General features: G+C 52.3%; 229 protein-coding genes and 1 riboswitch (2 of these 230 only partly in view). Of the genes, 182 read left to right on the top strand and 47 right to left on the bottom strand.

Annotated elements, in window-relative coordinates; genetic code table 11:
* From hutU to QY332_01460, 6 genes are all read left to right on the top strand, one after another.
* Window positions 1-156, top strand: partial view of a urocanate hydratase gene (gene hutU / locus QY332_01485; GenBank protein ID WKZ36597.1) — the end only. Its footprint begins 1,506 nt before the window's first position; only the last 156 of its 1,662 coding nucleotides appear in the window; its start codon lies beyond the left edge, outside the window; its stop codon occupies window positions 154-156.
* A 2-nt stretch (window positions 157-158) separates the two neighbouring features.
* Window positions 159-1,181 carry an alkaline phosphatase family protein gene (locus QY332_01480; GenBank protein WKZ36596.1) on the top strand — a complete coding sequence of 341 codons (1,023 nt, stop codon included), beginning with the start codon at window positions 159-161 and terminating at the stop codon, window positions 1,179-1,181.
* A gap of 281 nt (window positions 1,182-1,462) precedes the next feature.
* Window positions 1,463-2,266, top strand: a complete 804-nt coding sequence (locus QY332_01475) for a hypothetical protein (GenBank protein WKZ36595.1) — start codon at window positions 1,463-1,465, stop codon at window positions 2,264-2,266.
* Between the two features lie 272 nt (window positions 2,267-2,538).
* Window positions 2,539-3,003, top strand: coding sequence for a MarR family transcriptional regulator (locus QY332_01470; GenBank protein ID WKZ36594.1), 465 nt, complete (start codon window positions 2,539-2,541; stop codon window positions 3,001-3,003).
* A gap of 93 nt (window positions 3,004-3,096) precedes the next feature.
* Window positions 3,097-5,055 carry an ABC transporter ATP-binding protein gene (locus QY332_01465; GenBank protein ID WKZ36593.1) on the top strand — a complete coding sequence of 653 codons (1,959 nt, stop codon included), beginning with the start codon at window positions 3,097-3,099 and terminating at the stop codon, window positions 5,053-5,055.
* Window positions 5,052-7,061, top strand: a complete 2,010-nt coding sequence (locus tag QY332_01460; GenBank protein WKZ36592.1) for an ABC transporter ATP-binding protein — start codon at window positions 5,052-5,054, stop codon at window positions 7,059-7,061. The genes QY332_01465 and QY332_01460 overlap by 4 nt, the downstream gene beginning before the upstream one ends.
* A gap of 29 nt (window positions 7,062-7,090) precedes the next feature.
* Here QY332_01460 and QY332_01455 read toward each other — a convergent pair whose 3' ends face one another.
* Window positions 7,091-7,750: an HAD family hydrolase gene (locus QY332_01455; protein ID WKZ36591.1), complete on the bottom strand. Its 660-nt coding sequence runs from the start codon at window positions 7,748-7,750 to the stop codon at window positions 7,091-7,093.
* 44 nt (window positions 7,751-7,794) lie between these two features.
* Here QY332_01455 and QY332_01450 point away from each other — a divergent pair, with 44 nt between their 5' ends.
* From QY332_01450 to QY332_01360, 19 genes are all read left to right on the top strand, one after another.
* Window positions 7,795-9,918 (top strand): GAF domain-containing protein, encoded by a 2,124-nt coding sequence (locus tag QY332_01450; protein WKZ36590.1) that lies wholly within the window; start codon window positions 7,795-7,797, stop codon window positions 9,916-9,918.
* A 120-nt stretch (window positions 9,919-10,038) separates the two neighbouring features.
* Complete coding sequence (locus QY332_01445; GenBank protein WKZ36589.1) at window positions 10,039-10,896, top strand: hypothetical protein; 858 nt, start codon at window positions 10,039-10,041, stop codon at window positions 10,894-10,896.
* Window positions 10,896-11,960 (top strand): asparaginase, encoded by a 1,065-nt coding sequence (locus QY332_01440; protein ID WKZ36588.1) that lies wholly within the window; start codon window positions 10,896-10,898, stop codon window positions 11,958-11,960. The genes QY332_01445 and QY332_01440 overlap by 1 nt, the downstream gene beginning before the upstream one ends.
* Complete coding sequence (gene nth, locus QY332_01435; protein ID WKZ36587.1) at window positions 11,957-12,622, top strand: endonuclease III; 666 nt, start codon at window positions 11,957-11,959, stop codon at window positions 12,620-12,622. The genes QY332_01440 and nth overlap by 4 nt, the downstream gene beginning before the upstream one ends.
* Window positions 12,622-13,089: a YbaK/EbsC family protein gene (locus QY332_01430; GenBank protein ID WKZ36586.1), complete on the top strand. Its 468-nt coding sequence runs from the start codon at window positions 12,622-12,624 to the stop codon at window positions 13,087-13,089. The genes nth and QY332_01430 overlap by 1 nt, the downstream gene beginning before the upstream one ends.
* A gap of 85 nt (window positions 13,090-13,174) precedes the next feature.
* Entirely contained in the window at window positions 13,175-14,020 is an 846-nt protein-coding gene (locus QY332_01425; GenBank protein WKZ36585.1) for a ClbS/DfsB family four-helix bundle protein, read from the top strand.
* 3 nt (window positions 14,021-14,023) lie between these two features.
* Window positions 14,024-14,509 (top strand): 2-amino-4-hydroxy-6-hydroxymethyldihydropteridine diphosphokinase, encoded by a 486-nt coding sequence (folK, locus tag QY332_01420; protein WKZ36584.1) that lies wholly within the window; start codon window positions 14,024-14,026, stop codon window positions 14,507-14,509.
* Between the two features lie 3 nt (window positions 14,510-14,512).
* The gene (locus tag QY332_01415) at window positions 14,513-15,271 is read left to right on the top strand and encodes a fumarylacetoacetate hydrolase family protein (protein ID WKZ36583.1); all 759 of its coding nucleotides are present in this window, start codon (window positions 14,513-14,515) and stop codon (window positions 15,269-15,271) included.
* Window positions 15,272-15,345: 74 nt separating this feature from the next.
* The gene (locus QY332_01410) at window positions 15,346-16,743 is read left to right on the top strand and encodes an aminotransferase class V-fold PLP-dependent enzyme (protein WKZ36582.1); all 1,398 of its coding nucleotides are present in this window, start codon (window positions 15,346-15,348) and stop codon (window positions 16,741-16,743) included.
* Complete coding sequence (locus tag QY332_01405) at window positions 16,740-16,937, top strand: YwbE family protein (protein WKZ36581.1); 198 nt, start codon at window positions 16,740-16,742, stop codon at window positions 16,935-16,937. Before QY332_01410 ends, QY332_01405 begins: the two co-directional genes overlap by 4 nt.
* Window positions 16,934-17,302 (top strand): YrdB family protein, encoded by a 369-nt coding sequence (locus QY332_01400; protein ID WKZ36580.1) that lies wholly within the window; start codon window positions 16,934-16,936, stop codon window positions 17,300-17,302. The genes QY332_01405 and QY332_01400 overlap by 4 nt, the downstream gene beginning before the upstream one ends.
* Window positions 17,303-17,337: 35 nt before the next feature.
* Window positions 17,338-17,577 carry a hypothetical protein gene (locus QY332_01395; protein ID WKZ36579.1) on the top strand — a complete coding sequence of 80 codons (240 nt, stop codon included), beginning with the start codon at window positions 17,338-17,340 and terminating at the stop codon, window positions 17,575-17,577.
* Window positions 17,578-17,663: 86 nt separating this feature from the next.
* Window positions 17,664-18,245: a hypothetical protein gene (locus QY332_01390; protein WKZ36578.1), complete on the top strand. Its 582-nt coding sequence runs from the start codon at window positions 17,664-17,666 to the stop codon at window positions 18,243-18,245.
* Between the two features lie 9 nt (window positions 18,246-18,254).
* Window positions 18,255-20,309, top strand: a complete 2,055-nt coding sequence (locus QY332_01385; GenBank protein WKZ36577.1) for an FAD-dependent oxidoreductase — start codon at window positions 18,255-18,257, stop codon at window positions 20,307-20,309.
* A gap of 103 nt (window positions 20,310-20,412) precedes the next feature.
* On the top strand, window positions 20,413-21,534 hold the full coding sequence (locus tag QY332_01380; protein WKZ36576.1) for an NAD(P)H-binding protein: 1,122 nt from the start codon (window positions 20,413-20,415) through the stop codon (window positions 21,532-21,534).
* Window positions 21,515-21,714, top strand: a riboswitch (cobalamin riboswitch). Its footprint overlaps the gene before it by 20 nt.
* A gap of 106 nt (window positions 21,715-21,820) precedes the next feature.
* On the top strand, window positions 21,821-22,783 hold the full coding sequence (locus tag QY332_01375; protein WKZ36575.1) for a cobalamin-binding protein: 963 nt from the start codon (window positions 21,821-21,823) through the stop codon (window positions 22,781-22,783).
* Window positions 22,784-22,836: 53 nt separating this feature from the next.
* Window positions 22,837-23,829 carry an iron ABC transporter permease gene (locus QY332_01370; protein ID WKZ36574.1) on the top strand — a complete coding sequence of 331 codons (993 nt, stop codon included), beginning with the start codon at window positions 22,837-22,839 and terminating at the stop codon, window positions 23,827-23,829.
* 2 nt (window positions 23,830-23,831) lie between these two features.
* A complete protein-coding gene (locus tag QY332_01365) occupies window positions 23,832-24,359 on the top strand; it encodes a GNAT family N-acetyltransferase (GenBank protein WKZ36573.1) in 528 nt (175 codons plus the stop codon).
* Between the two features lie 45 nt (window positions 24,360-24,404).
* The gene (locus QY332_01360; GenBank protein WKZ36572.1) at window positions 24,405-25,166 is read left to right on the top strand and encodes a heme ABC transporter ATP-binding protein; all 762 of its coding nucleotides are present in this window, start codon (window positions 24,405-24,407) and stop codon (window positions 25,164-25,166) included.
* Between the two features lie 176 nt (window positions 25,167-25,342).
* Here the strand turns inward: QY332_01360 and QY332_01355 are convergent, their stop codons facing one another.
* Window positions 25,343-26,251 (bottom strand): restriction endonuclease, encoded by a 909-nt coding sequence (locus QY332_01355; GenBank protein ID WKZ36571.1) that lies wholly within the window; start codon window positions 26,249-26,251, stop codon window positions 25,343-25,345.
* Window positions 26,252-26,319: 68 nt separating this feature from the next.
* Entirely contained in the window at window positions 26,320-27,015 is a 696-nt protein-coding gene (locus tag QY332_01350) for an AAA family ATPase (protein ID WKZ36570.1), read from the bottom strand.
* 106 nt (window positions 27,016-27,121) lie between these two features.
* On the opposite strand from QY332_01350, the gene QY332_01345 reads away from it, so the two are divergent.
* From QY332_01345 to QY332_01290, 12 genes are all read left to right on the top strand, one after another.
* Window positions 27,122-28,033, top strand: a complete 912-nt coding sequence (locus tag QY332_01345; protein WKZ36569.1) for a VOC family protein — start codon at window positions 27,122-27,124, stop codon at window positions 28,031-28,033.
* Between the two features lie 101 nt (window positions 28,034-28,134).
* Complete coding sequence (locus QY332_01340; protein ID WKZ36568.1) at window positions 28,135-28,395, top strand: hypothetical protein; 261 nt, start codon at window positions 28,135-28,137, stop codon at window positions 28,393-28,395.
* Between the two features lie 30 nt (window positions 28,396-28,425).
* The gene (locus QY332_01335) at window positions 28,426-28,557 is read left to right on the top strand and encodes a hypothetical protein (GenBank protein ID WKZ36567.1); all 132 of its coding nucleotides are present in this window, start codon (window positions 28,426-28,428) and stop codon (window positions 28,555-28,557) included.
* A gap of 170 nt (window positions 28,558-28,727) precedes the next feature.
* Window positions 28,728-29,495 carry a 5'/3'-nucleotidase SurE gene (surE, locus tag QY332_01330; GenBank protein ID WKZ36566.1) on the top strand — a complete coding sequence of 256 codons (768 nt, stop codon included), beginning with the start codon at window positions 28,728-28,730 and terminating at the stop codon, window positions 29,493-29,495.
* The gene (locus QY332_01325; protein ID WKZ36565.1) at window positions 29,492-29,776 is read left to right on the top strand and encodes a hypothetical protein; all 285 of its coding nucleotides are present in this window, start codon (window positions 29,492-29,494) and stop codon (window positions 29,774-29,776) included. Before surE ends, QY332_01325 begins: the two co-directional genes overlap by 4 nt.
* On the top strand, window positions 29,773-30,240 hold the full coding sequence (locus tag QY332_01320; protein WKZ36564.1) for an ASCH domain-containing protein: 468 nt from the start codon (window positions 29,773-29,775) through the stop codon (window positions 30,238-30,240). Before QY332_01325 ends, QY332_01320 begins: the two co-directional genes overlap by 4 nt.
* Window positions 30,241-31,734, top strand: a complete 1,494-nt coding sequence (locus QY332_01315) for a hypothetical protein (GenBank protein ID WKZ36563.1) — start codon at window positions 30,241-30,243, stop codon at window positions 31,732-31,734. It begins immediately after the preceding gene.
* A 41-nt stretch (window positions 31,735-31,775) separates the two neighbouring features.
* Window positions 31,776-33,311: a hypothetical protein gene (locus tag QY332_01310; protein ID WKZ36562.1), complete on the top strand. Its 1,536-nt coding sequence runs from the start codon at window positions 31,776-31,778 to the stop codon at window positions 33,309-33,311.
* Between the two features lie 14 nt (window positions 33,312-33,325).
* Window positions 33,326-33,691, top strand: coding sequence for an MGMT family protein (locus QY332_01305; GenBank protein ID WKZ36561.1), 366 nt, complete (start codon window positions 33,326-33,328; stop codon window positions 33,689-33,691).
* Between the two features lie 10 nt (window positions 33,692-33,701).
* The gene (locus QY332_01300; GenBank protein WKZ36560.1) at window positions 33,702-34,091 is read left to right on the top strand and encodes an MGMT family protein; all 390 of its coding nucleotides are present in this window, start codon (window positions 33,702-33,704) and stop codon (window positions 34,089-34,091) included.
* A 79-nt stretch (window positions 34,092-34,170) separates the two neighbouring features.
* Window positions 34,171-35,961: a PfkB family carbohydrate kinase gene (locus QY332_01295; protein ID WKZ36559.1), complete on the top strand. Its 1,791-nt coding sequence runs from the start codon at window positions 34,171-34,173 to the stop codon at window positions 35,959-35,961.
* A 55-nt stretch (window positions 35,962-36,016) separates the two neighbouring features.
* Complete coding sequence (locus QY332_01290) at window positions 36,017-36,913, top strand: CPBP family intramembrane metalloprotease (GenBank protein WKZ36558.1); 897 nt, start codon at window positions 36,017-36,019, stop codon at window positions 36,911-36,913.
* A 113-nt stretch (window positions 36,914-37,026) separates the two neighbouring features.
* Here the strand turns inward: QY332_01290 and QY332_01285 are convergent, their stop codons facing one another.
* The 9 genes from QY332_01285 to QY332_01245 all read right to left on the bottom strand — a co-directional run bounded on the left by QY332_01285 (window position 37,027) and on the right by QY332_01245 (window position 45,718).
* Window positions 37,027-37,746, bottom strand: a complete 720-nt coding sequence (locus tag QY332_01285) for a CPBP family intramembrane metalloprotease (protein ID WKZ36557.1) — start codon at window positions 37,744-37,746, stop codon at window positions 37,027-37,029.
* A 54-nt stretch (window positions 37,747-37,800) separates the two neighbouring features.
* The gene (locus tag QY332_01280; protein ID WKZ36556.1) at window positions 37,801-38,415 is read right to left on the bottom strand and encodes a TetR family transcriptional regulator; all 615 of its coding nucleotides are present in this window, start codon (window positions 38,413-38,415) and stop codon (window positions 37,801-37,803) included.
* A gap of 42 nt (window positions 38,416-38,457) precedes the next feature.
* A complete protein-coding gene (holA, locus tag QY332_01275; protein WKZ36555.1) occupies window positions 38,458-39,426 on the bottom strand; it encodes a DNA polymerase III subunit delta in 969 nt (322 codons plus the stop codon).
* 35 nt (window positions 39,427-39,461) lie between these two features.
* Window positions 39,462-39,950, bottom strand: a complete 489-nt coding sequence (locus tag QY332_01270) for a DUF6391 domain-containing protein (GenBank protein ID WKZ36554.1) — start codon at window positions 39,948-39,950, stop codon at window positions 39,462-39,464.
* Between the two features lie 14 nt (window positions 39,951-39,964).
* Window positions 39,965-40,927 (bottom strand): tRNA-dihydrouridine synthase family protein, encoded by a 963-nt coding sequence (locus QY332_01265; GenBank protein WKZ36553.1) that lies wholly within the window; start codon window positions 40,925-40,927, stop codon window positions 39,965-39,967.
* A gap of 64 nt (window positions 40,928-40,991) precedes the next feature.
* On the bottom strand, window positions 40,992-41,543 hold the full coding sequence (gene msrA / locus QY332_01260) for a peptide-methionine (S)-S-oxide reductase MsrA (GenBank protein WKZ36552.1): 552 nt from the start codon (window positions 41,541-41,543) through the stop codon (window positions 40,992-40,994).
* Between the two features lie 119 nt (window positions 41,544-41,662).
* Window positions 41,663-42,715, bottom strand: coding sequence for a hypothetical protein (locus QY332_01255; protein ID WKZ36551.1), 1,053 nt, complete (start codon window positions 42,713-42,715; stop codon window positions 41,663-41,665).
* A 49-nt stretch (window positions 42,716-42,764) separates the two neighbouring features.
* Window positions 42,765-45,248 carry an ATP-dependent Clp protease ATP-binding subunit gene (locus QY332_01250; GenBank protein WKZ36550.1) on the bottom strand — a complete coding sequence of 828 codons (2,484 nt, stop codon included), beginning with the start codon at window positions 45,246-45,248 and terminating at the stop codon, window positions 42,765-42,767.
* 140 nt (window positions 45,249-45,388) lie between these two features.
* Window positions 45,389-45,718, bottom strand: coding sequence for a nucleoside triphosphate pyrophosphohydrolase family protein (locus QY332_01245; protein WKZ36549.1), 330 nt, complete (start codon window positions 45,716-45,718; stop codon window positions 45,389-45,391).
* A 23-nt stretch (window positions 45,719-45,741) separates the two neighbouring features.
* Here QY332_01245 and QY332_01240 point away from each other — a divergent pair, with 23 nt between their 5' ends.
* Complete coding sequence (locus QY332_01240; protein ID WKZ36548.1) at window positions 45,742-45,924, top strand: hypothetical protein; 183 nt, start codon at window positions 45,742-45,744, stop codon at window positions 45,922-45,924.
* A gap of 30 nt (window positions 45,925-45,954) precedes the next feature.
* Here QY332_01240 and QY332_01235 read toward each other — a convergent pair whose 3' ends face one another.
* The gene (locus QY332_01235; GenBank protein WKZ38482.1) at window positions 45,955-46,839 is read right to left on the bottom strand and encodes an ATP-binding protein; all 885 of its coding nucleotides are present in this window, start codon (window positions 46,837-46,839) and stop codon (window positions 45,955-45,957) included.
* Window positions 46,840-46,909: 70 nt separating this feature from the next.
* Here QY332_01235 and QY332_01230 point away from each other — a divergent pair, with 70 nt between their 5' ends.
* Window positions 46,910-47,389, top strand: a complete 480-nt coding sequence (locus tag QY332_01230) for a winged helix-turn-helix domain-containing protein (GenBank protein WKZ36547.1) — start codon at window positions 46,910-46,912, stop codon at window positions 47,387-47,389.
* A 25-nt stretch (window positions 47,390-47,414) separates the two neighbouring features.
* Window positions 47,415-47,903 (top strand): transposase, encoded by a 489-nt coding sequence (locus QY332_01225; GenBank protein WKZ36546.1) that lies wholly within the window; start codon window positions 47,415-47,417, stop codon window positions 47,901-47,903.
* Window positions 47,904-47,971: 68 nt separating this feature from the next.
* On the opposite strand, the gene QY332_01220 is transcribed toward QY332_01225, so the two are convergent.
* From QY332_01220 to QY332_01205, 4 genes are all read right to left on the bottom strand, one after another.
* On the bottom strand, window positions 47,972-49,000 hold the full coding sequence (locus tag QY332_01220; GenBank protein ID WKZ36545.1) for a TIGR03617 family F420-dependent LLM class oxidoreductase: 1,029 nt from the start codon (window positions 48,998-49,000) through the stop codon (window positions 47,972-47,974).
* A 76-nt stretch (window positions 49,001-49,076) separates the two neighbouring features.
* A complete protein-coding gene (locus QY332_01215) occupies window positions 49,077-49,568 on the bottom strand; it encodes a peroxiredoxin family protein (GenBank protein WKZ36544.1) in 492 nt (163 codons plus the stop codon).
* A gap of 31 nt (window positions 49,569-49,599) precedes the next feature.
* Complete coding sequence (locus QY332_01210; protein ID WKZ36543.1) at window positions 49,600-50,643, bottom strand: M42 family metallopeptidase; 1,044 nt, start codon at window positions 50,641-50,643, stop codon at window positions 49,600-49,602.
* Between the two features lie 63 nt (window positions 50,644-50,706).
* The gene (locus tag QY332_01205) at window positions 50,707-51,132 is read right to left on the bottom strand and encodes a thioesterase family protein (protein ID WKZ36542.1); all 426 of its coding nucleotides are present in this window, start codon (window positions 51,130-51,132) and stop codon (window positions 50,707-50,709) included.
* Window positions 51,133-51,209: 77 nt separating this feature from the next.
* Between QY332_01205 and QY332_01200 the strand changes: the two genes are divergently transcribed.
* The 10 genes from QY332_01200 to QY332_01155 all read left to right on the top strand — a co-directional run bounded on the left by QY332_01200 (window position 51,210) and on the right by QY332_01155 (window position 60,293).
* Complete coding sequence (locus QY332_01200; protein ID WKZ36541.1) at window positions 51,210-51,431, top strand: DUF951 domain-containing protein; 222 nt, start codon at window positions 51,210-51,212, stop codon at window positions 51,429-51,431.
* 62 nt (window positions 51,432-51,493) lie between these two features.
* Complete coding sequence (locus QY332_01195) at window positions 51,494-52,804, top strand: glycosyltransferase (GenBank protein ID WKZ36540.1); 1,311 nt, start codon at window positions 51,494-51,496, stop codon at window positions 52,802-52,804.
* Window positions 52,805-52,896: 92 nt separating this feature from the next.
* Complete coding sequence (gene tsaE / locus QY332_01190; GenBank protein ID WKZ36539.1) at window positions 52,897-53,394, top strand: tRNA (adenosine(37)-N6)-threonylcarbamoyltransferase complex ATPase subunit type 1 TsaE; 498 nt, start codon at window positions 52,897-52,899, stop codon at window positions 53,392-53,394.
* A complete protein-coding gene (gene tsaB, locus QY332_01185) occupies window positions 53,394-54,059 on the top strand; it encodes a tRNA (adenosine(37)-N6)-threonylcarbamoyltransferase complex dimerization subunit type 1 TsaB (GenBank protein ID WKZ36538.1) in 666 nt (221 codons plus the stop codon). Before tsaE ends, tsaB begins: the two co-directional genes overlap by 1 nt.
* Window positions 54,056-54,520 (top strand): ribosomal protein S18-alanine N-acetyltransferase, encoded by a 465-nt coding sequence (rimI, locus tag QY332_01180; GenBank protein WKZ36537.1) that lies wholly within the window; start codon window positions 54,056-54,058, stop codon window positions 54,518-54,520. The genes tsaB and rimI overlap by 4 nt, the downstream gene beginning before the upstream one ends.
* Entirely contained in the window at window positions 54,521-55,168 is a 648-nt protein-coding gene (locus QY332_01175) for a uracil-DNA glycosylase (protein WKZ36536.1), read from the top strand.
* 111 nt (window positions 55,169-55,279) lie between these two features.
* Window positions 55,280-56,602 carry a nucleotide sugar dehydrogenase gene (locus QY332_01170; GenBank protein ID WKZ36535.1) on the top strand — a complete coding sequence of 441 codons (1,323 nt, stop codon included), beginning with the start codon at window positions 55,280-55,282 and terminating at the stop codon, window positions 56,600-56,602.
* Between the two features lie 151 nt (window positions 56,603-56,753).
* Window positions 56,754-57,725, top strand: coding sequence for a GDP-mannose 4,6-dehydratase (locus QY332_01165; protein WKZ36534.1), 972 nt, complete (start codon window positions 56,754-56,756; stop codon window positions 57,723-57,725).
* Window positions 57,726-57,826: 101 nt separating this feature from the next.
* Window positions 57,827-59,158, top strand: a complete 1,332-nt coding sequence (locus QY332_01160) for an oligosaccharide flippase family protein (protein ID WKZ36533.1) — start codon at window positions 57,827-57,829, stop codon at window positions 59,156-59,158.
* Window positions 59,136-60,293 carry a glycosyltransferase gene (locus QY332_01155; protein WKZ36532.1) on the top strand — a complete coding sequence of 386 codons (1,158 nt, stop codon included), beginning with the start codon at window positions 59,136-59,138 and terminating at the stop codon, window positions 60,291-60,293. Before QY332_01160 ends, QY332_01155 begins: the two co-directional genes overlap by 23 nt.
* Before the next feature lie 25 nt (window positions 60,294-60,318).
* Here QY332_01155 and QY332_01150 read toward each other — a convergent pair whose 3' ends face one another.
* Window positions 60,319-60,936 (bottom strand): hypothetical protein, encoded by a 618-nt coding sequence (locus QY332_01150; protein WKZ36531.1) that lies wholly within the window; start codon window positions 60,934-60,936, stop codon window positions 60,319-60,321.
* A 161-nt stretch (window positions 60,937-61,097) separates the two neighbouring features.
* Between QY332_01150 and QY332_01145 the strand changes: the two genes are divergently transcribed.
* The 52 genes from QY332_01145 to QY332_00890 all read left to right on the top strand — a co-directional run bounded on the left by QY332_01145 (window position 61,098) and on the right by QY332_00890 (window position 119,223).
* Window positions 61,098-61,679 (top strand): hypothetical protein, encoded by a 582-nt coding sequence (locus QY332_01145; protein ID WKZ36530.1) that lies wholly within the window; start codon window positions 61,098-61,100, stop codon window positions 61,677-61,679.
* A 61-nt stretch (window positions 61,680-61,740) separates the two neighbouring features.
* Window positions 61,741-63,306 (top strand): hypothetical protein, encoded by a 1,566-nt coding sequence (locus tag QY332_01140; GenBank protein ID WKZ36529.1) that lies wholly within the window; start codon window positions 61,741-61,743, stop codon window positions 63,304-63,306.
* A gap of 97 nt (window positions 63,307-63,403) precedes the next feature.
* A complete protein-coding gene (gene gmd, locus QY332_01135) occupies window positions 63,404-64,366 on the top strand; it encodes a GDP-mannose 4,6-dehydratase (protein ID WKZ36528.1) in 963 nt (320 codons plus the stop codon).
* Between the two features lie 15 nt (window positions 64,367-64,381).
* Window positions 64,382-66,223, top strand: a complete 1,842-nt coding sequence (locus tag QY332_01130; protein WKZ36527.1) for a glycosyltransferase family 39 protein — start codon at window positions 64,382-64,384, stop codon at window positions 66,221-66,223.
* Complete coding sequence (locus tag QY332_01125; protein WKZ36526.1) at window positions 66,223-66,381, top strand: hypothetical protein; 159 nt, start codon at window positions 66,223-66,225, stop codon at window positions 66,379-66,381. Before QY332_01130 ends, QY332_01125 begins: the two co-directional genes overlap by 1 nt.
* Window positions 66,382-66,400: 19 nt before the next feature.
* The gene (locus tag QY332_01120; GenBank protein WKZ36525.1) at window positions 66,401-67,363 is read left to right on the top strand and encodes a glycosyltransferase family 2 protein; all 963 of its coding nucleotides are present in this window, start codon (window positions 66,401-66,403) and stop codon (window positions 67,361-67,363) included.
* The gene (locus QY332_01115; GenBank protein WKZ36524.1) at window positions 67,356-68,273 is read left to right on the top strand and encodes a lysylphosphatidylglycerol synthase transmembrane domain-containing protein; all 918 of its coding nucleotides are present in this window, start codon (window positions 67,356-67,358) and stop codon (window positions 68,271-68,273) included. The genes QY332_01120 and QY332_01115 overlap by 8 nt, the downstream gene beginning before the upstream one ends.
* 4 nt (window positions 68,274-68,277) lie before the next feature.
* A complete protein-coding gene (locus QY332_01110; GenBank protein WKZ36523.1) occupies window positions 68,278-70,251 on the top strand; it encodes a hypothetical protein in 1,974 nt (657 codons plus the stop codon).
* Window positions 70,252-70,260: 9 nt separating this feature from the next.
* Entirely contained in the window at window positions 70,261-71,394 is a 1,134-nt protein-coding gene (locus QY332_01105; protein ID WKZ36522.1) for a glycosyltransferase family 4 protein, read from the top strand.
* Between the two features lie 245 nt (window positions 71,395-71,639).
* Complete coding sequence (locus tag QY332_01100; protein WKZ36521.1) at window positions 71,640-72,113, top strand: winged helix-turn-helix transcriptional regulator; 474 nt, start codon at window positions 71,640-71,642, stop codon at window positions 72,111-72,113.
* Complete coding sequence (locus QY332_01095; protein ID WKZ36520.1) at window positions 72,110-73,051, top strand: Gfo/Idh/MocA family oxidoreductase; 942 nt, start codon at window positions 72,110-72,112, stop codon at window positions 73,049-73,051. The genes QY332_01100 and QY332_01095 overlap by 4 nt, the downstream gene beginning before the upstream one ends.
* Window positions 73,052-73,057: 6 nt before the next feature.
* A complete protein-coding gene (locus QY332_01090) occupies window positions 73,058-73,639 on the top strand; it encodes a DapH/DapD/GlmU-related protein (protein ID WKZ36519.1) in 582 nt (193 codons plus the stop codon).
* Window positions 73,636-74,733 carry a DegT/DnrJ/EryC1/StrS family aminotransferase gene (locus QY332_01085; protein WKZ36518.1) on the top strand — a complete coding sequence of 366 codons (1,098 nt, stop codon included), beginning with the start codon at window positions 73,636-73,638 and terminating at the stop codon, window positions 74,731-74,733. Before QY332_01090 ends, QY332_01085 begins: the two co-directional genes overlap by 4 nt.
* Window positions 74,734-74,800: 67 nt before the next feature.
* On the top strand, window positions 74,801-75,463 hold the full coding sequence (locus QY332_01080; protein WKZ36517.1) for an NTP transferase domain-containing protein: 663 nt from the start codon (window positions 74,801-74,803) through the stop codon (window positions 75,461-75,463).
* Complete coding sequence (locus QY332_01075) at window positions 75,460-76,464, top strand: Gfo/Idh/MocA family oxidoreductase (GenBank protein ID WKZ36516.1); 1,005 nt, start codon at window positions 75,460-75,462, stop codon at window positions 76,462-76,464. Before QY332_01080 ends, QY332_01075 begins: the two co-directional genes overlap by 4 nt.
* The gene (locus QY332_01070) at window positions 76,461-77,612 is read left to right on the top strand and encodes a DegT/DnrJ/EryC1/StrS family aminotransferase (GenBank protein WKZ36515.1); all 1,152 of its coding nucleotides are present in this window, start codon (window positions 76,461-76,463) and stop codon (window positions 77,610-77,612) included. Before QY332_01075 ends, QY332_01070 begins: the two co-directional genes overlap by 4 nt.
* Complete coding sequence (locus tag QY332_01065) at window positions 77,613-78,671, top strand: NAD(P)-dependent oxidoreductase (protein WKZ36514.1); 1,059 nt, start codon at window positions 77,613-77,615, stop codon at window positions 78,669-78,671.
* A complete protein-coding gene (locus QY332_01060; GenBank protein WKZ36513.1) occupies window positions 78,668-79,393 on the top strand; it encodes a GNAT family N-acetyltransferase in 726 nt (241 codons plus the stop codon). Before QY332_01065 ends, QY332_01060 begins: the two co-directional genes overlap by 4 nt.
* On the top strand, window positions 79,394-80,404 hold the full coding sequence (locus QY332_01055) for an N-acetylneuraminate synthase family protein (GenBank protein WKZ36512.1): 1,011 nt from the start codon (window positions 79,394-79,396) through the stop codon (window positions 80,402-80,404).
* Between the two features lie 6 nt (window positions 80,405-80,410).
* A complete protein-coding gene (gene asnB, locus QY332_01050) occupies window positions 80,411-82,243 on the top strand; it encodes an asparagine synthase (glutamine-hydrolyzing) (protein WKZ36511.1) in 1,833 nt (610 codons plus the stop codon).
* On the top strand, window positions 82,240-83,358 hold the full coding sequence (locus tag QY332_01045) for an N-acetyl sugar amidotransferase (GenBank protein ID WKZ36510.1): 1,119 nt from the start codon (window positions 82,240-82,242) through the stop codon (window positions 83,356-83,358). Before asnB (QY332_01050) ends, QY332_01045 begins: the two co-directional genes overlap by 4 nt.
* The gene (locus QY332_01040; GenBank protein ID WKZ36509.1) at window positions 83,355-83,696 is read left to right on the top strand and encodes a hypothetical protein; all 342 of its coding nucleotides are present in this window, start codon (window positions 83,355-83,357) and stop codon (window positions 83,694-83,696) included. The genes QY332_01045 and QY332_01040 overlap by 4 nt, the downstream gene beginning before the upstream one ends.
* Complete coding sequence (locus QY332_01035) at window positions 83,683-84,504, top strand: class I SAM-dependent methyltransferase (GenBank protein ID WKZ36508.1); 822 nt, start codon at window positions 83,683-83,685, stop codon at window positions 84,502-84,504. Before QY332_01040 ends, QY332_01035 begins: the two co-directional genes overlap by 14 nt.
* A gap of 11 nt (window positions 84,505-84,515) precedes the next feature.
* Window positions 84,516-85,619 carry a class I SAM-dependent methyltransferase gene (locus tag QY332_01030; protein ID WKZ36507.1) on the top strand — a complete coding sequence of 368 codons (1,104 nt, stop codon included), beginning with the start codon at window positions 84,516-84,518 and terminating at the stop codon, window positions 85,617-85,619.
* A gap of 3 nt (window positions 85,620-85,622) precedes the next feature.
* Complete coding sequence (locus QY332_01025) at window positions 85,623-87,569, top strand: hypothetical protein (protein WKZ36506.1); 1,947 nt, start codon at window positions 85,623-85,625, stop codon at window positions 87,567-87,569.
* Window positions 87,562-89,139 (top strand): hypothetical protein, encoded by a 1,578-nt coding sequence (locus QY332_01020; protein WKZ36505.1) that lies wholly within the window; start codon window positions 87,562-87,564, stop codon window positions 89,137-89,139. Before QY332_01025 ends, QY332_01020 begins: the two co-directional genes overlap by 8 nt.
* 72 nt (window positions 89,140-89,211) lie before the next feature.
* Window positions 89,212-90,300: a Gfo/Idh/MocA family oxidoreductase gene (locus QY332_01015; protein WKZ36504.1), complete on the top strand. Its 1,089-nt coding sequence runs from the start codon at window positions 89,212-89,214 to the stop codon at window positions 90,298-90,300.
* Complete coding sequence (locus tag QY332_01010; GenBank protein ID WKZ36503.1) at window positions 90,297-91,229, top strand: NAD-dependent epimerase/dehydratase family protein; 933 nt, start codon at window positions 90,297-90,299, stop codon at window positions 91,227-91,229. Before QY332_01015 ends, QY332_01010 begins: the two co-directional genes overlap by 4 nt.
* Complete coding sequence (locus QY332_01005) at window positions 91,226-92,119, top strand: class I SAM-dependent methyltransferase (protein ID WKZ36502.1); 894 nt, start codon at window positions 91,226-91,228, stop codon at window positions 92,117-92,119. Before QY332_01010 ends, QY332_01005 begins: the two co-directional genes overlap by 4 nt.
* On the top strand, window positions 92,116-93,198 hold the full coding sequence (locus QY332_01000) for an aminotransferase class I/II-fold pyridoxal phosphate-dependent enzyme (GenBank protein WKZ36501.1): 1,083 nt from the start codon (window positions 92,116-92,118) through the stop codon (window positions 93,196-93,198). Before QY332_01005 ends, QY332_01000 begins: the two co-directional genes overlap by 4 nt.
* Window positions 93,195-93,917 carry a class I SAM-dependent methyltransferase gene (locus QY332_00995; GenBank protein WKZ36500.1) on the top strand — a complete coding sequence of 241 codons (723 nt, stop codon included), beginning with the start codon at window positions 93,195-93,197 and terminating at the stop codon, window positions 93,915-93,917. The genes QY332_01000 and QY332_00995 overlap by 4 nt, the downstream gene beginning before the upstream one ends.
* A gap of 13 nt (window positions 93,918-93,930) precedes the next feature.
* Entirely contained in the window at window positions 93,931-94,830 is a 900-nt protein-coding gene (locus QY332_00990) for an FkbM family methyltransferase (protein ID WKZ36499.1), read from the top strand.
* A gap of 32 nt (window positions 94,831-94,862) precedes the next feature.
* The gene (locus QY332_00985; protein WKZ36498.1) at window positions 94,863-95,618 is read left to right on the top strand and encodes a hypothetical protein; all 756 of its coding nucleotides are present in this window, start codon (window positions 94,863-94,865) and stop codon (window positions 95,616-95,618) included.
* Between the two features lie 376 nt (window positions 95,619-95,994).
* Window positions 95,995-97,779, top strand: coding sequence for an NAD(P)-dependent oxidoreductase (locus tag QY332_00980; protein ID WKZ36497.1), 1,785 nt, complete (start codon window positions 95,995-95,997; stop codon window positions 97,777-97,779).
* On the top strand, window positions 97,776-98,669 hold the full coding sequence (locus tag QY332_00975) for an NAD(P)-dependent oxidoreductase (GenBank protein ID WKZ36496.1): 894 nt from the start codon (window positions 97,776-97,778) through the stop codon (window positions 98,667-98,669). Before QY332_00980 ends, QY332_00975 begins: the two co-directional genes overlap by 4 nt.
* Window positions 98,666-99,304 (top strand): HAD hydrolase-like protein, encoded by a 639-nt coding sequence (locus QY332_00970; protein WKZ36495.1) that lies wholly within the window; start codon window positions 98,666-98,668, stop codon window positions 99,302-99,304. The genes QY332_00975 and QY332_00970 overlap by 4 nt, the downstream gene beginning before the upstream one ends.
* Entirely contained in the window at window positions 99,301-101,304 is a 2,004-nt protein-coding gene (locus QY332_00965) for a hypothetical protein (protein ID WKZ36494.1), read from the top strand. The genes QY332_00970 and QY332_00965 overlap by 4 nt, the downstream gene beginning before the upstream one ends.
* A gap of 82 nt (window positions 101,305-101,386) precedes the next feature.
* Window positions 101,387-101,539, top strand: a complete 153-nt coding sequence (locus QY332_00960) for a hypothetical protein (protein ID WKZ36493.1) — start codon at window positions 101,387-101,389, stop codon at window positions 101,537-101,539.
* A gap of 66 nt (window positions 101,540-101,605) precedes the next feature.
* Window positions 101,606-102,061 (top strand): dTDP-4-dehydrorhamnose 3,5-epimerase family protein, encoded by a 456-nt coding sequence (locus QY332_00955; GenBank protein WKZ36492.1) that lies wholly within the window; start codon window positions 101,606-101,608, stop codon window positions 102,059-102,061.
* Between the two features lie 18 nt (window positions 102,062-102,079).
* Window positions 102,080-102,976, top strand: coding sequence for an NAD(P)-dependent oxidoreductase (locus QY332_00950; protein WKZ36491.1), 897 nt, complete (start codon window positions 102,080-102,082; stop codon window positions 102,974-102,976).
* Entirely contained in the window at window positions 102,973-104,028 is a 1,056-nt protein-coding gene (locus tag QY332_00945) for a glycosyltransferase (protein ID WKZ36490.1), read from the top strand. Before QY332_00950 ends, QY332_00945 begins: the two co-directional genes overlap by 4 nt.
* Window positions 104,028-104,960: a GDP-mannose 4,6-dehydratase gene (locus QY332_00940; GenBank protein WKZ36489.1), complete on the top strand. Its 933-nt coding sequence runs from the start codon at window positions 104,028-104,030 to the stop codon at window positions 104,958-104,960. The genes QY332_00945 and QY332_00940 overlap by 1 nt, the downstream gene beginning before the upstream one ends.
* A complete protein-coding gene (locus tag QY332_00935) occupies window positions 104,957-105,946 on the top strand; it encodes a GDP-mannose 4,6-dehydratase (protein ID WKZ36488.1) in 990 nt (329 codons plus the stop codon). Before QY332_00940 ends, QY332_00935 begins: the two co-directional genes overlap by 4 nt.
* A 1-nt stretch (window position 105,947) precedes the next feature.
* Window positions 105,948-106,655: a sugar phosphate nucleotidyltransferase gene (locus QY332_00930; GenBank protein ID WKZ36487.1), complete on the top strand. Its 708-nt coding sequence runs from the start codon at window positions 105,948-105,950 to the stop codon at window positions 106,653-106,655.
* 7 nt (window positions 106,656-106,662) lie between these two features.
* Window positions 106,663-107,904, top strand: a complete 1,242-nt coding sequence (locus tag QY332_00925; GenBank protein ID WKZ36486.1) for a glycosyltransferase — start codon at window positions 106,663-106,665, stop codon at window positions 107,902-107,904.
* A gap of 6 nt (window positions 107,905-107,910) precedes the next feature.
* The gene (gene asnB / locus QY332_00920) at window positions 107,911-109,779 is read left to right on the top strand and encodes an asparagine synthase (glutamine-hydrolyzing) (protein ID WKZ36485.1); all 1,869 of its coding nucleotides are present in this window, start codon (window positions 107,911-107,913) and stop codon (window positions 109,777-109,779) included.
* Window positions 109,780-110,868, top strand: a complete 1,089-nt coding sequence (locus tag QY332_00915; protein WKZ36484.1) for a glycosyltransferase family 4 protein — start codon at window positions 109,780-109,782, stop codon at window positions 110,866-110,868.
* Window positions 110,865-112,016: a glycosyltransferase family 4 protein gene (locus QY332_00910; GenBank protein ID WKZ36483.1), complete on the top strand. Its 1,152-nt coding sequence runs from the start codon at window positions 110,865-110,867 to the stop codon at window positions 112,014-112,016. Before QY332_00915 ends, QY332_00910 begins: the two co-directional genes overlap by 4 nt.
* A 24-nt stretch (window positions 112,017-112,040) precedes the next feature.
* Window positions 112,041-114,131: a hypothetical protein gene (locus QY332_00905; GenBank protein ID WKZ36482.1), complete on the top strand. Its 2,091-nt coding sequence runs from the start codon at window positions 112,041-112,043 to the stop codon at window positions 114,129-114,131.
* 8 nt (window positions 114,132-114,139) lie between these two features.
* Window positions 114,140-114,961, top strand: a complete 822-nt coding sequence (locus tag QY332_00900) for a hypothetical protein (protein ID WKZ36481.1) — start codon at window positions 114,140-114,142, stop codon at window positions 114,959-114,961.
* A gap of 17 nt (window positions 114,962-114,978) precedes the next feature.
* Complete coding sequence (locus QY332_00895; protein WKZ36480.1) at window positions 114,979-117,558, top strand: glycosyltransferase family 39 protein; 2,580 nt, start codon at window positions 114,979-114,981, stop codon at window positions 117,556-117,558.
* Window positions 117,559-117,576: 18 nt separating this feature from the next.
* Window positions 117,577-119,223 carry a phospholipid carrier-dependent glycosyltransferase gene (locus tag QY332_00890; GenBank protein WKZ36479.1) on the top strand — a complete coding sequence of 549 codons (1,647 nt, stop codon included), beginning with the start codon at window positions 117,577-117,579 and terminating at the stop codon, window positions 119,221-119,223.
* A gap of 33 nt (window positions 119,224-119,256) precedes the next feature.
* Here QY332_00890 and QY332_00885 read toward each other — a convergent pair whose 3' ends face one another.
* Window positions 119,257-119,898 (bottom strand): class I SAM-dependent methyltransferase, encoded by a 642-nt coding sequence (locus tag QY332_00885; GenBank protein ID WKZ36478.1) that lies wholly within the window; start codon window positions 119,896-119,898, stop codon window positions 119,257-119,259.
* Window positions 119,899-120,568: 670 nt separating this feature from the next.
* On the opposite strand from QY332_00885, the gene QY332_00880 reads away from it, so the two are divergent.
* Window positions 120,569-122,731, top strand: a complete 2,163-nt coding sequence (locus QY332_00880; protein WKZ36477.1) for a glycosyltransferase family 39 protein — start codon at window positions 120,569-120,571, stop codon at window positions 122,729-122,731.
* 39 nt (window positions 122,732-122,770) lie between these two features.
* Here QY332_00880 and QY332_00875 read toward each other — a convergent pair whose 3' ends face one another.
* Complete coding sequence (locus QY332_00875) at window positions 122,771-124,204, bottom strand: methyltransferase domain-containing protein (GenBank protein ID WKZ36476.1); 1,434 nt, start codon at window positions 124,202-124,204, stop codon at window positions 122,771-122,773.
* Between the two features lie 100 nt (window positions 124,205-124,304).
* Between QY332_00875 and QY332_00870 the strand changes: the two genes are divergently transcribed.
* From QY332_00870 to QY332_00745, 26 genes are all read left to right on the top strand, one after another.
* Window positions 124,305-125,897, top strand: coding sequence for a glycosyltransferase family 39 protein (locus QY332_00870; GenBank protein WKZ36475.1), 1,593 nt, complete (start codon window positions 124,305-124,307; stop codon window positions 125,895-125,897).
* Window positions 125,898-125,995: 98 nt separating this feature from the next.
* Window positions 125,996-126,466, top strand: coding sequence for a winged helix-turn-helix domain-containing protein (locus QY332_00865; GenBank protein WKZ36474.1), 471 nt, complete (start codon window positions 125,996-125,998; stop codon window positions 126,464-126,466).
* Window positions 126,463-127,473 (top strand): NAD(P)-dependent oxidoreductase, encoded by a 1,011-nt coding sequence (locus QY332_00860; GenBank protein ID WKZ36473.1) that lies wholly within the window; start codon window positions 126,463-126,465, stop codon window positions 127,471-127,473. The genes QY332_00865 and QY332_00860 overlap by 4 nt, the downstream gene beginning before the upstream one ends.
* Window positions 127,474-127,488: 15 nt before the next feature.
* Window positions 127,489-128,460 carry a GDP-L-fucose synthase gene (locus tag QY332_00855; protein WKZ36472.1) on the top strand — a complete coding sequence of 324 codons (972 nt, stop codon included), beginning with the start codon at window positions 127,489-127,491 and terminating at the stop codon, window positions 128,458-128,460.
* Entirely contained in the window at window positions 128,460-129,305 is an 846-nt protein-coding gene (locus tag QY332_00850) for an ABC transporter permease (GenBank protein WKZ36471.1), read from the top strand. Before QY332_00855 ends, QY332_00850 begins: the two co-directional genes overlap by 1 nt.
* Window positions 129,305-130,594 (top strand): ABC transporter ATP-binding protein, encoded by a 1,290-nt coding sequence (locus QY332_00845; GenBank protein WKZ36470.1) that lies wholly within the window; start codon window positions 129,305-129,307, stop codon window positions 130,592-130,594. Before QY332_00850 ends, QY332_00845 begins: the two co-directional genes overlap by 1 nt.
* A gap of 4 nt (window positions 130,595-130,598) precedes the next feature.
* On the top strand, window positions 130,599-132,197 hold the full coding sequence (locus QY332_00840) for a hypothetical protein (protein ID WKZ36469.1): 1,599 nt from the start codon (window positions 130,599-130,601) through the stop codon (window positions 132,195-132,197).
* A gap of 48 nt (window positions 132,198-132,245) precedes the next feature.
* Window positions 132,246-133,067, top strand: a complete 822-nt coding sequence (locus QY332_00835) for a methyltransferase domain-containing protein (protein ID WKZ36468.1) — start codon at window positions 132,246-132,248, stop codon at window positions 133,065-133,067.
* Between the two features lies 1 nt (window position 133,068).
* Window positions 133,069-135,093: a hypothetical protein gene (locus QY332_00830; protein WKZ36467.1), complete on the top strand. Its 2,025-nt coding sequence runs from the start codon at window positions 133,069-133,071 to the stop codon at window positions 135,091-135,093.
* Between the two features lies 1 nt (window position 135,094).
* Window positions 135,095-135,892 carry a class I SAM-dependent methyltransferase gene (locus tag QY332_00825; GenBank protein ID WKZ36466.1) on the top strand — a complete coding sequence of 266 codons (798 nt, stop codon included), beginning with the start codon at window positions 135,095-135,097 and terminating at the stop codon, window positions 135,890-135,892.
* Window positions 135,893-135,900: 8 nt separating this feature from the next.
* On the top strand, window positions 135,901-136,911 hold the full coding sequence (gene pseB, locus QY332_00820; GenBank protein ID WKZ36465.1) for a UDP-N-acetylglucosamine 4,6-dehydratase (inverting): 1,011 nt from the start codon (window positions 135,901-135,903) through the stop codon (window positions 136,909-136,911).
* 83 nt (window positions 136,912-136,994) lie between these two features.
* Window positions 136,995-137,906 carry an SDR family oxidoreductase gene (locus tag QY332_00815; GenBank protein WKZ36464.1) on the top strand — a complete coding sequence of 304 codons (912 nt, stop codon included), beginning with the start codon at window positions 136,995-136,997 and terminating at the stop codon, window positions 137,904-137,906.
* A gap of 155 nt (window positions 137,907-138,061) precedes the next feature.
* Window positions 138,062-138,418 (top strand): DUF4260 domain-containing protein, encoded by a 357-nt coding sequence (locus QY332_00810; protein ID WKZ36463.1) that lies wholly within the window; start codon window positions 138,062-138,064, stop codon window positions 138,416-138,418.
* A 60-nt stretch (window positions 138,419-138,478) separates the two neighbouring features.
* Window positions 138,479-139,549: an N-acetylneuraminate synthase family protein gene (locus QY332_00805; protein WKZ36462.1), complete on the top strand. Its 1,071-nt coding sequence runs from the start codon at window positions 138,479-138,481 to the stop codon at window positions 139,547-139,549.
* Window positions 139,550-139,594: 45 nt separating this feature from the next.
* The gene (locus QY332_00800; protein ID WKZ36461.1) at window positions 139,595-139,990 is read left to right on the top strand and encodes a four helix bundle protein; all 396 of its coding nucleotides are present in this window, start codon (window positions 139,595-139,597) and stop codon (window positions 139,988-139,990) included.
* A gap of 24 nt (window positions 139,991-140,014) precedes the next feature.
* Window positions 140,015-141,112 carry a glycosyltransferase family 4 protein gene (locus tag QY332_00795; protein ID WKZ36460.1) on the top strand — a complete coding sequence of 366 codons (1,098 nt, stop codon included), beginning with the start codon at window positions 140,015-140,017 and terminating at the stop codon, window positions 141,110-141,112.
* 1 nt (window position 141,113) lies between these two features.
* Window positions 141,114-141,878: an AAC(3) family N-acetyltransferase gene (locus QY332_00790; protein ID WKZ36459.1), complete on the top strand. Its 765-nt coding sequence runs from the start codon at window positions 141,114-141,116 to the stop codon at window positions 141,876-141,878.
* Between the two features lie 66 nt (window positions 141,879-141,944).
* Window positions 141,945-143,270 carry a DUF4910 domain-containing protein gene (locus QY332_00785; GenBank protein WKZ36458.1) on the top strand — a complete coding sequence of 442 codons (1,326 nt, stop codon included), beginning with the start codon at window positions 141,945-141,947 and terminating at the stop codon, window positions 143,268-143,270.
* On the top strand, window positions 143,267-144,145 hold the full coding sequence (locus QY332_00780) for a glycosyltransferase family protein (GenBank protein ID WKZ36457.1): 879 nt from the start codon (window positions 143,267-143,269) through the stop codon (window positions 144,143-144,145). The genes QY332_00785 and QY332_00780 overlap by 4 nt, the downstream gene beginning before the upstream one ends.
* Window positions 144,146-144,253: 108 nt before the next feature.
* Window positions 144,254-145,159, top strand: a complete 906-nt coding sequence (locus tag QY332_00775) for a glycosyltransferase family A protein (GenBank protein ID WKZ36456.1) — start codon at window positions 144,254-144,256, stop codon at window positions 145,157-145,159.
* A gap of 131 nt (window positions 145,160-145,290) precedes the next feature.
* Window positions 145,291-146,241, top strand: coding sequence for a glycosyltransferase family A protein (locus QY332_00770; GenBank protein ID WKZ36455.1), 951 nt, complete (start codon window positions 145,291-145,293; stop codon window positions 146,239-146,241).
* Between the two features lie 79 nt (window positions 146,242-146,320).
* Window positions 146,321-147,808 (top strand): hypothetical protein, encoded by a 1,488-nt coding sequence (locus QY332_00765; GenBank protein WKZ36454.1) that lies wholly within the window; start codon window positions 146,321-146,323, stop codon window positions 147,806-147,808.
* 70 nt (window positions 147,809-147,878) lie between these two features.
* The gene (locus tag QY332_00760) at window positions 147,879-148,472 is read left to right on the top strand and encodes a hypothetical protein (GenBank protein ID WKZ36453.1); all 594 of its coding nucleotides are present in this window, start codon (window positions 147,879-147,881) and stop codon (window positions 148,470-148,472) included.
* Between the two features lie 39 nt (window positions 148,473-148,511).
* A complete protein-coding gene (locus QY332_00755; protein ID WKZ36452.1) occupies window positions 148,512-148,958 on the top strand; it encodes a hypothetical protein in 447 nt (148 codons plus the stop codon).
* A gap of 19 nt (window positions 148,959-148,977) precedes the next feature.
* The gene (locus tag QY332_00750) at window positions 148,978-150,006 is read left to right on the top strand and encodes a sulfotransferase (GenBank protein ID WKZ36451.1); all 1,029 of its coding nucleotides are present in this window, start codon (window positions 148,978-148,980) and stop codon (window positions 150,004-150,006) included.
* Window positions 150,007-150,009: 3 nt separating this feature from the next.
* Window positions 150,010-151,005: a Gfo/Idh/MocA family oxidoreductase gene (locus QY332_00745; protein WKZ36450.1), complete on the top strand. Its 996-nt coding sequence runs from the start codon at window positions 150,010-150,012 to the stop codon at window positions 151,003-151,005.
* Between the two features lie 29 nt (window positions 151,006-151,034).
* On the opposite strand, the gene QY332_00740 is transcribed toward QY332_00745, so the two are convergent.
* Complete coding sequence (locus QY332_00740) at window positions 151,035-152,642, bottom strand: hypothetical protein (GenBank protein ID WKZ36449.1); 1,608 nt, start codon at window positions 152,640-152,642, stop codon at window positions 151,035-151,037.
* Between the two features lie 112 nt (window positions 152,643-152,754).
* Here QY332_00740 and QY332_00735 point away from each other — a divergent pair, with 112 nt between their 5' ends.
* From QY332_00735 to QY332_00705, 7 genes are all read left to right on the top strand, one after another.
* On the top strand, window positions 152,755-154,482 hold the full coding sequence (locus QY332_00735) for a bifunctional sulfate adenylyltransferase/adenylylsulfate kinase (GenBank protein ID WKZ36448.1): 1,728 nt from the start codon (window positions 152,755-152,757) through the stop codon (window positions 154,480-154,482).
* 30 nt (window positions 154,483-154,512) lie between these two features.
* Window positions 154,513-156,141 (top strand): phospholipid carrier-dependent glycosyltransferase, encoded by a 1,629-nt coding sequence (locus QY332_00730; protein WKZ36447.1) that lies wholly within the window; start codon window positions 154,513-154,515, stop codon window positions 156,139-156,141.
* A gap of 15 nt (window positions 156,142-156,156) precedes the next feature.
* Window positions 156,157-156,984, top strand: a complete 828-nt coding sequence (locus QY332_00725) for an SDR family oxidoreductase (GenBank protein WKZ36446.1) — start codon at window positions 156,157-156,159, stop codon at window positions 156,982-156,984.
* Between the two features lie 43 nt (window positions 156,985-157,027).
* A complete protein-coding gene (locus tag QY332_00720) occupies window positions 157,028-158,260 on the top strand; it encodes an acylneuraminate cytidylyltransferase (protein ID WKZ36445.1) in 1,233 nt (410 codons plus the stop codon).
* A 2-nt stretch (window positions 158,261-158,262) separates the two neighbouring features.
* Window positions 158,263-159,144, top strand: a complete 882-nt coding sequence (locus QY332_00715; protein ID WKZ36444.1) for an N-acetylneuraminate synthase family protein — start codon at window positions 158,263-158,265, stop codon at window positions 159,142-159,144.
* 108 nt (window positions 159,145-159,252) lie between these two features.
* Entirely contained in the window at window positions 159,253-160,107 is an 855-nt protein-coding gene (locus tag QY332_00710; protein WKZ36443.1) for a sulfotransferase domain-containing protein, read from the top strand.
* A gap of 6 nt (window positions 160,108-160,113) precedes the next feature.
* Window positions 160,114-161,751 (top strand): hypothetical protein, encoded by a 1,638-nt coding sequence (locus QY332_00705; protein WKZ36442.1) that lies wholly within the window; start codon window positions 160,114-160,116, stop codon window positions 161,749-161,751.
* On the opposite strand, the gene QY332_00700 is transcribed toward QY332_00705, so the two are convergent.
* Window positions 161,735-162,340, bottom strand: coding sequence for a lysophospholipid acyltransferase family protein (locus QY332_00700; GenBank protein WKZ36441.1), 606 nt, complete (start codon window positions 162,338-162,340; stop codon window positions 161,735-161,737). The two genes, QY332_00705 and QY332_00700, sit on opposite strands and share 17 nt — an antisense overlap.
* A 51-nt stretch (window positions 162,341-162,391) precedes the next feature.
* Window positions 162,392-162,940, bottom strand: coding sequence for a DinB family protein (locus tag QY332_00695; GenBank protein WKZ36440.1), 549 nt, complete (start codon window positions 162,938-162,940; stop codon window positions 162,392-162,394).
* 68 nt (window positions 162,941-163,008) lie between these two features.
* Here QY332_00695 and QY332_00690 point away from each other — a divergent pair, with 68 nt between their 5' ends.
* Window positions 163,009-163,857, top strand: a complete 849-nt coding sequence (locus QY332_00690; protein ID WKZ36439.1) for a sulfotransferase domain-containing protein — start codon at window positions 163,009-163,011, stop codon at window positions 163,855-163,857.
* A gap of 84 nt (window positions 163,858-163,941) precedes the next feature.
* Here QY332_00690 and QY332_00685 read toward each other — a convergent pair whose 3' ends face one another.
* Window positions 163,942-164,409 (bottom strand): isoprenylcysteine carboxylmethyltransferase family protein, encoded by a 468-nt coding sequence (locus QY332_00685; protein ID WKZ36438.1) that lies wholly within the window; start codon window positions 164,407-164,409, stop codon window positions 163,942-163,944.
* A 124-nt stretch (window positions 164,410-164,533) separates the two neighbouring features.
* On the opposite strand from QY332_00685, the gene QY332_00680 reads away from it, so the two are divergent.
* The 10 genes from QY332_00680 to QY332_00635 are packed head-to-tail and all read left to right on the top strand — an operon-like array spanning window position 164,534 to window position 173,577.
* Window positions 164,534-165,190 (top strand): helix-turn-helix domain-containing protein, encoded by a 657-nt coding sequence (locus tag QY332_00680; protein ID WKZ36437.1) that lies wholly within the window; start codon window positions 164,534-164,536, stop codon window positions 165,188-165,190.
* Window positions 165,191-165,193: 3 nt separating this feature from the next.
* A complete protein-coding gene (locus QY332_00675; GenBank protein WKZ36436.1) occupies window positions 165,194-166,132 on the top strand; it encodes a glycosyltransferase family 2 protein in 939 nt (312 codons plus the stop codon).
* Complete coding sequence (locus QY332_00670; protein WKZ36435.1) at window positions 166,129-166,953, top strand: GNAT family N-acetyltransferase; 825 nt, start codon at window positions 166,129-166,131, stop codon at window positions 166,951-166,953. The genes QY332_00675 and QY332_00670 overlap by 4 nt, the downstream gene beginning before the upstream one ends.
* Window positions 166,954-166,967: 14 nt before the next feature.
* The gene (locus QY332_00665; GenBank protein ID WKZ36434.1) at window positions 166,968-167,630 is read left to right on the top strand and encodes an acylneuraminate cytidylyltransferase family protein; all 663 of its coding nucleotides are present in this window, start codon (window positions 166,968-166,970) and stop codon (window positions 167,628-167,630) included.
* 3 nt (window positions 167,631-167,633) lie between these two features.
* The gene (locus tag QY332_00660; GenBank protein ID WKZ36433.1) at window positions 167,634-169,658 is read left to right on the top strand and encodes a hypothetical protein; all 2,025 of its coding nucleotides are present in this window, start codon (window positions 167,634-167,636) and stop codon (window positions 169,656-169,658) included.
* Between the two features lie 9 nt (window positions 169,659-169,667).
* The gene (locus QY332_00655) at window positions 169,668-170,627 is read left to right on the top strand and encodes a phosphoglycerate dehydrogenase (protein WKZ36432.1); all 960 of its coding nucleotides are present in this window, start codon (window positions 169,668-169,670) and stop codon (window positions 170,625-170,627) included.
* Window positions 170,620-171,378: an SDR family oxidoreductase gene (locus QY332_00650; GenBank protein WKZ36431.1), complete on the top strand. Its 759-nt coding sequence runs from the start codon at window positions 170,620-170,622 to the stop codon at window positions 171,376-171,378. Before QY332_00655 ends, QY332_00650 begins: the two co-directional genes overlap by 8 nt.
* A complete protein-coding gene (locus tag QY332_00645) occupies window positions 171,375-171,752 on the top strand; it encodes a hypothetical protein (GenBank protein ID WKZ36430.1) in 378 nt (125 codons plus the stop codon). The genes QY332_00650 and QY332_00645 overlap by 4 nt, the downstream gene beginning before the upstream one ends.
* A gap of 1 nt (window position 171,753) precedes the next feature.
* On the top strand, window positions 171,754-172,569 hold the full coding sequence (locus QY332_00640; protein WKZ36429.1) for a DUF115 domain-containing protein: 816 nt from the start codon (window positions 171,754-171,756) through the stop codon (window positions 172,567-172,569).
* A 3-nt stretch (window positions 172,570-172,572) separates the two neighbouring features.
* On the top strand, window positions 172,573-173,577 hold the full coding sequence (locus QY332_00635) for a glycosyltransferase family 2 protein (GenBank protein WKZ36428.1): 1,005 nt from the start codon (window positions 172,573-172,575) through the stop codon (window positions 173,575-173,577).
* A 5-nt stretch (window positions 173,578-173,582) separates the two neighbouring features.
* Here QY332_00635 and QY332_00630 read toward each other — a convergent pair whose 3' ends face one another.
* Complete coding sequence (locus QY332_00630) at window positions 173,583-175,121, bottom strand: glycosyltransferase family 39 protein (GenBank protein WKZ36427.1); 1,539 nt, start codon at window positions 175,119-175,121, stop codon at window positions 173,583-173,585.
* 143 nt (window positions 175,122-175,264) lie between these two features.
* Here QY332_00630 and QY332_00625 point away from each other — a divergent pair, with 143 nt between their 5' ends.
* The 10 genes from QY332_00625 (at window position 175,265) to QY332_00580 (ending at window position 187,177) form a co-directional block, all read left to right on the top strand.
* A complete protein-coding gene (locus QY332_00625) occupies window positions 175,265-176,788 on the top strand; it encodes a glycosyltransferase family 39 protein (GenBank protein WKZ36426.1) in 1,524 nt (507 codons plus the stop codon).
* 110 nt (window positions 176,789-176,898) lie between these two features.
* Entirely contained in the window at window positions 176,899-178,458 is a 1,560-nt protein-coding gene (locus QY332_00620) for a sulfatase (protein ID WKZ36425.1), read from the top strand.
* Between the two features lie 144 nt (window positions 178,459-178,602).
* A complete protein-coding gene (locus QY332_00615; GenBank protein ID WKZ36424.1) occupies window positions 178,603-180,093 on the top strand; it encodes a DUF6056 family protein in 1,491 nt (496 codons plus the stop codon).
* A complete protein-coding gene (locus QY332_00610) occupies window positions 180,086-181,009 on the top strand; it encodes a sulfotransferase domain-containing protein (GenBank protein ID WKZ36423.1) in 924 nt (307 codons plus the stop codon). Before QY332_00615 ends, QY332_00610 begins: the two co-directional genes overlap by 8 nt.
* Before the next feature lie 3 nt (window positions 181,010-181,012).
* On the top strand, window positions 181,013-181,789 hold the full coding sequence (locus QY332_00605; GenBank protein WKZ36422.1) for a glycosyltransferase family 2 protein: 777 nt from the start codon (window positions 181,013-181,015) through the stop codon (window positions 181,787-181,789).
* On the top strand, window positions 181,786-182,388 hold the full coding sequence (locus QY332_00600) for a hypothetical protein (GenBank protein WKZ36421.1): 603 nt from the start codon (window positions 181,786-181,788) through the stop codon (window positions 182,386-182,388). Before QY332_00605 ends, QY332_00600 begins: the two co-directional genes overlap by 4 nt.
* Entirely contained in the window at window positions 182,385-183,845 is a 1,461-nt protein-coding gene (locus QY332_00595) for an O-antigen ligase family protein (protein ID WKZ36420.1), read from the top strand. The genes QY332_00600 and QY332_00595 overlap by 4 nt, the downstream gene beginning before the upstream one ends.
* On the top strand, window positions 183,842-184,570 hold the full coding sequence (locus QY332_00590) for a sulfotransferase domain-containing protein (GenBank protein ID WKZ36419.1): 729 nt from the start codon (window positions 183,842-183,844) through the stop codon (window positions 184,568-184,570). The genes QY332_00595 and QY332_00590 overlap by 4 nt, the downstream gene beginning before the upstream one ends.
* Before the next feature lie 70 nt (window positions 184,571-184,640).
* Window positions 184,641-186,395, top strand: a complete 1,755-nt coding sequence (locus QY332_00585) for a GAF domain-containing sensor histidine kinase (protein ID WKZ36418.1) — start codon at window positions 184,641-184,643, stop codon at window positions 186,393-186,395.
* Window positions 186,395-187,177, top strand: a complete 783-nt coding sequence (locus QY332_00580) for an alpha/beta hydrolase (GenBank protein WKZ36417.1) — start codon at window positions 186,395-186,397, stop codon at window positions 187,175-187,177. The genes QY332_00585 and QY332_00580 overlap by 1 nt, the downstream gene beginning before the upstream one ends.
* Before the next feature lie 7 nt (window positions 187,178-187,184).
* Here the strand turns inward: QY332_00580 and rdgB are convergent, their stop codons facing one another.
* Window positions 187,185-187,784, bottom strand: a complete 600-nt coding sequence (gene rdgB / locus QY332_00575; GenBank protein WKZ36416.1) for an RdgB/HAM1 family non-canonical purine NTP pyrophosphatase — start codon at window positions 187,782-187,784, stop codon at window positions 187,185-187,187.
* The gene (gene queG, locus QY332_00570) at window positions 187,756-188,850 is read right to left on the bottom strand and encodes a tRNA epoxyqueuosine(34) reductase QueG (GenBank protein ID WKZ36415.1); all 1,095 of its coding nucleotides are present in this window, start codon (window positions 188,848-188,850) and stop codon (window positions 187,756-187,758) included. The genes rdgB and queG overlap by 29 nt, the downstream gene beginning before the upstream one ends.
* 385 nt (window positions 188,851-189,235) lie before the next feature.
* Here queG and QY332_00565 point away from each other — a divergent pair, with 385 nt between their 5' ends.
* The 16 genes from QY332_00565 (at window position 189,236) to QY332_00490 (ending at window position 203,016) form a co-directional block, all read left to right on the top strand.
* Entirely contained in the window at window positions 189,236-190,075 is an 840-nt protein-coding gene (locus QY332_00565) for a transketolase (protein ID WKZ36414.1), read from the top strand.
* Window positions 190,068-191,051, top strand: coding sequence for a transketolase family protein (locus QY332_00560; protein WKZ36413.1), 984 nt, complete (start codon window positions 190,068-190,070; stop codon window positions 191,049-191,051). The genes QY332_00565 and QY332_00560 overlap by 8 nt, the downstream gene beginning before the upstream one ends.
* Window positions 191,051-191,809 (top strand): SDR family oxidoreductase, encoded by a 759-nt coding sequence (locus QY332_00555; protein ID WKZ36412.1) that lies wholly within the window; start codon window positions 191,051-191,053, stop codon window positions 191,807-191,809. The genes QY332_00560 and QY332_00555 overlap by 1 nt, the downstream gene beginning before the upstream one ends.
* 17 nt (window positions 191,810-191,826) lie before the next feature.
* Window positions 191,827-192,468 carry an RpiB/LacA/LacB family sugar-phosphate isomerase gene (locus QY332_00550; protein WKZ36411.1) on the top strand — a complete coding sequence of 214 codons (642 nt, stop codon included), beginning with the start codon at window positions 191,827-191,829 and terminating at the stop codon, window positions 192,466-192,468.
* A 72-nt stretch (window positions 192,469-192,540) separates the two neighbouring features.
* Window positions 192,541-193,236, top strand: coding sequence for a FadR/GntR family transcriptional regulator (locus QY332_00545; protein WKZ36410.1), 696 nt, complete (start codon window positions 192,541-192,543; stop codon window positions 193,234-193,236).
* 2 nt (window positions 193,237-193,238) lie between these two features.
* On the top strand, window positions 193,239-193,955 hold the full coding sequence (locus QY332_00540; GenBank protein ID WKZ36409.1) for a FadR/GntR family transcriptional regulator: 717 nt from the start codon (window positions 193,239-193,241) through the stop codon (window positions 193,953-193,955).
* Between the two features lie 68 nt (window positions 193,956-194,023).
* Complete coding sequence (locus tag QY332_00535) at window positions 194,024-195,271, top strand: ABC transporter substrate-binding protein (GenBank protein WKZ36408.1); 1,248 nt, start codon at window positions 194,024-194,026, stop codon at window positions 195,269-195,271.
* Window positions 195,272-195,368: 97 nt separating this feature from the next.
* Window positions 195,369-196,250 carry a branched-chain amino acid ABC transporter permease gene (locus QY332_00530; GenBank protein WKZ36407.1) on the top strand — a complete coding sequence of 294 codons (882 nt, stop codon included), beginning with the start codon at window positions 195,369-195,371 and terminating at the stop codon, window positions 196,248-196,250.
* A 6-nt stretch (window positions 196,251-196,256) separates the two neighbouring features.
* The gene (locus tag QY332_00525) at window positions 196,257-197,255 is read left to right on the top strand and encodes a branched-chain amino acid ABC transporter permease (GenBank protein ID WKZ36406.1); all 999 of its coding nucleotides are present in this window, start codon (window positions 196,257-196,259) and stop codon (window positions 197,253-197,255) included.
* 2 nt (window positions 197,256-197,257) lie between these two features.
* Window positions 197,258-198,016 carry an ABC transporter ATP-binding protein gene (locus QY332_00520; protein WKZ36405.1) on the top strand — a complete coding sequence of 253 codons (759 nt, stop codon included), beginning with the start codon at window positions 197,258-197,260 and terminating at the stop codon, window positions 198,014-198,016.
* 6 nt (window positions 198,017-198,022) lie between these two features.
* Window positions 198,023-198,757: an ABC transporter ATP-binding protein gene (locus tag QY332_00515; GenBank protein WKZ36404.1), complete on the top strand. Its 735-nt coding sequence runs from the start codon at window positions 198,023-198,025 to the stop codon at window positions 198,755-198,757.
* A gap of 28 nt (window positions 198,758-198,785) precedes the next feature.
* Entirely contained in the window at window positions 198,786-199,574 is a 789-nt protein-coding gene (locus QY332_00510; GenBank protein WKZ36403.1) for an aldolase/citrate lyase family protein, read from the top strand.
* A 25-nt stretch (window positions 199,575-199,599) separates the two neighbouring features.
* A complete protein-coding gene (locus QY332_00505; GenBank protein WKZ36402.1) occupies window positions 199,600-200,574 on the top strand; it encodes a C-terminal binding protein in 975 nt (324 codons plus the stop codon).
* Between the two features lie 22 nt (window positions 200,575-200,596).
* The gene (eda, locus tag QY332_00500; GenBank protein ID WKZ36401.1) at window positions 200,597-201,556 is read left to right on the top strand and encodes a bifunctional 4-hydroxy-2-oxoglutarate aldolase/2-dehydro-3-deoxy-phosphogluconate aldolase; all 960 of its coding nucleotides are present in this window, start codon (window positions 200,597-200,599) and stop codon (window positions 201,554-201,556) included.
* A 14-nt stretch (window positions 201,557-201,570) separates the two neighbouring features.
* Complete coding sequence (locus QY332_00495; GenBank protein ID WKZ36400.1) at window positions 201,571-202,596, top strand: sugar kinase; 1,026 nt, start codon at window positions 201,571-201,573, stop codon at window positions 202,594-202,596.
* A 168-nt stretch (window positions 202,597-202,764) separates the two neighbouring features.
* On the top strand, window positions 202,765-203,016 hold the full coding sequence (locus QY332_00490; GenBank protein ID WKZ36399.1) for a hypothetical protein: 252 nt from the start codon (window positions 202,765-202,767) through the stop codon (window positions 203,014-203,016).
* Window positions 203,017-203,160: 144 nt separating this feature from the next.
* Here QY332_00490 and QY332_00485 read toward each other — a convergent pair whose 3' ends face one another.
* From QY332_00485 to trmD, 12 genes are all read right to left on the bottom strand, one after another.
* The gene (locus QY332_00485; protein WKZ36398.1) at window positions 203,161-203,772 is read right to left on the bottom strand and encodes an NBR1-Ig-like domain-containing protein; all 612 of its coding nucleotides are present in this window, start codon (window positions 203,770-203,772) and stop codon (window positions 203,161-203,163) included.
* 25 nt (window positions 203,773-203,797) lie between these two features.
* Complete coding sequence (locus QY332_00480) at window positions 203,798-204,508, bottom strand: NBR1-Ig-like domain-containing protein (GenBank protein ID WKZ36397.1); 711 nt, start codon at window positions 204,506-204,508, stop codon at window positions 203,798-203,800.
* A 40-nt stretch (window positions 204,509-204,548) separates the two neighbouring features.
* On the bottom strand, window positions 204,549-205,787 hold the full coding sequence (locus QY332_00475) for an NBR1-Ig-like domain-containing protein (protein WKZ36396.1): 1,239 nt from the start codon (window positions 205,785-205,787) through the stop codon (window positions 204,549-204,551).
* Window positions 205,788-205,916: 129 nt separating this feature from the next.
* Entirely contained in the window at window positions 205,917-206,858 is a 942-nt protein-coding gene (locus tag QY332_00470; GenBank protein ID WKZ36395.1) for an NBR1-Ig-like domain-containing protein, read from the bottom strand.
* A 92-nt stretch (window positions 206,859-206,950) separates the two neighbouring features.
* Window positions 206,951-208,048 carry an NBR1-Ig-like domain-containing protein gene (locus QY332_00465; protein ID WKZ36394.1) on the bottom strand — a complete coding sequence of 366 codons (1,098 nt, stop codon included), beginning with the start codon at window positions 208,046-208,048 and terminating at the stop codon, window positions 206,951-206,953.
* A 137-nt stretch (window positions 208,049-208,185) separates the two neighbouring features.
* Entirely contained in the window at window positions 208,186-209,715 is a 1,530-nt protein-coding gene (locus tag QY332_00460) for an ABC transporter ATP-binding protein (protein WKZ36393.1), read from the bottom strand.
* 9 nt (window positions 209,716-209,724) lie between these two features.
* Window positions 209,725-210,837 (bottom strand): ABC transporter permease, encoded by a 1,113-nt coding sequence (locus QY332_00455; protein WKZ36392.1) that lies wholly within the window; start codon window positions 210,835-210,837, stop codon window positions 209,725-209,727.
* Window positions 210,838-210,846: 9 nt separating this feature from the next.
* On the bottom strand, window positions 210,847-211,974 hold the full coding sequence (locus QY332_00450) for an ABC transporter permease (GenBank protein WKZ36391.1): 1,128 nt from the start codon (window positions 211,972-211,974) through the stop codon (window positions 210,847-210,849).
* Window positions 211,975-212,123: 149 nt separating this feature from the next.
* Window positions 212,124-213,272 carry a BMP family ABC transporter substrate-binding protein gene (locus QY332_00445; GenBank protein ID WKZ36390.1) on the bottom strand — a complete coding sequence of 383 codons (1,149 nt, stop codon included), beginning with the start codon at window positions 213,270-213,272 and terminating at the stop codon, window positions 212,124-212,126.
* Window positions 213,273-213,382: 110 nt separating this feature from the next.
* A complete protein-coding gene (locus QY332_00440; protein WKZ36389.1) occupies window positions 213,383-214,390 on the bottom strand; it encodes a BMP family ABC transporter substrate-binding protein in 1,008 nt (335 codons plus the stop codon).
* A gap of 15 nt (window positions 214,391-214,405) precedes the next feature.
* Entirely contained in the window at window positions 214,406-215,695 is a 1,290-nt protein-coding gene (locus QY332_00435; protein ID WKZ36388.1) for an MFS transporter, read from the bottom strand.
* A gap of 72 nt (window positions 215,696-215,767) precedes the next feature.
* Complete coding sequence (trmD, locus tag QY332_00430) at window positions 215,768-216,526, bottom strand: tRNA (guanosine(37)-N1)-methyltransferase TrmD (protein ID WKZ36387.1); 759 nt, start codon at window positions 216,524-216,526, stop codon at window positions 215,768-215,770.
* 133 nt (window positions 216,527-216,659) lie between these two features.
* Between trmD and QY332_00425 the strand changes: the two genes are divergently transcribed.
* The 6 genes from QY332_00425 to QY332_00400 all read left to right on the top strand — a co-directional run bounded on the left by QY332_00425 (window position 216,660) and on the right by QY332_00400 (window position 223,374).
* Window positions 216,660-217,919, top strand: coding sequence for a tetratricopeptide repeat protein (locus tag QY332_00425; GenBank protein ID WKZ36386.1), 1,260 nt, complete (start codon window positions 216,660-216,662; stop codon window positions 217,917-217,919).
* Window positions 217,916-219,382 (top strand): tetratricopeptide repeat protein, encoded by a 1,467-nt coding sequence (locus tag QY332_00420; GenBank protein WKZ36385.1) that lies wholly within the window; start codon window positions 217,916-217,918, stop codon window positions 219,380-219,382. Before QY332_00425 ends, QY332_00420 begins: the two co-directional genes overlap by 4 nt.
* Window positions 219,383-219,614: 232 nt before the next feature.
* On the top strand, window positions 219,615-219,911 hold the full coding sequence (gene groES, locus QY332_00415) for a co-chaperone GroES (GenBank protein ID WKZ36384.1): 297 nt from the start codon (window positions 219,615-219,617) through the stop codon (window positions 219,909-219,911).
* Between the two features lie 31 nt (window positions 219,912-219,942).
* Window positions 219,943-221,604, top strand: a complete 1,662-nt coding sequence (groL, locus tag QY332_00410) for a chaperonin GroEL (protein WKZ36383.1) — start codon at window positions 219,943-219,945, stop codon at window positions 221,602-221,604.
* A gap of 75 nt (window positions 221,605-221,679) precedes the next feature.
* Entirely contained in the window at window positions 221,680-222,567 is an 888-nt protein-coding gene (locus tag QY332_00405) for a SurA N-terminal domain-containing protein (protein WKZ36382.1), read from the top strand.
* A 72-nt stretch (window positions 222,568-222,639) separates the two neighbouring features.
* On the top strand, window positions 222,640-223,374 hold the full coding sequence (locus QY332_00400; GenBank protein ID WKZ36381.1) for a hypothetical protein: 735 nt from the start codon (window positions 222,640-222,642) through the stop codon (window positions 223,372-223,374).
* A 42-nt stretch (window positions 223,375-223,416) separates the two neighbouring features.
* On the opposite strand, the gene QY332_00395 is transcribed toward QY332_00400, so the two are convergent.
* Entirely contained in the window at window positions 223,417-224,337 is a 921-nt protein-coding gene (locus tag QY332_00395) for a branched-chain amino acid transaminase (GenBank protein WKZ36380.1), read from the bottom strand.
* Between the two features lie 190 nt (window positions 224,338-224,527).
* Here QY332_00395 and QY332_00390 point away from each other — a divergent pair, with 190 nt between their 5' ends.
* Genes QY332_00390 through QY332_00380 form a run of 3 tightly spaced genes read left to right on the top strand, consistent with a single transcriptional unit; the run spans window position 224,528 to window position 226,400 of the window.
* Window positions 224,528-225,079 carry a DUF2087 domain-containing protein gene (locus QY332_00390; protein ID WKZ36379.1) on the top strand — a complete coding sequence of 184 codons (552 nt, stop codon included), beginning with the start codon at window positions 224,528-224,530 and terminating at the stop codon, window positions 225,077-225,079.
* A complete protein-coding gene (locus QY332_00385; GenBank protein WKZ36378.1) occupies window positions 225,076-225,633 on the top strand; it encodes a metalloregulator ArsR/SmtB family transcription factor in 558 nt (185 codons plus the stop codon). The genes QY332_00390 and QY332_00385 overlap by 4 nt, the downstream gene beginning before the upstream one ends.
* Window positions 225,630-226,400: a GNAT family N-acetyltransferase gene (locus tag QY332_00380; GenBank protein WKZ36377.1), complete on the top strand. Its 771-nt coding sequence runs from the start codon at window positions 225,630-225,632 to the stop codon at window positions 226,398-226,400. Before QY332_00385 ends, QY332_00380 begins: the two co-directional genes overlap by 4 nt.
* Window positions 226,401-226,431: 31 nt before the next feature.
* Here QY332_00380 and QY332_00375 read toward each other — a convergent pair whose 3' ends face one another.
* From QY332_00375 to QY332_00345, 7 genes are all read right to left on the bottom strand, one after another.
* On the bottom strand, window positions 226,432-227,649 hold the full coding sequence (locus QY332_00375; GenBank protein WKZ36376.1) for a DUF711 family protein: 1,218 nt from the start codon (window positions 227,647-227,649) through the stop codon (window positions 226,432-226,434).
* Window positions 227,650-227,667: 18 nt separating this feature from the next.
* Entirely contained in the window at window positions 227,668-228,450 is a 783-nt protein-coding gene (locus tag QY332_00370) for an RNA methyltransferase (GenBank protein WKZ36375.1), read from the bottom strand.
* Window positions 228,451-228,484: 34 nt separating this feature from the next.
* The gene (locus QY332_00365; GenBank protein WKZ36374.1) at window positions 228,485-229,072 is read right to left on the bottom strand and encodes a macro domain-containing protein; all 588 of its coding nucleotides are present in this window, start codon (window positions 229,070-229,072) and stop codon (window positions 228,485-228,487) included.
* Between the two features lie 58 nt (window positions 229,073-229,130).
* Window positions 229,131-229,472, bottom strand: coding sequence for a 50S ribosomal protein L20 (gene rplT / locus QY332_00360; protein WKZ36373.1), 342 nt, complete (start codon window positions 229,470-229,472; stop codon window positions 229,131-229,133).
* A 96-nt stretch (window positions 229,473-229,568) separates the two neighbouring features.
* Window positions 229,569-229,802 (bottom strand): bL35 family ribosomal protein, encoded by a 234-nt coding sequence (locus QY332_00355; protein WKZ36372.1) that lies wholly within the window; start codon window positions 229,800-229,802, stop codon window positions 229,569-229,571.
* Between the two features lie 102 nt (window positions 229,803-229,904).
* Window positions 229,905-230,477 carry a translation initiation factor IF-3 gene (gene infC / locus QY332_00350; protein ID WKZ38481.1) on the bottom strand — a complete coding sequence of 191 codons (573 nt, stop codon included), beginning with the start codon at window positions 230,475-230,477 and terminating at the stop codon, window positions 229,905-229,907.
* Between the two features lie 102 nt (window positions 230,478-230,579).
* On the bottom strand, window positions 230,580-230,686 hold the 3' end of the coding sequence (locus QY332_00345; protein WKZ36371.1) for an alpha/beta fold hydrolase. Its footprint extends 2,428 nt past the window's final position; 107 of the gene's 2,535 nt are visible here — the last part of the coding sequence; its start codon lies beyond the right edge, outside the window; its stop codon occupies window positions 230,580-230,582.

Below are 230,686 nucleotides of genomic sequence, written 5' to 3'. Positions count from 1 at the left end.
GATGGCACGCCCGAAGCCGTTGTCAGATTGGAGCGAGTCCTTACAACAGATCCAGGCATGGGCGTGGTCCGACACGCGGATGCGGGCTATGAGACCGCCATCGAGGCGGCAAAACGCCATGGGTTGAACATGCCCATGTTGGGGAAATCATCCTGAACATGATTTGCCGCATTTGGATTTTGACTCTCTTTGCGTTTCTCCTGCAAAGCTGCGGATCATTCGTTTCGGTTCCGCCGCCGATACTTGACTCCTCACTCCCCACTCCGACTCTCACGCCGAGCCCCACGCTCGTGCCTGCGACGGAGACACCGCTCCCCACAGGGACACCCGAGCCGCTGCCAGCCATCGAACGTGTGCTGATCGTCAGTTTTGACGGCTTGCGCCCCGATGCAATCGAAGCGGCGAATATGGAAAACGTGATGGCGCTGATGCAAAGCGGTGCGTACACTTGGAGCGCCCGCACCATTGCGCCAAGCCTGACGTTACCCGCGCATTCTTCCATGCTGGTAGGGACGTGCCCCGCCAAACATATCGTGCGTTGGAATGAATACGTGCCCCAAAACGGTTTCGCACTCGGTACCGATATTTTTGACCTTGCCCATGCCGCCGGCTTGCGGACGGTGATGGTGGTCGCCAAGGAAAAACTGCGCCAGGTGACCGAGCCTTCCAGCACGGATTTTTTCGAATTCATTGACACGACGGATAAGATATTGGATTCAACAACAGTCTTAAGACTTGCGCTGGATCAAATCAATCGGGGTTTCGTCTTAATGTTCGTTCATTTTGGCGAGGGGGATCTCGCTGGTCACAACAGCGGCTGGATGTCCCGCGCGCAGCTTGGAGTGTATGGTCGTGAAGACAGGGGACTTGGCTCGATGATCCAAACCCTGAAAGACAGGGGTATGTACGATGGTACGCTCATCATCGTCACCTCCGACCACGGCGGGCATGACTCGACTCACGGAACCGACCTGCCCGAAGATATGACCATCCCGTGGATTGTCAGCGGTCCGCGCATTGTCCCCGGCGAATTGCAAACCCGGGTTTATACGATGGACACCGCCGCCACCGCCGCCTTCGCGCTTGGCCTGCCCATGCCGCCCGAATGGGACGGCCTTCCCGTCTATGAAGCCTTTGGCATGCCTGTGGATGAATCTCGAAAAGGTGGCTGTGGGTACTAAACAGATCAGGTCATCTCGGTTGCATTGAACAACACTGCATCAGACAGCTATCGCCGCGGTGCAGTGCCGGGGTATTGCCGTCATTCTGGGGGATACCCTACGGTGGTAGGGTGACATGGCAGGCGTTTTGAATTAATATTTACACCGCTGCGGTGTCATATCGGACAATACTTGCGCCACCTGAAGGGAGGTGGGAGATATGGCGCAAGGGCTGCCAAATTCGAGGGAGATCCCCTTGAGTACCGCATTAAAAGATACTGTTTTTATTTTTGGAGAAGCATATGAATGACCGCCTACGTCGCACCTACGGATTTATCATTGGACTTGCCTTTGGTACTGTATATTCCGTCATTTCGCAATTTATCAATGTATGGATGCTGCCTGGCATTCCTCTCTTCGACCTGCCTGTTGGACGCGTTGAGACGGCGATGCTGACCTCGTTGTCCATGGGCATCATGGGATTGATGGCGACCTGGGATGAAGAATCATTCTGGGGCGTGTTTGGAAGCGGGTTGTTCGCTGTGATTGGAGGTTCCCTGCTGGCTTACATTAATTCAGGCGGCGGGCAGGTTGCAACTTCGTTTTTCCTGTCTCTATTCACATTTTTGCCTCGCCTAGTCATCTACCTGCCCCTCATCTTTTTTTTCCGCTGGCTGGTGGCGGGTCTGGATGAAACCGGGAACGCCCCTTCCAGCGGATTGATGCGTTTATTGAAGGTGACGTTTTCCATCCTGATCGTTGCCGTGATCGGCGGCAGGTTTTCATTGTTGGCTCCCGAGGCGCGGGAGGCGTTACGAGACATGAACGCACTGGTGTTGGAAGGCCTATCCTCTGTTGCAAATGGCGGGGGAGTGCCGGACCCGCTCATCCCTGTGGAGGGATTCACAACCCATGCGAAAGGCGCATACACGCTCGAATGGAGCAGTGACGTGGACAGCCTGCCCGTTACAAGACCGATGGTTGCATATGGTGTCACAGAATCGCTGATCATTGCCCGCTTTGAAACCGAGTACCAGTTTGGCTGCGCGTTTACGCCGCCCGGCCATGTACCGAAATGCATTAATATCACCCGCATGAGAAGATAGGGCAGCGGGGTAGTACCTTTGTTCAATTGAGCATTTCGTATCTTTGCGATAGGATTGGGGTACTTACCCTCAAATACAACCTGCTCTTTTGGGGCAGTTGTAGATTTACTGGTGACTTTATCGGTAGGAGAGAGTTGAGCGGGTTCGGCGTTTTTACGCCGAACCCGCTCAGGATTTTAAATTCTCTAATACTTCTCCAACATATTTCCTCTTGACCAAAACTCAACTCCCGCATAAATTTAAGCTCGCTTAACTAAAAAGAAGGCTTAACTATGACCAAACCTGCTCAATTTGCCCATTCCATCCGCGCCTGGATGGACGTTTTCATGAACCGCTCGATGCGCGGCTGGCACCTCTTTGCCAAATCCACCGGGCTTTCGATGCCGCAGTTCAGTATTCTCATGCAGCTGCATCACAAGGGCGCGTGCGGCATGTCCGAGGTCAGCGAACGTTTCGAGATCACCCCAGCCGCCGCGAGTCAACTGGTGGATAAACTCGTGCAAGGCGGGTTTATCATGCGGGAAGAAGATCCAACTGACCGCCGCGCCAAACTGCTGAACCTCACCGATGAAGGACGGGAACTCATCCAGCAGGGACATGAGGAACGTTACCGCTGGGTGGATGAGTTGGGGCGCAAATTGACCGCCGAAGAACGCGCCCATGTCAGCGAAGCGCTGGACATCATGACCCGCGCCGCGCAGGAAATCGAAGCCGAATCCGCTCAAGAGACGGCTTAACCTCCCGAAATATTCCACGCCCAAGTCACAAGCCGATCCTATACGTACCTCCGTTCACCACTTATCAGTAAATTCAATCAATAAAGGAAATTTATGCAAGCCACCCTCACCCAACCCCAAGTCCGTGCACGCCGGGAACGACCGTCCTTCAAGGGCATTGGGCGTGCCATCAAATACCTGACGAAGTATGGACGTCAGGCAACGTTACCGTATCTCTTTTTGATCATTGCCACGCTTTCGCAACTGGCTGTGCCGCGCATGATCCGCAACGTGATCGACGCGGTCACCAGCGGGTTTCTTGCCGGCCAGGTGTTGCAGGCTCTTGAAAATATTCCCGCCCAATTTGTCAGCGCAACCCTGCCGAAGATTCTCGAAGCCCTGGGCTATGACTCTGCTTTAACGCTGGACCAGCTCAAAGTCACGCTGGAAGCGGATCTGACCAACGCGCCGCGCGCGTTGGTCACAGCCCTGGTCGCGATTGTCGTCTTCGCCCTGCTGCGCGGCATCTTCTCCTTCCTGCAAGCCTTCTGGGCGGAGAAGAATTCGCAGTCGGTTGCGTATGACCTGCGCAATGACCTGTATGCCAAGATCCAGGGATTGTCCTTTGCCTATCACGATAAAAATCAAACGGGACAGTTGATGATCCGCGCGACGGATGACGTGGAAAAGGTGCGCCTGTTCATCGGGCAGGGGCTGCTGCAACTGGTGGGCGCGGTGATCCTGTTGAGCGGTACGGTCATCATTTTGTTCTCGTCGAATGTTTTGCTCGCATGGACAGCCATGCCGATCCTGCCGATCGCGATCGTGTTGTTCGCCGTATTTGCGGGCCTTGCCCAGCCGATGTTCACGAAGGTACAGCAAAAACTTTCAACCTTGAATACGGTCTTGCAGGAAAACCTCGCGGGCATCAAAGTGATCAAGGCGTTCACCCGTGAAAAGGAACAACAGACAAAATTCCGCGCCGCCGCAGACGACACGATGGATCAGTCCATTGCGGTGTCACGGTTGTTCACGTTCCTGTTTCCGCTGGTGTTCCTGATCGCCAACCTCGGACAGGCTGCGATCCTGTATGTCGGCGGCAGGCAAATCATCACCGGCACGCTGACCATCGGCGCGTGGCAGGAATTTTCCCTGTACCTGATGTATCTATTCTTCCCGATCATGATGTTCGGCATGATCGTCACCCAAATGGGGCAGGCCTCCGCCTCCGCCGACCGCATCTTTGAAATCCTCGACGCCAAAAGCGATATTGTGGACAAACCGAACGCCTCGAAACTCCCCGCCGTGAAGGGTGACGTGAAATTCGAGAACGTCACCTTCCGCTATGTAGGCGGCGGCGAACCTGTGTTGAAAAATGTTTCGTTCGAGGCAAAGTCTGGTGAAACCATTGCCCTGCTCGGCGCAACAGGCTCGGGCAAGACCAGCATCATCAATTTGCTGCCGCGCTTCTATGATCCAGTCGAAGGTCGCATCACCATCGATGGTCACGACCTGCGCGATGTCAGGCTTGATTCGCTCCGTTCGCAGATCGGCATTGTGCTTCAGGAAACGACCCTGTTCAGCGGCACCATCCGCGAGAACATTGCCTTCGGCAAGCCTGATGCCACCCTCGAGGAGGTGCAGGCGGCGGCGAAATCCGCGGCGGCGCATGATTTCATCATGTCCTTCCCTGATGGCTACGATACGCACGTCGGCGAACGCGGCACCACGCTCAGCGGCGGACAAAAGCAGCGTGTGGCGATTGCGCGCGCGCTGCTGCTCAACCCGCGCATTCTCATTCTCGATGACTCGACATCCAGCGTGGACGTCGCCACCGAGGCGCACATCCAAGCCGCGCTCGAAACGCTTATGAAAGGCCGCACCTCCTTCGTCATCGCGCAGCGCATCAGCACGGTGATCAACGCCGATACGATCCTTGTTCTTGAAAAGGGCGAGGTGGTGGCGCAGGGCAAACACGCGCAATTGATGGAGGAAGAACCGATCTATGCTGAAATCTACAATTCACAAATTCTCGCGCATCACAGCGATGCCGCAGCGGAGGTGGCACTATGATGCACGGCCGCGCTGGTGGTCTTCTTAATCAAGAAACGATCAAGCCGCGCAACCTGGAAGAAACGCTTGGTCGCCTCGGCAAATACTTTGGCAGTTTCTGGTACATGATCGTTCTGGCAGTTTTCTTCGTCGTTATCTCCACCTGGACGCAGGTGACTTCTCCCGAATTGCTGGGACAAGCCACAGATTGTTTCCTCGTGCCTGCTGGAAACAGCGCCTTCGCTCAACCCGCCCTGCCAACTGATTCAGGCCAACAAGCAGTTTCTTCCTGTTGGCTTGGGACAAGCGAAGACCGCTCCGCACTGTCCTATTCGCGCCAGATCATCTACAGCGCCTATCATCTGGGCGGATACACCACGCCTGATATTGCAACCGCCACAACTACGGAGCGCATTGAAGGCATGTTCCGTTTGATCCTGATCGTCATCGCGTTGTATGTGATCGGCGCAGTGCTGACAGGCACAACCTTCTTCGCCATGGCGTGGACAGGTCAGCACGTTCTGCGTGTCCTGCGCGTGGAAGTGTTCGAGAAATTGCATCAACTTTCCATGAGTTATTACGCCGAACACGAAGCCGGCGACCTGATGAGCCGCATCACCAACGATACATCCGCCATTGAACAGGCGTTTTCGTTCGCGCTCGTTAATGTGTTCAGCGGCATCCTTTTATTGGTCTGGGTGGCCTATAACATGCTGACCTTAAGCCTGCCCTTCGCCCTGCTCTCGCTGGCTGTCTCGCCGTTGATGTTCATTGCCACCGTCTGGTTCTCCGGTCAGGCACGCAAAGCCTTCCGCAAGAGCCGTGAAGAGATCGGTAATGTCAACGCCGAACTGCAGGAGACAATCTCGTCCGTGCGCGAAGTGCAAGCCTTCAACCGCGTGGATGAAAATATCGAGCAGTTCAAGGAGGTCAACGCCGCCAATCGCGATGCCAACGTGCGCGCTGTGGCATACACCTCCGCGCTGGCGCCAACCTTGGAAGCCTTCTCATACATCGGTCTTGCCATTGTCACAGGCGTGGGCGGCTGGTACCTGCTGACAGGCGACAGGCTTTTCGGCGCGACTGTCACGCTTGGCCTGGTCATTACTTTCCTGGCGTATGTCCAGCGTTTCAACCAACCCATCCAACAGATCGCGGTATTGTGGACGAATATCCAAAACGCCATTGCGGGCGCGGAACGCATCTTTACCATTCTCGATGAAAAACCCGCCGTGGTTGATAAACCGGGTGCAAAGGCAATGACCGAGATCAAAGGCCGGGTTGAATTCGACGAAGTCTCGCACGAATATGAAGATGGCGTACCGGTCTTGAATAAGGTTTCCTTCTCCGCCGACGTCGGGCAGACCATTGCCATTGTCGGTCCGACAGGCGCGGGCAAGACCACCATCATCAACCTGCTGCCGCGCTTCTATGATGTGACGCACGGTTCTGTAAAAATTGACGGCATGGACGTGCGCGATGTCACCGCTGATTCACTCCGCAGGCAGATCGGCATCGTCTTGCAGGATACCTTCCTGTTCAGCGCCTCGGTGATGGATAACATCCGTTTTGGCCGCCCCACTGCAACCGATGAAGAAGTCTACGCCGCGGCAAAACTTGCCAACGCAGATTCGTTCATCGAACGCCTGCCTGAAAAATATGAGACAGTGCTCGGCGAACGTGGCTCGGGTCTTTCTCAGGGACAGCGGCAGTTGCTCTCGATTGCGCGCGCCGTGCTGGCAAACCCCCGCATCCTGATCCTGGACGAAGCCACTTCCTCCGTCGACACCAGAACCGAACGTCTCATTCAAAAAGCCTTCGACCAATTGCTTGAAGGACGTACTTCCTTTGTCATCGCGCACCGCCTCTCCACCATCCGCAATGCGGACATGATCCTTGTTTTGAAGGATGGACAGGTCATCGAACGCGGCAGGCACGATGAATTGTTGGAGAAAAAGGGTTTCTATTACGACCTGTATATGAGTCAATTCAAAAAGCAGGAAGAAATGCAAGCGAACCCCGCATAAAGAGCTAGGGGCGCAGCGTCGCTGCGCCCCTATAAAATTTGCAACAGTTTCGTCGTATCTTCCAGTATCAAATCCGCCCCCATCTTCTTTAATTCAGGTTCCTCCCCGAAGCCGCATAGGACACCCACCGTCTGTGCCCCGGCGGATTTGCCCGCGCGGATGTCCACGGTGGTGTCGCCGATCATCAGGCAGTTTTCGGGTGGGACTCCCATTTTTTGCGCGGCAAGTAGAACCGGGTCGGGATAGGGCTTGGTATATTTGGCGGACAAGCCGGTGACAATGGCATCGAAATATTTTACGAGATCGAACCTTTCGAGAAATGCCATCGTGCCTTTTTCATCCCTCGCGCTGACCACAGACATCGGGTAACGACCATGTAATTGCTTGAGCATTTCGTCCACACCGGGGATGAGCAGGAATTCCTTCGCGGAGCGTTTTTGGTGGCGGTTCAGCCAGTTGATCACAGCAACCATCTCGTCGTCAATGTGAAGCGTATCGGCCAGACCAAGCAGGGCGTTGCCCGGAGCCTCGATCCACATCACAAAACGGCGGGAAAAATGATCCGGGTCCTTAAAGATGAGGTTCGGAAAAAAACGCGAGATTTTCCGTACATACAGGTCATCGGTATCACTGAGGGTACCGTCCACGTCGAAGCATAGGGCTTTGACAAAATTTGTATCAACAGGCATGGATTAATTGTACCAAAAGGACTATACTTAACCCAGTTAAGACGATGGCCCAGGATCGTACACACTCTCTGCTCGAATTATTAATTTCCATCAACCGTGAGGTCGCTGCCGCACTGGATCTGCGCACGGTTTTGCAGCGCCTGCTCTTTGCCGCCATCCAGCATGTGGGCGGCGAGCGTGGCAGTATCGTTGTGATGGATGATATGGGCAAACCCGTGGATGCTACCATTGTTTATGGGAAGCAGTTCCATGACCATACCACCCAGCAGCTGCGCGAAACAGTGGAGCGCGGGCTTGCGGGTTGGGTGGTGAAAAACTCCAAGCCGGTGCTTGTGCCGGATACCAGCAAGGATCACCGCTGGCTGCGCCGCGCAGATGATTCTGTGGAAAACAGCGGCGCAAAGTCCGCGATCTGTGTGCCATTGATGGCGCGCGAGCGCCTGGTGGGGGTTCTGACGCTTGTACATTCTGTGCCGAACGCATTTAATGAAGAACATTTGGAATTGATGCGGGCAATCGCCGACCAGGCGAGTGTGGCGGTTTTGAATGCGCGCCTGTACACCGAGAGCCAGCGGACGGCACGCGTCATGTCCGCGCTGGCAGAGGGTGCGGCGGCGATCAATACCTCGCTCGAGATGCCGGACGTGTGGCGGCGCATCCTTAACCAGACCATGCAGGCCTTGCAGGTTGAGGTCGTGGCGCTGGCTTTGCTGGATGGGTCGAACAATGACATTGTCTTCCACGCGGCAGCCGGTCAAAACTCTGCTGGTATTCCGGGCAGGCACATCCCCGCCGGGCAGGGATTGGCTGGGATCGTGGTGAATGGCGGACAGGGTCTGGTGATTCCATCCGTCAGACAGGAGTCCCGCTACAGCCAGGTGGACAAGTTTGAGGGAATCGAGATGCGGGCGGTCGCCATTGCCCCGATCCAATCGCAGGGAAAGGTCATTGGCGTGCTTGAAGCGATCAACCCGGTCTCCGGCGGATTTGACCCGGATGCCATGGTGGTGATGACCGGGCTGGGAAGCCTTGCGGGAACGACCATCCAAAATGCAATCCTTTTCGAGCGCTTACAAAAGGCGCACGAGCATTACCATGAGTTGTTCGAAGACAGTGTGGATACGATCCTGATCACGGATTGGGACGGCAGGGTGCTGGAGGCGAATCGTCAGGCTGTTTCATTGAGCGGGTACGCAGTTGAGCAGTTACAGAGCATGAACATTGATCAGCTGCATGAAGTCAACTGGGATAAAACCGGCCAGAAATTCGGGACGCTTAAGAATACACCGGGCTGTAATTACGAATCCGGTTTGCGCCGCCAGGATGGCGTGGTCACCCCGATCGAAGTGCATGTGCGCCGCGTGGAATTTGAAGAGTCCGATTCGCTCCAATGGATCCTGCGGGATGTCAGCGAGCGCAGGGAATTGGATTCCCTGCGCGACGAGATGACTTCCATGATCTACCATGACCTGCGTTCGCCGCTTGGCAATATTGTTTCCAGCCTAGAAATGATGAGCACGCTGATTCCCAAGGAAAAAACGATCACCATGATGCTGACGATCGCGCAGAATTCGACAGCCCGCATTCAGCGTCTGGTCAATTCCCTGCTGGATATCAACCGTCTCGAAGCAGGCCAGCAGATCGTGGATCAGAATGCAGTCAACCCCGTTGAGTTGATCCGCGAGTCCATCATCGATGTGGAACCGTCGGCATCCTCGCGCCAGCAAACGATCATCAATAATGCGACCCGCGTGCTTCCGCTGATCTGGGTCGATGTGGACATGGCGCACCGTATTTTTATTAACCTGCTCGAAAACGCGATCAAATTCACCCCGATCGGGGGACAGATCGAAATTGGGGCAAGGACCGCCGATGGAATTTTTATGGAGTACTGGGTGCGGGATAATGGCCCCGGCATATCCGAGGCGGACCAGGAACGCATCTTTGACAAGTTCACCCGTGTGCGTGGCAGGGACCGGCCCGGCGGGCTGGGCGTGGGACTGGCGTTTTGTCGTCTTGCGGTGCTTGGACACGGCGGCAAGATCTGGCTGGAAAGCGAATTGGGAAAAGGGACCACCTTCTGGGTGACCCTGCCCATTGCCCAAAAGAAGGTCGCCGGTCAGATCAAGCGTCAGACAGGCAGGCTGGTCATCAAATCGATCAGGTAGAATGCAGCATGCCGGTTGACCTGATTTCCTGAAAGTTCATCCTCAGTATTGTGCAGTGTCGTACATTGAAGGGAACGCAGGCATGGTTCCTTATTTCCCCTTCCATTTTCCAGGAGTACCATGCAGGAAGTTATAAAAAACGTTTTCATCGAAGACCAGTTTTCCGGCGTGACCTTGGGGGTGATCGTCACGCAGCGCGGACTTATCCAGATCGACGCACCTCCCTCCCCTGAAGACGCACGTTCGTGGCGCGCCGCGTTGATGAATCTTGGAGGCGGCATGGAACGCGCGCTGATCAACCTGGATGCGCATCCGGATCGAACGCTCGGTGCGCGTTCCATGGATTGCATCGTCATAGCTCATGAGAAGACCGCCAACACCTTTCGCACGCGGCCGAGCACCTTCAAGGCGCAGGGCGAGGAGACAGGCGCAGACTGGGAATCGATTGCCGGACTTGGCAGTGTGCGCTGGGCTCCGCCGGAGATTTCATTTACAGACCAACTGACAATGTTCTGGAGCAATACGCCTGTATTGCTTGAGTACCATCCCGGTCCCTCCAATGGATCCATTTGGGTGCACCTGCCCGAGGAAAAGGTTATTTTCATTGGCGATGCCGTGTTAAAGAATCAGCCCCCCTTTCTTGCAGGTTCCAACCTGAAAGCCTGGCTTGATTCCCTGAATCTTCTGCAGGAGCCATCCTTCAAAGGATATACATTCATCAGCAGCCGCGGCGGCATCATGACAACGAGCGCCGTCAAATCGCAATATGAATTCCTCAAACACGTCCATGGAAAGTTGGAAAAGATCACAACAAAGAAACCGAATCCCGCCGCGGTCGAGAAACTGGTTGCCTCCCTGTTGACATGGTTCAAAGCCCCGGCCGCGCGCCAGAAGCAGTTTGCCCAGCGCCTGCGTTATGGACTGCTTCACTACAACTCACGCCACCACCATGCCTCCACCCAGCCCTATGAGGATTAATGCCTTCAGCCCGCCCGCTCCTTGAGCTGACCCGCAGCTCCCTTGTTGAATCAACCCACTTTGGTTCCATCGCGGTTGTTGACTCGACAGGGAAACTTCTCCACTCCCATGGCGACCCTCATACGGTCGCCTTTTTGCGCTCATCCGCCAAACCGTTCCAGGCGCTTCCATTTGTGGAACGGGGCGGCGTGGAACAGTACCGATTCACGCAAAGGGAACTGGCACTTTCGTGCGCCTCGCACGAGACCGCTCAACTGCACCTCGACACGGTGAATGCCATGCAGAAAAAGGCAGGCATCGAAGAAAGCCTTTTGCACTGCAGCGGGCATTTGCCCGGCGACCCGGCCAAATTGAGACAGGTGATCAGGGAGGACATCAAGCCTACTGCCAATTTCAACAACTGTTCAGGCAAGCATACCGCCATGCTGGCATTCGCCAAAATGCGCCGCCTGCCGCTCGAGAATTATCTCGATTTTGACCATCCCATTCAAAGGGACATTCTGAAAGCGCTTTCTGAAATTTGTTCCATCGAAATGGAAGAGATTGGCCTCGGCATTGACGGTTGTTCCGCGCCGAACTTTGCCATGCCGTTGTTCAATGCCGCGCTCGGCATGGCACGCATGTGCGATCCGCGGGATTTAAGTAAAATCCGCGCAGACGCCTGTAAAAAGATCACGGCCGCAATGACCGCGCATCCGGAGATCGTCAGTAATTCCGGCGAGTTCGACTGCGAACTGATGAAGGTCGGCGAAGGGAAAATAATCACCAAACGCGGCGCGGAGGGCTTTCAGATCGTCGGAATCATGCCCGGCGTCATCGGGGAGCGAGGCGTGGGCATCGCCTTCAAAGTGACCGACGGCGACCCCTCGCGCATGAACGATGAACTGGAAAGAGGCACACGCGTCCGCCCGGCGGTCACGCTGGAGATCCTGCGTCAGTTGGGCGCACTGGAGCGGACGAAGTTGGATGCGCTCGAGAATTTTGGTCCCGAAAAAGTATTGAAGAATTACGCGGGCATCATTACTGGAAAATCAAAACCCGTCTTCGAGTTGAAAACTCCATGAAAAGACTGCAAACCCGCGCTTTGCAAATCCACAAAACACTTTTAGATGTCTTTGGCGAGCCGATATGGCGCAATCCGTTGCCCGCCATCGACGAGCTGGTCTCCACCATCCTCTCGCAGAACACGAACGACGTCAACCGCGACCGCGCCTTCGACGCCCTGCGCGCAAAATTCCCCACATGGGAAGCCGTGCGCGACGCGCAGGAAAAGGATGTCATCGCCGCGATCAAGCCCGCGGGACTCGCCAATCAAAAGGGACCGCGCATCCAACAGGTACTGCGCGCCATTACCGGGGAACGCGGCTCGCTCGATCTGGACTTTCTGGCTGGCCTGCCCATCAAGCAGGCGCGTGCCTGGCTGACGAAGTTCAACGGCGTGGGACCGAAGACCGCCGCCATCGTGCTGTGCTTTTCATTGAACATGCCCGCCTTCCCGGTGGATACGCACGTCTATCGCGTGACCGGACGCATCGGACTGCGCCCGGAGAAGATGACCGTGGAACAGGCGCATCCGCATCTCGAAGCGGTTTTCCCGCCGGAAACGTATTACGCCGCGCACTTGAACATCATCCGTTTGGGACGCGAGGTCTGCAAGGCGAGGAAACCATTGTGTCCGCAATGCCCGGTCAATGGATCGTGTGAATATAAAGATAAAACGAAATAATGGAAACTCCTCCCGCCAGCCTCGCGCTCGGTAATCTGGGCGTGCCGCACACGCTCTTTCATCACGAAGGCTCGCTGGAGTCGTTCGAGCAGGCTGCGCGCGAGCGGAACCAGCGTCCGGCGCAGGTGGTGCGCTCCCTTCTCTTCCGCGTGCGGGAGGATGAGTTCGCGCTGGTGCTGGCGGCAGGTCCGCAACAAATTTCATGGAAAGCCTTGCGGAAGGCGCTGGGACGTTCGCGCATCTCGCTGGCGACTGAGGACGAAGTGCTGGCTGTGACAGGCTACCGCATCGGGACGGTCAGTCCGTTTGGGATGGCGCGTCCGCTCAGGGTGTGGATCGAAGCAGGTGTGTTGAAGGAGGAGGAAATATCCATCGGGTCGGGAGTCCGCAACACAGCCATCATCATGAAAAGCGCGGACTTGCGGCGGGCGTTGGGGGATGTGGATGTGGTGGAATTGTTTGAGTGAAAAAGACTCTTAACCGCAAAGGCGCACGAAGGTTCACAAAGGAAAACCTTCGTGTACCTTTGTGGTTGAAAAAATGGAGAAAAATATGAGTTACAAACAACGCACACTGGATTTTCTTGAGATCGAATGGAAGACGTATATCGAGCGCTTCCACCGCCTGCCTGCGGAGGATGGTATGAAGCGCGTGAAGGCGCAGGGGTATGAACGCTTCCGCGACATGCTGGCGCACATCCTTTCGTGGTGGGAGGAAGCCATGCCCATCATTCTGGCGATCGCCGAGAACCGCGAATACGAACGCAGGAAATACGATTTCGATGCCTTCAACGCCGGGGCGGTCGCGAAGTACGGGGATTGGGACGAGACCGAATTCCTTGCCCACTTCGAGAAAACGCGTCAGAAAGCCGCGGCAGATCTGAGGTCCATGCAGGAGGCGGTGTTCGAGAATCGCCGCGTGCGTGCGTGGATCAACGGCGTCTTCATCCACCATGCGCGCGAGCACCTCGTCGCATTGAGCAAATTCCTCACGCTGGATACGCTCGAACACGAGTGGGAAACCTATGCGGCGAAGTTCGATGCGCTGGAAAAGAAGGACGAGTTTTTGAAGAAGCAGGACGCGGCACGCTTTGCCGATTTGCTGGCGCACGCCGTCGCATGGTGGGAGGAGGGCGTGGCGGCGGTGAAGGGTGCATTGAAAGACCCCGCCTTTGTGTACGGCGGTCCCGCCGACACCGATGCCTACAACGCGGAAATTGTGGCAAAATATCAGGGCATGAGCGAAGCGGAAGTACGTGCGCTGTTCGAGCGCACGCGGCTGGAGATGATCGAACTGGTGCGCGGGCTGCCCGAAGGCGCATTCGAACACCCGGCCATCGAGGAATGGCTCGCCGCGGACGTGGTCGAGCATTTCGACGAACACGCCGCCAAGGAATGAATTATGGAACATAACGTTTATCTCGCCCTGGGAAGCAATCTTGAAAACCGCCTTGCAAACCTTAGGGAGGCGGTCGGCAGCTTCACCCCGCAAATGGCGGTGCGCCGGAAATCGCCCGTCTATGAAACGCAGCCCTGGGGATATGCTGACCAGCCCGCATACCTGAACCAGGTCATTCAGGTTGAAACCTATCTCGAGCCGCAGGCGCTGCTCGGGCATTTGAAACGCCTTGAAACGGCGCTGGGACGCAAGCCCAATTTTCGCAACGGACCGCGTTTGATCGACATGGATATCCTGTTTTACGATGACCTGATCCTCGATACGCCGGAGCTGGTGGTCCCGCATCCGCGTCTGCATGAACGTGCATTTGTGCTCGCGCCTCTGGCGGACCTCGCGCCTGAGCTCGTCCATCCGGTATTGAACAAATCCGTGAGTGACCTGCTGGCCGGGCTGAACCTCAAAGACATCAAGTTGTATGAAGGAAAGTGACGCATGCGAATTGTCCGTTATCAAACCAATGAAGGTGCGCCAGCCTACGGCTGGATGCTGGAGGATAAGGTCGGGGAAGTTCAGGGGAATATTTACGGCGAATACCGCCGCCGTGAAGCCAAGGTGCCTGTCACAGAATTGAAGCTGCTCGCGCCGTGCGAGCCGGGCAAAATAGTATGTGTGGGACGCAATTATGTGGAACATGCCAGGGAATTGGGCAACGAAGTCCCCAAGGTGCCGCTCATCTTTTTAAAGCCGCCTTCTTCCATTATTTCAAACGGGGATGCCATCATCCTGCCGCCGCAATCGAAACAGGTGGAGCATGAAGCGGAGCTGGTCGTTGTGATCGGCAAACGCGCAAAGAACGTCACCACGGAAGCTGCCAGGGAAACCGTCTTCGGCTACACCATCGGCAACGACGTTACCGCGCGCGACCTGCAGCAAACGGACGGTCAATGGACGCGCGCGAAGGGTTTCGATACCTTCTGCCCGTTCGGTCCGTGGATCGATACCGAGTTCGACCCGTCCGATGCAGTGGTGACCTGCCGCGTGAACGGGCAGATGCGCCAGATGGCGTCCACGCGCGACATGGTCTTCAACGTCGGCACGTTGATCGCGTACATCTCGTCCGTGATGACGCTGGAGCCCGGCGACCTGATCTTCACCGGCACACCCGCCGGCGTGGACGAGTTGAAGAACGGCGATGTGGTGGATGTGGAGATCGAGGGATTGGGGAAGTTGAGCAATCCGGTGAAGGCATAATTTCATCCTGCTTCAGGGGCGGATGACCATCCGCCCTTTTTTTATGGTTAAATTCAATACAGGAGATTAAACGAATGTCCGCACACGAATTCGAAACCTTCCTTCAAAAATATCCCGCCTACAAGCAAACCGCCTCCATCGATGCCCTGCGCAAAAAGGATTACGCCCGCCTCGACGCGGGCGGGCACGTCTATCTCGATTACACGGGCGGCGGTATCTATGCCGAGTCGCAGATCCAAAAGCATCAGCAACTCCTGCGCGAAGGCGTCTTCGGCAACCCGCATTCGTCCAACCCAACCTCGCTCGCCGCCACGCATCTCGTCGAAGACACGCGCGCATACCTCCTCAAATTCTTCAACGCCGACCCAAACGAATATCTCGCCATTTTCACGTCCAATGCCAGCGGCGCGCTGAAGTTGATCGGCGAGTCGTATCCGTTTTCAAACGGACGATATCTTTTAACATTTGATAATCACAACTCCGTCAATGGGATTCGGGAATTCGCCCACGCGCGCGGCGCAGAGGTGACCTATATCCCCGTCATGCTGCCCGACATGCGCGTGGACGCTTCGCAGCTTGAAACGGAACTGGCTCGACCCTCCAGGACCGGTCATAACCTGTTTGCCTATCCCGCCCAATCGAACTTCTCCTCGGTCAAGCACCCGCTCGAGTGGATCGAGAAAGCCCACGCCCGCGGCTGGGACGTCCTTCTCGATGCGGCCGCCTACGTCCCCACCAGCAAACTGGACCTGAGCAAGGTCAAACCCGACTTTGTTCCCATTTCCTTTTATAAGATATTCGGCTATCCCACGGGGCTTGGCGCATTGATCGCACGCAAGGAAGCGCTGGCGAAACTGCACCGTCCCTGGTTCGCAGGCGGTACGATCACAGTCGCATCCGTGCAGGGTGACAAATATTATCTCGCAGAAGGCGCAACCGCCTTCGAAGACGGTACGTTGGATTACCTCAACATCCCCGCGCTTGAAATCGGGTTGAAGCACATCGAGTCGATTGGGTATGATGTGATCAGTGAGCGCGTCTGCGCGCTGACGGGCTGGCTGTTGGAAAATCTCACGTCCATGAAGCACAGTAACGGCGTGCCGCTGGTTCGGGTTTTTGGACCAACCACCACCGAGGGAAGAGGCGGGGCGGTCACGGTCAATTTCTACGACCAGAATGATATCGCCTTCGACCATCGTTTCATCGAAAGCGAGGCGAACAAGGTCAACATCTCCCTGCGCACGGGCTGTTTCTGCAATCCCGGCGCGGGCGAGATCGCGCTCGGCATCTCACGCGTGGAACTGGATGTGTGTTTCACCCGCCCTGAACACAGGGATGTCATGTCCATCGACGAGTTCCGCAAGTGCATCGATGGAAAATCCTCCGGTGCAGTTCGCATTTCTGTAGGTCCATTCACGAACTTTGACGACGTGCAGGCGCTGCTGACGTTCGCGAGAGGGCTGCTTTCATGAACAACCAAACCCGCTCTCAGATCAAACCCGGTATGACGGTGCTGATCGTCCTCAAGCAGGACCAGCACACGGGCAAACTCACCAAGGGCATCGTCAGGGATATTCTCACCAAGTCTCCCAATCATCCGCACGGCATAAAAGTCCGCTTGATGGATGGGCAGGTGGGCAGGGTCAAGGAGATTGTCGAAGAGTGAGCAAAAATATGTTCAATCTTGCAGCCCGTTTTCTTCTGGAACTCGCCGCGCTGTACGCCTTTGGCCGTTGGGGATGGAACCAGCGCACGGATTTCCTGCGCTATGTACTGATGATCGGCCTGCCCCTGCTGGCTGCCACATTGTGGGGCGTGTTCCGCGTGCCCGCAGATGCCAGCGCAGGCGGCGGCGCGCCTGTCCCCGTGCCGGGCTGGGTGCGCCTGATGTTCGAGATCGCCTTCTTTTCGTTTGCGACCTATTGCTTTTTCGCCGCAGGTTTGCAGAATGCAGGCTGGGTCTTCGGGATCCTCAGCCTGCTTCATTATGTCCTTTCGTATGACCGCATTCTCTGGCTTATGAAATCCTAAGGTAATTCCCGGGGGATTTATGTCATCCAAACCCCATGAATTCACACCGCCTCAATTACGACAGGATCGCACGTCACTACAACCAGCGCTACCCCGCCTCCCGGCATTGGGAGCGCGGACGGGCGCTGCTCAGCCTTGCAAAACGAATCAAAGCCAAAACCATGTTGGAGGCCGGCAGCAGCACGGGCTACTGGCTTAACCTGCTCGGCCGGGTGACGGACGGATTGTTCGGGCTGGATTACTCGATGGGGATGCTCCGCCAGGCGCAGGGATAGTCCGCGCCGCTCCACCTTTCATGGCCGGGCAATTTTCCTGCCGCGTGCTATACTCGCAGAAACCATTCTGCCAGTGAGGCTGTATCATGAGAAAATCCCCGCCGATCCTGTTCTTCTTCCTCCTGCTCTCCGCCTGCGGACCGTCCGCGACGGCAGCGCCCATGACGACGGAGCCGCCGCTTGCGGATGATTTTGGCTGCATTTCATCCAACCCCACCCAGGCGGATATTGACCGCGCGCTGGCATACAGCGGCAATTTGTTCGATGTGCCCGAATGGGAACGGACCTATACCGTCGCCGACGGGCGCGTATCCGTGGCATGGTCCAGCACCCCGCTTGCCGCGGTGGCATATCTTGAAGCGCTCATCTTCCCCTGCGGGTATGAAGAACCCGACCTCGATTTCTTTTTCAGCGATGAAAATTGGGAGATCATCTTTGAAAACTATGAAGGGTTTGAGCATGTGGACGAATGCCGGACCACGGACGGGTTAAGGCTTTATCAATTCATCGGGGTTGACGATGGGTATGAATACGACATCCATTACTGGGCACGCAACGATACGGATACACGCGTCATTACGATGATGACGGTGTTCCCCATCGAGTCGGAAGCCCTGATCGAAGAATATGCCCGCCGCCTCTTCCCCGCACTTCTTAATTGCCCATAGGAAACAGACATGACCTCCCGCTACGACATCCTTTTCCAGCCCATTAAAATCGGGCCCGTCACCGCCCCCAACCGCTTCTACCAGGTCCCGCACTGCAACGGATTTGGATATCGCATGCCGAAGGGCATGGCGGCGATGCGCGAGATGAAAGCCGAAGGCGGCTGGGGCGTGGTCTGCACCGAGGAGGTGGAGATCCATCACACCACCGACCTCTCGCCGTATTTTGAGGGACGCCTGTGGAGCGATGAGGATATCCCCGCCTGGCAGTTGATGACGGAAGCCGTCCACAAGCACGGCGCGCTGGCAGGCATTGAACTGACGTATAACAGTCACGACGCCGCTAATTTGTATTCGCGCGCCGCTCCGTTCGGTCCGCGCTCGATGAGCATCACGGGCGGCGGCGGATACGAACCCGGTCAGTCCCGCGCCGCCTCGAGGGACGACTTGAAGCAGGTCCGCAAATGGCATCGCAATGCGGCAATCCGCGCCAAGCGGGCAGGTTTCGACATCATCTACTGTTACGCCGCGCACAATATGACATTGGCATTCCATCTTCTCTCCAAGGATAATGACCGCGCCGACGAATATGGCGGCTCGCTCGAAAACCGCGTGCGCTTCCTCCGCGAACTCATCGAAGATACGAAGGATGCAGTTGGCGATACCTGCGCCGTCGCCGTCCGTTTTGCAGTGGACGAACTGCTCGGCGCGGACGGGATGCAGTCCGGCGGCGAAGGGCGGGACATCGTTGCCATGCTCGCCGAACTGCCCGACCTGTGGGACGTGAACATCAGCGCGTGGAAGAACGACTCGACCACCTCCCGTTTTGAGAAGGAAGGCAATCAGGAAAAGTACATTTCCTTCGTGAAAGGACTGACCACCAAACCCGTCGTCGGCGTTGGACGATACACCTCGCCCGATTCGATGGTCTCCGCCATCGAACGCGGGGTCATGGATATGATCGGTTCGGCGCGCCCGTCCATTGCCGACCCCTTCCTGCCCAACAAGATCAAGCAAGGCAGGCATGAAGACATCCGCGAGTGCATCGGCTGTAACATCTGCGTCACGGGCGATACGCGCTTCGTGCCCATTCGCTGTACACAAAACCCGACCATGGGCGAGGAGTGGCGGCGTGGATGGCATCCAGAGATCATCCCGCCCAAAAAGAAGAATGACGAAATTCTCATTGTCGGCGCGGGACCGGCCGGCCTCGAAGCGGCGCGGGCCCTGGGTCAGCGCGGGTACAAGGTCATCCTCACCGACGCGAAGCGTGAGGCGGGCGGGCGCGTCCTGCTTGAATCCGCACTTCCGAATCTCATCGAGTGGCGGCGCGTGATTGACTGGCGTCTCACGCAAATTCAAAAGATCGAAAATATTTATTTCTACCCATCCAGCCCCATGTCCTCGCAGGATGTTCTGGATTCCGGCGAGCCGCATGTCATCATCGCCACCGGTTCGGCATGGCGGCGCGACGGCGTGGGGCGCACTGTCTCACGCCCTCTTGAAGGTACAGGCAGTATCTTTACGCCTGACGATCTGATGAACGGCATCGTCCCCGGAGGGGGCAACCTGCCTTCGGGCAATGTGCTTATCTACGACGACGACCATTACTACATGGGCGGCGTCCTCGCGGAACTGCTCGCAATAAACGGCTGTACCGTCACGCTCGTCACACCTGCTCCCACCATCTCCTGCTGGACGGAATTCACCCTCGAACAGGATCGCATCTACAAGCGACTCCTGGACCTGAACGTGACTTTCCTCCCGCAGCATGTTCTCGCCTCCCACTCCGCGACAACTGCCACAGTTTCCCACGTCATTACCAACGCCGAAACTGTTCTCTCCTGCGACGCAGTTGTCATGGTCACCGAGCGCACCCCCAACGACAGCCTGTATCACGAACTCCAACCTGCCCTTGCGGACGGACGGCTCAAGTCGCTGCGGCTTATCGGTGATGCGGAAGCGCCGAACATCATTGCGCAGGCGGTCTTCAGCGGTCATCTCGCAGCACGGGAATTCGATGAAATGATCGACCCCGATGTGACGCCGTTCAAGGTGGAGCGATAGGATATGTCATTGCGAGGGCGTTAGCCTGAAGCAATCTCAATGTTGAATTAGGAGATTGTCTCGTCGGGGAGGTCACCCTCCTCACAACGACATAAAATAAACCATGACCACCCCCCTCATCCTCGTCAGCGGCGCAACGGGCTACATCGCCAGCCGTCTCATCCCGCAACTCCTCGAGCGCGGATATCGTGTCCGTGCAATGGCACGTCACCCTGAGCGGCTCAAATCGTGCAAGTGGTATTCGCAAGTGGAAATGGTCCGCGGGGATGTGATGCGGCCTGAAACGCTGCCCGCCGCCTTGGACGGCGTCCGTACGGCCTATTACCTCATCCATAACATGTCGTCGGGGCATGGATACACGTCCATTGAGCTCGAAGGCGCGCATAATTTTGCGTCTGCCGCCGAAGCCGCGGGTGTGGAACATATCATCTACCTCGGCGGACTGGCAGACCCCGAACAGCATATTGCTCCGCACATGCGCTCACGCATCGAAACAGGCGTAACGTTGCGAAAGGGAAAAGTGCCCGTCACTGAATTCCGCGCGGGAGTGATTGCCGGAGAAGGGAGCATCTCCTTCGAGATGATCCGCTTTATGACCGAGTTGCTTCCGATTGTGCCAGGTCCCGCATGGCTGAGAAATAAATCCCAGCCGATTGCCATTCAAAACGTCATTGACTATCTGCTTGCGGCATTGACCAACCCGAACGGGCGTGGACATGTCTTCGAAATCGGCGGGCCCGACACCCTCACCTATCAGGAATTGATGAAAAAATATGCGGAGATCCGCGGGCATAAACGCGGATTCTTTTTGCTTCCGCGCATTCCCATCTGGTTCATGGCGTTCGGCATTGGCTTGACAACGCCCGTGCCGTACCCCATCGCATATGCGCTGGTGGGTGGACTGTCCAGCGACAGCGTGATTCAGCATGGCGGGGCGGGAGAAACCTTCCCTGAGGTAAGGCTTATTGATTTTGAATCGGCTGTCCGCGAGGCGTTGAAGCGTTTGCATCCGCTGACAGTGGAGCAGGTTTGGGACGACGATCAAAATGCGTCGCTCAAGCACGAAGGTTTTTTCATCCTGCATCGAAAAGATAAAAAGTCGGGGGAGTTCATCCACAAGGCATTTTCCTTCGGTGATGAATGGAGCGACGGACGGACGCTGTACCTTGCCCCGTTTGGGATGCGCGGTTTTTTGTATTGGGCTGTGCGGCGCCTTTGGTGGTAGAATGATGGAAATAACGATCAGCAAGCGGCGAAGCCGGTGGAATTCCGGCGCTGTCCCGCAACTGTGAAGTTAGTTATGTAGTTGAATAGTTACATAGTTGAGTGGTTGAACTACAAAACTATCGCACTAACAAACTACCAAACTAATGAAGCCAGGTCGCCCGCTGTTGGTCGCTTCACCACACTCTCGCGGAAAGGAGGTGGATGACGGCAGACCCTCGAATTGCCTCTCCAGCCTCCCCAGCCTTTGCTGGGGATTTTGATTCCATACCCATTAGGAGAAGAACATGTTACGCAAGACCCTGATTTTGACTTTACTGCTCGCTCTCGCCCTTGCAGGATGTGCCCCCGCTTCAACCCCGACCGAAGCGCCTGTTTCTGTTTCTACGGATATTCCCGCCACTGAAGCGCCGGCCTTCGATGTGACGACCTTCACCGACGGGCTTGGCCGCGAGATTGAACTTGAAGGCCCCGCGCAGCGTGTGGTTTCGATTGCGCCTTCCAACACGGAGATCCTTTTTGCGATTGGTGCAGGCGCGCAGGTGGTGGGACGCGATGAGTTTTCCGATTATCCCGCTGAAGCCGCATCGCTCCCCAGCATCGGCGGTTCGATGGGCGAATTCAGCGCGGAAGCCATCGTGGCGCTTGAACCCGATCTTGTCCTTGCGGCCGAGATCAACACACCTGAACTGGTCAAGCAATTGGAAGATTTGGGGTTGACCGTTTATTATCTGAGCAACCCGACCACGCTCGAAGAGATGTATGTCAACCTTGAGATCGTCGCCCGGTTGACAGGTCACGATGTGAGCGGATTGGTCGAATCGCTGAAAGTCCGCGTCGCCGCAGTGGATGAGAAGATCGCGCCGCTCAGTTTTCGCCCAAATGTGTTCTATGAGATCGATGCGACCGATCCGAACAAACCATGGACGTATGGCCCGGGCACGTTCGGCGAGCTCTTGATCGAACGCGCCGGCGGATTCAACGTCGGCAGCGTGGCAACTGACCCGTACCCACAGCTGAGTTTGGAACAGATCGTGGTTGCCAACCCGTCCATCATTGTCCTTGGTGATGCGATGTGGGGTGTGACGGTTGAGTCTGTCCAGGAACGTGCCGGCTGGGATGCAATCGATGCCGTGCAAAATGGCAACATCTTTCCCATCGACGATAACCTGATCAGCCGCCCCGGCCCGCGCCTGGTGGATGGCCTCGAAGCGCTGGCACGGATTTTGCATCCAGGTGTGTTTGAATAAAGTCATCTCATGTTTCCCTCTCCCACTCTGGGAGAGGGAAACGGAGTGAGGACATGCGCAAACCCTTGCTGTGTACTTTTCTCTTTCTTCTCGCCGCAATTGTTCTCAGTCTTGCGATCGGTTCTGTCCTCATTTCCCCAGCCGAATTATGGGACATCTTGCGCGGGACGGGAGAGAAGACCTACACCTTCATTATCTGGAATATCCGCCTGCCGCGCACTGTCTTGATCGCGCTGACCGGCGCGGCCTTGAGCGGGAGCGGCGCGGCGTTTCAGGGATTGTTCCGCAATCCGCTGGCTGACCCATTCCTGATCGGCGTCGCTTCCGGCGCGGGACTTGGCGCAGTCATCGCCATGTCGATCCAGTGGCCCTATTCCTTTTGGGGATTGATGGCAATTCCGATGTCCGCGTTCATTGCGGCGTTGTTGACGGTCTTCATCGTTTATTATCTCGCCCGCGTCGGGCGGACGATTCCGACCACCAATTTGATCCTTGCAGGTGTGGCGTTCTCTTCCTTCGCTACATCCCTTACTTCGTTTCTTATGCTGCGCTCCACCAGCGAAGTCCGCCGCGCGCTGGGATGGCTCTTGGGCGGCGCGAGTCAGGCAGGCTGGACGGCTGTACTTGCCATGCTGCCCTATCTTTTGATCGGCTTGGGGATTCTCGTCTTCAGCGGATACCGCCTCAACCTCCTGCAATTCGGCGATGACCAGGCGCAGCAGCTTGGCTTGAACGTCACACGTTCCAAGACCATCCTGCTGGTCGCGGCATCGCTTGCCACCGCCTCCGCAGTTGCATTCTCCGGCATCATCGGTTTTATCGGGCTGATCGTCCCGCATGTGATGCGCATGTGGTTCGGCGGGGACTATCGCCGTCTCATCCCGCTCTCCATTATCGGCGGCGCTGCTGCCCTGTTGATATCCGATATTATTGCGCGGATCGTCCTTGCGCCGCAGGAGATCCCTGTTGGCATCATCACTGCGTTGGTCGGCGCACCCTTCTTCTTGTGGGTGCTGCGCCGCGTGAAGAATCAAGGATATTGGTAGATATGACCGTCAAAACCCGAAAACTGGATTCTCAAAGCATCCACCAGGTGGACAAGTTCAACCGTACGTTCACGGTGGCATCAAAACTTGTACTGGGTATGGAAGATGGAAGGATCACCTGTTCGATTGCCCCCGTCACACCATATGAAAAGGAGATCCCGATTGACGATATGGATGCATCCACATTCATTGACAGCGATGAAAAGGTCATCTTCTTCGCCGATGTGGATGGAATTGTCGCAGGTCAAATCAAAATCATCACGTGGTGGAATCGATTTGCCTACATTGATGACCTGATCGTCAACCCGCAAGTCCGAGGGTTGGGCGTGGGTCAGGCTTTGATGGGTGAGGCAATTGGATGGGCGAAGGCGAAGCGTTTCCCCGGCATCATGCTCGAGACGCAGGACGATAATGTCCCCGCCTGCCAGTTGTATCGAAAATGCGGTTTCGTCCTCGGCGGCTTCGATCAATACACGTTCAAAAATATCAAGCCGAACGAAACCGCGTTGTATTGGTATTTGATATTTTAATTGTAGGGGGCAGCGACGCTGCGCCCCTACCGAAAAGAAAAACACATGCTCAAAATTCAAAATCTCTCCGCCTCGTATCATGGACATCAGGTTCTGCACGATGTTTCGCTTGAAGTGAAAAGTGGTGAAGTGCTTGCGCTCATCGGTCCGAACGGCGCGGGTAAATCCACCATCATCCGCGCGGCGAGCGGTGTGATTCCATCCACGGGGCACGTCCGTACCAACGGCGACGACTTCCATTCGCTCGACCCCATGCAGCGCGCGCGATACATGGCAGTTGTGCCGCAGGCGATCTCGCTGCCGCCCGCGTTCACGGTCTGGGAGACGGTCTTGATGGGACGCACGCCCTATCTTGGATTTCTCGGTTACGCCTCTTCCCTTGACGAAGAGCTTGCCCGCCGGGCCCTGAGCCGCGTCCACGCCCTGGCATTTGCGGACCGCCGCGTGGGCGAGTTGTCCGGCGGAGAGGGTCAGCGTGTCCTGCTCGCCCGTGCCTTGTGCCAATCCACGCCGATCCTGTTGCTCGATGAACCGACGGCGCATCTCGATCTGCAATATCAAGTCAGCCTGTTGGAGTTGATCCGCGAACTCGCGCGGGATGAAAATCTCGCTGTGCTGGTTGCCCTGCATGACCTCAATCTCGCTGCCCGTTATGCCGACCGGGTCGCTTTATTGGTCGGCGGGCATCTCAAAGCCATCGGCTCTCCGCGAGAGGTGTTGACCCCCGAAGCGATTTCACAGGCGTATTGCCTGCCTGTAAAGGTTGTGGAACATCCATATATGGATGTTCCATTGGTACTCTGCTAACTTGAATAGTATATATGGATTAATGAGAATAAAAATTCAGGCAATTCAAGCCGGATAACGCTCGAATAAACCTTAAGCGGCTTTTCCCTAGTTCGTAACCACGAAGATCACGAAGGTTTAAAGCGAGACAGTCACCCACAATGTGACTGTCTCGCTTGATTATAGGAATTTGAAAACTATTCTTCTATGAAGTAATCAGAGTCGATTCGTTTGAGTTCATAATTCACAATCGAGTTGACTCCCACATTGTAATCAATCATCAACTGGCTTAATGTTTCACCGCCAATCAAGGTGATTTTGCTGTCAATTTTCGATGCAAACTCTTTTGCTTCGGTCGTAAAACCAGATGTCGTGATGAAAATTCCCTTTTTTGCCCGCTGCCCTTGTAACGCGCCTGCAAATTTCTGGATTTCAGGTCGCCCGACAGGGTTTTCCCATTTCTTTGCCTGAATATAAATCACATCCAAACCAAGGCGGTCTTCGTTGATGATCCCGTCAATTCCGCCGTCGCCGCTTTTACCAATGGCTTTTCCTGCTTCTTTGCGAGTGCCGCCGTACCCCATTTTCACCAACAAATCAATGACCAGCCTTTCAAAAAAGGATGGCGAGCAACTTTTGACCGTTTGCAATACTTCTTCTGCCAGCGTTTGGCGCAGGCTTTGATAGGCGGCTTCAATGGCTTCTTCGGGTGTTTGAACATCTATTTCGCTTGGAATGATTTCTTCTTCATCATCCTTGTCGCGTCTCGACCTAAATTCCACAAATTCATCATATTGGTTCAGGAAATCAACATTAATTTGTTTTGGAGATTGTTTGAGCACATCCAATCCCCTGGGTGAAATCTGGAATCGCCCCCGCCCAGTTGCATTCAACAAGCCAGCCTTGCGAAGATAAGTCGCCGCCCAGCCAACACGGTCATAAAATCTGGTCTTTCTTCCACTGGGCAGCATCTCTGCCAGTTCAGGCTCAGTAAGATTGAATTGTTCAGCCAATACTTTTGTGGATTCCTGCAAGGAATGTTCTTGCTCGTCAGCAGCAAGATTAAGTATCGGAAGCATTAAAGATTGATAATCAGGTATTGTCATTTCAATCTCCCAGGGTAAAACAAACCACTGTATTGGCTATTTTCGCAAGTTTAGCACAATTTTATAGTTCATCCACCACGATCCCCGACGCCAACCCGCACGGACGTAAACCCTTCAACAGGCTCAGGACAAGCGTCCGCGCTATTCACACAAAGTCCGCTCATACCCCTTCGGGCACTTAGCGGGCTAGTCGCCTTCGGCGGCTTCGTACGGGTAGCGGGGGGATTTATCCCCTTGCGGATTTCTTCACGCGCCGTGATGAACTCCATCACCTTCCTGCGATTTTCCTCCACAGGACGAAGCGCATCCACGAACAGGGCAGAGGTGGGTCTCCACGGTAAAAAGTCCTTGCGTTGCACCTGAATCCGTTCCCAAGTGGCGGGTTCATCGTCTGGGAAGTCCAGCACACGTTGGCGTACCCGCGCTTCCCAAATCCTCTCATTCGATACGAAGGTGTGGATGGGGCGAAAAGCGGCGTTGTGGTTCTTTGCGATCTCAAGGGCTTGGGAGCGGTCTGTCCCCATAAACACTGAATCGACGATGATGCTGATTCCCAATTTCAATTGCGCCTCGACCAAATTCAACAGGATGCCGGTCATCTCCTCCCAAAATGGGTCGGCACGCTTGCGCATGTGTTCGGGAATGGACGCAACCACGTCGTCAATGCGCAGGAGCGGGATCTTCAACTCCCGTGCGGCGGTAGTTGCAAGGGAGGTTTTCCCTGTTCCCGGCAAGCCTGAGAAGATGACCAGTGTCGTTTTCATAATGATCCGCGCTACAGCACGATAATTTATGGATACTACCACGAAAGGTGGGGAGGGTTGACGTAGTCTATGGTCATATCAACCTTATTCGATGAAACGAGAGAAAATGAGTCAAGCACAAGCTGAAAATAAAACCAAATTTTCGATTCATCCCGCCACGGGAATTGGCCATGTTTCTTTGACCGTTGCCAGTCTGGAGAATCAGGTCCTGTTCTACGAAAAGGCAATGGGATTCAAACTCCACTGGCGGGATGAGAATCGCGCGGGTCTCGGCGCAGGCGGCGCGGACCTGCTCGTCCTCAACGAAGCGCCGAACCTGAAAAAATATCGCGGTGTAACGGGCTTGTATCATTTTGCAGTTTTGTTCCCCAACCGCCGCGAACTTGCCATTGCGCTCGCGCGTTTGTCCGCACGGAAGGTCCGCAATTATCCCACCGACCACATCATGACCAAGACCACCTACCTCGACGACCCTGAAGGCAACGGCATCGAGTTGTACTGCGAATCCCCCGAGGACGGCTCATGGACGATGGAGGACGGCAAATACGAAACGCGCCGCGCCGACGGTTCCTGGAGCGACGGGCGTGAACCGCTGGATGTGGAGGCGTTGTTCAGGCATTTGAAGGAGGATGACAACCTCGATGCCCCCATCCCGTCCGAAACAAAAATGGGACATATCCATTTGCACGTGCGCGACATCCCCGAAGCGCTCGATTTCCATCACGGCGTGCTCGGTTTCGATGTGATGGGTCATGCGAAGGAATTCCAGATGGCATTCGTCTCCGCAGGCGGATATCACCATCACATCGGACTCAACACCTGGCAGGGAGAAGGTGCGCCGCATCCCCCCGCCGATGCAGTTGGTCTGCATCACTTCACCGTGGACTTGCCGAATCAACCCGCATTGGACGAAGTGATTGCCAGGGTTGAGAAAGCAGGCATTCCCTACAACCAAACCGAAGACGGCTTGCTCCTGCACGACCCATCTCAGAATGGGGTGGTGTTGCGGGTCAAATAGACCGTGGACAATGGACCGTGGATGAAACATCCGCGGTTCTTTTTTGTTCCCCGTATAAATTCGCGGGCTGGTGTTGTCTCTACCCCAACTGGAGACACTCAATGCTCGCTCAATTTTCCGATTCGACCCCGAAGATCATCCTAAACCCCGAAGGCAACGAACCTGCGGATGTTTGCATGCCCAATATCAGCCCAAAAGAACGCCGGAAACGCATGCAATTCGGTATCCTGCAGACCGTTTTTGGCCTGGCCATTTTCACCGCCATACTCCTGCTTGGCGCGGACAAAGCCTGGCGGCTGCCGCTCTTCTTCATGTTCGCGGCAGGAGCCTCGTCCATCTTTCAGGCCCTCGACAAAACCTGAGTGATCGAAGCTGCGCGTGGTACACGCCTCATGAACGGAAAATCAGAAAAGATCGAAGACCAGAAGGAAGTGTGGAGAATCCGCTGGCAGGCGGTGCGGGTCATCGTCAAAGGCACGCTGGCAGGGCTCGCCATGACCGCGCTGGCGATGCTGATTCCGTAGACCGTGGACGATAGACCATGAACCATAAATGCGCCCTGTTGAATACAAGGCGCTTTTGTTTGCCAAGTGCTGGCGTATAATCGTAAGGGCGGCCCTTCAATATAAAAAGATGCCTTGTATGGTATGGGCGGGTCGCCCCTGCTCTCAAATCTAAAATCGGAAATAATCCCATGCATATACTAGTCACCAACGACGACGGCGTAACAGCCCCTGGACTTCTCGCTCTCGCGCAGGAGATGCGCAAACTCGGCAACGTGACCGTCTTTGCGCCGGATAAGAACTGGTCCGCTTCCGGACACGTAAAGACGATGGAACGTCCATTGCGCGTGAAGGAAACCCTCCTCGCGGACGGCACATCCGCGTTCGCCTCGGATGGCGCGCCTTCGGATTGTGTTGCCCTGCCATTACTTGGTCTCATCGAAGAGCAGATAGACCTGGTCGTTTCAGGCATCAATCCCAACGCCAACATCGGGCATGACGTGACCTACTCCGGCACCGTCACCGCCGCGATGGAAGCGGTCATTGCCGGTGTGAAGGGCATCGCGGTCTCGCTGGATTCGCCGGAGGGGCACAAAGGTCCACTCGACTACTCAACTTCGGCTGTTGTCGCGAAGCGCGTCGCGGAGCAGGTCATCGCGGATGGATTGCCCGGGGGCGTGGTCTTGAATGTCAATGTGCCGTATCTCAAAGAGTCCGAACTCAAGGGTTACATGATCACGCGGCAGGGATTGCGTGTCTATCGCGATGCGCTCGATGTGCGCATTGACCCGCGCGGCAAACCGTATTACTGGATCGGCGGCGAAGCGCCGACCGGCGTCGCGGAGGACGGCACGGACTTCGGCGCGCTCGCGCAGGGCTATGTTTCCATCACCCCCTTGCAATTGGACCTGACCCATCTCAAGGCAATGGATGTCTTGAAGAAGTGGAGTTTCAAATGAACTTCCTCAAAAACCTCTTCGGCGGTTCGTCCGCCAAGCCTGAAAAACGCTATTACGTTTTCACGGTCAAATGCCTGCGCTGCGGCGAACTGATCGAGGGGCGCGTGGATCTGGACAATGATCTCAGCGTGGAATATGAAGAAGGCGGCGATGTGTACCATGCCCGCAAGGTATTGATCGGTGAAAGCCGATGCTTCCAGCGCGTTGAAGCCACATTCAAATTCACACCTGCGCGCACATTGATCGAAGGTCAGGTCATGGGCGGAGAGTTTGTATCGTGACAAATCCAAGGATCGAAAAATATTGGAACGATTTTCTTGCGACCCAGCCGCCTGATTCTCCCTATCGCAGTAAATCATATGTTGCCGAAGGCTTCGGTGATCATCCCAAACTGGCGGATGAACTTGGTGCATTGATTCTTAATGGAATCAAAACAGGCACTTGTTCCGCGCTATGGGAGTGGGAAGTCGAAGGGAATCCGATACCCGAAGGCGGGCTGATCTCCATTACCTTGAACGGCGCTGGTGAACCGATTTGCATTCTCGAAACCACCGAAGTCACCCTCCGCCGCTACAACGAAGTGGACGAAGACTTTGCCCGCTCCGAAGGCGAAGGCGATCGGTCCCTTGCCTATTGGCGCGATGCTCACGAACTTTTCTTTTCACGCGTCCTCGCAAGGATCGGCAGGGAGTTCAGCGAAGATATGCCCCTCGTCTGCGAACGCTTCCAGGTCATTTATCAATAAATGCGCCGCGCAACGCAAATCATCCTCATTCTGCTCGCCGTCATCCTGATCATACAGGCGGCATACTCCCTGAGCTGGCCCCTCGCGCACGACGAAGCGCCCCTCTTCTACGAAGCCTTCCTGATGCAAAGCGAAGGGCGCATGCCATACCGCGACATCTTCGACTTTCAAATGCCGGGCGCCTATGCCGCCTATTACCTGCTTGGCGTCGCCAGCAACTTCGGTCCCTTCCGCATCCGAATTCTCGATCTTCTTATCCTCGCCGCGCTCATCGTTTTCACCTATCTCGCCATGCGGCGTTTTGGCAAACCTGCCGCGCTTGCGGGCGGCATTCTCTTCGGGTTGAAATACCTGCAGGGCGGGCCCGCACTCTCGTTGCAACGTGAATATCTCCTGCTCGTATTCATCGCTCTCGCTCTTTTTGTAGGATTGCGTGACACTCTAACTCTCAAGCATCGTCTCAGCCTCGGCGTTCTCTTCGGTCTGGCGGGGGTCATCAAGCCCCACGCAGCGCTCGGCCTGCTCCCCTTCCTGCTCTTTGACATGGCAGACCTTCGCGGACGCCCGGGCATGTCCCTGCCAGATCTTGCAAAGCAAGGCATCCTTCCGATGGGGATGGGATTTTTGACTCCAATTTCATTGGCCACTGCATGGCTGGCATTGACGGGCGCATTGACTCCTTTCATGGATATTGCGCTGAATTACTGGCCGCTTTACTCGCAAATCAACGGCGAGATGGCGATCACGCCCCCGGCAGAGCGAATGTCTTATGTATTGAATCAGGCCTGGCGTCTGGGCGGAAGCGGCTGGTGGTTGATCCCCGCCGCACTTGGCATCCGTCTCAATCGCAATCGTCAAACATATCTGCTCGCCAGTCTTGCGCTGTGTTATGCAATCTATCCTGCATTGTCGGGGCAATTCTTTCCATACCATTACATTCCGTTTACCTACTGTATCGTCCTTCTTGCATCATTATCCATCTCCACCATTAACCATCCTCCATTAACCGTTTTACCCTCTTTCATCTTGCTTCTTACACTCGCGATTTCCATCCGCCCTTCCCAAACCCTCCTCCGTCAGCTTGAAGGCAAATCCATCGCCACCTCCACCAACCGCGCCGGGGAGATCACCCGCTTCCTCGAAAAAAACCTCGAAGAGGGTGACACCGTCCAGCCGCTGGATTGGACGGGCGGCACGCTGCTTGCCCTGCTCCATACGCGCGCGCCGCTTGCAACTTCGTACGTATTTGATTTTTATTTCTATCATCATGTTTCCAATCCCTACATCCAATCCATCCGGGCAGATTTTATGACTCAATTGCAGGGAGCCCAGCCGCGTTTCATCATTGAAGTTGCCGCCATAGACAAACCATGGGTTTCCGGCGAAGACACCTCGCGCGAGTTTGCCGAACTGCGCTCATTTCTGGATGAGCGGTATTCCGTTACAATGGAAAAGGAAGATTACGTCATCTACGAATTCGACGATGGACGATAGACCGCAGACCGTGGTCAACTGTCCATTGTCCATGGTCAAACATGAAACGCATTTCCATCCTTTACCTTATTCTGCCCTTCAGCCTCTTCCTCTTCGGCTGGGTGCGATTATCCATTGCCATTCCCCTTGCAGTCATTCTGCTCATCGCACTCTGGCAACTTCTTAAAAACGATCAGCCGCCAACCATCAACTGCCAACCCGCAACTGTTTACTGGTTGCTCCTCACTGGCGCCTGGCTCTTCCTCTCCGGCATCGGCGGCTACGCCTTCCAAAACTGGGATCACAACTGGCGCAACGTCGTCCTGCGGGATCTGATCAACTTCGACTGGCCCGTCTACTACGCCACCCCCGAACGCGGGCCGATCAAAATGCTGGTCTATTACGTCGGCTACTGGCTGCCCTCGGCATGGATCGGCAAACTCCTCGGTTGGAAAGCCGCCAACTTTGCCATCTTCCTGTGGACATGGCTTGGCATCATCCTTGTCACCCTGCACCTCGCCTCTGCTCTTAAAACCTCCGCCCTCAAAGCAACACTTCTCCTCATTTTCTTCAGCGGACTGGACGTACTCGGCGCGCTATTCTTTGCCAAAGATTATCCAACCTTGCTGCCGCCCATCACCCACCTCGAGATATGGTCGAAGAGTTTGCAATATTCCTCTTTTACCACACAGTTATTTTGGGTCTTTAATCAAGCCGTCCCTGCCTGGTTGTGTATTGCTATGGTCACTGTCATTGCGAGGAACCATGAAATGGCAACGAAGCAATCCCCGAACGAGTCGAGGATTGCTTCGGGCGACGTGCATCACCCTCGCTATGACATGATCATGCTCCTCTGGTCCCTTTGCTTCTTCTTCGCGCCTCTCGCCGCGGTTGGATTTTTACCCTACGTCCTTATCGAACTCATCAAAGGAACTGACTTCAAAGCTCCATTCAAACATCTCCGTCTTGAAATCATCCTTGCCGCCATCATTATCTTTCTGCTTTCATCCTTCTTCTTCGCTGCCAATACCGCCGCCCAGTCCCGCGGACTGCAATCCATCCTCTTCACCGATTTCCTCGCCTTCTTACTATTTGAAGGCGGGATTCTCTGGCTTGTGCTTGCTCCAGTCAAATGGCGCGACCCGCGCTGGATGGTCACTGGCTTGCTTTTTCTCGTCATCCCCTTCATCCAATTCGGCAGCGACCGTGACTTCGTCATGCGCGCCTCCATCGCCCCGCTCTTCTACCTGATGTTGATGACAGGCGAAACCATCTTCCAGAAATCTACTCCCCGCTTAATACTTGCAGGATGTTACTTGTTACTCGCTATCGGCGCCTTAACTCCCACCTACGAAATGAACCGCTCCATCTATCGGACCTACGAACATTATTTTGTTCTCGATGACGGCCGGAAAGTCCAAACCATCACCGAGCCTGTAACCCGCCTCGAACCGCCCGGAGTCCCCGAATACGAGCATCCCAACACGCTGACGGCAGATGCCATCCCCACCCTCCAATTCATGACCGATGAACTTTCGCAGAACTTCATCGCCAATGTCCGGCAGACGTTTTTCTACAAATACCTTGCACCCCGCTAGAAGAGGAAACCATCATGTCCCAACCTCCATCCCTTCCAGATCCGCCGGCCTTTTACGCCGAAGTCTGGAATATCGTCTGTATGATCCCGCGCGGAAAAGTCGCTTCGTATGGGCAGATCGCCAGGATGCTCCGCCCGCCCGCTGGCGTGGACGCTGAAACTTTCTCTGAATTTGGGGCGCTTTGGGTCAGCAATGCAGTGGCGGCCAGCCCGAGCGAAGTGCCGTGGCAGCGGGTGGTCAATTCCAAAGGCGAGATCACCGAACGGGACGGTCTTGAAGCGAAACGTCACAAACTCATGCTCGAAGATGAGGGTGTGCCGTTTAATGTGAGAGGCCGTATTGACATGAAGAAATACGGCTGGAGCGGAAAAACAAAATAAGGAGATTGCCATGCCTGCGTTTACTTCTCCTCCAAACATGCAAACTTTCTACGAACAGGTCTGGAACCTCGTGCGCCAGATCCCCGTTGGAAAGGTCGCCACCTACGGTCAGATCGCCAAATTGATTCCCCCGCCCCATGGCGTGGAGATCGAAGCCTACGCCGCCTTTGCCCCGCGCTGGGTGGGCGGCGCCATGGCAGCCTGTCCCGATGATGTACCGTGGCAGCGAGTCATCAACTCGCAAGGCAAGATCAGCGAACGCCCCGGCGCGGAGAGGCAACGTCCGCTGCTCGAAGCCGAAGGCGTGGTCTTCGACGCCAAAGGCAAAGTGGACTTGAAAAAATTCAGTTGGAGCGGGATGAACGAAGACGATGCGCCGAAACAGGCAGCGATGTTCTAAAAAAGTGGGAAGTTGATCACCGCTGACCACTTCCCACTGATAACTGACTACTACTCACCATTCCTCATTCAAACCACCTATGTCCCACATCCTCATCATCGGCGGAACCTCCACCGACATCCTCCACCTCGAAACCCAAACCGCCCCTTCTGCGGGCGGCGCAGGGATGTACACCGCCATGGCGGCTCACCGCTGCGGATCAAACGTTTCCCTCTTCGCTCCTCACCCTGACCCCATTCCCGACGTTCTCCAATCCATTGCGGAGCGACTCACTGTATGGTTCGGACCCATCGTTAACCCCGAAGAAGGACTGCCGCATTTTGAAATCTCCCAGCGCGGCGGCAAGACCGAATACCTCAAAGCCACCTTCGGCGCAGAGTCGACTCTCACGCCGGAGATGCTGCCCGCCGACCTCTCGACGTACGCTTGCATTCACGTCGTCCCGCTTGGCGATGCGCAAAAGCAATTGGACTTCATCACCGCCTGCCGTAAACGCGGCGCAAAGAAAATTTCCGCAGGCACTTACCTGACAGGCGTGGATAAATCCCCGCACCTCGTTCACAGCATCATCGCGCAGACCGATATCTTCTTCATGAACCAAAGCGAAGCCGTTGGTTTGTTCGGCTCGCTCGAAGCGGCACACACCGAAGCAGGCAAACTGCTCTTCATCACCCTCGGCGCGGATGGCGCGTGTGCCATTCAAGGCAATTACAAAACCTTCATCCCCGCCGTCCCAACCACCGAACTCGACCCCACCGGCGCCGGAGATACGTTTTGCGGCGCAACTCTGGCGTATCTTGCGCAGGGTAAACATCCCATCATTGCGGCGCAGCATGCTGTTCCGCTTGCCGCGCAGATGATCGCGCATGTTGGTCCCACAGCGTTATTATTCAACGAACCCTCGCCTGAAATTTCAAACAGCCCCAAAGCGCAGACCAACCCGACCCAGATTCAAAAAATTTCAAAAATGGTTGCCGCGCTCGATGAAGCCGCGCCCTTCAATTTCATCAGCCCCGAACTTCCGCCCGCGCAGCACCCCAAAACGCTCGATTACTTTTTCGCGGTCACACTTCAGCAGTTCAGTTTTTGGAACGAGAAAAATAACCGCTACCACACGCCGCTTGTTGCGCCGCTTGGCGGAGTCAGCCAAAAGGGCGCATTCTATCTCTTCGACGCATACAGGCGTCGGCTTGAGTCCGATGCGGATTTTTGTTCCCCTGAGCGGCAGGCAAATTTGAGTCGCGCCGAGTTGCTTGAAATCTTTAAAGCGGATGATGGAACCGATCCCATGCCCGCGCTGGACTTGCACTTGGAAATGGCAAATGCCTACGGGGGGGATATGCTTGCGCTTCGCCTCACGCCCGAGGTTGTTTTGCAACAAGCGGGAGCCTCCCCCACCCCCTTGCGGACTCTCATCTCCATCCTCGACAAAATTGGCGGGTACAAGGAAGACCCGCTCCGCAAAAAAAGCGGACTGCTCGCGCTCATCCTCAACCAACGCCCCGAAGCGTTTTTGACCTTTGCCGATGGCGAGCAAGTGGAACCCGTCATCGACTATCACCTGATGCGTTCATGCTTGCGTGTGGGCTTGGTGGATATTCTCGACGCGGACTTGAAAACGAAGATCACCAACCGCGAACTGATCTCCCCCGCAGACGAATGGGCGATCCGCCTCACCGCCTTTCGCGCCATTGAAGAAGTTGTGGCGTTGTCTGGCAAATCCACGGGCGCTGTGGACTGGTTCTTCTTCGGCGCGCGCAAACGCTGCCCCGAAATGACCGAACCCGAATGTCACCTGTGTCAGATCGATTCGGTTTGCGCTCATCGGCGGGAACTTTTTCAACCTGTTTTACGTACTAGTTTCTACTAAACGCACAACTTGTGTATGGTTAGAAATTAACAGGCAAAAAGGAATTTATCAATACATGAAAAACACGCTCAAAAATGTTCTTGCTTCACCCGCCGCATGGTTTTTTACGGCTGTCTGGCTCGCCTCCCTTGGATATTTGTTATGGACAGGGAATGGTGTCATCGGCTCAACCGCCTTTGCGTTGGGGATTTTGGTTTTCTCTGCCATTACGGTTTTCATGACCGAAGATCAAACGGAAGCCCCAGCGGTAGAAAAGAAAAAATCACCGTTCTTTTGGCTTCAACTTCTTGTCGTTGTATTCTTTATCCTTCTCACAGGCTACCGCGGATTTGTATTCAATGTGCAGCCTGCCCGTGCTATGAACATCCCTGTCTGGTCATGGTTTGGTGACTGGTTGTCAAACCTTGGCGGGCGCTATTTGTCCAACGTGGTTGACCACTCCCCCGGGCTTGCCGCCGCGAATTTTGCTGGATACTTTCTGATTCCCTTTGTGCTTTTGTTGCTGTTGGGCGCACGCCTTCCCGATTTGGGACTTGGCAAGGGGCATCGTGTTTGGCGGGTGACTGCCTTATGGGTGAGTATTCCACTGGTTTTCTTTGTTATCAACATTGTCAACGGCTCCACTTCACTAATCAGACTGGGAACAATGTTCTTTGGAAATCTGTTGCGGAACGGTTTTTCAGAAGAATTCCTCTTTCGAGGCGCGCTTCAAACCCGCTTAAGGCAATGGATTGGCTCCGACTGGGCGCTGGTCATTCAGTCTTTGGTGTTCGCCGTATGGCACCTCGGCGCAGATACACAATTCATGGGCGGTGACGTCCTGCAAGGACTTGCGCTCGGTATTGCCTCGCACAGCATCTCTGGGCTGGCAATGGGCGTCATCTTCCAGCGGACACGCAATTTAATTGCGCCGTCCATTGTTCATGTTGTCATCAATATGTTTGGAAGTTAATGATGAGATAATTTCCATTCCCCTAGAAGGGATGAATGAAAAAGCATAAACATCATGTACATTCAAAAAAGCCGGGCTGGTTTTAATTAACACCAGCCCGGCTCTTTTGAATTTTATTTTGTACTCAGGATCAACGCCCAAGTCAACAGCCAGCCGATGGTATTTCCGGCAACATGCGCGATCATCATCAAGTAGATATTCTTCTTTCGCTCAACCGCGAATCCCCATGGCAAAAGCCAGATGATGCGTGAGATCAATTGCCACGGCGTCCAGAAGTGATACAGCGAAAAGAGGGAAATGTTCAGGGTCACCGACCAGTTCCGTGGTCCGGGGAGACGCGGGAGTAAATAGCCGCGGAAGTAAAACTCCTCGACGATCGGCAGAAAAAAGCCGTTAACAAGCAAACCGATCCAGAAGGTGGTCAGCAAGGCTTCGCGAGAAAAGGCACTGAACTGCTCCACATCAAAGACAAAGAACCAATCTGGCAGCCAGCCAAAGAGTTGTCTGGCAATGACAACATCCAGCATGGACAAAGCGCCTGAAGCCAGAAACCCCCAAACCACCAAGCCAAGCGGAATCAGAACATATTGCCAGCGCGGAAGCGGCTCACGATATTGAATGATTTCGTTGAAACTGCTTTGCTTCGCTTGGACGAAAAGATATCCCAACTCCAGCGGAGCGATCACAACGCCTGCCGCAACCAATATTGCAAGAATGGCAGGATAACCGTTCTGCAAGAATAGGGGTGCCAGCAGCACGTAGGCAAGTGTGCCAACTGCGCCCGGCAAAAGATGAAGGACGATGGATTTTGAGATTGAGTGTTTGTTATTCATGGTTTCTCCTTTTATTTATACATACTAATTAGTATGTATAAATGATAAAAAAATTTATTCGCTTCGTTTGAGCCCTTCGAGCAGAACATCTGCAAAAGTCTCAGCACTGCCCTTTAATGAAAAGGACTTCGGCGAGACAAGCCATAAATGAATGATGCCATTTTGAAATGCGATGAACGAACGCGCCATTTCCAACGGTGAAATATCGTTCCGCAATTCGCCGCTGCCAACGCCGATCTGCATGGCTTGTGCAATACTCTCGACCATCATCTGACCGGATTGAATTTGCTTTTCACGCCCCGCTCCCAATTCAGGATGCATGCCTGTCTTGAACAACGCCAGTTCCATCACGGCACGCGCTTCTTTATTCTCCTCGATATAAACAAGTTGGCGGATGAAGACCCGCTTCAAAATCTCGGTGAAGGTTCCGCCTTCAGCCGCAGCCCGCTGCACAATGTTCGCGCCTGTCGCAGAAACTTCTTCCACAAGTGTATTGTACAGGTCAGCTTTGCTTTGGAAGTGATGATACAACGCGCCGCGAGTCATCTTTGCGGCTTTGGTGATGTCATCAATCGACGTTGCCGCATATCCCCTGGCGCTGAAAAGGGTCAAGGCAGTTTTCAAAAGGGTGGCGCGGGTGACCGCCGCCTCTTCCTTTGTGCGTCTCATATTTACATACTAATCGGTATGTATATGTTTGTCAAGGGGGATTTATCTTGCCAGTTCAACCACCAGCGTATCCAGAGCCAGATCCAGTGTGATCTGGCTCGTTTTTACCTGCTCATCGATCTTCAACAGACGGCGGTAAATTCCTTCGAGCGCTTCCATCGAAAAGCGCCCCGCCTGCCCGGTGGTTTTCTCCGCCACGAATGGATGCACGCCCAGCGCGCGCGCCACATCATCTTTGTTTCCCCGTCCATCCAGGATCTCACGCGCTTGGATGAGCAATCGAAATTGTCGCACGACCATTCCCCATAATGAAAATGCATCCTCGTTCTCCAAAAGCCGATGCAATAATCTCTGCGCGGTCTTGGCATTGCCCTGCGACAAGGCATCCACGAAATCGAACACGCTTTGCTGGGAGCTGACGATGCAGACCGCCTCCACATCGGACCCGCGCACAGGCCGCTCCCAGTTGACATATGCCAGCAGTTTGGAGAGTTCCATCCCCGCCTGACGGGTATCCACACCCACCATCTCGGCAAGTTTGCTTGCAGCCTGTGGTTCGATCTGTCCGCTTTGTTTTTTGGCTTCGTTGACGATCCAGCCGGGCATGTCTCTTTGCTTGGGAAGAAAAAATGCCTGCGTTCTGACGAGCGTCTTATTTTTCTCGGCCCATTTCACCAGCCAGTGTTTTTCCGCCCCCTTCGGTTCGATGATTTCATGGATGACAAGCTTGGCGCTATCGGGCGCTTTTTCCGAGAACTCTAAAAACTTTTTACGTATGGCGGGATTATTGAATTTGGAAGAAGGGTTGGAAAGCAGCACCAGCCGCTTCGGCGCAAGGAACGGCATGGCATTGACCGCGTTATTGAAGTCGTTCTCGGTCATGGTGCGCGCTTCGAGACGGGTCGTGTTCATGTCCGCGGTTGTCGGGTCGCTGAACTCCGACTCGAAGTCCTTGAGTTTGCGCGCAATGGCAAATTCGTCGTTGCCGTAGAGGAGGCAGATGTTGGGCATATATTTCATGGTAGGGACACAGCGCCGCTGTGTCCCTACTTTGTAATGATGCGATGAACGCCCTTGCGAACAGGAACAATATCCACGATCTGCAAATTACCAAGATTCGCTTCGGTGGTGACGTGTTGCTGAAGCCACGGTCCCAGCGGACGGCTGAGGCTGAAACCGACAAGGGCAAGGGTTAACGCGAAAGGGATGAGCAGGAATCGCCACAGGGTGGATTTTGTCGCTCGCAGCGGCGCCCAGGCAAAGGTCGCGGAAAGCAGCGCGCTGGTCGCGAGGTTGGTCCCGCAGCCGGGATGAATCGCGAGTTCGCTTTCGCCGCAGTTGAGTCGCGTATGCGCTTCTGTGGCGGCGACCCACACATCCTGTGTGTTGAGATTACCAAGCAGGAAAAAACCCGTCGGGTTGGAATGTCCCGCCATGCGTTGGCCGGGGAAGTGACGGCTGAGGATGTGAAGGGTGGCGTGTTCGAGCGCGTGATTGCGCCGTGTTTCGAGAATGAGGGGCAGATCGAGGATCATGGGGTGATTATACGTCAGGAAGTGACTGCATAAATTTGTTCGAGCATTTTTGCAAACTCACCTGATGGGCGCGGCTTGAGGATCTCCTTACGCTCGTCGCGGGTGAGGGTGTGCATGAGCAAATATTGCACGGCGTATTTGCGGAAGAGGCGCGAGCCGTCTTCGTCGCCGTAGAATTCGACGCAGCGAGCGAGATGGTCGCGGACGAGTTCATGCGTCATCTGCGGCGTGACCTGGTCGCGGTCGATGCGCGAGAAGATCCACGGGTTGGCGATGGCGCCGCGTCCGATCATGACGGCATCGACGTTGGTATGCTGTTTCATGCGCTCAATATCCGCCACCAGTTTTACATCGCCGCTGCCGATGACGGGAATCTTGACGAGGGATTTGACTTCGGCGATCGCATCCCAATCGGCGTCGCCGGCATAACGTTGTTCTTTTGTGCGTCCATGAATGGCGATCAGCGAGCCGCCTTCCTCTTCGACGATGTGCGCGATGAGTTTGTAGTTCTTGTTACGGTCCCAGCCGAGACGGATCTTGCCTGTGACAGGCACGCGCAGGTGCTTCACCAACTTCCGAAAGGTGCGAGCCGTTCTTAACGGCGAAGGCATCATGCCTACCCCCGCGCCGCGGTCCGCGATGGTCTTGGCGGGACAGCCCATGTTCAGGTCGATGATATCAGGATTGAGTTCCTGGATTTTCAACGCGGCGTTGAGGATAAGGTCGGGGTCGTCGCCGTAGATCTGGAAGGTCAGCGGGCGTTCAACTTCCTTGAAGAATAAACGCTTGGCGGGTTCCTTGGAGCGGCTGAGGATCTTTTCCACCTTGACGAATTCGGTATAACTCATGGCCGAGCCGAGCTCGCGGCACAGCGAGCGGAAGGGCCAGTCGGAATACCCGTCCATTGGGGCAAGGATCGCGTCGCCGTGGATGGGTAATTCACGGATATAAAAGTTGGGAGTCTTGCTTTCGTTCATAGGCTTGAAAGTATAACAAAAAAGACTTCGGAAATCTTTAAGACATCCGAAGTCTGGAGAGCGCTTAGGCTGCCTGGTTCTTCCACAGCTCCAAAAAGTGCTTGCGGAATTTCGTGACCTTCGGCGCCACGACCGCCATGCAGTACGGCTGGAATTGATTGTGCACGAAGTATTCCTGATGATAATCCTCGGCGATGTAGAAATCCTTGAGCGGTTCCACTTCGGTGACAATCGGGTTGTCCCAGATTTTCTGTGCGTCCAGCTCGCGGATGGTTTGCTCGGCAGCTTCTTTTTGCTCAGGCGTATGATAATAAATGCCGGAACGATACTGCGTGCCCGCGTCCCCGCCCTGGCGGTTCAACGTGGTGGGGTCATGGATGGCGAAGAAGACATTAAGAATATCGCGGAATGAAATCACAGATGGGTCGAATTTGATCTGCACCACTTCGGCATGACCCGTGTCTCCATTACAAACGGCGCGGTAATTGGGGTTGGGAACATGCCCGTTGGCGTAGCCTGAGTCTACGGAGAGGATGCCCTTCACTTCGTCATAAACAGCTTCCAGACACCAAAAGCATCCCCCAGCCAGGGTGACGGTTTCATAATTTGCGTTCATGGTACATACTCCTTGTTGTTGGTCTGCGGATCAGACGCGGCGTGACACGGAAATATTCTTAAGGAATGATTACAGTTTTAACGAAAAAGACCGCCCGTTCAAGGCGGTCCTGGAGGTTTCTATCTCATCCCCGAGACTGTGATCAGCCCCTTGGTGACACTGATATTCATCAATTCCAGCCCTGGAACCTGCGAATTGATCTGATCGGCTATGACCTGATTTAACCAGGATTGCACCTGGGAGACCAGTATCTTTGGGATGATTTGCCTCCCGATCTGCAGGGATTCGATTTCAAAATGAGGCTGGTTGCTGCTGTCAATTTTCAGGGTTCCAACAATCAGCGCGGAGGTTGAACTCTCGTTTCCACTGACGATGCCCCATACCTGAATCCTGCCATCCCGCAGATAGACCTGAACATCGCTGAGCGGCAGGTCCGGGCTGTCCTTCATTTCCATGGCAAACCAGGAAGTGATCTGCTGTTCAGTGATCGTTGCGGATGATAATGAACCGGGCTGGGGGATTGCGTTTTCCAGTATTTTTACCGTATCCAGCGCAATTTTGTCCGAGACGATGATCTCGGCGCCGGGACGTTCGGGTGCGCCTGCCATGCCGTCTTTTGCATTTTCAACCGCAAAGCCGATCAACGTGTCCACGAGCGGGGAATACTGGGGATATGTAACGCCAATCTGGGCGCGGGTCTGAGGCGCAATATCATCCCCAATGGATGGCTCATCGTACAGTACGGGTGTTGATAACGCCAGCATTTTTGCAAGATTTGATTTGGGGTTGTTCCTGGCCACCACAAGCGTGGTGGTGCCAAACAAAAATACCGCGATCACAACCGCCAATACCGCGCGCAGGGTGCTCTTATAGGACCTGGATGCCCGCCAGATGCTTGTGTTTATACCGTCCGGTTTGGGCAGTGTCGGGCTGGCGGATTTTAGGCGGAGAAGTGCCAGTCTGGCTTCATGGTTGTTTGGGTTGATCTGGATGGCTCGCTCACAACATTCGATCCTGCGCTCTTTGTCCTCCTCGATGCGCGCCATTAACATCCACCCGGCCTCATCCCTGGGATGGGCTGTCAGAAATTCGGTTAATAATTTTTTGGCCAGTCCCCGGTTACCGCGCTGGAAAGTGTAATCGGCCTGTTTGAAAAGTTCCTGTTTCTTCATATCAAAGAATCCCCGAGGGTCGAAAGACCCCCGGGGATTGAGTCTCTTTCTAGATGGCTGGTTCGGGCTGCGGCGCGGCTGATTTTTCAAGCACGATTTCGCCGTCGTCATTGACGTTCACTTCAATGGAGTTGCCCTCCACGAATTCACCGGAGAGCAGTTTATCGGAAAGGGGGTCTTCCACCTTCTGTTGAATGACGCGGCGCAGCGGCCGTGCTCCAAATTCGGTATCGAAGCCCTGCTCTGCAAGGGAGGCCAATGCCTCGGAGGTGGCATTCAGTACAAGGTTATGGTCCTTGATGCGTTCGGAGACCTTGTCCAGTTCCAGGGAAACGATCTTCAGGATGTCATCCCTGTTGAGCGAGCGGAAGATGACGACTGAATCCATGCGGTTGATGAATTCGGGGCGGAAGGCGCGCTTGAGCGACTCACTCAACTTCTTGCGCATTTCCTCATAGGAGAGTCTTTCCTCGGTCACCTCGTCACGCTTCAGGGCGAAGCCGAGAGAGGATTGCTTTTTAATGACATCCGCGCCGATGTTGGAGGTCATCACGATGATGGCGTTGCGGAAATCCACCTTGCGTCCCTTCGCATCGCTGAGGTGGCCTTCCTCCATGATCTGTAGCAGCATGTTGTGGACCTCGGGATGCGCCTTTTCGATCTCGTCGAAGACGACGATGGAGTACGGCCTGCGGCGCAGCGCTTCGGTGAGCTGACCTGCGTCCTCATAGCCGACGTATCCGGGAGGTGCGCCCACCAGACGGGCGGCGGTGTGACGTTCCATGAATTCGGACATGTCCAGTTGTATGGCAGCATCTTCACTGCCGAACATGAATTTGGCGAGGGTTTTGGTGAGTTCGGTTTTGCCCACGCCTGTGGGCCCGAGGAACATGAAGGAACCGATCGGGCGTTTGGGGTCTTTTAAGCCGGCGCGTGCGCGGCGGACCGCGCGGGAGATGGCGATGATCGCATCCTCCTGCCCGATAATACCCTTACGCAACTCATCCTCCATCTTGAGCAGGCGTTGTGATTCGGCTTCCGCCAGTTGCATCAGCGGAACACCCGTCCACATGGAGACGACCTCGGCAATATCCTCCGCGGAAACCACCGGGCTGTTGGCGCGGTCCCAGCCGGTGCGCAGGCGTTCGATCTGCTGGCCGAGATCCATTTCACGCTCCTCCCATTCCTTGATGTCTTCGTTGTTGCCCTCCTCCAATGCAAGGGTGCGGTTCTGGCGCGCGGCGCGTAATTGCCCGAACAGATCCTTGGCATGTTTTGCGGCGGGACTTTTGTACATACGTACACGCGAGGATGATTCATCGATCAAGTCGATGGCTTTGTCGGGTAAAAACCGTTCGGTGACGTAGCGTGAGGATAAATGCGCGGCGGCTTCCAGCGCTTCGTCGGAGATGACCAGATGGTGATGCTCTTCGTAGGCACTGCGGACGCCCTTGAGGATGGCAATCGTTTCCTCCTCGGAGGGTTCGTCCACCTGCACAGGCTGGAAGCGGCGTTCGAGCGCGGCATCGGATTCGATATGCTTGCGATATTCATCCAGGGTGGTCGCGCCGATGACCTGTAACTCGCCTCGGGATAAGGCCGGCTTGAGGATGTTCGCCGCATCGACGGATGACCCTGCGGCTCCCGCCCCGACCAGCATATGGACCTCGTCAATGAACAGGATTGCGCCTGATGTTTTCAACTCATCGATGATCCGTTTAAGTCTTTCCTCGAACTGACCGCGATACATGGTGCCGGCCACGAGCGAGCCGACGTCCAGTTGAAGGACGCGCTTGTTCATCAGCGGTGCAGGGACGTCGCCTTCGACGATGCGCTGGGCAAGTCCCTCGACGATGGCGGTCTTGCCGACGCCGGGTTCGCCGATGAGGGCGGGGTTGTTCTTGGTGCGGCGCGCTAAAATTTGAATGACGCGCTCGATCTCCATTTGACGCCCGATGACGGGGTCGAGCTTCTTCTCCTCGGCTTTGGAGGTCAGGTCCGAAGCGAGTTGATCGACGAGGGGGGTCTTGGGGTTGGCTGCCGAAGCGCCGCGGCTGCCTGATGGGGGGCCGGCAGGCGTCGGTGAGGAGGAAGCGGATTCGTTCAACACGCGGCGTGTCTGACGACGGATCTGGTCGGGCGTCACGCCGAGCTTGCGAAGCACTTCCATTGCGACGGATTCAACCCGTACCAGCCCGAGCAAAATGTGTTCGGTTCCGATGTAGTGATGTCCGAGGCGGCGCGCTTCATCCACGGCAAATTCGAGCACCTGCTGGGTTTCGGCTGCAAGTTCGATCAGGTTGGGGTCAAAGTTGACCGGGTTCCCCGAAACGCGCGCAACCACTTCACGGACGCGGTCGGAGGTCATGCCGAGGTCGCGCAGGACGCGCCCGGCAACGCCGCCTTCCTCGTCCATGAGTCCGAGAAGCAGGTGTTCGGTCCCAATGCTGTTTTGGCGGGCGCGCTCGGCTTCCTGATGCGCGAGGCTGAGAACACGCCTTGCCCGCTGTGTAAATCTTTCCATACCAGCCATAATGTTTCTCCTAAATTCCTGGTAGGATTCTACCAAAAAGCGGGGGGACTCCGTGTAGGAAAAAGGTTAGAGTTTCCTTACGATAGGCATATGCTTTCGTTTGTTCTCCCCTGAAAATCGTGAAAGCGGCGGTTTCTTTATTATCGGTTGTCTCCATCGCCTTGAATCGTACCGCGCGCCTGCCTGTCCAAAAGCTTGGTTAAATTGGATTCGGCGACTTCCTCGAGGGAAATTTCCAGTTCGGTGCAGGCCTGGGCGAGATACCAGAGCACGTCGCCCAGTTCGGCTTTGAGCGCCTCCCGCTCCGCCTCGCCGATGACTCCGTTTTTGTCCCTGAAAATTTTCTTGATCTTGCCCGCCACCTCTCCCGCCTCGTTGACAAGGCCGAGAGTCGGGTAGATGACCCCATGCCCGATGGCGGGGTATTTTGCGGTGACGCGGGATTTGGTTTGGTAGTCACTGAATTTCATAATAATTCCATTGAGATTTGGGTTTGCAGGTTGGAAAAATAAATTTGCGCCTTGCAAAATTTACTTTGCCAGTGGGAGATTTTGGTTTGCGCCTTGCAAAATCTATTTTGCCAGTGGGAAACTTTGGTTTGCGCCTTGCAAAATTTTATTTGCCCTGCGGAAAATCTGGTTTGACAGGCGGAAAACGGCGGGATTTGGTTTGGTAGTCGGTGAAGTTCATGAATTCTCCAAAGCTTCTAATATTGTAAGTTGAATTTAGGTGGTATCTCAGCAAGATCTATAACCTCTTGTCCGCTAATAAGATAAACACCCTCCGCGGCAATTTGATAATCGATAACTAACTCAGGCGGTTTTTCAAGTTTCGATATGTCTAACTCAACTTTTATTGCAGCAACCTCGAGTGTTACGCCAGGGTGAATAACATTAGTTTGAGATGAGCCGAATCGTTGATGTCGTTCAGTAATAATTCCTGGCAACCTTGGCAAACCAAAAGCACCATTACCATCAATGCCAGAGCTTGAAATTGCATATGGTTGCTGCACATTTATATCAAGGAATGGCGATTTAGCTGATCCTCGCCCTTTATTTTCAATGCCCAAGATTATTGTGAAATTCTGAAATTTCTCTTTACTGCTTGTATGGTTGATTGTCTTACTTAAGCTCAGATTCGGTTTTGGTCTTCGCCCAAACATATCCTCGAGCATTGTATGCGAAGCTATGTTGAAGGTGCTGCCACTTCTGAAAAAATAATGATTTTTTATTTCTTCAATATTAAGTATTACACGGTGAGGAGGGAATACACTTTCAGGAATAAATACTATTCCATAACCATCTTTTCTTTCATTGTCCAAATCTATCCAGCATCCGTCTATATTTCCAACTATTGGCTCAGTTATTTGAGGGGCGAGCTCAAGTAAGTTTTGCACAAATTGCTGTACGTTTGTTATTTGTTTTGGCTTTAATGTTTTATCTTCAATTCCCCAAATCAAAACACCACCACCAGAATTGGCAAAACCAGAAACAGCTTTTGCTAAGTTTTTTCGATCGTTCTCATGAAGGATCGCATCTCTTCTGTCATGTTTTTCTTTGAAATCAAAATGAACACGCTCAACGGATCCTATTCAGGTTTACTTAGATTGATTTACAATAGTCGGTATGACATGGAAACCATCATACCTAACCCGAGAACAAATGGAAGAAAGACGGCTTGAAGGTGGACGGCTGTTGAAAGCTGGAAAAATGTCAAAAGCCGAAATCTCAAGACACCTCGGAGTAAGCCGGGCCACGGTCGGCCAATGGGCCAGAATCATAGAAACAAAAGGTATGCGCGGACTCCAAAAAAGAAAAGCGGCTGGTAGCGAGCCGAAGTTGAGTAATCCACAAAAGCAAAGCTTAAAGAGGAAGCTGGAACGAGGGGCTTTGGCGAATGGATATCCAACTGATCGCTGGACATTGGACCGTGTCCAAAAATTGATCAAAAGAGAATTTGATGTCACTTATCATCCGAATTACCTCAATCGATTGTTGCGCAAACTAGGTTTCAGTCCACAAAAGCCAATGCCACAGGCTATTGAACAGGAAAAAGAGTTAGTGGAAGCTTGGTTGCTAGGAGATTGGCCAAGGATAAAAAAAGTCACATCGTCTCAAAGCAAAAATCGTATTTTGGGATGAATTTGGGTTCTCCTTTCAAGAAATATTGGCTACGACGTGGGCTCGGACTGGCAAGAGACCCGTTTTTCGACGGGTAACCAAAGATCGTCGAGCGCTATCGACAGCCGTAGCGCTGACACTTACAGGCAAGATCTACAAGAAATGTTTTGAAGGTTCGATAAAAAGCGATAACTTGATTGAGGCACTTGAACACCTCCGTAGGCAGGTACCTGGAAAAATCATCTTGATCTGGGATCGAGCCCGTATTCATCTTAGCAAGCTCACCAAAGCTTATCTCTGCCAGCATCCTGAGATCATGATTGAAGAGTTACCTGCTTACGCTCCACAGCTCAATCCGGAAGAGTATTGTCACGGAAATGTTAAACAACATCTCAGAAATGCTCGTCCAACTTCTAAAGAGGAGATTCGCTCAATGCTTGATCGTGGTTTTGCTCGCTTGCGTCGTCGACCAGACTTACTTCTTGGCTTCTTTCATGCCGCCGGTCTTTCTGTTAGGCAACTTCAGTTAACCTGAATAAAACCTTCGAGCAGAATTCTATAAACTCATTTGTGTTTTTGATCGTCTCAATTTTGTTAAACAACTCATTTGCTTGATTCATAGAAGTTATCCTTTTTTTGGAAGGCTCTTGTCAACCCCCGCCACCACGCATCCTTCTCGCCGGGGACGAACGGCGTGTACAGCGTCAGCCTATCGGCAATGCCTTCGTAGCGTTTCTTCAGATCGGATGCGAGATTTTCCTGCGTGGTCATCAGGCAAAACTCTGCCAGCATCTCATCGGTGATCAGCATGGGCATTTCGTGCCATTCGCCTTTGGCGGCGAAACCCGAAAGTTTTTCAGCAGTCTCGCCCCAGCCGTGCAGGTCCATGACGGGCTTGTATGAAGGCGTGGATGCGTAGAACGCGACCTGCATCCGCGCAAAGCCAACTTCTTCGGGCGTGGCCGCCACGAAGGGAGTCATCGAGACGGTGATGTCGCCGCGTTTGCGTCCGCTTTTTTGCAAGCCCTCCTGGATGGCGGGCAGGATCACTTCATTCATGTAGCGCGGACTGTTGAACGGGTGCGCGTGGAATCCCTCGCACAGTTCGCCAGCGAGTCTGGCGAGTCCCGTATTCACACCTGCAATATAGATCGGGATGTTTGGATTCTCAATTGCCCCCGCATTGAAAAACGGCGACATGAGCGTGATCTTATAATATTCGCCGCGGAAGTTCAACTTCGTGCCGTTCTGCCAGCTGTCCCACAAGGCGCGGATGACCTGGATCTGCTCGCGCAGTTTGCCTGTCACGGATTCGGGCCACGGCATCCCAAAGCGCCTCTCGATGTGCGCCTTGACCTGTGTGCCCAACCCCAACATGAATCGTCCGCCGGACTGTGCCGCCAGATCCCATGCGGTGTAGGCGAGGTTGGCAGGTGAGCGCGCAAACGACACGGCAATGGCAGTCCCGAATTCCATCTTTGACGTGTGCTCCGCGATCAGCGTGCAGGGCAAAAACGGATCGTGCTGGGTTTCCTGGGTCCACAACGCGGCGAAGCCGATCTCTTCGGCGGCTTTCGCAACGGCGTGGACATCCTTCAATTGAACAGGGGGGAGGGCAGCATCCAGTTTCATGGGGCAAGTATACAAGGGGGGAAGGGAATAGGGAATGGGGAATAAAAAATGCCCCGCGTACGCGGGGCTTCAACGGTCAAATTTTCTGCTCTTCGTTCAAACTGTCCACAAACCCGTACAACTCGCGGCTTTCCTGCAGCCAGACGTTCGGGATGGTGGTTCGTTTCAAATAGCGGACGATGCCATCCTTGTCCACCACCAGGGAGGCTGTCCGCTGGAAGAGCAGGAAGTATTTCTCCAACTCGTACAGGTTATACACGGCGCGGTCCGGGTCGCACAGGATCGGGAAGGGCAATTTGATCCCCTCGGCATATTTTTGCGCCTTTTCCACATCTTCACCCAAAATGACAATGACCTCCGTCCCTGATTCACGGAATTGGTCGTACATCCGCCCGAGGTGTGCCACATGCGTGCGGCATTGATAACAGGTCGTCTCACGGATGAAGAAGACGATCACATTTTGTTTGCCGCGGAAAGCCCTCAGCGAAATCTCCTGCCCGTTGGTGGCGGGCAGTTTGAAGTCCGGGGCGAGCGAGCCAATCTTGGCTTCGATTGAGTCGATGGTCATGTCATCCCTGATGGCGTGAAATGTAAAAGCCTTACTTTTCCAACAAGTACGCCATGATCCAGTTGGTCGTGGCGTTCAAGCCGTCCATGTGGGCACGCTCGTAGTTGTGCGAGGCATCGATGCCGGGGCCGATCAGCGACATGGCCACGTCGCCGCCTGCGCGCCAGAACGCTTCGCCATCCGAACCGTAAAACGGATACACATCCGTTTTGTATGGGATGCCATGCTTCACGGCGATGCCGCTCAGTTTTTTGTTCAAGCCTTCGTGATACGGACCCCCGCTGTCCTTGATGCACAGTGTGGCGTGGAATTCATCCGACGCCTGTCCCTCGCCGACGACCGCCATGTCCACCGTGACCAACTCCGCAACTTCATCGGGGATGCCCGCCGCCGCGCCATGCCCAACTTCTTCATAGTTACTGATGAGGAAATACGCGCTTCGCAGCGGACTCTGGCCTGATTCCCCCATGGACTTGACCGCCGCGACAAGATTCGCAACGCACGCCTTGTCATCGAGAAACCGCGAGCGGATGAAACCATTCGTCACTTCGGTGCGCGTGTCGAAGGCTGTACAATCGCCGATGTTGATTCCCAATGCACGGGTTTCTTTTTCCGAAGTCGTACGCGCATCGAGGCGGACTTCCAAATGCTTGTCATCGCGTGGAAGGTCAGCACCGCTGTGGATGTGACCGGACGCGACATCGATCAACACCGATCCGCGAATCTTTTCGCCGTTGGTGGTGAAGACCCACACGCCTTCGGTTTCCACCGTAGGCCATTGCACCCCGCCGATCTTGCTTAACTTCAAGCGTCCATTGGGTTTGATCTCCTTCACCACCGCCCCGAGCGTGTCCACATGTGCGGTCAATGCGACAGGCGGCAGGTCGGAGTCAACTTCCCATTTTGCAAGCAGTGCGCCCTTGCGCGTGCGTGAAAGTTTCAACTGCTTATACTTGGAAAGTTCCTTTTCCACAAAATCTATTGCCGCGCCGGCAAAGCCTGTCGGCGAAGGGACGTTGAGCAGGTCAACGAGGAAGTCGGTGAAATATCTTTCGTCAATTTTTGGGAGGGACATGGAATGCCTTTCGGTTTAAAAGTTGACAAGTTGGAAAGTTAAAAGGCTTGAACCTGCCAATTTTTAAACATTCAACCTTTCAAACTCTGTGATCTTCTTCCGCCACTCATCAGGGACGGGAATGGTCTTCAAGCCTTCGTAATCGAATGTGACCAGCGCCACCGTTCCGCTTGCCATGACCCTGCCGGTGTTCGCGTCCATCACGCACTGCTCCACCGTCATGGACTTGTTGCCGATCTTCGCGGTCCGCACGCCGACCTTGAGCGGATCGCCGTAATGGGTGGGGGCATGGTAGGTGATGTGGATGTCCGCGACGATGACGCCGATCTCCATGAAGGACTGGTCCTTGGTGAACAAACCCAGTTGCATGAAATAGTAGACACGCGCCTGCTCGAAGTACGTCAGGTATTTCGCGTTGTTGACATGTCCCTGCGGGTCCAGATCTCCGTAGCGGACTTCGGTGGGGTGGAAGAATTTGTAATCGGCCATAAAGGTGATTATAGCCAAAGAGTCCCTGGCCGAGTAGACGTGGATGCCCTTTACATGGGCGGCGGTATAATCCCATCATGCTTCCCGACCTGCAATTGAACGACCACCTGCGCCTGCGCAAACCGCATCCCTGCGGCTCGTATGAGTGGATGGTGGTGCGTCTCGGCGCGGATATTGGACTGGAATGCAGGGGCTGCCAGCACCGTGTCATGCTTACGCGCCGCGAACTTGCGAAACGCATGAAGATCAACCTTTCCCGGCAGGAACGTGAAAAACCAACAGACCCCAAAGGCGTATAACTCAGCTGGGGTCTGAACAGCTCTCGTAAAACGCTCTTATTGAACTTGTCCAAGGAGGATTCATGGAATCACAACACATGGAACAGGAAATACCCGTCGCTTCCCTGCGTATCGGGCTTTTTACGGATACCTACGCTCCGCAGGTGAATGGGGTGTCCGTTTCCCTGCAAATGATCTCGGAGGGCTTGAAAGACCGCGGACACCAGGTGACCATCTTTGCGCCGCGTTTCCCCGGTTATAAGGATGACCAGCCAAATGTCATGCGCCTGCCTTCCTTGAAGTATTTGAACAATCCCCCCATTTATGTGGCCGTACTGGGGACGCCGCGCTCCACATGGTCGCTGACCCGCAAGCATTTCGATGTTTTGCATGCGCACAGCCCGTTGAGCGTGGGTTTGCTGGCGTATCTCACGGCATCCACCAAGCGATTGCCGTTGATCTACACCTATCACACATCCATTACGGATTACACCCATTATGTCAAGTTCATAGGCGGGACGAGAGTCTTGAAATATGCGGCGGGCTGGTTCAGTTCGGCTTCCACCAATCTCGGCGACCAGATCGTTGTGCCGTCTCCAAAATTCCAACGCCTGTTGCTGGCGCAAAAGGTAAGCAGCCCGATCCATGTGATTCCAAACGGGATTGATCTGGGCATGTTCAAGGCGGCCAGGAATCCCGGAAGTCTGCGAAACAGGCTGGGGGTGGGTCCCGAAGCGCCGATCCTCCTGACGGTGGGACGCATGGACCCGGAGAAGCGTCTCGATTTCATCGTGGATGCGTTTGTCCGCATTTCGGAACGTCACCCGAATGCGCAGCTTGTCTTTGCAGGCGATGGAAGTGCGCGCAAGGGACTTGAGACGAAAGTGGCGGGGACGCGGGTCAAGGAGCGCATCCATTTTTTGGGGATGGTCAACCGTGCGGATTTGCCCGGTGTGCTTCAGGATGCAACGCTCTTTCTCTCCGCCTCCACGACGGAGGTGCATCCCATTTCAGTGATCGAGGCGATTGCTTCGGGTTTGCCGTTGGTGGCGGTGGAGGACGAGGCCTTCGAGGGCATGATCGAGAATGACCGGAATGGATATATGGTTCCGCTGGATGTAAACACCTTTGCGGATATCGCTGCCGACCTGCTGGCCGATCCTGAAAAAGTCTCGCAGTTCGGAAAACATTCCATGCTGTTGAGCGAAAAGTATTCCATCGAGGCACAGGTGATGGCTTTGGAGAAGTTGTATATCGAAGCCATCCTGCAAAACTGGCGGGGTAATTTCTTCCAACGAATGATCTCGAGAAATATGAATAATATCCCGGGGCGGATAAACCGCATCATCCGCACAGAGATCAAGAAAAGGATGCCTGGCAGGAAGGATGAATAAAGGATGGCAGTCCTCCACGCCGGTCATGGTGTGTGCGCGAAGGAACAGATTTCCGAAGTCTTATGAATGGGGCGGTGTATAATTCCGTCGTCATGCCCATTTTAGATGCACATATGCTGGAGTTTTTCAGCCGCAGTCCGGAACAGACGCGCCGTATCGGGGTGCGCCTTGGCGGAATGCTGCGGGCGGGGGATATGATCTGTCTGCAAGGCGACCTCGGCGCGGGCAAAACCACGTTCACGCAGGGGCTGGCACAGGGCTGGGGTTCGCTTGATCCGGTTTCAAGCCCGACGTTCATTCTTGTTAATCAATATCGCCGCACCGACGGCAGCCGCCTCTTTCACCTGGATGCATACCGCCTCGACTCCGTGCCGGAAGCGGAGGAACTCGACCTTGACTCCATGCTGGTTGAGGGGGCGCTCATTGTCGAATGGCCCGAGCGGCTGGGCGGCCTGATTCCCGCTGAAAATTTGTGGATCAGGCTTGACCATATTTCGGAAGAACATCGTCAGATGAGTTTCAAAGCGCATGGCAAACGCCATGATGAATTACTGGACGGCATTCGCCAGTCCATGCTTGGAGGGCTGTGATGCTGCTGGCTGTTGATACGTCCACTGCGCAGGTTGGATTGGCTTTATACGATGAGACTCGGGTGCTCGGCGAAATGATTTGGACGACCCGTCAGCATCACACGACTGAATTGGCCCCGGCTCTCTCCGGACTTTTGAGCCGCTGCGGCGTTTCGATGGACATGGTCGAGGCCCTGGGGGTGGCAATTGGTCCGGGCTCCTTCACCAGTCTGCGGGTTGGGCTGTCCCTGGTGAAGGGAATTGCGCTTGCGCGTCACCTGCCTGTGATCGGCATCCCGACGTTGGATATTATCGCGGCGGCACAGCCTGCGGCGAAACAGCCATTAATTGCCTTCCTGCAAGCCGGGCGGACGCGCATCGCTTTCGGCGTGTATCAAAGCCAGAGGAAAGTGTGGCAGGCTGAAGGTCCGCTGAGAAGCGGCACGCTGGATGAGTTGTTGAATGAGATCGAGAGCCCAGCCATTCTTGCAGGCGAGTTCACATCTGAAGAGCGGAGCAAATTATCGAAGAGGAAAAATATCCTGGCGGCCCCACCTGTGAATTGTGTGCGCCGTCCATCTGTGCTGGCAGAGCTGGCATGGGCGCGCTGGCAGGATAAGAAAGTGGACGATGCCGCTTCGCTTGCGCCGATCTATCTGCATGTGGCAGGGACGCCGATTGCATGAATTGTGTAATCCGCAAAATGAGGCTGGATGATTTTGAGCAGGTCGTTGCGATTGATCAGTTGTCGTTTTCACTGCCGTGGCCCGCGCGTTCCTTTCATTTTGAGTTGACGGATAACCCGGCTTCGCGCTGTTGGGTGGCGGACCTGGATGGACGTGTGGTGGCGATGCTGGTTGTGTGGTTCATTGTGGATGAGATCCATATTGCCACGCTCGCGACCCATCCAGAGTTTCGCGGGCAGGGCATTGGTAAAAACCTTCTTTTGCATGCCCTGCATTCTGCGAAGGGAGAGGGTGCCGTGAAGTCATTTTTGGAAGTGCGCCAAAGCAATCTTGCCGCGCAGAAGATGTACCGCAGTTTTGGTTTTGTGGAAGATGGCCGCCGCAAGGAATATTACAAGGACAATGGTGAAGATGCGATCCTGATGATACTGAATGATTTGGATCGTCTGCCCGGAGGATGAATGTCAACTGAAGATTTGCTTGCTAAAATCGCACAGGCTGTATCGGTTTGCACGCATTGCGCCCTGCATGAAGGTCGCAAGAAATCCGTGCCCGGCGAGGGACCCGCAACGGCGGAGATCATGTTCATTGGCGAAGGTCCCGGCTTTCATGAAAACGAACAGGGGCGTCCGTTCGTGGGCGCGGCGGGCAGGTTTTTGGATCAGCTGCTGGCACAGGCGGGTGTGACGCGTGAAGATGTGTTCATTGGCAATGTTGTCAAGTGCCGTCCGCCGGGCAACCGTGACCCGCTGCCCGATGAGCTGGCGGCGTGTGACATTCATCTTGAAGCACAGATTCAAGCCATTAATCCGAGTATCATTGTGACGCTGGGGCGCTTTTCGATGAACAAGTTCATTCCCGGCGTGAAGATCAGCACCGTGCATGGCCAGATGCGGAAAGTCGGAGACCGTTTTGTGATTCCCATGTTCCATCCCGCGGCGGCTCTGCATCAGGCGGCATTGAAACCGTCCATTCTGGCGGATTTTGCAAAACTGCCCGACCAGTTAAACGAAGCGCGCACCGCATTGGGCAGGAACGTTGTAATTCAAAAGAAGAAGGAAGCGGTTGTTCAACAGGATGAAAAGCCGAAGCAATTGAGTTTGTTTTAACGATCCTGTCATTGCGAGGCGTTCTTGTTCTTCACCGCCTGGTCTCCATACGCGGCTTTGCGGCTACTCGACCAACGGCTCCCTGCCATGACATAAAATAAAAGGAAAAAAATGTCCACAAAAGAAACTCTCGTAAGGAAACTGAAGGATAAAAATGCAAAGATCGCCATCCTCGGCCTGGGATATGTCGGGCTGCCGCTGGCGGTGGTCTTTGGCGAGGCGGGGTTCCATGTCACGGGTGTGGACCCGGACCAGCGTAAGATCGATGCGCTGGTGAAGGGCGAATCCTATATCCCTGATGTGAAGACGGAAGTGGTTGCGAAATTGGTCAGGGATGGAAAGTTCACCGCCACAACGGATTTCTCTGTCTTAAAGAATATGGATGCGGTCAGCATTTGTGTGCCGACGCCGCTGCGCCAGACGGGTGACCCGGATATGTCGTTCATCATTTCCGCGACGGAGGAACTGGCGAAATACATGCACACAGGCATGGTGATCGTCCTGGAATCAACCACGTATCCGGGCACGACCCGTGAACTGCTCCTGCCAAAACTGGGAGTTGAACACAACCTGACAGTTGGCGTGGACTGGTTCCTTGCCTTTTCCCCGGAACGTGTGGATCCGGGCCGTGAAGATTACACGACCATCAACACCCCCAAAGTAGTGGGTGGCATCACGGAAGCGTGCGGCGAAGTGGCAACGATCTGGTACGAAGGCGCGATCAAGACCGTTCATCATGTTTCCACAGCCGAAGCGGCGGAAATGTCGAAACTGCTCGAAAACACCTTCCGCATGATCAACATCGGGCTGGTCAATGAGCTGGCGATCATGTGCGAACGCCTTGGCGTGGACGTCTGGGAGGTGATCGAGGCTGCCGCCACCAAGCCGTTCGGTTTTATGAAGTTCACACCGGGACCGGGATTGGGCGGTCATTGTATTCCGATCGATCCGCTGTATCTTTCATGGAAGATGAAGTCGTTCAATTACAACGCGCGTTTCATCGAGCTGGCCTCCGAGATCAATACGAACATGCCGCGCTACGTGGTCAGCCGCATCCTGGAGGGGATGAATGACCGCGGGAAACCCTTGAAGGGCTCGCAGGTGCTTGTGTTGGGTGTGGCCTATAAGCCTGATATCAACGATGTGCGCGAGTCCCCTGCATTGGATGTGATCGGTCTTCTGCAAAAGAAGGGCGCAATTGTTGAATATCATGACCCGTATATTCCGCATATCCACCACGAATATGACGGCTGGCAGATGGATAGTGTGCAGGATATGATGAAGTCCGTGCAGGAGGCGGATGTGGTGGTGATCGTAACCAACCACGGTCAATATGACTATAAGGCCATCATCGAAGCGGCGAGTTTTGTCTTTGATTCGCGCAATGCCACCGGGAAACTGGGGAAAAACAGCGGGAAGGTTGAAAGATTATAGATATCCTTACGAGGGCCTCAGCCCGACGCGTGCCACAAAGTGGTAAGCAATCCCCTCATTTGCAGGGGGATTGCTTCGGGCGCCTGGTCTCGATATGCCGCTTCGCGGCTACCTCGACCATCGGCTCCTTGCAATGACATAAGAGGCTGACATGGCACATTATCTGGTAACAGGCGCGGCGGGCTTTATCGGCGCGCGGACGTCGGAAATGCTGATCGAGCAGGGACACACCGTCGTTGGCATTGACAACGTCAACGACGCGTACGATCCGCGCATGAAAGAATACCGCTTGAAGAAACTTCAGGCACTGCCGCGCTTCAAATTCCACAGGCGCGATATTGCGGAGAAATCGGTCATCGACCTGTTCAAGGATGAAAAAATCGACGGCGTGATCCACCTTGCGGCTCGGGCGGGCGTGCGCTTCAGTGTGGAAAACCCCTGGGCATTCGTGGAATCGAATGTGATGGGTACATTGAACATGCTGGAAGTCTGCCGCCAGTATGGATGCAGGAAATTTATTATGGCATCCACCTCCAGCATCTATGGCGAGAATCCGCCCTACCCGACGCCGGAATCCGCCTCCAGCAGTGAACCGTTGCAGCCGTATGCGGCCAGCAAAAAGGGGGCGGAGGCGCTGGCACATTCCTATCATCACCTCTATGATATTGACGTGAGCGTTGTCCGTTATTTCACGGTCTATGGACCTGCGGGACGCCCCGACCTTGCCATGTTCCGCTTCGTGCAGTGGATCATCGAAGGTCAGCCCGTGCGCATCAACGGGGACGGGAAGCAGTCGCGCGGTTTCACCTACGTGGACGACATCGCGCGCGGGACGATTGCCGCCTTGAAACCAGTCGGCCACGAGATCATCAACCTTGGCGGGCATGAAGTCATCACCATCAACGAACTGGTGGAAATGATCGAGGAGTTGACGGGCAAACAGGCGAACGTGCAGTACGGTCCGCCCAACCTGGCGGATATGTTCACCAATTGGGCGGATGTGAGCAAGGCGCGCGAGATGCTTGGTTGGAATCCGCAGGTCAATTTACGTGAGGGACTTGGCAATCTCATCAAATGGTACAACGAAGAACGCGGGTGGGCGAAGGACGTTCTGACACCGTAATACCTCAAATCAATCTCTACCGCAGGGACGCAAAGCGCGCGGAGTTTTTCTCAGCGTTCTCCGCGTCTCTGCGGTTTTTGTTTCTTGTGTACAATATCTCAATGTCCTTATTATCTAAATTTAAAAACGATCCCCTCTTCCTGAAAATCCTGCGCTCCAGCGGATCGTTGTTCAGCAACAACACCCTCGCGCTGGGATTGAGCGTCCTGCAAGGCGTGATGGCGACACGCCTGCTTGGACCCGCGGGATTCGGTCTGATCGGTGTGGTGATGGCGTTCGCCTCCACCGTCAACAGCCTGTTCTCGTTCCGCATGAGCGAGTTGGTCGTGCGCTACGGCGGGGAGTATCTCGAACGCGGCGAAAAGGACAAAGCCTCCGCGGTCATCAAAGCGGCAGGATTGACCGAAGCACTGGTTTCGCTCATCGCGTTTCTGGTGGTGGTGTTCAGCGCGCATCTGGCGGAAGTACATTTCGCAAAAACCGAAAACGTCGCATGGATGTTCACGGTCTTCGCGCTCGGCTTGCTGGCGAACTTCAATATGGAAACGTCCACGGGCATTTTGCAGATCACCGACCGCATCAAACTGCAGGGGACGATCAACCTCGCGCAGTCCATCCTGACCACGCTCATCATTGCCGGCGCGTTCTTTTTCAATGGAAATATCACCGTCGTTCTGATCGCCTATCTGGTCGGGAAATCCATCATCGGGCTGGGACTGTTCACCGCCGCGCAAATTCAATTACGGAAACAGCTCGGCCCCGGCTGGTGGCGCGCGCCGTTCTCTGTGTTAACGTCCACGCGCGAACTCATCCGTTTTGCGTTCAGTTCCAATATCAGCGCGACCATCATCAAACTCTTCCGCGAGAGTGAGTTGATCTGGGTCGGCTTCTTCCTCGATACCACCGCCGTCGGGTATTATCGGGTGGCGTACACCATTGTCCATTTTCTCGCCATCCCCGCCGACCCGCTGATTGCCACCACCTTCCCCGCGATCAATCGCTTTGCCGTCGAAAAGGCGTGGAAGAAACTCAAGAGTTTTCTCAAAAAGATTACCGCTTTTTCTTTCGCATACAATCTTGCGCTGGGCGCGGGCTTGATCCTGTTCGGTCAACTTGCGATTCGCATTTATTCGGGCGCAGAGTATCTCGCCGCTTATCCCGCGCTGGTCGCCCTCACCATCGGTCTCGTCTTCAATTACATCCTGTTCTGGAATCGTCCGCTTTTGCTTTCGCTCGGCTTGCCCGAATTCCCCATCTATGCCACGCTTGCGGCTGGTATCATCAAACTCGCGCTGTCGTTCTGGCTGGTTCCGCGATACGGCGTCGCCGCGGCGGGCGCATTGCTTTCGTTCTATTACATCGCATCCGTCGGCGCGATGGTCTGGCGCGGACTGCATAAGATAAACCAAAATGAAAATCGCGCTCATCACTAACTCCCGCATTCCATCCCTGACCGCCAATTCTATTCAGGCGATGAAGGTCGCCCAGGCCTTGATGCAACTGGATCACGACGTGAAGATGTTCGCCCCCGCAGAAGTGGATCCTGCCTCCAAAGAGACTCTGCTCTCACACTACGGTCTGCGCTTCGTCCCTGACTTGAAACTGCTCCCGTCCATCAGCGGACTCAAACGCTTCGACTTTATCGTCCATGCCCAACGCGCCGCGAAGAATTTTGGCGCGGACTTGATCTACACCTGGCTGCCGCAATCCGCGGTACTGGCACTATGGTCGGGCTATCCCGTCGTCCTTGAAATGCACGCGGATAATTCTGGGACGTTGGGCGCGTGGTGGATGAGGCAATTCTGGAAGGCGAACGGACGACGAAGTACGCGTCAGGTGATGATAGTCACCACGTCAGCGTTGAGAAAGGCTTTGGAGCGCTCGACCAGACTTCCCTTTAAGGATGAGGCGGTGCTGATCGCGCCGAACGGCGTCGAATTGGAAAAGTATGAAAATCTGCCAAATCCATCCGAAGCGCGGCGTCAATTGGACTTGCCCGAAGGCGTGACTGTTGGCTTCACGGGTCACATCTACCCCGGGCGCGGCGCGGACTTGTTGTTCGAACTTGCAAAACAAATGCCGAACGTAAATTTTCTGTGGGTGGGCGGCACGCCTGAGCTGGTGGCGCACTGGCGCGGAAAATTGCTCGAAGCGAAGATGACCAACGTGACGATGACGGGCTTTCTGCAACATGAGCGCATCCCGCTGTATCAGGCGGCTGCGGATGTGCTGTTGATGCCGTATTCGCGTTCGATTGAGGCCAGCAGCGGACAGGATATTGCCGGAGTCATCAACCCGATGAAGATGTTCGAGTACATGGCAGCGGGTCGTGCAATTGTTTCCGCGGATCTGCCTTCGATCCGCGAAGTGTTGAATGACGGCAATGCGCTGTTTGTGGAAACGGGCAATTTCGAGAAATGGAAAGCAGCAATTGGATCTCTGCTTAAAAACGAATCGCGCAGGCAGGCATTGGGGAAACAAGCGCAGGCTGATGTGTCGCAGTTGACGTGGGTGAAGCGCGAAGAGCGGATCATGGAGTTGCTAACCAAAAACCTTCGAAGCCTTTAAGCCTTCGAAGGTTTTTGTTCCATTGTCACGGCGCCAGGTTGACAGGCTCCACCAAATACCGGGCAACATGGCTTTCAAGTATTTCCGGCGGCATTGTAAACCCTTCATCGATCCGAAGGATATGCCCCTTTGCGACCTGCAGCGTAATGCCATATTCCGTCCCGCCGCTGTTAATGAACACGATGGCATATTCGCCCTTCGGGTAATTTTCATCGGAATATACGGCATCTGTTGTCTCATATACTGCATACAGTCTGGAGACGTGCAAACCTTTCCAGCTCCCGATGTCTTGCCTGCGTATAAAATAGCCCTCCGAGCCAAGAAAGGGCAGGACTTCCACCGGCATCCCTTCCGCCTCACCGTTCAGGCATTTCGGCGGCCCGCCGAGTCCCTCTGTGTGCGTACAATTCGTCTGTGTGAATTCAAGCAGGGAACGAAATTCATTCATGTCCCCTGTGAGTGTGGCTTCGATGATGTGATCGAGTTCTTTAATACCCGTTTGGTTTGGGGTGGCGCCTGCCTGTATTGGTGGGCCGTCGCGGTTGACAGACTCAATTTTTTTGGCGGAACATGCGGATAAAAGAGCAATGAGGATGGCGGCGGCAAGCAACGGTGATGATACATTTGATTTTCCGGAAAACATTTGAGTAACTCCTGTTTTGAGATGGGTTATGCACAGGTTTTGTTTCTCGAAGGATAACAATAAAAGTGAATGTTGCACACATTCTTCAGGGTTGATTTAAGACGAGGAAACCCGGCGGATTGTTCCCTGGGATGGTCTCCCGTAGTGGTAGAATTTTTTGCGTGAGTGGATCCAATTTTTTCAAACGAAAATCTGCGGTCTTTGTTCCGGCGGGGATCATCATCATTTCCCTGCTTGTGATCATATTCTGGCGGCTCCCTGCCTCCATTTCATCAACTACAACCGAAGCCACCACCGAGCCGCCGCTCCGCTTTGGCTACTGCGGCGCTGATCCTGAGGAACTTTGCATTTTGTCCTTTGGGCGTGACGCCGATGGAAATGCGACCATCAATTTCTTTGTGCCTGAGCGCGATTTCCCCGATTTTTATTTAAGAATCAACCGCTTTGATGGCGAAAGTGTGTATGTATGCCTGAAAACCGAAGACTCACCGGCCAGTGTGCTATGCAGGGGTGATGTGATCCACCTGAATGAGCGGATCGAGATCAGTCTCCTGTCTACAAAAGAGTACAGCCTGCTGGCACGCGGCAGGTTTACATTGACGGCGATCCTGATCGCCTCCCAGGCGGGGGATGCGGGTGCGCCATTATCGCCGACTCCATCCCGGACGAGCGAATCGCCATCCGTGGAAGCGGGCGGTATGGAGATTTCAACACCCACGCCTTCTGATGTGCCAGACCCTTAATGTATTCACAGGTTAAGAATTGTCTGGCGGCAGGTTTGAATTTCATGGTAAAAGTGGGGATATGAAGACCATGGATCAACGGGATTTTCTTTGGGTCGCACCGGCTGCTCTTGGGTTGGGAGCGATCCTATCATCACTTCAACCGGGCGGTTGGTTTGTCGGCTGGTTGGGGTTTTCTCTGCTCTTTCTCCTTTCGTTTTTATGTTTGACCATATCCTGGCGCTGGGCGGCTGGTGGCAAGATCCTGGCATGGATGATGGCCCTCGCTTTCGTATTGCGCCTTGCAGGCGGAATTGCAACGTACCTTGCATTGCCAGTCCATGGCTATGTGGATGATGAAGATCAGAGTGCTGGTTTTGTCTATACCGACGCGCATCGCCGCGATACCCAGGCCTGGGAGCTGGCAATCTCAGACCGCCCAATCCTGGACGCGCTTAACGGGAAGTTTGCCTACGACCAGTACGGCGGTTTGCTGGCATTCAGCGCGCTGGTCTATCGTTTGCTTTCCCCCGATGCGCACCGCATGTTGATGCTGGTTTTACTGTCCGCGTTCATGGGGGCCTTGGGGCTGCCATTTTTGTGGAAGGCGGTACATTTGCAATGGGGTTCGAAAGTGGCCGCCGCCTCGGGCTGGATCTTTGCGCTGTATCCTGAAAGTGTTTTACTGGGCGGGTCCGCCATGCGTGAACCGTACCTGCTGGCATTCAGTGCCTTCGCGTTGTGGGGATTTGTAAGCTGGCAGGCCCATCTTGATAAAAAGGAAGTGATCTGGCTTGGCCTTGGCATTGCGGGAATGTTATTGGTTTCACCCGCGGTGGCGTTGGTAACCCTGGTCATATTGGGTGGATGGATGTATTTCAGCCGTGAGCGGAGCCGCATTTCGTGGTGGATGATCGCAGCCGCCCTGCTGGTGTTCATGGCCGGGTTGTTCATCCTGTCGTCCGCCCTGGACCGGCAGGGGAGTTTGGGCGGCGGCACGCCCATCGGGGTGATCCATAATTTCATCCGCGAGTCGTTCAAGTGGAATGTGTACAAGATCGAAGCAGGTTCGGGCTGGGTGCAGAAACTTTTTGATGAAATGCCGCAATGGATGCGCCTGCCTTTTGTGATGGCGTACGGAGTTTTACAGCCCGTCCTGCCCGCGATATTCATCGCGCCGACGAAGTGGGTCTGGAAGGTCATCGGTATCCTGCGCGCTGTGGGCTGGTACACGTTGCTGCCGGCCTTGATGCTCTCTTTTGCCGCCGCGGCAGGCATGGGCGAGGCGAAGAAGCGAAAGTTGTTGATGTGGCTGGGTCTGGTGGTGTGGGGCTGGGTCCTGTTTACCGCCCTGCGGGGCGGCGGGGATCAATGGGATAACCCGCGCTATCGCACGATCCTGTTCCTGTGGCAGGCGATTCTTGCGGGACACGTCTGGGTCTGGTGGCGGGACACGAAGAATTCATGGGTTCCGCGTGTGCTGGCGATGCAGGTTGTCTTTGTGGTGATGTTTGGCCAGTGGTATGCCAATCGATATCTGCATATCGGAACGCAATTGCCTTTTGCCTCCATGGTGGCGGTTATCCTGGGAATATGGATACTGATCCTGGCATGGGGGATCTGGCGTGACCGCATGAGGCGTGTCTGACTTGGTGTATATAATACCCACGGTCACAACTTGCGCCACGCAAGTTGTGACCGTGTGCGGTATAATTCAGCCGCTGAATTTTGAATAAGGAGAATAAATGCCCACTGCCATCATTACAGGAATCACCGGACAGGACGGTTCCTATCTTGCAGAGTTGTTATTGAAAAAGGGATACCGTGTGATCGGGGTTGCGCGGCGCTCGAGCACGGTGAATTACGAGCGCATCGACCATATGTTGGATGATATTACGGTTGTGCAGGGAGATCTACAGGACCAGGGTTCCCTGCTTGCCCTGCTCGAGGAATATGACCCGACCGAGGTCTATAACCTTGCAGCGCAATCCTTTGTGCCGACTTCGTGGAACCAGCCCGCGTTGACCGGTGATGTGACAGCCATTGGGGTGACGCGAATTTTGGAGGCGATCCGTTTTGTGAATCCAAAGATCCGTTTTTATCAGGCTTCTTCAAGTGAGATGTTTGGCAAGGTGCTGGAAGTGCCGCAGAATGAGGATACGCCGTTCTATCCGCGCAGTCCCTATGGCGTGGCGAAGGTCTATGGTCATTGGATCACAGTCAATTACCGCGAGTCCTTTGATATATTCGCCACATCGGGGATTTTGTTCAACCATGAAAGTCCGCGCCGCGGGCTGGAATTTGTCACGCGTAAAATATCGAACGCGGCTGCCAGGATCAAACTGGGGAAGGCAAAGGAAGTACGGCTTGGCAACCTTGAAGCCCAGCGTGACTGGGGCTTTGCAGGCGATTATGTGGAAGCCATGTGGCTGATGCTTCAGCAGGATCAGCCCGATAACTATGTGATCGGCACGGGCGAGACCCATTCCGTTCGCGAGTTCTGTGAGATCGCCTTCTCTCATGTGGATCTGGATTATAAGGATTTTGTGGTCATGGACGAGAAGTTCTACCGTCCTGCGGAGGTGGATTTGCTGATCTCCGACCCATCCAAGGCACGCATGGCATTGAAGTGGGAGCCTGCGGTGGGGTTCAAGGAACTGGTTGCCATGATGGTGGATTCCGACCTGGCGCGGTTGAAAAAGGGATAATGCTTTGAGGATTTAATGGAATTTATCAAGGCTATGCTTAAAGGGAAAAAACTTGCCCGGAGCGCAGATTTTTTTGCCTTCCTCGGAATGTTTGTTTATGTGTGCTATGCCTTGTTGTATGCATATACGACGGTCTCTGACCTGGATGAAGGAGCATATTTACTTAAGGGTTATTTATTCGCCATAGGCGATTACCGACCATTTGATCCGGGCATTTCCACAAATAAAGGCCCGCTGGCATTTTTGATACCGGGCTATGTGCAATTATTATTTGGTCCGGGATTGCGGACCGGGCGTTTTCTGGCTGTTTTTTTTGGATTCATGGCCCTGTTGGGCGCATGGGTTCTTTCGAGACGGCTTGGTGGAAAGTGGCTGGCGGTTGGAGCAGTTTGGGCGATTGCATCCAATATATCCATCATTAAGATATATAGCATGGGCGTCACGCAAAGTACGATTGCCTGCATGTTGGCGTGGTCCTTGGCTCTTTGTGTGGGTGAAAAGCGTCCAGCCTGGCACTTGATGTTGAGCGGCCTTCTGGCCGGACTTATGATGCTGGTTCGTCAGAATATGCTGCCGGTACTTCCACTATTGGCGGTCTATGCCCTTTGGCAACATGGACGCCGGGCAGTATGGCTGTTATTGCCGGGCGCAATGGCGGTTGCCCTGGTGTTTTTTATTTATTGGCCAGATATACTTCAACTATGGTATTGGGTGCCGTATGTCAGGATACCGAGTGAGTTAAGTTATGGTGGAGGGGGCACACCCGTCTGGGACCCCGAAATGTCATTGGGATCCCGCCTGCTCTCGATTTTTCAGGCATTTCGTTTTCATTTTGTTTCCCTGGCCGGCTGTATTGTTTCCGTCTTTCTTTGGCCAAAATATAATGGGTGGAAATCACCGGTGGATTTTCGTGCCGGCCTCGTCATGCTTGTCTTGTTTTTGGGCTTAACTTATATGCACTCTGCGGCTGCGATTGGGCTGGATTACTGTGTTTTCTGTTTCAAAAATTACATGGCCTTTTTTAATGTTGCCGCCATTTTCCTGGTAATCGCAACGATAAGATCATGGAACTGGAAAATATCATTTTTTGCGCAAGTATTGCTGGCTGCCCTCTTTCTGGTTATATTTGCGGGAATTGGTTATTCCGCGTTTGAGGAAATTGGTTCTTTTTCAATGGGGCTCCCGGCGCCGCGTGTGCGGGATGGGAGAATACTGCCGGGCTTGATAACATGGCGCGACATTCTTATATATGGCTTCCAGCTTGATAACAATTCGGCGAGAAAATTTGCGTCGGCGTTATTTGGATTATGCGTTGGTGTTCTTTTTACCCTGTTAACAACCATTGGCTGGCAGTATGCCAGGCGCACCTATGGCAGAATAAGCTTTGGTGCGTTCCATGCCTCAGCGGTTTTGACGATGGGAATTTTGCTTTCCCCGATTTTAAGCGGGGCTTCAGGAAAAGCCGAATGCCGGACGGATGTTATTTTGGCAAATGAACAGATTGGAGATCATTTAAGGAGCATTATTCCTGCGGACAGCCTGGTTTATTGGGACGGCGGTTTGTCGACAGTGCCGCTATTGTATCTTTCCGGGGTCCGCATATTCCCCGCGCAAATTAACAGCGGCTATTCCTTTATCAGCGGCGGCGATTCGCAGGAATTATACAAGTTTGGATATTGGAATGAGGAAATGGATGCTGAATGGAAGGCAACGGCCGATTATTTTATCATTGAAGAAAGGCGTTATCCTGGATGGACACAGTTTTTTGCAGCGGCGGAATTTGATGAATATGCGCCAACTCCCGTGGGAACATCCTGCATCGAAAAAACACGGCTCCGTATTTTCAAGAGGAAATAATGGATATTTCACTTGTCGTTCCTGTTCACAATGAACAGGATAATCTGCCCCTGCTTTTTGAAGCCATTGAGAAGGCGATGGAATCCCTGAACCGCGGGAATTTCAGGAGCTTCCAAGACCCGTGGATTCTCCATCATGCCATGATGGCTCGGAACTGAGGATCTTCCACCGAAACCCATGAACCTTTCATTGATCACCCCTGTATTTAATGAGGCGGAGAACCTGCCGCTATTGTTTGACGCCGTGTACAAGACCATGAACGAGCTGCAGCAATCGTGGGAGGCGATCTTTGTGGATGACGGCAGTACGGACAACAGCCTGTCCATCCTCAAAGAGTATGCGGAAAAAGACCCGCAGCATATTCGGGTGATTTCCTTCCGCCGCAATTTCGGGCAGACCGCCGCCATCGCGGCGGGCATTGATTATGTGCAGGGGGATATCATCATTCTGTTCGATGCCGACCTGCAGAACGACCCCGCGGACATCCCGCTCATGCTTGCGAAGTTGGACGAGGGATACGACCTGGTCAGCGGCTGGAGAAAGCAAAGAAAAGACAATGCGGTCACGCGTAATTTCCCGTCCATGCTGGCGAACTGGCTGATCTCGCGCGTGACGGGCGTGCATTTACACGACTATGGCTGCACGCTTAAAGCCTACCGCCGCCCGGTGCTGGCAGGGTTTCGGTTGTACGGTGAAATGCACCGCTTCATCCCCGTCTTTGCTAGTTCGGTTGGCGCGCGCATTACCGAGATCCCCGTCCGCCACCACCCGCGTCAATATGGAAAGACCAAGTACGGGCTGGAGCGGACCGTCAAGGTCATCCTGGACCTGTTCACGGTGAAGTTCCTCGTCAGCTATGCCTCCAAGCCCATCTATCTGTTCGGCGGGGCCGGCGGCGGACTGATGATCATCAGCGCCTTTATCATGGGATACCTGCTCGTCCGGCGCCTGTTCTTTTTGGTCAGTGTCACCGGTTCCCCCCTGTTCCAAACGAGCGTCATGTTTTTCATCCTCGGCTTTCAATCCATTCTGATGGGGTTGATCGCGGAATTGCTCGTGCGCACCTACCATGAATCACAGAGGAAACCCACCTATGTGGTGCGTACCATGATCAATCTGGAGCATAAGGCTCGTGATTGATCTGCTGCGAAAAAACCGCCAGACCATTGTGCGTATCGTGGGGAGTCTGTTGGCGCTGGTGCTTTTGCTCATTTTACTGGAGGAAGAGGGGGATGGCGAGCTCTTCTCCGCATTGCGGCGTGTTTCCAGCGGATATTTTCTTGTGGCGCTCGCGGCATTGTTCATCTCCCGTTCATTTGCGGCGGCACGCTGGCATGTGCTGCTTCGGTCGGCCGGAGTGGGAATTAACTTTTTTCGCTCCCTTACGCTGATGTTCACCGGCAACTTTTCATCCAATTTTTTGCCGACGACCATCGGCGGGGATATGGTGCGGCTGGGCGGTGCAATGCAATTGGGCTATGACCGCGCCATCTGCCTCGCCTCGCTGGTGGTGGACCGTCTGGTTGGCATGGCGGGCATGGGGCTGATTCTGCCCCTGGGTTTGATGCCCGTATTTTCATTTGAAGGCGGCGCCTCCCAGTCCATGGCGGTGGCTGCGCTGTTTCAAAAAGGCGTGGACTTTGCCAGACGCACCTTCGGGTCGTTTTCCATCTGGTGGAGGAAACCACTGGCCCTGATCGGTTCCCTGCTCGCCACGCTGGGAAACCAGGCGTTTATTTATCTGGCGATCCATCTTTTGCTGCTCGGCATCGACCATCACGTTCCCTATTGGCTGGTTGCAGGCTTGTATACACTGACCTACTTTGTCACGCTCATCCCCATTTCCATTAATGGCCTGGGCGTGCAGGAACTATCCATGACCTTCCTGCTCATCCAATTCGGCGGATTAAGCTCCTCGGAAAGCGCCACCATTGCCCTGCTGACCCGCCTGTTGTTCATTCTGGCCAGCCTGCCGGGAGCGTTCTTCCTGCCGTCCATTCTGGCCGCGATGAATGAGAAGAAGGAGAATCTGCCTGAAAAAGGCGAGTGAACTCATGGAAGCCGTGTCATCGAGGAAATTCCTGCAAGTGTGGATGTGGGCGCTGGCGGCTGTCAGCCTGCTGGCGATCCCTCAAACCATCCAGCGCACAAGCGAATTGGAGATTACGCTCCTGCGTTCCAAGTGGATCGGGCTGGTGGGCATCTTTGCGCTGACGGCAGTGGCCGGCCTGTGGCTTTCCCGTTCATCCCTTTTGGGCCGCATGGCTGCATGGATGGACGGGTTTGAAACGCGACCGTCTAACGCCTTGCGCTCTTTGTACGGGGTTTTTCTGACGCTTTTCGGTTTTTTCCTGGTCTGGTTCACCCGTTTATATCTCTTTGGCAGCGTGCTTCCCCAATTGATGCCAATCCTTTGGGTGTTCCTGTGGGCGAGCCTGCTTCAGGTGTTCGGCTTGAAACTTCTAAAAAACACGCTCGAATGGCATGCCGCCTTTGCCATTGTTCTTCTTGGGCAGGGAGTGATCTATCAGGCATATGGATTTTCGACCATCGTTTCCAGTGATCCGTTTTCCATTGGATATTCCGAGGCGGGGCGCCATTATTATGCATCCATGTTCTTTGCCAAGTCTGTCTATGGGGTTTCGCTTCCCTATCCCTTCCTGCATCCATCGCGGTATTTGCTGCTGTCGCTTCCCTTTCTGGTTGACGGCCTGCCGCTCTGGTTTCACCGCCTGTGGCAGGTTCTTTTGTGGATCGGCCTGACATCCGCCTCCGCCATGCTGCTTGCCCGCCGGCTGAAGTTGGGCGGCGGGCTGACGGTTCTGGCGGCAGCCTGGCTGTTTTTGTTTTATTTGCAGGGCGCGGTCTATTATCATCTTCAAGTTTGTGTCATCCTGGTTTTTGCGGGAATATCCATTCAAAGACCCTGGCGTTCGCTCCTTTTTGTGATCATCGCCTCGGTTTGGGCGGGGATCAGCCGCGTGAACTGGTTCCCGGTACCTGCCATGCTGGCGATTGCAATATACATCCTTGAAACACCACTGACCGGGAAAAGCTGGCGGTATTGGGTCACGCCGGTTGTCTGGGGTGCGGGCGGGCTGGCTGCAGCGCTTGTTTCCCAATTTACCTACATTCGTATTTCGGGCAATGCGGATGTCAGCACATTTGGCTCAAGTTTCACATCCGATCTGTTATGGAAGCGCCTGCTCCCGACCGAGACATTCCCCATGGGGATTGTACCGGGCATATTGATCGTTTCTGCGCCGCTCATGGTGGCGGCATATCAGATCGCGCGCGGAAGGATGAGCTTTCTGCACCCTTTGCGCTGGCTTGCCTTGTTGGCCATGCTGCTGGTTTTGTTTGCCGGCGGGGTGGTGGTCAGCACGAAGATCGGCGGCGGCGGGGACCTGCATAATATGGATGCGTACCTGGTCCTGCTGTCCGTGTTGGTGATGTCGTTTTGGGCGGGACGGGTGTCGGCGGAGGGGGATGCGAAGCCGCTCTGGGGTCGGGTCGGGTGGATGCCCATCTCCGCGGCTTTGTTGATCCCGCTGGCATTTGCGATCCGGGGGATCGGCTTCTTCCATGCCTATGATCGATCCATTGCGACGCAGGACATTCAAAGACTTCAAGAGGTTGTCTCTGAAGCCATCGGAAACGGCGGTGAGGTTCTGTTCGTGACCGAACGCCACCTGTTAACCTTTGGCGATCTGAACGGCATCCCGCTTGTACCCGAATATGAGCAGGTCGAATTGATGGAAATGGCAATGTCGCGCAACCGCAATTATCTGGAGCAGTATTATGCAGATCTGGCAGACCGCCGTTTTGCCTTGATCGTTGCCGAAGACCAGAAGTTCACGCAGCGGAAAAAAGGCGCGTTCGTGGAAGAGAACGTGGCATGGGTGCGCTATGTGGGTGCGCCGCTTTTGTGTAATTACAAACCTGCCGAAGCGCTGCTCTCGAACAATATTCAGATTTTTGAGCCGCGCCCCGGGCAGGCACAATGCAAGGATCCGTTTTTGGACTGAGACCATTTCATGCGCATCCTGACAGTCATCTACGAATTTCCGCCGATTGGCGGGGGCGGGGGCAGGGCTGCCTACGACATCTGCAGGGAACTTGCAGCGCGCGGTCATGAAGTGACCGTCCTGACTGCGTACATGACTGGTTTGCCTCGCGAAGAGATCAAAGATGGGATTCGACTTGTGCGCATTCCTTCCCTGCGAAGGGAGGCGTTTTCCGCAAGCTTTTCCACGATGCTCGCCTACGTTCTGGCCGGACTGTGGGCTGGTCTGCCGTTGATCCGGCGTTTTCGTCCCGAGATCATTCATACCCATTTTGCCGTTCCATCCGGTGCGCTTGCCTGGACCTTGTCGGTTTTGACCGGCCTCTCCTACATCCTGACAGCCCATCTGGGGGACGTGCCCGGCGGCGTGCCGGAGAAAACAGGCAGGTGGTTCCGCTGGCTGGAGCCGTTCACGAAGCCGATCTGGAAACGCGCAAAAAAAGTGATCGCAGTCAGCGAGTTCACCCGTCAACTGGCTTTGCAGCACTATCCTGTGGATATTCAAGTGATCCCCAATGGCGTGGATGTATTGAATCTTGCCCCTGCCGAGATCAGGTTGAATGAATGTCCCCGCCTGGTCTTTGCAGGGCGTTTCGTGCCCCAAAAAAACCCGCTTGCGATTGTAAAAATCCTTTCCCAATTGAAGGACCTCGACTGGACCTGCTCCATGCTGGGGGATGGTCCCATGTTCGAGGAAGTGAAACGGGAAATTGAAAAGCATGACATGGCGGAGAGGTTTCATCTGCCGGGCTGGGTCACCCCGCAGGATGTGTTGGATCAATTTTCAAAAAGCGATATCCTCTTCATGCCGTCCCTTTCGGAAGGCCTGCCCGTGGTCGGGGTGCAGGCGCTTGCCAAGGGACTTGCCGTTGTGGCCAGCCGTATCGGCGGTTTCATGGACCTGGTGGACCATGAAAAGAATGGTTATTTGATCGAAGTGCAGGATCAGAGCGCATTTGCACAGGCTTTGCGCGAACTTATTTCCAAGCCTGAAATTCTATTACGATTCCGCAGGACCAGCCTTGAAAAGTCACGCGATTTTGATATAGAGAAGGTTGTTGATCAATATCAAACAATTTTCCAAAATATGGTGGATGGGAAATAAAAATAGGAATGTTGTCGGGAGGTACAAACCAGATTATTAACAGCAATTCTTAGTATGAAAAATGTCATTGCGAGACGGCGTTTTTCCGACAACACTTGCGCCGACGCCAGTGCGGTGAGCAATCCCCTGTTTCAACGAGGAGACTGCTTCGCGGCAGGGCCGCTCGCAGCGACATGACTACTTTGAGATTTGCTGACTTGACAAGGGGGGATTTCCATGTGAGAATTCAGAAATTGAATTCTCACATGACTGAAATAAAACAGCACGAATACGCCCTGCTCGATGAAATAGCCCAGGACTCACTGGTGACCCAGGCGAATCTCTCCGACCGCCTCGGCATTGCCGTTGGCAGTGTCAACTGGTATATCAAACGCCTGATCACCCGCGGCTGGGTCAAGGTTTCACATCTTGACCGCACCCGCCTGAAATACGACCTGACGCCCGAGGGCATGAAGATCTTCACCCAGCGAGCATTGTCCTATGCACAGAATTCGTTGAAGGTGTACGGACAATTTCGTGACAAGGCAAAAGCACTTGTTACAGAATTGCAGGATCAGGGCGTTCAGCAGGTGTACCTGAACGGAGACGACGAAATAATGGACATCCTGCGCCTGACCTGCATTGAAGCAGGGATTCAAGTTGGCAATATCCCGCAGGACGTTGTGCTTGAAGCTGCCGGCCAGGGCTATCAGGTGAAACGCCTGAAAGGAAGTTCATGACGAAGAATTTTGCTGTGATCGGCGTCGGCGGGTATATTGCCCCCCGTCATTTGCGAGCCATCCGGGATACGGGCAACCAATTGCTGGCCGCCGTGGACCCGAAGGATTCGGTTGGCGTGCTTGACCAGTACTCCTTTGATGTGAAGTTCTTCACCGAGATCGAGCGTTTTGACCGCCATTTGGAAAAACTGCGCCGTGGACCTGAAGAGGGGCGCATCCACTATGTTTCGATCTGTTCGCCAAATTATTTGCACGATGCCCACTGCCGCCTTGCCCTGCGGGCCGGCGCCGATGCGATCTGCGAAAAACCGCTGGTCATCAACCCCTGGAATTTGGACGCCCTCGAAGAGATCGAAGCGGAGACGAAGCGCCGCGTTCACACCATCCTGCAATTGCGCGTACACCCGGTGCTGATCGAATTGCGTGAAGCGCTGCAAAAAGACAATACCGTCCACGAGGTGGAATTGACCTACATCACCAGCCGCGGACCGTGGTACCAGGTTTCGTGGAAGGGACATGCGGATAAGTCGGGCGGGGTGGCAACGAATATCGGGGTGCATTTCTTTGACCTGCTCCTGTGGCTGTTCGGATCGGTCAATGGTATCAAGGTATATCACTCGGACGACCAGCGCATGTCCGGCTTCATCGAACTGGAACGCGCGCGCGTGCGCTGGTTCCTTTCGGTGGATAAGAACGACCTGCCATCCTCTGAAAAGACCGCCGGAAAGACAACCTATCGTTCCATTACGGTGGACGGCAGGGAGATCGAGTTTTCAGAAGGCTTCACCGACCTGCATACGCGCGTCTATGAAGAGACGCTGGCCGGCCGCGGTTTTGGCATCGCAGATGCGCGTCCTTCGATCGGTTTGACGTATGCCATCCGCACGGCTGGGATTTCACCGAAGGATGAGCTTGTTCACCCGCTTTTGAAAAAATAGGCAACCATGGTTGATTATTTTGTTCACGAATCCAGTTATATAGACGACGGCGCGCAGATCGGCCCCGGCACGAAGATCTGGCATTTCTGCCACGTGATGCCGAATGCAAGAATCGGCGGAGGCTGCAACATCGGTCAGAATGTGCTGGTCTCTTCCGGCGTGACCATCGGAGAGAATGTCAAGATCCAGAACAATGTTTCGCTGTACACCGGTGTGATCGTCGAGGACGATGCCTTTCTGGGACCCTCGATGGTCTTTACGAATGTGATCAACCCGCGCAGCCATGTCAGCCGCAAGGACGAATACCAGACCACGCTGGTGCGCAAAGGCGCATCGATCGGGGCGAATGCGACCATCGTGTGCGGCGTGACGCTGGGCACCTATTGTTTTGTCGGCGCGGGCGCGGTGGTGACGAAGGATGTGCCGGATTACGCGCTTGTCTACGGTTCGCCGGCCAGCGTACGCGGCTGGATGTGCCAGTGCGGCGAGCAGCTGGCGTTCGAGGGGGATCGGGCAGCCTGCCAAAGCTGCGGCGATGCCTATCGGAAACAGGATTCAGTCGTTATTCCGGAAAGAGGCGAAGAATGATCCCATTGGTCGACCTGACGGCGCAGTATCATTCCATCAAAGAGGAGATCGATGCGGCGGTGTCCTCGACATTGGAGTCGGGGCATTTTATTTTGGGTCCGCAGGTGACGAAGTTCGAGGAGAGCATTGCTTCGTATCTGGGTGTAAAGCATGCCATCGGGCTGGCGTCGGGGACGGATGCGCTGGTGATCGCATTGCGCGCGCTGAACGTCGGCGCGGGCGATGAAGTGATCATCCCTGCCTATACGTTTTTTGCGACGGCGGGCACGGTCATGTCGGTCGGCGCAAAGCCGGTCTTCGTGGATATCGACCCGCAGACCTATCAAATTGACGCGGGCAGGATTCAAGCCGCGATCACGCCGAAGACGAAGGCGATCATCCCCGTGCATTTGTATGGGCATCCCGCCGAGATGGATCCGATCCTTGCGATCGCTCGTGAACATGGCTTGATGGTGATCGAGGATAACGCGCAGGGATTCGGCGCGGAATATCGTGGCAGGAAGGCCGGCGCATTGAGCGACATCGGCTGTTTGAGTTTCTTCCCGACCAAGAACCTCGGCGCGTTCGGCGACGGGGGCATGGCCGTGACGAATGACGCCGCGCTTGCCGAGCGGATGCACATGCTGCGCACACACGGCTGGAAGAAGAAGTATTATTCGGAGGAGGTCGGTTACAACAGCCGCCTCGATGCCCTGCAGGCTGCGATCCTGCAGGCGAAGTTCCCGCACGTAGATGAATGGAACCGGAAACGCCGCGAACTGGCGCATCGTTATAGTGAACATCTGGCGCCGCTGGGAGTCGTCACGCCTGTGGAGCACGAATGGGGCCGGCATGTGTATCATTTGTATATCGTTCGCTCTGCGAAGCGCGCTGCGTTGCAGGCGTTCCTGAAGCAGAAGAGGATCGCCTCCGATGTGTATTATCCTTTGCCGCCGCATCTGGCTGTGCCTTGCCGCAAATTTGGATACAAGGAAGGCGACTTCCCGCACTCGGAACTGGCTTCCCGCGAGACGCTGGCGCTTCCGCTTTACCCGGAGTTGACCGAGGCACAGCAGGATGAGGTCATCGCGGCGGTGAAGGAGTTTACAGGTTGACAGAATCTGTTTCTTGTGCGAGAATTCAGAAACTGAATGCTCGCATGAATGAAAACCTCATTCAGTAATGAACATTAACCTTATTATTCAAGCACGGATGAGTTCCTCCCGCTTTCCGGGTAAAGTGCTGGCACCTGTCAATGGCAAACCGATGATATCTCATGTCGTTGAACGTTTGAATCGTGCATTCAATAAGTCGGCAATCATCATTGCCACAAGTGATGAAACATCAGATGCCCCACTGGCTTTGTACGGGCATTCCTTGGGTGTCACCGTATTTCGCGGTTCGTTAAATGATGTGTTTGAAAGATTCCGGGTTTGCCTGCAGGAAAACCCATGTGATTGGTTTTTTCGAGTCAGCGCAGACAGTCCCTACTTGAACAGCAAGATTTTGACAACAATGGCTTCGTATGTGGACGACTCTTTGGATTTGATCACAAATGTGCAGAAACGGACGTTTCCACACGGCCACAGTTTGGAATTGTTGAATGCGAAGACATTTTGCAGGATTGACCCCAGCCGATTATCTGCCGATGACCGCGAACACGTGACAAAATTTTATTATGCCCATACGGGCGAGTTTCGAATTTTGAACTTTGAAAATATGGACCCTGATTATGCCAGGTTGAATTTTGTCGTGGATACATTGGATGATTTACGCCGCGTGGAGGAATTGGAAAACACTGTTGGGTCTGATTTCATCCCGCAAGTGAAAGTAACCGCTGAATGAAGAGGCTGGGTGTGGCCGTTGTTGGGTTGGGTATCGGTGAAAAGCATTTACGGGCATATCAAAAAGATTCTCGTTGTGAAATCCGCTGGGTGTTGGATCATAATCATGTAAAGGCGAAGAATCTGGCTGAGGAAACAGGAGCAGGTGCCGCGTCAGACTATCAGGCGATTGTGAGTGATGAAACTGTAAAAATTGTTTCCATCGCCTCGTTTGATGATGATCATGCGAGTCAGGTTATCCAGGCATTAATTGCCGGCAAACATGTGTTCGTGGAAAAACCGATGTGTCAAACCGTCGAACAGTTGAAGAAAATTCAACAAATTTGGTCGGTGCAAAATGGAAGGTTGAAGCTTGCTTCAAATTTAATTTTGCGAGCGACGCCTGTGTATCAATGGTTGAAAGATAGAATACAAACGGGTGAGCTTGGAAAAATCTATTCATTTGACGGTGAGTATTTATACGGACGTTTACATAAAATAACAGACGGCTGGCGCAATGCGGTTGAAAATTATTCTGTGATGGAGGGCGGCGGCGTGCATTTGATTGATTTGATGTTGTGGTTAATTAACGAACGCCCGCAAACTGTTTTTTCGATGGGCAATCGTATTTCAACCGAGGGCACGAAGTTTCGGTATAACGATTTTGTAGAATCCATCATGCAGATGGAATCCGGTTTGGTGGCGCACATTACGGCCAACTTTGGAAGCGTGCATCGGCATCAGCATGTGGTGCGTGTGTTTGGTACCAAAGGCACGTTTATTTATGATGATATGGGCGCGCGTGTACATTGGAATCGTGATGAAGATCAAAAAGCAGAGATGTTAAGTATGCCAACCCTGCCTGCTGATAAAGGTGACCTGATCCCCGATTTTATTTCGGCGGTATTGGACGATAGGGATATTCGCGAACAGACACAGGTTGTATTTGACGGAATAAGCATAAGCGCTGCTTGTGACCGCGCTTTGATCACAAAAAGATTGGAGACAATTGATTATCTATGACAACTCGAAACCTTCCTTTCGGAAAACCCTGGATTGGCGATGAGGAAAAACAAGCGGTGCTCGAAGTGCTTTCCGGCGATGTGCTGACGCATGGTCCGCAGAGCAAGGCCTTTGAAGAGGAATTCGCAAAATACATGGGCGGCGGATATTGCGTATCGGTTAGTTCCGGCATGGCGGCGTTGCACTTGAGTTATCTTGAAATGGGGATCGGTGCAGGCGATGAAGTGATCGTACCTGCTGAGACACATGTGGCAACGGCTCATGCCGTGGAAATGGTTGGGGCGAAACCTGTATTTTTAGATTGTGAACCAGGAACGGGCAATATTGATGCGTCCAAATTGGAAAGTCTAATCACAAAAAAAACCAAAGCCATCAGCATGGTGCATTTTCTTGGCGTGCCGTGTGATATGGATGCAATCATGAAGGTTGCTGATAAACATGGTTTGAAAGTGATTGAAGATTGTGCCCTGGCCATTGGTTCGCGTTATAAAGGTACGCATGTCGGTTTGATCGGTGACACAGGCTGTTATTCGTTTTACCCCGTCAAACATATTACCACTGGTGATGGAGGCATGTTTGTCACCAAACATAAAGAGGTTGCGGCGCGAGTTTCAAAAATTCGCGGTTTTTATGTGGATAAAACGTTTTCCGAACGCTCCATCCCCGGCATGTACGATACGCTGGGGCTTGGTTTGAACTATCGCATGAGTGATATCAACGCTTCCATCGGTCGTCAACAATTAAAACGTATGGGTGTGATTCGCGAAAGGCGTGAAGCGAATTTCAACGCGTTGAAATCCGGGCTTTCCAAAATATCCGGTATTTCTATTTTAGACTCGCAAAGCAAGGATGCGCTTTCCAGTTTTTATTGTTTGAGCCTTGTGCTTGAAAAACCGTTGGATGCAAAACGCATCGAGATTGTGAAGAAATTAAATGCCGCAGGGGTCGGCACAAGCGTGTACTATCCACAACCTGTGCCGCGCATGTCGTATTATCAAAATAAATACGGTTACAATGCCGCAGACTTTGCACAAGCGGAAAGAATCAGCGACCAATCCATTGCTTTACCTGTGGGTGTGCATCTGACTACGGACGACATGAGATACATTGCCGAAACATTTTCTTCTGTTTTGAAGGAGCTACATTAAATGAAGACCGAATTGATTCCATTGGAAGACAGGCGCATTGCCATCATCGGCGGCGCGGGCTTTATCGGGCACAACCTTGCGCTGGCGTTAAAACAAAAAGGCGCACAGGTTGATATCATTGACGGCTTGCAGGTTAACAATCTTTTATCTTTTGCATCATCAGACGCTGCTGATAACCCCAACCGCGACCTGTATGTAAAAGTGATCAACCAGCGGCTTGAATTGCTGCGTGAAGCAGGCATTCCCCTGCATGTGCAGGACGCGCGTGATTATCATGGGCTTTCGCATACGCTGGATAAGATTAAACCGCAGGTCATCATTCACCTCGCGGCGATTTCCCATGCAGGCAAGTCCAACAAAGACCCTTATAGTACATTCGATCACAGCCTGCGTACCTTGGAAAACGCACTTGATAATGCCCGTGGGCAGGTGGAACATTTTATTTTCCTCTCCTCCAGCATGGTCTATGGGAACTTCCTTACCGAAGAAGTGGAAGAAACTCATCCGCTTGACCCGATCGGTATTTACGGCGCCTTGAAGGTGGCTGGCGAAAAAATGGTGATTGCCTATCAACAAGTTTTCGATTTACCATATACGATCATTCGCCCTTCTGCTTTGTATGGACCTCGCTGCGTCAGCCGCCGTGTGGGACAGATCTTCATCGAAAGTGCCATGAAAGGCGGAGTTTTGAAGATCGACGGCGATGGCGGTGAAAAACTGGATTTCACTTATATTGAAGACCTCACCAATGGGATTGAAAAAGTGATTCAACACCCAAAGTCACGCAATCAGATTTTTAATATGACCTACGGAAAATCCCGCTCGATCAACGACTTGGTTGGCATCATCAAAGAACACTTCCCCGAAGCGCCTGTGGAATTTGTCCAACGTGATAATCTTATGCCTTTTCGCGGCACATTAAGCGTTAAGAAATTGGATGATTTGATTGGCTACAAACCAACTCATCCAATTGACATTGGCTTTCCAAAATATATTAAATGGTACAAAGAACTTGACCCCAGCGGCAAGTTCTGGATGGATATCAAGGTCAGTGGATGAGATTTGATTTAGACACGTGGCTTGGCGGCCTCTTTGGCTGTGAGGTCTTCAGAGGCAGTCTTGACAAAGACGAAACCCTTGAGCCAGGGAGCGTTTTTTCAGAGGGTTTGCTTCCGCGCCGTGCTTTCTATTATGCCAAGGTGCCGGTCACATCTGTTGCACAGGTTGGCGCGCTGACAACGGCCGGGTTTCGCGTGATTGATGTCAATGTGGCCTTTGAACGTCAGCCGCAAGATATTTCATCGAATGAAACTATCATTATTCGTGATGTGAAGCCAGAAGATGAAACAGATGTATTGAAAATTGCTGAAAGTTCATTTATCTATTCTCGTTTTCACCTTGACCCTCAAGTTTCAAAAGAACTGGCAGACAAGATCAAACGAGAGTGGATTGCGAACTACATCCGTAAGCAACGAGGCGAAAGACTTTTAGTGGCTGAAATAAACGGCAAGCCTGTAGGTTTTTTGGCAATACTCGTTACAAACGAAAAAATTGGCGTGATTGACTTGATTGGTGTTGATAAAAATATGCAAGCACAAGGCATTGGCAAAAGGCTGGTTCAATTTCATATCAACGATGCTGCGGGAAAATATTCCCGCTTATTGGTTGGCACGCAAATTGCAAACATTCCATCCATGCGTTTGTATCAAACTTGTGGTTACAAAATTTCAAATTCAACCTTTGTTTTGCACGCCCATGTAAATGAAGGCAAGGTAATTTAAATGAAGATAGGCAATCGCGATTTAACCCGCGAAAGAATCTTGATCGCTGAAATTGGAAACAACCACGAAGGAGATTCAAGGCTGGCAATTGAGTTGGCACATGCCGCTATTGAATCGGGCGCGGATGTTGTTAAAGTTCAAATCATTGATCCTGAACGTTTGGTAAACATCAGCCAAACCCAGCGCATTGAACAACTCACGCGCTTTCGTTTGCCTGTGCAAACATTTGAAGAGATGGCAAAGATTGCTCACGCAAAAGGCGCATTGTTCATGGCATCTGCATTTGATGTGGATTCACTCGAAGCGATTAATCCATTGCTTGATGGGATTAAAATCGCATCGGGTGATTTGGATTTTCATCCATTACTCGTCAAGGCCGCAGGGCTTGGCAAGCCGATCATTCTTTCAACGGGTATGAGTACATTGGCTGAGATAAGAACATCGGTGGATGTTATCGCTTCTTCTCTTAAGTCAGGCCCGCTCGTTGATCATTTGGCGCTGCTTCACTGTGTCAGTTTGTATCCTGCATCTTTAACGGACGCGAACTTAAAAGTCATCCAAACTTTACGGGAGACTTTTAATCTCACAGTCGGTTATTCCGACCATACACTGGGAATTGAAAGCGCAGTCGCTTCTTTGGGTCTGGGAGCGCGGATCATCGAAAAGCATTTTACGCTTGATAAAACCCGCACTTCCTTCCGTGATCATGCTCTTTCGGCAGACCCGGCTGACATGCGCCGCCTTGCGGACGTGATGCATCAATACGATGCCATGCTTGGCTCAGGCGAGAAGGATATTTCCACAGCAGAAGCAGGCATGGGCGAAGCAGCGAGGCGCAGTATCGTCGCGGCAAAAGATTTATCCGCAGGAGTCATCTTGGTTGAATCAGATCTTGATTGTATTCGTCCACGGAATGGATTGCCGCCTGCTGAAATTTCATCTTTGATCGGCAAAAAATTAAAAACATCATTGAAACGACACGATATTTTCTTGAAAGAGCATGTGGAGTAAACAAGAATGTGCGGCATTGCCGGTTATTTTGGCACGAAAACGATTCATTCTGGGAACATCCAGTCCTGCCTTGGCCTGATGGGGCAGCGCGGACCGGATCAAGCCGCCTATCGTCAATTCACCAATGGTGCGGGACGCAAGGCGACCATGTTGTTCACGCGCCTTGCCATCATCGACCTTGATGAGCGCGCCAGCCAGCCATTTCATGCGGAAGACAAATGGATCATCTTTAATGGCGAGATGTATAACTATCTCGAACGCCGTGAGGAATTAACTGCGAAGAATGTCTCCTTCCGCACCGAATCGGATACCGAGGTGGTTCTTAAGGCAATTCATCACCAGGGTTGGTCTATACTTGATAGATGTGAAGGCATGTGGGCTTTTGCACTGTACGATGAAAAAGACGGTTCTTTCACTTTATGCCGTGATCGCTTTGGCGAAAAACCGCTTTACATATACCGCGATTCCAGCGGACTGTATTTCGGCTCTGAAGTGAAGTTTATTGTTGCTTTGCTTGGCCGTAAACTGGAAGTCAACCATGACCATCTTTATCGTTATCTGGTAAACGGCTATAAGGCGCTCTACAAGGATGGACATGCCTTCTTTAAAGATATCACCGAACTTTCCGCAGGCACGTATCTTTCCATTAATGCGGAAGGCCGTGAGAATGCCAGGCGGTATTGGACTCCGCTCATTGAACAGGATGATTCCATGTCCTACGAAGAAGCGGTTGCAGGGACGCGCGAGCGTTTGATCCGCTCGGTGGAGCTGCGCCTGCGCGCCGATGTGCCCCTTGCGTTCTGCATGAGCGGCGGCGTGGATTCAAATTCGCTTATCAGCATTGCCAGACGCGTTTTCAAGTACGATGTGCACGGCTTTACCATCGTCAATACCGACGCGCGTTATGAAGAGCAGGATATGGTGGAGCACGCCGTAAAAGAGCTGGGAATTCGCCATACCCCCATCAACGTGGATACAAGCGACTTCCTGGCGAAACTGCGCGGACTTGTCCGCTACCATGATGCGCCCGTATATACCATTACCTATTATGCCCATTGGATGTTAGCCGAAAGCATTCACAATCACGGGTATCGTATTTCGGTCAGCGGCACGGCGGCGGATGAACTGTTCACAGGGTATTACGACCATCACCTTGCTTATCTTTATGAAATTCAAAATGATAAACCATTGCATTCAACATCATTGAAAGCATGGGAAGAGCATATCAAGCCGATTGTCCGAAATCCATTTTTGAGTGACCCTGATTTATTTATTAAAGATAAAGCATTCCGCGATCATATTTATCTGGATGCAGACCGCTTCGCCTCGTACTTGACCTCAACTTGGTCTGAGCCATTTGAGGAGCAGGCATACACTGACAGCTTGTTACGCAATCGCATGTTAAATGAGTTGTTCCATGAGTCGGTGCCTGTAATTTTGCATGAGGACGATTTAAATTCAATGTATTACTCAGTTGAAAACCGTTCGCCCTTCCTGGACCGCGACCTGTTTGAGTTTGCAAACAGCATTCCATCCCGCCATTTGATCCAGGACGGCAAAGCCAAATCTGTTTTGCGGGACGCCATGCGTGGAATTGCACCGGATGCCATTGTGGACAATCGCCGTAAAGTCGGCTTTAATGCGCCCATCTTCTCGTTTTTGGATGTGAAGAGTAAAGAAGTGCGCAGGGCATTGCTTGAAGACAGTCCTGTTTTTGAATATATCCAAAAGGATAAAGTTGAAGCATTGCTCTCAAAGGAGAACCTCCCTAATAGCGAAAGCAAATTCCTGTTTAATTTTTTGAATACCAAGATGTTTTTGGAGGAATTTCAAAAGTGAAATACTGCACCCGCTGCATACTGCCGGATACTCGACCCAACATCATTATCAATGGGGATGGGGTGTGTAATGCCTGCCGGGCACACGAGACAAAGCCGAATATTGATTGGTCGGCGCGTGAAGGCGCCTTTCGGGAGGTGGTTTGCAATGCCAAGTCCCACAGTCAGGGATATGACTGCATAATTCCTGTCAGCGGCGGCAAGGACAGCACCTGGCAGGTTGTCAAATGCCTTGAATATGGCATGAACCCGCTGGCAGTGACGTGGAAAACCCCCGCCCGCACCGTACTTGGATCGGCGAATCTTGCCAATCTCATCAATTTGGGGGTTGACCATATTGATTACCAGGTCAGCCCAAAAGTGGAGAAAAAGTTCATGTTAAAAGCTTTGGAGAAGTATGGTTCGACCGCCATTCCAATGCACATGGCTTTGTTCAGTATCCCGCTAAAAACCGCTGTACGATTTAATATTCCATTGGTGGTCTGGGGGGAGAATTCCGCATTTGAATATGGAACAACCGAAGATGAACTTACCGGTTTTCGGCTCGATGGTCGCTGGTTAAGAACCTATGGTGTTACGCATGGCACTACTGCTCAGGACTGGATTTCCGATGAACTTTCCCGAAAGGAATTAACTCCATATTTTGGTCCCACCGATGAGGAGATCGAACAGGCAAAAGTGAATGCCGTCTTTCTTGGTTATTACTTCAAGTGGGATCCGAAGCAAAGTGCTGAGGTTGCACATCAGCATGGATTTCGCTCGCGTGCCGACGGACCCAAAACCGGGTATTATGATTATGCTGACATTGATGATGATTTCATCTCCATCCACCACTTTATTAAGTGGTACAAGTTTGGCTTTACCAGGCTTTTTGACAACCTATCCCTGGAAATCCGAAACGGACGATTGACCCGCGATCAGGCCATTGACATTGTCCGAAACGCCGGCGATCAGACCCCACATGCTGATATCGAAAAGTTTTGCAGGTTCTCCGGAATTGCCGTGGAACATTTCTTTGAAATTATCGAAAATTTCCGTAATTTGGCGGTCTGGGAAAAACAAACAAGTAAATGGGTGATAAAGGATTTCCTTATACCTGATTGGGAGTGGACATGAAGCTCAAAATCATTGAACCACCGCGTGAGTTCAAGGCTGGTTCTTCGATCAACATGAAGGATTGTGCCCGTATTGAGCTGTTGGCGGATGAACAGGTCACCTTCCTGACCGAAAGCGGGGCTGAATATGATGTGGCACGTAAGAACTGGGGTTATTATGCCACCCCGTCATTGAATGGCCGCCTAATTAATAATGGATTTAAGGCTGCCCTGACAAAAAATACAGGGTCCGGCCGTTATTTTGTAATGCTGGTTGAGTACGATAAGCAGGAATTGTTTTTTAAGTATCTTGACGGGGAAAGCATGATCCTTGTGGAGTGGCTGGATGAGCGCAGGTAACGTCAGGTGTTATTTGTGCGGCTCCACGCAGCTGGAACTGATCGTGGATATCCGCCAAAAGCCCGCACGCGAAACGGATTTTGGCATTGCCCCTGATGCCTATGACAGGCAGGTCTACCAGTGCTCCCGCTGCACTGTGTATGTGAATGTTCAGGACATGCTGGGAACGGATATTTATGGCAGGGAATACAACCAGGCTACCTACAGCCTAAAGTTGTTGGATACCTTCAACAGGATTCGCAGCCTGCCGGAGGCACAGTCGGATAACAAACAGAGAGTACGGCGCGTGATGGAATTGAATGCCCGCAATGGACGTTCGCCCCAGGATACCCATGTTCTCGATATTGGAAGCGGATTGTGTGTTTTCCTCGCCGAATTGAAGGATCATGGTTTTTATTGTTATGCAATTGACCCGGATCCGCTATCAGCACAACATGCCCTCGCTCACGCCGGGGTGGATGGCGCGCATGCGGGGACACTTGACACCTTTTTGTCGGATCAGAAATTTGATTTAATTGCACTTAATAAAGTTCTTGAACATGTGCCGGACCCCGTGCGCATGCTGAAACAGGCAAAATCATTCCTTTCACCGGGCGGTTTTGTGTATATTGAACTTCCCGATGGAGACGGTGCACTTCGGAATGGGGATGCCGTCGGGCGTGAGGAATTTTACATCGAGCATTTCACGATTTTTACCCCCGATTCGATGAGTAAACTCGCTTCTTTATCGGGCTTTGTTGTCCGTGAGATGAAACAAATTCATGAGCCGAGTGACAAGTATTCCATTTATTCCTTTCTGTCATTGTAAAAGGAGATGTTATGTCAAATGAATTAAGACTGAGTGAATTTGAGCAACTTACTGCCATTGTCTATGGAGATACTTTTGCGCTCTATGACGAGAAATCGTTTGATGAATTTCTTTCCCCGTTTTATAGCCGTTTGAAGGCAAATAAAATAGATCTAAATATATTTAAAGATAAGCGCTGTTTAGACGCTGGTTGTGGCGGGGGGCGTGGTTCAATTCTGATGGCGCAATGTGGTGCACGTGAAGTGATTGGGGTCGATCTTAGCCCTGCCAACATTGAAAGTTCCCGCAAACGTGCTGCTCAAAAGGGGTTTACCAATCTAACCTTTCAGCAACATTCCTTGATAGAACTTCCATTTGAAGATGAATCGTTTGATGTTGTTTGGTGTAATGGAGTATTGCATCATAGTGAGAACCCAGACCAGGGACTTCGGGAAATCACGCGTGTTCTTAAAAAGGGTGGGTATTTGTGGTTATATCTCTATGGGTCAGGTGGAATTTATTGGCATGTCGTAGATTGGATCCGCGAGACCTTACAGGACGTGGATGTGCGTGACTGCATTTCTCAGTTACGCCTAATGGATACTCCTGTGCGCAGGATCGGCGAATGGATTGATGATTGGTTTGTGCCGCATCTACGCCGTTATACAGTTGAAGATGTTACACTCCGTCTTGATGAACTTGGCTACAAAAATACGCAAGCGCTTCAATTTGGGGTGCAATATGATACATCTCAGCGTCGTGTGCAGGCTACTGCCAATGAATTGGATTTAATGGGGGATGGGGATGTGCGTCATTTTTGTCGCAAAGTAAATGATGTCAGTGGGAATCGCCATGTATTGCCTGATCCACCGGACGGAAAAGGCTCACCGTATGTTGATGCCCCTATAGTTTTTCAATTTGACGGGCTTCTTTCAGAGGTTGCCAAGAATTTAAGAAAACTTGAGTCGCAACGCGGTTTCGATATTGCCCCGTATAAAATACTTGTTAGTCGTTCTGTACATACCAAGGTGCGCAGCTTGATAGAAAATGCAGCTGATTTTGATTCGAAAGCACTTCATAAGCATCTGACAGATCTTAATGTTCTTTTGGATAATTTTGTCAGTAATAGAAAATAACGAATGAATAGAATTGTTTTTTTGGAGAATTGCGCACAAGTTCATTGGGTCATTCGCAATTTCAAGATTGACGAACACACTAAACTGGTGGCGATCACTGCGCAGGCAATGCTGGCTTTTGAAGAGATGGGCCTGCCCTTTACGCCCATCTCTGAAGTTGTAGATATGAGTTTGCTTGCATCTGCTGAACGACAATATAGCCTTGATTGTTTTAACCTGTTGGTTGAAATTGAAAGATATATTTTAGAGCAATATCCGCTTGCACGGCAGGTTGACAGAGGCTTTCTAACCGGACAGGCATATTATGTGCAAATTTCCATTGGCGGTATTGCCGCGCGCGCTTTTCTTATGCGCGCAGCAATACGAGTGTTTTCTCCTTCATTGGTTGTTGCTTTTCAGGGGGAAGTAGACAATTGGTTTGCTAATAACGGATATGTGCATAACCCATGGCTCGAGGCGCTTTATGCGATCTGTGCAGAAACCGGTGTTGAGATTGAACTCGTTTCACTTCCAATACAAGGGAACCGGCTGCTTCCTGCCGAGCTTAAAGACGCTTATCTGCAGTTTCGCAGTCGAGCAAAACAAATAGTAAAAAATACAATCGGTTACTGGAGAAATTTGCGCAAAAAGGGTGCCATCAAAGAGGGGGCTTTTCGTCTGCTTTTCGTTGATGCGCAATTGTATGACTGGTCTCCTGTATTGGATGAATTGAAAAATAACCCTGGATTTTCACTTTATTACTTAAATAGTGAACCGACAGGTGACCAACACTGGGGGATGCGATATGCTCCCACGGTTTACAAAAATTATTTGTGGAATGGGCAGAGGTTGGATTGCATGTCGTTACGCTATGATAATAAGGAGCGCGTAGAACTGGTCTCATTATTGGATGATTGGATTGCCGCTCATTCAGAACAGGCAGGGATAAAGGTCCTGGACATGGACTTATTTCCATCAATTCTCCCGCATTTGCGTAACATACTTACCCTTTCCTTGCCCCTTATTCGGTATGCAACTGATGTGGCGGATAAGGCATTAGAGATGGTCCAGCCTCATGCGATTTGTTTCTTTGCAATGCCGTGGCTTTCAGCCAAGGTGCTGGCTGATCAGGCACAACAGAGAGGAATACCCGTCATTTCGTATCAACATGGAGGTTCGTATGGCGTGCAAGTTGTTCCAACCCACGATTTTGCAGAATTTGCTTATTCAGATTATTTTTTGACTTATGGTGAGGGTGTCTTGCCTCCAGAAAACCCAGTGATCCCCACACGGGCAGAATTTATGCCGGCCGGTTCAACACGCATGGAGGGTATGCGGGTTAATAATTCCAAGGTTTCAAATAAATCGGAACCTATCAATGTTTTATGGATTGCCGAGGTTTCATTAAGTAACACCATTTGTGCTTCATGGCTGGTGGAAGATACAACCCGTTATCATTTACAAAAGAAAAGTCTGGAAATACTTGGGCAGGCCGCAAATATCAACGTCGTTTACCGACCGTTTCCCGGAGATCTGAGTGCGCAAGCAACCCCGCGCTGGCTTGAGCAACGCTCTGGGCTCCTTTCCGTGCAACTGGATTCATCTACATCCCTTGCGAATTCCATTCTTGCCAGCGATCTTGTCATTTGTGATTCATCCAGCAGTACGACCTGGAACGAAGTCCTAGCCCTTGGCAAACCCCTGATCCTGTACTGCGACCCACAACAGACCATTTTGATGGATCACTTTGCAAAGGATCTTGAGAAGGCTTGTTATTGGTGTAAATCTGTTCCCGAACTTCTTGCGGCAATCAACAGGCTTGCAAAGGCCCCATGGTTGTTTATAGATGAACTTTCTCAACTGAGAACAGAAGAATATTTAAGAAACTATGTATTACACGACGGGCATAGCGTTGATAATGTTGTTACATTTTTATCCGAAGTCTGCGGCAAAGAGGGGAAGCATGGTTGAGCCTGCCGCTGTCGAAAGCGTCCGCCGCCGTTACCTGGCGACGATCGGAACGCAGTTCATCCAACTTGCCGCCGGGATTGCCACAGCCGGCGTAGTGCCGCGTGCCCTTGGACCTGCAAATTTTGGGAATTTCAATTATCTGATGATAACTGCCGCCACAATACGCGGTTTTCTGGAGCCGAGCGCCCAGCAAGCCTTTTTCACGTTCTCGTCGCAGGAGCGGCGCAGCGGCGGATTGACAAGGCTGTATGCCCTTGTTCTGTTTGTGCAGGTTCTGATCTCCTTCGGGTTCATTGGCGTCGTCGCGGTCATGGGAAAATTGGACTGGTTATGGTCCGGACAAGTTTTGAATCAGATTTTTCTGGTGACCGTGCTTGAGTGGATGATATTCATCACAGCCTCCCTGCGGCAGTTGGGAGATAGCAAGGGGCTCACCGTGCATGCGCAGGTATTTACCCTGGTCACATCCATGATCAATGTGGTGGGCTTGCTTGGCTTGAGCGCATTCGGCTTATTGAACCTATATAGTTATATTGCCATCAATATGTTCTCTGCCTCCTTGATTGCGGTTTTATTGATCCGCTGGCTGGTGGTGAATAATTCGGAACTTACCTGGGCTGGAAGTCTGGGTGTACGCGCGAGGGAATACATCCGGCGTTGGTGGCGTTTTGCCGCGCCGCTCATTCTCCTGGAATATTACACGCCCCTGATCGCATATGTAAGCGCTTACCTCCTGCAGCGCTGGTACGGTTCCGTGGAACAGGGATATTTTGCACTGGCGTTGAAATGGTCCGCCTTCATCCTGGTTTTTACCAGTTCCGCATTAAGTATCTTTTGGCGCGAGATCGCAAATGCCATGGCAAACGATGAACGCGAACGCGCCGCACGTACTTACTTGAAGTTCACCCATTTGTTGTTTTTCCTGGCTCTGGCGTTGTGCTCATGGCTCTCCTTTGGCAGCCGTTTCCTGGTTCACATTTTGGTTGGTGATGAATATAGTCTGGCTGTACCGGTTCTGGCAATCATGGCGTTTTATCCCCTCCAGCAAACCTATGGGCAGATCAACACCGCCGCGCTTAAGGGGTCTGAGAAAACGAAGACCATTCGAAACCTTGGAATTCTTGTGTCGATCCCTGATTTGATTCTGAGCTATTTCCTCCTGGCATCGCCCCATGCCCCCGTTCCCGGCCTCGGGCTGGGCGCAATTGGGGTGGCGCTGCGTATGGTCGTATTTGGGTTATTATTCGTCCAGGTATATGAATGGATGAGTCATCGCACCTTTGGGTTGAGTTATCTGAGCACCTTAACGCAAAAGCTGGCAGTGGCTGCTGTCATTTTATTTTGCGGCTACCTCGCCATGTCCCTACTCGGTACCCTGCTTGAAGGGCAGGGGGTGCCGATCCTGGCGGTATTCGGGATCACCTCCCTGATCTTCTTCGCCATGGTCGGAACGTGCGGCCTGTTCTGGCCCTCCCTCCTTGGCATATCACGTGCTGAATTGGCTGATAATTTGAAAAAAGGCCGCGTATTTGTATCTAATCTCATCCAGCGAGGTATGCATGAAAAATAGCTGGTTGTTGGGTTTCAGGGCAAATTCCGCCGGCCATATCACAAAATTCAAGAAAGAACTGGAGATTGCTTCTTGAAACCACCTGAACTTCATTTTGCTCTCATCGGATGCGGGCGCATTGCCAAGAATCATCTTGGACCCATCACAGAAATACAAGGTGCAAAACTTGTTGCCGTGTGTGATCTGATTCCAGAGCGTGCCGAAGGCTACGCACAAAAATATAATGTGCCTGCTTATATCAACTATCACACCATGTTACAAAAGGAAAATGTGGATGTGGTCTGTATCCTCACACCCAGCGGAATCCATCCGCAGCATACCATAGATGTGATTTCTCGTTATAAAAAACATGTAGTCGTCGAAAAACCAATGGCATTGGCGCGGGATGATTTGGCGCGTATGAAATCCGCAGCGGATACCAATGGCGTAAAAATATTCCCCGTCTATCAGAACCGTTATAACAAAGCCGTGCAAAAAGTGCGTGATGATTTACTTTCAGGTGCGTTAGGTAAACCTGTGTTGGGAACAGTGCGCTTGCGTTGGTGCCGCCCGCAAACATATTATGACCGTGACGCATGGCGCGGTACTTGGGCCATGGATGGCGGCGCATTGACCAATCAGGGAATTCATTATATTGATTTGCTTCTGTATATGCTTGGCGATATTGAATCAGTAACAGCGCGTGCTGCCACGCAACTTGTAGATGTGGAAGTGGAAGATACATTTGTTGCCACCTTAAAATTCAAAAATGGTGCATTAGGTGTGATTGAAGTCACCACTGCGGCACGTCCTGATGATTTTGAAGCGTCCATTTCAGTGTTGGCAGAAAAAGGCACTGCCATTCTGACAGGTATTGCATCCAATCAACTTGGCACCTATACGCTTAACCCTGAAAATGCAAATACCTATTCAGAAGATTTCCCAGACGCATATGGATTCGGTCACTGGAATTTTTTCCGCGATGTGATTGCCGATTTAAAGGATGAAAAACCGCATCCGCTCTCCTTCGAAGAGGGCACGCGCGCGATCCGCCTGCTCAACGCTTTGTACCGCTCGGCGGAAGACAGCCGTGAAGTGTTTTTGGATGAAGGCGTTGCTTCGCATAAACTTGGCAAACCTGATGAAAAACTAGCCGGATTATATATTACAGAGGCTGAATGAGAGTATTAATTACAGGCGGCGCGGGGTTTATTGGCTCTGCATTGGCACACCGTTTGATTGCCGAAGGGCATCAGGTATCGGTGGTGGATAATTTGTCCACGGGCAAACAGGCAAACATCCCCCAAGAAGCGGAATTTGTCGAATATGATCTTGCAAAGGCGGATTGCCTCAATCACCTTCCAGCAGGAAAATTTGATGCGGTCTGTCATCTGGCAGCGCAGTCATCGGGACCTGCTTCGATTGAAATGCCGTATTACGATTTGCAGGTCAATGCGGCGTCCACGTTGTTGTTATCGCGCTGGTGTTTGAAAAATAACACTTCACGCTTTTTATATGCCAGTTCGATGACCGTGTATGGAAATAAGCATGCCTCGCCTGTTTCAGAGGATGCAGTTTGTGAGCCGATTGCGTATTACGGTGTATCGAAACTGGCTTCCGAACATTTGTTACGCCTGGCTTCATTAGAAGGTCTGCAAGCCACTTCTTTTCGCATGTTTAGCGTGTACGGACCCGGGCAGAATTTAGGAAATATGAAGCAAGGCATGGCAAGCATTTTTATGGCGTATTTGCTGCGCGGTGAGGAAGTGCCGGTGACCGGCCCGCTTGAAAGATTCCGTGATTTTATTTATATTGATGATGTAATCGATGCCTGGATAAATGCTTTGAATATGAAACAAACCCCGTCACCAATTTACAACCTCGGCACAGGCAAAGCGACCACCGTGCGCGAATTGTTAAAAACTTTAATGGATGCAATGCGGCTTGATAAAAATCACCCGATTAAAGAATTACCAGGCTCTGCCTTTGACCAATTTGGATTAACGGCAAACATTTCACTTGCTGAAAAAGAATTAAATTGGAAACCAAAAATGGGCTTGTCTGATGGGCTAAGGAAAATGGCGGCGTGGGCAAAGAAGGAAGTTTTATGAATAACCCCGTTTGTCGTTTGTGCGGCTCAGCAGATGCTGAATTAATTGATGATAAAGTTTCTGATGCGCCCGAATCAGCAGAATATAAATGCCGTGGATGTGAAATTGTTTATCTTTTTCCGATTATGTCTGAAAAGGAAGAAGCCGATTTTTACCGCGCTGAGTTCGAGAAATACATGTCAGGCCGTTCAGGTGCAACTTGGAAAAGCCCTCAAATCCATTTTCGTTCCTATCAAGCGGAAGGGGAACGCCGCCTTCCGCTTGTGCGTCCTTTCCTAAAACCGGAGGACGATGTGTTGGAAATTGGCAGTTCCACAGGCTATTTCCTGGATGATTTACGAGGACATGTCAATTCTGTAACTGGACTTGAACCGAGCCAAGCCTATCGTGATTATGCAAACAGCATTGGCATAAAAACCTATAACTCTTTGGATGAGCTTTCAGTAAAACGTTTTGATGTTCTGTTTTTATATTATGTACTTGAGCATTTGCGCGACCCAATTGGTTATATGGCTTCATTATCTGCATGGTTAAAACCGAACGGGAGAATCCTGCTTGAAGTTCCGAATGTGGATGATATATTGTTAAGCCCATACAACATTCCAAACTTTGCGCCATTTTATTGGCAGAAGGCACATTACTATAACTTTTCACATAAAACCTTGAAAGATGTTCTCATCCGTGCAGGTTATGATGTGCAAATGATTCCCGCCCAGCGTTATGATCTATCCAATCACATGGTCTGGATGATGGAAGGCAAACCCGGCGGCGTTGGGCGCTTCAAAGATATATTTACACCCGGCCTTGAAAGTGCGTATGCGGAAGCATTAAGAAAACAATGGAAGTGTGATACGTTATTTGCAGTTGCAACACGGAAAGGAGAGAAATGATTCTGCCCAATGAACATTTATTGAATGTACGCCGCGTGAAAGAGAATATGGGTGAACGCACAGAGTATGTGCGTCTTGACCGAAATGAACGAGTTGAACCAGTGTCCCAAGCTGTTTTTCAGGATATGTTAACTACGCTTGAGCCCGAAATGTTTTGCGCATATCCAGATCCAACACCTCTTTATCAGAGGTTGAGTAAAACCCTGAACGTTCCTGAAGAATATCTTTACTTGACAAACGGCTCAGATGCCGCCATCCGCATGCTTTTTCAAACTTTTGTTCGCCCCGGCGACTCGATTATATTTCCGGACCCAACCTATGCGATGTACGCAATTTACTCTCAAATATTTCAAGCGCAAGCAAGAACTATCCCTTACGAAGAAACGATGAAATTTGATATTGACTTAATGCTTGAATATTTAATGGAAAAACCACGTATCTTAGCAATTGCTAATCCAGACCAGCCCACAGGTTCTACGCTTTCAGAATCAATCATTCGTAAGTTGGCTGCCGCCGCAAGAGATGTAAATACATTATTTGTTGTTGATGAGGCATATTTCCCATTCTATCCTCGTACAGTTGTAGATTTGGTGCATGAGTTTGATAATATTGTTATCACTCGAACATTTTCCAAAGTCGGCGGATTGGCTGGTTTGCGGCTTGGTTATTTTGCAGCGCATCCGGAAATTGTTCACAATGTTCATAGAATAAGAGGCGCACATGAAGTTAATGAGATGTCTATTGCCATTGGAAATTATGTCCTGGATCATCCTGAATTGACCGAACAATATCTTGCGGATGTGGAAGCCGGGCGGAATGTCTTGGAAGAAGCGGCGCTTGATCTTGGATTGGGATTCCCGGAATGCCCGGCAAACTTTCAATTGATACGATTTACAGGAATGAATAACACACAGGAAATTGTCGCTTCACTCAAACAACAGGGGTACCTTGTAAAGGGCGGATTTTCATCTCCGGCTGTTCAAGATTGTATTCGTATTACATTAGGCGGACCAGATGTCATGATAGGATTTGTAGATGCTCTGCGTTGCGTTACCAAGGATTTATGGAGGAAGCCATGACCAGTGATTTGAATAAACAGATTCTTACAGAACAAAAAGGCTGGTCAGCACCAGATAGCCTAGAATTTTACCGTTCACATCGAAATACAAAAGATGATTTGTATGAATCTGAGAAATTTTTCCTGCCTGCTGTATTACAAGAAGTAAACTCAGTATTAGATGTTGGTTGTGCGGCGGGAGGGTTTAGTCGCATTATGAAGTCATTTAATCCAAAACTGCGTTACGTAGGTGTTGATATCACTCCTGAATTAATTGAGACGGCTCGACAAGATTATCCTGATAGCGAATTTTATGTGAATGATGGTGTGAATTTTCCATTTTCTGCTGGCTCTTTTGACTTGGTACACTGCACAGGTGTTTTGCATGTAAATTCACATTATCAAGAAATGCTGAAAGCTATGTGGGAGCAAACCAATCGTTACTTGCTATGTGATTTCCGCCTTACTCATACAGCATCTGTACTGGGAGAAATTGAAATTCGCTTTGGCGAGAATACACAGGCTACCCGCCTTCCTTACTACATTATGAATGTTGATGAACTGATGGTGGTTGTCAAAACACTACTGCCTGCTCCTGCTTTAATTCGTGCGAAAGGATATATGCACGCTGTTTCACCAACTGCAAAAATTGCGCTGGATCAGGTCATCATGGCTTTTTTCTTGTTTGAAAAAGGATCTAGCCCTACGACGATAATTGAATTAGACCTGCCCGGCAATTAGGCGTATAAAAGAAATGTTTATTCCAATAACTGAAAAACGTAAGAAACAGTTTTGCGCGAAGTTGTTTTCCGGCATCCAATCGCCAATTGGTTTTATAGATGTTGGTTCGGGAGGCGCGCTAAAACCCCCCTGGACTTTGTTGCCAACAGCATATCTTAATAAAATAGATTTTGATCCTGAAGAAATTCGTTCTGATAAACAACTCCCCGTTTGTATTTCAAACAAAAGGGGAATGGGCACTTTTTTCATAGCACATGACCCCAGGGCATCGTCTTTGCATCCACCTTCTCAATCTTTTGCCAGGCGATTTGGTCAGGATGGCATCCTAACAAAAGAAGGGATTCAGGTGGAATTAACAACACTTGACTCCTTGTTCATGAGCCGACACCAAGAATTAGATTTGCTGGATATAAATGTAGAAGGGCATGATTATTTTGTTTTAGAGGGCGCTGCTCAACTTCTAAAAAAAGCATTTATCAAATGCATAAAAATTGAATTTGAATTAACTGAAGTTTGGCAGGGGCAAGGCTGGTTTAGCGAGATTGACAAATTCTTGCGAAGTAACGGCTATGATTTGGTTAACATTGATATCGAATATAGTCGCCCTGTAAATGCGCGTTCCATTTATCATCAAGGTGAGCCTCTTTGGGGGAAGGCGATCTATTTTCCTAGTGTATCCAATTGGGAACAGAAACGAGAAAATGCTAATATAAAAGACGATATCTTAAAGGCAGTTGGACTATATGTTATTCTTGACTTGCCCGGTCGTGCTATAGATATCTTAAACATCGCAGCTCAATATGGTTGCATAGATGCTCGTGTGGAAAGAGAAAAAACATCAGAAATTGTTTCAATCTTTCACTTTGCTAAATTTGATTACTGGATTAATCGGCTCCTGAGAAAAATCGGCTGATTAGTTAAAATAACGAACAAGAGGTAATTAATATGATCTGTGGTCTTCTTTTAGGACGTGAAGGCTCTTCCGGTTTTCCCGGAAAAAACCTATACCCTGTCTTGGGTCGCCCATTGGTATCTTACCCTTTATTAGCGGCCCTCAATGCTCCTTCTGTAGATCGTGTATATGCTTCAACAGATTCGCCGCGTATTAAAGAAATTGCATCCGAACTTGGGGTCCGCATCATTGATCGCCCACCGCATCTTGCCACCAAACAAGCCTTAGGCGAAGATGCTTATATTCACGGGTATCAAGTCATTCGCGATGAACTCGCAATGGAGGGCATGACAATTGAATTTATGATTTTGCTTTTTGCCAATGCCGCTACCATTAATTCCGATTTACTTGAACAGGGAATTGCCGCGCTTCGTGCTGACCCGAAAGCAGATTCGGCTGTGACAGTTTCTATTTACAACATGTGGAGTCCACTCCGCGCACGCAAATTGGGCGAGGATGGGTATCTGCACCCCTTTGTACCGTTTGAAGTCTTTGGCGACCCGGCCACATTGAATTGTGACCGCGACTCACAGGGCGATGTGTATTTTGCAGATATGGGTACATCTATTGTGCGTCCGCATTGTCTTGAGAATATTCACTCTGGGCTTCTTCCTCAAAAATGGATGGGGCAAAATATTTTGCCCATTCATCAATGGGGGGGCTTGGATGTAGATTATGAATGGCAAATTCCGCAAGTGGAATATTGGCTTCAGGCACACGGTTATAAGCCGGGTACTGTTTCAAATTAATTAACATTGGCAAATGAAGGATAAAAATTAATCACAGTCCCTTACTTAAGAAAGTTGGCGTGCTGAAATGATAAAACGGCCCGCTGTGAACCTTGCGAGCCAGTCCCGTTTCAACGTTTTTCGGCGTTTAAGTTTTTTAGGGAATTCAACTTTCCCCGACCCGAGACGAATACGTTGTGCAGAATGTAGCCGGACAACTGCGTTTGATATCAAGCAAAATTTGAATAAAAAAGTAGTACTGCGCGCTAAGGCATTGTCGGTGGCTGGCGTAATCACTTTAGTGAAAAACACGTCTAATAGTTCAAAGGAAAATTCGGTTAGCACCTTTTTGAGGTGAGTTGCAAAAAAGATTGAAATTGGAGTATTGAATAATAAAATGATCGTTTCCCTTATATGCGGGCGTGCGGAAAATCAGCCTTTCCCCGGCAGGAACACCTTTCCATTACTCGGCAGACCGTTAATGGTCTATCCGATTTTGGCTGCGCTAAATTCGTTCGAAGTTAATAAAGTTTATCTCAGCACTGACGATGCCAATATGTCCCGCATTGCCAGTCATATTGGCGTGGGTGTGATCGAACGTTCGCCCGAATTGGCGGCCGAATCTGTAACACTTGAAGATGTGATCGAGCATGGCTATCAGGAAATGCGCGGGCAGTTGAACCAGGAAATCGAAGCCCTGGTGGTGTTGATCGCCAACGCTCCCACGGTCACGGCTGGGTTGATCGATCAGGGAGTGGAGATGCTGCGGGCGCGGCCCAAATTGGATGCGGTTATGTCGGTGTCCCGGCACAATGAATATCATCCTCATCACTCATTGCAATTGACCCAGGATGGACTCCTGAGATCGTATACTGGAATTATGGATAAACAAACTCAGGATGCTTATTTTCCTGATTCGCTTTTATTTGTCCTTCGCCCGCAAAGTTTTTTTGGCGGTTCAAATAAGTCTGCCCGTCCGAATTTCATCGTCAATGTCGCTGTCCAGCAGGTTGCAGCTCTTGTCCACGAAGGGTATGGGGATGTGGATTATCCCTGGCAGATCCCCATGGTGGAGGAGTGGCTGCGGCGCCGTGGATTTAGTGAAACAGATACTCCTTATTCATTGCGCGTTGAAAAGGAAATTGTTGTTACCCAACCGCCGGTTGTCATTAAATCAACCCAGGATGTTAAGCGCAGGGTTTTGATCACAACCGTGCCATTCGGTCAGGCGGATCGTTACCCGCTTAACCTGTTGGAATCCAACCAAATCGAATATGTCATCAACCCTGTTGGCAGAAGGCTCAAAGAGGAAGAGTTGGTTGAGATGATCCCGGATTTTGGGGTCTTAATTGCAGGTACAGAACCAATTACAGAAAAAGTCATCGCCTCTGCTCCAAACCTCGGCTTGATTGCCCGCGTGGGTATTGGCCTAGATAATGTGCATTTACTCGCCGCGCGCGAGCGCGGTATTCAGGTTACTTATACTCCGGATGCGCCTTCCCCCGCCGTGGCGGAATTAACGATCGGTCAGATGCTTTCCTTGCTGCGCGGCCTTTCCATGGCAGATCGGAACATGCGCAACGGGGTCTGGCATCGTTTTATGGGGCGCAGGCTTTCAGGAATAACGGTGGGGCTGATCGGCGTGGGGCGGGTTGGAAAGCTTGTCGCAAGGCACTTGTCGGGCGGCTTCCCCGGGATTCGCATCCTTGGCAATGATCTTTCCATTGATGATGAATTTGGTAAAACGCACAATGTTCAATGGGTTGAAAAGGAACATATCTATCGCGAAGCGGATGTTATATCCCTGCACCTGCCATTAACGCCAATAACCCGCAGGCTCATTACCGTGCGCGAGATCGAAATGATGAAAAGGGATGCCTTGTTGGTTAATACTTCCCGTGGAAATATGATCGACGAACACGATCTTGCCGAGGCGCTTCGAGCGGGCCGTATCGCCGGAGCTTCAATTGATGTGTTCGAACGCGAACCTTATACAGGTGAGTTAAGCACTTTGGAAAATTGCCTGCTTACCTCTCACATGGGGTCCATGTCCCTAGACTGCCGCTCTCGCATGGAAATCGAAGCGACTGAGGAAGCCATCCGCTTTTTACGGAAGGAACCTCTGAAATGTCTTGTGCCGCAAAGCGAATATGAGATCGCGGCTTCAGGGAAGGCCCCATGAAGGTAATTGTTTTTGGCGGTTCAGGTTTTGTTGGCAGTCACCTGGCCGACGCGCTCACAGAAGCCGGCCATGAAGTGACCATCTTTGATATTAATCCATCCCCTTACCTGAAGGAATCCCAGAGGTTTATTCAGGGTGATATTCTTGATGCCGATGCTGTGAAGCGTGCGGTGGATGGGAACGACGTGATCTACAACTTTGCCGGGCTGGCTGATATTGATGATGCCCTTGCCCGTCCGATCGATACTGTCCGTCTGAATGTGTTGGGATGCGTCAATATGTTGGAAGCGGCTCGTCACACGGGCGTAAAACGGTTTGTTTTTGCATCCACCATTTACGTGTATTCTGAAGCGGGCGGCTTCTATCGTGTCAGCAAACAATCTTGTGAGGCTTATATTGAGGAATACCAGCGCCGCTTTGGGTTGAATTATACGATCCTGCGGTATGGAACCCTTTATGGCCGCCGTGCTGATTCGCGCAACAGTGTTTACCGTTATCTTAAACAAGCCTTGTATGAGAGGAAAATATCCATTCGCGCAACCGGCGACGAGATGCGGGAATACATCCATGTGGAGGATGCTTCACGCGCAAGCATGCAGATCCTCGATTCTGAATTCGAGAATCAAAATGTGATTCTGACAGGCCAGCACCCCACGCGTTTTCGTGATTTGATGTATATGATCCGTGAAATGGTCGGATCCGATGTGCAAATCGACCTGCAGCCTCCTGAGGATGGAAAAACAGGCGGGCATTACAACTTGACGCCTTACACCTTCCATCCCAAGATCGGTAAGAAGCTTGTCAGTCATTATTACCTGGATATGGGGCAGGGCTTGCTTGACTGTTTGGATGAGATTTATCATGCTGAACAAGGCGGGAATGACGAATGACGGTTAAAGCCATTTTGTTCGACTTTGACGGCGTACTCGTTGATTCTGTAAACGTCAAGACCGAAGCCTTTCGCGAATTATTTTCAGATGAAAGGGAACATTTGCAGGAAGTCATGGATTTTCACCTTGCAAATGGCGGCATGTCTCGCTTTGTAAAATTTGAGATGATTTATCATGGTATTTTGAAGAAACCACTGTCGGCAGAACAATCCAAAGAGTTGGGAGAAAAGTTTTCCCGTTTGGTGATGCAAAAAGTGATTGAAAGCACCTATATGCCGGGCGCATTGGAATTCATTCGAAAATACTCAAAACAGCTTCCTTTGTTTATTGCTTCCGGCACGCCGCAGGACGAATTGCATGAAATCACCTCGCAGCGCGGATTGAATTCCTACTTCAGAGAGATACATGGCACACCGCGCGGCAAACCTGAGATCATCCGTGATATTTTGATGCGATATGCTTTCGAAACAAATGAAATGCCCTTTATTGGCGATGCGATCAATGATTACAAAGCCTCTTTGGAAACGAACTCACCTTTTTATGGCCATGTCTTAAGCGGGGACGGCGGCTTTCCAGCGGATGTAGAAATTGTCCGTAGTTTTCACGAATTGGAAACCAGATTGTTTGACGAATGACAGAAAAAAATGAAACCGAGTTGATTGTCGAAATATTGGATCAGGCACAGGAATGGGGAAGAGGCGAATATATCCAAACCGCAAAATCACAGGGGCGTGAAGTCCGTGTGCTTTCGCTGGCTGATTCGATTCCTCCAAAGGATAATTCTGATGGAACATGGCTTGACATAAAAGAAATATCGGATGTTGTTGGCGAAAAAGTCCGAGAGCTGTACCCGCGCTTTTTATATGAAACAGCCAAAAAAACAGGTTTATTGGATATTACCGTATTGGATCATAAAGTCAGCTTGTATTGGCTCATGCCAATTTCTGAAATGAGCATACTGCGCACCCCTTTGATTGACAAGATTTATGCCCTGCTCGTTTTGAAGGAGGTTTTGCGGGATGCCAATTATCAGCGCCTGCTTTTGGTCACAGATGATGCCCTGCTCGAAAAACCCATTCATGAAATTTGCAGACGGGTCCACTTGAAAAAGTTTGAAATAAAAATTGTCAAACAAAATAAGCCGGCTTATTACCGCGGCAATGTTTCCCTGGTCGTTTCATGGTGGCTGCAATTTGTATCGTCATTGGTTTACTGGCTTGTATTTCGTGTGTTCAATATTGGCACCCTGGGAAAAGAAACTTCAGCCGATGTTCTTGGTTTAACGATTTTTCCTGCGTTGTGGTCCAATAATAACAATGGCGTTTTTGAAAACCTTGCTTTTGGCGATTTTCCTGCCGAATTAAAAAAACATGGACTTGTTTTGAAATATCTTGCCATTCCCACGATGAAACCGCGAAATCTCTTGAGAAATATAAGGTGCTGGAAAAAGATCGCTCTTGAAAACCAGATTTCGTTTACACAGTCATTGATATCATTTCAAGAATTGGTATCTGTTTATTTCAGGCACAATTGGGGCGGGAAACTATCATTTTGGTTTAAGAATTTATCGAATGCGGATTTACGACTTGATTCCATTGATGTGAAACTTCTTGTTGTGCGTGAGTTTCAAAATGAGTTATGGGATCAAGGTCTTTTGCAATCTTTAATCCTTGCGTATGCAAGTGCGAGAGCAGTGCAACAAGAAAAAAATATGTCCTCTGCAATTTTTGCTTTTGAATTTCAACCGATTGAAAAAGGATTTGCAGCAGGCGCAAAAAAAGAGAATCCCTACATCAAACTAATTGGTTTGCAAACCTCATTAATTGGAAAAAGCCATCTTGGCTATTATTTTTTGCCCGACCAAATTAATCAAACCAATGAACTCACTCCTCCTTATTCGCCTTTGCCGGATTATGTTGCGGCGTATGGTAATACTCCGTACACCATGCTGATGGAAAAATTTGGAAAAGACCGTGTGAATCTAACTGGACCGATTCGTTACCCGTATTTGAAGTTTGTTTCACAAACAGACCGCGACCATGCAGCACAAGAATGGAAAACCCGCCTCCACCTTGACGGAGAAACTGTTCTTGGGCTTTTGGCATTACCCAGCCTCAAAGCGGAAGCCCTCTCAATAATGGAATGGGCGTTTGCGGCCGCAGAAAAATATCCGCAGTTATATTTGCTGGTGCGTTTTCATTACTGGGCTGTGCTGATCGATGAATTAAAGAACATATCTCAGGCTCACTCTTGCAATCGTTATCAAATCGCAAATGGTGATTTGCATGAGATCCTGCTGGTTTCTAGATTTATTGTCACAGGGACATCCTCAATAGGTATTGAAGCGATGGCCTCCGGTTGTATGCCTGTCTCCTACAAACCCACGCGCCGTTATGATTTTGGTCGAATTCAAGATGTTGAAGCAGGTGCATTTTTTTACACAAACCAGGCAGAGCTTGAAATTGCAATAAATGAATGTGTTTTACAAACCGACGCTTTTTCCAAAAAGAAAATACGATGGGAAGAGAACCTTGAGAGGTTATGCACCCCGCTGGATGGAAAAGCCAGTGCGCGGTTTTATCATTGGTTAGATGTAAAAGGGGTTTTCGGTTTTAGGGAAACAGGAGAAAATTAAGTGTGAAAAAAGCATTAATAACTGGCGGCGCCGGGCTTGTTGGACCCAACTTAACCGTTGTCTGCTCAAGGCAGATCCCGACATGAAAAACATTAACCTCGATGCCTCAACGTATGCAGGCGGCCCTGCAAACGGCTTGATGAATGACAGCCCGCAAGAAGTTGCCTGGCGCAGGGGCTTTGTTGATAAAGCGCAGTTGCAGGTTTTAGGATACTATATTGGCAACAATATTTAATGGAGACCGTCCTCTCCGGTTGGCGGAGGAATAATCAATACATACTCATTGAAAGGACATAGTGACATGATACAAGATGTAGTTTTCAAGAAATTGCGGGTGATTGCGGATGAGCGTGGTTATTTGATGGAAATGCTCCGCGTGGATGAAGAATTGTTTGATAAATTTGGACAAGTGTATATGACAGCCGTATATCCACAAGTGGTAAAAGCCTGGCATTATCATAAATTACAAACCGATTTCATGGCGTGTGTTTTCGGTATGATCAAGCTGGTTCTGTTTGATCCGCGAAAAGATTCAACAACCTATCGCGAAGTGAACGAATACTTTATTGGTGAAAAAAACCCGGGTTTGGTAAAGATTCCCTGCGGCGTGTATCATGGCTTCAAAGGCATGGCAAATGAAACTGCTTTAATCGTAAATACGGTCAACGCACCATATAACTATGACCAACCTGATGAATTCCGCGTGGCATGGAATTCATCGGATGTGCCTTATGACTGGGATTTGAAAAACGGATAGTTGGGTTTTGGTGACGCTTTGAAGAACATCTTGATTACCGGCGGTACTGGCTTGCTTGGGGTTGCGCTGCAAAACTCTGCACCGGCAGGGGTGCAAGGCTATGCCACTTGCACACCTCAGCGTGCTCTGCCATGGCCTTTGCCTTTTTTTATTCTCCCAACAGACTTAAATGATTACGCGGCGATGAAATCTGTTTTTAAACGATCTCAACCGGATGCTGTAATTCATACTGCCGCAATTGGCAGCGTTGATTTTGCGGAAAAGAATCGTGGAATCACACATAAGGTAAACTTGGAAGGCACACAATTAATCATTGAACTTTGTAAGGAATTTAATGCCCGCCTGATTTACATTTCCAGCAATGCTGTCTTTGACGGCACGAATCCATTGTATGCAGAAGATGCACCTGTGAACCCGATTAATTATTACGGGCATGTTAAATCCGACGCTGAAAAACTCGTTCAACAAAGCGGCCTGCATTGGACAATTGTGCGCACGATTATGTTGTATGGCTGGCAATATCCCGGCGGGCGCGATAACCCCGTCACTTGGTGGCTTCGGTCTCTTGAGGAGAACAAGCCGATAAAAGTAGTCAATAACGTCTTTAGCAAACCTTTACCTGCTTATTCGTGCGCGCAAGTCGTTTGGGCGGTGGCAGAGCAAAAGTGCACGGGCATATATCATGCTGCCGGGCGTGACCATGTCTCTTTATATGAATTTGCATTACAAGTGGCACACGTCTTTGAACTCGATTCAAACTTGATCGAATCGGTTCCAGATTCTTACTTTCCTGAAATTGCATTACGCCCCAAGGACACATCCTTCGATACAACTAAAATGGAAACAGAATTAGGCATACAGCCCGTCATGATTTATGATGGTTTAATGCATATGAAAGCAGAACGCCCTCAATGAAAATTTTGCTTGTTGGACCGCGCTGGATTGGCGGCTGGATGGAAGGCGTAGAATATGGGCTGATTGCACTTGGTCATCAAGTGCAGGCATTTGCATATAGTTCGCCTCATGCTCCATTTCGCATGAATAACGAATTGATTTTGAAAAGTTATGTTCCATCTGCTTTGCACTCCGTCTTAAGACCCCTTGCTCATCGTATCGGTGCGGGCTGGGAACGTGATATGAATCGCCGTTTGGTAAAAACTGTGTATCAATATCAACCCGACTTAATATTTTTACTTAAAGGCGATTTGATTCAACCAGAAACATTAGAAGCGATTAAGTCTGCAAACCGCCTGCTCATTTCATGGTGGGTGGATAATCCACTTTTTTATTATAAAGATTATCCGCAAGTGGCAGTGCAGCTGAAAATCATCAATGCTTTATTTATATTTGATTATGAAGACTTGGAAATGTTAAAACAAAAAGGCGTAGAAAATATTTTCTACCTGCCGTGTGCATACGACCCCGAAATATACCATCCTAAAAAAATCAGTGCGCCCCACAAAAAACGCTTTGAATGTGAAGTTGCATTTATTGCAAATTACTATCCCGAACGGGGAGAATTCTTAAAATATACGCAAGGGTTAGATGTGGCCGTGTGGGGGAGGGGCTGGAAGAGTTTCTTAAAGAAAAATAACTTCCCGCCCAAAGTTTTACGCGGCAAAGACTTAAACGGTGAATATGTATCGGCTGTTTACAATACGGCATACATTTGCCCGAATGTGCATCACGTTCAATCTCGCGGCGGCGGCTTGAACATGCGTACGTTCGAAATCCCCGGTGCGGGCGGTTTTCAACTTACGGATTATATTGCGGGCATGGAAGAACATTTTGAAATAGGCAGGGAACTCATTGTTTATGAATCCCCTGAACATTTTCGCGAACTGGCAGAATATTATCTGAAACATGAAAGCGAGCGCAAAGCCATTGCCCACCGCGGATATGAGCGTGTAGTGCGTGAGCATACCTATGAACAAAGACTCAAAAAAATATTTGAGGTTTTAAATTAATGACCCGTGCATTAATTACCGGCTCATCCGGGTTTGTCGGCTCATACCTAACGCGCAGCCTGATTGCTAAAAACTGGCAGGTTGCTGGCTTAGACATTCGCCCGGGTGGCAACCTCGAACATTTCTTTCAAGGTGAATTGGCTGATAAAAATATAGTCACCAATGCTTTGAAGGAATTTGAGCCGGATGTTATCTTTCATTTAGCAGGGCTGATTAAATCTAACGAGCCGCAGGAGTTGTATATTGCCAATGTACAAGCGACCGTCACGCTTTTGGAGGCGGCAGTGGAATCCAACTTAAAGCCTGCGATTACCCTTGCCAGCTCCAGCGCCGTGTATGGACTTGGGTCTGGAAAAAAGAAAATTAGTGAAAAAACAAAAATTCGCCCAGTGACACACTATGCTGTGAGTAAGGCTGCGCAAGAATTAGTATCTTTAAGATATTTTGGTGCAGGTCAATTGCCTGTAAAGATTGTTCGCATCTTCAATTTGCTGGGACCTGGTCAATCACCTGCATTGGCTTGCTCCAGTTTTGCACACCAGATTGCATTGGCAGAAAAACATGGCAAAGACGAAATTTTTACGGGCAACTTAGATGCCTTGCGTGATTTTGTAGATGTTCGTGACGCTGTGCGGGCCTTTGAAATGATTGCGGAGAATGGAAAAGCAGGCGAAATTTATAATGTCTGTTCGGGGGATGCAGTATCTTTGCAAGAGTGTCTCAGTGAGATGCTGTCTCAGGCGCATAGGCAACTCATTCCGAAGATTGAGGTGGGGCGAGTCCAACAAGATGATATTCCGATTCAGGTCGGCAGTTTTGAAAAAATCAAAAAAGCCTGCGGATGGAATCCTGAAATTTTCTTAAAAGAATCGTTAAACGATTTGTTGAATGGTTGGCGTGAACGAGTAGAATTGAATGCGGAGTCAAAATGAATTGGAACGGTGTAAAAGTTTTGGTCACAGGCGCGGGCGGATTCATCGCCAGCCATTTGATTGAACGGCTTGTAACCGAAGGCGCGGACGTGCGCGGATTTGTGCGCTACAACTCGCGCAACGACCTCGGTATGTTGAAGTGGCTTGCTCCTGAAATTTTTTCGCAGGTGGAAGTGATGCAGGGCGACCTGCGCGATAACGAAGCCGTGCGCAATGCCGTGCGTGGCGCGGATACGACTTTTCATCTTGGCGCGTTGATCGCGATTCCCTATTCGTATGTCAACCCGCGTGAAGTGATCGATGTGAATATCATGGGTACGCTCAATGTGCTGATGGCGGCGCGTGATTTTGGAACGCGGCGCGTGGTGCATACATCCACCAGCGAAGTGTATGGCACGGCGCAGTATGTGCCGATCGATGAGAAACATCCCTTGCAGGGACAGTCGCCGTACTCCGCCAGCAAGATCGGCGCGGACCGCATTGCCGAAAGTTTTTATCGTTCGTTTGAAACGCCCGTGGTCACACTGCGCCCGTTCAACACCTTTGGGCCGCGTCAGTCAATGCGCGCGGTCATCCCGACCATTATTGTGCAGGCGCTCACGCGTGATGAAGTCAAACTCGGTAGTCTTGAACCTTCGCGCGACTTTACTTTTGCAAAAGATACCGCCAACGGTTTTGTGAAAGTTGCTGAAGCCGAAGGTGTGCTGGGCGAAGAGATCAACCTCGGCAACGACAACACCATTCGCATTGGCGACCTCGCTGAAAAGATTTTCAGCATCATCGGCAAGACTCCGAAAATTGTCGCCGATCCGCAGCGTGTGCGCCCCGGCAAAAGCGAAGTGATGAAGTTATGGGCGTCCAATGAAAAAGCCAAACAGATGATCGGATGGGAACCCCGCATCCCTCTGGATGAGGGCTTGAAACTCACCATCGAGTGGATCTCCGCCCATCTCGACCTCTACCGACCCGACCGGTACACGGTGTAACATGCGCGCAGTGATTTTAGCTGGCGGCAAGGGAACGCGCCTTGCCCCATACACAACTGTTCTTCCCAAACCGCTCATGCCGATCGGTGAAATGCCGATTCTGGAAATCGTCATCCGCCAGTTGCATAAAAAAGGCTTCGACGACATCACGCTTGCAACGGGCTATCTTGCCGAGTTGCTGATGGCATACTGCGGTGACGGGAGCAAGTTCAATGTGAAGATTGATTACTCCCGCGAAGAACATCCTCTCGGCACGGCGGGACCGATTGCGCTTATCACGGATTTGACCGATACCTTCCTGGTCATGAACGGCGACCTGCTCACCACCATTGATTACAGCGCCATGCTCAAATACCACCGCGAACGCGGCGCACTTGCCACGGTGGCTTGCTATCAGCGCGATGTAAAAATTGACCTCGGCGTGATTCGGGTGGATGAAGATAACTGGGTCTCGGATTACATCGAAAAACCCACGTATCACTACTCGGTGAGCATGGGCATTTACCTGTTCGAGCCTGAAATCTTGAATTACGTCCCGAAAGGTCAGCGCCTTGACCTGCCCGAACTTGTGCTCAAGTTGATGAACGACGGCAAAAAGGTCAATGTCTTCAACTTCGACGGCTACTGGCTCGACATCGGCAGGCATGACGATTACGAACGCGCCATCGAAGAGTTTGCGAAACATCGCGAAGCGTTTTTGCCCGAATAGCCCCCTTATGATCCTTTTGATTTTTACGAACACCTATCCCTACGATACCGTCGGTGAGCAGACCTTTTTGACTGGCGAGATCAATATCCTGCAAAAATATTTCGAACGGATCGTGCTCGTTCCAAATGAAAAGCACGAAAAATTGCTGCCCCTGCCGCAAGGCGTGGAGGTCCGCCTCGATTTTGCGGGGAACTTTTCCCTCGAAAAACGCTTTCTGGCATTTTTACCCGCTCTTTTTTCCAAAGATGTCTGGCAGGAGATCAAAGACCGTCTGCCCGCCTCTCTTTCGTTTGGCTATCTTAAAAAGATATTTTTCTTCGTCTCCGGCGCGTCCTTAACGCAAAAATGGATGAGCAATTGGCTGAAACGGGAAGGGCTTTCCTCTTCCGAAGTAGTTTGCTACACCTACTGGTTCACCGAGATTGCCATGGGGCTGGGCCGGGCGAAGACCGAACATCCGTCTTTGCGGCTCATCTCCCGCGCACATGGATACGATTTGTACGAAGAAATGTACAAGCCGTGGCCACTGCGTTCGCAGTCCATTTCCCTGCTGGATGGCTTGTTCGCGGATTCGGACATCGGCACGAACTATCTGTTGGAAAAATATCCGCGCTTCAAGTATAAATATGCCACCGCCCTGCTGGGAGTGCCTGAACCGGGCGGGCTGTCGAAGCCATCCGATGATGGCGTGCTGCGGGTCGTCTCCTGTTCGATGGTCAACCCCATCAAACGGATCGACCTGCTGCTGGAGGGAATTCTCCATGCTGCAAAGTGCCGCCCCGACCAAAGAATCGAATGGACTCATTTTGGCGGCGGAGAAGAACGACAAAATTTCATCAATCGTGTAGCGGCTGGGTTCCCTCCCAATGCCAGCGGAAGTTTTCCCGGCTATCAAACGCAGGAGCATCTCATCAAAACCTATCTTGAGATGCCGATTGATGTATTTCTCAATGTCAGTTCCACCGAAGGGACGCCTGTTTCCATCATGGAAGCCATCAGTTGCGGAATCCCCGTCATCGCTACCGCGGTGGGAGGCAATGTGGAGATCGTTCAGGAAAAGAACGGCTTTTTACTTGGTGAGAATCCCACACCCGATGATATCGCCGACGCGTTGCTGGCGGTCTGCGATCAACGTGATGAGTGGTTGGAGAAGCGACAAGGCAGCCGCGAGGTCTGGCAGGAACGATATAATGAAACGACCAACTTTGAGGCGTTTGCCCAAAAACTGATCGAGATAAGGAAGCGTTAAGTTTTTATGTGTGGAATTACTGGATTTTGGAATCTGGACGGTAAACCGGTCAATCGTGACGAATTGATCCGCTTTACGAATCAACTCGCGCATCGCGGACCCGACGGCTGGGACATCCATGTGGACGAATCTGCCAATCTTGGTTTTGGTCACCGCCGCCTCGCCATCATCGACTTGAACACCGGCGACCAGCCCATGCCCTACGCCGACGGGCGTTACTGGATCGTCTTCAACGGCGAAATTTATAACTTCGTCGAATTGAAAAATGAACTCGAAAGCCTGGGCTGCCGTTTCAATACCGAATCGGATACGGAAGTCGTGCTCGCCGCTTACGATACATGGGGCGAGGATTTTCAATTCAAACTCAACGGCATGTGGGCGCTCGCCATTTGGGACAGCCGCGAACGTAAACTGTTTCTCTCGCGCGACCGCTTCGGCGTCAAGCCGATGATCTATCTTTTCGATGGCAAACGCTTTGCCTTCGCTTCCGAAATGAAAGCCTTTCTCGCGCTCGATGGCTTCCGCGCAGAATACAACCCCGTCGTGCTTGCCAACTCGCTCGAAGATGCGTCGCTGGTCGAAGGCGCGGAGGATTGTCTCTTTCAAGGTCTCAAACGTTTGTTGGGCGGGCATTGCCTCACACTCACTGCAAGTGGTGATATGAAAATTCGCCGCTGGTGGAATACGCTCGATCATCTTCCCCATGTACCCGAAAAATACGAAGACCAGGTCGCGCAGTACCGCGAACTATTCCTCGATGCCTGCCGCATCCGTATGCGCAGTGACGTGCCCATCGGCACAGCCCTCAGCGGCGGCTTGGATTCCAGTTCCGTGCTTTCTTCCATGAGCCACATCCGCAAATCCGGCGATGCCACCATGCGCATGGCGCACGAATGGCAGAAAGCCTTCATCGGCACGTGGCCCGGCAAAGTCATTGACGAACGCCGCTATGCCGATGAGGTCATAAAGAAGACCGGTGTCAATCCCATCTACTGCGAAATGAACGCGGACATGTACCTCGAACATTTCGACGAGATCCTCTATCAATTCGAAGAACTCTCCGACATTCATCTCGGTCCGTGGTTTGTTCACAAGATGCAGCGTCAGCATGGCGTGGTCGTCACCATTGACGGTCACGGCGGCGATGAAGCGCTGGGCGGCTACACCTGGCACGTCTTCGCCGCCATGCGCAATGCGAATCCGATTCGCTACGCCGAACTGGCCTTGATACGAAACAGCATGAGCCTGACTCATGGACTTGGGACATATGTAAACGCCATCAAGAAACGTTTGACTGGAAAAAAATCCGCATCACCTTCGACCTCATGGCTGGTTGCACAACCTGAGCCTTTTTTTACGCCTTCAATAGAGCAGGACAAGCCACGCCTTGCTGGGCACGATGAACTCTTCAAAACACTCTACACCGACTTCCACTTCACGCATCTGCCGATGGTCTTGCGAAATTTCGACCGTCTCTCCATGGCGCACGGGGTAGAAGTGCGCTCACCTCTCATGGATTGGCGGTTGGTGTGTTTTTCCTTCGCATTGCCATCTGACCGAAAGATCGGCAGAGGCTTTACAAAAAGGATTTTGCGCGACGCAATGAAAGGTGTCCTTCCGGATTTGATTCGCGTTCGATCCAAAAAACTTGGATTCCCCGACCTGGCTGAAGGCTGGGACTCGTCTCGCGGTCATCAATTCATCCACGATGTAGTCTCTTCGAATAATTTTCAAACATCCCCGTTCTGGAACGGTGCGCGTGTTCAAAATGACCTGGAAGTTGCTTTCAAACGCCATGACAAAAAAATCATGAAACGTGCCTGGAAATTTATTCAAGCACAGGCATTGCTCAACCTGTTTTTGGAACGGAAGTAAATGCGCATTGCCTACGTCACCGTCCATGTCGCCCCGGAGATCATGCAGGGCGGTGTGGGGAAAAAGATAAAAAGCCAGATGGGAATCTGGCGTGAGATTGGGCATGAAGTTACTCTGTTTAGCCTCAGCCCGGCGGAAATCCCGTTTCCCGAAGAACGGCAGTTCATCTTCGATGCGAACGTAAACCTCTTGAAACGCGAAGTAGCCCGCATGTTCGAGTTGAAGCGAATGCTTGAAGCGATACGGGAATTCCAACCCGATGTCATTTATATGCGTTTTGGGTTATATTCCCACCCCCTGCATCGTCTTTTTAAGATTGCGCCAGTCGTTTTGGAGACGAACTCTGATGACCGTCAGGAATATCAGGAACGCGGCGCGTTTTTTCATTGGATGAACCGCCTCACACGCGGACTGACGTTTGGTTCTGCGGCTGGAATCATCTTCCCCTCTCATGAATTGGTGGATGTGCTTTTGCCAAAACGGGACAAACCGTTTCGCGTCATCTCCAATGGGATTGATGTACGAAAAGTAAAAATCATGCCGCCGCCCAAAAATCCCCATCCTGTTATTACATTGGTGGGTTCACCGGGTATGGACTGGCATGGTGTGGATAAGCTGATTGATCTGGCGGGCTTGTTTCAGGATTTGGAGGTCAACATTATCGGGTATTCAAAGAGTGACATCGATATCCCATACACCGAAAATGTCCATTTTTTGGGATTTTTGTTTGGGGATGAGCTGCATGAAATTCTTTGCAAAACAGATGTAATGTGTGGCACATTGGCTTTGCATCGAAAGAAAATGAATGAAGCCTCCCCCTTAAAAGTCCGAGAAGCCATCTCATTTGGAATCCCCCTGATCATTGCCTACTACGACACGGATTTGAGTGAATTGGAAATCGAAACCATGCTTCGCCTTCCGAATACGGAGAATAACATACTAGAAAACTCCAGCCGCATTCGCAAATTTGCCTATGATATGATGGGAAAACGGGTGGATGTGAATGCTGTTTTTTCGTATCTCGACCAGCGCAAAAAAGAAGAAACGCGCCTGGCGTTTTTTGAAGAAATCCTTGCGGAACGTACATGAAGTCTTATTCCATCCTCCTGCTTGGAACCCAAATGGCGACGGGCGGTGCGCAAAAGGTATTGCTCGACCAGGCGGCTTGGTTTCATGAGCATGGACATGCTGTAACGGCTGTATTTTTCTATGATCGCGAGTCCATGCATGCTGCCTGGCGGAGGAAGTCGGCATTCGCGATTATCGATCTTAAAGCCTTTCGTAAAGGGGCGGGCGTCGTTTCGAACTTCCTCTCACTGTTGTCGGGATTGGGGCGGCTGTGGAGGTTGATACGCAGCCTTAAGCCGCATGTGATCGAAACCTTTACGCACGACGCCAATGCCCTCGCCATCCCGTTGGCATGGCTGCTGGGGATCCCTGTTCGGATCGCCACCCATCACGGCAAAATAGAAGGTTTCTCCCGTTGGAAGGAAATCCTGCATGCGTGGATTGTCAATCACATGGCGGACTATATTGTGGCGGTCTCCAGGCAGACGCGGCGGAAATCCCTGGAGGAGGGGATTCGTTCCGAAAAGGTCGTGATGATTCCAAACGGCATCGCCCCCGTTCCTGTTGATGATGCCGATCGGCAATCCGTCCGCCGCGCGGGTGGATTCGGGGATGAGGATGTTTTTTTTCTTTCCGTGGGTCGTTTGGTATACGCGAAGGCGCACGAGCACCTGGTTTCAGCCATGTCAAAGATAGTTCAGGATATGCCCAATGCGAAGGTTGGAATCTGCGGCGATGGCGGGCTGCGGCATGACCTGGAGATGCAGATACATTTGCTGCGGCTCGAAAATCATATTCGTTTGTTTGGAATGCGGGATGACGTAACGAAGTATCTCGCCGCCGCGGATGTGTTCGTGCTGCCCTCCCGCATGGAGGGGCTGCCCATTGCCCTGCTTGAAGCCATGCTGGCAGGATTGCCCGTCATTGCCACGCGGTTGGAAGGGGTGGATGAAGTGGTGGAGGAGGGCGTGCATGGCTTGCTCGTGCCAACAGAGTCGCCGGATGCGCTGGCAAAAGCTATATTACAATTGTGCCGCGATCCCGAATTGCGCCGCCGCATGGGCGCAGCCGCCAGAAGGCGGGTTCTGGAATCCTATACGACAGACCGCATGTGCGGGCAATATCTGGATGTGATGCGGCAGGGCTTGGGCGAGGCGAATGCTGAATAGGAGCAATCCATTAAAGGTGTAGGTATGAAGCGTTTGTATGTTCAAAAATCCATTTCGATCCTTGCCGCATCCATTGTTTTATTGGGCGCGTGTTTCGAGTTCTATCATATTGCATGGGGAACGGGTGCGGCGATCGGGCAATTCTCCGTCAGATGGCTGGCTCTTTTTGTGTTTTTCTGCCTGTTTTGCGCAGCGCTGTTTGCGGGTGTTCTGTTCGCAGTGTTTCGACAGGAGCGGTTTCTCCAATTTTTCGAGCCGGCAATTGCCTTTCGGAACAAGTTTGCGCTTGCGCGTTGGATGCTGGCGGTCCTTGTCCTGATCATCCCTGTCTGGTTTTTGCAGGGTACCATGTGGGGCATCGTATTCCATGGGATGTTTTTCCGAATTCTTTTGTGGGCATTGATTGCGGTTTTGCTCGCTGTGCTGTTGACCCAAACCGACGACCTGCTCGGATGGCAGCCATTGCTTGCCGCCCTGGTCTTGACATCCAGCGCGTTTACCGTGGCGATCTCCCTCCAGCGCGTTACGGAGTATCCGTTTTCACTGGCATGGTCGGAAGGCAATCGCATCTGGGACTATTCGATTTTGTTCGGACGCGCGCGGTACGATATCCCCGAGAACCAGGATATTTATGTCCTGCTCGATACGGGACGGCAATTGGTGGGCGGGCTTGTATTTCTCATACCCGGTGTCGGGATCGAAACGGTGCGTCTTTGGATTGGTCTTACCTTGATCGTCCCTTATTTTTTGGTCGGCTTTGCGGTTTATCGCACTGTCGATAAAAATGTGCGCATCTGGCTGTTGATGACCTTGTGGGTTTTCCTTTTTCTGCGTCAGGGTCCCATTCATCCGCCGCTTGTGCTTGCCGCCGCGCTGACGGCTTTTCTATGGCGCAAGCCTTTGTGGCTTGCCATCCCTTTGATGATCTACGCGGGACACTACGCCGCATCCAGCCGTTTCACATGGATGTTTGCCCCGGGCATCTGGATCGGGATGCTGGAACTGGCGGGCGCTTCATTATCTTCGGGGAAACTTGATCGGTCTGCCTGGAGCCGTTCGCTCGCTTTGGGTTTTTCCGGCGTCTTTGGCGGATACCTGCTCCCAAAAATTGCGCCGCTTTTCAGGCGTCCCGTTGAAAGCATAACCGACGTGAGCGAGCAGATTGCCGGTAGCGGCGTCAACTCGGAAGTGATCGCCAACGCCATCGCCGACCAGCCCTTGCTGTGGTATCGCCTGCTTCCCAACTCCACCTATGGCATGGGGATTCTGCTTGGATTGGCGGTTGCCGTTTTGCCCGTACTCATTGTTTTGGTCTGGCTCGCTGTTTCAAGGAAATGGCAGTTGAACATCTGGCAGAAACTCGCCATGCTTGGTCCATTGCTTGCTTTTCTTGTGGTCGGCCTGATCGTCAGCACAAAAATCGGCGGCGGCGGCGACCTGCACAATATGGACATGTTCCTGGTCGGAACGGCGTTCACGGTGTTCATCGCATGGGTCAACGGCGGCAGGGATGTTTTGCTGAAAGGCATGATGCCGCTCTGGGTGCGGTTTGCGCTTGCGGCATCGCTTGCAATCCCGGCGGTCATTCCCTTGAGCCATCTGCGCTCCTTCGAGTATGGCGACCAGATGAAAACACTGATGGTGCTCCGCGATATATCCGACAAAAAGCTGCTGGACATGCTCCCCGCCGATGATGTGGTGGATGAGTCCCTGGCTGAGATCCAATTCTTTGTGGATACCGCGCGCGGGCAGGGCGATATTCTATTCATTGACCAGCGCCAACTGCTCACGTTCGGATATATCGACGCGCCGCTGATCCCTGAATACGAAAAGAAGGTGTTGATGAACGAAGCCCTGAGTTCCAACGCGGGATATTTCGAGGGCTTATACCGCGACCTTGCGGCTGGGCGTTTCTCGCTGATCGTCACCGAGCCGCTGCGAACTCCCATAAAAGACAGCACCTACAGGTTCGGCGAGGAAAACAACGCCTGGGTCTCGTGGGTTTCCATCCCAGTGTTGTGCTATTATGAGGAGGCGCAAACGCTCAAGGAAGCGGGAGTGCAGTTGTTGATTCCCAAATCTGCGCCGGACGATTGTTCCCCCTATTTGCCTTAGAGGCGGCTGTGAATTTTCGGTATCTTTTTCTGCGTCTCATTCGCCATTTCATGCCAGAAGGGTTGGCGCGTTTCCTGCTCAAGCGGCGCTGGGTCATAAAACCCGGGCTGGAATCCACCGATCCATTTGTGGCAGTGGGGCGATACATGCAGGCGTTGGCTGGCAGGGGCGTGTCCATTGACGGAAAGCGTGTGCTTGTTTTCGGTTATGGCGGGCGTTTTGCGGTGGGCGTGGAACTGCTACAGCGCGGCGCGGCGCATGTTGTCTTATGCGATCATTTTGTCCTGCTGGATCACGAGCGGAACCGGGAGCTGCTGTCGGCGTATGGTCAGTTTCTGAAACTCGAGCAGGAACAGGTCCGGCCGCGAGGCGAATACATCACGCTTCTACATGGGGACGTGCGTGATGAACAAATCCAAAAGCAGATCCCCGCAGTGGATGTTGTCCTCAGTACCTCGGTCTACGAGCATTTGGATGATGTGGACGGGATTACGCGGGCGCTTGCGAAGCTGACCGCGTCTGAAGGTGTGCATTTGCATTTTGTCGATCTGCGCGATCATTATTTTGAATATCCGTTCGAGATGCTTAAGTTTTCAGAGCAGGTCTGGCGAAAATTCCTTAATCCCACCAGTAATTTGAACAGGTTCCGTTTGCAGGATTATCAACAGGTCTTTCGGCGCTATTTCCCCAAAACGGATTTTGTTGTTTTGGAACGCGACGTGGAGCGGTTTCGGGTCGCGCATTCAGCCGTGCGTCCCGAATATCTAACGGGCGATATCGCGGTCGACTCTGTGACGCTTATTTCGATCTTTTCCCATGGACGGCTTTAAGGAAGCACGAACTCGCGATGCGGCAAAAAAAAACATTGTTGAAACTATACATTCTGATGGGGTTGTTTGAAGGTGCTGTTGCCTTTGGATTCCTTTTATTGATCCCCGCTGATCCGAGGAATGCCGTGTTTCTTGGATATTCATCCCAGCGCCTTCTATTGCTTGGCGTGTTTCTCGCTTTTTTTGCCCTGGTTTTTTTGTTTTTTTTGCAGATTCAAAATTCAGCCGCAAGGCTGGAACAATCCATCCAACATATGGAAGGGGTTCTTAATAGCCGCCGGGGGAATTTCATCATGCATCTGGTTTCCTTGTTTCTGATCTCATTGGGAATTATCCTCTTGCTTCTTCCCTTCGAGAATCAGGCCGCTTATTTTGCGTTCGCTGAGCGCATTGGCCCGGTTATTTTCCTGGGGAGTGCCGTTGGCATTCAAACTCTGCTTGGACAGTTTCTGTGGCGAAATAAAAAACCGAATTGGCACATCCTTTTGGAATGGAAAAGCCTTTTTGGGATCACGAGCGCTGTGTTTACGTTACTCCTGGTTTTGTCTGCATGGGTTGCCAGGTCAGGTATCGGTTTGGTGCCGGAAAAATATGGATGGCATTACCCAGGGGCGCCAATTCTATTTTCTCAATTGTTTGTAGCATGGCTTTTTTCATTATCCTTTATTTTTTGGAACGACCCGCTTGAGAAGTGGGTGAAAGGTTTTCAAGTCAACCATGCATCTTTTATCCGCCTGGATGTGATCGTTTGCCTGGCCTTATGGCTTTCGGCTTCCTTTATTTGGTGGGGTGAGCCCATGCGGAAGGATAGTTACTTCACGCCAACCCCCACCCCGCCAAATTTTGAATATTATCCCCATTCCGACGCGGCCATTTACGATCTATCCGCTCAGAACATGCTCATAGGAGCCGATCAAAACAATAAAATCATACTGCGGCCATTGTATGTTTTTATGCTCACACTTTTCCGCATGGTGGGTGGACAACTCTATGAGAATGTGATTTTTCTTCAGGTTGGTTTCCTGGCGGTCATGCCGGCGATAGCCTATTTATTGGCGTCCATGCTTGGAGGCCGGCCGGCGGGCCTTCTGATTGCGATTTTGATCATCTTAAGGGAAAGGAATGGCATTGCGCTGACCAATGTCATTGAGATTTCCCATTCAAAGCTGTTGATGGCTGACGTGCCCACAATGGTTTTTATGCTCCTGTTGATTTTTGTTCTGGTGAAATGGCTTAAAAGACCAGTCGCTTCTGATTGGCTCGGGGTTTTTGCGGGCGCATCGTTTGGGATGTTAATGCTCGTGCGCAGTCACCAGTCGGTATTCATAGTTCCGGCCATCTTGATCGGCATGGCCTTTTCTGGAGGTTTTCGGTTAAAGCGGGCTCTTCGACGAATCTCGGTGTTTGCTTTGGGTTTTTTGGTGATGGCAGCGCCATGGATTTGGAGAAACCATGAAGTTAATGGGAAACTTGCAATAGAAAGTTCCGAGTTTTACATCAGCTGGTATGCCGGGGCGTATACTGAGCCGACGGATACGGTGGATATTCTTCCGGGGGAGACCCCTGATGAGCATTCGAGCCGTATAAAGCGCCAGGTGTTTCAGTATATTTTGGATCATCCGGTGGAATTGGCACGGGTTTATACAAGCTATTTTGTCCGCAATGAAATTGCATCAGTCCTTGCCATGCCCGTGTCGCTGAAATTATATGATCTGCGTTCCTATACTGTGCGCATGCAGTATTGGAATGAACCTTTGCTCAGTTTTACACCTGGTTCAGGATTGATCTTCTTTATTACACTTGGGTTGATTACCTTCGGCGTGGGCATCGCTGTTAAACGGTTGGGCGTGTTGGGGCTCGTGCCGCTTTTAATTCACTTTACCTTTAACTTTAGCATGTCCCTTGCCCGCATATCTGGATGGCGTTTTGTTCAGCCGGTGGACTGGATTCTACAACTTTACTATTGCATTGGACTGGTGACATTGACTGTTCTTGTGATTGCATTGATCTCAAGCAGGGTATCCGGGGTTGTCTATAACAGGGAGGACGGGGGCGGGTCTTTTGATAACCCGTCTGCCGCTTTAGGAAAATGCCGGTCAACTTTGTTGGTTTTTATATTTTTGGGGATATCTCTGCCGTTGACGGAAATACTTATTCCTCAGAGATATTCTGAAATGGATACAGATCAGAGGCTCGCTGAACAGGCGGCGGACGGGCTTATGTTGGAAAATGGCACCTGGATAACAGCAGCACATGTAGAATCCTTTCTGGAAACAGAACCAGCCGCCGTTGTTCTGTATGGACGCGCCCTTTATCCACTCTTTTATGAGCAGGGCAAGTATTGGGGAAGCGGCGAATCCTTTTCCTTGCTGGTAGGCGATTTGGATCGATTACAATTTACTTATATTGGGTCTGAAAATGCCCAGGTTTTCATTCAAAGGGAGACACCTCCGGATTATTTCCCAAATGCCGCCGATGTGTTCATTATTGGTTGCAGGGAAAGAGCCGGCATACGTGCACTGGCTGTTGAGGTCAATGATCGATCCCCCATTGTTGCGAAATTGCCGTGGCAGGGATTGACCTGTTCTATAGAATAGAAAAAGGGAACGCTGTTTATGCAACGGAAATCATCTCAATGGACAATACGGAACGAGACGCTTCTGCCCTTTTTCCTTTTCCTGCTCTTTCTTGGAGTTTCACTGCCGGGTGTGCAGTGGGGCGCGCCTGCGCTGTGGAACCCGGATGAACTGGTCTGGCGCGTGGATATGGCGCTCAACGGGAATATGATCTTTGACGAGACCGAGCCCGATTTCAATTACCCGTCCCTGCCAAAGTATGTTATGTATGCCATCGGCCTGGTGACCTATGATCTATTGGGGAAATCGAGTTTTGCATTCATTGTTGCCGCGCGCGCGTTTTCAGCGTTCCTGGGGGCGCTGAGCGGGGTGCTGATCTATTATCTGGCGCGCAGGATGGGCGCGAACAAAAGAACGTCCGCCTTGGCGGGACTGTTATATATTGCCGGCGGCGTGGCGGCGGCAAATGCACGTTTTGCCCACAACGACCTTTATTTGCAATTTTTCACCATTCTATGCGTGTTTTTTGTCGTCAAATATCAATACAGCAGGATGCCATGGTGGTGGTATGCCTCCTTCTTTGCAGTTGGATTGGCGGCTTCGAGCAAATATACGGGCGGGAGCATCATCCTTTTACCGGTTATTGTGTATCTTGTCATGCACTGGTCAGAGATACGTGCCAGTTGGCTGTCCATGGCTGGCAGGCTGGTTTTAGGCGGGGTAGTCTCGTTTTTGGGATATGGGCTTGGTACGCCAAAAGCACTGTTTGCACCGGTTTACTACTTTACGAGTGTAATTCCTTTCTTGAGAAATTATCCGCAGTATGGGTTCAATTCCGGTGCGCAGATCGGGTTGTTTGGCCAGTGGCAGGTGTTCGAGAACGCGGTTGGCGCGTTTGTCTATTGGGTTTTTATTATCGCTTTTCTTTGGTTCGTTGTTAAGCTGGTTTTATGGAGATTTGTAAAGGTAAAGTTCGACCGGGGACAGGCGCAGGCGGTCTTTGCCCTGCTTCTGACAGTTCTGATCTTCGACCTGCCGTTCATGGTCTCCATCAATTACATCCCGCGCTATTTCATTCCATTCGTTCCGTTTTTGGCCATCCTGGGCGCTTTGTTTATCAGGGAGATTCTTGATCTGGCAAATGATTGGAACTGGAAAGTTATGTCGTACGCCGTCGGCCTCCTGCTTTTTGTGGGGATTTCACATGCCCTCCTGCGGCTGGCCAGCACGGCATTGCTCTTCATGAATGATGCCCGCATCCCTGCCAGTGAATATATTGCCGCTGTCCGCGGGTACGGAAAGAGCATTGAATATACGCTGTATCCTCCGGTTATTGAGAAGCGGCGTTTTATGCGGGCGCATAATTATCCGATCTATTTTGTGAAATATCCGACGGATGTAGTGCCACGCGGTGGACGCTATGAGTACAACCAGGGTGAGCAGGGCCTGCTGGAGCGCGGCACTGACTACTTTGTGATTGACAGCTACACCTATGATCGTTTCTACACTGACACAGTCTGCGAGACCAATCCAGTGGAATGTGATTTCTTCAAGCGGCTGCTGGCTGGGGAGGTAACGAGCTACCGGCTTATCAGGGAATTTTCGTATGAACTGCCAGCCTTCCTGCCAGGGGTCTGGGTTTCAGCAGTAAATCCGGATATAAAAATCTACGAACGTATGCCATAGGCAGGGAAACGGCACAGGCTAACCGCCCTCATTTTATTTGATGAAGTTCCCAACGGTGTATACCGCCCCTGCAATGGGCGGCGTGCTCTTCATTTCGATAACTTGACCTTTTGAGAACATTTTATATGCGGCAGCCGCAATCTCTTTTTCCGTGGAGAAATGCTCATCACGGATGTCATGTCCCAGCATGCGGAACATAAAGACCATGAACGGCTTTTCAACCGGAGTTCCATACACCATCTGGCCGCCTGGTTTAAGTACACGCCTCACCTCTGTGAAGGCCTGCTCCAACTCCAGTGGTTTAAGATGCTCCAGAATGCTGATCAACAACACCGTGTCGAATTTGTTGTCCGGGTACGGCATGTTGATTACGTCGCCTTTTTCGAGAAAAAGCGGGATGTGCATCGGCTCGAAAACAGACTGAACCGCTTCAATATCCGCGGTCAGGTCAATGCCATGGATTTCTTTGTACAACTCGTGCAGGTTGGGGAATGCAAGCCCGGTTCCGAATCCGACCTCCAGCACGCGCTCACCGCCCGTACATTCGCCCAGTGCCAGTTCCACCCGGCGGCGATACATCCGCCCGAAGACGGGCCAGTAGTAAAATTTGATGGGGTCGTATTGATTTACACCTTTATATGTTTCAGCGGGAAGGAGTTTAAGAGTGGGATGCATGAAATATCCTTGATTGAGATGTTTATGCTATTTTACCTGATGCGATTAAAAAAAGCCCAATGCGCCGAACGTCCGTATCATCAAGAGCCTTGGGTGTTCTGGCTTTATGTAAAATTCCGAATGTATTGGTTGGACCTGCATGGTTGTGCCATCCTGTGTTTTCGTGGGTTGATAATATTCTCCCGGCATCGGATGATATGCATGGCATGATTTGCAGTTAAAATAGCAGTGCGTGGAGAGAAAAACTTGGTGCGAATGGTGTGTTTTCATGCTTGATTTTAAAAGGGTATCCGGAACGCATAAATGGATTGCCCTGTTTGCCTTGTGGGCGGTGCATGGCGTTGTCGAACTCAGACAGTATTTGTCTTTGTCGGGGGGGGCTGCAGCCTTTTTTCAGCTTTCGGCTTTGCGTGTGTCGATTGGCTTGTTGTTGGCCTTTTGGGTGTTTGTAAACATCGCTCTGATTGTCGCGGCATCTGGGAATTTCCCGCCATGGCCGGCATGGAATAATGTGTTCACCAGATCGAAGACGAGAAATTATGTTTTTATATCAGCCTTGGTTACTTTTTTTGCGGGGATTTGCATCCGGGTTTTATACGGTTTGTTTGCCGCGTTTCCGCCCTCCATGTACGATAATTATTTACGGATTATTTTGCCCCTGTTGAACTTAATGACGTATGTCTCGTTCGAACTCGTTGTACTGGTTTTCCTTGCCGAATTTCTCAAAAAAGAAGAACGCCCCAAAATGCCACGGGAATTTTTGGCAAAAATCGGCATCATCCTTGTTGTTTTGGCCGTGTCTGCCGCCTTTATCGCCTCCACCGGTTTGGGGATCGTTCCGTCCTATAAGGGGGACTGGTCTCGTGGATTGCCTGCTGTTCCATTACTTGAATGGCAGATCGCCATTGCTTGTATGGCTTTGGCGGGAACAGCCTTTCTTGAGACGAGGAAGAAACGTATTGGACTGCCATACCTGGAGTTATCGATATGCGCTGTGATCTGGATTTTTTCTTCAGCACTCTGGCTCAGCCAGCCAATAATTCCAAATGCATCCGCACTTAAACCACATGGACCGAATTTTGAAATATATCCATTCCTTGATGCTCAGACGTATGACCAGTTTGCACAGTCTATTTTGATAGGGAATGGTTTCGGCGAAAACCGGATCCCGCAACGCCCGCTTTATATTGTTTTTCTTGTTTTTGCACATTTGCTGATGGGCCAGGATTACGAAGGGGTTATTTTTTTACAAACCCTGTTTTTTGCGTTTTTCCCCGTGTTGTTATATTTATTCGGCAGGGAATTCTTCGGTCGGCCGATCGGGATTGCGATAGCCTTGCTTGCCATCCTCCGTGATTACACCTCGAACCTGGTATCTCCGTTTACCGGAAATCTAAGTTATTCAAAGGTGTATCTTGCGGAGATTCCCACGGCAATGTTGCTGGCCTTGTTTTTGTTCATGGGGATGCGCTGGATTCGATCAGGGTTTTCAACCTGGTTGGGATTTGTCTTGGGGGGAATCCTCGGTTGTGCCATGTTGATCCGCACCCAGGTTGTTGTGGCACTGCCTGTGCTTATGCTGTTTGCCTTGCTGACAAAGCCGAAAACCGTCAGGCCGCTGGTAAAAAGCGCCGTCTTGATGATCGTCGCTGTTTCCATCGTTGTCAGTCCCTGGCTATGGCGCAACTGGCGTTTAACCGGCAGTTTGATCTTCGACAGCCCCGAGTCGCAAATGATCAACCTGGCGCTGCGGTATAGCCGGATAAATGGATTTGAACCGGATGTAATGCCCCTGCCGGGAGAATCCAATACTGCATACAACCAGCGCTTGAACCAAATCTCATCGGATGCGATTTCGTCCAATCCTTATGGCGCATTGTGGGGAGTTGCAAATTCCTTTCTTAATCATGGGGTCAATAATATTCTTTTATTTCCGCTGAGAACTGAACTGCAAGGTTTGGGGGATCTCTGGGTTCCATCTTATGCCTTTTGGGAAAGATGGGAAGGCAACCCTGGTTCCTCCCAGATTAGTCTTCTTGTTTTTTATACTTTTCTCTTTGGTTTGGGAGTCGCAACCGCCTGGCATCGCAATGGCTGGATGGGTCTTCTACCCTTGGGGGTGAACCTTGCCTATAATTTATGGACTTCATTAGCCCTGCTTTCGGGGCAGAGGTTCATGCTGACGATGGATTGGTCTGTTTATCTTTATTATCTGATTGGGCTTTATTCCGTTTTTGTCGGATTTCTCTCGACCCTGGAAGGCGGTTGTTCACTGACCACGGATTGGTTGAAAAATAAATCGCTTGTGCATCCGGTTTCACCCGCAAAAAATAATTTCAGGCAATATTTTTTTGCCGGCCTGCTATTTTGGGGGATCGGGGTTTTACCGCCCGCCAGTGAGAGGATTTTTCCCGTTAAATACCCGCCTCTGCCTCAAAATGAGTTGTTGACCGGACTATTGACGTCGCCAGGCTTGGAACAATCAGGCTTCCATTCAACATGTTTGCAGGATCTTGCTGTCGACGGTGCGATACGGTTTGTGCAGGGGAGAACCCTTTACCCCCGCTATTATATGGCCGGCGATGGAGAGAGGATTACGGATGCGATCGGCTACAAGGTTGCCGCTGAAGACAGGCTTGTATTCGAAATCATCGGACAGAAGAACGACAGGGTGATTTTTCAAGCACGCGACCACCCCGATTTTTTCCCACATGCATCCGATGCCATATTGATTTACGGCGAAGGCGGGGAATTATTGTTTATCTTTGTGCAGCAAGGAAATGACCGGGGGTTTTACATTTCAAGATATTTTGACGCCGCCATGTGCCGATAGCTGAGGATGAAGGCCGCCCCGAACTAAATATCCACAATTTTAAACGAACTTTATCCGCCTTGCCGCGAAGGCAACCATCCTAAGAAGCAGGATGCCGTGCTTCCAGCGGGAGATGTTGGTGGTGCCATAGGTGCGCTCGCGGTAGCGGATGGGAAGGTCCACGATCTTGCGGTTGAGTTTGGCCGCGCCGAAGATGAGGTCGAAATCGCCAAAGGGGTCAAAGTCGCCAAAGTAGGAGCGGCTGGCGGCTATCTCTTCGTAGTCTGTTTTCCACATTACTTTTGTGCCGCAGAGGGTGTCTTTGATGGGCTGGCCGAGCATCCATGAGAATGCCATGCTGAACAATTTGTTGCCGATGAAATTCAACGTGCGCATGGCCTCCTTTTCCATCGGGTAGACGAGGCGCACGCCGTTGATGAATTCACCTTTGCCGGTTGCAATGGCTTCGTAGAAACGGGGCAGGTCCTCGGGCGGGACGGTGAGATCGGCATCCAGGATCATGAGAATATCTCCGGAGGCTTTCTCGAAACCGAGACGTACTGCGTCAGCTTTGCCGATGCCGGGCTGGCGGAAGAGCAGGCTTGGGGTCGCGGGATGAAGCGTGATTTCCTTTTCGATGGCTCCGTACGTGTTATCGCGTGAATGCCCTTCCACGAAAACCAACTCGGTTCTTGAGCCCATCCTTGGCAGGCGTTCGAAAATGGATTTGATGTTTCCCGCTTCGTTGCGCGCGGCAACGACGACAGAGACGCTGGCTTCTTTTACAGGCTGTGGCATGGGACGGGCGATCACAAAATTGGATAATGCGAAATTGCGGAAGGGCCAGAGCCGCACCAGATAGCGGTCTGCAAATCCACCGAGCGGCAGGGGCCATAGAATTTCGCGCGTGGTGCGGATGCTTTCGAACCCCGCGAGCCGCAGCAGGTTATCCACATCCTCGGGGGTGAGCCAGTTTTGACTGAGCATGGGCGCGGCGAGGTTGAGGCCTTGCGCGAGGGTGAGCGGCAGCTGCCAGAGGTGGCTGTAAAAGTTGAGGATCAGCCGCGTGTGCGGCGCGCAGAATTTTTGCACCTGTTCCAGCGCGCACTGGACATCCCACAAATCGTTGACGGTGTCGGAAAAAATAATTACATCGAAAGTGCCTTCGAGGCCGGTCAGGTCGTGCGCGTCGAGTTGGTGATACTCGATTTCGGGGTGGCGTTGTCTGGCGCGAGTGATCATCTCGGCGGAGAAATCCACTCCGACGCCATGGGATGGGTTTAATTGCGAGATTAAACCTCCCGTGCCGCAGCCGATTTCGAGCACGCGCTGGTTTGGGCTGACAAGAAATTTGTAAATTTCCGTCAGGCGCCGATGATACCAATATCCCATGCCACGCCAGCCATCCCGCTTTTTAGCGACCTGATCCCAGTGGACGATGCGGGTTTGCTGGTATGCCCTGCCTGTTTCATCGAATGATGGGTTTGTTTTCATGGCGGGGCTATTTTACCTGAAAATATCACAAAACATCCTTGCGATTTTCATGGGAAGGTTATAATTCCCAAGGAATTAAGTCCGGAATTTGAGGTGGTTCATGTTCAAACAACTTATTTCATCCATCAATTCCCGTTATTCGAATATGGTGCTCAAGATTTTATGGATCGGCCTGCTGGTATCTGGAATATTATTGAATCCGCTGTTTTCCTACCCGGGGAGGGACGCAGGGATTTTCATGTATATCGGTTCATTGATCCTGAAAGGTAAAATTCCCTACCTGGATGTATGGGAGAATAAAGGCCCGCTCGTCTTTTATATTAATGCACTGGGTCTTTTGCTGGGGGATGGTTCCCGCTGGGGGATATGGCTTATGGAATTCCTATTCCTTTTTGGCGCTGCGTGGCTTTGTTACTTATTGATCCGTGCTGGTATGGGGAACATTCCAGCCCTGATTGGGGTTTTCGTACTGGTTTCAGCCGCCGGTAACGTTTTGCAGGGCGGGAATTATTCGGAGGAATATTCCATCCTGTTCAGTTGTCTGGCATTGTGGGCATTTGGTAAAGGCGCGCAACAACCGAAAATAAAAACGTTCGATCTTTTGATTGGCCTTTCCCTTGGGCTAAACATCCTTCTGCGCCCGAATAATATAAGCATGCAGGCTGCCGTGGCGGGCGGATTCATTGCGCTGGCATTTTTATCAAGGGATTGGAGACTGCTGGCCAGGCGGCTGGTGCTGATCGCGCTCGGCGCCGCAGCAGTGCTTGTTCCTGTTGTGGTTTATTTTGCGTTTAAAGGCGCATTGCAGGAAATGATCAATGTCGTGATTGTGTTCAACCTGCAATACAGTTCCGATACGGGTATTGCACAGATTCTGGATGGGATAAAAGATGCGTCTGTAGCCATGGGCGTTATTTTTTCGGCCGTCACGTTGATGGGGTACGTGCTGTCCTTGTTCATTGTGATCAAGGGTCTTGTGCGGGGAACTGACTTTTCAGCATTGCTGTTGGTTTTACTGTTGGGCTTGCCGATCGAGTTGATCTTAAGCACCCTTTCGGGGCGGAATTACCTGCATTATTTCATTGGATGGGCCCCTTATTTTGGGGTGTTATGCGCTTATGTAATTTTTTTGTTGCCGGGCAGGTTTCTGCCTCGCCTGGAAAAGAACAGCTCCCTTGTGTTGATTGTTTTTATTCTACTCAGCATATTCGGCAAACTGGAAACCTGGAAAGGCTATGGGGCTGTGTTGGCATCTGCCCCGGCTGGGCAGACCGAGTATGTGGATCCCGTGGCATCCTATCTTCGCGAGAATACGACCGGGCAGGATCAGGTCTTCATGTGGGGATTTAGACCCATCGTTAATTTTGTATCCGGGCGGGAATCCCCGGCATACTTTTTGCCGTATCCGTTGGTGCATGTAGATACCCCATTAACGAATGCCTGGGCGGGGCAGTTTTATTCCCAACTCAGTTCGGAACCGCCAACATTGATCGTAAATTTGATTGAGCCCGCAGATCGGGAGCGCATTCCCGACCTTGATCCAAACGTCCGCAAGGAACAGAAGATAAAATGGAAGGATGTCGTTCTTGCCGCCAACTTAAATGCGACCCTGGATTTTATCGACGAGAATTATGTTAGGGTGGGAAATGTAAACGGAGCGGATATTTATCAGTTGAGGACAAGTCTGCCCTGAGTTTTGGCGGCAGGCGGCTTTTCACAGAAAACAGCTGATTGACATCCCACTATTCCTAGTTATAATTCAGTCACTGAATTTTGGATTGAATTTTGACCATGGAATCAACAAACGACGAACTCCGCGAACTTTCCCTGCTCGAACAGATCGAGAGCGATCCTGATGTGAACCAGTCCACGCTTGCCACGCAATTGGGGGTGGCGGTTGGAACGGTCAATTGGCATTTAAAACGGCTGATCGCCAAGGGTGCAGTCAAGGTCTCGCGTGCCGAGCGCAAGAAACTGCGCTACATCATCACGCCGGAAGGCATTGCCCTGCGCGCCCGCCTTGCCGTGGATTATGTCGAGCGTTCATTCTCAGTCTATCGCCGCACCCGTCAGCGCGTGAAGGAGCATGTCGTAAAAATCCGCCACGCTGGTTTTGACCGGGTGCGCATCCTCGGTTCCGGCGATGTGGCGGATATTTGCAAGCTCACCTGCATGGAACAGGGCATCGCGGTGGTGAACGATAAATCTGCCCCCGCCCTTGTCTTGGACGGATACAAGATCAGATTGGAAGGCCTGGAATGACCGAACGACATGTTTTGATCACAGGCGGCGCAGGCTATATCGGCTCGATTCTGACCTCGGAACTGCTCCGCGCCAATTACAGGGTCACCATCCTGGACAGTTTGCTCTTCGGCGGCGAGAGCATTGTCCCGTTCCTGAATCATCCAAACTTCCATTTCATCAAGACCGATGTGACCGAACCTCGCGCCGTGCGGGACGCGGTCAAACGCGACTGGCAGAAACCGGATGGAATTGTCCATTTGGCGGCGATCGTCGGTTTCCCAGCCTGCCAGGCGGTCGGGAGGCAGGTGGCGTGGAAGTACAATGTCGAGGCGACCAAACTGGTCTTCGAGCAGGCGGCAGATTTGGGCGTGGAGCGGTTCGTGTTTGCGTCCACATACAGCAACTATGGCTTATCTGAAGACGGAAAGCCCGTCACGGAAGAGTCCCCCTTGAATCCGCAATCGTTATATGCCGAAACAAAGATCGCCAGTGAAGAATACCTGCTCTCGCAAGGGCATGCCGTATGCGCTCCTTTGCTGTTCCGCTTTGCAACCTTATACGGAATTTCCCCGCGCACACGTTTTGACCTGATCGTCAATCAGTTTGTGTTGGAGGCCTTCACCAAACGCGAGTTGATCATCTATCAGCGTGGTTATTCACGTTCCTTCGTCCACATCCGTGATGTGGTGCGCGGTGTGATCATGGGCCTGGAAGCCGGGCGGGAAAAAATTCGCGGGCAGGTCTTCAACTTGGGAACCGAGAATGGTAATTATTCAAAGGATGATATTGTGGGTTTGGTGCTCAAACGCATGCCGGAGACCACGGTTGAATACAAGGACCTGACCTTTGGGGGCGATATGCGCGATATTACCGTTTCATTCGAAAAGATCAAACAGGTGCTGGGCTTTGACACCACTCTGGATGTGGATGACGGTGTGCGCGAAGTGTTGTTTGCGTTGAAGTCCGGGTTGATCCGCAACCCGACGGATGATCGATATAGAAACGCGCAATTTATCGTGCAGTAATACAAGGAGATAAACATGGCAGATAATTTTTGGAAGAACAAACGTGTGATCGTCACAGGCGGTGCAGGCTTTCTTGGCTCATTTGTCATCGAGAAATTAAAGTTGCGCGGCGCGACGGATATCTTTATTCCGCGCATCGAGAATTACAACCTCGTCGACCCAAACGACATCAAGCGTCTGTATGCGGATGCGCTCGACGGTGTCGACCCGAAGGATGTGGTCGTCATCCATCTCGCTGCCAACGTGGGCGGCATCGGCGCCAACCGCGAACATCCCGCCGATTTCTTTTATGACAATTTGATGATGGGTGTTGAGATGATCCATCAGGGGTATCAGAACGGCATCGGGAAATTCGTGGCCATTGGCACCGTATGCGCCTATCCCAAATTCACCCCCGTCCCTTTCAAGGAAGATGATCTGTGGATCGGATACCCCGAAGAGACCAATGCTCCCTATGGTCTTGCCAAGAAAATGATGCTTGTGCAGGCGCAGGCCTACCGCGCGCAATATGGCTTCAATGCCATCTTCCTTTTGCCTGTGAATTTGTACGGCCCGCGTGACAACTTCAATTTGGAGACGTCGCATGTTATCCCTGCTCTCATTCGCAAGGCTGTGGAAGCCGGTGAACGCGGCGACAAGGAATTGCAGGTCTGGGGGGATGGATCCCCGACACGCGAATTCCTGTATGTGGAAGATGCTGCCGATGGCATCCTGACTGCCGCCGAAAAATACAACGGCGACCTGCCTGTCAACCTGGGCTCCGGCTATGAGATCTCCATCAAGGATTTGAGTGAGATGATCGTGAAGATGACAGGCTTCCAGGGTACATTAGCCTGGCAGACGGACAAGCCCAATGGTCAACCCCGCCGCGGACTGGACGTCTCCCGCGCAAGGGAACTCTTTGGCTGGAGTGCGCAGGTCTCGTTCGAGGAAGGCATGAAACGCACAATTGAATGGTTCAAAGCCAATCGAGACAAGATTAGATAATGACCGAACTCACCAAACACGAACCGGCCACCATTTACATCAAACCAACCAAAGGGCTCGCCGCTCTTAACCTATATGACCTTTGGATCTACCGTGAACTGATCTTCTTCATGGTCTGGCGTGATGTGAAGGTGAAATACAAACAGACATTGCTCGGCATGGCATGGGCGGTCATCCAGCCCGTGATGACCATGCTGGTCTTTACCTTCCTTTTTGACCGCGTCGCAAAACTCCCCACCGAAGGCATTCCCTATCCCGTCTTTTCATTCACCGCATTGCTTCCCTGGGGCTTGTTCGTGGTTGCGCTCAACCAGGGCAGCCGCTCGCTCGTGGCGCACAACAACATGGTGACCAAGATCTATTTCCCGCGCCTGATCCTGCCCATGTCATCGGTCTTCGCGGGTATGGTGGATTTTGCGATCGCCTTCGTCATCCTCATCGGCTTGATGTTCTATTATCAAGTCACGCCCGCCTGGAATTTGATCTGGACGCTTCCGCTCTTCCTCCTGCTTGCCATCGTGACTGCGCTCGGTGTGGCGCTCTGGCTTTCGGCGATCAACGTCCAATATCGTGACGTGAACCAGGCGCTTCCGTTTCTGACTCAGTTTTGGCTGTTTGCCACACCCGTGGCATATTCCGCCTCTGTGATTTCCGAGCAGTGGCAGATCCTGTACTCGCTCAACCCGATGGCGGGCGTGGTCAACGGATTCCGCTGGGCGCTGCTGGGTGCAGGCAATGGACCCGACATCACGCTTTGGGTTTCAACGGGCATCTCAATTTTGATCTTCGTCTCAGGCCTCTTCTATTTTAGAAGCATGGAAAAGACCTTTGCGGACACGATTTAATGACAATTGCTATCAGCGTAAAAAACATCGGCAAGCAATACAAGATCGGCGCGGCGGAGACGAAGTTCCGCTATAACATGCTGCGCGACGTGATCGTGGACACGGTCTCCGCGCCGATTCGTCTGGCGAAGGCGGTGATCGGAAAATCCGACCGGCGCATGAACCAGAATTACGTCTGGGCGTTGAAGGATGTCTCCTTTGATTTGGAAGAAGGCAAAGTGCTCGGCATCGTCGGGCGCAACGGTGCGGGCAAAAGTACCCTGCTCAAGATTCTCTCCCGCGTCACCGAACCGACCACGGGCACTGTCAGTGTGCGCGGACGTGTAGGCTCCCTGCTCGAAGTGGGCACCGGCTTTCACCCCGAACTGACAGGACGCGAAAATATCTACATGAACGGTGCCATCCTTGGCATGAAACGGGCCGAAATTGATTCCAAATTCGACGAGATCGTGGATTTCTCCGAAGTGACTCAATTCATTGACACACCTGTCAAGCGCTATTCATCGGGTATGTACCTGCGCCTCGCGTTTGCCGTCGCTGCGCATCTCGAGCCTGAAATCCTCGTTGTAGATGAGGTGCTTGCCGTGGGCGATGCCGAATTTCAGAGGAAATGCCTGGGCAAGATGGGGGACGTGGCGCAGCAGGGACGCACGATCTTATTCGTCAGTCACAACATGTCTGCGATCCTTCGTCTTACCGAGGAAGCCATTGTATTGAATAAAGGCCAGCTCATCAAGCGGGCTCCTTCGCAGGAGGCGGTTGACTTCTATCTTTCGTCGGGACAATCGCAGGCGGGCGAGCGGGCATGGACTGTGGACGAAGTCCCGGCGGCGAGTGCGCCTTTTACACCGATCAGTTTGAAGGTCAGGGAAGGAGGCGGGAAGGTCGTGGATACCGTCCGCTCGACGGAACCCGTCAAGCTGGAATTCGAATACCAACTCGATTCATCCATCACGGGCTTGCGCGTCGGGCTGTATGTCAGCACGATGCGCGGCGAATATATTTTTGCCTCGTTTGATACCGATACTCCTGCTCTTTACGAAAAATTCGATACGCGCACCGCGGGTCATTACATCAGCCGCGCGGAAATCCCGGCAGATATTTTCAATGAAGGTCGTTATATGGTTGGCGTGAATGCGAGTTCGTTCGGCGTTCGCCGCTACTTCATGGACGAGAACGCGCTGGCATTCAACGTGGATATTTCGGGCGCGCCCGGCACGCAGTGGGGCGAGCCGCGCGTCGGTCCCATCCGCCCGCGTTTGAATTGGAAGATTGAGAAGTTGGAGTAGTGCGATGAATTCAACTTTAAAAAACATCTTTGGCGCCCTGCCTTTTACTGCCGAAATCGACTGGATGCTTCGACAGAAGCATCGCGCGCGCAGGGATCACTATAATCTTTCGCGTTTGCAAACGTCACTGCCTGCGGCGGTGGAAGCGGTCAAGCCGTTTGCGGGGAACGCACCGCACGGCAGGAAGGTCCTGTTCTTCGCCACGCTTCATTACTGGATCGAACAATCCGCATACCTTGGATTGGCGCTTGCCGGACTGGGACATGATGTCACGTTGTTGACTCTGCCCTACTCTGAATGGCACACGGTCAAGGATAAGTTCACCCAGCGGCAGCGGATTCTTCACACGAAGGATGCGCTGGCTTCGTTATCACCATTGGTCAAACACGCTTCCATGCTCGACCTTCGACCTTCAACCTTCGACCTCCCCGCCTCTCTCCACGCTGACATCGAAGAGGTCTCTGTGTGGGACTCGCAATACACGCTGATGCGCGAAGAAGTGGACATGAACGCCCCATCCGACCGCGCGTTATACGATCTGCGGATTCAACGCAATACCTTCGCCGCCAAAACCATGCTCGAATGGATGCGGACGAATAAACCCGATGTGGTTTTGATTCCCAACGGCTTGATCCTTGAAATGGGAATTGTCTTCCGCGTGGCTCGTCATCTCGGCATCGACGCAGTCACCTATGAGTTCAACGACCAGCGCGAACAGATCTGGATCGCGCAGAACTCGTCCATTATGCGGCAGGAGACGGATTATCTTGTCGAAGCGCGCTGTTCATTGCCGATGACCGATGAAATGTTCGAGCGTGTTGCAGACTTGGAAAACGCCCGCCGCGGCGCGCGCGTATGGGGCAAGTCCAGGCGGTTGTGGCAGTATGTTTCATCACAGGGCGCCGATACAACCCGCACCATGCTTGGTTTGGACAACCGTCCTGTGGTCATGCTCGCCGCGAATGTGCTCGGCGACAGTCTTACGCTTGGACGCGATATCTTTGCTTCATCCATGACCGAATGGATCACGAAGACCGTGCAGTATTTCGCCAAACGAACCGACATGCAGTTGGTCATCCGCGTGCATCCTGGCGAGAAACTTGTGCCACAGGCAAAGTCCATGGGGACGGTTGTCCGCGCGGCACTGCCTGAGGTCCCCAGCCATATCCATATCATCGGCGCGCTGGACAAGGTCAACACCTATGATTTGATCGAGATCGCCGATGTCGGGCTGGCCTACACCACCACCGTCGGCCTCGAAACCGCGATGAACGGACGCCCCGTCATTTCCTGTGGACAAACCCACTATCGCAGGCGCGGCATAACGCTCGATCCGAACACATGGGACGAATACTATGCGGCACTAGAAAACGTCCTGGACGATATTCACGCTCATCAACTGAACGAAAGCCAGATCGAGTTTGCCTGGAATTATGCCTATCGTTTCTTCTTTGAATATCCGCGTCCCTTCCCCTGGCGTTTGATGAACTTCTGGGATGACCTTGAAATTTGGACACTGGATAAAGTCTTGAGCGACGAAGGCATGGAGCAGTTCAAGGATACGTTCGGGTTTCTGGTCGGCGAACCGTTTACGTGGAAATAATATTTAGGTAGGGGCGCAGCGACGCTGCGCCCCTATGGAATAAAAGAAATGACCAACGACACCAAACAAAAAGTCCGCGAGTTTTATGACGAGGTTGGCTGGATGCAGGAGAATGACGGGCATTATCAAAATGCCCGCTTTGAAGACCTGCGCCCCGTCTCGCGCGAATACATCCACAGGACACGATTGCGCGTGCTGAACGGACTCATTCCCACAGGTCGATATATGTTAGACGCGGGTTCGGGTCCTGTGCAGTACGAAGAGTACAAAACCTATTCGCAAGGCTATGAGAAGCGTGTTTGTCTTGACATTTCCATCCAGGCGCTGCGCGAGGCCCGAACGCGAATTGGTGGCCACGGCATGTACGTTGTCGGTGACCTCGCCAACCTGCCGTTTAAGAAAGACACGTTCGATGGCGCGGTTTCGATGCACGCCATCCATCACCTTGCCCTACCCGAACATTTGCGCGCATATGCGGAGATACACCGCGTGCTGGCCCCCGGGCGGACGGCTGCCATTGTCAACGGATGGAATGACCCATTTCTCAGTCGCATGGCAGAGCCATTGATCGGGATCATGCGCAAGTTGTCGGGACGTGCTGAAAAGAGGAAAAAGGAATGGTCGAATGAGGAAATTCCCGCCGGAACATTTGTCGAGAAGATGACACCTGAATGGCTCAGGCATGAAATCGGGTCGCAGATCACAATTGAAATCAAACCCTGGCGCAGTTTAAGCACACGCTTTTTACGCTGGTTCGTGCGTCCCCTTGGTGGACGAATGTTCTTGAAGTTTGTTTTCTGGCTCGAAGACGCTTTCCCAGGGTTCTTTGCGGAGAATGGGCAGTATCCGTTGATTGTGGTTAGGAAATAAAATGTTTTGGAAGAGAAAACCATTCCCTGAAGTTTTATTCCTTCTTCTTGTTTCCGCCGTGGTGTACCTGCCGCGCATCGGGGATTTGACCTATTACCGGGATGATTGGTATTACATTTACGACGGGATGATCGGAGGGGCGAAGGTCTTTCATGAGATGTTCCGCATTGACCGCCCTGCACGCGGTTATTTCTTCGAACTGTATTTCCTGCTGTTCGGACCAAACCCGCTGGCCTATCACATTGGCGCCTTTCTTTGGCGCGGGTTAAGCGCCGTCGGCGCGTTGTGGATATTCAACATGCTCTGGCCCAAAGACGGGAAATTTTCTTTTTTTGCCGCCCTGCTGTTTGCCATTTATCCCGGTTATTTCTGGTGGTTTAGTGCCATCGAGTACCAGCCCATGATTGCCAGTTTGGCGTTGCAGGTATTTTCGATCGCTTTCACATTGAAGGCAATCGAATCCAAAAATAGACCCGCAAAAATTGCCTATCTTCCTGGTGCCATCCTCACCGGCTGGGCTTATATCGCCCTGGTGGATTATGCCATCGGCATGGAAGCCTTCCGCTTCCTGTGTGTGTATCTGTTTGTCAATCGGGGCGCGCAAATTGATTATGGAAAAAGATTTGTCACCACGCTTAAAGCCTGGTCCTGGACATTGATTATTCCGCTTGGTTTCATAATCTGGCGCATGTTCTTTTTTACGAATGAGCGCAAGGCGACGGACGTCGGCGGACAATTGAGTGTCTTCATCGGCAACCCGGTTGCAACGTCGATGGACTGGTTTTTCCAACTTTATAACAGCCTGTTGAACCTCGGTGTTCTGGCCTGGATAAACCAATTTCCCGCCTTTATGCAGGGACTACGCCTCCGCGATACAGCGGTTGGATTGTTGATTGCAGGGGTGGTCATTCTTCTCGTTGTCTTTGCGGAGATGAGAATGAAGCCGTCAGTGCAGGGGAGTGATCGGGACGCTACTCAAGACAAGGTCAGGCGGGAGGCGCTTTTGCTTGGCGGGGTGGGGATGGTCTTCGGCGTCCTGCCGGTCATCCTGGCGAATCGATACGTCAACATCACGGGCTTTTCCCATTACGGTCTGCCGGCCTCACTTGCGGCTGCGGTTTTCATGATCGCGTTTCTTGATTCCTTGTCGCTTCAGCGCGTGCGGAATGCGGCGATTTATGTCGTGGTTGGGTTGGCGGCATTGGCACATTATGGGATTGGCATGCATGCCGTGGCGGAGGAAACCGCGCTCCAGAAATTCTGGTGGCAGGTAAGCTGGCGTGCGCCTGCACTTCGTGCGGGCACGACCCTGGTTGTTCATTATCCATTGCCGGGCATGGGGGGCGGCTACGGGTTGATGGAAGCGGCGAACGTCATCTATTTTCCTGAGCCCACGGGACAAACACCCGTTCCTTATCCGATTGCAGGATTAACCTTAAGTGGCGAGCATTTGCAGGATATTTTGGAGGGCACACGTTACGATCAGACGCGGTACCGCAGTCATACCGTTGACTTCGACTATGGGAATTTACTTGTGATCAGCCAGCCGACCTTAACGTCGTGCGTGCATGTCATTGATGGAAGCCAGCCTTTAATATCTGCACATGACCCGGTGAACGTAGCCCTTGTTGCTTCCTCGTCGAAGATCGAAAATGTGATCACAGATGCGGAGTTTGCCCTTCCGCCTGAATACGTCTATGGGGAGGAGCCGGAGCATGGCTGGTGTTATTACTTCCAGAAGGCGGAGCTGGCTTCCCAGTTGGCAAATTGGGAGCAGGCGGCAGCTCTCGGTCAGGAAGCCATTCGCCTGGAGCTCAGTCCCGAGGACCGTGTGGAGTGGCTGCCGTTCCTGAAAGCGTACGCGATCACCGGCCATGCGGAGCGGCTGGAACAACTCGCCAAACGCGTGATCGGAGACAGGTCGCTGCGACGGCAGGCGTGTGATATGTTCCACGCCATTCAGGAACCGTTGAATGACAAAGTTCGGGAAGTGATCTTTGTGAATTATTGCCGCAATTCGAATTGACATGCCAAAATATACCGGCCCTCAATACATCCCAGCAAGCCATTATAAGGATTCATCCAATCTCGATGCGCGGATCGCAATCCATAAACACTTCAGCACGAACCCGTATGGCTGGTTCAACTGGATGTTCGATGCATTTGCCTCGCTGCCTGAAGATGCAAAGGTATTGGAACTGGGCTGCGGTTCTGCTGAACTTTGGAAATCGTGTGCGGGTCGAACCCCTGACGGTTGGAACATCACATTGACCGATCAGTCCGACGGCATGCTGGATTCGGCGTGGCGTAATCTACTGCCAACAGGACGCAGTTTCAAATTCGAAAAGGTGGACGCACAATCCATTCCCCATGCGGACAAGATCTTCGATGCCGTGCTTGCCAATCACATGCTGTATCATGTGCCGGATCGAAAGCAGGCATTAATCGAGATCAAACGTATTTTGAAGGATGACGGTGTTTTATTTGCAACCACCGTTGGTGCAGGCCATATGCGGGAAATGTGGAATTGGATCGAACGGGCGGGCGGCAGCAGGCAGGGAATGGTCGCCTTGTCATTTACACTTGAAAACGGAAAGGAACAATTACAGGAGCACTTTCTGCGTGTAGAATTGAACCGCTATCCTGACAGCCTGCGAGTCCTGGACGTTTCCATGATGATGGCGTATATCCGCTCGATGGCGTCCGCTTCCGATTTGCAGGAAGATCAATTTCAACTCATTGAACGGGAGTTGAAGGAATCCATCGAAAAGTACGGCGAAATATTCATTGAAAAAGATTCAGGTTTGTTCAAAGCCTTGAAATAGGAGAAAATATGGATTGGAAAAAACAGGTTGTGCTTATCACGGGCGGGACCGGCTCGTTTGGCAAGAAATTCACGAAAATTCTGCTGGAGGAGCATCAGCCGAAGAAGGTCATTATCTTCAGCCGCGACGAGTTGAAACAGCATGAAATGCGGGTGGGCGGCTATAACCATCCCTCGCTTCGTTATTTTATCGGTGACGTGCGTGACCGTGAGCGTCTCGTCCGCGCGATGCACGGGGTGGATATTGTTGTCCATGCGGCGGCGTTGAAGCAGGTTCCCGCCTGCGAATACAACCCGATGGAAGCCATCAAGACCAACATCATGGGTACGGCGAACGTCGTCGAAGCCGCGCTGGATGCAGGTGTAAAGAAGGTGCTCACCGTCAGTACGGATAAAGCTGTCAGCCCGGCGAATTTATATGGGGCCACAAAACTGGCGGCGGAGAAGTTGACGATCCAGAGTAATGCCTATGCCGGGGGCTCGGCCACCCGCTTCTCGTGCGTCCGATACGGGAATGTCGTCGGGAGTCGCGGTTCGGTGGTGCCTCTCTTCCTCAATCAACGCGGCAATGGAAAAATCACCATTACCGATGACCGCATGACGCGCTTCTGGCTTTCGCTGGAACAGGGCGTGCGTTTCGTCATCCATTGCATCGAACAGATGGAGGGCGGCGAGGTCTTCATCCCCAAGATCCCCAGCACAAAGGTGACCGATCTCGCGAAGGCCATTGCCCCCGATGCGGAGCTGGACATCATCGGGATTCGCCCGGGCGAAAAACTGCATGAGATGCTCATCTCTGAAGATGAAGCGCGTCATACCATCGAACTCGATACGATGTTCGTGGTACAGCCCGCGGAAGCCACATGGTTCGGTTATTCATGGAAGGACAGGGGCAAACCCCTTGCCGAGGGCTTTTATTATTCGAGCGATAACAACACCGAATGGCTGGATGTGAAAGGCATCAAAAAGTACGTCGCACCATTTGAAGATTTGTTCGCACAGGGTAAACTTGAGGGATAAGGAAAGTGTCAGGTATCGAGTGTCACGTGCCAGGTGAAAACCTGTTGCCTGACGCCTGGAACCTGACACCTGGAACCTGACACATGAAACTATTGATCACAGGCATTAGCGGTTTGCTCGGCCTCAACTTCGCACAGGAGACGATGGGCGCGCATGATATCATTGGCGTGGACCGCGGCAAACTGCTCCGCGCGCCATTTAAGCTCGTAAAAAAGGACCTGCTCGACGCGGATGCTGTGGACTTTGTCCTTGACTCTGCCAAACCTGACTGGGTGATCAACTGCGCGGCTCTTGCGGACCTCGAAACCTGCGATGACAACCCCGACCTTGCCAAACGCCTCAACACGGACCTGCCCCGCCGGCTTGCACGCGCATGCCGCACGCGTGATATTCCCTTCGTCCACTTCTCCACCGATGCCGTCTTCGACGGCGAGAAGGATGGTTTTTACACCGAAGAGGACAATCCCAATCCGCTGAGCGTGTACGCCAAAACCAAATTGGAAGGGGAGTGGGCGGCGCTGACGGAAAACCCGAGTGCCATTGTGGCACGCGTTAATTTTTATGGATGGAGTTTGAGCGGCAAACGAAGCCTCGCGGAATTTTTCCTGAACAATCTGGCCAACAATAAAAGCATGAGCGGTTTTACCGATGTTGTCTTTTGCCCGATGCTGGTGAACGATACAGCCCGCGCCCTTGTAAAAATGCTGCAGCGCGGCTTGAACGGGCTCTATCATGTTGTCGGTACGCAGGCCATGAGCAAATATCAGTTTGGCGTGGAGATCGCCCGAAAGTTCAGCCTGCGCGAGAGCGACATTACGCCCAAGTCCGTTAGTTTTTCAGGCTTGCTGGCGCGCCGTTCCAACAATTTATGGCTTTCCGCCCACAAGTTATCCACAGATTTGGGTGAATCTTTCCCGGAATTTTCCACAGGTTTGAACGAGTTTTACACACAACACCAGCAGGGTTATCCACAGAAAATCCGCAGTTATCAATAACGATAGCGCAGTTGCCAGTTCGGTGAGCTGATTTATCCACACCCAACCCGCTGGAAATCGGCTTTTTTCCACTGAAAACCCACCAGTTCCTCGCAAAAATTGCCATATTACCCATAGTTATCCACAGTTTTTATAAAGTTGTCCACATAGGAACCATGAAAAATTTACTCAAACTCGAGGAATTCCTGCTCTTCTGCCTTTCCCTGCTCCTTTTTTCAGGATTGGATTACTCTTGGGGATTGTTCGCCTTGCTCTTCTTTGCCCCAGACCTGAGCATGCTCGGCTATCTGGCAAATCCCCGCCTCGGCGCCTGGACCTATAACCTGATCCACCACAAAGGGCTTGCGGTTACGCTGTATGTCTTGGGCTACCTGCATTTCCCTCCCTGGCTCATGTTTGCAGGGACGCTCCTGCTCGCCCACTCCAGCTTTGACCGTGTCCTCGGCTACGGCTTGAAACATGAAGACTCCTTCCAGAACACGCATTTGGGGAGGATTGGGAGATCATTTTGATTTGTCACCCTGAGCGATAGCGAAGGGTCCCTGACATGGCACAACTACCCGGAGGACAAAATGGAAATCAAATTTGGCAAGCGTACGATCGGTTTGAACCGCCCGACCTATTTCATTGCGGATATCGCTGCCAATCACGATGGCGACATGGAACGCGCGAAGAAGTTGATCCGCCTTGCCAGGGAAGCGGGCGCGGATGCGGCAAAATTCCAAAACTTCGATGCACCGAAGATCGTCTCGGATTATGGCTTCAAAGCCATGAGCGGCGGGCAGGTCTCGCATCAGGCAGCCTGGAAAAAATCCGTGTTTGAGGTGTATCAAGGCGCGTCCATTCCGTTTGAATGGTCCATGACGCTGGTGGAGGAATGCAATGAAGTCGGCATTGACTATTTTTCCTCCCCTTATGATTTTGAAGCGATTGATTTCCTTGACCAATATGTGGAAGTGTACAAGGCGGGTTCCGGCGAGATTGACTGGATCGAAGCCTTGGAACGCATGGCATCCAAGGGCAAGCCGTTCTTTGTTGCCACAGGCGCTTCGGATATTGGCGATGTGCAGCGCGCTGTCCATGCGATATTGAAGATCAACAAGCAATTGGTCTTGATGCAGTGCAACACCAATTACACTGCCAGCCCCGACAACTACGACCATTTGCATATTAATGTTCTAAAAACTTATGCAGCCATGTTCCCCGATGTGATCCTCGGCTTGTCCGACCACACCCATTCCGTTGCCCCGGTCCTCGGCGCAGTGACGCTGGGCGCACGTGTGATCGAGCGTCACTTTACGGACAGCAATAACCGCGAAGGTCCCGACCACAAATTTGCAATGAACCCTGAAAATTGGGCGAAGATGGTGGAAGAGACCCGTCTGCTCGAACGCTCGCTTGGCTCCCCAGATAAGTTCATTGCCGAAAATGAGCAGGAGACGAAAGTTGTCCAACGCCGCTGTCTGCGAGCAGCGCGCGACATTAAGGCTGGTGAAGTATTTACGCGAGACATGATCGATGTGCTGCGTCCCGCCACGATCGGTGCGATCAAGCCGCATGAGATCGAGAATGTCATTGGCACGAAGGCGTTTCATGATATGCCGCTCGGTAAAGAGTTGCGCTGGACGGATTTGGGTGGGTAAAAAGTTCCATGTGTCAGGTTCCATGTTCCAGGTCAGGAGGTCGAGATGGCTGCGATTACAAAGTTTGAAGACCTGATTGCGTGGCAGGAAGCGCGGACATTGGTGAAGTGGATATACAAGGTCACCTCCAATGGAACCTTCGCGAAGGATTATGGGATGCGCGACCAAATTCAGCGCGCGGCGGTTTCCGTGATGACCAACATTGCCGAGGGATTCGACTGTGAGTCCACGGCGGAGTTTGCGCGCTTTCTTGGCATTGCCCGCCGTTCAGCTGTGGAGGTTCAGTCTTTGTTGTATGCTGCTTTAGATGTCGAATACATTGATCAGGAAGTTTTCAAATCTCATTATGAGCAGGCAAAAAAATGCAAAGCCTTGATTGGTGGTTTGAAACAAAGCATTCTTAAGAATCCACGCCGCAACAATGCGCCATCTCGCGCCTAAAACTTGGAACTTGGCACTTGGAACATGAAACTCATTTATTTCTCCCTCGGCTACTCCACGCACGATCACCGCTTTCTCAAGGCCATCACCGATGGAGGACATCAGGCGTTCTTCGTCCAGCTCGAAGGCAATCTGCGTCAAGTCGAAGACCGCCCCGTCCCTGAACATGTACGTCTTGTGACCTGGAAAGGGGGGCGCGAACCGTTCCGCTGGAGCAAACTCCCTGCGCTGGTGCTGGATTTCAAACGCCTCCTTCGCGACCTCAAGCCTGATCTTGTCCATGCAGGTCCGATCCAAACCTGTGCCTTCATCGCCGTCCTCGCTGGCGCGCATCCGCTTCTGACGATGTCGTGGGGATTCGATCTTATGGATGACGTGCATAGAAATAAATGGTGGGAATGGGTCACACGTTACGTATTGCGCCGCACGGACTTTTTCACGAGCGACGCCAACGTCACAAAAGACAAGGCTGTTGCCTGCGGCATGAACTCCGAAAAGACCATCGTCTTCCCTTGGGGCGTGGATTTGGAACATTTCAGTGTTTCAACGTTGAAATGTTCGAACGTTTCAACGTTTACACTTTTTTGCAATCGCTCCTGGGAAACCCGCTACGGCGTGGACGTGCTTGCGCGGGCGTTTGTCAAGGTGGCACAGCAAAAAGATAATGTCGATTTGATTCTGCTCGGCGGCGGCTCGCAGGGCGCACATATCCGCAAGATCCTGCAAAGCGGCGGCGTGCTGGAGCGGGTCACCTTTGGCGGACAGGTCTCACAGACCGACCTCCCGCACTGGTATCATATGGCGGATGTGTACATCTCGCCCTCGCACGTGGACGGTTCGTCCGTTTCGCTGATGGAGGCGCTGGCATGCGGGCTTCCGTGCCTTGTATCGGATATCCCAGCCAATAAGGAGTGGGTTGTGGAAGGGGAGAACGGCTGGCTGTTTCGTGACGGGGATGCGGATCATCTGACGGAGAAGATTCTCGCGGCGATGAGTCGGCGGGAGAATCTGCCCGGGATAGGCAGGGCAAGCCGAAGCGAGGCAGAGATGCGCGCGGATTGGAAAAAGAACGCCGGGGCGTTGATGCAGGTCTATCGAAGCCTCGTCGAAAACAGGAGTTGACATGTTGATGTTTGAAAAACTGGTGGAAGGATTTCGCGCATTGGGCGTGGAGCAAGGGGACACGCTGCTGGTGCATAGTTCGTATAAATCGCTCGGCGACGTGGACGGCGGAGCGCAGACGGTGGTGCGGGCGTTGGAGTCGGCCTTGGGCACGGACGGGGATGGGACGCTGATCATGCCGACGTTCAATTTCGATTTCAACAAGGGCGTGCCGTGGGATGTGCGCACGACGCCGTCGAAGATGGGCGTGCTGACCGAACTGGTGCGCACCGACCCGCGCGCCAAGCGGGTGTTTCATCCGTTCTATTCGTTTGCGATTTTGGGAAAGCACGCCGAGATGCTGGGAAGTCTGCGCTACAAGAGCGCGTATGAACGGAATTCGGTGTTCGGGAAATTACGCGACCTGGATGGCAAGATCATGGTGATCGGGTTGTCGTATAACAACAGCATGACGTTCTTTCATCACATCGAGCAAATGGAGGGCGTGGATTATCGCTTCCTGAAGCAGTTCACGGGCGAAGTGACGGACGAGAACGGGGTCACGTATACCGATACGTTCGAGATGCTTGTCCGCGACGTGGACAAGGGCGTGCTGACGATGGTAGACCCGATGGGCGCGTTGATGGAAGAGCACGGTGTTATTAAATCATCGAAAATCGGCGATGCGGATGTGAAGTTGATGAAGGCGTATGAAGTCTATGAGTTCACGGCGCGCGAGATGAAGCGCGATCCGTTTTTGTTGTATTACATCAAGAAGGATGAATAATCCGCAGATTTCACAGATTTTGAAGACCAATCTGCGCAATCTGTGAAATCTGTGGATAAATTTTTTATGAAACCCTATCCATCCCTCAAATCCATCCTCGCGGAATTCTTTCCTCTGCACCGCACCCTCGCCTCTGATGACCATGATAAGACCTTGGAGATCGTCGGGTCGTATATGCCCGATTCATCGAATTGCACCATCGAGACCTACGCGCCGCTGACTCCCGTCTGGACGTGGAACGTGCCTGAGCGATATGTTGTTCATGAAGCGTATCTCGAAACCGAAGATGGGGAACGGATTGTTGACTTCAAAGACAATCCGCTTCATATCGTTTCGTATTCGTTGCCCGTTGATAAAGTCCTGACCTTTGAAGAACTCCAGCCGCATTTGTGTTTCAACGAGAAACGTCCGCATGCCGTGCCGTGGGTCTTCAAATACTACGAACGTGACTGGGGCTTCTGCCTGCCCAAGAACGCTTTCGATAAACTTCCGCGCGATAAAAAGTATCACGTGGTCATTAAATCGGAGTTCATTACCGACCGCGCACAGGGTTTCAAAGTTGCCACTGCGGTCGTCCACCCCGAAGGCGGACCGAACCCCGAAGCGGGCGTGTTCCTTGTGCAGGCACACACCTGTCATCCCATGCAAGCCAATGACGACGGCGCGGGCGTGGTCAGCGCGATCGAATTGGCGCGGCGACTCGCCGAGAATCCGCTTCCCGCGGGCTCGATGAGTGTCCGCTTTTGGTTTGGACCCGAGACCATCGGCACCATCGCCTGGCTTGCGCACAACGAGTCGCTCATCCCAAATCTGCGCGGCGGAATCTTCATGGAGATGACAGGCAATCAAAACCGCATGGCGTGGCATCACACACGCCAGCATAACCATCTGCTCGACCGTATCACGCATCACGTTTTACGCGACACGGGTCATGATGAACGTGATTTTGCCGCCCACCCCGCCAACGATGAACGCATCATCAACGGACCGGGCGTCAACGTGCCGTGCATCTCGCTCAACCGTTTCCCCTACGACGAGTATCACACCACCGATGACAATCTCGACATCATCCACGAAGATATGCTCGTCGGGGCGGCGGAGGTTGCCGAACAGATTATCCGCATCTATGCCAGCAACTACATCCCGAAGCGCACATTCCGCGGCCCCGTGTTCCTCAGCGGTCACGGTCTCTGGGTCGATTGGCGCGAGAATTGGGCGCTCAACCGCGCCATCGAAAAGATCATGATGCGCTTCGAAGGCGAAGACACGATCTTCGATATCGCCGAGCAGGTTGGACTGGAATATAAAACGGTGCGCGAGTACGTCGAAAAATTCCGCGCGAAGGGATTTGTGACTGCCCTGCCGATTCCCTCTGAAGGGCAGGCTTCATGAAACCACGTGTTATTGCCATCATTCAGGGACGCATGTCCTCCTCACGCCTGCCCGGCAAGATACTCGCAGATATTGCGGGTCAACCCATGTTGCAGCGCGTCTTTGCGCGGACCTCGCGGGCTGCCACGGTTACCGAAACCGTTTTCGCCACAACAACGGATTCATCCGACGACCCCGTAGCCGAATATTGTGACTTCAGTGGAATCCCCTTCACGCGCGGCAGTCAATTCGATGTGTTGGACCGTTATTATCAATCTGCAAGACAAATGAAAGCGGATGTGGTCGTCCGCATCACCGCGGACTGCCCCATCATTGATCCTGATCTGATCGACGATGCGGTCAACGCCATCTGGGGACGGTTTGAGGGAATGCCGAATCCGCTGGAAGATTTGGGGCGTCCGCTTCTCCCCGATGAACTTGTCTTTGCCGCGGACTTCGTCTGCAACCGCCTGCCGCCGCCCTGGCATCGTACTTATCCCATCGGCTTGGATGTGGAAGTCTGTACCGTTGAAGCCTTGAAGAAAGCCTGGAAGGAAGCCAGGGAACCCCAGCATCGCGAACACGCCATGCCGTACTTTTACGAAGGAGTGGAATTGAATAAAATTAACCGCGGACTGGAATACGGCGTCTCCCCGCGCGGATATCGCATCGCCCTGCTCCATCACACGGCAGACTTCGGCGATTACCGCTGGACGGTGGATACCCCCGAAGATTTGGAATTTATGCGGGAAGCCTACGCTTGTTTCAATGGACGCGATGATTTCACCTGGAAGGAAGTGCTGGGTTTAGTCCACGATAACCCTGAGTTGATGAAGATAAACTCAGGTGTGCAGCATAAAACTTTGAAAGATGTTGATAAGCGCGCACTAAAATAATGTCGTTGTGAGGAGCCGCAAAGCGGCGACGAGGCAATCTCAAGCAACCTGTACCTGTGAGATTGCTTCGGGCTTGGCCCTCGCAATGACATGAGCTCTAATGAAATTATGCCTCTACTAACCTTATTCTCCGCCCCAAAGCCCTTCACCGATCCGCACATCGCGATGATCCAGTTCAACGCCATCAAATCGTGGACCTTGCTGCCTGATGTCGAAGTCATTCTGCTCGGCGAAGAGACAGGTCTCGCTGAAGTTGCGCGCAAATTCGGCGTGAAACACATCCCCAACGTGGCGTGTAATGAATCTGGCACGCCGCTGATCTCGTCCATGTTTCAGCTGGCGCGTGAAAATAGCCAAAGCGAATTACTCTGCATCGTCAACGCGGACATGGTCCTCGTGCCCGATTTTGTCGAAGCGGCGAAACAGACTGTGAAGTTGAAGGATAAATTTGTACTGCTTAGCCAGCGTTGGGATTATGACATCACAACTGCAATGGATTTCACCATGGGGTGGGAGTCGATGCTGAGGGAATCTGTCAGAAAACAGAATCAGCTTCACCGTCCCGCAGGAAGCGATTTCTTCCTTTTCCCGAAATCCTGTTATATGGATATTCCTGATTTTACGATTGGAAGAGCAGGCTGGGATAATTGGATGATCTACAAGGCGCGTAAGGAAGGCTGGGCGGTCATTGACTGTACGCCATCCATTATGGTCGTGCATCAAAACCATGACTATTCCCATTTGCCCAATGGTAAGCCGCATTACGAACACCCTGAAACCAACGAGAACATCCGCCTCGCAGGCGGGCAGGCGAACATCCGTTACACGATTTTGGACGCGACGCATCAATTGGTTGGTGATAAACTTATCCGCCCGAAGATGTCATCCGCGCGTTTTACACGTAAGGTTGAGTTGTTTCTTCGTGCGCTATTTTTCTTTTTGCCTGAGAATGTGATCGAGAATATTGCCAGACCAAAGCGCTGGCAGAAAAGAATTAAAAGGATTTTAAAATAATCCCGCTGGTTGAGTAGAGACGCGTGTTCGTCGCGTCACATATCGAAACCAGCAATTTCAATCAAACATAAAGTTTTCAAATAAGTGGTGGTTTCGACTGCTTGCGTCTCAACCACCGGAGTATGGTTAAAATGCGAAAAGGTCAAAACCCCGCCAAGACTGCGAAATCTGTAGCCAAGCCTGAGCGCGTCACGGTTGCTTTGTTGAACTACATCCCCTTCCTAAGCGGATTCTACGCCGAGACACTGGATGTGTTGAAAGTATCGCTTGAGTCCATGCGTAAGGATGCGGGGCTGCCATTCGACTTGATGGTCTTCGATAACGGTTCGTGCACCGAAGTGCGCGAGTATCTTGTGAATGAAAAAGAAGAGGGACGCATTCAGTATTTGATCCTCTCCGAAAAGAACATGGGCAAGGGCGGCGCGTGGAATGTGATGCTGGCGGGCGCGCCCGGCAACATCATCGCCTATACTGATGCGGATGTTCTGTTTTCCCCGAATTGGCTTTCGCGTTCCGTGGAAATACTCGAAACCTTCCCAAACGCCGGCATGGTGACAGCGCGTCCCTTCCGCACACCGCCTGAGTTTTATGAATCGACTGTCAAATGGGCGAAGGAAAACGCCACACTTGAAGAAGGTCAATTCATCCCGTGGGAAACCTTCCTTGAATTCAATCTCTCGCTCGGGCAGACCGATGAAGAGAATATAAAAGTATATGCAGAGACGAGAGACTGGAGAATAGTCTATAAAGGCGTAATTGCGATGGCCGGCGCATCGCATTGGCAGTTCACAGCGTACAAATCCACGCTCCAGCAGTTCCTGCCCTTTGACATGGAGAAGCCGATGGGACAAGTCCGCCAGTTGGATAAGCGCATGAACGACGCAGGCTTGCTGCGCCTGATGGTTTCCGATCCGCTGGCGATGAATATGTCCAATACGCTGGGGTATTTGCGCGGGGAGTTGGGGAAAAGAGATAGGGGGAAGAAGAAAACAGGTTTGGGTAAACGAGTGTTGGAGTTGCCACCCATTAAGAAGATGTTGTTGGCGGTGTATAACAAGATCTTCAGTTGGTATTATTCATAAGAGTAGCCTGTTGGCTCTATTCCTGCGCGATTCTTTCCTTTGACTATCCGACCATTTGACTATACGTCCACCTGACTAAATGACCAAACGCATCTTCATCTCCGCCGACCACGGCATGGCAATCATTTACTTTCTGCAAAGCGACGTTGTCCCGGCGCTTCTCGATGCGGGCGTTGAAATCGTCGTGCTTACCGATGATGACACCAAAGAAAAAATCGCCCAGCGTTTCGCGCGCCCAGGTCTCACTTTCGAAGCTCTGCGCCTCAAACAAGCGAACGAATATGCAAAAAAAGTTCAACCAAGAATCCAGTGGCTGCTCGGCTACCTGCGCCGCGTCGGCGGTTCGCGCCGCATCAACACCGAAGCCATGGACAGCCACATCTGGGAAGTCTGGGCGGAGAACGGCTGGAAATTCCGTGTGGGCATTTGGATTCCCTCCGCGCTGATGATTCTCCTCCTGCGGAATTTTTCCTTCGCCCGCAAGTTTTTGATTCGGCTGCAGAACCGCTTCACGCCTACCCCGGGCTTGTACACTGACCTCTTTGAAAAATACCAACCCGACATGGTCATCGCCTCGACCCCCGGCTGGCGCATGGACCGTTATCTCCTGCGCGAATCCGCCCGACGCGGAATCCCAAACATGACCGTCATCGTGGGCTGGGACAATTCATCGTCGTACAACGTCAGTGGCGCGGATGTGCAGTGGGCGACGTGTTGGTCTGAGTTGCAAAAAGAAGAACTTGTCAAAGGTTCGGATTGGAACCCCGAACATGTGCATGTGGGCGGCATCCCCTCATATGACGGATACTTCCGGGAGCAGTGGCTCATGCCGCGTGATGAATATTTCAAACTGCACAATCTTGACCCCAAACGCAAGTTGATCTCGTACGCCAGCAGTTTTGTCCACTTTGCGCCGAACTTCCCGAACATCGAAGCGCTGGCGAAATTGGTGTCATCTGATTCACTGGCAGAGCCTTCGCAATTGTTGATCCGCTTGCACCCGAGTCATTTTCAAGACAAACCGAAGATCTTTGCAGATGAGCGCGCGAAAGTTTTTGAGTTGGAGAAAATATATCCCAATGTGCATGTTGTCCAGCCTGTCGCGTTGGGCGGATCGCTCGGCTACTACGGCGGCGAAGACATGGACGAGAAATCGTCCATGATGGCGTATTCGGATGTGGTGGTGACCGTCTATTCGACGATGCTGGTCGAGACCGCCGTCCACGATACCCCAATGATCGCCGCGACAATCGATGTCCCTGGCGGGTGGAATACCGTTCGCGCCGCGAGTAGCGACAAGTCACTACGAGACGGCGAGCCGAATAAATTCTCACTCTCCCTCAAAGAGATCGGTGACTGGCCAACGCACAAACGTTTCCGCCAAGCAAAAGCGGGTCGTGTAGCCAAAAATGAAAAAGAATTGTTCGAAGCGCTGAACATGTATCTGCAAGACCGATGTGTCGATTCTGCTGAGAGGCGCAAATTCATCGAAAACGAAATCACCTTCACAGATGCAACCTCTGGCAGGCGGACGGCGGAATTTATTTTGAAGGTGTTGGGAACATAGATCAAGCGCGATAGAAACCTTTGTGTGCCTTCGTGAAACTTCGTGATAAAAATACCGCCTTGGAGAAAAAATGCATAAGAATTATGTAACCTTCCTTTCCATCCTCGTCATCACGGTCCTGTCCGCCTGTGGATCTGCTGAGCCGGCCATAAGCGCCGAAGATATCGCAAATACGGCCATGGCGGCTGCGTGGATTTCCATTACTCAAACACAGGCGGCGCTTCCTACAGCGACGTCCATTCCGCCCAGCTTTACGGCCGAACCGACCTTCACCCCGCCACCGACCCTGCAGCCGATCCCGACCCTCGCGCCTGCCACGCTGGCAGCCGGACCGACAATCGATCCATGCAATCAAGTCCCTCCTGTTGAGCCGCAAGGGACGCTGGTCACTGTCGAGTTCGAGAATCAATCGGGAGGCAGCCTCAATCTTGCGTTTGGAATGAATACCCCAAACGATAGAAATGAATGTGTGACCTATTCATACACGCTTGGCAATTCGACAGTCTCATCCACAAAGGTGCTGGCAGGATGCTATTGGGGTTACGGCTGGGTGACGGCAAAAGAGCCGTCCGTTGCAAAATCCGGTTCCTCCCTTCTGTGTCTCACAGATCCCAGCCTGATCTATCATGTCGTGATCACGAAGGAAAGGATAGAGTTCAAATAGCCCTGAAGAGGCTCTCTGATTCCGATTACCAGCCATGTCATGAATGAAAACCGCCCCATGTTCCTCTTCTACTTCTCCATCAGCCTCGCGATTGCCTCCAGTGCGTTTTACCATTTTGTCGCCAAGAGCACGCCGCACAACATCAACTTCACCGTCTCGTTATTGGTGACATACGCCGTCGCGTTTGCGGTCACCCTGTTCGGTTTCTTTTTCTACCCAACCACAAACATCGTCTCCGACCTCAAACAACTCAACTGGGCAAGCATCGGACTCGCCATCGCCATCGTCGGCATCGAATTCGGCTTTCTGCTGGTTTATCGCTCAGGCTGGAATTTGGGAATTGCTGCGGTACTGGTCAATGTGGTTGCATCCCTGATCCTCGTCCCTGTGGCAATTCTGGTTTTCAAGGATAAACTTACCTGGATCAATATTGCGGGGATTTTTGTCTGCCTCTTCGGGCTTCTCATGTTAAACTGGAAGAAATAATCTGGAGACCCAACCCCTCATGCTTTCCCGCTTAAAGTCTGCCGCCCGTATTTTGCTTAAAGGCGAAATAAAAAAGAAAAACCGCAATCCCATCCCTGCCATCGCGCCCGAAGAAGTGGCGGAGATCAAGCAGTTCTTCCCGCGCGACAAGTTCTTCATCCTCGGGCATGCCCGCTCGGGGACGACCCTGCTCATGCGCCTCGCGCGCCTGCATCCCGAAGTCCACTGCAATTATCAGGCGCACTTCTTCACGCGCAAACCGCTGTTGAAAGCTCTTGTGGATTCCGCCGAGATCGAAGAGTGGCTGACGCGCAAATCCAACCGTTGGAATCACGGGCGCGACCTCTCGCCGCTCGTCCTGCGTGCCGCCGCCGACTTCATCATGGAGCGAGACGCCGCCCGCGAGGGCAAGCACATCGTCGGCGACAAGAGTCCCTCCAGCGTGATCCATGGCCAGGTCGTGCGGGACATGCAGGCGTTATATCCCGATGCGAGGATCATCAACATCGTCCGTGATGGGCGGGATGTGTTGATCTCGGAACGCTTCCGCAACTTTGTCGAAGAATCCAAATTTCTGACCGCCGAAGACAAACGCATCATTTCGGACCTGAAAACAGATCCTGTTCCCTTCGGCGACGGCCGCCGCTCGATCTTCACCGAAACCTTCATCCGCAACATCGCCTCGCGTTGGGTCAACGACCTGACTGAGACCGATGCCGAAGCGAATCAACTATATGGTGAGTATTATCATTCCCTTCGCTACGAAGACCTTCTCAAAACTCCGTTTGAAGAAATGACAAAACTGTGGAAGTTTTTAGGTGTGAAGAAAATAAATACATCGCTTGAGAAGCAGATTCAAACCGAAATGTCATCCAACCCCGATGAGCAGTGGCAGGCGCAGCGTAACGAAGGTATCGCATCCTTCCTCCCAAAAGGACAGGCTGGCAACTGGCAGCGTTTGTTCACGGATAAAGACAAGCACATCTTTAAAGAAATTGCGGGTGAAATGTTGATCAAATGGAATTATGAAAAAGATTTGTACTGGTGAAAAATGAAATACCTAATTACTGGACTCGGATCCGTGGGACGTCGTCACATGCGGAATTTGGTCGCCCTCGGCGAAACGGACATCATCCTCTACCGCACGCACAAGGCGACCCTGCCCGATGACGAACTTGCGGGCTACCCTGTCGCAACCGATCTGACAGAGGCGTTGAAAAAACACAAGCCCGATGCCGTCATCATCTCAAACCCGACCTCCTTGCATTTGGATGTCGCCATCCCCGCTGCCAAGGCGGGCTGCGCCATTTTGCTGGAGAAGCCCATCTCCCACTCGATGGAGCGATTGGATATCCTGCAATCTGCTGTTGAAAAGAGCGGGTCGAGGGTGCTGGTTGCATTCCAATTCCGCTTTCACCCCGGGATGGTGAAGACAAAACAATTGGTTGAAAACGGGGAGATCGGGCGTGTGGTGTCGGCACATGTCCATTTCGGCGAATATCTGCCGGCATGGCATCCGTGGGAGGATTACCGCAAGGGGTACGCCGCACGCGCGGACATGGGCGGCGGTGTGGTGGCAACGCAATGTCACTCGCTGGATTACCTGCCGTGGCTCGTTGGTAAAAGGGTTGAAGCCGTGTGGGGGTTTACTGACAAACTCAGCGACCTCGAAGTCACTGCGGACGACACCGCGAAGATCGGTCTGCGTTTTGAGGATGGCGCGTTGGGCAGCCTGCATCTTGATTACAACCAACAGCCGCCCGAGCATGAATTCCGCATCATCGGTACGAATGGCACGATCAAGTGGAATGTAGCCGACGGCGCAGCGCGAATCTACCGACCGGAGAAAAAAGATTGGGATGTGTATCCGCTTCCGGCGACGTGGGAGCGTAACGTCATGTTCCAGGAACAGACGAAGCATTTTGTGGGTGTTGTCAACGGCAAAGCAGAACCCTCCTGCACGCTGGAAGATGGAATTCAAGTGATGAAGGTCATCATGGCGGTGCATGAATCTCAAAAGGCGGGGCATTTGGTGCAACTGGATTAAGCAAAATACGGCGGGCAGACCGCCGTATTTTATTGGTTTATTTTATCCCACAGGATGTTCGATGAGTCGCTGCGCAGATAAACTTTTATTGCGGGGGCGATCGCTGCGTACACATATTCTTCAAGGTAGGGGGCGGCTTCCCCGCCTGTCCCCGCCCAGATGGATACGATCACATCCGGTTTGAGTTCCCCAAAGGTGTGGGCGTAATCCCACTTCATGTGTCCGGGGCGCATGTTCGGAATGTCAGGGATGCCCATTGGCGTGCGGACGTTCTGATGCGCGATGTAAGGATCTGCCTTGCCGAGGATGTCAATGGCGTAATGGTCTGGCAGAAGATATGGGATGGTGCCTGCGCCAATGACTGCGACAGATGCGCCGGGCCTGGTTACTTGTTCGAGCGAGATTGCGATTTGCAGGTTGCGGTCATTACCGGCCACATAATCGGGGCGGCGGGACAGGTTCCAACGTTCGATGGATTTCCATTCGCCGATCAGGGCATTGAAATTCAGGAGGGAAAAAGCGAATACGATGACGAAGACTGCCCTCCGGCCAGCCTCAAACACAAAGCCTTCGTGACCCTTCGTGTCCTTTGTGTTTAAAAATACCACCGCCCTTTTGAGCAGTTCCACCACCGACCAACTGAACGCGGCGAAGAACAATGGCATGGCAATGACGATATAGCGGTTTGCACCGCCGTGATGTTCCCATGCATCTCCACCGACGTATACCGAGTAGGCGATCTGCACCAGCAGGATAAGTGCGAGCAACGTCACTTTCCAATCACGGCGGAAGAGAAAGAGGGTGAGCGGCAGGAACATCAGCACCCAATTCGAGAAATAAACGAACTGGACCAGGGCGTATAATCCGCGCAGGATTTTGAGCGTATTGTTCCAGCCTTCCACTTTCAGATAATAGGTATTCGGAAGCCATTCGCCGTAATAGGAATAGCGGGCAAGTGTCTGTGCGCCGAGGAACAGGATGAGCAAGCCGAGTCCCCAGACAAGGTGTCGTTTGCGGTTTTCATTTTGTGTGAAGAACAAAACGGAAAGGATGACAAGATACGGCAGTGCCATGTCAAGGCGGACGAGGGTGGAGATTGCAAGCAGGCTGTAGATCCAAATATTGAAACGGTGTTCGCTTTTCAATGCCATCCACACCGTCGTGCTGACGATGGCTGTGAGCAGACTCACCTCCATGCCGAGCAAGCCGAACGAGTTGAGCGGAGCGTAGAATGCGGTCAATGCAACAGCAGAAAGCATCGCGAGCGGGTCATCGGTAAAATGTTCGATGATCTTCCGTACGAAAAACAGGTTCAAGATCAGGAGCGAAGCGCCGAGGATCTGGATGTAGAGTCCCGTCTCGTTTAATCCAATCGGGAAGAAATGCACGATTGACATGATCCCCACCCAAAGCGGATTGGTGAATCCCTCTACGCGTTCGCCTGCATTCCACACGGCACCCAGCCCGTGTGCAAGGTTGTAGGCATAGCGCATGGAGATCATGGCGTCGTCGAAAAGGACGTAATAGGTTTGGCCATCGATCACAAAACTTGTTGCACCGATGTAGCGATAACAGTAATAAATGTACCCAAAAACGAGCAGGGTAAAGAGTGCATTTTTCAAAAACTTCGTGTTCATAGCTTTGGGATTATACTTGCCCTTTCAAAATTCAGCGGATGAATTTTGGAGTATAATGGCGTCTGTTGAAAATCAAAGACTTCCGAAGTCTCTTAAATACAATGGAGTAATAATGGCAAAAGCAAAATTGATCCCCCCCTACGGTGGAAAACTGGTGAACTTGCTCCTGGAAGGCAGGGAACGTGAGGAATTGCTTGCCCGTGCCGGGCAGCTTCCCTCGATAAAGATCACCATGCGCAACCTGTGTGACCTTGAGTTGATCGCCAGCGGCGGTTTTTCCCCGCTGGCGACCTTCATGGGAAAAGCCGACTATGACCGCGTATTGAAGGAAATGCGGCTTGCAGATGGAACGCTCTTTCCGCTTCCCATCACACTCACGGCTGATCCCGCTGAACTGCCGACCGTTGGCGAGGAACTGGCTCTGCGCAGCGCAAACTTTGACCTGATCGCAGTGATGACCCTCCAGGAGATTTATCATTGGGATGCCGGCACGGAGGCTGCGCTTGCCTACGGCTCAACCGACTCCAAGCACCCGATGGTTTCCGAAATCGAACGCTGGGGCAAGGTCTGCATTTCCGGACCCATGCAGGTGGTCAATCTTCCCAAGTATTATGACTTTGTGAATTTGCGCCACACTCCCGCACAGGTTCGCGCGATGCTTGAGAAGATGGGGCATGATAATGTCGTCGCCTTCCAGACGCGCAATCCCCTGCACCGTATTCACGAAGAGCTGACTAAGCGCGCCGCCGCACAGGTACATGGCTCGCTCATCATTCATCCTGTGGTCGGCATGACCAAGCCCGGTGATGTGGACCATTACACCCGCGTCCGCACGTATAAGGCATTGGTGGATAATTATTACGACAAGAAAAACACCATGCTCAGCCTGCTCCCGCTCGCCATGCGCATGGCAGGACCCAAGGAGGCCCTGCTGCACGCCATCATCCGCCGCAACCACGGTGCAAACCACTTCGTGGTCGGACGCGATCATGCCGGGCCGGGAAATGATTCCACGGGCAAGCCGTTCTACGGTCCGTATGAGGCGCAGGAGATCATGAAACAGTACGAGGCCGAACTCGGCGTCAAGATGATTCCGTTTGAAACGCTGGTCTATCTTCCCGACGAAGATCGGTATGTCGAAGAAAAGGATGTGCCCAAGGGCGCCAACGTTGCGAATATCTCCGGCACCCAGGTCCGCGATGAATATCTTACGAAAGGCAAACTGCTTCCGGAATGGTTCACCCGCCCTGAGACTGCGGAAATTTTGCGTGAGATGTATCCCCCGCGCCACAAGCAGGGATTTGGAATCTGGTTCACCGGTTTGAGCGGTTCCGGCAAGTCAGCCACCACGCAGGTGCTTACCACGCTGCTCCTCGAGCGCGGACGCGAAACCGCTGTCCTCGATGGGGATGTTGTCCGCACGCATCTTTCAAAGGGACTCGGCTTTAGCAAGGAAGACCGCGATACAAACATCCTGCGCATCGGTTTTGTCGCCGGCGAGATCACCCATGCAGGCGGTGCCGTTGTTTGTGCGGCAATCAGCCCCTATCGCGCCACACGTGCCGAAGCCCGCAAGATGGTCGGCGAAAACTTCATCGAAGTGTATATGGACACCCCCGTCGAGGTCTGTGAGGAACGCGACGTGAAGGGTCTCTATGCAAAAGCACGTCAGGCCATGCAGGATGGCAAACCCATGGGCTTCACTGGTGTGGACGATCCCTACGAGCCGCCGATCGATCCTGAGATCACCCTTAAAGGTTTCGGCTCCACTCCCGAAGACAATGCCCGCATCATCATCAACTACCTTGAGGAACAGGGTTTCCTGTTGCCGCAAAAATAATTCGCGGATACATGGCAGGCAATGCGGATCATGCAATCCGCATTGCCTGCCGTCAATCTTATGACTTCGCGCCAATCTTTTCTTGCCTCCCTCCTGATCCTGGGCTTGCTTGCTGGACTGGGAACATTTCTCGTCCTTTATGCAACTCCACAGGGACTCGCGCTTTCTGATGACTCGATTGCATATATCGCAGGCGCGCGCAGCATCCTGGGCGGGGACGGATATCGCGCCGCCTGGCTGGCCTCCAACAAACCCGTCACGCATTTCCCCCCCGGCTTTTCATCGGTTCTTGCGCTCGTCGGCCTCAGCGGACTTGACCCCCTGCGCGGCACGCGCTTTGTAAATTCCCTTTTATTTGGCACGAATATATTCCTGCTTGGTCTTATCGGCTGGCGCATGACCAGATCGCAAATTGCAGGGATCGTGCTGGCTTTCTTATTTCTGGTGAATGCATCCTTGTTCCGTGTTCACACCGCTGCAATGAGCGAACCGCTGTACATTTTCTTCACTCTTGCATCATTTTTATCCTTTTCTCGATATTTTGGAACGCAACAGCTTGTTGATGCAAACGCAGGAGCAGGCTCCCGCACCCCAACCAGCTGGCTCTTTCTCACTGCTGTTCTCACCGCCTTCGCCTACCTGACCCGTTACGCAGGTCTTGCCCTGCTCGCCACGTTTGGCGTTGCCCTCATCCTTCTCCATGACACGTGGCACAAACGGCTGGTCAGTGCGGGCACCTTCCTTGCGGGCTTCATTCCCTTTGCCCTCGCCTGGAGCATCCGCAACCGTCTGCTCGCGGACAGCGCCACCAACCGCACGGTCGTCTATCATCCCATCACCCTTGAAAACATCCAGATGGGAATCTATAACTTCTCCGTCTTCCTCATGCCCTTTGAAGAGTGGCGCCGCGCGTTGATGCGGATTCCCAACTTCTTTGCTGCCCTGCTCATATTCATCGTCTCGGTTTTACTTATATGGATGGTGCTCAAGGGATTGAAAAAATTCTTCAAGCCGGCCACCGAGATGACGGAAGTACTCTCCTTTATCAACACCCTGTATGTCTTCGGCTATCTTTCATCCCTCATCGTAACCATGACATGGTTCGACGCTGCCACAAAATTCCAACTCCGCATCGTCGCGCCGGTCTTCGTCAGCCTGTTGATCATGCTGGCCTTCTTCGGCGTCTGGCTGTGGCAAAAACAAAAGACCCTTTGGCGCGCAGCGGTAATCGTTCTTGCGCTTTGTATCTTCACGCTTTCTGTACAGGCTATGTCCGGTACAATGGCCCAACTCCGCAAAGGCGGCCAGGGATATGCATCCTTCCGCTGGTTTGATTCAGAAGCCATGCAATTCCTGCGCGGGCTCCCCGAAGGAGCGCGCATTTACAGCAATCAAGTCGGTCCCGTTTATTTGTACACGGGTCGTGCCGGCTACGTTCTTCCCGATCGCGTGGATGCCGTCACTGGGCTTCCGCGCGGGCGTTATGAGGAGGGCATTGCCGAACTCCAACAGGACGTGCTTTCCGGTGAAGCGGTCCTGGCGCTCTTCAGGTTCGGCGCGGCGGACGAAGATGTCCAATCCGTTTACATGGATATTTCCAATGGTTTATATCTCGCACATGACACGCGCGGCGATAAGATTTATACTGCATTTCCATAGAGGAAGCATAAGAAGATGACCATATTCGATAAATTCAACTTGAAGGACCATGTTGCCATTGTGACGGGCGGCGGCGGCCAGTTGGGATTTGAATTCTGCAAAACCCTCGCTGAAGCAGGCGCATCTGTTGTTGCGGCAGATCTAAATATGGAACTCGCCGCCCAAACTGCAATGCGCCTCACTGAGTCTGGTTATGCTGCGATGGCATTTCCTCTTGACGTGACCCGCCTCGAATCGACCCGTGAATTGGTCGCTGAAACCGTCAGGCAGTTCAGCCGCATCGACATTCTCGTCAATAGCGCCGCGCTCGATCCAAAATTTGACCCGGCTGCCGCTTCAAAGGGAATCGCGCCCGGCGCCTTTGAGGATTATCCGCTCGAAGACTGGAATGCCGCACTCAACGTCAACCTGACAGGCATGTTCCTGACCACGCAGGCTTGCGTTAACCAAATGATCGCGCAGGGCAAAAAAGGCAGTATCATCAACATCTGTTCCACGTACGGACTTAACGGTCCCGACCAGCGCATTTACATCAAAGATGGCAAACGTGTTGCGTATAAGCCCGTGTATTACACAACCACCAAGGCAGGCGTAATGGGATTCACCCAATATCTTGCGGCTTATTATGCCGGGACCAGGATTCGCGTCAATGCGCTCACGCCCGGTGGCGTGTACAATAATCACGAAGAATACTTCGTCAGGAATTACTCCGCCAAGACCATTTTGGGCAGGATGGCGGAGAAGGACGAAATGAACGGCGCACTCCTTTTCCTCGCCTCCGACGCATCCTCCTATATGACGGGCAACAACGTCATCGTGGACGGCGGTTGGACGGCTTGGTAAATCATGCAGGGACACAGCGCCGCTGTGTCCCTGCGGAGATGATATGACCGAAATTCTCGCCCTAATTCCCGCCCGCGGCGGCTCGAAAGGCATTCCGCGCAAGAACATCCGCAGTTTTGCGGGTTATCCGCTGATTGCCTGGAGCATTGCCGCGGCAAAACAGTCTGAATTGGTGACGCGGATCATTGTTTCAACGGATGATGAGGCGATCGCTGAAGTTGCCCGGGAATGGGGTGCGGAGGCGCCCTTCCTGCGCCCCGTTGAACTGGCACAGGACAAGACAACAGATTTACCGGTCTTTGAACACGCCCTCAAATGGCTGGAGGACGTGGAGGGATATCGCCCGGAAGTTGTCGTCCAACTACGCCCGACCTCTCCCATACGTCCTACGTCCATGGTGGACGATGCGATACGCATTTTGCTGAACCACAAGGATGCAGATTGCATGCGCGGCGTTGTCCCTGCGGGTCAAAATCCTTTCAAAATGTGGCGTTTCCATGGCGAAGACAAACCGTTGAATCCCTTACTTGAAGTGGAAGGCATCCCCGAACCGTACAATGCCCCGCGTCAGGTTTTGCCGCCTGTCTATTGGCAGACGGGACATATTGACGTCATCCGCACCTCGACGATTGCGGACAAGAAATCGTTGACAGGTGATGTCATCTATCCGCTGGTGATCGACCCGAAGTATACGGTGGATATTGATACCCTCTCCGATTGGGCCAAGTACGAAGCGGTTATCTACGGCGGATTGGAGGTGGTCTCGCCGGGCAACCCCCATCGCTTGATGCCTGAGACCATCGATATGATCATCTGCGACTTTGATGGCGTCGTGACGGACAACCTCGTGCTGACCGACGAGAACGGCAAGGAGGCCGTGTCAGCGTCGCGAAGCGACAGTATGCACATCAAGACCCTGCGCGAGAAGGGCGTGGAGGTGATGATCCTTTCCTCGGAGCCGAATCCCGTTGTCAAGGCGCGTGCGGAAAAGATGGGGGTGGATGCGATTCATGGGATCGGGATGCAGGACAAAGGCCGTGTGATGCGTGAGGTCCTTGATCAGAAAAAGGTCAACGCGGAGAACGTCATCTATGTTGGCAACGACCTCAACGACCTTCCATGCTTCGAGATTGCGGGCTGGTCTGTGGCGGTTGCGGATGCATATCCCGAAGTCATCCGTGCGGCGGATTTTGTGTTGACAAAAAAAGGCGGACACGGAGCGGTGCGTGAACTGTGCGAACTCGTGTTGAAGCAATTATCTCAAAAGGAGAATTAGGAATGGCTCGTGAAATCAAATTTGGAAAGCGAATGATGGGAGACGGCCACCCTGCATACATCATTGCGGAGATCGGTATCAACCATAACGGTGATCTTGATATTGCGAAGAAAATCATTGACGCGGCAGTGCATGCCGGCGCGGATGCGGTCAAATTCCAGAAGCGTACGCCGGAGATCGCCACACCGCCTGATCAGCAAAAACAAATGCGCGAAACACCCTGGGGTTATATTACCTATTTGGATTATCGATATAAAGTGGAATTCAATGAAGAGCAATACCGCGAGATCGACCGTTATTGCATGGAAAAGAAGATCGACTGGATGGTTTCCGTGTGGGATGAGCCGTCGGTTGATTTCATGGAGAAGTTCGACACACCTGCATATAAAGTTCCATCTGCCTCTCTTACCGACCATGACCTGTTGAAATATGTCCGCCAGACGGGCAAGCCTGTCATCATCTCAACGGGCATGTCTACGATGGAGCAGATTCACAAAGGCGTCAATGCGGTCGGCGGAGAGAATCTTGTCATCATGCACTGCACCAGCACATATCCATGCGAACCTGAAGAATTAAATCTCAGGATGATCGAAACGCTGCGCAGGGAATTTCCGAACAACCCGATTGGGTATTCTGGTCACGAAGTGGGGCTTGTCCCCTCTGCAATTGCGATCGCACTTGGTGCAACTTCCATCGAACGTCACATTACGCTTGACCGTGCCATGTGGGGCAGTGACCAGGCCGCATCGGTGGAACCCGGCGGGTTTGAGCGTTTGGTCAAATACATCCGCGTGACCGAGGAGTCGCTTGGGGACGGCGTGAAGAAGGTGTACGAATCCGAAAAAGGTTCGATGAAGAAACTCCGCCGAGTTGTGAACGAGTAGTTTTCAACCACAAAGGATCACACGCGTGCCTGCTGCACGGTGCAGGCAAAGGCGCACGACACAAAAACCTTTGTGACCCTTTGTGTGCCTTTGTGGTAAATTTTCCTTATGTCTTTCGCTCAAAAACTACGCCGCGTACTCCGCCCGCATGGGAAGACCGTCCAAGCCATTCTGCGCTGGAAGCGGTTTTCTTTTGATGAGGCGCCGCCCATCTTTGGCAACTCGAAGCCGAAGAGCGGGTCGCACCTGTTGCTGCAGATCCTCAACGGCTTCACGCGCATCATGCCCTATCGGTATGTGAACGCGGATCCAATCCGCACGATTCGGAAGGATGGCGGAAAGCGGAATGCAGATGAAATTCTTGCAGATTTAAGATCTGTGCCAGGTGGCGTGATCAGCTGGGGATACGTGGATGCCACACCCGAAAACGCCTCTTTCTTAACCGCGGCTGGACGCGTCAACTATTTTATTTACCGCGACCCAAGAGATATGCTCATCTCGCAGGTCTTTTTTGCAACAGACATGCACGAAGAGCACGGGATGCACGCCTATTACAAGTCCCTGCCTGATTTCGGTGCAAGATTGAAGGTGGCGATCACCGGCATTGGCCGGGACGGTTTGAAGATGGTCAGCGTGAAGCAGCGTTACGAAGGCGTCTTCGCATGGCTGGAGCAAAAGAACGTGATGTGCATCCGCTTCGAGGATTTGATCAACAACCGCGACGCAATCCTGCTCGCTATGCTTGATGAAGTGGAAAAGACGGGCTGCCAGATCCCCACTCCGCGCGACAAGGCGTTATCGATTTTAGTGGATGCCATCCAACCAAGGAAGAGTCACACCTTTCGTTCAGGCAAAACGGGCGGGTGGAAAGAGCACTTCAATGAAGAGCACAAGAAACTTTTCAAAGACGTGGCGGGAGATTTGCTGGTCAGACTCGGTTATGAAGAAAATAACGATTGGTAGGGCGGGATGAAGGACTTCTTCAACCAGCGCATCAAACGCGGACTCGTCCGCAGGTTCAATCACATCAGAATCGCCTCTGTCGCGCGCGAAGTGGCTCGTAAAGAACCAAAACCAAACGCTGCGCCAGTCGTCTTCTTCAAGGCATCCACGGGCATTGACGAGCTCTCCTGGAACAGCGGATTTCACCTGCTGGCATCGTGGGCGTTCCGCTTGCAGGGAGTCCCTGTGGCATATTTTGCTTGTAATGCAGGTATGAGCAGGTGCGTGCTGGGCACGAATCGGGATAATCCTCATAAAGACATGCCGTGCAAGTCGTGTGTTTATCAATCGAAAACGCTTTACACGGGCGTTCCTGAAATGACCATGGACGGTGGACCGCAGACCGCTGTGGATTGGTTCGATTTTCAGCGTGATGCGGAACTTGCATCTCGTATCTCGTCCCTTTCCGTCTCCGAACTTTCCACTTTCCACTATCAAGACATCCCTGTCGGCGCGTTATGTTTGCCCGGCTTGCGTTGGATTCTCCGCATCCACCATTTGGAAGATGACGAGAACACATGCTATCTTTTACGTGAATATATTTTGTCCGCGTGGAATGTGGCGCGGAAGTTTTCGAATTTTCTCGATCAGACCCAGCCGAGGGCGGTGGTGGTGTTCAATGGGCAGTTCTTCCCTGAAGCGACAGCGCGCTACGTTGCCCAAAAACGCGGACTGCGTGTCATCACGCACGAAGTCGGTTTGCAGCCTGCCACCGCCTATTTCACCGACGGCGAAGCGACGGCATACCCGATTTACATCCCCGATGAGTTTGAATTGAACGACGAGCAAAACGCCAAACTGGATGCCTATCTTGCAAAGCGTTTTCAGGGCGATTTCACGATGGCGGGCATCAAATTCTGGGCGGACATGAAGGGGCTGGACGACGCCTTCCTGCAAAAAGCGGCTGAATTTAAGCAAACCGTGCCCATCTTTACGAATGTCATTTTCGATACCAGCCAGCCGCACGCCAACACGGTCTTTGAGGATATGTTCGATTGGCTGGATCTGGTCTTGGAGGAAATCCGCTCGCATCCCGAGACTTTGTTCGTTATCCGCGCACACCCTGATGAGTTGCGCGTCCGTAAATCCAGCCGGGAGACGGTTGAAGGTTGGGTGGCAAGCCGCGGCGCGGACAAGGAGTCGAATGTCATCTTTGTCGGTCCGCGTGAGACGCTGAGTTCGTATGAGTTGATTCAAAGATCCAAATTCGTGATGGTGTATAACTCGACCATTGGTCTGGAGGCGTCCATCATGGGTGCGGCGGTATTGTGTGCAGGCAAGGCGCGCTTCACACAATACCCAACTGTGTTCTTTCCGCAGACGGTGGAAGAAGCAAGGAAAATGATGAAAGAATTCTTGGCGGCGGATGCGATTGATACCCCGCTTGAGTTCAAACGCAATGCGCGCCGGTTTTTGTATTATCAGTTGTTCAGAACGTCGCTTCCGTTTGCCGATTTCCTTGAGCCGTCCGTGAGGACCACGCAAACGCGCTTAAAATCTTTTGTGTTGGATGTGTTACTAAAATCCGAATCAGTGAAGGCGATTTTGGACGGGGTGCTGGAAGACGGAGATTTTTTACTGAAGGAACCTACTCCTCCAGCGTGATGTATTTCTTCTTCCGTTTTCTTCTCGGATTGATCCCCTCCAGCCCTGCAAACGCCTCCTGAATGGTTTGCATATCCGCCTCTGTATTCTCAGTGAGATGGAAGACCTCCCCTACATGGGCGGTTTTATTCCTCCCATCCACTTTCGCCATCACAATGGGAATGCCCGCTTTTTGGGCGATGTGATAAAAGCCGCGCTTCCACTCCGTCACATGGTGGCGCGTCCCTTCGGGGGCAATGACGAGGATAAACTTCCCGGCGCGGTTGCAGGCGTCCACCATTTGTTCCACCAATCCAGTCGATTTTTTTCGGTCCACAGGGATGCCGCCGCACCAATAGAAAAACGGTCCATGCGGCGGGCGGAACAACTCCGCCTTGCCCATATAGCGCACGTCCGCTTTCAGGTGGAAGATAATGCCGAGGAACAGGACAAAGTCCCAGTTCGAGGTGTGAGGCGCGCCGATGATGATGAATTTTGGAATGTCGGGCAGGGTCCCTTCCACGCGCCATCCGCGCAGGCGCATGATCGTTTTACTGATCAGTCGAAAGATCGGGCTGATGATGGGAGTGGTGAAAATGGTATTTTTCAATGGAAATCCTCTATTGAACAATTAACCCTGAATTTTGCATATCGTCACTCGCTACAAACCCTTCTTTTCCCTCCATTTTTCGATCATGCGGGAGTGTTGGTTCATATGCCGCCAGTGATACATGATGAGCGTTTCGACCGACTCGACCTGCCTGTGGAGAACCTTTGTCATTTCCTTCGGCGGGGAATATGCCCAGTCATTGACCCCAAATATTCTGAACTCATGAGGCCGCAGGCTTGTGATCAATTCGACCGCTTCCGGGTAATCCCGGTTCAGGTCGTTACGGATGCGCTCGAAAGTCCAGTTTCTTTTCTCGGCAATCTTCATCTCATTCCATTCGTTCCAATCAACCTCTCGTTCCGTCACATTGTCCCTTCGCAGAGTCGCCCGAATCGCTTTCCTGAACTCATCATTCCATGTGACCACATGACCGAGCATATCCTTTATCGTCCAGCCTCCCGCGATAGGTTCGGTGCAAATTAATGCTTCATCAAGGTTCGCGAACGACCTCGCTGCCCGCTCATGCGCCATGGACAGTCGCTGTAAAAAAGCGAACTGTCTGGCGGTATTAACCTGAAGGGTTTTGGAGTTTTTTGACATGTAGATGGATGCTTTATAATTCAAACCAACCCGAGTATAGAAGATAATTCCTTCAATATCAATAGCCGATGTCCATCAAATCATCCCTTCGTTCCATTCTGTACCAAACCGAAAAACTGACACAACGCCTGCGTTACGCCTCCCAACCCGCCGACCTGCCCATTCTGCTCGGCATTTCCTTCCCCAAGAGCGGCACGCATTTGCTTGACCAAATCCTGCTTGGCTTCTCAAACGTCGCGCCGTATGCCAAACGCGTGCATTCGTTCTATGCCGAGTACGAAGGCGAAAGCGGTAAAAAACGCGACCCGCAGCAGGCGTTGGACTGGCTCGATTCACTTCATCCGCGTGACGTTGCCTCCGCGCATCTCTTTGCCCGCCCCGAGGCGATTGCGCGTGTTTGCACCGCTGCATTCGCGCCGTACTTCATCTACCGCGACCCGCGCGATGTGGTCGTCTCGCACGTCTACTACGTCACCGACATGGAGTTGCGCCATGTGCATCATGAGCATTATCAATCACTCCCCGACTTCGACGCGCGGCTTAAGGCTAGTATTTTGGGTAGACCCGATGCCGGTGTAGAATTCCCGAATATTGCCGAACGTTTCGAACCATATCTCGGTTGGCTTGACCATCCCGAAGTGTTGACAATTCACTTCGAAGACTTGATTAAAGACCGGGTGTCGACTCTGACCCGCATCATGGACCATCTCCTCAGCCGCCTTCCGCTTCGGGCTTCCCGACAGCTGATCCTCGACTCCCTCGAAGCCTCCATCAACCCGACCAAGTCCCCGACATTCCGTTCAGGGAAAACAGGCGAATGGAAGAAACACTTCACAGACGGACATAAGAAAATTTTCAAAGAGGCAGCGGGGGATTTGTTAATCCGCCTCGGGTATGAAAAGGACGATGGGTGGTAAAAGCTCCCAGTTAAGAAAGAGCCGAAAACAAACAGGCTGGATGAAGATCACGCTTCATCCAGCCTGTTATCTTTGTGGAAGGATCTAAATCCAGCGGCGGACTTTTGATTTGTAGTTCAGATATTCCGTCCCGAATTTTTCTTCCAGATATTTTTCTTCGGGGATGATGACCCAAATGGTGAGCAGCCAGATGACGAGCGGGAGAAAGATCAAGCCCCACGGCAGTTGAAGGATGGTGACCACCCCGCAGTATACAAATGTGAGACCAAGGTACATGGGGTTGCGTGAGATGCGGAAGGTACCTGATAGAACCAGCGCGGTTGTGGGGCGGTTGGGGTTGGGGGAGGTGCGTACAGAAATCATGCCGATCAAGGCAGGCAGCCCTGCGATCAGATTGGACATGATCAGGAGTGCGCCGATGCCTTGCGCTGCGGTCTTTTCCAAAAAGGGGAGCGGGATGATTTTTTGAAGTGCGAGCGCGATTAAAGCGGACGCGATGTAGATTAAGAATGGGTTGACGGTGACTTGGGCGTGATCTGATTTCTGTTCCATGAGTGCCTCCTTGGTTGACTCGACAATCTGATTCTGCTACACTATTTTCCAGTACAGCCTTGCAATATTGGATAAAGTTTCACTTTATTAAATTTATCAAACAAGATAAGGATTGTCAAGTATTTTGAACAAGCAGAAACCGACCAAACGTGCCTACAATTCCAGCCGCCGCAAGGCACAGGCGCGCCAAACCCGCCTGCAAATCATCGAAGCCGCCCGCAGTTTGTTTATGGAACGCGGCTACGAAGGCGCGACTCTCGATGCGATTGCCGCCGAGGCTGGCGTTGCTGTCGATACGGTGTACGCCGCATTTGGAAGCAAGCGCGGGATTCTCTCGAGCCTGATCGATGTTTCGCTGGTTGGGGATGATGAAGAAACACCATTATTGGAGCGCGAGGGACCGCAGTCCGTTCGGCAGGAGAGAGACCCTCAGCGTCAGGTGGAGTTATTTGCAAGCGATATTACGGCGATCATGGGGCGCATGGCGCCGATTTTCAGCATCATGCGTGCCGCCGCAAAGACGGAACCTGATGTCGGCAAAATGCTTCGTCGGATGCTCGATTCGCGTTTGCAGGGGATGATGGTATTCGTAGAGGCGCTGACTTCCAACAGTTCCCTGCGGAACGGAGTAACTCGACAAGAAGCAGCCGAAACGGTGTGGATGTTGACCAGCGCTGAAATGTATAATCTGGCAATTATGGATCGCGGCTGGTCTAAGGAAAAATATCAACGATGGCTGGCAGATGCGCTGGCGAATTTGCTCCTGCCACGCGGGAAATAGCCCATGAATTGCTCAATTATTATCCGCGCTTATAACGAGGAGAAGTACATCGAGCGTTTGCTGGAAGGGATTCGTCAGCAGACGATCAAAGATGTGGAGATTATCCTTGTCGACTCAGGCTCCACCGACTCGACCGTCGCCATCGCCGAATCCTTTGGTGCGAAGGTCGTCCACATCCCGTCAGCGGAGTTTACGTTTGGGCGTTCGCTCAACTTCGGGGTTAAGTCCGCGACGCGTGAATTCATCGTCATTGCCAGCGCGCATGTCTATCCTGTTTATCCCGATTGGCTGGAGACGTTACTGCGTCCATTTCAGGATGAGCAAGTCGCCCTCGCCTACGGCAAACAGCGCGGATACGAAGGCTCGAAATATTCCGAGCACCAGATCTTCCACCAGTGGTATCCCGATGCGAGCAGCCTTGACCAAGTCACTGCATTTTGCAACAATGCAAATTCAGCGATACGCAAAAGCCTGTGGGACATGCATCCCTACGACGAAACACTGACGGGTCTCGAAGACCTTGAGTGGGGCAAATGGGCGAAGGGGCAGGGACATAAAATTGCTTATGTCGCCGAATCTGAGATCGTCCACATCCACAACGAAACACCGCGCGGAGTCTACAACCGCTATCGCCGCGAAGCGATGGCCTTCAAAAGGATTTACCCCGAATCGCACTTCAGTATTTATGATTTCCTGCGTTTGGCCTTAACCAATATTCTGAGTGACCTCTGGCACGCCATGCGCGAGGGGGGGCTGCTGAAAAGCATTGCATCCATCCTTTGGTTCCGTTTCGCCCAGTTCCACGGCACGCGCATGGGACACCGCGAGACCAGTCTGGTCACACCTCAGTTGCGGGAAACGTTCTATTATGCGCGGGAGCGCAAGAAGAAAGACGAAAGAAAGCGGGATGTAGAGCCGATTCGGTATAATAAAAAACCATGAACCTCTCCCTCACCCCCGCCTCCGACCTCCCCATCGCCACCCTCGCGGAATTGATGACCTGCAGTTTCGAAGGCTATCTTGTCCCCATCACCATCACGGAGGCGGTGATGCACACCATGCTCCGCCGTGACGGTATTGACCTGACGGCAAGCCGCGTACTCATGAAAGACGATGAACCGATCGGCATTGCTTTCATTGCCCGCCGTGGCTGGACGAGTCGACTCGCGGCGATGGGCATCATGTCCAATGCCCGCATCGGCGGTGTAGGGACATGGGCCATGGAACAACTCATTGAAGAAGCAAGGGTGCGCGGCGAAAAGGAAATGGTTCTCGAAGTCATCGAGCAGAATACGGCGGGAGTGAAGTTGTATGAGAAGGTTGGTTTTACAAGAATCCGCAGGCTGGTGGGGTACAAACTGGAAAATCCGCAGGTTGATAAAGCCCATTCATTGGAAGAAATAGATATCCGCGATCTGGCGCGGCAGGTCACTTATCACGGCATGAAAGACCTGCCCTGGCAGTTATCCGGCACGACCATCATCCAGCACACACCGCCATCGCGCGCGTTCCGCCTCAACGATGCCTACTGCCTCATCAGCAGCCCAGACGCCACCGACGTGGCGATCTCGTCGCTGCTGGTCAAGGCTCGCTCACGCGGGGCAGGCTTGAGCGCAGTCCTGCTGCGCGCGCTCTTCGCGAAATTCCCGAATAAGGTCTGGCACGTCTCGCCCATCTACCCCGAAGAAATGGGTTTCATCTTCGAGCAGGCTGGCATGGAGCGCGAGTCGCTTTCGCAGTGGCAGATGACGCGCGGATTGTAAGATAAAATAAGGGCATGAAACTTGCCGCCCTTGTCCCCATGCGACATCATAGCCAGCGTGTGCCTGGCAAAAATTACCGCCCGCTCGCGGGCAAGCCCCTCTTTCAACATATTTTGGAAACGCTGACTGCCGTGCTGGAAATTGACACGGTTATCGTGGACACTGACTCCGAACCTGTGATGGATGGCGTACGCCGCCTCTTTCCTGGTGTGACACTGATTCCACGTCCCGAGCATCTCCGTGCCGACGACGTCCCCATGAACGACATCCTGCTCTATGATACCGCGCAGGTGCAGGCAGATTTTTACCTGCAAACCCATTCAACGAATCCATTATTGAAAGCCGGGACGGTTTCGAGCGCCATTAAAAAATTTAGGATGGATTACCCGAAATACGATTCTTTGTTTTCGGTGACCCGCCTGCAAACCCGCCTATATTTTGAGGATGGATGTGCCATCAACCACAATCCATTGGAATTGATTCAAACTCAAGACCTGCCGCCTGTGTACGAGGAAAATTCCTGCATGTATCTCTTCACCCGCGAAAACCTTGCGAGAAAACATCATCGTATCGGCGATAGGCCATTCATGTTTGAGATTGACAGGGGGGAAGCCTGGGATATTGACGAAGAGCTCGACTTCGAGATCACCGATTTTTTGATGAGAAGAAGGCGATAAGAAATGAACCATATAAAGAAAAAGTTTGGATTCTTTTGGTGGGGTGTTCTCCTAATTGTTGTTGTATCAGCGATTACCTATTTACCATTAGTGAGTCGCTTGGGTTATCTCAATGATGACTGGTATTTAATGTATGACGGCTATGTAGGCGGTGCAGGCTTCTTCCATGAGGTGTTCAAGGAAGATCGTCCCCTGCGGGGATATTTGATGGAATCGGTGTTTTCCCTGTTTGGGATGAACGTGCTATATTATCACTTGAGCGCATTTTTGTTCCGTGTATTGAGTGCGGTTGGATTGCTATGGTTGTGTAATCAACTCTGGCAAAAGCGGGAAATTTACAACCAGTTGGTTGCGCTCCTGTTTGTGATCTATCCTGGCTTTCTTTCCCAAGTCAACCCGATTGATTATCAATCCCAGATAGTGAGCCTTGCCGTCGGCATGTTTTCCGTGGCGCTGACCATCAAGGCTATTCGTTCGGAAAAGCCCATGGAGCGGGTGGGGTTTACAGTTCTGTCTATCCTGTTTGCATGGGTGTATCTTGGGTTGGTGGAGTATTTTATCGGATTCGAAGCCCTTCGACTTGTTGCCGTATTTACACTGGTTTGGCGGGATTACAATAAAACGGCTTCCGCAAGATTGATATCCGTGTTCTGGAAAATTTCTCCGTTTCTGTTGGGTGCGGGTGGATTTTTGCTTTGGCGTTTGTTCTTTTTTGAGGCTGAGAGAAAGGCAACAGATGTGAGTATACAACTCTCTGCCTTATTCGCATCCCCATTGACAAGTCTCAGGTGGTTCAACTATTTGATTCAGGATGTGGTCAATGTTGTAATCGTGGCATGGGCTGTTCCGCTTAATGCATATGCCTTTTCATTGCGCCTGCGGGATGCGTATATTGGGTTTGCCCTTGCTATTTCTGTTGTGCTGGTTGTGCAAGCTTCGTTCCGTTGGCGTCGAGGTATGGAAGATGAAATAAAAGAAGGTGAAGATTCCATTGGCATGCATGAGCAGTTGTGGGTGGCGATGGTTGCCATTGTTGCGGGGTTGATTCCAGTCATACTTGTGAATCGGCATGTCATCTTCCCCGATTATTCGCGGTATGCATTGGCGTCTTCGGTTGGGGTAGCCATCTTATTGTCGGTTGTCTTTGAGAAAATATCCATACCCTCCTTGAGAATGACCGTTGTAAGTTTTTTTATGGCAATTGCGGTTTTGACTCATTATGGCAATGCTGCCCGAGCCGTGGACGAGACCCAGGCTACCCGTAATTTTTGGTGGCAGGTTGCATGGCGTGCGCCGCACATCAACGAAGGTGTGACCTTGATTGCATCGTATCCAAGCTCATTAAGCGAGGACTATTTCATTTGGGGGCCCGCGAACTTGATTTATTACCCTGGGAAACAGAGCACCAACCCTGTGGTTGTAAGATTACCCGCCACTGTATTGACGGGTGAGGTGGCTGCTCAAATCGCCGCAAATGGCGGCTTGGAAACTCGCCTGCGACGGGGGAATTACCTTGAGCGTGATTTCGGAAATGTGCTGGTGATGGTGCAGTCTACTTCGAATAGTTGTGTGCGCTTTATTAACGGCAATGCACCCGAGTTATCGCCATCCGATGCAGATCGTCTTGTGTTGATTGCGCCATATTCACGCTTGGATGCCGTAAGCACAGAGGGCGAGTCGCCCTCTCCACCCGCGCATGTCTTTGGGACTGAACCCGAACGCGGCTGGTGCTATTACTATCAAAAGGCAGATCTTGCCCGCCAGCGCGGCGAGTGGGAAAAGATCCCCACTTTACTCAAAGAGGCCTTGGACAAGGGATATTATCCTGAAGACGGCTTGGAATGGATGCCTTTCCTGCAAGCCTATGTCGTGCAGGGAGATCTGGAAAAGGTGCGTTCTACAACGAGGCTGATCGTTGCGAATAAATTCCTGCGTTTACAGGTCTGTGGGATCATGACAGAGTTTGCTGAAGGAGAACCCTTGTCTTCGGAAGTGAAAATGTTTATTGAAAAGAATATTTGTGAGTGAGCCTTGAAGATGCCGACTGTTCTGATGACCGCCCCGTATATGATTCCGTTTCTGGATCGTTTTCGCCCTGTACTGGCGCAGTACGGAATTAAATTGATTGTTCCTGATGTACAGGAGCGCATGGAAGAAGATGACTTGCTGAAATACGCCGGTCAGTTCGACGGAACCATCTGCGGCGATGACCGTTATACCGTGCGGGTGATCGAAGCCTGCGCGCCGCGCTTGAAGGTGATTTCAAAGTGGGGGACAGGGGTCGATTCAATCGACGCCGAGGCTTGTTCCCGTTTTGGGGTGAGGCTTGGTCGAACGCTGAATGCGTTTACCACCCCCGTTGCGGATACCATCCTCGGTTCCATGCTCGCCTTTGCCCGCCAGGGTCCGTGGATGGACAGGGAGATGAAAAACGGCAAATGGCAGAAAATTCCCAGCAGGGCGTTGAGCGAATGCACGCTCGGCGTGATCGGCGTGGGGAATATCGGCAAGGCGGTCACGCGCCGTGCGCGGGCGTTTGGCATGAAAGTGCTTGGTACGGATATTATTGATGTCGATCACGTCTTCGTTAGCGAAACGGGCATCCATCTTACCGATCTTGATTCTCTGTTGGCTGATTCTGATTTTATTTCAGTGAACTGCGACCTCAACCCAACCTCGTATCATCTCATCAATGCAAGGACGCTGGCAAGGATGAAACCCAGCGCGGTACTCATCAACACTGCACGCGGACCCATCGTGGAGGAAAAGGCTCTTGTCGCAGCACTCAGCTCAGGTCAGATTGGAGGCGCGGCGCTGGATGTCTTCGAGCATGAACCGCTTCCGTTGGATAGTCCGCTTTTGAAAATGGATAACGTCATGCTCGCGCCGCATAATTCCAACTCCAGCCCTGCTGCGTGGGAGCGGGTGCATTGGAATACGATCAAGAATCTGCTGGACGGGCTGGGAATTGATTCGAGTGGATTGAAACATGGATAATAAAACCCTCCTCATCACCGGCGCGGCAGGCGGTATTGGACGCGCCACAGTCGCGCTCTTCGCTGAAAAAGGCTGGCGTGTCATTGGTGTGGATCGGAGCGAATTTGGTGACGGCTTCCCGCAAAATGGGCTCTTCCTCCAATCCGATATCTCCCGTCCCGAAGACATGGAAGCCATCTTCGAGCAGGCAAAATCGTTCACCGACTCGCTTGATGCGCTGGTCAACAACGCGGCGTTGCAGGTGGCAAAACCGCTCGTGGAAACAACCGTCGAGGAGTGGGATGCGGTCATGGCAGCGAATCTGCGCTCCGTATTTCTCGGGGTCAAACTGGCATATCCGCTTCTCAAAGCGGGGAACGGCGGCGCAATTGTGAACGTCTCCTCCGTCCATGCGGTGCAGACCTCCGCAAATATCGCCGCGTACGCCGCATCCAAGGGCGGGCTGCTCGCCCTCACCCGTGCCATGGCAATCGAGTTTGCGTCCGATACTATTCGTGCCAATGCCATCCTGCCCGGCGCAGTGGATACACCCATGCTTCGCGCCGGACTCGGGCGTGGGCACGCCGGGCAGGGCGATGTACAGGAGCGGCTGGATAATCTCGCCCGAAAGACGGTTAGCGGCAAGGTCGGGAAACCGGAAGAGATTGCCCAGGCCATCTACTTCCTTGCCGATAGCGAACAATCCTCCTTCATGACCGGTCAAGCCATGATCGTGGATGGCGGCGCGACTGCCAGATTGAGCACCGAATGACAAGGAAAATAAAAAAATCAAAAGCGATCCATGCATCGAACTGGAATATTGCCCGAACATTTTTTTATGTCAATGCCGGCCTCTGGCTGGTCATCACATTCTTTATCCTTGTGGATATGCTCCTTGATAATAACGGTCTTTCCATGGTGTTGATTGGATTCTTTTTGCTGATAAATGTGACTGCCCTGTTCCTTAGCGGAAGGATGCTGGCACGAAATGGAAAATGGACATATGTTGTTGCGCTTGTCGTTGTGATCTTGAATACTGCACTGACATTTACCGGCTTGCCTGACCCTCTTTACGTCACGGCCTTGATCATCGATATCATCATCCTTTTGGTTTTGATTCCCATGCGGAAACATTATTTCAAATAACATGAAACAAACCATCAAATCCATCATGCCTGCATCTCTTTGGGGTTTGACCCGCAATGCCTACGACTCGTTCAAACGCATCCCTGAACTGCCCGCTGCATATCTCCATCCCTGGCGTCGCGAGAGCATCAGGCGCCTTGCCGAATTGAAGGATGTTCATCAGGGGAAACGTGCCTTTGTCATTGGCAATGGTCCCAGTCTCAGGCAAACTGATCTCAGCAAACTAAAAAACGAATTCACGTTTGGCATGAACCGGATTTATCTGCTCTTTCCCGAACTGGGCTTCACCACCACCTATTTCTGTTCGATCAACGATCTGGTCATCGAACAGTTTGCCGAAGACATCCTTGCGCTGCCCATGCCGAAATTCCTCGCGTGGCGTTCGCATCGCCATTTCGATTCCGGTCTGCCAATCCCCAGAATCCCCGCCTTTGTTTACACATCCTACACCGGACCTCGTTTCTCGCGTGACGTGCGCGGCCGTGTTTGGGAGGGTGCCACGGTTACGACCTTTGCCCTTCAACTTGCGTTCCACATGGGTTTTGAAAAAATCATCCTCATCGGGGTGGACCATAATTTCACGTCCAAAGGCGGGGCGAATAAAATTGTTGTTTCTGATGGCGACGATCCCAATCACGTTTCCCCTGATTATTTTGGAAAGGGCGTCAAATGGCAGTTGCCCGACCTTGATACGTCTGAGGTTGGTTATCTTATGGCGCGCGAAGCTTATCGCAGCGCGGGACGCGAAGTGATTGACGCAACTGTCGGTGGAAAATTAGCCATCTTCCCCAAGGCGGATTACAACTCCCTTTTCTGATCCATGATGAAAAATAGCCGCTTTCTGCTTAATCCGCATCCTGATTCTTCCGCCTCATCCATTAACTCATCCCGAACCGCTCTGCGCATTTCCATCATCACTCCCTCCTACAACCAGGCTGCCTACCTGGAACAAACCATCCAGTCTGTCTTGGATCAGGATTATCCAAATATTGAGTACATCGTCATTGACGGCGCATCCACCGATGGAAGTGTTGAGATCATCCGGAAATACCAGGACAAACTCGCTTACTGGGTCTCGGAAGAGGACAGTGGACAGGCCGAAGCCATCAATAAGGGATTTGCCCGCGCAACAGGTGAGATCATCGCCTGGCTTAACTCGGATGACTACTATCTGCCCAATGCTGTAAGTGCGGCAGTAAGAATCTTGGAAGAAAATTCCGATGTCGTTTTCGTCTATGGGAACATGCTCGCCGTGGATGCGCACGGCAAGACCTTCAATATTATGAAGTACAAACAGTTAACCATCGAAGATTTTTTATGTTTTCAGATTATCGGGCAGCCTGCCGTCTTTATGCGTCGCTCCACCCTGCAACAGACTGGCCGACTTCATCCCACCTTCCATTTTCTGCTCGATCACTTACTTTGGATTCAACTCGCCCAGCGGGGACGAATCCTTCATATCCCTCAAATCTGGTCTGCCGCACGGTATCATGCCGATGCAAAGAATCGCGCCAAAGCCGCCGAGTTTGGGCGTGAAGCCTTTCGCATTTTGGAGACCGTCGCGAAGGATGAAAGCCTCGCACCCATCCTGTCAAAAGTAACTCGTCGCGCCCGTGCCTCCGCCCACCGCGTGGACGCGCGCTACCTGCTTGATGGCGGCCAATCTGTCGCCGCCCTCTCTGCATGGATGCGTGCGTTGTTCATCCACCCGCCCACGGCGCTGGCAAGGATGAATATATTCATGTCGGCTGTCTTAAATCTGCTTGGTTTGGGGGGAATAAGAGAAGGCATCCTGCACGTGCGGGATGCAAGTTACAGGAAATAACCAAATCAACGGTTGCAGCCGCTTTCCGAATACTCATAGATGGTCCAGGAGTCTATCTTTTGCACCCGGCAATAATGGGCTTCGAGATAAGCCGTCTTTTCGCTGATGGAAACCGTGCTTGTTGGAAAACCATAGAGCGGATCTTGCGTTCCTGTATCAATGATGAGTTTGGGGCGATTCCTGATGATATCGTCCAAAAATTCGTTTGTCATTTCCTCATCTGCATAGCCTTCCTGATGAAGCGGGTATTGATACACAAAGCGGGTTGGGTTTTTCCGCTCTGCGAAGTAATTGACCGACACCTCCGCACCCCATAGCAGGACCGAATCATTGGGAGATGTAGTTTCCTGGATATGGTCGATGATGCTTTCGTTCTTTGTCAGCTTCCTGTAGGTGTATAGTTGATCCATAAAACCATAAAAAGACCCCCATATCAGATAGCCTGCCGCGCCGAGGAGGATGACCATTGTCACCAAATTTGGAATGCGCCAGTTCGTCATCAATCTGATGAATCCCCAAAGAGTGAGCCCCGTGAATAGAGCGAGAATGGGGAGCAGGGTCATGTAATAATGAGGGAAGGTCCGACCAGGCATCCCAATTAGGGCAAATTCGACGGGCAGGTTAATCAGACCAATGGTCAGGAGAGGAAGCGCACCTTTCACGGATTGTTTTCGAAACAGAATCAAGACAATTGTCGCTACATATCCCACAACGGCGAATTGAAGCAATCCGGTTCTGGTTAATGGCTTAATTCCTTTTGCAATCACATCCAGTGTGGATGTCAAGTCGCTGTTGATGCGCGCTGAATAGACAAAGTTGTATTCGAACGCTGCGCTCCAAAATTGGGGAAGCGCACCCTGGATGCCGAAGAAAATGACCACACTGGTGCTAAATAACAATCCGCCGGAAAAGAGGAAGAGCATCCCGCGCGCCCACTCTCTGCCCTGTTTTATCGCAAATCTTTGAATTGTGAGATAAAGAACAATGGCAATCCAAACTCCAATGGCAGTCTGCTTTGTGAAGAATGCGATGGCTCCTGTTAACCCAATAAGAAAAAAAATCCAATCGGGGCGGCGTGACTTATCCGTATGATAAACAAGCCATAGCGCGGCGAATTGCAACACCAGTGTGTATTCTGTTGTGAAGTTTCCTCCTTGGAGCAGAGCAACAAGCGACAATAGCCAGAGCAATAGACTAAATACGGCTGGGAAGGGACCGAATAACTTTTTGATGAGCTGGTAGCCAAGAAATGCCGCGAAACATAACAGAATCAGTTCGATCAGCCACACCCCCCAGCGTGAATTGTTCGCAATGGCAAGCCCGGCCGCATTGATATAAAAAACGACGGGCGGCTTGTGGTCCCACATGTCACGGTAGGGCAATTCGCCGTTAAGGATGCGCCAACCGAAATATAAAAACACCCCCGAGTCTCTGAATGTCAACGGCATGTTCAGTGGACTTGTCGGGAGCAGGACACAAAGTGCGCCAACTATAACCAGCAGTTTCTCCCAGATTTTTGTGACTATTTTTAATACTATTTTCATAATTTGTTCTGAAAGCCTCGGGCAAAGTCCTTTGGCCATTTGGGTGATACTACTCTTTATGTATGGTTGACCAAAGATCTTCTTGAATTATAAGCCTTCTCTCAAATCCGCCTGGTAAATCTACGTTACAATTGTTTTACCCTATGCAGCGACATACATCCTTTTTCCCTTCCCGCGCAGCGCGGATAATCGCCCTGCTTGTCATCTTCGCTTTCGGCATTGCCGTTCGCGCATTCGACCTGACTGACCTGCCGCTCGAATTCCATTCCACACGGCAGATGCTTTCGGCGCTCAAGGCCCGCGGCATGTACTACGAAGCCCGCACCGACACCCCGTCATGGGAACGCTCCTTTGCTATTCAGCAATGGAAATTCCGTGCTTCTGTAGAACCTGAATTCTTCGAGCGTGTGGTTGCGTTTACCTATCAGTTCACGGGCGAACAACTCTGGGTCGCGCGCCTGTTCTCATCCCTGTTCTGGATCATTGGCGGTACTTTTCTTTTCCTACTTGCCCGCAGATTCACCTCGACCGATGGCGCGCTTGCTGCGACTGCTGTATATCTCCTTCTTCCGTATGCCATCATTGCCAGCCGCAGTTTCCAACCGGATCCGTTAATGACGATGCTCATTGTCATCTTTTTGTGGGCAGTGTATGAGTGGTCCATTCTCTCTACCCCTTGGAGAAGGGCCGGGGTGAGGGAATGGACATTTGCCATCCTGGCCGGCATCTTTGGCGGACTTGCCATCTTCATCAAGTTCCCTGCCGCATTCTTCGTGGCAGGTGGGGGCTTGGGCGCTGTGCTCAGTCGTGGGTCCGTGAAAGAGGCGTTCAAGAATCCGCAGGTATATGTAATGGCGCTGCTTGGGGTCCTGCCGGGGGCGGGGTATCTCATCTATGGCATCGTCATCGCGGGTTATCTTGGCCAGCAGTTTAGCGGACGTTTCATCCCGGCGCTCTATCTCAGCCCGTCGTATTATCTTGGCTGGCTGAACATGCTCAACCTTGTGCCGGGCGGAATCGTCTTGATGTTTGCCCTGTTCGGATTGTTCTTCCTCGAAGATAAAAAACGCCTCTTCCTTCTCGGACTTTGGGCTGGCTACGCCGTCTTCGGCCTGTACTTTAACTATCACATTTCCACCCACGACTATTACTCCCTGCCCCTAATTCCCATTGTGGCGCTCTCCCTTGCGCCTCTCGCCGATTTTCTCTTCGGCAAACTCGCTCAATTAACGAACACTTATTCCCTGCGCGCCGCCGCCTTCTGCCTTCTGTTTTTCGGTCTTTTCGCTTCCGTATGGAACACCCGCAACCAACTCAATGCTGTGGACTATCGCCCTGAAGCCGAGATGTGGGCGGAGATTGGTGAAAAGGTTGCAGGGTATAATCTTGCCGGGCTGACCCAGGATTACGGTTCCCGCCTTGCCTATTGGGGCTGGCGCAACATCACCTCCTGGCCCACCTCTGGAGATTTGCTTTATCGCGGCAGCCTGCGCGGCGGTCAATTTGATTTCGATGAGCAATTCGAGAGCACTATCCAAAAGAAGGATTTGTTTGTGGTGACAGATTTGCATGAGCTGGATCGTCAGCCGCTTCTCAAGGAGAGGTTGGATGAATATCCCGTTTTTGCAGAAGGCGGCGGTTACATCATCTATGGGTTAATAAAATAGTGGTTTGGGTTATAGCTATAATATTGGTATTCGGAACCCCGCCATGCCTCCAATAAAACTTGTTATATAGTTTGTAGGTCAGGGAAAACCTTGAAAGGAAAAAGATATAAATGACCTCCCCAATTGTCAAAACGGTTTTTGCCATTATAGTTGCAAGCCTGCTTTCTGTGAGTTGCAATAATAAAGGCAATGGAACAGATATTGTTGTTTTACCCATGGAGCAACGCCCCAACATCATATTTATTCTTGCAGATGATTTGGATTCAAAGCTTGGAACAATAACCTACATGAACCATTTGCATGAATTGTTGGTGGCTCGTGGGACAACTGTAAATGATTTTCTTGTCACGACTCCAATGTGTTGTCCTTCCCGTGTAAATATATTGCGAGGACAATACACACACAGCCATCAAGTCTATAACAATAGCGCCCCATTTGGAGGGTTTTCAAAATTACACGAAACTGGAAATGAGGCATCTACACTGGCTGTTTGGTTACAGGCAGCAGGATATCGGACTGCTCTTATTGGAAAGTATGTTAATGAATATCCCCTCCGTGATGATCGCACTTATATTCCTCCCGGCTGGTCTGAATGGGCTAGCCCGGGACGGCGGAATGCCTACGGCGGATATGATTATGAATTAAACGAGAACGGAACATTGGTGCCGTACCCCCCTAAGGAAATCTATTATTTCACGGATGTAATGAGTGGCAAGGCGGTGGATTTTATCGAGCGCGCTGTTCAGGGCGACGTTCCCTTTTTTCTTTATCTTCCTACTTTTGCACCGCACGAACCTGCCACTTCCGCCCTTCGGCATCGGGATCTATTCCAATCCATTACCGCCCCCCGCACCCCAGCGTTTAATGAAACGGATGTTAGTGACAAACCGGGTAATATGGCTCGCAACCCCCTGCTGGCAGAAGCGGACTTCTTAAAGATTGATGGTATGTATCGTGATAGAGTCCGTTCGATGCAGGCTGTTGACGAAATGCTCGTGGACCTCATCAGTGTTCTCGAACGGACGGGGCAACTTGAAAACACGTACATTGTATTCGCATCAGATCAGGGTTATCACCTGGGACAACATCGACTGTTGTATGGAAAAAGCACTTTTTATGAAGAAGATATTGTAGTCCCATTTATTGTGAGAGGCCCCGGTATCCCGGAGAATGAAAAAATATCACGCGTATTGGCGGGTAGTGTGGATATTGCGCCCACATTTGCAGAATGGGCAGGGGTGGTTCCCCCTGAATTTGTGGAGGGGAGGTCACTTGCCAGTATTCTGGCAGGCGAGCCCGTCTCTGAAGATGACTGGCGGCAGGCATTCCTCCTTGAACTTTACCCCTTTTCAGTCAGTGCAGATCCAAATAAGATAACATGGCTAGGCAAGGTCATTAATTCAATTTTCGATTTGCCATCTCTCGGATCACCGAAAATTTACCCAAGTTCAACCGGACTTCGCACTCTACAGTACACTTACATAGAACATTCTGATGACTTTGTGGAACTTTACGACAATTCAAAAGACCCCGATCAATTGGAAAATATTTCATTAACGGCCGATGCAGTTCTCCTTGAGCGCTTTTCGATTTGGTTGCGTGAGTTTACAACATGCAGTGGAAAAGAATGTTTGAGCGTGGATGAAGGCATATATGATCCAACGCCATGATTTGCGACGGACGGATTTCCACAAGTTGAGCCGTCAGCCGCTTTTCCAAGAGAGGTTGAATGAGTATCCCGTTTTTGCAGAAGGCGACGGCTATATTATTTATCTGATCGGGCAGTAACTACCCTGCTAAGGAATTATCTCAAATTGAAGAAGTTCGAATCTGTTGTTTTTCGCTATATTATGTGGACATGTGTTCTTGCACTGCTGTCTGCGGCTTTGGTCTACACCTATCTGGGCGCATTTTCGTATTATCTCGCAGATGATTATTGTGAGGCTGTGCGTGTTACTGAATCATCACCCATCAAAGCGGTGATAGAGCGGTATTCCATAGGTGCCTGGAGGGCCGCCAACCGCTATTCCAACCTTCTCTTAGTTGGAATAGGCGAATCTTTTGGAAAGAACAACATGCCGATTTCCATCATTTCCATGATTGTTCTCTGGTTCTGTGGGCTAACCTGGATAGTTCACGAACTAAGGAATTTTTTTAAGCTAGATTGGGCTTTTCAAACCGATCTTTTTGGCGGATTGATGTTCGGCTTTTTTAGTTTTTTACAAGCCCCAAGCCTGTTTCAAACGATATACTGGCGTTCCGCCATGATGACCCATTTTGCGCCACTCGTGTTTGGCTCGTTCCTGTTTGCCTTTCTGATAAAACAGGCCCGGCCCTCAGGGGATAAACCGCTTCCCCTATCGGTTTATTTGTTTATCCTGATTGCGACATTTTTCATCGCAGGGTTTTCCGAGCCGCCCATCACAACAGCGTTGACTGCCCAGTTTCTATTGATGCCCGCAATTTGGATCTGGGACAAAACATCTACAAAACAAAAACGCCTTGCCCTGCTGGCATGGACATTGGCCGGCACCTTCTTGGGTCTGCTCGCAATGCTTCTTTCGCCGGCCAGTGCAGGCGTAGCCCGGGAAAAGACTTTGAACATTATTGAATTACTGATGAACTCGTTTCTCTTCAGCTTTCAATTTATTGTCGATTCTCTGAAAGCCCAGCCTCTTCCGACCTTTCTTTCTGTTCTCATACCTCTTATGCTGATTTGGCTATACCGACAGGTAAAAACCTCAGAATTAACTCAGGAACAAAAACGTGCAGTTTGGACCGCGATTATTGTCATTCCCTTTTTTGCGTGGATTTTGATCGCCGCCGGCTTTTCCCCCAGCGTGTATGGACAAAACTTCCCAGTGGAACGGGCGCGTTTCCTTGCCAGAACGGTCTCGATTGCTGCTTTCATGTTGGAAGGTTCATTATTTGGTTTATTATTGGGGCATGTTCAACTCAAGCCCAACCGCGCATTGGGGCAATGGGTTGTTGCGGCTGTGATTGCTGTCATTGCCATTGTCTATCCCCTGCGCACGGCATTCAATATTTATAGATTTGATATCCCTGAATATCGTGAGCGTGCGGAGTGGTGGCATCTTCGTGAAGACTATATAATCCGTCACGCGGGCATGGGCGAAGAGGAGATTGTCATTCCCGGCTATTCGGGCATATATCAAGTCAAGGAATTGGACGATGATCCAAATCATTGGGTCAACAGATGTGCGGCACGGTATTATGGCGTGAATTCCATTCGGACGGTATCCATGACGGACGAAACATTTCTGCGGGAATATTTGAATGAATAATAATCGCCCCGTCCTCGTCAGCGGCGCACATCGCAGCGGCACAACCTGGGTCGGAAAAATGCTCGCCGCCGACGCGGACACCGCCTATCTTAGTGAACCGCTGAATGTTCTGCATCGCCCCGGCGTGTTCCGTGCGCCTGTAAAACACTGGTATACCTATATCAACAACGAGAACGAATCGGAATATCTGCCTGCATTTCGTGAGCTGCTCAACTTTCAATATCATACCTGGCTTGAAATAAAATCCGTCCGCTCGCGCAGGGATTTTCTGCGCATGGGACGCGACTTTCACACCTTCTTCACCGGCAGTATGCGCGGTCAGCGTGCCCTGCTTAAGGATCCGTTTGCAGTTTTTTCAACCCCCTGGTTTTTACGAAAATTGAATTGCCAGGTCGTTATCACGGTCCGCCACCCCGCAGGGTTTGCGAGCAGCCTAAAACGCCTTGGCTGGAATTTTGATTTCCATAACCTGCTTGACCAGCCCCTGCTGATGCGCGATCACTTGGAAAAAGACCGCGCCGATATGCAATCCGCCCGCCCTGATGACATTGTCAGCCAGGCTGCGTTGCTCTGGAAGTTCATCTACCGCTTCGTTCATCAGACCTCCAGCCTGTTCCCAGAGTTCAATATTGTACGTCACGAAGACCTTTCCCTCGATCCCATTGCGGGCTATAAAAAAATGTATGCATCCCTTGGTTTAACCTTCAGCGAAAAGGTCAGACAAATCATCGTGAATTCCAGCAGTTCTGAAAACCCAGCCAAACTCGCAAGGAACAAAACCTATTCTGTAAAGCTTGACAGCCGTGCCAGCCTGGATAACTGGAAAAAGATCCTGACAGCAGATGAGATCACGCGCACCCGCAAATTGACCGAGGGTGTTTCGCAATACTTTTATTCAGATGACGAGTGGAAATAGATTATGAAACTTGTTGCCCTGCCTCTCGTCTCCATTGTGACACCATCCTTTAATCAGTCCGATTTCCTTGAAGAGACCATCAAATCTGTTTTGGAACAGGATTACCCGCGTATCGAATACATCGTCGTGGACGGCGGCTCCACCGACGGCAGCCTGGATCTCATCAAAAAGTACGAGGGGAAACTCGCCTGGTGGGTCAGTGAACAGGATAAGGGCCAGACGGATGCGATCAATAGGGGGTTCAACCGGGCAAAAGGCGACATCCTGGCGTGGATCAATTCGGACGATACCTATAATCCAGGTGCCGTTGGCGAGGCTGTAAAATACCTCATCGGAAATCCGCAAGCTGCCATGGTATATGCAGACTGCAACTTTATTGATGAAGATGGCAAGGTGATCGGCAAATTCAAATCAGCGCAGACGGATTACCGCCGACTGCGTCAGGGATATGTGCACATCCCGCAGCAGACGATGTTCTTCCGCGCGAAATACTGGAAGGAAGCAGGTCCCCTTGACCCGTCTTTTTATTTTGCAATGGATTACGATCTCTGGACGCGCATCGCTGCGAAAGCCCCCATTAAATATTTACCAGGCAAAGTGTGGGCAAATTTTCGCATCCACGCTTCCAGTAAAACGAACGTGAACGACGAGCGCGGCTGGAGGGAAATACTGCGCGTGCATTACCGCGATGGCGGTAGTTTTTTCTCCTTGATTGTGGCAAAATACTACCTAAGAAAAATAATCGGTCCGCTTTGGAAATGGCGAATCAAACGAATATGAAATATATGCTTGCATCCCCCTCTCTCGATGACCTCATTCGCCTGCTCCGTGCATGGCGTTTTTGGGTGTTGGGCGCATTGATCGGCATGTCCATCGGCGCGGCTGTCTATACCATCGTCCCGCCGCCGTATCGTGCCCGCGCCACTGTCAACGTTGACTTTAACCTCGAACAGGCGCTGCCGCAGGAAAACGACCGCCAGCATTTTTACTATCTCGAACGCGAGGCCCGTAAAATGGTGGAAATCGCCTGGTCCGACGAAGTTCTTGCACAACTGGATTCCCCCGCGGCTGAATTGCGCGGCGGAAAACTGCAACTCTCCCAACCCGCCGAAGCGGGCTGGCACTTCTATGCCGATGACCGCAATCCGCAGGCCGCTGCGTCGCTGGCTTCCGCATGGGCGGGGGTGTTTGTTGCAAAAGTCCAAGCCGGGGTCGAGGCGGGGAACATCAATGAATTTACGCGGATCGAAATGACGCAATCCGCCGATCTGCCAACAAAGCGAAGCATTCCCCTTGGTGCGTTTTTGTTGGCTGGCGCCAGCAGCTTTCTTTTACTGGCAGTGTTCACCGTGCTGTTCATCAAACCCAAAACAAAATGAAAACCTCTGTGCGCTCGGCGTTCTCTGTGGTGAGCGATTTGGACAAATTCATCTACCTCCTCTGGGGTCTGGCACTGCTCACTCTGCCCGTCACCAGTTTTCGCTGGTTCCCGTTTTTGGACAACAGCGCCTTGGTGCGTCCGCTGGCGTTGTATCCGCTCGCACTCCTACTCCCGCTTTTGCTTGTCCAAGCATGGCACAAGCGGACTTCCCTACATTGGGCAAACGCACTCATTCCGCTTGGCGCGTTCCTGCTCTTCGTCTTTGTCGCAACCATCCTCGGCATACTCAACGACCCCATCCCATTGCGCGGGCAGGACTACATCGGACGCTCCATCCGCGCCCTCGCCACCCTGATGATCGGTGTCGCCTTCTTTGTGGGCGCGGCCTGGATGAATAAAACCGAAGCCGATTTCCGTTTCACCGTCAAATGGATTTTTGCCGGGCTGTGCCTCAACCTCGCCTGGAGCGGCTTGCAAGCCGCCACCTTTTACACGGGCTTGATCGAAAAAGAAACGGTCACACACTGGCAGCTTGCCTTCTCCATGCGCGAACTTGTCCGTACCAACCGCATCTCTGGGCTGGCATACGAACCTGCCTGGCTGGCAGGTCAACTCGCCACGATCTTTATTCCCTTCCTCTTCGCCGCCATCTTGACGGAATTCCGCCTAACCCAACGGGGATGGCTGGAACCTGTGCTGCTCGTTTTAACTACCCTGGTGCTTCTCGCCACTTACTCCCGCGGCGGATTATTAACCACAGTCGCTGCCGCCGGCTTGACGTTCCTATTCCTTGGGCGGGATGTTCTCCGCCCCGCCTGGACATGGTTTACCCGCGGCGTTCGCGGGCATATCACAGGGATTCTCCTGCGTGTCGCTCTGCTCGTCGTCGTTGTCGGTGGGATCGCAGGCGCATTGCTCTTCCTTGGTCAAAGGGATTATTTCCGCAGTTTGGTGAATTTTGAAGCCGATAGCCTTAGCGAATATATGGTCAACATCCGCGCGGGCGCACGCGGCGCATATTCATCCGCCGCATTTGCCGTGTTTGAAGAACATCCCTTCAGCGGAGTCGGCCTGGGCGCCAGCGGATTCACCATGTACCAAAACCTGCCGAACTGGTCCCTGACCACCGTGCCCGAAATTGCGCGGCAGTTAAGCACCGACAACCGTCTATACCCCAACCCCAAAAACATGTACGCCCGCCTGCTCGCAGAGACGGGCTTGATTGGATTTTTCCTGTTCCTCGCCTTCCAATTCCATGTGCTTGGAGATGCCCTCTCCCTTCTAAAAAGGAGCGAACTCTGGGCGCGCTTTGCCGCTACTGCCGGGGTATTTGCGTGGCTGGCAATCACCTTTTATAATTTCACCCAGGATTCGCTCACAACGCCCAATGTCTGGCTGGTCTCCGGGATACTGGTTGGGCTGTCTGCCACTTCACTGCATAAGGAAATCACATGATCGTTCTTTCCGTCGGGATGCCACGCGCTGGTTCAGGCTGGCATTACAACCTCATCCATGACCTCATGAAAACCACGGGCTGTGCCGATGCGCACGCCATTCGTGAGCGTTACCGCCTGCAAAAAATCCTTACTGAGGTTAATTGCAATATCGGGGTGCTTTCCACGAGGCGCCTTGCGATGGTGACCCTGCCCGCCTTGATGGGAAATACCTTTGTCATCAAGGCCCACGCAGGACCGACGAACGCCTCGCGCCTCCTCGCAAGCCTTGGCCTGCTTCGCATCACATATATTTACCGCGATCCCCGTGATGCCATGCTCTCTGCCTACGATTTTGGGCGGCGCGCGCTTGCAAAGGGACGTCCCAACGCCTTTTCCCATCTATCTGATTTTGAAAAGAGTGTCGACTTTATGATGGAGTATATCCACATCTGGGAGAGGTGGGTGAACGAGAAGAATGTGCTGGTTGCCCGCTATGAAGAACTTCTGACGAACTATGATGAGGAATCAGCCAGACTGACGGATTATCTCAAATTAAATGGGAGCCGGCCCGAGGTCCGCGCGGTGATCGAGCAGTATCGCCCGGGTGTCTCGGATGCCCGGCAGGGTCTTCATTTTTACAAGGGCAGGATCGGAAGGTTCCGTGAAGTCTATAGTGACGAGCAGAAAGGGGAATTACGGAGGAAGTTGGAGCCGTATTTCAAACGTATGGGATATGAAGCCTAGCAAGGTATAATTTGGCTGTAAGGTCGAAAATGTTGTCAACCCTTGTGTTTTTCGTTATGATTGGAAAGTTATGATGCGCAGATTCGACACCCCCTACATGGCAGACTGGTTTGCCATTTCATTGCGATGGATCATGTTGGTAGGCTTGATCGTATCACTTGGGCTGGCGCAAAAGATCGACGTTGTTTCCATGTGGCCCCTGGGTTTAATGATCATATGGAACCTCGCCATGACCGCGCTGGCGAGTTTGAATTTGCGCATGACCTTTCATCGCCGCATCAGCATCCTGATGGACCTGGTTTTGGCGGGTGCTTTTTTCTGGGTGCAGGGTGGTCTGCGCGGCCCTGCATTTTGGACCGGCTTGTTGCCGATCCTGACAGGTTCGATCTATTTTGAATTTTTTGGCGCGTTGGTCACTGCGCTTTTATTCTCGGGTATTGTCGTCTATGCAGGATTGAAAATAGAGGGGGATCTCTCGCTCGCATCGGTCGTTGCGGTGATATTACTTGGATTGAGCCTAATATTTGGCTTTCTTGGCCGCCGCATGATGGCGCACATGCGGGAGAACCGCGCCTTGTGGATGGACGCAGAGGAGAAGAAGCGCGCCATTCAAAACGAACGCATGCGTGCCATTTATGAATTGACCTCCACCCTTTCCTCCACGCTCAGTTATAAGCGGGTGCTTGATTCTTCCCTGGACATGAGCGCGACCGCTTTAAGTCCCGACCCCGAGCAATCGGGCAGTGATCCGCTTGTGGGCGCTGTGATGTTGTTCAATGGCGGCAAATTGCGGATTGGTTCCGCCAGACGCTTGACAAGCGCAGACATGCGTGTCACCTTTGACGGCGCAGAGGGGGTGCTTAAGAAAGCGCTTGATGAAGGCGACCCGATGACCTTCAAGGATATTGGCTATGATCCCGAACTTGGTCGTGTGATTGCACTGCGGAATTGCATCAGCGGATATTGCTTCCCTTTGCGGAGCGGATTCAATGTCTATGGCGTCCTCCTGTTTGCCCACCCGCAGCCTGATTACTTCAATCCAGAACGTCTCAAAATGCTGGAGATTATCGGCAGGCAGGCGGTCATTGCAATTCAGAATGCGCGTTTGTATCAGGACCTTGTGGAAGAGAAGGAACGCATGGTGGAGGTGCATGAGGAGGCACGCAAGAAACTGGCGCGTGACCTGCACGATGGACCCACCCAGTCTGTAGCGGCGATAGCAATGCGGTTGAACATTACACGCCGTATGATGGCGAAGGATGTCAATTCTGCCAATGATGAGATCGTCAAGCTCGAAGAACTGGCACACCGTACCACAAAGGAAATCCGCCACATGCTTTTTACCCTGCGTCCGCTCATCCTCGAATCCCAGGGACTTAATGCAGCGGTGCAGTCGATGGCCGATAAAATGATGGAGACCTTCTCGCAAAAAGTGGTGGTGAACATCGACGAACGCGTCACCAACCAGCTGGAGATGGGCAAGCAGGGCGTGATCTTTTATATCATTGAAGAAGCGGTAAACAATGCCCGTAAACACGCGTCCGCCGAATCCATTACTGTGCGCCTGCGTCAAATGGAACCCGGCATTATCCTCCTGGAGATCGTGGATAACGGCGTGGGGTTTGATGTGAAGGCCATGTCACAGTCGTATGATAAACGTGCAAATAGCAGCCTTGGAATGGTGAACCTGCGCGAACGCGCCGAACTAGTGAATGGCATCTTTCAGATCGACTCTGCCGTGGGCCGCGGCACAAAAGTGCAGGTATATATTCCATTCACGGAAGATGCTGCAGACCGCCTGCATCACCCGCGCACCAAGAAATAATGCCCAAATCTGCAGGATTACATTATTTTGTCCGTGAGGCAAAAGACTGCAACCCCCAGCGCCCGCCCATCATCCTGATCCATGGTGCGGGCGGTACTTATTTATCCTGGCCTCCGCAAATTCGCAGACTGGCTGGCGAAAAAATTTATGCGCCTGACCTGCCCGGGCATGGACAGTCGGAAGGCACGGGCAGGCGATCCATTGAAGAATATGCCGGTGCTGTGATCAACTTTATGGATGCGGAAAATATTCAAGATGCTGCGTTGGCAGGGATTTCGATGGGCAGTGCCATCGCGCTCATGCTTGCATTGAAGCACCCAAAAAGGATGGCAGGGCTGGTTTTGATCGGTGGCGGCGCAAAAATGCCTGTGGCAAAAAACACCCTTGAAACAATCGGCAATCCGGATACATTTGATGCCGCGGTGGAGTTCGTGAATTCCAGTTTTTTCAGTCCAACTGCTTCGCCTGATTTGATACGGCTTTCAAGGCAGGGTTTGTTGAAAACAGACCCCTCCGTCCTGCTCGGCGATTTCCTTGCCTGCAATCAATTCGATGCCACAAGCCGGCTCTCTGAGATAAGAATTCCAACGCTCGTCCTTTGCGGCGAAAAGGATAAAATGATGCCCCCGAAGTTTTCTGGATTTTTGCGGGACAGCGTATCCAATGCGCGCCTTCATCTTGTACCTAGTGCGGGACACATGCTCCAACTTGAAAAGCCCGATATTGTCGCCGACCTGTTGAAAAAATTTATGGACGAATTTGCGCTTCCTTCCGCGCCTTAACCTGCCCTTACAGCCCGAACATTTTCTTTAAGATCGGCAATGCACTCATGACCGCCCGTGCACGGTGACTGATTCGATTCTTTTCGTCCATCTCCAATTCCGCCATTGTTTTGCCAAGGTCAGTCAACAGAAAGATCGGATCGTACCCAAAGCCGCCCGTGCCGCGTTCTTCGGGGATGATCTCTCCAAAGCAATCCCCCTCGGCAATTTCAACTTCGCCGGATGGCTTTGCAATGGCAATCGTCGCGTGGAAGTGTGCCTTCCATGGGCGGGGCTTACCTTTTAAGTTTTGCAATAAAAAGGCGCGACGGTCTGCATCCTTTGCGCCGGGTTTTGGGGAGTACCTTGCTGAATATAATCCGGGTGCGCCATCCAACCCATCCACCTCGAGACCGGAATCATCTCCGAGGGCGATCAGTCCGCTGGCCTGGGCGAAGGCAAAGGCCTTTTTGGATGAATTTTCCGCATAGGTTGTGCCGTCTTCATCCACTTCAAGTTTTAGATTGATGTCCAGCGGTGTGATGAGTTGGATGCCTGTATCTTTCAACAGGTCTTGTATTTCTTCGACTTTCCCCTTGTTATTGGTTGCTATGAGTAATCGTTTCATTTTTGATTTTTTTCAAGGCCCATTCGGCATGTTTCTGAATCAAAGGTTCTTCACGCGCAGCGTGCATGACTTTTTCGAGGGGGGGAATATCTTTTTTGTTTCCATTGTTCCCAACGGCAACAGCCATGTTGCGCAGATAACCGCGTCGTTTGGCGCGTTTGACGGGGGATTTCTTGAAGCGTTGGTTAAACTCAACGGATGACAGAAGCAGGTCATTGGGCAGGACTGGAAGCGGGATTTTCGTCTCAAAGGCTGGGTCAGCCGGTTGGGAGAAGCGATTCCAGGGGCATACTTGCTGACAGATATCGCATCCGAAAATCCAATCCCCCATTTTGGGGCGCAGTTCTTCGGGGATCCCCCCTTTATTTTCGATGGTCAGGTAGGAGATACACCGGGTTGCGTCAATGGTGCGGTTTGGCAGGATACATTTCGTGGGGCAGGCGGTGATACAGCGTGTGCATGTGCCGCAGTGATCAGTGGGGAAGGGGTCGTCGAATTCGAGTTCAATGCCGAGCAGGATCTCTGCCAGGAAAAAGGTGGAGCCCGCCCGCGGGTTGATGAGCATGGAATTTTTGCCCACCCAGCCCAGGCCTGCACGTTGGGCTAGTTCGCGTTCGAGGATGGGACCGCTATCCGTGTAATAGCGGTTGGGGATGGGCAGCCCGATTTGGTCTTCGATAAATTCGACGATCTTTTGCAAACGCGGCGGGAGGATGTCGTGATAGTCGTCACCGAGCGCGTAGGATGCAATTTTTGCCCCACCCTGTTCGTCGGCGGGGAGTGGATGATACGCCATTGCCAGCACAAGAATGGATTTGCATTCCGGCAGGATTTTTTTCGGGTCTGCGCGGCGGATGCGGTTTCTTTCTTCGGCAAGATAATGCATTGAGCCGTGCATGTTTTTGTTGAGCCATTCTTCAAAGACATGATGGTGCGCGGGCGGCTGGGGAGAAGTAACGCCAGCCAGGATAAATCCCAGCTGTTTTGCTTTTATCTTTATTCGTTCTTTCAAGTCTTCGGGGATGTCTGCCATTTTTGTCGGGGTCATCGTCTGGGAGCGGGTCATGGAATAAGTATTGCAAATTAATCCTAAGCTCCACATTCAATTCGCGGTTACGATCAATTGTAACCCGCTTTACAAAAGAGTTTACAGCCTGCTGTTTGAACTTAAATATTTCTTGCCACTCTTCCTCATTTTTCGGTGTGACATTTAATGAATCTAGCCCTGCTCGTAAATCTGCTAAATACTCCATAACTCTGGATTCCCAATCGCCCAAAGCATAGACATTTGCCGCTTGTCCAAGTGTCTCACAGGTTCGGATACGAAACAGCCTATGACCTTAGACACGGCCTTCCCATGACCTTAGACACGGCCTTCCCATGACTTTAGACACTTACTATTTTCTTTCCAGAATTCTAATATTGTATGACAGCATACAATTTGAGGTCATATGTCCACAAAGCATTCGTTGTACTGCAAGGCAGCTTCAAACATCAGGAAGAACATCTTGGAAACCGTGAATAATGCTGGGTCCGGTCACATTGGGGGATCGTTTTCGATTGTGGAAATTCTGGTCGCACTATATTTTTCTGAAATGAAAATCAATATCAGCAATCCGTCTTGGGAAGACCGGGACCGGCTGGTCCTATCTAAGGGTCACGCCAGCCCTGCGTTGTACAGCGTGCTTGCCGAGAAGGGATTCTTCGCGCCGGAGCTGTTGAAACAGTTCCGCAGTATCGACAGCCCGTTTTCCGGTCATGCGGATATGCACGTACCGGGTGTGGACATGTCCACGGGATCACTGGGGCAGGGTTTATCTGTGGCGGTGGGCATGGCCCTAGCAGGGAAAGCCACAAGGAAGGAGTACCGGGTCTTCTGCATTCTCGGCGATGGAGAACTGGAGGAAGGCCAGATCTGGGAAGCGGCGATGAGCGCTGGTCACTTTCAACTTGGTAACCTGGTCGCCATCGTGGACAACAATGGCCTGCAGATCGACGGAGCCATCCAGGATATCATGTCCAGCTATCCGATCGATCAGAAATTCGAGGCTTTCAACTGGAACGTGATCTGCATTGACGGGCACGATTACGACCAGATCATACAATCCATCCGCAATGCCGGGCATAAAAAAGGTGTTCCCACGGTGATCGTGGCCAAAACGATAAAAGGCAGGGGTGTGTCCTTCATGGAGAACAACTTCGCCTGGCACGGGAAGCCTCCCAGCCAGGACGAGTATACAAAAGCCATGGGCGAGCTCCGCGCCTCAGATGGCGGAGGTGCGCATGAGTGAGATGATCGCCACCCGGGTGGCATTCGGACAGGCGTTAGCAGAATTCGGCGACAACCCGGACATTTTCGTGCTGGACGCGGATCTGGCCTGCTGCACGATGTCGATGTATTTTCGGGATAAGTACCCCCAGCGCTTCTTCAACATTGGCATCGCCGAGGGCAACATGGTCGGGGTGGCCGCTGGCATCGCCACTACCGGAAAGAACGTATTTGCCTGTTCTTTCGCCATGTTTTCCGCGGGGCGAGCCTGGGAGCGGGTACGCAACTCCGTAGCCTATCCGCGCCTGAACGTGAAGATCGTCGGCACCCACGGAGGTATTTCAGTCGGCGAGGACGGACCCACCCACCAGGCCATCGAGGATATCGCCATCATGCGGGCGATCCCTAACATGATCGTGGTCTGCCCATCCGATGCGGTTGAGACCCGGGAAGCCGTCCGGGCTCTAATCGATTACAAAGGACCGGCTTACCTGCGTCTCGGACGCGGTCCGGCGGAGATCATCAACAATGTTCCCGGCTACCGCTTCGATCTCTTCAAGGGATTTGTCTGCCGACCTGGTAGCGACATCGCGATCATCAGCACCGGCCTCATGGTCCAGGAGAGCATCAAGGCCAGCAAACTACTGGAAAAAAACGGCATTTCCGCTGAGGTGGTCAACTTGCACACGATCAAGCCCCTTGACCGGGAGCTGATTCTGCAGGCTGCCCAGGACAAACTGCTGATTGTGACGGTAGAGGAGCACAACATAATCGGTGGTCTGGGTGGCGCAGTCGCAGAACTCCTGAGCGGTGAACGCCCGACCCGTATCATGCGGTTGGGTATGCAGGACGAGTTTGCCAGCTCGGGGAAAGCTGCCGATCTCCTGAAGCGCTTCTCCTTGGACGCGGAAGGTATTGCTGCGAGCATCCTGAAAGTCCTGACGGAACCGGCAATCCGGAAAATGCATCTAACCCGAGATGGAAAGGAAGCCTTTTAATGGACTGGTTCGACATCTCTGGCCGCAAGGCTATCGTTACTGGCGGTGCCTCGGGTCTGGCAGAGGGGATGGCCGAAGGTCTTCTGCAGGCTGGGGCGGAAGTGGTCATCATGGACATTGCCGCCGGGTTGCCGAAGTTGGTCCAGGGATTCCAGGCTCAGGGTTTCAAGGCCAGCGGGATTACCGTCAACATTGCGGACCGCGACCAGCTGCCCCAGGCCTTCGAACAGGCGTTGGACATGTTGGGGGGGCAGCTGGATATCCTTATCCCGGCGGCGGGCATACAGAGAAGGAACCGGTGCGAGGACTTTACGCTGACCGACTGGGACGACGTGATGAACATCAACCTCACCGCGGTCTTCACCATCTGCCAACTGGCCGGAAGGACGATGCTCAAGCAGCAGTTCGGTAAGATCATTAACATCGCCTCCGCGCTCAGCTTCTTCGGCGGGTTCACCGTCCCTGCCTACGCAGCCAGCAAGGGCGGCGTGGCTCAACTGACCAAGGCGCTGTCCAACGAATGGGCATCGCAGGGAATCAACGTCAACGCGATCGCACCGGGCTACATGAAGACAAAGATGAACGACGGCATTCTGTCTGATGCGCAGCGCTATGAGAGCATCACCAGTCGTATCCCAGCGAAGCGATGGGGCGAGCCAGATGACCTGAAAGGGGTGGTGGTCTTCTTGGCGTCCCACGCTTCCGACTACATCAACGGGGCGATTATCCCCGTGGACGGCGGATATTTAGGATTCTAATCCAACGGAGGAAGAAAATGAGAATCGCTTTAATCAACGAAAACAGCCAGGCTCCCAAAAATGCTTTGATCTATAAAACGCTCAACGATGTCGCTGGGCGGTTCGGTCACAATGTGGACAACTACGGCATGTACTCACAGGAAGACAAAGCCTGGCTGACGTACGTGCAGAACGGCATCCTGGCATCCGTCCTAATCAACAGTGGCGCAGCTGATTTCATTGTCACGGGCTGCGGGACCGGTGTCGGGGCGATGCTGGCGTGCAACAGCTTCCCTGGGGTCATCTGTGGGTTGGCTGTTGAGCCTAGCGACGCGTTCTTGTTCCTGCAGATCAATAACGGTAACGCCATCTCTCTTCCCTACGCCAAGGGGTTCGGCTGGGGTGCTGAGTTGAACATGGCCTACATCTTTGAGAAGCTGTTTGAAGGGGAGCCAGGTGGAGGGTATCCGCCGGAAAAACAGAAGGTGGAGCGTGAGAACAAGGGCATCTTGGACCAGGTTAAGAAGAACAACTTTAAAGACATAATTGAATGCCTGGAGGGTTTGGATACAGCGCTGGTCGAAGGCGCTATGAGCGGTGGGAACTTCAAAAGCCTCTTTTATCAACACGCTACGGATGAAAAATTGATCCGCTATGTGAAGAGCATCGTGGGAGAGTAAGTTGTACAAACGAAAGCAGGAGAAAACGACTAGAAATGATGATACACAAGAGGAGTTCGCACCGGACGTAGTATGAAGCTGATCATGAAACCGATTAACCGAGTGCCACTGGTCAATCAGGTGGTGGAAAGTCTGATCGACCATATCAAAAGGGAGGACGTCACCGAAGGTTCCAAGCTGCCTACGGAAGCCGCGCTGTGTGATTCTTTGGCGGTTGGTCGGGGTACCATCCGGGAAGCCTTCCGCGTATTGAACACTCGTGGTTATGTCACACTGATCTCTGGTCGGGGCGCTTTTGTGGCTTCCAAGGTGCCGACACTACATCAATGGTTCCAAGTCAATGAGTTGGAATTGCGTAGCGTTTTCGAGGTCCGTTACGCTATTGAACCCCTGGCCATTTCCCTGGCCATCGAAAACGCCACCCACAAGGACATTAAGAAGCTTCATCAAAGTCTCGCCGAAGCCAAGGAATTGCTCATCAGCAGGGATTCGGAAAAGTTGACCATCAATGATGAAAAATTCCACTCCCTGATCGCATCGATGAGCGGGAATTCCCTCCTCGTAAGCATTAACATGGATATTCAACGCTACCTGCATGAATTCCGATTGCGCACATTTTTGCTGGAGAACAACCGCAATAACTACTACCCAGCCCACAAGGCCATTGTCGACGCATTCGACGCCCATGATGCTAAGCTGGGTGAAGAATACATGGCCAGACACCTGCAGGCTGTCAGCAGAGACCTTGAGAAAAGCAAGGCTGGATAAGTATGACGACAACAAACCGCACGCGTACCGGAATGAACAAATCTGCAGCAGAATACGCCTTCCAACAACTTCTCGCCAGGATCCAGGACGAGGCGGTGAAAGTGGGGGACAAGTTGCCTTCGGAGCCCATCTTGTGTAAGGAGCTGGAAGTGGGCAGGGGAACCCTGCGGGAAGCTTCCAGGATACTACGAGCACGCGGTTATCTCGAGATCCGGCCTGGAAAAGGCGCCTTTGTGGTCAGCAAGACCGGAATGAACGGCAATGAACTGGCCAAATGGTTCACTATGAACGAATCCAAGATCAAGGACATCCTGCAGGTGCGCATGGCGCTCGAACCGATGACCGTGCGTCTGGCGATCTCCCGCTGTAATGAGGAGGATGTCGCAGCGTTGCACTCGATTCATGACTGCGCCATAAAAGCAGCAGCGGAAAAGAACAGCGCACAGTTGGCCATGTGCGATGAGAATTTTCATATTTACATCACTCAATGTAGTAGAAACAAGATGATGATCGAGATCGTGAAGAATGTGAACAACATCCTGAAGGATTTCCGCGGCAAAACCTTCCTCGTAGACGAGAACATCGAAAACTTTATTCCCGCCCACGAGAAAATCCTGGAAGCCTTCAAGAAAAAGGATCCGGAAGCAGGTTCTGAATGCATGCGGCAACATTTGACCATGGTCATGCAGGACCTGGATAGTAATAAGGAGGGCTTATAAATTATAAAAAAAATATAAATTGTATGATGTCCGACGTTCTGTATAAAATAATTTTCCAAGAGGAGAAAATGATGAAAAAGGTACTATACAATTTACTCGTTGTGTTGATGGTTGCAGCTATCGTTGGCTGCACCGCACAACCTGCTGAGACAATCGAACCCGAGGTCGTAGAAACAGTTTCCGAAGAACCTGCGGCCACAGAAGCACCGGTCGTCTTGGATCCCTATAAGATCGGTGTTTTCCTGAGATTCACGGACGAAGCCGGTACCAAGATGCAGAAGACCATCACCAAAGCCTTCGCAGACATCAATGCCGCTGGCGGTATCAACGGGCATCCTGTCGAGGTGATCTTCTACGACACTGAAGGTGATGCTGCCAAAGGCATCGACGCTTTCACTCGTCTGGTTAATGCCGACAATGTTCTGCTGGCCATCGGCCCCACCACGTCCGGTGTGGCTCTGGCTGTGATCGATCTGGCCAAGCAATATGAGACCGTAATGATCACTCCCCAGTCCACCAACACCAAGATTACCGCGGAGTTCGGTAACGAATGGTTCTTCCGCAATTCCGTTGCGGATATATACCATTCCTACACCCTGTGCGACTACATCGTCAAGGATTTGGGCCTCGAGAGGATCGCCATCATGCACGGGACCGCGACCTTGGGCCTCGGCCAGTATCAGAACTTCTCGGCACGACTGAAGGACGAATACAACCTCGAACCGGTCATTGTCCAGGAATGGAACGATGGCGACATCGACTTCAAAACCCAGCTGCTGGCTGTAAAGGCAACCGATCCGGAGATCATCGTCTTCGCAGGGCACGAGGCTGAACTGTCCATCGCTGTCAGCCAGCGCCTTGAAGTCGGCATTTCCGAGGAAATACCATTCGCTGGTTTCTCCTCGATGTCATCCGCCGATTTCTATGGTGTTGCACAGCAGGCTGCCGTTGGCGCCATCTTCAGCACCACCTTCAGCCCCACCGATCCGCGACCGGAAATCCAAGCGTTCGTCACTGAGTATAGCCCGGTCATCGGCGGCAGCCCTGATCACAACTCCGCGCAGGCGTACGATACCGTCCTGCTTGTGGCGCAGGTGCTCGCAGATCTCGAGCTCGGCAATACCATGGAGACCCTGGCAGCTGATCGCCTCGCCATACGTGACGCGCTCGCACAGGTCGAAGGATACGTTGGCCTTTCCGGCGTGACCACTTTTGGTGCTGGCGGTGGTCCCATGGATCGCGACGGAAAGAAAAGCAGCACGATTTATCAGCTCCAAGCTGATTACACATGGATTCCATTGAAAGCGGCTGAGTAGCTTGTAACGTTTGATTGAGAAGGTGGCTTTGCAGCATAAGCCACCTTCAATACAATTACTTTGATCGGTTCATCCTGGTTTATGAAAGGTTTACAGAATGGTTTTTGACCTCATCATTATCGGGCTGGCGGTAGGAGCACTGTACGGGCTACTAGCTCTGTCCGTGTCGCTTATTTATGCTTCCCTGGACATCGTGCACTTCGCGCAGGGAGAACTCTTCACCATGGGAGCTTTCTTCGGATGGGTTTTCTTCACCAATGGCATACCTTTCATACCTTCCTTCGTCTTAGCGATTCTGTGCACCAGTATCATCGCGGTCATCATGCAGCGGGTTATCTATAAACCGATCTTGAAGATGACGGCTGGTTTTTCTGTTCGCGGGCTAACCTTCATCGTGGCAGGTTTTGGCATGTCGATCATCCTGCAGAACATCTACTGGCTGATTTTTGGGGCAGTCTCGAAGAACTATGGGGCGGATTTCGGTGACATGATCAACCTCGGAAACATGTCCATGAAGCCCATCTACTTCATTGTGTTGGGCGTGGCCACCGTCCTCATGCTGGGCATCCACTTGATGTTCAAAAGGTCCAAGATCGGTCTCAGTATGAAGGCGATTTCGTTCAATAAGCAGATTGCATCCCTGATGGGGATTGATGTGGACAAGGTCACCTCCTTCGCGTTTGGCCTGGCGGCTGCGATGAGTGCCATCGCCGGCATCCTCAGTGCCCAGATCATCTTCGTGCGCTACAACATGGCGGCAGTCATGCTCCTTAAGGCCTTCAGCGCGGCGGTCATAGGCGGTCTCGGCAACGTCTATGGCGCCATGCTGGGCGGCTTGCTGATCGGTGTCATCGAAACCGTGGGCGGGAGTGTTCTGGGTACACAGTACAAGGACATCATCAGTTTTGCGATGATGATCATGGTGCTGATGTTCAAACCCAACGGCATCTTTTCTTTCCGGACCAGACAGAAAGCGTAGACCATCATGCAGAAACCCCGATTCTTCTCTCAACACAAAGACACCTGGTTTACACTACTGTTTGCGCTCCTCGCATGTTCCGTGCCATTCATCACGAAAAATGATTATTACATCCATATTGCTTGCATGGTCGGCATCAACATCCTGATCGCCCTTGGCATGCACGCGGTCACGGGGCTGGCTGGACAGATCAATATGGGACAGTATGGGTTTTATTGCATCGGCGCGTACACGTGCGCGATCATCATGACAAAAACCGGATTGGGTTTCATCCCCACGCTGTTGATCGTCATCGCGATCTCAGCCGTTTTCGGCATCCTGGTCGGACTCCCCTCCCTGCGCATCGATGGCCCTTACCTTGCACTGGCCACGATCGGTTTTGCCGAATCAGTCCGCCTGATCATCAACAGCGCCGCCTGGGCAGGTAAGGCGGATGGCATCATCCGCATCCCCAAACTTGATTTCTTTGGGCTGGAAGCGACCACAAAAACACAGAGCTATTTCTTCATCTTAGCGATCGTGCTTGTCTGCATTATCGTGGTCAACAATCTAATGCGCTCCAACTTCGGCAACCGCTTTAAGGCCATTAAGGACGACCCGTTGATTGCTTCCGTGATGGGGATCAACGTCACGAGCGTTAAGCTGCTGGCCTTCATGATCTCGGCGATCTTCGGCGGCATTGCCGGCGCACTGTATGCCAGCTTCGCCAGCTACATCAACCCCACTACGTTCATCCAGGCTTTGCAGACAAACTTCATGCTGATGGTCGTGCTCGGCGGCCTGGGAATTTCCTGGGGCGCGACACTGGGCGCTGTTCTTGTGACAGTCATCTTTGAGTACACCCGCGTGTACGTACTGTACCAGAAGATCGCCTTCGGGGTTATGATGATCCTGATCGTGCTTTTCCTCAACCGCGGGATCATCGGGACGATCACACACTACTTCCAGCAGCGCGCGATACTGAGGCAGCACACCCAGGAAAGCAATCTGGATACATTGAGGTAGGGATGTTAAAAGTTCAATCCTTAACCATGAAGTTCGGCGGTCTGACCGCACTGCACGATGTCAACTTTGAAGTTGAAAAAGGCTCCATTCACGGCATCATTGGCCCGAATGGTTCCGGTAAGACGACGCTTTTTAACGTCATCAACGGCATCTATAAACCCACCAGCGGCAAGGTCTATTTCAACGACAAAGACATCACGGGACTGGATCCCAGCAAGATAGCCAAGGCCGGGTTATCTCGCACGTTCCAGCTCCTGCGCATATTCCCGAGCATGTCCGTACTGGACAACCTCATCGTTGCCCAGGGCTTGCATGAAAAGAGCAACGTCGTCGACGCGGTGGTCAGCTCATCGCGTATGCGCAAGGAATACCAAGATATGACGGAAAAGGCCTTCAACATGCTCAAGGTGATTGGGTTGGAGAAGAAGGCCTTCAATATGGCGGACAGCATTTCTATTGGGCAGCGGCGCATGTTGCAGCTGGGGATCGGCGTGATCAGTTCCCCGCAGCTGCTGCTGCTGGACGAATGCGCAGCGGGACTGGATCCCGCCAACATTGACAAGTTGATCAGCCTGCTGCGGAAGTTCAAAGAAGAGTACGGGATCACCATCCTCATGATTGAGCACATCATGAATGTGGTGATGAACATCTGCGAAAGGCTGACCGTTCTGGATTACGGGGAGAAGATATTCGAAGGTGTTCCGCTCGAGGTACAGAGGAACGAAAAAGTGATAGAAGCCTATCTAGGTACCAATGTGTGAGGTGCAATGCTGGAAGTAAAAGACATCAAAGCAGGTTACGGAAAGCTTCAAATATTAAATGGCGTGACGCTGTCCGTGAAAACCAATTCCCTGACCGCCATTCTGGGCGGAAACGGCTGCGGGAAGAGCACCACCCTAAAGGTGATTACCGGTTTGCTACCGTGTACACAGGGGGATGTTCTTTTCGAGGGCCGAAGCCTCATGGGCATGAAACCGCAACAGATCGTGCGCGAGGGCATCGCCTACGTCACGCAGGGCAAGGAGGTCTTTCCCTCCATGACTGTGGAGGAAAACCTCCTCTTGGGTGCCTACATCATTTCGGATCGCAGCAAGATCAAATCCAACATGGATGATGTGCTGGGCTTTATGCCGCGGCTGAAGCCCAGGTTGAAAAGCCCTTCCGGCGTGCTTTCCGGTGGAGAGCAGCAGATGCTGAGCATCGGGCGAGGCCTGATGTCGAACCCGAAACTCCTGATCCTGGACGAGCCCTCGGCTGCCCTGTCTCCCAAAGTCAGCGACGAGATCTATGAATATATCCAGTCTCTGCACACGCAAGGCACAACGATTCTCCTCGTGGAGCAGAACGTGCGCAAGGCACTTGAGGTCGCGGATTATGCCTACATCCTTTCTGAAGGAAGGATCGTGTTCCAGGATACCTCTGCCACCCTCCGCGCACTACCTGACATCAAGTCCTTCTACCTGGGTAACATCACCGAGGTCGCGAAAATCAAAAATTGTTAATGAAGGGAAATACACGAAAGGAATGTCCATGTACATCAACACTTTGAAGGAAACCATGAAGAACCGGCCTGTGTTTGGGATGACGATCTACACGGGATCACCTGCGATCGTCGAAGCGCTGGGCATCATTGGATATGATTTTGCGTTCATTGACGCGGAACACTGCCCTTGGGAGGTAACCGAGCTGCGGGAGGTTGTGATTGCTGCCAGGCAGGCTCGTATAAGCCCATTGATGCGCATCACCCGGCCGGACGAGATCGAGATTCGCAAGGCGTTTGAAATGGGCGCCGAAGGCGTGATCATCCCGCACGTGCACAACGTGGAGGAAATGAAGTTGTGTGTCAAAAGTGCCAAGTTCCCGCCCCTAGGCAGACGAGGCTACGACAGCACCGTGCGCAGCGCCGGCTACGGGTATGCTCACTATGATGCCTCCAAGTACATCGAGAACAGTAACGCCACCGAGCTGGTGATTCCGATGGCGGAGGACTACGAGTTCGTTGATGACCTTGATGCGATCATGGCTGTGCCGGGGATCGATGCCATCAATTTCGGACCAGCCGATTACGCGCTTTCCAAGAACATCCGCGTTTTCTACGACGTGAACCAACCTGACGTGCAGGATGCGATGGCCAAGATATCGACGCACACCCGTAGGCTGGGCATCGGATTGATGGCTCCCGCAGTCCCACCGACGGTCAAGAACGTGGAAACTTTGATCTCCAGAGGTGTCAACATGCTGATCATGGGAAGCGATATGTACAATCTCCAATCCACTGTATCGAACATTCACAAGGATGTGATTACACGGTATTTATAAAAAACGGGAAACTGAAGAGGAACCTATGAACAGGAAACTAGTTGCAATCACAGACCTTGACCACGCAGACATCAAACGCCAGCAGGAGGTGCTCTGGAAGCACAACATCGACCCGGTCTGGCTGAACTGCAGAACCGAAGACGACCTGATCGATCAGTGTAAGGGTTTCAAGGCACTCATTAACCAGTACGCCCCCTTCACGGAGAAGGTGTTTGCCGCGCTGCCGGACCTGAGGATGATCGTGCGTTTCGGTGTTGGCGTAGACAACATCGACCTGAAGAGCGCTACCAGGCACAACGTCAAGATCTGCAATGTACCGGATTACGGAACGCAGGAGGTAGCCGACCATGCCATAGGCCTGCTGCTGTGTTTGTCCAGAAAGATCATCCACAACTTCGAGGACATCAAATCCGGCATCTGGGAGTACCACCGGGTCAGCCCCATCTATCGCCACTCCGAGCAGACGGTGGGAATCATTGGGGTTGGCCGCATTGGAACGGCATTTGCCTTCCGGGCCAAGGCGTTCGGCTTCAACATCATCGTAAACGACGAGGCAAAGCGTAAAGCAAACAAATTACAGGACTTCATGATCCATGTAGAACTGGATGAACTGTTAAAGCAAGCGGACATTGTCTCGATCCATATCCCGCTAGATGGCAACCACAATCTGATCGATTACGAGAAGCTACATTTGATGAAAAAGAACGCCTTCCTGGTTAACGTGTCCAGAGGTGGAATCGTAAACGAGGACGATCTCTACCGCGCACTTAGCGAGGGGCTCATCGCTGGGGGGGCCTGCGATGTCTTCAAGAACGAGCCGCTAGATAAGCACAATCCTCTGCTCCAGTCTAAGAACTTCATCGCCACCTCGCATATCGCCTGGTATTCAGAGCAGTCGTGCGTGGACTTGGAGGTGAAGGTGGCCGAAGAGGCGGTCCGGGGCGCGCTGGATCAGGAGCTGCTGAACGTTGTGAACCGGGATACAAAGGGACCAGGATAGTGGAAATAGGAAGGAGAGTAAGATGATTCATGAAATGCAAAGAATCTTCAACTGTGGCATCCTCCCAGTGGTCGTGATCGAGGATGCCAAGGATGCTGTTCCGACGGCTAAAGCGCTGCAAGCCGGAGGAATCGATGTCATCGAGATCACCATGCGCACCGAGGCGGGCCTTCAGGCGATTGAGAGCATCAGCCGTGAATGCCCGGACATGCTCGTGGTTGCCGGAACGGTACTCTCTGTGGAGAAATGCAAGGCCTGCAGCGCGGCTGGTGCCCGCGGCATCGTATCACCAGGGTTCGATGAGGCGATCGTCGAACATTGCATCGAGAACAACATTACGGCCATTCCTGGTTGTGTCACGCCTACAGAAATTCAACAGGCCTTGTCCTACGACCTGGAGGTGCTAAAATTTTTCCCGGCCAACGTCTACGGGGGTGTCGATGGTCTGAAGGCGCTGGCGGGTCCTTTCGAACGCGTCTCTTTCATCCCGACCGGAGGGGTCAACGAACAGAACGTCGGAGCGTTCACCGCCTTGGCAAACGTCTTTGCCATCGGCGGCAGCTGGGTTTGTGCCAAGAGCGATATTACCTCTGGCGCTTACGAAAAGATCACAGAGCTGTCGACCAAGGCACGCCATGTGATGATGGGCTTCGAATTCGCTCATATCGGTATTAATACGGAAGACGAGGACGCCTCAAAAAACATCGTGCATGCTATGCAGGCGCTGTTCGGATTTCCAGTCAAGCTGGGTTCAAGTTCAAACTTTGCCGGTGACAGCATTGAAGTCATGAAGGAAAAATACCTGGGCGTGCACGGACATTTGGCGATCCGAACCAACAACATCCAACGTGCGGTGGCCTACTTGGAAGCAAAAGGATACACAACGGATTCTTCGACGGCCAAGTTCAAGAACGGGCGCATGATCGCTATCTACCTAAAGGGCGAGATCAGTGAATTCGCGGTGCATCTACTCCAAAAGTAAGAATGGACTGAGATATGAAGATAATAACCTTTGGTGAGATCATGATCCGCTTGAAGACACCCGGCACGGAGCGTGTCTTTCAATCCCCACTCTTCGAAGCGACATTTGGTGGCGGTGAAGCAAACGTAGCAGTCAGCCTAGCCAACTTCGGGATGGATGCGGCATTTTTGACTATCCTCCCCAAAAACGAACTGGGGGACGCCTGCATCGGTGAGCTTCGGCGCTTTGGTGTGGATACATCCCATATCATTAGGCGACCGGGCCGTATGGGCATCTATTTCCTTGCTTCCGGCGCGAACCAGTTTCCGAGCAAGGTGATGTACGACCGCGAACACTCAGCCATTGCCACAGCCGATCCCAGTGAGATTGATCATGAGGCTGTGCTTTCCAGATGCGACTGGTTTCATATCAGCGGGATAACACCTGCGATATCCGAGAACGCGATGCACATGGCACTCGACAGCATCAAGGCGGCCAAGGAATTAGGGGCCAAGGTTTCCGTTGACCTGAATTACAGAAAGAACCTTTGGAAATATGGGAAACGAGCAGATGAGGTTATGCCTGAGATACTCCGCTATGCGGATGTCGCCATTGCCAACGAGGAGGACGTTCAAAAATCCCTGGGGCTGGAGGCGAACGTGAACGTGCAATCCGGAATCATCAAGCGCGAAGAATACAAGATCCTGGGAGACAATGTCCTAGCTGCATACAAGAACCTGCAGATGATCGCTATCACGTTGAGAGAAAGCCTAAGTGCGGATACAAATGGGTGGTCTGCCTGCCTGAACGATCGCGAGCAGTTCCTGGTATCCAGAAAATATGTAATCAGTGACATCATTGACAGAGTGGGCGGCGGCGATGCTTTTGCGGCCGGGTTGATCTATAGCCTGAACACCTATCCTACACGCCAGGATGCATTGGAGTTTGCGACCGCGGCAAGCTGTCTGAAACACTCCATCAGCGGCGATTTCAATCGTGTCTCTGTAGCCGATGTTCAGAGCCTTTTGAAGGGAGACGGTTCCGGCCGCGTGCAAAGGTGATCAAACTGCATCCCAGCAAATCCGGGATTTGCCGGCAGAACAACTAGAGTGCATATTCCGGTCAAGTTGTATACGGCATCTGATCCATGCCGCAGAATAGGATATCGTGGATAAGGGGGTTTAGACACGAAACGGGCATAATTAAGGTGCACTTTTTTTGAGAAAACAATGCCCAAAGGAAAACGAATATCCGCCAGTCTGAAGGCACAGATCATGCTGGAAGCGCTGTGCGAAGATAGGAGCGTAGCGCAGATCGCCTTGGAGAACCATATTCATGCGAACCTGATCTGCGAATGGAAAAAACAAGCGCTGGAGAATTTTGTCCGGTACTATGGGTGCAGTACAAAGTTATTCTTAATACCCACGACTGTATCGCGGCTGCTCAACATCAAATTTGAAGTTGCTAACTGCACGGCTTAAAGAGTGCATCTCCACTCGGACGCCTAGGAAGATAAAGGAAAAACAAGTCAAGCGGCTTGAAAAGGCATTGGATAAAGGCGCGGAAGCGTTTGGGTATGCTGGCGCGCTTTTTCCTTTATGGCTTTTTTGAGTGCGTCTGCCACTTTATCTGACGACGATTTTTACAAAGATGGCTTTTCCAAATGTAACGCCTCTGGCATTTGCCATTTGCCATGCGCTTGTATATTCGCCAACAGCAGTCGGTGCTTTAAAGTTAACTGAAACTTCCACCTCCTGCCCAACTTCAACCAGTGTGCCAAGCGGGGCGGCTTGTCCATTCATTCTTTCGCCGTAGGCGAAGATGAGCCCGTAGCCTTCGCCCCATGCACAGGAACCGCTGTTCTTTATCTTCCAGGTCTTGATGAATTCCTGCCCGGGTGTCATGGTGGTGCCGTCGATAATGGTCACGTCAATCGTGGCCAGGTCAAAGGTCATGTCATCACAGAGTACGCCCGGCGTGCCAAGTGCAATCTGGGTTGGGTCTGTTGCAAGGGTAATGGTTGGTGTTTCTGTGGGGATCTCGGCCTCCGGCGTTTCTGTAGGCTGGGAGGTGGGAGTAAAAGCGGCCGCTGTCAACGTGAATTCTGCCACCACCGTATTGGCTGCCGAGGTGCGAATGGCCATGACATCAGGGGTTGGTTCAAGAGGTGCGGCGGGAGCGCAGGCGGCAATAATTAATGCGCTTGCCAGTAGAACGGCGGACAGTCTGGTTTTCATAAGTACCTCTCTTGAGCGTCGGGCCTTACTTGACGACAATCTCGAGCCAGACAAGGGGACCGAAGAAATTGCCGACATCGTCTCTCAACTTCCAGTAGGCTTTGTATGTCCCTACCGTTTTCGGCGCAGTCAGTTTTAGGACAAAAGTTTGTCCGGCTCCCGGTTTGGTGTAATCTTCAGGTTTGTTTTTAGGTAACACAATGTTAATGCCCTGAAAACCCGGGGTGGTAAATTCTGGAACAAACATGAACCCATACCCTTCATCCCAACTGCATTCTCCCGTGTTCAGGAGCATAAAGGATTTGCTGAAATTTTTTCCAGCATCAATCTCGTCCCCATCCTTGACGCCGCCTTCACCCAAATAGGCTGCATCATTGCATCCATTCTTTGTAGTAACAGTGGAAACAACACCCCCCACTGTTGGGAGCAGGGATGCCAGCGGTGTTACCCCGGGTTGTTGTGTATTGAAGGCAAAAGGCGTGTTTGTCCCCAGGGGCGAGAACGTGGGGAGTTCAACAGTCGGGGGCTGTGTGTTCGTTGGCAATGGCGTTGGCGGGATTGCCAGCGCGGTCTGTGTTTGTTGCAAGACGGCCTGGGTTAATACAATGCTGAATGACTGTGTCTGGATCGCGCCCGGGTCCTCTGCAGGCGCGGGGGTGGCGCCTATATTGCAGGAACTCAGGGTGACCGCCAGTATTGTCGCGCCAACCAGCCAAATTAACTTGCGAGATTTCATGGTCGTGACCTCCAATATCGTTAACATTATTATAACTCACCTACGGGGAAGGGGTATCGGTGGGTGTCGGTGTTTCGGTGGGTGTTTCGGTAGGCGTCATGCTCGGTGTGAGGGTCATGGTTGGGGTTAAAGACGGGGTCAACGTCGGAGGCGGGTTGCCCTGACGTATAATATGAGGATGTAGCCAGATGGCATAGTCTTCATTATTTCCGCCGTTTGCGCTTACCACGAGAATGAACTTCACCGTTTTACCTGCAAGACCGCTTAAATCCATGTCAATGGGATAATACTGCCCTTCGTATACTTCATGCCAGCTGCCCAGTGTTTTTACCACTCCGCTGCTGCGATACTCGAGGCGGAAGATGACATTGCATTTCTTTGCATTGTACTGGCAGTTGACTAATGCACGGAACCGATCTCCTGCCTGCACCTGGAAAGCCGGATATTGTCCGCTGATCATCCCATTGTTTTTATCCTGGGGCACGGTCAACAAGGCGGGCTCGTTTTTTGTCACACCATTTTCCATTTTTGGATCGTTCAGTTTTATAACAAAACCTTTCGATGCGCCTTCCGTCCCGGGACATGGAAGCCCGTCATTGCCGTTGCTCCAATCTGCTTGACAGTGATTGCTCGTAAAATCATAGGCAACAAAGGACGGACCGGCAACCTTAATATCCACCCAGAAAGCGGTATCTGCCTGGGCGCCTATCCCAAACAGCACGCCCGACGCATTTCGTAATTTCCAATAGCCGCGATAGCCTCCGTCTTTGTTCGGCGCGGTAAATGTCACAGGCACCTCAATGTACTGCCCGGGGTTTACCGTACCGGCGAGTGCGACGGCTGCAGGTCCGTTCATGGAATCCCCGCTGGTAAATACCAGTGCATAGGATGTGGTCCATGAGCAGGTCCCCACATTTCTAATGCGCCAGATCTTGACGAAAGTGTTATTGCGCGCAACGAGACTCCCATCAGGGTAGGTGACATCGCCGAGGAATTGCGCCGCATCACATCTGGACGCCGGGCCTGGCAGCTGTGAAATGGGTGTGCCCGTCGCTGAAACAGGTGATCCCTCTGCAGCGGTTGGCAGCGGCAGGCCCGGGGTGGCGGTAAAACCAGTTTGTGTGCCGGCAGCTTCCAGTGTCAGGGCTGAGGCGGTGTACAGTCCATCCAGGGTGGCGAATGTATCCGGTGTCGCAGAATTTCCTGGCACATTGCAAGCCAGTTGCGCGATCACCAGGATGACAATCGAAAGGGTAATGGGCAATCTTTTTGTAGACATGGTTCCTCCGGATCATCTTTTCCAAAGGTTAAAGACGAATGGACAACAAAAATGGTTCCCGATCAAAAAAAGGGAAGCCTGCCTGAGCAGACTTCCCTTTTTTACCATGCTTTATAATTATAGGCGAGTTTATTTACATTCGAAGGGCCAGGTGGCTTTGCCGTATTCCCTGTATACGGGGTCCGTAACAATGATCTGCATCCAGCGGTCGTTCTGGCTGTCGATGATGCTGACCTTCCATTCGCGGGAAATGGTCATGGAACCGGCCTTGTCCATGAATACGGTTTTTATGCCGCTGTCATTGCCGTCCTTTTGCGCCCAGTAATAGCTGAATTCATACGGTCCGCTGACGGTGATGGTGGCGTACACCGTATACCAGATATTAAATGGACAGCCTGTGGTCGGCCTGCGGGTGATGTTATAGTCCACGGAGAGGATACCGTATGGCGGTTTTTTTGCGTCCGATACAACGATCTCGGTGTAGAAGGAATTGTCATACAACCCCACGCCGAAGTTGATCTTATCCGGGGTCTGCAATTTCCATTCAGAGCGGAAGGTCCCATTGGAGACTGGCGCAGTCAGGACCAGGGAGATGGGTATCGTCTGTCCGGGGCCCGTGACCTGAGGCAGGTTGTACACATAGCCTCCGCCCATGATATCGCCGTCCCAGAATACGATCTTATAATTTGTATCCCAGACGCAGTTGCTTGTGTTGGTGATCTGCCAGGTCTTTGTGAACTGTTCACCGGGTTTGAAGACCGTGCCGTCTGCGATGGTTTCGCTTGTCAGGCTTGCCTTGGCACATTCGGCTTTTGAAAGGTTAAGCGTTGCAGTCGGGGATGCCAGCGACCCAAGCGGTGTAAGTGTTGCATCGAACGATAAAGGTGTTTGTGTTGCAAGCACAGATGGGGTTTCAGTGACCATTGCCTGTTCTGTATTTTGTGCGGCGACGGTCTGTGCAACCGCGGTCTGGATGACTTCATCCGTTGTTGAATCTGCGCCGCAGGATGTGATCAGCAGGGACGTGATCATGGTGACGGAAAACAATATATATTTTATTGGTTTGAACATTTTTTTCCTTTCATGTGCGGAAATTATTATACTGTTAAAAGAGAACGCCCGCAGGAACAGGCGTTCTCTTTTATTCATGCACTAATCCTGTTTTAAGGATTGTAGACAATGGTCAACAACACCAGATTTGCGGCACATGTGATGTAATCGGCCTGCCCATCTGCATCGCTGGGTCCTGCAGGGTGAAGCCGTATCTGGAAGCGATTCTTTCCCTCTGTTACGCGTGTCTGTACCAGGGCTTTCACATCTATGGGGCCGGGAATGGAATTAAGCAGTTGTATGCCCGTTCCTGCAATACTGTAATCCGCTTGTTTCAGCGGCAGGCTGTATTGCACTTCTCCAACCCATATGCCCGCCAGTCCGCCAAAAGGATCCTGGACCTGGCTGCAACTGCCAAGAGCCAGGGAAGCGCTTTGAATGGTCTTGCCGCTCAAATTCGCAATATTGAAACTCATGTATCCCCGGGCAAGGTGGTTGGAGGATGTGTCCCCCGCCAGGATGGTTTGCGGGATGTTTTGCCCGGCAGCGGGTTCATAGACCGTTCCGCTTTCACTTTCAATGGGATTAAGGATCACTTGCGTAACGGCGGGGGGTATGGTGGCTGGATTCTGTACTTTAATGTCCACATAAAAGGCTCTGCCCTGGTAGCCGTTTACAATCGGGACGAGCACATTTCCGCTGGTTACGATGCGCCAATACCCGCGGTAGTTTCCGGCAGTTGCCGGGGCGGTCAGGGCTACTTCAAGGTCAACCTCCTGCCCGGGGTTGAGGGTGGCGATTGGCTTGGAGGCGGGACCTCCCATGGCATCGCCACTGTCAAAGACCAGCGAGAATCCGTTCCAGGCACAGGCACCGATGTTCTTGAGACGCCATTTTTTCGTAAATGCCTGGCTGGCCGTCATGACGGTTCCATCTGGAATGGTTACATCTGCGATGAACTGTGCAAGATTGCAGGTGGCTGTGGCTGTTGGTACCGGCGTGTTTGTTTCCGTCAGATGGATGGGAGTCAGCGTGACCGGAGTCGGGGACAGGGTGTCCGTTACAACCGGTGTCGCGCTTAACAGGGCTTCCACAGTCTGTGCGGCGGCGGTGGCGCTGGCATCCTCCGGGTTATTGGCCGGCAGGTTGCATGCGCCCAGGATCAATGCAAAAACAAGGTAAAGGTTGAACAGGCGTGTTTTCTTATCCATGATTTCTTCTCCTTCATGCGGCAATATTTTACCGCAAGATAGGTTTGACGCATTTTTTACTTGAATCAAAACAGGAGTTGAGGAACTCCTGTTTTGATGTGGCAATTTTTGGGCGTGGAAAGTGGTCAATCTGACTTCTATGCGGGTTCCCCATGTGCGCCAGCCATCCATAAGCCGAGTTGTTCGCGGGTGGCTTGCTTTGTTCCCACAGTGATGACGATCTGTCCGCGGAATAGGACGGCGATGCGGTCAGAGAGCGCCATAATCTCATCCAGTTCGGCGGAGATCAGCAGGACGGCGACGCCTCTATCCCGCATTTTGATGATCTCGCCGTGGATGTATTCGATGGAACCGACATCCAGACCGCGCGTGGGTTGGTTGGCAATGACGAGCTTGACATTTTCGCGGCTTAGTTCACGCGCCACAATGACTTTTTGCTGGTTGCCACCGGAGAGTTTGCCGGCGGTGACAAATGGGGAGGGTGTGCGGACGTCAAATGCGCTGATGAGGTTCCGCGCGTTTCCATCCATGGCTTTGGGTTGTATGACGCCGCGTCGGCTGAACGGCGGACGGTAGTAATCACAAAGCGCCATGTTGTCCGCTACACTATAGCTGAGTACAAGTCCGTGACGCTGGCGGTCTTCGGGGATGTGGGCAAGTCCGGCCGCTGTCATGAAGCGCGGCGATTTGTCAGTGAGGTCATGTTCATCAATCAACACTTTTCCGCTTTGGACTGCCCGCAGGCCGGTAATGGCTTCCGAGAGTTCAGTCTGCCCGTTGCCTTGTACGCCTGCAATACCGAGGATCTCGCCGCCACGAACGGTGAAGGAGACGTTGTGGATTGCCTCCAAGCCGCGCTGGTCCCGCACGAAGAGGTTTTCCACTTTGAGGATATCCTCATTTGCTTTGATGTCATCCTTTTCAACGGTGAGGATGACCTGACGCCCAACCATCATGTTGGCCAATTGGGCTTCGCTTGTTTCTGCGGGGGTGACGGTGTTGATCACGCGTCCCGCCCGCATGACGGTAATGCGGTCCGCCACGGCGAGAACTTCCTTGAGCTTGTGGGTGATGAAGATGATGGATACGCCGCGTGCAGTCAGGTCATGCATGATGCGGAAGAGGTCTTCCGCTTCCTGCGGGGTGAGGACGGCGGTCGGTTCATCCAGAATGACGATCTCCGCATTGCGGTAGAGTGTTTTTACGATCTCAACACGTTGCTGCAAACCTACCGGCAGGTCGCCAACCAATGTGTTTGGATTTACTTCGAGTCCATATTGGGATGAGATTTTAATTATTTTTGAGGCAACAGAATTGCGGTCCAGTGAGCCGCGTTTGATTTCCTCATCCCCGAGCATGACGTTTTCCGCAACGGTAAAGACGGGGATAAGCATGAAGTGCTGATGCACCATGCCGATGCCGAGCGCAATCGCATCATTGGGGGAATTGATTTTGGCGGGTTTTCCGTTGACGAATACCTCGCCTTTATCCGGGTGATACAAACCATAGAGAAGGTTCATCAACGTGCTTTTGCCTGCGCCATTCTCTCCCAGCAGGGCGTGGATTTCGCCCTTGCGCAGTTCGAAGTTTACATCGTCGTTGGCGAGTACGCCGGGAAACTGTTTGGTTAAGCCTTTGCCTTCAAGGACAATATTTGTTTCAGTCATATCCGCCTCTTATTTCTCGTATGGAACGCCATCCGCGGCGGGCGGTGTGGTTTTACCAATAATGCCCGTCAGGATGAACATGGTGAGGATGTACGGCGTTAGGCCGACAATATAGGACTGTTGCAGGAATGCCCATTGCGGAGGGATGACGTCGCGGAAGATCTGCAGATTAATATTTAATGCCTGGGCCGCCCCAAAAACGAGCGACGCTGCCCATGCTCCGATGGGGGTCCAGTTCCCGAAGATCATCGCCGCCAGGGATATGAAACCGCGTCCGTTCGTCAGCAGGGGTTCAAAGGAGGGCACGGATTCAATGGTGAAGTATGCGCCTGCCAGCCCGGCGAACATGCCGCCGATGATGACGTTGGCATAGCGCATTTTAGCAACATTGATTCCAACCGTATCCGCGGCTTTGGGGTGTTCGCCTACCGCGCGGGTACGCAGGCCCCAGCGCGTATTGAACAGTACATAATGGGAAATGAACACCAGCAGGATGGCGCTGATGGCAATGGGCTTCTGGTCAAACACGCGGTTGATGGCTGTTACGGCCTGCAGGCAGGATTCGGATACGCCACAAAGGGGGGAGAATATTTCCGTGATGGGTACATGGAGGGTGGGTAAAACGCCGGGAGAATTTGGGATATTCCCTCCAAAGGTGCTGGTTTTCCCAAAGAATAACTGGCGGTTTAGAAAGCCGGTCAACCCGATTGCCAGGATGTTGATAACCGTGCCGCCAATAATCTGGTCCACTTTATAGGTGATGGAAAGCACTGCATGAAGCAGTCCCATCAACCCGCCGGCAATGACTGCAAAGACGACACCCAGGTAGATGCTGGTACTGATACCAAAACCAAAGAGATGGAACATGTAGATGGCGCCGATCCAGCCAAAGAAGGCGGATGAGAGCATCATGCCTTCAATGCCGATGTTGACCACGCCTGAGCGTTCGCAAAACACTCCGGAGAGCGCGCCTAATGTGAGCGGTGTTGCAACTGCGATGGTCGTCGCCAGCATGCTGGTTATGATCAGGATGGGCGGCTGTTTGGCCTGACCGATCAGGACAACGATCCCAAAAAGAACAATGATAATGAGAGCGATGAAACCAAAACGTTTCCAATCCATGTTGTTCTCCTAGCCTCCCCAGCCGCGGGTGAGCACAACGCGCTCGCCTTTGGATTTAATTCGATAGATATAGCGTACGATGGCATCTGCCGCAACCAGGAGCAGGATCAACGCCTGGATCATGGAGATCAGATCCACCGGCAATTGCGTGAGGAATTGCATCCGCGTGGCCCCGTTGCGCATTGCCGCAAAAAGGAAGGATGCCAGCACAACGCCAAGCGGATGGGATTTTCCAAGCAATGCAATTGCGATGGCGTCAAACCCATATCCAATTGAAAAGCCAAGTTCATGGCGGTAGTTCAAGCCGGTCACCTCAATGGAACCTGCCAGCCCTGCAAGCATCCCTGAAAGTGCCATCGTAAGAATGATAATGCGTTTGACATTCATCCCTGCATATTTCGCGGCATCCGGATTTAAACCGACCGTGCGGATCTGAAATCCCAGGGTTGTTTTTGCTAATAGCCACCAGATCAGGATTGCAACCAGCAGGGCAAGGATAAAACCCCAGTGCATCCGCAGACCCTCAAAAATGGGGGGGATGCGCGCGCTTTCTGCGATCAAAGGAGTACGCGCGATCACATTGGTGGGACTTCTGTCTTTCATGATCCCATTCAAAAGGAAGGATGTTGTATTCAAGGCAATGTAGTTCATCATAATGGTGTTGATGACTTCGTGTCCGCCCGTGTATGCTTTTAGCCAGCCGACAATGCCCGCCCATACGCCGCCCATGAGCATGCCAAAAAGAACAGCCAGTGGAACGTGGATAATGGCAGGCAGGTCAAAGCCGAGCCACTCCGGCAGGGCATACCCGATCAGGGCTGAAAAAACCGCACCGACAGCAAGCTGTCCCTCTGCACCGATATTGAACAGGCCGCCTTTGAATGCCAGTGCCACAGCCAGGCCGGCGAAGATATACGGGGTCGCCCAAACAGTGGTTTCGCTCAATGCTTTCTTTGAACCAAGTGACCCTTCAATGAGACCTTTGTATGCCATCACGGGATCCCCCCCGGCCAGCTTGATGATAATCCCGCCAAAAACAACTGCAGTCAGAATGGCAAGAAATGGGACCAAACTTGCATCTGAGATTGATTGCAGGATTTTCTTGATTGGAGAATTCGATTGCTTTTCAGATTGCATCCTTCGCTCCGGTGGAACCTGTTGATTGTCAGGCAATTATATCAAACAAGATGTGCGCAATCCAAGGTTTTGGAAAGGGCAGAGTGCCATCAAAATAAAAAGGAGAGAGACTTGCGCCTCTCTCCTTTTTGTTATATGTGAAAATGGAGCTACGGTTTTACAGGGGGAACGTTGGTCAGGATGGTGCCATCCAGCAGGCCAGCGTTAATCTCTTCCATCTTGGCTTTGACTTCGGCGGGAACTTCACCGTCAAGATCGTGGTACGGAGCGTAGCCAGCGTCGCCGATCACGTTGCCAGCCTTGCTGGTTCCATCCTTCACCGCGGCGATCAACTCGGCAACACCGGGGGTGATGAGCTTCATCGCGCTGGAGAGCATGCGGGGAGCGGCTTCCGGCAGGGTGAAGTACTGGTCGGTGTCCACGCCGATGGCGTAGGCGCCAGCCTGGGCAGCGGCAGTGATGGCGCCGTTACCGGTGATGCCGCCGCAGCCAAAGATCGAATCCGCGCCCTGGTCCATCATGGACTTGGCGGTCTGTGCGCCCCATTCGGGATCCGTGAAGGTCTTGTCGAATCCGACATCGCTGTGATACACAACCAACACATTGGTGGTGGTGCCCATGGCGGCATCCGCATACGCAGCACCAGCCTTGTAGCCTTCACCAAAGCGCCAAACGGGAGGCACCACATCCGTACCGCAGACGGCGCCGATCACATTGCTTTCAGACATCATCGCCGCAAGTGCACCGACGAGGAAGCCGGCATTGTCCTCAGGGAAGTTGAGGCCGGAAACGTTGGGGATGTCCGTGCTGGGGTCGCCATCGTATTCCCAAGCCTGGAACTGATCCACGCCAATGAACCAGACATCCGGGTATTCAAGGGCGGCGAGGTCCGTGGCTTCGCCAAGACCAAAACCAACCGTCACGATGACATCGAAGCCATTGTCGGCAAATTGGGCAATATTCTTGGCATAGTCTTTCGCATCGGCGGTCTCGATGAACTGGATGAGGTCGGCCACACCATCTTCCTGGGACTTCAAAACGCCTTCCCAGGCTGACTGGTTGAAGGACTTGTCATTGACCTTGCCCACGTCGGTCACGAGACCCACGCAGAGCACTTCAGCCTTTGCACAATCATCAACGGTGACTTCCATGACAGGCGGTTCCACAACCGCAGGGGCTTCGGTTGCGGCGGGCTGTTCCACCTCTGGGGCCTCGGTGGCAGGCGTTCCTCCACCGCAAGCCGCAAGGATCATCGAAGCGACGATCAATAGGGCCATAACATAGTAAAGCTTTTTCATTTTTTCTTCTCCTCTAGAAGAGTAAAGATTTTTAGGCTCGCCCAATGGGCGCAGCCTTACGACTTTGCAAGTATAAATCTTCTCCATCCTTTGTGCAAGACCGTAGTTTGTTAAGGTTTTTTAAGAGTGACATTCGTCTTAATTTCCCCAATCCACAGCTCAAAAAGCATGGAATCCATCTCGTTTTTTAAGCTTTCCGGGAATTTTTGGCTCAATGACACATACCAAAATTGGCCCCTCCTCGGCTCAGGGACGTTTCCATCCTTCATCAAGCGCATCACTTCCTGGACCTCAAAACTGGTCCGTCCCAGGATGGAGGTAACCACGCCTGAACCTGATTCTCCCAGCGCCGCCGCCTGATCCCGTTCCGTCCCTATCGCAGGGATGGCCGCCTCCGTTGCCGCGCGCAACGCGCCCTGCCCGGTCGCGCCGCCTGCTGCAAAGATCACATCTGCACCGCGAAAGATGAGCTTGTTCGCATTTTCATATCCCCAAGCCTCGTCGATGAATAACTTTTCGCGGTCTCCGTCATCGCGATAGGCGATCAGGACTTTGATATCTCCGTTAATGTGCTCTGCACCGGCCCGAAACCCCTCGCAATACCGCCACAGCGAGTCAATACCGGATGTCTCGCACACCCCGGCGACCACGCCCGTTTTTGTCAGCCGCGCCGCCAGCGCCCCGGCAAGAAATCCCATCTGGTCTTCCGCGAATGAGATGGGAATGAGATTTGGGCGTGCTTCTCTCTGGTCCTGGTTGATGCTGATGAAAACAGAATCAGGATAACGGTCCGCGGCTTGAAGCGTTTCGTCGCGCATCCCAACGCCTGCCGTGATGATGAGGTCATAGCCTTTGTCCGCAAAGTAGGCAATGTTCTTTTCGTAATCGCGGGCTCCAACAGATTCGATGTTCGCGATATGATCTGTCGATCCATGCGTGCTGGCTTGCTGCAGCCCGGCCCATGCATCCTGATTGATACCGTGATCTTTGATGCCGAGTGTGTCTGTCACCAGTGCGGCACAAAAGACATCCTGCCGAAAACAATCCGGCGATTGCATGCAGGCTGAGAGGGCCAGACAGGCAATCGCCGGAGGAATGAAATACGGAATGCGTGCCACGGTACCTGGTATTCGTTACTCCGAACCCGTCACTGCTTCACCACGCTTCACACCGACCATCAGCCAGAATGCGATCATCATGAAGACCGGCGCGATGATCATGATGGTATTGTAATCGCCGCCTGTCAATTGAACTGCCCAGCCGTTCACGTTTGGACCGACAATGGCGGAGAAAGTGGAAAAGAGGTAGTACAAACCGGTGAACGTACCGATACGTGCTGCGCTGGTCAGGTCCACGATCATGGGCAGGGAGTTGATGTTGATGAACGCCCAGCCGATGCCGCCGAGGATCAGGAACACCCCTGCGAGAGTGAGCATGCGCGCGCCGCCTTCCACGAGCGGGATGCCGACCAGAGGCAGGGGGGCAATGCCCGTCAGCAGGGCGCCGGCCGGCGTGACATAAAGCAGGATGAGCATGATGGTAATCGCGATCAGGCCGATCAATATGGTGGTGCGCCGCCCGATCTTGCCGGCTACGTATCCTGATGGAATCGCAGCCAGCACAAAGAATAAGGGCAGTACTGAAAGCAGGGTTGCGCCGTCGCCTTCGTTCAAGCCGAGATGGTTCTTGGCGTAGAGTGTGAAGAAGGTTTCGACCGCCGAGAAGCCGATGAACCAGAAGAAGATGGCAAGCAGGATGCGCAGTCCGCTTTTATCGGGGTCGTTGACCACTTCCTTCAGGCTGGCGATCATACTCGGCTGTTCGGTGGGTTCGGTATCTTCGTATTCCCTTGGTTCCTTGATGAAGATGAAAACGATCAGCGCGGCAATGACGGCCAGCGCGGAGCCAAGCCAGAACGGGAAATTTGGACTCAATTTGTAGAGAATGCCGCCGGTCTGCAGGGCGACGATGGCGCCGATCCCGCCCATGAAGTTGATGATGCCATTCGCCTGCGAGCGGAATTTCGACGGGGTGATATCCGGCATGAGCGCGACGACGGGGGTGCGCCACAATGCGGCGCTGAGCAGCATGGTGCTGGTGCAGGCGACGAAGAGCGGAAGCGCTGCCGCGAGTGGAATCAGCCCGAATGCAATCGCCGTGACCGGTGCGCCGAAGATGATGAACGGGATGCGCCGACCCCACGGCGTGCGCAGGCGGTCTGACCAGGCCCCGACGGGCGGCTGGATGAGCAATGCCGCGATGTTATCCAGCGTCATGAAAAAGCCGATGATGGCGGGCGCCAGCCCAAATTTATCGGCCAGGAAAATGGGGACGAAGGCGTTGTATACGCCCCAGATAACGCTGACGCCAAAAAAGCCAAAGCCGAGCAGGAAGGTCTTGCCATAGTTCAAGCGTGCTGACATAAGTTCCTCCGTGTGGGTTTACAAATTCAAGGTTTGCAGGTTTTGTTGCCAACCTTTTTGCCTTCCAACGTTCTACCCTTCATTCTTCAACGTTTCAATAAATTTCAAATCTTCCTTTGTCAATTCCGCCTTTTCCAGCATATCCGGTCTTTTTCGAAAGGTTCTTTCCAGGGCCTGTTCGCGGCGCCATTTTTCGATTTTGCCGTGGTTGCCGGAGAGCAGGATGTCCGGCGCATTCCAGTCTCGAAATTCCGGTGGACGGGTATAGTGCGGATATTCGAGCAGGCCCATGGCGTGCGAGTCATCTTCCGCGCCGCTGGGGTCGCCGAGCACGTCGGGCAGCAGACGGGCAATCGCATCGATGAGGATGAGTGCAGGCAATTCGCCGCCGGTCAGCACGTAATCACCGATGGAGATTTCGTCCGTGACGAGATGTTCACGGATGCGCTCATCCACGCCTTCGTAACGTCCGCACAGCAGGGCAATGCGCGGATGCGCCGAAAGCTCCTGGGCGATGGACTGGTTGAAGACACGTCCCTGCGGGGTGAGTAAAATGATCGGGGTGTTTGATGTGGCTGCAGGCGGAGTCTGAGGCGCAACCAATCCCAAAACGGATTCAACGGCTTCAAAAACAGGCTCGGGTTTCATCACCATTCCACCGCCGCCGCCGTAGGGCATGTCATCGGTGGTGTGGTGTCTGTCGTGCGTGTACTCGCGGATGTTATGGATGCGCACGTCGATCAGACCCCGTTCGCGGGCGCGTTTGATGATGCTGGTTTCAAGATAGGAGGGGAATGCTTCGGGCAGGAGGGTGAATACCTCGAATTGCATAAAAGCGATTTTAGCATATATCATGCCCGAAAGCGGGCATAAGAAGCAAATTAGAGATACCTACCCCTGCTTGACTATGCTTTCCTGCGGATGGTAATATAAATTCATGTATCTAAAAGGAAGTAAATGGAGTATGAACCGAAAACGGCGGAACAAGCCGAATTGGTTCCGCATTATTCTGCTGTGCCTGCTTGTGCTGGGAGGCGCATATATAAACCGCTACGTTATTGCGGATGTTCAGCCGCTGGGTGTGCCCACCCCCACCGCCACCATTGCGCCCGAGGCGTTTGTGGCACAGGCGGATGAATTGTTCAAGGAGGGGAAACTGCTCCCATCCATCGATGCATACAGGCAGGCCATCATCTCGCGTCCGGATGACGCGGTTGTCCACGTGATGCTGGCACGCACGCTTGTGTTTGCAGGCCAGTACAAGGAGGCGCAAAGCAGCGCGGAGGACGCGCTGCTACTCAGCCCCGGCAATTCCATGGCGCATGCCGTGCGTGCCTGGGCGCTCAGTTTTCAAGGAGAACATCTCGAGGCGGAATCCAACATCAAACGCGCACTGGAGCTGGACCCCAACAACGCGCTTGCCCATGCCTATTATGTCGAAATTCTCGTCAACTCCTTTAACGCCGGGGTGGGTTCCTTCGAAGGCATTGAAAAAGCCATTGAGGAATCAAAGGTTGCCATTGCCCTTGCACCGAACACCCTGGAAACCCACCGCGCGCGCGGTATTATCCTTGAATCCACAGCGAACTACGAGGAAGCCCTGCGCGAGTTTGAAGCCGCCATCGCCATCAATGCCAATATCGCGGATCTGCACCTTTCCATGGGAAGCAACTATCGCATCCTGGGGATTTATGACAAGGCGGTGGAATCTTTCACGCGCGCCAACGCGCTTAACCCGGAGAACCCCCTGCCGGACCTGTATATGTCCCGCACGTATGCCACCATTGGCGAGTACGGCAAGGCCATGCAATACGCTGAATCTGCCGTGGCAGATTCCCCCGCAGATACAAACCTGCGCGGCAACCTGGGCGTGATGTATTACCGAAACAATTACTGGCCCGAAGCGGTTGAGCAGTTTCAATATGTGATTAATGGCGGGTTCACGGAAGATGGCATTCGGCTTGAGCCCATCACTCTGGTGCCAAGCATCCGCATTGCCGAATATTATTTTACCTACGGGCTTGCGCTGGCGCGCCTGAACCAGTGCGGCGAGGCATTGCAGATCGCGCAGTTGATCATTTCCCGCGTCCCATCGGATCAACTTGCCGTGGATAATGCCAATGCAATTGTCAGCCGTTGCCAGCAGAATCTCGAGCAGACGCCCATCGCGCCTCCCGCTTCACCGACACCTGATTCTGTATCGACAGAAACCCCCACGCCATGAACATTTACCACGGGCGCGCCCTCTTCCGCCGCCGCGACGAATCCAGCGTCTATCGCATGTTCTTCTGGGTCATCCTGATCCTGGCAGGGATATGGCTGATCCGCTCGGTGCAGCAGGGCGATGTCAAGCCGCTCTTCCTGCCCACGCCCACGCCCACGCGTTTTGTCCAATCGTATGTGTTCGAAGGCGAGGCGCTGTTTACAGCCGGCAAATTGAATGATACGGTAAACACCGATGGCACGGTAAGTCCCGGGGCAATTACGGTCTACGAAGAAGCCGTGAGGGTGGATCCAACCAATGCCCAAGTGTGGGCGGAGCTATCACGCATTCAGACCTATTCCACGGCTTTGCTCGTCCGGCGGGATGACATCCTTGACCGTCTGGATGAGGCAATCGAGTCTGCAGAAAAGGCTGTGGAGGTTAACCCCGATAATAGTTTTGCCCATGCCGTGTATTCCTTTGCCTTGAATTGGAAGGCGTCCTATATTACAGATAATCGTGAGGCGCAGGATCTCTTGATCAAGTCTGAGCGGGAGGCAGTCCGCGCCTTACAATTGGACAACTCCAGCGCCCTCGCTCTGGCTTTCTATGCCGAGGTGCTGGTGGACCAGCAAAAGTGGACGCAAGCCCTGCAAACCATCCAACAGGCTTTGGAGCGCGACTCTTCGTTAATGGATGTGCATCGTGTACATGCCTATGTGCTTGAGTCTCTGGGGGAATATGCGCTTGCCATTCAGGCATATGACCGCGCCATTGCCATCACGCCGAATTTGACATTTCTTCACCTGCGGGCAGGCGCGGGGTACCGCCGTCTCGCGTTTGACAGCCCGAACGAGCAGGTCCAGCGTGAGTTATATGAAAAATCGCTGGAATATTTCGCGCAGACCGCCCGTATCAATGAACAATTGGGTGTTCAGGACCCGACGCCGTATCTCTCCATCGCGAGGACGTATTCGCAGATGGGTGAGTTCTTCATCGCCATTCGAAATGTGCAGAGGACAATCGAGTTCCAGCCGGATAACGCGGTATTTTATGGAGAATTGGGCGTGTTGTATCACAAGAACCGTAATTATGAGACCGGCATCCTGGCATTCAAATGTGCGATCAAGGGTTGCACTGCGGAAGAATCCTGTGATGGGCGCGGTGGCTGCGGACCCAATGATGAGCCCTCCGAGGTGATTGGTTTGCCGCTTTCACAAAGCACCGTGTATTACTTTGACATTTACGCCTCGGAGCTGGCTGCGTTAAGCACGTCAAAGGTCAATTATTGTGATCAGGCGATGGAAATTGTGCAGATCATTGAATCATCCCAATACATCAGCGACCCAAATATCGCCGCTGACATGGCGGTTGTGCGGAATATTTGCAGAAGTCTGGAAACGGGTATTAGCGTTCAGGATCTGCTGGGATCGCCAACGGCGACCGCTGAACCCGCCATGACCGAACCTACGCCAACGCCGTAAAGGCTGAGGCGTGGAATCGGCTTGGGCGGGGAGACAGGACTCAGGTCTAGAGAGAGGCGGGGCTGAGCGGCTAGACTATCGAAAGACTGTGTCCGTCAGAGTTTTGTAAGAATTTTTTCAATCCCCTTGACTTGACCCATGAAACTAGGTAATATTGAATTAGCACTCGGGAGCATTGAGTGCTAATTGTGTGCTTATTCAAAAAAATCCAAAACTCTTATGGAGGCAAGAAATGGCAAAAGTATCATTCAAACCTTTGGGTGGTCGTGTGCTCGTGGAACCCATCGAGCAGGAAGAAGTGACCTCGGGCGGTATTGTCCTGCCTGAAACTGCAAAGGAAAAACCCCAGCAGGGGAAAGTATTAGCCGCCGGTCCTGGTGACCGTAATGACAAGGGCGAGCGCATCGCCATGGATTTGAAGACTGGCGACACCGTGCTCTTCGCCAAGTATTCCGGCACCGAAGTCAAGATGGATGGCAAGAAATTGCTCATTCTGCGCGAGAGCGATGTTCTCGGCATTGTTGGATAATCCCAAAGAAATCAAAAATAGGAAGTGAATTATGGCTGCTAAACAACTTGTATTTTCAGAAGAAGCCCGCCGCAAGCTTAAGAACGGCATGACTGTTGTTGCGAACGCTGTTTCCGCAACCCTCGGTCCAAAGGGACGCAATGTGGCAATTGACCGAAAATTCGGCTCGCCCACCATCACGCATGACGGCGTTTCCGTTGCGAAGGAAATCGAGCTCGAAGACCCGTTTGAGAACATGGGCGCGCAGCTCTTGAAGGAAGCCGCCCAGAAGACCAATGACATTGCCGGTGACGGCACCACCACATCCACTGTTCTGGCGTATGCCATCGTTACCGAAGGCCTGAAGGCTCTTGAAGCCGGTTACAACCCAATGCTGCTCAAGCGCGGTATTGAACTCGCTACCGAGACCATTGTGACCGAGCTCAAGAAGAATTCCGTAAAAATTGATACCAAGGAAGAAATTGCCTCGGTTGCGACCAACTCAGCGGCAGATGCTGAAATTGGCGATTTGATTGCGCGCGTCATGGACAAGGTCGGCAAGGACGGCGTCATCACCGTTGAAGAGTCCAAAACCATGCAGTTCGAGGAAGACTACGTCGAAGGCATGCAATTCGACCGCGGGTATCTCTCCCCCTACTTCATCACCAGTGCCGAGCAGATGGAAGCCCAGATCAGCGACGCGTATGTGCTGATCTATGACAAGAAGATCTCCGCCGCGCAGGACATCGTTCCCTTGCTCGAGAAGCTCGTCCAGCTCGGCAAGCGCGAACTTGTCATCATCGCCGAGGATGTGGACGGCGAAGCCCTCGCCACGCTCATTTTGAACAAGATCCGCGGCATGTTGAACGTGCTGGCCATCAAAGCCCCCGGCTTTGGCGACCGCCGCAAAGCCATGTTGCAGGATATTGCTGTACTCACTGGTGGAGAGGTCATCTCCGAAGAGACCGGTCGCAAGCTTGAATCCGCCACGGTGCAGGATCTGGGCCGCGCCGAAAAGGTCGTCTCTGACAAGGAGAACACCACCATTATCGGCGGCAAAGGCAAGAAGGGTAATATCGAGGGCCGCATCAAGGAGATCCGCATCGAGATCGACAAGAGCACCAGCGATTACGACAAGGAAAAACTTCAGGAACGTCTCGCGAAGCTCAGCGGCGGGGTTGCCATCATCCGCGTAGGCGCTGCGACCGAAACCGAAATGAAGGAAAAGAAACACCGCGTGGAAGACGCCCTTTCCGCCGCGCGCGCCGCAGTGGAGGAAGGTATCGTCCCGGGTGGCGAGATCTCCCTCATCAATGCCGCCGCCAAACTCGACAAACTTGCCAAAGCTCACGCGGATGACGAGAACGAAGAGATCAAGGTCGGCATCAATATCGTCAAGAAGGCACTCGAGGCCCCGATCCGCAAGCTTGCTTCAAATGCCGGCGAAGATGGCTCGGTCATCATTGACACCGTCCGCCGCACGGCCGCCGAGAAGAAAAACGCGAACATCGGCTTCAACGTCCTGACCGGCGAATATACCGACATGATCAAGGCCGGCGTGATTGACCCCGTCAAGGTTGTGCGCGGCGCGCTCGAAAACGCCGCATCCATTGCCGCGATGATCCTCACCACCGACGTGCTGATCACCGACATGCCTGAGAAGGAAAAGGCCCCTGCGATGCCTCCTGGCGGCATGGGCGGCATGGATTACTAAATCGCCCTCCCCCCTCTGCCCCTCTCCCATTTTGGGAGAGGGGTTTTTGTTATGTTTTAATTTATAATTCAAGCGATGCTTTCAAAACCCCGTTTTTCGACTCAATTGATTCTGGTCCTCATTTTGGGATTAAGTGCCTGCGCCTCCTTAATGGACCCCGGCACGCCCACCCCCGATTGGCCGACTTCCACGCCCGAACCTCCCACCGCCACGCCGCCGCCTTCGGCTGCGACGGTTAATGGAGAGTACATCACCATCACGGAGTTTCAGGCGGAGCTCGAACGTTACAAAACCGCGCAAGCCGCACTTGGCAATACCGTCTCTGAAGAAGATGCGGACAAGACTGTGCTGGAGGATATGATCGCGCAGATCCTGCTGTCGCAAGCCGCAAGGGAGGCGAATTTCAATCTGACAGAATCGACTCTCCAGTCCAGGATCGAGGCGCTCGCATCTGAACTCGGTGGTGTGGATGCGCTTTTCCAGTGGCAGGCCGCTCATGGCTATGACGAGGCGTCCTTCCGCGCCGCGCTGAAGCGTTCCATTGAATCCGCATGGATGCGTGACAAAATCATTGCGGATGTGCCGGGCGCTGTTGAGCAAATCCATGTACGCCAGATTTTGACCTATAATGAGGCAAACGCGCAGGCGGCCCTCGAGCAGTTGAACGCCGGCGCGGACTTCGACGAACTGGCGGTGTTATACGATCCGGTTACACGCGGCGAGTTGGGATGGGTCCCACGCGGTTATTTACTGGATGTCCGTGCAAACGAGTCAGTCTTTGGCCTGCAAGTCGGCGAATATAGCGGCGTCATCGCAACGGAGGCAGGCTTTCATATTTTCAAGGCGCTGGAACGCGGCGAGCATCCGCTCTCTCCCGATGCCCTGTTGACCATGCAGGAACTGGCTTTAAAAAACTGGCTTGCGGAAAGACGTGCAAAGAGCAATATTGTTTTCGCCCCATGAAAAATACGGCAGCCCCGTCGCATGGACTGGTATTGCCACCCATGCGAAACGAATTATTTTTGGAGTACCATAATGAGTAATTACGACTATGAAGATTCTTCCGTGGGCAGTGCGCAGGGTTCGCGGCTTGACCTGTGGGATATCTTAAGCATCCTCACATTGATCGTTACGCTTTGTATCGGTTTGTATTTTGTCGCGATCTACCTGATGCCAAACTCGATGATTAATCCCCTTCCACCTGTTCAGCAAGCCAGCCTTAACTTGCAGCCCACGCCGACGATCACCCCCATTCAATTGCAGCCAACCTGGACGATTACCCCATTGGATGTAACCGAGACGCCAACCCTTTTGCCGACGTTTACACTGGAGCCTTCGCCCACGATTGTCTCATTGGTGACTCCATCCATCACTCCCACTCCAACCAGGACACCGAAAGCGCCGTTCTCTGCAACGATTACCTATATCGACAGCACGATCATCCATCCGGAACTGGGTTGTAACTGGCAGGGTGTGGGCGGGACCATTGTGGACGCAAATAATGCGGATATGCTTGGGATCACCGTCCGCCTGACAGGTTTCTATAACAGCAAGACGAAAAGCGAATTGACCGTCAGTAGTATTGCCCCGGCCTATGGGAGATCCGGTTTTGAGTTTTTACTGGGAACGGTCCCCATTTCATCGGATGGATTGTTGTCCATTCAGATTCTCGACCAGGCAGGGTTGCCGTTATCGGATCCCATCTCCCTCAACACATACAACGATTGCTCGAAAAATCTGGCGCTGGTGAGGTTTAAGAAGAATCCATAGGATACAACGAAAAATCCGCCGCTAAATAAGCGGCGGATTTTTTTATTTCACTTCCAGGTTCCAGTGCAGATAATCCGGGTGTTTTGCACGCACAATGGTATCGAACATTGTCCGTAATTTTGTTGTGATCGGTCCCATCGTTCCGATTCCAACAGGGCGGTGGTCGATCCTTGTCACCGCCACAAGCTGCGCGGCAGTTCCCGTCATGAACATCTCCTCCGCGATGAAAACCTCCGTGCGGTCAATCGAGCGTTCTACAACTTCGAGTCCAAGTTCCCTGCGGGCGATCTCGATGATCGAACGGCGCGTGATGCCTTCGAGAATATTATCCGTCACCGGCGGGGTGATCAGCACGCCGCCGCGTACCATGAAAATATTCATCGCCGAGCCTTCAGAAACATGTCCGTTCTGATCCAGCACAAGCGCTTCATCAAAACCAGCGCGGTTTGCATCGGTCTTGATCAGCGCGGAATTTGCATATGCGCCCGCCACCTTGCCTCGCGCAGGAATGACGTTGTCATCGATGCGCCGCCACGATGAGACGGTCAGGTGTGCATCGGTATCGTTCTTGACGTACGGCTCGTATGCCATCACGAACATGCAGAACTCATCCTTCAGGTCATGCAGGCGTACGCCGATGCCCAGGTCCGATTTGTAAATGGTGGGACGCAGGTATACATCCTGCCGCCAGTTGTCTGCGCGCAGAACATCCAGCGTGAGCTGGGTCAAACTCTCCTCGTCGTATCGAATGTTCATCGCCATCATGCGCCCGGAATTAAGCAGGCGGCGGAAATGGTCGTAGGGACGAAAAACGAAGAGATGTTTCTTCTCTTCGTTCCAGTATGCCCGCATCCCGCCGAAAACGGCGGTTCCATATAAAAAACCATGCGTGGCGATGTTGATCTTTGCCTCACCCAGGGGGACGATTTTCCCCTCAAAGAAAGCGTGTTTCGTGAGATCCACTGACACCTCCAAAGTTGAATTGCGTTCTCGAAGTGAAATTATAACTCATACAACCCCGCCGATATTTGGAGGCTTCGCCTCATTCCCTGCCCGCCCCTGTCTCTGGCCTCAAAGATTCCCTTGACAAAGTGTGGATTCGCTTCTAAAATCTAATTCGATAGTTATCTAAATAAATCTATGGAAGTGAATTATGAACGAGATGCTTGATTATGTGAAAGCCGTGACCGACCCGCAGCGCCTGCGGATCATCGGCCTGCTCTCCCAGGCATCCGCCAGCCGCAAGGAGATCGCTGAGCGTTTGCAACTCTCGGTAAAAGACTCCCTGACCCATTTGGGTCTCCTTGAGTTTGTAGGAGCCATCACCCAAACGGACGGTGTGTACACCCTTAACAAAGACAAACTTGCCGTCCTTGCAAAGGAGAAACTGGCGGAAGTACGTCCTTCTTATGTTCCCCCTGCCCATTTGGATCAAAAATCCAAAAAAGTATTGAAGGCCCACCTCAACGCCGACGGAAGCATCAAACAAGTGCCGCTTCAACCCGCCAAACTGCGCGTGATTCTGGACTACCTGATTCCATTCTTTGAGTTCGGTAAAAGCTATACGGAAAAGGAAGTCAACACCCTTTTGCGGCGCTTCAATGAGGACACAGCCGGTCTGCGCTGTGACCTGGTGGATGCAGGCCTCCTGGCCCGGGAAAGTGATGGTTCGCGTTACCGGCGGGTAAACGAAGGTGAAACATGAACGATGAGCTTGTGACCTTCTTCAAAGCCCTCTCTGATGCGAACCGTCTTAAGATCATTGGCTTGCTTGCCCAGCAGCCGTACAGCGTGGAGGAACTCGCCGAATTGCTGAACCTGAAAGCCTCCACGGTGTCACATCATTTATCAAAACTTGCCAAAGTCGGTCTGGTCAGCGCCAAAGCGGACAGCTACTACAACATCTATCAACTGGATGAAAAGGCGTTGGAGGCAAAATCACGCGGTATTTTTTCACAGGAGAGTCTTGCCGCCTCTGTCGCAGACGTGGATGCCGGTGCCTACGACAACAAAATCATTAAAGATTACGCCCGCAAGGACGGCGGCCTGAAAACCATCCCTGCCCAGCGCAAAAAACTGGAAGCCATCCTGAGATACGTGGTGAAAGCCTTTGAAATCAACAAACGATATAGCGAGAAGAAGGTTAACGAGATATTAAGTCGTTACCATGAAGATACCGCATCCCTGCGGCGCGAACTGGTCGGTTTCGGCTTGATGATGCGCGAAGGCGGCGGTGGGGAATACTGGAGGGAAGAATGATCACAGAATACCCCTTAACAAAAACGAATCGTATTCGGCTGGCACAAGCCTTCCGAAATGTCCATCGTGTGGACGTTTCCATCGAGTGCATACTCGAAGATCAAATGGGCCTGGCATATGTGGATGATGTTGAACATCCATCCGCTTATATGATCAAGATCGGTCCCTTTCATTATTTTGCCGGAGATACGAGCATAGCTGGCGCGAAGGAGATGATGAAGAATTTCCAGCCTTATAACCTGTTCATGTCCGCATCGGCAGGCTGGGCGGAGGCGTTCAAGGAGTTGTACACAGAACGCTTTGTAGCGATCGAACGGTACGGTTTTTCATCGGAAGGGTTATCTGTCGAATATTTGCAAAAATTAGGTGAGGTTTCCAGGTTTGCACAGAACGTTAAACGGATGGATGCTGCCCTGCTGATGCAAATAAGGGGACAAGACCATTTTATCGACATCTCCGATTTTGAATCCCCCGATGATTTTTCTGAACGCGGCATTGGCTTTTACGCTGATGTAAATGGAGAAATTATCGGTGCAGCGTATTCTTCACTGGTTTGCAGCACAGGGATCGAGATCAGTCTGTTTGTCGAAGACAAGTATCGGCGTCAGGGGGTTGCAACGGTGCTTTCTGCCAATCTCGTCCGCTGGTGCCTGGAGAACAATATGGATGCCCATTGGGATGCGGCAAATCCAGAATCTTGTAAGTTGGCAGAGAAACTGGGATATGTTCCGCTGGGAACGTATCAGGCATATTATCTGAAACCTTGAGCAGTGATTGGGTGTACAAAACTGCCCGGATCTATGGTCTGGGCAGTTTTGTATTTAATGCGATAGTCTGATCCCCACCCAGGGGGTAACTCAACGGACTTGAATCCAACTTCATCACCCTGCTGTTCGCGAAGAATGCGAAATCGAATTCAGTGGAATCTCCTGCCCGTTTACTGGGTACAGGCATCAGCCGCGCGGTGAGCGGTTTGTCCAAACGCAAGGCAAGAGCGCACAGGTCGAGCAGAAGCGGAGCGAGCTCGTCCGCACTCGTATCGCCGGGCAATGGGACAGTATCCAGGCCAGTCCCGCACACCGCTGAATACAAGAGCGCATCCTTCACCGTGAGCGTTCCCTCTGCGGCGCGTTTTGCCAAAATCGAATCTTCGAGAATAGGCTGCATAAAACCGTTGAAACCGATGTGCGGAAAATCCGCGCGTTCGATGGCTTCGGTGAGGATCGCCGCCGCCGCAAGCGAGCCATGCAAACCGACCTTCGGCACGCCCATCTTTTCGACCGCGTTGCCGAGCGAATGCACATCGTCGGGGAAGGGCGCGAGTGAAAAATCAATGCCAAGGAAATGCGTGCTCGATAATTCGCTGTTCGATATGCGAGCGATGGCTTGACCGTGTTTCGTGATCTCTGCGATGAGTGCGCTTCGACCTTCGTCCAAACTTGCCCTCCCCGCAAAAGCATCCACCGCCACGTCAGCGGACTCCACCGCAATCGCGAACGCAGGTTCGTCGTCATCGTGATACGCCGCAGGAAAGAACGGCGCGCCCGCGCGGACGTTCGCCAGCGCGGCAAAGCGCAAGTTTGCAAAGCCATTCGGATCGAGCGGCGCGCATTTGACGATGGCATCCGCGCACGCCTTCACCGCCGCCATGTGGATTTTGTTCCCGTTCGTCATCGCCCCGCCGAAGAAAATATCCTCGCTCCCCGCAATCGCTTCGGGAATCGCTTCAAAACTTTTTGGGAATTCAGGCAATGCAGGTCCAAGCGAAGCATAGGAAATACCAACTTCTTTTATCGCTTTTGCAAATTGATTCGCAAACTTTGGCAACCCATCCATTCCTTTTTCGCCGAGTAACCTCGGAAATGGAACTGTCGCCAACCGCACCGTCTGCACTTCATAGCCCGCCGCCTCATACGCGGATTTCGCCTTGGATAAAAACACCCCTGCCTGATTCAAGACCTTCTCATCCAGCGGAGATTTGGGATTGCAAAAGTAGGTAATGGAACGAATTTTCATCTTTTCCTTCGCTAACCGCTAACCGCTAACCGCTAACCGCTGCCTCACCACCTCAAACATCAACACCGACCCCGCCACACCCGCATTCAGTGACTCCACCTCGCCAGACATCGGAATGCTGATTTTTCCATCCGCCAACTCCCGCGCGAACTTACTCGCCCCGTCGGCTTCACTTCCGATAATCAATGCCACGGGCTGACGTAAGTCCGTTTCCCAGCACGAAACGCCATCCATATCCGCGATCAAAACCTTCAAACCTTCAGACCTTAAAACGTTGCTTATTTCTTCCCAACTCATCGCATGGACCGGCAGCTTGAAATGCGCACCCATCCCGGAGCGGATGGCTTTCGGTGCGAACGTATCCGTGGTCCCAGGCGGGGTCAGGACGGCCTGTACGCCCGTCGCCGCTGCAGAACGCAGCAAAGTACCTAAATTGCCCGGATCGCGGAACTGGTCGGGGACGAGGATGAAAGTGGGAGATCCAGGAACGGGCAAATCCGTAAATTCGACCACCGCCAGCGCGCCTTGCGGAGCATCTGTCTCGCTGATGGATTTCATCACGCTCGGTGAAACCTCTTCAACCTCCACGCCTTTTGACCTGAGACCTTCGACCTGTGACTTGCCTCGCTCATTTAGCGAATCATCAAACAAAGCAAAGCGGATTTTCCAACTGCTCTTCACTGCCTCTTCAAACAGGCGCACGCCTTCCACGACGAACGCGCCCGCCTCGCGGCGTTCTTTTGACCGTCCAAGCAGGGCCCGGACGAGTTTCACTTTTGGGTTTTGGTTGGATGTGATCATGGAATAGGGTTAATGGAGGATGGTTAATGGGGCTTTACGATCGATGAACCATCCTCCATGTTTCAAGAAATATATCAAGGGTGGCTTGGTCATACAACACGATACGAACAAGCTTTATTCCCGAATTTTTGCCTTCTGAAAAACAACTTTCAATTGCGTCAAAAATAATCCCCGCTGCGCGGTCTTTGGGAAAGCCGAAGATGCCCGTCGAGATCGCGGGCATGGAAATGGACTTGCATTTCAATTCATCCGCCACGCACAGGGAGCCGGTTACAGCAGCTGATAAATTTTTATCCTCATTGCCGCCTGTGCCTGCAGCGTGGGTCTCGCCCCAGACCGGCCCCACAGCGTGGATAATGTATTTCGCAGGCAGGAGCCCGCCCGAAGTCCAGGCCGGATGCGAGTGGGAGACAGGCCCATGTTTGCGAATCCACTCGTCGCTTTCCTGTTGAACCGTCGCTCCACCCTTTTGGGAAATTGCCCATGCCACGCCGCCGCCATGCTGCAGGTGGTCATTTGCGGCATTGACGATGGCATCCACTTCATCAAGGGTGATATCGCCCTGCACGATCTGCAGGGTTTGACCCGACGCGAATTTCTTTTCAGCTAGAACGGTGTTCATGCGGGTATTTTACCCCCGTTAAAGTTGTAGGTCACGCTTCAAGCGTGACCTACTGATTTTACCTGGTTTTTGCCACAACCGCGGCGAATGCCTGCGGATTGCGGACTGCAATGTCTGCGAGCATCTTTCGATTGAGTTCGATGTTCGCCTTCTTGAGCGCAGACACCAGCTTGCTGTATGTCGTGCCGTTCAAGCGGGCCGCGGCGTTGATGCGGGCGATCCACAACTTGCGCAGATCGCGCTTTCGCACGCGGCGGTCACGGGTGGCGTACCACAGGCTCTTGAGCATGGCTTCGTTCGCTCGTCTGAACAAAAGATGCTTCGAGCCGCGCTGGCCCTTCGTGATCTTCAAAATTTTCTTGTGACGTAGATGTCCTTGCGGACCACCTTTTACGCGCATGTTTCTTTACCTCCTGCAAACCCGCGGGCGTCGGCATGTTCATGCCAGTTGCGTACACCCGAAAGCCGCAAATAAGAATAACAGTGAACTGGAAGACTATCCTTCCATGTTGGGAGCAAGGCGCTTGATGCGTTTGATGTACTTGCGGCCCTTTACAGGAACCATCTCGCTCAATAACGCCTTCGTGCGGTCGGACGTGCGGCGGCGCAAATGGCTTTTGCCGCCTTTCGTGCGCACAAGTGTGCCGGAGCCGGTCAGGCGAAATCGTTTGGATGTCGCTTTATGGGTCTTCAGCTTGATTTTTCCAGACTTCTTTGCTTTGCGAGGCATTGCTGGTTTTCTCCTTTCAGTTAAAAATAACCGCGGGATATTTCAGCCCGCGGACGATCAACATCTTTGGGGACTTGTACCCATACGGGCATCACACAACTCTCAGGCTTCCGCTTCGTTCTTCGCCTCAGCCTGTTCGGTTTTCTCTTTCTTTTTTGCCCCGCCCTTGGCAGGGACAAGCACCACGAGCATGGTGCGGCCTTCCATTTGCGGCGGGACTTCAATGGTCGCAATATCGGAAAGGTCCTGGGCGATCTCTTTCAGGTCTTCCAGTGCGATTTCTGGATAATCCATCTCGCGTCCGCGGAACTTGACAGTCACTCGCACCTTATGACCCTGTCCCAGCCAGCGGCGGGCATCATCCACTTTGAAACCGCGATGCGCTTCATTCGTCTTCGGGCGCAGGCGGATCTCCTTGATCTCGATCTTGGTCTGGGCTTTCTTCGCCTCACGTTCCTTCTTTGCCTTTTCGTAGATGAACTTGCCAAAGTCCATCACACGGCAAACAGGCGGAGTTGCTCCGGGCGAGACCTCAACCAGGTCCATCTCGGCATCGCGGGCGATTTGCAGCGCCTGACGGATCGGCACAACACCGGCGTTTTCGCCATCCGCACCAATCAGTCGAACCTCCGCGACGCGGATGCCCTCATTTACTCGAAATTCGTTAGCGCTTATGTGTTTCTCCTCTTGTTATAGACAAAACAAACCCAGCTTTTGGCTGGTTTTTAGCGGGCGAATAATACCATGAAGGCGGGTGAGTCGTCAATCAATTGGCCCTTATTTTGCAGAATCCACCATGGGAAGGAAGACGGTGCGGTATAGGGCATCATGTTCATCCGGGTGGCTGAACATGATGATGACCAGGGAGGTGCTACCGACCTCCA

The organism is Anaerolineales bacterium, from assembly GCA_030583885.1.
Lineage (GTDB): Bacteria > Chloroflexota > Anaerolineae > Anaerolineales > Villigracilaceae > Villigracilis.
The sequence above is the reverse complement of the archived record's forward strand: the minus strand, read 5'-3'. Positions and strand labels throughout refer to the sequence as shown.

Excerpts from the sequence above, each read along its gene's own strand:
- QY332_01480 (WKZ36596.1), top strand. The coding sequence starts at position 159 with ATGATTTGCCGCATTTGGATTTTGACTCTCTTTGCGTTTCTCCTGCAA.
- QY332_01475 (WKZ36595.1), top strand. The coding sequence starts at position 1,463 with ATGAATGACCGCCTACGTCGCACCTACGGATTTATCATTGGACTTGCC.
- QY332_01470 (WKZ36594.1), top strand. The coding sequence starts at position 2,539 with ATGACCAAACCTGCTCAATTTGCCCATTCCATCCGCGCCTGGATGGAC.
- QY332_01465 (WKZ36593.1), top strand. The coding sequence starts at position 3,097 with ATGCAAGCCACCCTCACCCAACCCCAAGTCCGTGCACGCCGGGAACGA.
- QY332_01460 (WKZ36592.1), top strand. The coding sequence starts at position 5,052 with ATGATGCACGGCCGCGCTGGTGGTCTTCTTAATCAAGAAACGATCAAG.
- QY332_01455 (WKZ36591.1), bottom strand. The coding sequence starts at position 7,750 with ATGCCTGTTGATACAAATTTTGTCAAAGCCCTATGCTTCGACGTGGAC.
- QY332_01450 (WKZ36590.1), top strand. The coding sequence starts at position 7,795 with ATGGCCCAGGATCGTACACACTCTCTGCTCGAATTATTAATTTCCATC.
- QY332_01445 (WKZ36589.1), top strand. The coding sequence starts at position 10,039 with ATGCAGGAAGTTATAAAAAACGTTTTCATCGAAGACCAGTTTTCCGGC.
- QY332_01440 (WKZ36588.1), top strand. The coding sequence starts at position 10,896 with ATGCCTTCAGCCCGCCCGCTCCTTGAGCTGACCCGCAGCTCCCTTGTT.
- nth (WKZ36587.1), top strand. The coding sequence starts at position 11,957 with ATGAAAAGACTGCAAACCCGCGCTTTGCAAATCCACAAAACACTTTTA.
- QY332_01430 (WKZ36586.1), top strand. The coding sequence starts at position 12,622 with ATGGAAACTCCTCCCGCCAGCCTCGCGCTCGGTAATCTGGGCGTGCCG.
- QY332_01425 (WKZ36585.1), top strand. The coding sequence starts at position 13,175 with ATGAGTTACAAACAACGCACACTGGATTTTCTTGAGATCGAATGGAAG.
- folK (WKZ36584.1), top strand. The coding sequence starts at position 14,024 with ATGGAACATAACGTTTATCTCGCCCTGGGAAGCAATCTTGAAAACCGC.
- QY332_01415 (WKZ36583.1), top strand. The coding sequence starts at position 14,513 with ATGCGAATTGTCCGTTATCAAACCAATGAAGGTGCGCCAGCCTACGGC.
- QY332_01410 (WKZ36582.1), top strand. The coding sequence starts at position 15,346 with ATGTCCGCACACGAATTCGAAACCTTCCTTCAAAAATATCCCGCCTAC.
- QY332_01405 (WKZ36581.1), top strand. The coding sequence starts at position 16,740 with ATGAACAACCAAACCCGCTCTCAGATCAAACCCGGTATGACGGTGCTG.
- QY332_01395 (WKZ36579.1), top strand. The coding sequence starts at position 17,338 with ATGAATTCACACCGCCTCAATTACGACAGGATCGCACGTCACTACAAC.
- QY332_01390 (WKZ36578.1), top strand. The coding sequence starts at position 17,664 with ATGAGAAAATCCCCGCCGATCCTGTTCTTCTTCCTCCTGCTCTCCGCC.
- QY332_01385 (WKZ36577.1), top strand. The coding sequence starts at position 18,255 with ATGACCTCCCGCTACGACATCCTTTTCCAGCCCATTAAAATCGGGCCC.
- QY332_01380 (WKZ36576.1), top strand. The coding sequence starts at position 20,413 with ATGACCACCCCCCTCATCCTCGTCAGCGGCGCAACGGGCTACATCGCC.
- QY332_01375 (WKZ36575.1), top strand. The coding sequence starts at position 21,821 with ATGTTACGCAAGACCCTGATTTTGACTTTACTGCTCGCTCTCGCCCTT.
- QY332_01370 (WKZ36574.1), top strand. The coding sequence starts at position 22,837 with ATGCGCAAACCCTTGCTGTGTACTTTTCTCTTTCTTCTCGCCGCAATT.
- QY332_01365 (WKZ36573.1), top strand. The coding sequence starts at position 23,832 with ATGACCGTCAAAACCCGAAAACTGGATTCTCAAAGCATCCACCAGGTG.
- QY332_01360 (WKZ36572.1), top strand. The coding sequence starts at position 24,405 with ATGCTCAAAATTCAAAATCTCTCCGCCTCGTATCATGGACATCAGGTT.
- QY332_01355 (WKZ36571.1), bottom strand. The coding sequence starts at position 26,251 with ATGACAATACCTGATTATCAATCTTTAATGCTTCCGATACTTAATCTT.
- QY332_01350 (WKZ36570.1), bottom strand. The coding sequence starts at position 27,015 with ATGAAAACGACACTGGTCATCTTCTCAGGCTTGCCGGGAACAGGGAAA.
- QY332_01345 (WKZ36569.1), top strand. The coding sequence starts at position 27,122 with ATGAGTCAAGCACAAGCTGAAAATAAAACCAAATTTTCGATTCATCCC.
- QY332_01340 (WKZ36568.1), top strand. The coding sequence starts at position 28,135 with ATGCTCGCTCAATTTTCCGATTCGACCCCGAAGATCATCCTAAACCCC.
- QY332_01335 (WKZ36567.1), top strand. The coding sequence starts at position 28,426 with ATGAACGGAAAATCAGAAAAGATCGAAGACCAGAAGGAAGTGTGGAGA.
- surE (WKZ36566.1), top strand. The coding sequence starts at position 28,728 with ATGCATATACTAGTCACCAACGACGACGGCGTAACAGCCCCTGGACTT.
- QY332_01325 (WKZ36565.1), top strand. The coding sequence starts at position 29,492 with ATGAACTTCCTCAAAAACCTCTTCGGCGGTTCGTCCGCCAAGCCTGAA.
- QY332_01315 (WKZ36563.1), top strand. The coding sequence starts at position 30,241 with ATGCGCCGCGCAACGCAAATCATCCTCATTCTGCTCGCCGTCATCCTG.
- QY332_01310 (WKZ36562.1), top strand. The coding sequence starts at position 31,776 with ATGAAACGCATTTCCATCCTTTACCTTATTCTGCCCTTCAGCCTCTTC.
- QY332_01305 (WKZ36561.1), top strand. The coding sequence starts at position 33,326 with ATGTCCCAACCTCCATCCCTTCCAGATCCGCCGGCCTTTTACGCCGAA.
- QY332_01300 (WKZ36560.1), top strand. The coding sequence starts at position 33,702 with ATGCCTGCGTTTACTTCTCCTCCAAACATGCAAACTTTCTACGAACAG.
- QY332_01295 (WKZ36559.1), top strand. The coding sequence starts at position 34,171 with ATGTCCCACATCCTCATCATCGGCGGAACCTCCACCGACATCCTCCAC.
- QY332_01290 (WKZ36558.1), top strand. The coding sequence starts at position 36,017 with ATGAAAAACACGCTCAAAAATGTTCTTGCTTCACCCGCCGCATGGTTT.
- QY332_01285 (WKZ36557.1), bottom strand. The coding sequence starts at position 37,746 with ATGAATAACAAACACTCAATCTCAAAATCCATCGTCCTTCATCTTTTG.
- QY332_01280 (WKZ36556.1), bottom strand. The coding sequence starts at position 38,415 with ATGAGACGCACAAAGGAAGAGGCGGCGGTCACCCGCGCCACCCTTTTG.
- holA (WKZ36555.1), bottom strand. The coding sequence starts at position 39,426 with ATGCCCAACATCTGCCTCCTCTACGGCAACGACGAATTTGCCATTGCG.
- QY332_01270 (WKZ36554.1), bottom strand. The coding sequence starts at position 39,950 with ATGATCCTCGATCTGCCCCTCATTCTCGAAACACGGCGCAATCACGCG.
- QY332_01265 (WKZ36553.1), bottom strand. The coding sequence starts at position 40,927 with ATGAACGAAAGCAAGACTCCCAACTTTTATATCCGTGAATTACCCATC.
- msrA (WKZ36552.1), bottom strand. The coding sequence starts at position 41,543 with ATGAACGCAAATTATGAAACCGTCACCCTGGCTGGGGGATGCTTTTGG.
- QY332_01255 (WKZ36551.1), bottom strand. The coding sequence starts at position 42,715 with ATGAAGAAACAGGAACTTTTCAAACAGGCCGATTACACTTTCCAGCGC.
- QY332_01250 (WKZ36550.1), bottom strand. The coding sequence starts at position 45,248 with ATGGCTGGTATGGAAAGATTTACACAGCGGGCAAGGCGTGTTCTCAGC.
- QY332_01245 (WKZ36549.1), bottom strand. The coding sequence starts at position 45,718 with ATGAAATTCAGTGACTACCAAACCAAATCCCGCGTCACCGCAAAATAC.
- QY332_01230 (WKZ36547.1), top strand. The coding sequence starts at position 46,910 with ATGGAAGAAAGACGGCTTGAAGGTGGACGGCTGTTGAAAGCTGGAAAA.
- QY332_01220 (WKZ36545.1), bottom strand. The coding sequence starts at position 49,000 with ATGAAACTGGATGCTGCCCTCCCCCCTGTTCAATTGAAGGATGTCCAC.
- QY332_01215 (WKZ36544.1), bottom strand. The coding sequence starts at position 49,568 with ATGACCATCGACTCAATCGAAGCCAAGATTGGCTCGCTCGCCCCGGAC.
- QY332_01210 (WKZ36543.1), bottom strand. The coding sequence starts at position 50,643 with ATGTCCCTCCCAAAAATTGACGAAAGATATTTCACCGACTTCCTCGTT.
- QY332_01205 (WKZ36542.1), bottom strand. The coding sequence starts at position 51,132 with ATGGCCGATTACAAATTCTTCCACCCCACCGAAGTCCGCTACGGAGAT.
- QY332_01200 (WKZ36541.1), top strand. The coding sequence starts at position 51,210 with ATGCTTCCCGACCTGCAATTGAACGACCACCTGCGCCTGCGCAAACCG.
- QY332_01195 (WKZ36540.1), top strand. The coding sequence starts at position 51,494 with ATGGAATCACAACACATGGAACAGGAAATACCCGTCGCTTCCCTGCGT.
- tsaE (WKZ36539.1), top strand. The coding sequence starts at position 52,897 with ATGCCCATTTTAGATGCACATATGCTGGAGTTTTTCAGCCGCAGTCCG.
- tsaB (WKZ36538.1), top strand. The coding sequence starts at position 53,394 with ATGCTGCTGGCTGTTGATACGTCCACTGCGCAGGTTGGATTGGCTTTA.
- rimI (WKZ36537.1), top strand. The coding sequence starts at position 54,056 with ATGAATTGTGTAATCCGCAAAATGAGGCTGGATGATTTTGAGCAGGTC.
- QY332_01175 (WKZ36536.1), top strand. The coding sequence starts at position 54,521 with ATGTCAACTGAAGATTTGCTTGCTAAAATCGCACAGGCTGTATCGGTT.
- QY332_01170 (WKZ36535.1), top strand. The coding sequence starts at position 55,280 with ATGTCCACAAAAGAAACTCTCGTAAGGAAACTGAAGGATAAAAATGCA.
- QY332_01165 (WKZ36534.1), top strand. The coding sequence starts at position 56,754 with ATGGCACATTATCTGGTAACAGGCGCGGCGGGCTTTATCGGCGCGCGG.
- QY332_01160 (WKZ36533.1), top strand. The coding sequence starts at position 57,827 with ATGTCCTTATTATCTAAATTTAAAAACGATCCCCTCTTCCTGAAAATC.
- QY332_01155 (WKZ36532.1), top strand. The coding sequence starts at position 59,136 with ATGAAAATCGCGCTCATCACTAACTCCCGCATTCCATCCCTGACCGCC.
- QY332_01150 (WKZ36531.1), bottom strand. The coding sequence starts at position 60,936 with ATGTTTTCCGGAAAATCAAATGTATCATCACCGTTGCTTGCCGCCGCC.
- QY332_01140 (WKZ36529.1), top strand. The coding sequence starts at position 61,741 with ATGAAGACCATGGATCAACGGGATTTTCTTTGGGTCGCACCGGCTGCT.
- gmd (WKZ36528.1), top strand. The coding sequence starts at position 63,404 with ATGCCCACTGCCATCATTACAGGAATCACCGGACAGGACGGTTCCTAT.
- QY332_01130 (WKZ36527.1), top strand. The coding sequence starts at position 64,382 with ATGGAATTTATCAAGGCTATGCTTAAAGGGAAAAAACTTGCCCGGAGC.
- QY332_01125 (WKZ36526.1), top strand. The coding sequence starts at position 66,223 with ATGGATATTTCACTTGTCGTTCCTGTTCACAATGAACAGGATAATCTG.
- QY332_01120 (WKZ36525.1), top strand. The coding sequence starts at position 66,401 with ATGAACCTTTCATTGATCACCCCTGTATTTAATGAGGCGGAGAACCTG.
- QY332_01110 (WKZ36523.1), top strand. The coding sequence starts at position 68,278 with ATGGAAGCCGTGTCATCGAGGAAATTCCTGCAAGTGTGGATGTGGGCG.
- QY332_01105 (WKZ36522.1), top strand. The coding sequence starts at position 70,261 with ATGCGCATCCTGACAGTCATCTACGAATTTCCGCCGATTGGCGGGGGC.
- QY332_01100 (WKZ36521.1), top strand. The coding sequence starts at position 71,640 with ATGACTGAAATAAAACAGCACGAATACGCCCTGCTCGATGAAATAGCC.
- QY332_01095 (WKZ36520.1), top strand. The coding sequence starts at position 72,110 with ATGACGAAGAATTTTGCTGTGATCGGCGTCGGCGGGTATATTGCCCCC.
- QY332_01090 (WKZ36519.1), top strand. The coding sequence starts at position 73,058 with ATGGTTGATTATTTTGTTCACGAATCCAGTTATATAGACGACGGCGCG.
- QY332_01085 (WKZ36518.1), top strand. The coding sequence starts at position 73,636 with ATGATCCCATTGGTCGACCTGACGGCGCAGTATCATTCCATCAAAGAG.
- QY332_01080 (WKZ36517.1), top strand. The coding sequence starts at position 74,801 with ATGAACATTAACCTTATTATTCAAGCACGGATGAGTTCCTCCCGCTTT.
- QY332_01075 (WKZ36516.1), top strand. The coding sequence starts at position 75,460 with ATGAAGAGGCTGGGTGTGGCCGTTGTTGGGTTGGGTATCGGTGAAAAG.
- QY332_01070 (WKZ36515.1), top strand. The coding sequence starts at position 76,461 with ATGACAACTCGAAACCTTCCTTTCGGAAAACCCTGGATTGGCGATGAG.
- QY332_01065 (WKZ36514.1), top strand. The coding sequence starts at position 77,613 with ATGAAGACCGAATTGATTCCATTGGAAGACAGGCGCATTGCCATCATC.
- QY332_01060 (WKZ36513.1), top strand. The coding sequence starts at position 78,668 with ATGAGATTTGATTTAGACACGTGGCTTGGCGGCCTCTTTGGCTGTGAG.
- QY332_01055 (WKZ36512.1), top strand. The coding sequence starts at position 79,394 with ATGAAGATAGGCAATCGCGATTTAACCCGCGAAAGAATCTTGATCGCT.
- asnB (WKZ36511.1), top strand. The coding sequence starts at position 80,411 with ATGTGCGGCATTGCCGGTTATTTTGGCACGAAAACGATTCATTCTGGG.
- QY332_01040 (WKZ36509.1), top strand. The coding sequence starts at position 83,355 with ATGAAGCTCAAAATCATTGAACCACCGCGTGAGTTCAAGGCTGGTTCT.
- QY332_01035 (WKZ36508.1), top strand. The coding sequence starts at position 83,683 with ATGAGCGCAGGTAACGTCAGGTGTTATTTGTGCGGCTCCACGCAGCTG.
- QY332_01030 (WKZ36507.1), top strand. The coding sequence starts at position 84,516 with ATGTCAAATGAATTAAGACTGAGTGAATTTGAGCAACTTACTGCCATT.
- QY332_01025 (WKZ36506.1), top strand. The coding sequence starts at position 85,623 with ATGAATAGAATTGTTTTTTTGGAGAATTGCGCACAAGTTCATTGGGTC.
- QY332_01020 (WKZ36505.1), top strand. The coding sequence starts at position 87,562 with ATGGTTGAGCCTGCCGCTGTCGAAAGCGTCCGCCGCCGTTACCTGGCG.
- QY332_01010 (WKZ36503.1), top strand. The coding sequence starts at position 90,297 with ATGAGAGTATTAATTACAGGCGGCGCGGGGTTTATTGGCTCTGCATTG.
- QY332_01005 (WKZ36502.1), top strand. The coding sequence starts at position 91,226 with ATGAATAACCCCGTTTGTCGTTTGTGCGGCTCAGCAGATGCTGAATTA.
- QY332_01000 (WKZ36501.1), top strand. The coding sequence starts at position 92,116 with ATGATTCTGCCCAATGAACATTTATTGAATGTACGCCGCGTGAAAGAG.
- QY332_00995 (WKZ36500.1), top strand. The coding sequence starts at position 93,195 with ATGACCAGTGATTTGAATAAACAGATTCTTACAGAACAAAAAGGCTGG.
- QY332_00990 (WKZ36499.1), top strand. The coding sequence starts at position 93,931 with ATGTTTATTCCAATAACTGAAAAACGTAAGAAACAGTTTTGCGCGAAG.
- QY332_00985 (WKZ36498.1), top strand. The coding sequence starts at position 94,863 with ATGATCTGTGGTCTTCTTTTAGGACGTGAAGGCTCTTCCGGTTTTCCC.
- QY332_00980 (WKZ36497.1), top strand. The coding sequence starts at position 95,995 with ATGATCGTTTCCCTTATATGCGGGCGTGCGGAAAATCAGCCTTTCCCC.
- QY332_00975 (WKZ36496.1), top strand. The coding sequence starts at position 97,776 with ATGAAGGTAATTGTTTTTGGCGGTTCAGGTTTTGTTGGCAGTCACCTG.
- QY332_00970 (WKZ36495.1), top strand. The coding sequence starts at position 98,666 with ATGACGGTTAAAGCCATTTTGTTCGACTTTGACGGCGTACTCGTTGAT.
- QY332_00965 (WKZ36494.1), top strand. The coding sequence starts at position 99,301 with ATGACAGAAAAAAATGAAACCGAGTTGATTGTCGAAATATTGGATCAG.
- QY332_00960 (WKZ36493.1), top strand. The coding sequence starts at position 101,387 with ATGAAAAACATTAACCTCGATGCCTCAACGTATGCAGGCGGCCCTGCA.
- QY332_00955 (WKZ36492.1), top strand. The coding sequence starts at position 101,606 with ATGATACAAGATGTAGTTTTCAAGAAATTGCGGGTGATTGCGGATGAG.
- QY332_00945 (WKZ36490.1), top strand. The coding sequence starts at position 102,973 with ATGAAAATTTTGCTTGTTGGACCGCGCTGGATTGGCGGCTGGATGGAA.
- QY332_00940 (WKZ36489.1), top strand. The coding sequence starts at position 104,028 with ATGACCCGTGCATTAATTACCGGCTCATCCGGGTTTGTCGGCTCATAC.
- QY332_00935 (WKZ36488.1), top strand. The coding sequence starts at position 104,957 with ATGAATTGGAACGGTGTAAAAGTTTTGGTCACAGGCGCGGGCGGATTC.
- QY332_00930 (WKZ36487.1), top strand. The coding sequence starts at position 105,948 with ATGCGCGCAGTGATTTTAGCTGGCGGCAAGGGAACGCGCCTTGCCCCA.
- QY332_00925 (WKZ36486.1), top strand. The coding sequence starts at position 106,663 with ATGATCCTTTTGATTTTTACGAACACCTATCCCTACGATACCGTCGGT.
- asnB (WKZ36485.1), top strand. The coding sequence starts at position 107,911 with ATGTGTGGAATTACTGGATTTTGGAATCTGGACGGTAAACCGGTCAAT.
- QY332_00915 (WKZ36484.1), top strand. The coding sequence starts at position 109,780 with ATGCGCATTGCCTACGTCACCGTCCATGTCGCCCCGGAGATCATGCAG.
- QY332_00910 (WKZ36483.1), top strand. The coding sequence starts at position 110,865 with ATGAAGTCTTATTCCATCCTCCTGCTTGGAACCCAAATGGCGACGGGC.
- QY332_00905 (WKZ36482.1), top strand. The coding sequence starts at position 112,041 with ATGAAGCGTTTGTATGTTCAAAAATCCATTTCGATCCTTGCCGCATCC.
- QY332_00895 (WKZ36480.1), top strand. The coding sequence starts at position 114,979 with ATGCGGCAAAAAAAAACATTGTTGAAACTATACATTCTGATGGGGTTG.
- QY332_00890 (WKZ36479.1), top strand. The coding sequence starts at position 117,577 with ATGCAACGGAAATCATCTCAATGGACAATACGGAACGAGACGCTTCTG.
- QY332_00885 (WKZ36478.1), bottom strand. The coding sequence starts at position 119,898 with ATGCATCCCACTCTTAAACTCCTTCCCGCTGAAACATATAAAGGTGTA.
- QY332_00880 (WKZ36477.1), top strand. The coding sequence starts at position 120,569 with ATGACGTATGTCTCGTTCGAACTCGTTGTACTGGTTTTCCTTGCCGAA.
- QY332_00875 (WKZ36476.1), bottom strand. The coding sequence starts at position 124,204 with ATGAAAACAAACCCATCATTCGATGAAACAGGCAGGGCATACCAGCAA.
- QY332_00870 (WKZ36475.1), top strand. The coding sequence starts at position 124,305 with ATGTTCAAACAACTTATTTCATCCATCAATTCCCGTTATTCGAATATG.
- QY332_00865 (WKZ36474.1), top strand. The coding sequence starts at position 125,996 with ATGGAATCAACAAACGACGAACTCCGCGAACTTTCCCTGCTCGAACAG.
- QY332_00860 (WKZ36473.1), top strand. The coding sequence starts at position 126,463 with ATGACCGAACGACATGTTTTGATCACAGGCGGCGCAGGCTATATCGGC.
- QY332_00855 (WKZ36472.1), top strand. The coding sequence starts at position 127,489 with ATGGCAGATAATTTTTGGAAGAACAAACGTGTGATCGTCACAGGCGGT.
- QY332_00850 (WKZ36471.1), top strand. The coding sequence starts at position 128,460 with ATGACCGAACTCACCAAACACGAACCGGCCACCATTTACATCAAACCA.
- QY332_00845 (WKZ36470.1), top strand. The coding sequence starts at position 129,305 with ATGACAATTGCTATCAGCGTAAAAAACATCGGCAAGCAATACAAGATC.
- QY332_00840 (WKZ36469.1), top strand. The coding sequence starts at position 130,599 with ATGAATTCAACTTTAAAAAACATCTTTGGCGCCCTGCCTTTTACTGCC.
- QY332_00835 (WKZ36468.1), top strand. The coding sequence starts at position 132,246 with ATGACCAACGACACCAAACAAAAAGTCCGCGAGTTTTATGACGAGGTT.
- QY332_00830 (WKZ36467.1), top strand. The coding sequence starts at position 133,069 with ATGTTTTGGAAGAGAAAACCATTCCCTGAAGTTTTATTCCTTCTTCTT.
- QY332_00825 (WKZ36466.1), top strand. The coding sequence starts at position 135,095 with ATGCCAAAATATACCGGCCCTCAATACATCCCAGCAAGCCATTATAAG.
- pseB (WKZ36465.1), top strand. The coding sequence starts at position 135,901 with ATGGATTGGAAAAAACAGGTTGTGCTTATCACGGGCGGGACCGGCTCG.
- QY332_00815 (WKZ36464.1), top strand. The coding sequence starts at position 136,995 with ATGAAACTATTGATCACAGGCATTAGCGGTTTGCTCGGCCTCAACTTC.
- QY332_00810 (WKZ36463.1), top strand. The coding sequence starts at position 138,062 with ATGAAAAATTTACTCAAACTCGAGGAATTCCTGCTCTTCTGCCTTTCC.
- QY332_00805 (WKZ36462.1), top strand. The coding sequence starts at position 138,479 with ATGGAAATCAAATTTGGCAAGCGTACGATCGGTTTGAACCGCCCGACC.
- QY332_00800 (WKZ36461.1), top strand. The coding sequence starts at position 139,595 with ATGGCTGCGATTACAAAGTTTGAAGACCTGATTGCGTGGCAGGAAGCG.
- QY332_00795 (WKZ36460.1), top strand. The coding sequence starts at position 140,015 with ATGAAACTCATTTATTTCTCCCTCGGCTACTCCACGCACGATCACCGC.
- QY332_00790 (WKZ36459.1), top strand. The coding sequence starts at position 141,114 with ATGTTGATGTTTGAAAAACTGGTGGAAGGATTTCGCGCATTGGGCGTG.
- QY332_00785 (WKZ36458.1), top strand. The coding sequence starts at position 141,945 with ATGAAACCCTATCCATCCCTCAAATCCATCCTCGCGGAATTCTTTCCT.
- QY332_00780 (WKZ36457.1), top strand. The coding sequence starts at position 143,267 with ATGAAACCACGTGTTATTGCCATCATTCAGGGACGCATGTCCTCCTCA.
- QY332_00775 (WKZ36456.1), top strand. The coding sequence starts at position 144,254 with ATGCCTCTACTAACCTTATTCTCCGCCCCAAAGCCCTTCACCGATCCG.
- QY332_00770 (WKZ36455.1), top strand. The coding sequence starts at position 145,291 with ATGCGAAAAGGTCAAAACCCCGCCAAGACTGCGAAATCTGTAGCCAAG.
- QY332_00765 (WKZ36454.1), top strand. The coding sequence starts at position 146,321 with ATGACCAAACGCATCTTCATCTCCGCCGACCACGGCATGGCAATCATT.
- QY332_00760 (WKZ36453.1), top strand. The coding sequence starts at position 147,879 with ATGCATAAGAATTATGTAACCTTCCTTTCCATCCTCGTCATCACGGTC.
- QY332_00755 (WKZ36452.1), top strand. The coding sequence starts at position 148,512 with ATGAATGAAAACCGCCCCATGTTCCTCTTCTACTTCTCCATCAGCCTC.
- QY332_00750 (WKZ36451.1), top strand. The coding sequence starts at position 148,978 with ATGCTTTCCCGCTTAAAGTCTGCCGCCCGTATTTTGCTTAAAGGCGAA.
- QY332_00745 (WKZ36450.1), top strand. The coding sequence starts at position 150,010 with ATGAAATACCTAATTACTGGACTCGGATCCGTGGGACGTCGTCACATG.
- QY332_00740 (WKZ36449.1), bottom strand. The coding sequence starts at position 152,642 with ATGAACACGAAGTTTTTGAAAAATGCACTCTTTACCCTGCTCGTTTTT.
- QY332_00735 (WKZ36448.1), top strand. The coding sequence starts at position 152,755 with ATGGCAAAAGCAAAATTGATCCCCCCCTACGGTGGAAAACTGGTGAAC.
- QY332_00730 (WKZ36447.1), top strand. The coding sequence starts at position 154,513 with ATGCAATCCGCATTGCCTGCCGTCAATCTTATGACTTCGCGCCAATCT.
- QY332_00725 (WKZ36446.1), top strand. The coding sequence starts at position 156,157 with ATGACCATATTCGATAAATTCAACTTGAAGGACCATGTTGCCATTGTG.
- QY332_00720 (WKZ36445.1), top strand. The coding sequence starts at position 157,028 with ATGACCGAAATTCTCGCCCTAATTCCCGCCCGCGGCGGCTCGAAAGGC.
- QY332_00715 (WKZ36444.1), top strand. The coding sequence starts at position 158,263 with ATGGCTCGTGAAATCAAATTTGGAAAGCGAATGATGGGAGACGGCCAC.
- QY332_00710 (WKZ36443.1), top strand. The coding sequence starts at position 159,253 with ATGTCTTTCGCTCAAAAACTACGCCGCGTACTCCGCCCGCATGGGAAG.
- QY332_00705 (WKZ36442.1), top strand. The coding sequence starts at position 160,114 with ATGAAGGACTTCTTCAACCAGCGCATCAAACGCGGACTCGTCCGCAGG.
- QY332_00695 (WKZ36440.1), bottom strand. The coding sequence starts at position 162,940 with ATGTCAAAAAACTCCAAAACCCTTCAGGTTAATACCGCCAGACAGTTC.
- QY332_00690 (WKZ36439.1), top strand. The coding sequence starts at position 163,009 with ATGTCCATCAAATCATCCCTTCGTTCCATTCTGTACCAAACCGAAAAA.
- QY332_00685 (WKZ36438.1), bottom strand. The coding sequence starts at position 164,409 with ATGGAACAGAAATCAGATCACGCCCAAGTCACCGTCAACCCATTCTTA.
- QY332_00675 (WKZ36436.1), top strand. The coding sequence starts at position 165,194 with ATGAATTGCTCAATTATTATCCGCGCTTATAACGAGGAGAAGTACATC.
- QY332_00670 (WKZ36435.1), top strand. The coding sequence starts at position 166,129 with ATGAACCTCTCCCTCACCCCCGCCTCCGACCTCCCCATCGCCACCCTC.
- QY332_00665 (WKZ36434.1), top strand. The coding sequence starts at position 166,968 with ATGAAACTTGCCGCCCTTGTCCCCATGCGACATCATAGCCAGCGTGTG.
- QY332_00660 (WKZ36433.1), top strand. The coding sequence starts at position 167,634 with ATGAACCATATAAAGAAAAAGTTTGGATTCTTTTGGTGGGGTGTTCTC.
- QY332_00655 (WKZ36432.1), top strand. The coding sequence starts at position 169,668 with ATGCCGACTGTTCTGATGACCGCCCCGTATATGATTCCGTTTCTGGAT.
- QY332_00650 (WKZ36431.1), top strand. The coding sequence starts at position 170,620 with ATGGATAATAAAACCCTCCTCATCACCGGCGCGGCAGGCGGTATTGGA.
- QY332_00645 (WKZ36430.1), top strand. The coding sequence starts at position 171,375 with ATGACAAGGAAAATAAAAAAATCAAAAGCGATCCATGCATCGAACTGG.
- QY332_00640 (WKZ36429.1), top strand. The coding sequence starts at position 171,754 with ATGAAACAAACCATCAAATCCATCATGCCTGCATCTCTTTGGGGTTTG.
- QY332_00635 (WKZ36428.1), top strand. The coding sequence starts at position 172,573 with ATGATGAAAAATAGCCGCTTTCTGCTTAATCCGCATCCTGATTCTTCC.
- QY332_00630 (WKZ36427.1), bottom strand. The coding sequence starts at position 175,121 with ATGAAAATAGTATTAAAAATAGTCACAAAAATCTGGGAGAAACTGCTG.
- QY332_00625 (WKZ36426.1), top strand. The coding sequence starts at position 175,265 with ATGCAGCGACATACATCCTTTTTCCCTTCCCGCGCAGCGCGGATAATC.
- QY332_00620 (WKZ36425.1), top strand. The coding sequence starts at position 176,899 with ATGACCTCCCCAATTGTCAAAACGGTTTTTGCCATTATAGTTGCAAGC.
- QY332_00610 (WKZ36423.1), top strand. The coding sequence starts at position 180,086 with ATGAATAATAATCGCCCCGTCCTCGTCAGCGGCGCACATCGCAGCGGC.
- QY332_00605 (WKZ36422.1), top strand. The coding sequence starts at position 181,013 with ATGAAACTTGTTGCCCTGCCTCTCGTCTCCATTGTGACACCATCCTTT.
- QY332_00600 (WKZ36421.1), top strand. The coding sequence starts at position 181,786 with ATGAAATATATGCTTGCATCCCCCTCTCTCGATGACCTCATTCGCCTG.
- QY332_00595 (WKZ36420.1), top strand. The coding sequence starts at position 182,385 with ATGAAAACCTCTGTGCGCTCGGCGTTCTCTGTGGTGAGCGATTTGGAC.
- QY332_00590 (WKZ36419.1), top strand. The coding sequence starts at position 183,842 with ATGATCGTTCTTTCCGTCGGGATGCCACGCGCTGGTTCAGGCTGGCAT.
- QY332_00585 (WKZ36418.1), top strand. The coding sequence starts at position 184,641 with ATGATGCGCAGATTCGACACCCCCTACATGGCAGACTGGTTTGCCATT.
- QY332_00580 (WKZ36417.1), top strand. The coding sequence starts at position 186,395 with ATGCCCAAATCTGCAGGATTACATTATTTTGTCCGTGAGGCAAAAGAC.
- rdgB (WKZ36416.1), bottom strand. The coding sequence starts at position 187,784 with ATGAAACGATTACTCATAGCAACCAATAACAAGGGGAAAGTCGAAGAA.
- queG (WKZ36415.1), bottom strand. The coding sequence starts at position 188,850 with ATGACCCGCTCCCAGACGATGACCCCGACAAAAATGGCAGACATCCCC.
- QY332_00565 (WKZ36414.1), top strand. The coding sequence starts at position 189,236 with ATGTCCACAAAGCATTCGTTGTACTGCAAGGCAGCTTCAAACATCAGG.
- QY332_00560 (WKZ36413.1), top strand. The coding sequence starts at position 190,068 with ATGAGTGAGATGATCGCCACCCGGGTGGCATTCGGACAGGCGTTAGCA.
- QY332_00555 (WKZ36412.1), top strand. The coding sequence starts at position 191,051 with ATGGACTGGTTCGACATCTCTGGCCGCAAGGCTATCGTTACTGGCGGT.
- QY332_00550 (WKZ36411.1), top strand. The coding sequence starts at position 191,827 with ATGAGAATCGCTTTAATCAACGAAAACAGCCAGGCTCCCAAAAATGCT.
- QY332_00545 (WKZ36410.1), top strand. The coding sequence starts at position 192,541 with ATGAAGCTGATCATGAAACCGATTAACCGAGTGCCACTGGTCAATCAG.
- QY332_00540 (WKZ36409.1), top strand. The coding sequence starts at position 193,239 with ATGACGACAACAAACCGCACGCGTACCGGAATGAACAAATCTGCAGCA.
- QY332_00535 (WKZ36408.1), top strand. The coding sequence starts at position 194,024 with ATGATGAAAAAGGTACTATACAATTTACTCGTTGTGTTGATGGTTGCA.
- QY332_00530 (WKZ36407.1), top strand. The coding sequence starts at position 195,369 with ATGGTTTTTGACCTCATCATTATCGGGCTGGCGGTAGGAGCACTGTAC.
- QY332_00525 (WKZ36406.1), top strand. The coding sequence starts at position 196,257 with ATGCAGAAACCCCGATTCTTCTCTCAACACAAAGACACCTGGTTTACA.
- QY332_00520 (WKZ36405.1), top strand. The coding sequence starts at position 197,258 with ATGTTAAAAGTTCAATCCTTAACCATGAAGTTCGGCGGTCTGACCGCA.
- QY332_00515 (WKZ36404.1), top strand. The coding sequence starts at position 198,023 with ATGCTGGAAGTAAAAGACATCAAAGCAGGTTACGGAAAGCTTCAAATA.
- QY332_00510 (WKZ36403.1), top strand. The coding sequence starts at position 198,786 with ATGTACATCAACACTTTGAAGGAAACCATGAAGAACCGGCCTGTGTTT.
- QY332_00505 (WKZ36402.1), top strand. The coding sequence starts at position 199,600 with ATGAACAGGAAACTAGTTGCAATCACAGACCTTGACCACGCAGACATC.
- eda (WKZ36401.1), top strand. The coding sequence starts at position 200,597 with ATGATTCATGAAATGCAAAGAATCTTCAACTGTGGCATCCTCCCAGTG.
- QY332_00495 (WKZ36400.1), top strand. The coding sequence starts at position 201,571 with ATGAAGATAATAACCTTTGGTGAGATCATGATCCGCTTGAAGACACCC.
- QY332_00490 (WKZ36399.1), top strand. The coding sequence starts at position 202,765 with ATGCCCAAAGGAAAACGAATATCCGCCAGTCTGAAGGCACAGATCATG.
- QY332_00485 (WKZ36398.1), bottom strand. The coding sequence starts at position 203,772 with ATGAAAACCAGACTGTCCGCCGTTCTACTGGCAAGCGCATTAATTATT.
- QY332_00480 (WKZ36397.1), bottom strand. The coding sequence starts at position 204,508 with ATGAAATCTCGCAAGTTAATTTGGCTGGTTGGCGCGACAATACTGGCG.
- QY332_00475 (WKZ36396.1), bottom strand. The coding sequence starts at position 205,787 with ATGTCTACAAAAAGATTGCCCATTACCCTTTCGATTGTCATCCTGGTG.
- QY332_00470 (WKZ36395.1), bottom strand. The coding sequence starts at position 206,858 with ATGTTCAAACCAATAAAATATATATTGTTTTCCGTCACCATGATCACG.
- QY332_00465 (WKZ36394.1), bottom strand. The coding sequence starts at position 208,048 with ATGGATAAGAAAACACGCCTGTTCAACCTTTACCTTGTTTTTGCATTG.
- QY332_00460 (WKZ36393.1), bottom strand. The coding sequence starts at position 209,715 with ATGACTGAAACAAATATTGTCCTTGAAGGCAAAGGCTTAACCAAACAG.
- QY332_00455 (WKZ36392.1), bottom strand. The coding sequence starts at position 210,837 with ATGGATTGGAAACGTTTTGGTTTCATCGCTCTCATTATCATTGTTCTT.
- QY332_00450 (WKZ36391.1), bottom strand. The coding sequence starts at position 211,974 with ATGCAATCTGAAAAGCAATCGAATTCTCCAATCAAGAAAATCCTGCAA.
- QY332_00445 (WKZ36390.1), bottom strand. The coding sequence starts at position 213,272 with ATGAAAAAGCTTTACTATGTTATGGCCCTATTGATCGTCGCTTCGATG.
- QY332_00435 (WKZ36388.1), bottom strand. The coding sequence starts at position 215,695 with ATGTCAGCACGCTTGAACTATGGCAAGACCTTCCTGCTCGGCTTTGGC.
- trmD (WKZ36387.1), bottom strand. The coding sequence starts at position 216,526 with ATGCAATTCGAGGTATTCACCCTCCTGCCCGAAGCATTCCCCTCCTAT.
- QY332_00425 (WKZ36386.1), top strand. The coding sequence starts at position 216,660 with ATGAACCGAAAACGGCGGAACAAGCCGAATTGGTTCCGCATTATTCTG.
- QY332_00420 (WKZ36385.1), top strand. The coding sequence starts at position 217,916 with ATGAACATTTACCACGGGCGCGCCCTCTTCCGCCGCCGCGACGAATCC.
- groES (WKZ36384.1), top strand. The coding sequence starts at position 219,615 with ATGGCAAAAGTATCATTCAAACCTTTGGGTGGTCGTGTGCTCGTGGAA.
- groL (WKZ36383.1), top strand. The coding sequence starts at position 219,943 with ATGGCTGCTAAACAACTTGTATTTTCAGAAGAAGCCCGCCGCAAGCTT.
- QY332_00405 (WKZ36382.1), top strand. The coding sequence starts at position 221,680 with ATGCTTTCAAAACCCCGTTTTTCGACTCAATTGATTCTGGTCCTCATT.
- QY332_00400 (WKZ36381.1), top strand. The coding sequence starts at position 222,640 with ATGAGTAATTACGACTATGAAGATTCTTCCGTGGGCAGTGCGCAGGGT.
- QY332_00390 (WKZ36379.1), top strand. The coding sequence starts at position 224,528 with ATGAACGAGATGCTTGATTATGTGAAAGCCGTGACCGACCCGCAGCGC.
- QY332_00385 (WKZ36378.1), top strand. The coding sequence starts at position 225,076 with ATGAACGATGAGCTTGTGACCTTCTTCAAAGCCCTCTCTGATGCGAAC.
- QY332_00380 (WKZ36377.1), top strand. The coding sequence starts at position 225,630 with ATGATCACAGAATACCCCTTAACAAAAACGAATCGTATTCGGCTGGCA.
- QY332_00375 (WKZ36376.1), bottom strand. The coding sequence starts at position 227,649 with ATGAAAATTCGTTCCATTACCTACTTTTGCAATCCCAAATCTCCGCTG.
- QY332_00370 (WKZ36375.1), bottom strand. The coding sequence starts at position 228,450 with ATGATCACATCCAACCAAAACCCAAAAGTGAAACTCGTCCGGGCCCTG.
- QY332_00365 (WKZ36374.1), bottom strand. The coding sequence starts at position 229,072 with ATGAACACCGTTCTAGCTGAAAAGAAATTCGCGTCGGGTCAAACCCTG.
- rplT (WKZ36373.1), bottom strand. The coding sequence starts at position 229,472 with ATGCGCGTAAAAGGTGGTCCGCAAGGACATCTACGTCACAAGAAAATT.
- QY332_00355 (WKZ36372.1), bottom strand. The coding sequence starts at position 229,802 with ATGCCTCGCAAAGCAAAGAAGTCTGGAAAAATCAAGCTGAAGACCCAT.